General features: G+C 70.2%; 202 protein-coding genes, 1 tRNA gene, 2 pseudogenes and 1 riboswitch (1 of these 206 cut by a window edge). Of the genes and pseudogenes, 124 read left to right on the top strand and 81 right to left on the bottom strand.

The window, feature by feature from the left end; all coding sequences use genetic code 11:
* The first annotated feature begins 108 nt into the window (after positions 1-108).
* From IG08_RS0103850 to IG08_RS0103865, 4 genes are all read left to right on the top strand, one after another.
* A complete protein-coding gene (locus IG08_RS0103850; RefSeq protein ID WP_030596255.1) occupies positions 109-1,278 on the top strand; it encodes an ArsA family ATPase in 1,170 nt (389 codons plus the stop codon).
* Positions 1,279-1,335: 57 nt separating this feature from the next.
* Complete coding sequence (locus tag IG08_RS0103855; protein WP_030596257.1) at positions 1,336-1,821, top strand: DUF5304 domain-containing protein; 486 nt, start codon at positions 1,336-1,338, stop codon at positions 1,819-1,821.
* Positions 1,822-1,944: 123 nt separating this feature from the next.
* Positions 1,945-2,898: an ROK family glucokinase gene (locus IG08_RS0103860; RefSeq protein WP_030596259.1), complete on the top strand. Its 954-nt coding sequence runs from the start codon at positions 1,945-1,947 to the stop codon at positions 2,896-2,898.
* Between the two features lie 139 nt (positions 2,899-3,037).
* Complete coding sequence (locus IG08_RS0103865) at positions 3,038-3,784, top strand: endonuclease/exonuclease/phosphatase family protein (protein WP_030596261.1); 747 nt, start codon at positions 3,038-3,040, stop codon at positions 3,782-3,784.
* Between the two features lie 98 nt (positions 3,785-3,882).
* Here the strand turns inward: IG08_RS0103865 and IG08_RS0103870 are convergent, their stop codons facing one another.
* Both IG08_RS0103870 and IG08_RS0103875 read right to left on the bottom strand, forming a co-directional pair.
* The gene (locus tag IG08_RS0103870) at positions 3,883-4,479 is read right to left on the bottom strand and encodes a hypothetical protein (protein WP_030596263.1); all 597 of its coding nucleotides are present in this window, start codon (positions 4,477-4,479) and stop codon (positions 3,883-3,885) included.
* Entirely contained in the window at positions 4,472-5,284 is an 813-nt protein-coding gene (locus IG08_RS0103875) for an alpha/beta hydrolase (protein WP_030596270.1), read from the bottom strand. Before IG08_RS0103875 ends, IG08_RS0103870 begins: the two co-directional genes overlap by 8 nt.
* Positions 5,285-5,443: 159 nt before the next feature.
* Between IG08_RS0103875 and IG08_RS0103880 the strand changes: the two genes are divergently transcribed.
* The 5 genes from IG08_RS0103880 to IG08_RS0103900 all read left to right on the top strand — a co-directional run bounded on the left by IG08_RS0103880 (position 5,444) and on the right by IG08_RS0103900 (position 10,382).
* Positions 5,444-6,190, top strand: coding sequence for a lysophospholipid acyltransferase family protein (locus tag IG08_RS0103880; protein ID WP_030596272.1), 747 nt, complete (start codon positions 5,444-5,446; stop codon positions 6,188-6,190).
* Between the two features lie 39 nt (positions 6,191-6,229).
* Positions 6,230-7,447, top strand: coding sequence for a MacS family sensor histidine kinase (macS, locus tag IG08_RS0103885; RefSeq protein WP_030596274.1), 1,218 nt, complete (start codon positions 6,230-6,232; stop codon positions 7,445-7,447).
* On the top strand, positions 7,444-8,118 hold the full coding sequence (locus tag IG08_RS0103890; RefSeq protein ID WP_030596277.1) for a response regulator: 675 nt from the start codon (positions 7,444-7,446) through the stop codon (positions 8,116-8,118). Before macS ends, IG08_RS0103890 begins: the two co-directional genes overlap by 4 nt.
* A 145-nt stretch (positions 8,119-8,263) precedes the next feature.
* Positions 8,264-9,292, top strand: a complete 1,029-nt coding sequence (locus tag IG08_RS0103895; RefSeq protein WP_030596279.1) for a 6-phosphofructokinase — start codon at positions 8,264-8,266, stop codon at positions 9,290-9,292.
* A gap of 94 nt (positions 9,293-9,386) precedes the next feature.
* Positions 9,387-10,382, top strand: a complete 996-nt coding sequence (locus tag IG08_RS0103900) for a 2-hydroxyacid dehydrogenase (protein ID WP_030596282.1) — start codon at positions 9,387-9,389, stop codon at positions 10,380-10,382.
* Here the strand turns inward: IG08_RS0103900 and IG08_RS0103905 are convergent.
* Both IG08_RS0103905 and IG08_RS62940 read right to left on the bottom strand, forming a co-directional pair.
* Positions 10,334-12,214, bottom strand: a complete 1,881-nt coding sequence (locus IG08_RS0103905; RefSeq protein ID WP_030596284.1) for an anthranilate synthase family protein — start codon at positions 12,212-12,214, stop codon at positions 10,334-10,336. The two genes, IG08_RS0103900 and IG08_RS0103905, sit on opposite strands and share 49 nt — an antisense overlap.
* Before the next feature lie 101 nt (positions 12,215-12,315).
* On the bottom strand, positions 12,316-12,372 hold the full coding sequence (locus IG08_RS62940) for a trp operon leader peptide (RefSeq protein ID WP_071528813.1): 57 nt from the start codon (positions 12,370-12,372) through the stop codon (positions 12,316-12,318).
* Positions 12,373-12,468: 96 nt separating this feature from the next.
* Here IG08_RS62940 and IG08_RS0103910 point away from each other — a divergent pair, with 96 nt between their 5' ends.
* The gene (locus IG08_RS0103910) at positions 12,469-13,821 is read left to right on the top strand and encodes a class II 3-deoxy-7-phosphoheptulonate synthase (protein ID WP_030596286.1); all 1,353 of its coding nucleotides are present in this window, start codon (positions 12,469-12,471) and stop codon (positions 13,819-13,821) included.
* Between the two features lie 170 nt (positions 13,822-13,991).
* Complete coding sequence (locus tag IG08_RS0103915) at positions 13,992-14,234, top strand: (2Fe-2S)-binding protein (protein ID WP_030596290.1); 243 nt, start codon at positions 13,992-13,994, stop codon at positions 14,232-14,234.
* On the opposite strand, the gene bfr is transcribed toward IG08_RS0103915, so the two are convergent.
* The gene (gene bfr / locus IG08_RS0103920; protein WP_030596293.1) at positions 14,231-14,710 is read right to left on the bottom strand and encodes a bacterioferritin; all 480 of its coding nucleotides are present in this window, start codon (positions 14,708-14,710) and stop codon (positions 14,231-14,233) included. The two genes, IG08_RS0103915 and bfr, sit on opposite strands and share 4 nt — an antisense overlap.
* Before the next feature lie 175 nt (positions 14,711-14,885).
* Between bfr and IG08_RS0103925 the strand changes: the two genes are divergently transcribed.
* Complete coding sequence (locus tag IG08_RS0103925; protein ID WP_030596295.1) at positions 14,886-15,530, top strand: sulfite oxidase-like oxidoreductase; 645 nt, start codon at positions 14,886-14,888, stop codon at positions 15,528-15,530.
* Between the two features lie 16 nt (positions 15,531-15,546).
* Here the strand turns inward: IG08_RS0103925 and IG08_RS0103930 are convergent, their stop codons facing one another.
* The 6 genes from IG08_RS0103930 to thiO form a co-directional block, all read right to left on the bottom strand.
* Positions 15,547-16,020, bottom strand: a complete 474-nt coding sequence (locus IG08_RS0103930) for a DUF4396 domain-containing protein (protein WP_030596297.1) — start codon at positions 16,018-16,020, stop codon at positions 15,547-15,549.
* Positions 16,021-16,088: 68 nt separating this feature from the next.
* On the bottom strand, positions 16,089-16,952 hold the full coding sequence (locus IG08_RS0103935) for a deoxyribonuclease IV (protein WP_030596299.1): 864 nt from the start codon (positions 16,950-16,952) through the stop codon (positions 16,089-16,091).
* Positions 16,953-16,986: 34 nt separating this feature from the next.
* Entirely contained in the window at positions 16,987-18,912 is a 1,926-nt protein-coding gene (gene pknB / locus IG08_RS0103940) for a Stk1 family PASTA domain-containing Ser/Thr kinase (RefSeq protein WP_030596302.1), read from the bottom strand.
* 118 nt (positions 18,913-19,030) lie between these two features.
* Complete coding sequence (locus IG08_RS0103945; protein ID WP_030596304.1) at positions 19,031-19,825, bottom strand: thiazole synthase; 795 nt, start codon at positions 19,823-19,825, stop codon at positions 19,031-19,033.
* Positions 19,826-19,828: 3 nt separating this feature from the next.
* The gene (thiS, locus tag IG08_RS0103950) at positions 19,829-20,029 is read right to left on the bottom strand and encodes a sulfur carrier protein ThiS (RefSeq protein WP_030596306.1); all 201 of its coding nucleotides are present in this window, start codon (positions 20,027-20,029) and stop codon (positions 19,829-19,831) included.
* On the bottom strand, positions 20,026-21,186 hold the full coding sequence (gene thiO, locus IG08_RS0103955) for a glycine oxidase ThiO (RefSeq protein ID WP_030596308.1): 1,161 nt from the start codon (positions 21,184-21,186) through the stop codon (positions 20,026-20,028). Before thiO ends, thiS begins: the two co-directional genes overlap by 4 nt.
* Positions 21,184-21,295, bottom strand: a riboswitch (TPP riboswitch). (Overlaps the previous gene by 3 nt.)
* 51 nt (positions 21,296-21,346) lie before the next feature.
* On the opposite strand from thiO, the gene IG08_RS0103960 reads away from it, so the two are divergent.
* The 6 genes from IG08_RS0103960 to IG08_RS0103985 all read left to right on the top strand — a co-directional run bounded on the left by IG08_RS0103960 (position 21,347) and on the right by IG08_RS0103985 (position 26,295).
* Entirely contained in the window at positions 21,347-21,697 is a 351-nt protein-coding gene (locus IG08_RS0103960; protein ID WP_030596311.1) for an avidin-fold protein, read from the top strand.
* A 32-nt stretch (positions 21,698-21,729) separates the two neighbouring features.
* Positions 21,730-22,959 (top strand): NAD(P)/FAD-dependent oxidoreductase, encoded by a 1,230-nt coding sequence (locus tag IG08_RS0103965; protein ID WP_030596313.1) that lies wholly within the window; start codon positions 21,730-21,732, stop codon positions 22,957-22,959.
* Positions 22,960-23,024: 65 nt separating this feature from the next.
* A complete protein-coding gene (locus IG08_RS0103970) occupies positions 23,025-23,396 on the top strand; it encodes an Rv2175c family DNA-binding protein (protein WP_030596315.1) in 372 nt (123 codons plus the stop codon).
* Between the two features lie 146 nt (positions 23,397-23,542).
* Positions 23,543-24,193, top strand: a complete 651-nt coding sequence (thiE, locus tag IG08_RS0103975; RefSeq protein WP_030596317.1) for a thiamine phosphate synthase — start codon at positions 23,543-23,545, stop codon at positions 24,191-24,193.
* A 144-nt stretch (positions 24,194-24,337) separates the two neighbouring features.
* On the top strand, positions 24,338-25,261 hold the full coding sequence (gene metF / locus IG08_RS0103980; protein ID WP_052424479.1) for a methylenetetrahydrofolate reductase [NAD(P)H]: 924 nt from the start codon (positions 24,338-24,340) through the stop codon (positions 25,259-25,261).
* 56 nt (positions 25,262-25,317) lie between these two features.
* Entirely contained in the window at positions 25,318-26,295 is a 978-nt protein-coding gene (locus tag IG08_RS0103985; protein ID WP_030596321.1) for an SCO2102 family sporulation regulator, read from the top strand.
* A 7-nt stretch (positions 26,296-26,302) separates the two neighbouring features.
* Here IG08_RS0103985 and IG08_RS0103990 read toward each other — a convergent pair whose 3' ends face one another.
* Positions 26,303-27,817: a phytoene desaturase family protein gene (locus tag IG08_RS0103990; protein ID WP_030596323.1), complete on the bottom strand. Its 1,515-nt coding sequence runs from the start codon at positions 27,815-27,817 to the stop codon at positions 26,303-26,305.
* Positions 27,818-28,063: 246 nt separating this feature from the next.
* On the opposite strand from IG08_RS0103990, the gene IG08_RS0103995 reads away from it, so the two are divergent.
* A complete protein-coding gene (locus IG08_RS0103995; RefSeq protein WP_030596325.1) occupies positions 28,064-29,278 on the top strand; it encodes an IS110 family RNA-guided transposase in 1,215 nt (404 codons plus the stop codon).
* A gap of 33 nt (positions 29,279-29,311) precedes the next feature.
* Here the strand turns inward: IG08_RS0103995 and IG08_RS0104000 are convergent, their stop codons facing one another.
* The 4 genes from IG08_RS0104000 to IG08_RS0104015 form a co-directional block, all read right to left on the bottom strand.
* Entirely contained in the window at positions 29,312-29,935 is a 624-nt protein-coding gene (locus IG08_RS0104000) for a DUF4126 domain-containing protein (RefSeq protein WP_030596326.1), read from the bottom strand.
* Between the two features lie 381 nt (positions 29,936-30,316).
* Complete coding sequence (locus tag IG08_RS0104005) at positions 30,317-30,946, bottom strand: TetR/AcrR family transcriptional regulator (RefSeq protein WP_030596328.1); 630 nt, start codon at positions 30,944-30,946, stop codon at positions 30,317-30,319.
* Between the two features lie 47 nt (positions 30,947-30,993).
* A complete protein-coding gene (locus tag IG08_RS0104010; RefSeq protein ID WP_030596330.1) occupies positions 30,994-33,078 on the bottom strand; it encodes a YhgE/Pip domain-containing protein in 2,085 nt (694 codons plus the stop codon).
* Positions 33,050-33,796, bottom strand: a complete 747-nt coding sequence (locus IG08_RS0104015) for an ATP-binding cassette domain-containing protein (protein ID WP_030596333.1) — start codon at positions 33,794-33,796, stop codon at positions 33,050-33,052. Before IG08_RS0104015 ends, IG08_RS0104010 begins: the two co-directional genes overlap by 29 nt.
* Positions 33,797-33,982: 186 nt before the next feature.
* Here IG08_RS0104015 and IG08_RS0104020 point away from each other — a divergent pair, with 186 nt between their 5' ends.
* The 3 genes from IG08_RS0104020 (at position 33,983) to IG08_RS0104030 (ending at position 36,227) form a co-directional block, all read left to right on the top strand.
* Positions 33,983-34,549, top strand: a complete 567-nt coding sequence (locus IG08_RS0104020) for an SAV_6107 family HEPN domain-containing protein (protein WP_030596334.1) — start codon at positions 33,983-33,985, stop codon at positions 34,547-34,549.
* A gap of 177 nt (positions 34,550-34,726) precedes the next feature.
* On the top strand, positions 34,727-35,554 hold the full coding sequence (locus IG08_RS0104025; RefSeq protein ID WP_030596336.1) for a class I SAM-dependent methyltransferase: 828 nt from the start codon (positions 34,727-34,729) through the stop codon (positions 35,552-35,554).
* 277 nt (positions 35,555-35,831) lie between these two features.
* Positions 35,832-36,227 (top strand): DUF3040 domain-containing protein, encoded by a 396-nt coding sequence (locus tag IG08_RS0104030; RefSeq protein ID WP_030596337.1) that lies wholly within the window; start codon positions 35,832-35,834, stop codon positions 36,225-36,227.
* A gap of 155 nt (positions 36,228-36,382) precedes the next feature.
* Here IG08_RS0104030 and IG08_RS0104035 read toward each other — a convergent pair whose 3' ends face one another.
* From IG08_RS0104035 to IG08_RS0104050, 4 genes are all read right to left on the bottom strand, one after another.
* The gene (locus IG08_RS0104035; RefSeq protein WP_030596339.1) at positions 36,383-38,800 is read right to left on the bottom strand and encodes a transglutaminase TgpA family protein; all 2,418 of its coding nucleotides are present in this window, start codon (positions 38,798-38,800) and stop codon (positions 36,383-36,385) included.
* Positions 38,797-40,161 carry a DUF58 domain-containing protein gene (locus IG08_RS0104040; protein ID WP_030596341.1) on the bottom strand — a complete coding sequence of 455 codons (1,365 nt, stop codon included), beginning with the start codon at positions 40,159-40,161 and terminating at the stop codon, positions 38,797-38,799. Before IG08_RS0104040 ends, IG08_RS0104035 begins: the two co-directional genes overlap by 4 nt.
* The gene (locus tag IG08_RS0104045; RefSeq protein WP_030596344.1) at positions 40,161-41,195 is read right to left on the bottom strand and encodes an AAA family ATPase; all 1,035 of its coding nucleotides are present in this window, start codon (positions 41,193-41,195) and stop codon (positions 40,161-40,163) included. The genes IG08_RS0104040 and IG08_RS0104045 overlap by 1 nt, the downstream gene beginning before the upstream one ends.
* A gap of 238 nt (positions 41,196-41,433) precedes the next feature.
* The gene (locus IG08_RS0104050) at positions 41,434-42,039 is read right to left on the bottom strand and encodes a beta-class carbonic anhydrase (RefSeq protein ID WP_078655438.1); all 606 of its coding nucleotides are present in this window, start codon (positions 42,037-42,039) and stop codon (positions 41,434-41,436) included.
* A gap of 356 nt (positions 42,040-42,395) precedes the next feature.
* Here IG08_RS0104050 and rsmH point away from each other — a divergent pair, with 356 nt between their 5' ends.
* The 16 genes from rsmH (at position 42,396) to IG08_RS0104130 (ending at position 60,035) form a co-directional block, all read left to right on the top strand.
* Positions 42,396-43,352: a 16S rRNA (cytosine(1402)-N(4))-methyltransferase RsmH gene (gene rsmH / locus IG08_RS0104055; protein WP_078655439.1), complete on the top strand. Its 957-nt coding sequence runs from the start codon at positions 42,396-42,398 to the stop codon at positions 43,350-43,352.
* A 33-nt stretch (positions 43,353-43,385) separates the two neighbouring features.
* Positions 43,386-43,895, top strand: a complete 510-nt coding sequence (ftsL, locus tag IG08_RS0104060) for a cell division protein FtsL (protein ID WP_030596350.1) — start codon at positions 43,386-43,388, stop codon at positions 43,893-43,895.
* A gap of 5 nt (positions 43,896-43,900) precedes the next feature.
* Positions 43,901-45,850: a peptidoglycan D,D-transpeptidase FtsI family protein gene (locus IG08_RS0104065; protein WP_420823276.1), complete on the top strand. Its 1,950-nt coding sequence runs from the start codon at positions 43,901-43,903 to the stop codon at positions 45,848-45,850.
* A 162-nt stretch (positions 45,851-46,012) separates the two neighbouring features.
* Entirely contained in the window at positions 46,013-47,533 is a 1,521-nt protein-coding gene (locus tag IG08_RS0104070) for a UDP-N-acetylmuramoyl-L-alanyl-D-glutamate--2,6-diaminopimelate ligase (protein WP_030596355.1), read from the top strand.
* A 4-nt stretch (positions 47,534-47,537) separates the two neighbouring features.
* Positions 47,538-48,944 carry a UDP-N-acetylmuramoyl-tripeptide--D-alanyl-D-alanine ligase gene (locus IG08_RS0104075; RefSeq protein WP_030596357.1) on the top strand — a complete coding sequence of 469 codons (1,407 nt, stop codon included), beginning with the start codon at positions 47,538-47,540 and terminating at the stop codon, positions 48,942-48,944.
* A complete protein-coding gene (gene mraY, locus IG08_RS0104080) occupies positions 48,941-50,014 on the top strand; it encodes a phospho-N-acetylmuramoyl-pentapeptide-transferase (protein ID WP_030596360.1) in 1,074 nt (357 codons plus the stop codon). Before IG08_RS0104075 ends, mraY begins: the two co-directional genes overlap by 4 nt.
* Complete coding sequence (gene murD, locus IG08_RS0104085) at positions 49,996-51,414, top strand: UDP-N-acetylmuramoyl-L-alanine--D-glutamate ligase (RefSeq protein WP_030596362.1); 1,419 nt, start codon at positions 49,996-49,998, stop codon at positions 51,412-51,414. Before mraY ends, murD begins: the two co-directional genes overlap by 19 nt.
* Before the next feature lie 73 nt (positions 51,415-51,487).
* Positions 51,488-52,849, top strand: a complete 1,362-nt coding sequence (gene ftsW / locus IG08_RS0104090; protein ID WP_030596364.1) for a putative lipid II flippase FtsW — start codon at positions 51,488-51,490, stop codon at positions 52,847-52,849.
* A 6-nt stretch (positions 52,850-52,855) separates the two neighbouring features.
* The gene (gene murG / locus IG08_RS0104095; protein WP_030596366.1) at positions 52,856-53,947 is read left to right on the top strand and encodes an undecaprenyldiphospho-muramoylpentapeptide beta-N-acetylglucosaminyltransferase; all 1,092 of its coding nucleotides are present in this window, start codon (positions 52,856-52,858) and stop codon (positions 53,945-53,947) included.
* Between the two features lie 25 nt (positions 53,948-53,972).
* On the top strand, positions 53,973-54,767 hold the full coding sequence (gene ftsQ, locus IG08_RS0104100) for a cell division protein FtsQ (RefSeq protein ID WP_030596368.1): 795 nt from the start codon (positions 53,973-53,975) through the stop codon (positions 54,765-54,767).
* A 279-nt stretch (positions 54,768-55,046) separates the two neighbouring features.
* The gene (gene ftsZ / locus IG08_RS0104105; protein WP_030596371.1) at positions 55,047-56,240 is read left to right on the top strand and encodes a cell division protein FtsZ; all 1,194 of its coding nucleotides are present in this window, start codon (positions 55,047-55,049) and stop codon (positions 56,238-56,240) included.
* On the top strand, positions 56,237-56,965 hold the full coding sequence (gene pgeF, locus IG08_RS0104110; RefSeq protein ID WP_030596373.1) for a peptidoglycan editing factor PgeF: 729 nt from the start codon (positions 56,237-56,239) through the stop codon (positions 56,963-56,965). The genes ftsZ and pgeF overlap by 4 nt, the downstream gene beginning before the upstream one ends.
* A 6-nt stretch (positions 56,966-56,971) precedes the next feature.
* Positions 56,972-57,691, top strand: a complete 720-nt coding sequence (locus tag IG08_RS0104115; RefSeq protein WP_030596374.1) for a YggS family pyridoxal phosphate-dependent enzyme — start codon at positions 56,972-56,974, stop codon at positions 57,689-57,691.
* A gap of 129 nt (positions 57,692-57,820) precedes the next feature.
* Positions 57,821-58,480 carry a cell division protein SepF gene (locus tag IG08_RS0104120; protein ID WP_030596377.1) on the top strand — a complete coding sequence of 220 codons (660 nt, stop codon included), beginning with the start codon at positions 57,821-57,823 and terminating at the stop codon, positions 58,478-58,480.
* Between the two features lie 72 nt (positions 58,481-58,552).
* Positions 58,553-58,837 (top strand): YggT family protein, encoded by a 285-nt coding sequence (locus IG08_RS0104125; protein ID WP_030596379.1) that lies wholly within the window; start codon positions 58,553-58,555, stop codon positions 58,835-58,837.
* 46 nt (positions 58,838-58,883) lie between these two features.
* Complete coding sequence (locus IG08_RS0104130) at positions 58,884-60,035, top strand: DivIVA domain-containing protein (RefSeq protein WP_030596380.1); 1,152 nt, start codon at positions 58,884-58,886, stop codon at positions 60,033-60,035.
* A gap of 318 nt (positions 60,036-60,353) precedes the next feature.
* On the opposite strand, the gene ileS is transcribed toward IG08_RS0104130, so the two are convergent.
* The gene (ileS, locus tag IG08_RS0104135) at positions 60,354-63,503 is read right to left on the bottom strand and encodes an isoleucine--tRNA ligase (RefSeq protein ID WP_030596381.1); all 3,150 of its coding nucleotides are present in this window, start codon (positions 63,501-63,503) and stop codon (positions 60,354-60,356) included.
* A gap of 593 nt (positions 63,504-64,096) precedes the next feature.
* Here ileS and IG08_RS0104140 point away from each other — a divergent pair.
* The 6 genes from IG08_RS0104140 (at position 64,097) to IG08_RS0104165 (ending at position 69,652) form a co-directional block, all read left to right on the top strand.
* The gene (locus IG08_RS0104140) at positions 64,097-65,008 is read left to right on the top strand and encodes a TraR/DksA family transcriptional regulator (protein ID WP_030596382.1); all 912 of its coding nucleotides are present in this window, start codon (positions 64,097-64,099) and stop codon (positions 65,006-65,008) included.
* 61 nt (positions 65,009-65,069) lie between these two features.
* Positions 65,070-65,681 carry a signal peptidase II gene (gene lspA, locus IG08_RS0104145; protein ID WP_030596383.1) on the top strand — a complete coding sequence of 204 codons (612 nt, stop codon included), beginning with the start codon at positions 65,070-65,072 and terminating at the stop codon, positions 65,679-65,681.
* A gap of 73 nt (positions 65,682-65,754) precedes the next feature.
* Entirely contained in the window at positions 65,755-66,699 is a 945-nt protein-coding gene (locus IG08_RS0104150) for an RluA family pseudouridine synthase (protein ID WP_030596384.1), read from the top strand.
* Positions 66,696-67,166 (top strand): GNAT family N-acetyltransferase, encoded by a 471-nt coding sequence (locus IG08_RS0104155; protein ID WP_030596385.1) that lies wholly within the window; start codon positions 66,696-66,698, stop codon positions 67,164-67,166. Before IG08_RS0104150 ends, IG08_RS0104155 begins: the two co-directional genes overlap by 4 nt.
* A gap of 90 nt (positions 67,167-67,256) precedes the next feature.
* Positions 67,257-68,843 (top strand): Na+/H+ antiporter, encoded by a 1,587-nt coding sequence (locus IG08_RS0104160; RefSeq protein ID WP_030596388.1) that lies wholly within the window; start codon positions 67,257-67,259, stop codon positions 68,841-68,843.
* Between the two features lie 68 nt (positions 68,844-68,911).
* Complete coding sequence (locus IG08_RS0104165; protein ID WP_030596389.1) at positions 68,912-69,652, top strand: SDR family NAD(P)-dependent oxidoreductase; 741 nt, start codon at positions 68,912-68,914, stop codon at positions 69,650-69,652.
* A 3-nt stretch (positions 69,653-69,655) separates the two neighbouring features.
* On the opposite strand, the gene IG08_RS0104170 is transcribed toward IG08_RS0104165, so the two are convergent.
* A complete protein-coding gene (locus tag IG08_RS0104170; RefSeq protein ID WP_030596392.1) occupies positions 69,656-70,771 on the bottom strand; it encodes a mechanosensitive ion channel family protein in 1,116 nt (371 codons plus the stop codon).
* A 117-nt stretch (positions 70,772-70,888) separates the two neighbouring features.
* Between IG08_RS0104170 and IG08_RS0104175 the strand changes: the two genes are divergently transcribed.
* Positions 70,889-71,458: a dienelactone hydrolase family protein gene (locus IG08_RS0104175; RefSeq protein ID WP_030596393.1), complete on the top strand. Its 570-nt coding sequence runs from the start codon at positions 70,889-70,891 to the stop codon at positions 71,456-71,458.
* Here IG08_RS0104175 and IG08_RS0104180 read toward each other — a convergent pair.
* From IG08_RS0104180 to IG08_RS0104195, 4 genes are all read right to left on the bottom strand, one after another.
* On the bottom strand, positions 71,455-73,116 hold the full coding sequence (locus IG08_RS0104180; RefSeq protein WP_030596396.1) for an alkaline phosphatase D family protein: 1,662 nt from the start codon (positions 73,114-73,116) through the stop codon (positions 71,455-71,457). The two genes, IG08_RS0104175 and IG08_RS0104180, sit on opposite strands and share 4 nt — an antisense overlap.
* A gap of 81 nt (positions 73,117-73,197) precedes the next feature.
* On the bottom strand, positions 73,198-74,007 hold the full coding sequence (locus IG08_RS0104185; protein ID WP_030596398.1) for a DsbA family protein: 810 nt from the start codon (positions 74,005-74,007) through the stop codon (positions 73,198-73,200).
* 119 nt (positions 74,008-74,126) lie between these two features.
* A complete protein-coding gene (locus tag IG08_RS0104190; protein ID WP_030596400.1) occupies positions 74,127-74,816 on the bottom strand; it encodes a hypothetical protein in 690 nt (229 codons plus the stop codon).
* Positions 74,817-74,895: 79 nt separating this feature from the next.
* On the bottom strand, positions 74,896-76,221 hold the full coding sequence (locus IG08_RS0104195) for a DUF2252 domain-containing protein (protein WP_030596402.1): 1,326 nt from the start codon (positions 76,219-76,221) through the stop codon (positions 74,896-74,898).
* Between the two features lie 203 nt (positions 76,222-76,424).
* Here IG08_RS0104195 and dnaE point away from each other — a divergent pair, with 203 nt between their 5' ends.
* A complete protein-coding gene (dnaE, locus tag IG08_RS0104200) occupies positions 76,425-79,961 on the top strand; it encodes a DNA polymerase III subunit alpha (RefSeq protein ID WP_030596404.1) in 3,537 nt (1,178 codons plus the stop codon).
* Positions 79,962-80,048: 87 nt separating this feature from the next.
* On the opposite strand, the gene IG08_RS60585 is transcribed toward dnaE, so the two are convergent.
* The gene (locus IG08_RS60585) at positions 80,049-80,213 is read right to left on the bottom strand and encodes a hypothetical protein (RefSeq protein ID WP_199820804.1); all 165 of its coding nucleotides are present in this window, start codon (positions 80,211-80,213) and stop codon (positions 80,049-80,051) included.
* 224 nt (positions 80,214-80,437) lie between these two features.
* Here IG08_RS60585 and IG08_RS0104210 point away from each other — a divergent pair, with 224 nt between their 5' ends.
* The 4 genes from IG08_RS0104210 to IG08_RS0104225 all read left to right on the top strand — a co-directional run bounded on the left by IG08_RS0104210 (position 80,438) and on the right by IG08_RS0104225 (position 84,382).
* Positions 80,438-81,658: an NYN domain-containing protein gene (locus IG08_RS0104210; RefSeq protein ID WP_030596407.1), complete on the top strand. Its 1,221-nt coding sequence runs from the start codon at positions 80,438-80,440 to the stop codon at positions 81,656-81,658.
* A 106-nt stretch (positions 81,659-81,764) separates the two neighbouring features.
* Entirely contained in the window at positions 81,765-82,739 is a 975-nt protein-coding gene (locus IG08_RS0104215; RefSeq protein ID WP_030596409.1) for an ABC transporter ATP-binding protein, read from the top strand.
* Positions 82,740-82,821: 82 nt separating this feature from the next.
* The gene (locus tag IG08_RS0104220; RefSeq protein WP_030596412.1) at positions 82,822-83,643 is read left to right on the top strand and encodes an ABC transporter permease; all 822 of its coding nucleotides are present in this window, start codon (positions 82,822-82,824) and stop codon (positions 83,641-83,643) included.
* Between the two features lie 34 nt (positions 83,644-83,677).
* Positions 83,678-84,382, top strand: coding sequence for an AAA family ATPase (locus IG08_RS0104225; RefSeq protein WP_078655440.1), 705 nt, complete (start codon positions 83,678-83,680; stop codon positions 84,380-84,382).
* 397 nt (positions 84,383-84,779) lie between these two features.
* On the opposite strand, the gene ybaK is transcribed toward IG08_RS0104225, so the two are convergent.
* The 4 genes from ybaK to IG08_RS0104245 all read right to left on the bottom strand — a co-directional run bounded on the left by ybaK (position 84,780) and on the right by IG08_RS0104245 (position 88,785).
* On the bottom strand, positions 84,780-85,283 hold the full coding sequence (ybaK, locus tag IG08_RS0104230) for a Cys-tRNA(Pro) deacylase (RefSeq protein ID WP_030596416.1): 504 nt from the start codon (positions 85,281-85,283) through the stop codon (positions 84,780-84,782).
* Between the two features lie 8 nt (positions 85,284-85,291).
* Complete coding sequence (locus IG08_RS0104235) at positions 85,292-86,032, bottom strand: LON peptidase substrate-binding domain-containing protein (protein WP_030596418.1); 741 nt, start codon at positions 86,030-86,032, stop codon at positions 85,292-85,294.
* Between the two features lie 11 nt (positions 86,033-86,043).
* Positions 86,044-87,081: a hypothetical protein gene (locus tag IG08_RS0104240; RefSeq protein ID WP_030596420.1), complete on the bottom strand. Its 1,038-nt coding sequence runs from the start codon at positions 87,079-87,081 to the stop codon at positions 86,044-86,046.
* A gap of 126 nt (positions 87,082-87,207) precedes the next feature.
* Positions 87,208-88,785, bottom strand: a complete 1,578-nt coding sequence (locus tag IG08_RS0104245) for a hypothetical protein (RefSeq protein ID WP_030596422.1) — start codon at positions 88,783-88,785, stop codon at positions 87,208-87,210.
* 173 nt (positions 88,786-88,958) lie between these two features.
* Between IG08_RS0104245 and hisD the strand changes: the two genes are divergently transcribed.
* The 10 genes from hisD to IG08_RS0104295 all read left to right on the top strand — a co-directional run bounded on the left by hisD (position 88,959) and on the right by IG08_RS0104295 (position 96,662).
* A complete protein-coding gene (hisD, locus tag IG08_RS0104250; protein WP_030596424.1) occupies positions 88,959-90,284 on the top strand; it encodes a histidinol dehydrogenase in 1,326 nt (441 codons plus the stop codon).
* On the top strand, positions 90,281-91,396 hold the full coding sequence (locus IG08_RS0104255; protein ID WP_030596426.1) for a histidinol-phosphate transaminase: 1,116 nt from the start codon (positions 90,281-90,283) through the stop codon (positions 91,394-91,396). The genes hisD and IG08_RS0104255 overlap by 4 nt, the downstream gene beginning before the upstream one ends.
* A complete protein-coding gene (hisB, locus tag IG08_RS0104260; RefSeq protein ID WP_030596427.1) occupies positions 91,393-91,986 on the top strand; it encodes an imidazoleglycerol-phosphate dehydratase HisB in 594 nt (197 codons plus the stop codon). The genes IG08_RS0104255 and hisB overlap by 4 nt, the downstream gene beginning before the upstream one ends.
* Complete coding sequence (locus IG08_RS60590; RefSeq protein ID WP_030596429.1) at positions 91,983-92,147, top strand: hypothetical protein; 165 nt, start codon at positions 91,983-91,985, stop codon at positions 92,145-92,147. The genes hisB and IG08_RS60590 overlap by 4 nt, the downstream gene beginning before the upstream one ends.
* A complete protein-coding gene (hisH, locus tag IG08_RS0104270) occupies positions 92,138-92,788 on the top strand; it encodes an imidazole glycerol phosphate synthase subunit HisH (RefSeq protein ID WP_030596431.1) in 651 nt (216 codons plus the stop codon). Before IG08_RS60590 ends, hisH begins: the two co-directional genes overlap by 10 nt.
* Positions 92,788-93,516 (top strand): bifunctional 1-(5-phosphoribosyl)-5-((5-phosphoribosylamino)methylideneamino)imidazole-4-carboxamide isomerase/phosphoribosylanthranilate isomerase PriA, encoded by a 729-nt coding sequence (gene priA, locus IG08_RS0104275; RefSeq protein ID WP_030596433.1) that lies wholly within the window; start codon positions 92,788-92,790, stop codon positions 93,514-93,516. The genes hisH and priA overlap by 1 nt, the downstream gene beginning before the upstream one ends.
* Positions 93,513-93,911: a RidA family protein gene (locus IG08_RS0104280; protein WP_030596435.1), complete on the top strand. Its 399-nt coding sequence runs from the start codon at positions 93,513-93,515 to the stop codon at positions 93,909-93,911. Before priA ends, IG08_RS0104280 begins: the two co-directional genes overlap by 4 nt.
* Positions 93,908-94,663, top strand: a complete 756-nt coding sequence (hisF, locus tag IG08_RS0104285) for an imidazole glycerol phosphate synthase subunit HisF (protein ID WP_030596437.1) — start codon at positions 93,908-93,910, stop codon at positions 94,661-94,663. The genes IG08_RS0104280 and hisF overlap by 4 nt, the downstream gene beginning before the upstream one ends.
* Positions 94,664-94,788: 125 nt before the next feature.
* Positions 94,789-95,379, top strand: a complete 591-nt coding sequence (locus tag IG08_RS0104290) for a winged helix-turn-helix domain-containing protein (RefSeq protein WP_030596439.1) — start codon at positions 94,789-94,791, stop codon at positions 95,377-95,379.
* 32 nt (positions 95,380-95,411) lie between these two features.
* Positions 95,412-96,662, top strand: a complete 1,251-nt coding sequence (locus IG08_RS0104295; protein ID WP_030596441.1) for an MFS transporter — start codon at positions 95,412-95,414, stop codon at positions 96,660-96,662.
* 4 nt (positions 96,663-96,666) lie between these two features.
* On the opposite strand, the gene IG08_RS0104300 is transcribed toward IG08_RS0104295, so the two are convergent.
* The gene (locus IG08_RS0104300; RefSeq protein ID WP_030596443.1) at positions 96,667-97,302 is read right to left on the bottom strand and encodes a TIGR03085 family metal-binding protein; all 636 of its coding nucleotides are present in this window, start codon (positions 97,300-97,302) and stop codon (positions 96,667-96,669) included.
* A 139-nt stretch (positions 97,303-97,441) separates the two neighbouring features.
* On the opposite strand from IG08_RS0104300, the gene hisI reads away from it, so the two are divergent.
* The 11 genes from hisI (at position 97,442) to lgt (ending at position 106,313) form a co-directional block, all read left to right on the top strand.
* Complete coding sequence (gene hisI / locus IG08_RS0104305; RefSeq protein WP_030596445.1) at positions 97,442-97,834, top strand: phosphoribosyl-AMP cyclohydrolase; 393 nt, start codon at positions 97,442-97,444, stop codon at positions 97,832-97,834.
* Between the two features lie 11 nt (positions 97,835-97,845).
* Positions 97,846-99,324 (top strand): anthranilate synthase component I, encoded by a 1,479-nt coding sequence (locus tag IG08_RS0104310; protein ID WP_030596446.1) that lies wholly within the window; start codon positions 97,846-97,848, stop codon positions 99,322-99,324.
* Positions 99,325-99,375: 51 nt separating this feature from the next.
* Positions 99,376-100,017 (top strand): TIGR02234 family membrane protein, encoded by a 642-nt coding sequence (locus tag IG08_RS0104315; RefSeq protein WP_030596448.1) that lies wholly within the window; start codon positions 99,376-99,378, stop codon positions 100,015-100,017.
* A 207-nt stretch (positions 100,018-100,224) separates the two neighbouring features.
* A complete protein-coding gene (locus IG08_RS0104320; protein ID WP_030596451.1) occupies positions 100,225-100,479 on the top strand; it encodes an HGxxPAAW family protein in 255 nt (84 codons plus the stop codon).
* 93 nt (positions 100,480-100,572) lie between these two features.
* The gene (locus IG08_RS0104325; protein ID WP_030596453.1) at positions 100,573-101,019 is read left to right on the top strand and encodes a DUF2752 domain-containing protein; all 447 of its coding nucleotides are present in this window, start codon (positions 100,573-100,575) and stop codon (positions 101,017-101,019) included.
* 119 nt (positions 101,020-101,138) lie between these two features.
* The gene (trpC, locus tag IG08_RS0104330; RefSeq protein WP_030596455.1) at positions 101,139-101,948 is read left to right on the top strand and encodes an indole-3-glycerol phosphate synthase TrpC; all 810 of its coding nucleotides are present in this window, start codon (positions 101,139-101,141) and stop codon (positions 101,946-101,948) included.
* Positions 101,949-101,991: 43 nt separating this feature from the next.
* The gene (trpM, locus tag IG08_RS62945; RefSeq protein ID WP_390898607.1) at positions 101,992-102,213 is read left to right on the top strand and encodes a tryptophan biosynthesis modulator TrpM; all 222 of its coding nucleotides are present in this window, start codon (positions 101,992-101,994) and stop codon (positions 102,211-102,213) included.
* Positions 102,214-102,272: 59 nt separating this feature from the next.
* Complete coding sequence (trpB, locus tag IG08_RS0104335; protein ID WP_030596457.1) at positions 102,273-103,556, top strand: tryptophan synthase subunit beta; 1,284 nt, start codon at positions 102,273-102,275, stop codon at positions 103,554-103,556.
* A gap of 14 nt (positions 103,557-103,570) precedes the next feature.
* Positions 103,571-104,389: a tryptophan synthase subunit alpha gene (gene trpA, locus IG08_RS0104340; protein WP_030596466.1), complete on the top strand. Its 819-nt coding sequence runs from the start codon at positions 103,571-103,573 to the stop codon at positions 104,387-104,389.
* A gap of 78 nt (positions 104,390-104,467) precedes the next feature.
* Positions 104,468-105,247: a DsbA family protein gene (locus IG08_RS0104345; RefSeq protein ID WP_030596469.1), complete on the top strand. Its 780-nt coding sequence runs from the start codon at positions 104,468-104,470 to the stop codon at positions 105,245-105,247.
* A gap of 94 nt (positions 105,248-105,341) precedes the next feature.
* The gene (gene lgt, locus IG08_RS0104350) at positions 105,342-106,313 is read left to right on the top strand and encodes a prolipoprotein diacylglyceryl transferase (RefSeq protein WP_030596471.1); all 972 of its coding nucleotides are present in this window, start codon (positions 105,342-105,344) and stop codon (positions 106,311-106,313) included.
* 51 nt (positions 106,314-106,364) lie between these two features.
* Here the strand turns inward: lgt and IG08_RS0104355 are convergent, their stop codons facing one another.
* Genes IG08_RS0104355 through IG08_RS0104385 form a run of 7 tightly spaced genes read right to left on the bottom strand, consistent with a single transcriptional unit; the run spans position 106,365 to position 114,311 of the window.
* Positions 106,365-107,195 carry an HpcH/HpaI aldolase/citrate lyase family protein gene (locus IG08_RS0104355; RefSeq protein ID WP_030596472.1) on the bottom strand — a complete coding sequence of 277 codons (831 nt, stop codon included), beginning with the start codon at positions 107,193-107,195 and terminating at the stop codon, positions 106,365-106,367.
* Positions 107,192-108,382, bottom strand: coding sequence for a CaiB/BaiF CoA transferase family protein (locus IG08_RS0104360; protein WP_030596474.1), 1,191 nt, complete (start codon positions 108,380-108,382; stop codon positions 107,192-107,194). Before IG08_RS0104360 ends, IG08_RS0104355 begins: the two co-directional genes overlap by 4 nt.
* Complete coding sequence (gene rbsK, locus IG08_RS0104365) at positions 108,379-109,272, bottom strand: ribokinase (protein ID WP_030596475.1); 894 nt, start codon at positions 109,270-109,272, stop codon at positions 108,379-108,381. The genes IG08_RS0104360 and rbsK overlap by 4 nt, the downstream gene beginning before the upstream one ends.
* Positions 109,269-110,630 (bottom strand): ADP-ribosylglycohydrolase family protein, encoded by a 1,362-nt coding sequence (locus IG08_RS0104370; protein WP_030596477.1) that lies wholly within the window; start codon positions 110,628-110,630, stop codon positions 109,269-109,271. The genes rbsK and IG08_RS0104370 overlap by 4 nt, the downstream gene beginning before the upstream one ends.
* The gene (locus IG08_RS0104375) at positions 110,618-111,793 is read right to left on the bottom strand and encodes an ADP-ribosylglycohydrolase family protein (RefSeq protein WP_030596479.1); all 1,176 of its coding nucleotides are present in this window, start codon (positions 111,791-111,793) and stop codon (positions 110,618-110,620) included. The genes IG08_RS0104370 and IG08_RS0104375 overlap by 13 nt, the downstream gene beginning before the upstream one ends.
* 8 nt (positions 111,794-111,801) lie before the next feature.
* Positions 111,802-113,193, bottom strand: coding sequence for an ADP-ribosylglycohydrolase family protein (locus IG08_RS0104380; RefSeq protein WP_078655442.1), 1,392 nt, complete (start codon positions 113,191-113,193; stop codon positions 111,802-111,804).
* Positions 113,190-114,311 (bottom strand): ADP-ribosylglycohydrolase family protein, encoded by a 1,122-nt coding sequence (locus IG08_RS0104385; RefSeq protein ID WP_030596483.1) that lies wholly within the window; start codon positions 114,309-114,311, stop codon positions 113,190-113,192. The genes IG08_RS0104380 and IG08_RS0104385 overlap by 4 nt, the downstream gene beginning before the upstream one ends.
* A gap of 276 nt (positions 114,312-114,587) precedes the next feature.
* Between IG08_RS0104385 and IG08_RS0104390 the strand changes: the two genes are divergently transcribed.
* The 3 genes from IG08_RS0104390 to IG08_RS0104400 all read left to right on the top strand — a co-directional run bounded on the left by IG08_RS0104390 (position 114,588) and on the right by IG08_RS0104400 (position 121,735).
* Positions 114,588-115,319 carry a VIT1/CCC1 transporter family protein gene (locus tag IG08_RS0104390; protein WP_030596484.1) on the top strand — a complete coding sequence of 244 codons (732 nt, stop codon included), beginning with the start codon at positions 114,588-114,590 and terminating at the stop codon, positions 115,317-115,319.
* Positions 115,320-115,689: 370 nt separating this feature from the next.
* Positions 115,690-120,282 (top strand): glutamate synthase large subunit, encoded by a 4,593-nt coding sequence (gltB, locus tag IG08_RS0104395; protein WP_030596486.1) that lies wholly within the window; start codon positions 115,690-115,692, stop codon positions 120,280-120,282.
* On the top strand, positions 120,275-121,735 hold the full coding sequence (locus tag IG08_RS0104400) for a glutamate synthase subunit beta (RefSeq protein ID WP_030596488.1): 1,461 nt from the start codon (positions 120,275-120,277) through the stop codon (positions 121,733-121,735). Before gltB ends, IG08_RS0104400 begins: the two co-directional genes overlap by 8 nt.
* Before the next feature lie 112 nt (positions 121,736-121,847).
* Here the strand turns inward: IG08_RS0104400 and IG08_RS0104405 are convergent, their stop codons facing one another.
* Positions 121,848-122,720: a chitosanase gene (locus IG08_RS0104405; protein WP_030596490.1), complete on the bottom strand. Its 873-nt coding sequence runs from the start codon at positions 122,718-122,720 to the stop codon at positions 121,848-121,850.
* 79 nt (positions 122,721-122,799) lie between these two features.
* On the opposite strand from IG08_RS0104405, the gene IG08_RS0104410 reads away from it, so the two are divergent.
* The 3 genes from IG08_RS0104410 to qcrB all read left to right on the top strand — a co-directional run bounded on the left by IG08_RS0104410 (position 122,800) and on the right by qcrB (position 125,898).
* Positions 122,800-123,519, top strand: coding sequence for a vWA domain-containing protein (locus IG08_RS0104410; RefSeq protein ID WP_030596492.1), 720 nt, complete (start codon positions 122,800-122,802; stop codon positions 123,517-123,519).
* Positions 123,516-124,076: a HutD/Ves family protein gene (locus tag IG08_RS0104415; protein ID WP_030596493.1), complete on the top strand. Its 561-nt coding sequence runs from the start codon at positions 123,516-123,518 to the stop codon at positions 124,074-124,076. Before IG08_RS0104410 ends, IG08_RS0104415 begins: the two co-directional genes overlap by 4 nt.
* Positions 124,077-124,251: 175 nt before the next feature.
* On the top strand, positions 124,252-125,898 hold the full coding sequence (gene qcrB / locus IG08_RS0104420; RefSeq protein WP_030596495.1) for a cytochrome bc1 complex cytochrome b subunit: 1,647 nt from the start codon (positions 124,252-124,254) through the stop codon (positions 125,896-125,898).
* Here the strand turns inward: qcrB and IG08_RS0104425 are convergent.
* Together IG08_RS0104425 and IG08_RS0104430 are read right to left on the bottom strand one after the other, a co-directional pair.
* Positions 125,876-126,997 (bottom strand): acyl-CoA dehydrogenase family protein, encoded by a 1,122-nt coding sequence (locus IG08_RS0104425; RefSeq protein ID WP_030596497.1) that lies wholly within the window; start codon positions 126,995-126,997, stop codon positions 125,876-125,878. The two genes, qcrB and IG08_RS0104425, sit on opposite strands and share 23 nt — an antisense overlap.
* Positions 126,997-128,136 (bottom strand): acyl-CoA dehydrogenase family protein, encoded by a 1,140-nt coding sequence (locus IG08_RS0104430; protein WP_030596499.1) that lies wholly within the window; start codon positions 128,134-128,136, stop codon positions 126,997-126,999. The genes IG08_RS0104425 and IG08_RS0104430 overlap by 1 nt, the downstream gene beginning before the upstream one ends.
* A 108-nt stretch (positions 128,137-128,244) precedes the next feature.
* On the opposite strand from IG08_RS0104430, the gene IG08_RS0104435 reads away from it, so the two are divergent.
* Genes IG08_RS0104435 through IG08_RS55645 form a run of 4 tightly spaced genes read left to right on the top strand, consistent with a single transcriptional unit; the run spans position 128,245 to position 131,301 of the window.
* Complete coding sequence (locus IG08_RS0104435; protein ID WP_030596501.1) at positions 128,245-129,030, top strand: SDR family oxidoreductase; 786 nt, start codon at positions 128,245-128,247, stop codon at positions 129,028-129,030.
* A gap of 22 nt (positions 129,031-129,052) precedes the next feature.
* Positions 129,053-129,664, top strand: a complete 612-nt coding sequence (locus IG08_RS0104440; RefSeq protein WP_030596503.1) for a TetR/AcrR family transcriptional regulator — start codon at positions 129,053-129,055, stop codon at positions 129,662-129,664.
* Positions 129,665-129,704: 40 nt separating this feature from the next.
* Positions 129,705-130,862 carry an acetyl-CoA C-acetyltransferase gene (locus tag IG08_RS0104445; protein WP_030596505.1) on the top strand — a complete coding sequence of 386 codons (1,158 nt, stop codon included), beginning with the start codon at positions 129,705-129,707 and terminating at the stop codon, positions 130,860-130,862.
* A 13-nt stretch (positions 130,863-130,875) separates the two neighbouring features.
* Positions 130,876-131,301: a nuclear transport factor 2 family protein gene (locus IG08_RS55645; protein WP_052424480.1), complete on the top strand. Its 426-nt coding sequence runs from the start codon at positions 130,876-130,878 to the stop codon at positions 131,299-131,301.
* A gap of 36 nt (positions 131,302-131,337) precedes the next feature.
* Here IG08_RS55645 and IG08_RS0104455 read toward each other — a convergent pair whose 3' ends face one another.
* Genes IG08_RS0104455 through IG08_RS0104475 form a run of 5 tightly spaced genes read right to left on the bottom strand, consistent with a single transcriptional unit; the run spans position 131,338 to position 135,642 of the window.
* Positions 131,338-132,216 (bottom strand): LLM class F420-dependent oxidoreductase, encoded by an 879-nt coding sequence (locus IG08_RS0104455; protein ID WP_030596509.1) that lies wholly within the window; start codon positions 132,214-132,216, stop codon positions 131,338-131,340.
* A 9-nt stretch (positions 132,217-132,225) separates the two neighbouring features.
* Positions 132,226-133,275: an NAD(P)H-dependent flavin oxidoreductase gene (locus IG08_RS0104460; RefSeq protein WP_030596511.1), complete on the bottom strand. Its 1,050-nt coding sequence runs from the start codon at positions 133,273-133,275 to the stop codon at positions 132,226-132,228.
* Entirely contained in the window at positions 133,275-134,030 is a 756-nt protein-coding gene (locus tag IG08_RS0104465; protein WP_030596513.1) for a CoA-transferase subunit beta, read from the bottom strand. Before IG08_RS0104465 ends, IG08_RS0104460 begins: the two co-directional genes overlap by 1 nt.
* Positions 134,027-134,878, bottom strand: a complete 852-nt coding sequence (locus tag IG08_RS0104470; protein WP_030596515.1) for a CoA transferase subunit A — start codon at positions 134,876-134,878, stop codon at positions 134,027-134,029. The genes IG08_RS0104465 and IG08_RS0104470 overlap by 4 nt, the downstream gene beginning before the upstream one ends.
* On the bottom strand, positions 134,875-135,642 hold the full coding sequence (locus IG08_RS0104475; RefSeq protein ID WP_030596517.1) for an enoyl-CoA hydratase family protein: 768 nt from the start codon (positions 135,640-135,642) through the stop codon (positions 134,875-134,877). The genes IG08_RS0104470 and IG08_RS0104475 overlap by 4 nt, the downstream gene beginning before the upstream one ends.
* 110 nt (positions 135,643-135,752) lie before the next feature.
* Here IG08_RS0104475 and IG08_RS0104480 point away from each other — a divergent pair, with 110 nt between their 5' ends.
* Positions 135,753-136,493, top strand: coding sequence for an SDR family oxidoreductase (locus IG08_RS0104480; protein ID WP_030596518.1), 741 nt, complete (start codon positions 135,753-135,755; stop codon positions 136,491-136,493).
* A gap of 1 nt (position 136,494) precedes the next feature.
* Positions 136,495-137,412 carry an SDR family oxidoreductase gene (locus tag IG08_RS0104485; RefSeq protein WP_030596520.1) on the top strand — a complete coding sequence of 306 codons (918 nt, stop codon included), beginning with the start codon at positions 136,495-136,497 and terminating at the stop codon, positions 137,410-137,412.
* Between the two features lie 115 nt (positions 137,413-137,527).
* On the opposite strand, the gene IG08_RS0104490 is transcribed toward IG08_RS0104485, so the two are convergent.
* Together IG08_RS0104490 and IG08_RS0104495 are read right to left on the bottom strand one after the other, a co-directional pair.
* Entirely contained in the window at positions 137,528-138,406 is an 879-nt protein-coding gene (locus IG08_RS0104490) for a hypothetical protein (RefSeq protein WP_030596522.1), read from the bottom strand.
* 36 nt (positions 138,407-138,442) lie between these two features.
* Positions 138,443-140,218 (bottom strand): glycoside hydrolase family 35 protein, encoded by a 1,776-nt coding sequence (locus tag IG08_RS0104495; RefSeq protein ID WP_030596524.1) that lies wholly within the window; start codon positions 140,216-140,218, stop codon positions 138,443-138,445.
* 87 nt (positions 140,219-140,305) lie between these two features.
* Here IG08_RS0104495 and IG08_RS0104500 point away from each other — a divergent pair, with 87 nt between their 5' ends.
* The 7 genes from IG08_RS0104500 to IG08_RS0104530 all read left to right on the top strand — a co-directional run bounded on the left by IG08_RS0104500 (position 140,306) and on the right by IG08_RS0104530 (position 149,075).
* Positions 140,306-141,196, top strand: coding sequence for a helix-turn-helix domain-containing protein (locus tag IG08_RS0104500; protein ID WP_030596526.1), 891 nt, complete (start codon positions 140,306-140,308; stop codon positions 141,194-141,196).
* 11 nt (positions 141,197-141,207) lie between these two features.
* Positions 141,208-141,558 carry a chorismate mutase gene (locus tag IG08_RS0104505; RefSeq protein ID WP_030596528.1) on the top strand — a complete coding sequence of 117 codons (351 nt, stop codon included), beginning with the start codon at positions 141,208-141,210 and terminating at the stop codon, positions 141,556-141,558.
* Between the two features lie 142 nt (positions 141,559-141,700).
* A complete protein-coding gene (locus IG08_RS0104510) occupies positions 141,701-142,279 on the top strand; it encodes a response regulator (protein WP_030596530.1) in 579 nt (192 codons plus the stop codon).
* A 56-nt stretch (positions 142,280-142,335) separates the two neighbouring features.
* Positions 142,336-144,843: an aminopeptidase N gene (gene pepN / locus IG08_RS0104515; RefSeq protein WP_030596532.1), complete on the top strand. Its 2,508-nt coding sequence runs from the start codon at positions 142,336-142,338 to the stop codon at positions 144,841-144,843.
* Between the two features lie 192 nt (positions 144,844-145,035).
* Positions 145,036-146,460, top strand: coding sequence for a pyridoxal phosphate-dependent decarboxylase family protein (locus IG08_RS0104520; protein WP_030596534.1), 1,425 nt, complete (start codon positions 145,036-145,038; stop codon positions 146,458-146,460).
* On the top strand, positions 146,457-147,875 hold the full coding sequence (locus IG08_RS0104525; protein WP_030596536.1) for a lysine N(6)-hydroxylase/L-ornithine N(5)-oxygenase family protein: 1,419 nt from the start codon (positions 146,457-146,459) through the stop codon (positions 147,873-147,875). The genes IG08_RS0104520 and IG08_RS0104525 overlap by 4 nt, the downstream gene beginning before the upstream one ends.
* 51 nt (positions 147,876-147,926) lie before the next feature.
* A complete protein-coding gene (locus IG08_RS0104530) occupies positions 147,927-149,075 on the top strand; it encodes a GDSL-type esterase/lipase family protein (protein ID WP_030596538.1) in 1,149 nt (382 codons plus the stop codon).
* Positions 149,076-149,081: 6 nt separating this feature from the next.
* Here the strand turns inward: IG08_RS0104530 and IG08_RS0104535 are convergent, their stop codons facing one another.
* Entirely contained in the window at positions 149,082-150,887 is a 1,806-nt protein-coding gene (locus IG08_RS0104535) for a bifunctional metallophosphatase/5'-nucleotidase (protein ID WP_030596539.1), read from the bottom strand.
* Between the two features lie 151 nt (positions 150,888-151,038).
* Here IG08_RS0104535 and IG08_RS0104540 point away from each other — a divergent pair, with 151 nt between their 5' ends.
* On the top strand, positions 151,039-151,773 hold the full coding sequence (locus IG08_RS0104540; protein WP_030596540.1) for an SIMPL domain-containing protein: 735 nt from the start codon (positions 151,039-151,041) through the stop codon (positions 151,771-151,773).
* A 133-nt stretch (positions 151,774-151,906) separates the two neighbouring features.
* Positions 151,907-153,337 carry a pyruvate kinase gene (gene pyk / locus IG08_RS0104545; protein ID WP_030596541.1) on the top strand — a complete coding sequence of 477 codons (1,431 nt, stop codon included), beginning with the start codon at positions 151,907-151,909 and terminating at the stop codon, positions 153,335-153,337.
* Between the two features lie 3 nt (positions 153,338-153,340).
* Here pyk and IG08_RS0104550 read toward each other — a convergent pair whose 3' ends face one another.
* The 3 genes from IG08_RS0104550 to IG08_RS0104560 all read right to left on the bottom strand — a co-directional run bounded on the left by IG08_RS0104550 (position 153,341) and on the right by IG08_RS0104560 (position 156,305).
* Positions 153,341-155,272 (bottom strand): alkyl/aryl-sulfatase, encoded by a 1,932-nt coding sequence (locus IG08_RS0104550; protein WP_030596542.1) that lies wholly within the window; start codon positions 155,270-155,272, stop codon positions 153,341-153,343.
* 107 nt (positions 155,273-155,379) lie between these two features.
* Complete coding sequence (locus tag IG08_RS0104555; protein ID WP_030596544.1) at positions 155,380-156,123, bottom strand: helix-turn-helix domain-containing protein; 744 nt, start codon at positions 156,121-156,123, stop codon at positions 155,380-155,382.
* A 107-nt stretch (positions 156,124-156,230) separates the two neighbouring features.
* A tRNA-Leu gene (locus tag IG08_RS0104560) sits at positions 156,231-156,305 on the bottom strand.
* Positions 156,306-156,404: 99 nt separating this feature from the next.
* Here IG08_RS0104560 and IG08_RS0104565 point away from each other — a divergent pair.
* The gene (locus tag IG08_RS0104565; protein WP_030596546.1) at positions 156,405-157,061 is read left to right on the top strand and encodes an ANTAR domain-containing response regulator; all 657 of its coding nucleotides are present in this window, start codon (positions 156,405-156,407) and stop codon (positions 157,059-157,061) included.
* A 75-nt stretch (positions 157,062-157,136) separates the two neighbouring features.
* Here IG08_RS0104565 and IG08_RS0104570 read toward each other — a convergent pair whose 3' ends face one another.
* The 8 genes from IG08_RS0104570 to IG08_RS0104605 all read right to left on the bottom strand — a co-directional run bounded on the left by IG08_RS0104570 (position 157,137) and on the right by IG08_RS0104605 (position 166,578).
* On the bottom strand, positions 157,137-157,853 hold the full coding sequence (locus IG08_RS0104570) for an ABC transporter ATP-binding protein (protein WP_030596548.1): 717 nt from the start codon (positions 157,851-157,853) through the stop codon (positions 157,137-157,139).
* Complete coding sequence (locus tag IG08_RS0104575; RefSeq protein ID WP_030596550.1) at positions 157,850-158,695, bottom strand: ABC transporter ATP-binding protein; 846 nt, start codon at positions 158,693-158,695, stop codon at positions 157,850-157,852. The genes IG08_RS0104570 and IG08_RS0104575 overlap by 4 nt, the downstream gene beginning before the upstream one ends.
* Positions 158,696-158,700: 5 nt before the next feature.
* Positions 158,701-160,485 carry a branched-chain amino acid ABC transporter permease gene (locus tag IG08_RS0104580; RefSeq protein WP_030596551.1) on the bottom strand — a complete coding sequence of 595 codons (1,785 nt, stop codon included), beginning with the start codon at positions 160,483-160,485 and terminating at the stop codon, positions 158,701-158,703.
* A gap of 5 nt (positions 160,486-160,490) precedes the next feature.
* Positions 160,491-161,420: a branched-chain amino acid ABC transporter permease gene (locus IG08_RS0104585; RefSeq protein WP_030596554.1), complete on the bottom strand. Its 930-nt coding sequence runs from the start codon at positions 161,418-161,420 to the stop codon at positions 160,491-160,493.
* 132 nt (positions 161,421-161,552) lie between these two features.
* Positions 161,553-162,779, bottom strand: a complete 1,227-nt coding sequence (locus tag IG08_RS0104590) for a branched-chain amino acid ABC transporter substrate-binding protein (protein WP_030596556.1) — start codon at positions 162,777-162,779, stop codon at positions 161,553-161,555.
* A gap of 226 nt (positions 162,780-163,005) precedes the next feature.
* Positions 163,006-163,683 (bottom strand): hypothetical protein, encoded by a 678-nt coding sequence (locus IG08_RS0104595; RefSeq protein ID WP_030596558.1) that lies wholly within the window; start codon positions 163,681-163,683, stop codon positions 163,006-163,008.
* Between the two features lie 60 nt (positions 163,684-163,743).
* Positions 163,744-164,232 (bottom strand): PaaI family thioesterase, encoded by a 489-nt coding sequence (locus IG08_RS0104600; RefSeq protein WP_030596559.1) that lies wholly within the window; start codon positions 164,230-164,232, stop codon positions 163,744-163,746.
* Between the two features lie 54 nt (positions 164,233-164,286).
* Positions 164,287-166,578 carry an FdhF/YdeP family oxidoreductase gene (locus IG08_RS0104605; protein WP_030596561.1) on the bottom strand — a complete coding sequence of 764 codons (2,292 nt, stop codon included), beginning with the start codon at positions 166,576-166,578 and terminating at the stop codon, positions 164,287-164,289.
* Between the two features lie 178 nt (positions 166,579-166,756).
* Here IG08_RS0104605 and polA point away from each other — a divergent pair, with 178 nt between their 5' ends.
* Positions 166,757-169,486, top strand: coding sequence for a DNA polymerase I (gene polA / locus IG08_RS0104610; protein ID WP_030596563.1), 2,730 nt, complete (start codon positions 166,757-166,759; stop codon positions 169,484-169,486).
* A gap of 1,004 nt (positions 169,487-170,490) precedes the next feature.
* Here the strand turns inward: polA and IG08_RS0104615 are convergent.
* Positions 170,491-171,360, bottom strand: a complete 870-nt coding sequence (locus tag IG08_RS0104615) for a DUF4184 family protein (RefSeq protein WP_030596565.1) — start codon at positions 171,358-171,360, stop codon at positions 170,491-170,493.
* A gap of 308 nt (positions 171,361-171,668) precedes the next feature.
* Between IG08_RS0104615 and IG08_RS0104620 the strand changes: the two genes are divergently transcribed.
* The 3 genes from IG08_RS0104620 to pgfA all read left to right on the top strand — a co-directional run bounded on the left by IG08_RS0104620 (position 171,669) and on the right by pgfA (position 174,667).
* Complete coding sequence (locus IG08_RS0104620) at positions 171,669-173,363, top strand: lytic transglycosylase domain-containing protein (RefSeq protein WP_030596567.1); 1,695 nt, start codon at positions 171,669-171,671, stop codon at positions 173,361-173,363.
* Positions 173,364-173,507: 144 nt separating this feature from the next.
* A complete protein-coding gene (locus IG08_RS58785) occupies positions 173,508-173,642 on the top strand; it encodes an SPW_0924 family protein (RefSeq protein WP_106980872.1) in 135 nt (44 codons plus the stop codon).
* Positions 173,643-173,674: 32 nt separating this feature from the next.
* On the top strand, positions 173,675-174,667 hold the full coding sequence (gene pgfA, locus IG08_RS0104630; RefSeq protein WP_030596570.1) for a cell envelope lipid trafficking protein PgfA: 993 nt from the start codon (positions 173,675-173,677) through the stop codon (positions 174,665-174,667).
* On the opposite strand, the gene hrpB is transcribed toward pgfA, so the two are convergent.
* Positions 174,657-177,182, bottom strand: a complete 2,526-nt coding sequence (gene hrpB, locus IG08_RS0104635) for an ATP-dependent helicase HrpB (protein ID WP_030596571.1) — start codon at positions 177,180-177,182, stop codon at positions 174,657-174,659. The genes pgfA and hrpB overlap by 11 nt on opposite strands.
* A 4-nt stretch (positions 177,183-177,186) precedes the next feature.
* Positions 177,187-178,161 (bottom strand): class I SAM-dependent methyltransferase, encoded by a 975-nt coding sequence (locus IG08_RS0104640; protein WP_420823277.1) that lies wholly within the window; start codon positions 178,159-178,161, stop codon positions 177,187-177,189.
* 228 nt (positions 178,162-178,389) lie between these two features.
* Here IG08_RS0104640 and rpsA point away from each other — a divergent pair, with 228 nt between their 5' ends.
* From rpsA to IG08_RS0104665, 5 genes are all read left to right on the top strand, one after another.
* Positions 178,390-179,898 carry a 30S ribosomal protein S1 gene (rpsA, locus tag IG08_RS0104645; RefSeq protein WP_030596577.1) on the top strand — a complete coding sequence of 503 codons (1,509 nt, stop codon included), beginning with the start codon at positions 178,390-178,392 and terminating at the stop codon, positions 179,896-179,898.
* A gap of 319 nt (positions 179,899-180,217) precedes the next feature.
* Positions 180,218-181,744, top strand: a complete 1,527-nt coding sequence (locus IG08_RS0104650; RefSeq protein ID WP_030596579.1) for a flavin monoamine oxidase family protein — start codon at positions 180,218-180,220, stop codon at positions 181,742-181,744.
* A 151-nt stretch (positions 181,745-181,895) separates the two neighbouring features.
* Complete coding sequence (locus IG08_RS0104655; RefSeq protein ID WP_030596581.1) at positions 181,896-182,834, top strand: PAC2 family protein; 939 nt, start codon at positions 181,896-181,898, stop codon at positions 182,832-182,834.
* Between the two features lie 45 nt (positions 182,835-182,879).
* Positions 182,880-183,509, top strand: coding sequence for a dephospho-CoA kinase (coaE, locus tag IG08_RS0104660; RefSeq protein ID WP_030596583.1), 630 nt, complete (start codon positions 182,880-182,882; stop codon positions 183,507-183,509).
* A gap of 50 nt (positions 183,510-183,559) precedes the next feature.
* A complete protein-coding gene (locus IG08_RS0104665) occupies positions 183,560-183,940 on the top strand; it encodes a tetratricopeptide repeat protein (protein ID WP_030596585.1) in 381 nt (126 codons plus the stop codon).
* Between the two features lie 35 nt (positions 183,941-183,975).
* Here the strand turns inward: IG08_RS0104665 and IG08_RS0104670 are convergent, their stop codons facing one another.
* Positions 183,976-184,242 (bottom strand): DUF6343 family protein, encoded by a 267-nt coding sequence (locus tag IG08_RS0104670; protein ID WP_030596587.1) that lies wholly within the window; start codon positions 184,240-184,242, stop codon positions 183,976-183,978.
* Between the two features lie 77 nt (positions 184,243-184,319).
* Between IG08_RS0104670 and IG08_RS0104675 the strand changes: the two genes are divergently transcribed.
* The 3 genes from IG08_RS0104675 (at position 184,320) to IG08_RS0104685 (ending at position 186,578) form a co-directional block, all read left to right on the top strand.
* Entirely contained in the window at positions 184,320-185,219 is a 900-nt protein-coding gene (locus IG08_RS0104675) for an acyltransferase domain-containing protein (RefSeq protein ID WP_030596589.1), read from the top strand.
* Positions 185,220-185,325: 106 nt separating this feature from the next.
* Positions 185,326-186,003: a class I SAM-dependent methyltransferase gene (locus IG08_RS0104680; RefSeq protein WP_043453222.1), complete on the top strand. Its 678-nt coding sequence runs from the start codon at positions 185,326-185,328 to the stop codon at positions 186,001-186,003.
* A 101-nt stretch (positions 186,004-186,104) separates the two neighbouring features.
* Complete coding sequence (locus tag IG08_RS0104685) at positions 186,105-186,578, top strand: DoxX family protein (protein ID WP_030596594.1); 474 nt, start codon at positions 186,105-186,107, stop codon at positions 186,576-186,578.
* Positions 186,579-186,680: 102 nt separating this feature from the next.
* On the opposite strand, the gene IG08_RS0104690 is transcribed toward IG08_RS0104685, so the two are convergent.
* Positions 186,681-187,274 (bottom strand): RNA-binding S4 domain-containing protein, encoded by a 594-nt coding sequence (locus IG08_RS0104690; protein ID WP_043453224.1) that lies wholly within the window; start codon positions 187,272-187,274, stop codon positions 186,681-186,683.
* Positions 187,275-187,368: 94 nt separating this feature from the next.
* On the opposite strand from IG08_RS0104690, the gene IG08_RS0104695 reads away from it, so the two are divergent.
* Positions 187,369-188,082, top strand: a complete 714-nt coding sequence (locus tag IG08_RS0104695) for a uracil-DNA glycosylase (RefSeq protein WP_030596597.1) — start codon at positions 187,369-187,371, stop codon at positions 188,080-188,082.
* 18 nt (positions 188,083-188,100) lie between these two features.
* Entirely contained in the window at positions 188,101-189,054 is a 954-nt protein-coding gene (pip, locus tag IG08_RS0104700; protein ID WP_030596600.1) for a prolyl aminopeptidase, read from the top strand.
* Here the strand turns inward: pip and IG08_RS0104705 are convergent.
* The gene (locus IG08_RS0104705) at positions 189,051-189,719 is read right to left on the bottom strand and encodes a GntR family transcriptional regulator (RefSeq protein WP_030596602.1); all 669 of its coding nucleotides are present in this window, start codon (positions 189,717-189,719) and stop codon (positions 189,051-189,053) included. The two genes, pip and IG08_RS0104705, sit on opposite strands and share 4 nt — an antisense overlap.
* 157 nt (positions 189,720-189,876) lie before the next feature.
* Between IG08_RS0104705 and IG08_RS0104710 the strand changes: the two genes are divergently transcribed.
* Together IG08_RS0104710 and IG08_RS0104715 are read left to right on the top strand one after the other, a co-directional pair.
* Complete coding sequence (locus IG08_RS0104710; RefSeq protein ID WP_030596604.1) at positions 189,877-191,328, top strand: NCS1 family nucleobase:cation symporter-1; 1,452 nt, start codon at positions 189,877-189,879, stop codon at positions 191,326-191,328.
* A 5-nt stretch (positions 191,329-191,333) separates the two neighbouring features.
* Positions 191,334-192,053, top strand: coding sequence for an aspartate/glutamate racemase family protein (locus tag IG08_RS0104715; RefSeq protein ID WP_030596605.1), 720 nt, complete (start codon positions 191,334-191,336; stop codon positions 192,051-192,053).
* Positions 192,054-192,064: 11 nt separating this feature from the next.
* On the opposite strand, the gene IG08_RS0104720 is transcribed toward IG08_RS0104715, so the two are convergent.
* Genes IG08_RS0104720 through IG08_RS0104730 form a run of 3 tightly spaced genes read right to left on the bottom strand, consistent with a single transcriptional unit; the run spans position 192,065 to position 193,299 of the window.
* Positions 192,065-192,535, bottom strand: a complete 471-nt coding sequence (locus IG08_RS0104720; RefSeq protein WP_234342800.1) for a GNAT family N-acetyltransferase — start codon at positions 192,533-192,535, stop codon at positions 192,065-192,067.
* An 8-nt stretch (positions 192,536-192,543) separates the two neighbouring features.
* The gene (locus IG08_RS0104725; RefSeq protein WP_030596608.1) at positions 192,544-192,945 is read right to left on the bottom strand and encodes a RidA family protein; all 402 of its coding nucleotides are present in this window, start codon (positions 192,943-192,945) and stop codon (positions 192,544-192,546) included.
* Between the two features lie 54 nt (positions 192,946-192,999).
* Positions 193,000-193,299: a hypothetical protein gene (locus IG08_RS0104730; protein ID WP_052424481.1), complete on the bottom strand. Its 300-nt coding sequence runs from the start codon at positions 193,297-193,299 to the stop codon at positions 193,000-193,002.
* 173 nt (positions 193,300-193,472) lie between these two features.
* On the opposite strand from IG08_RS0104730, the gene IG08_RS0104735 reads away from it, so the two are divergent.
* Positions 193,473-194,252 (top strand): nucleotidyltransferase domain-containing protein, encoded by a 780-nt coding sequence (locus IG08_RS0104735; RefSeq protein WP_030596612.1) that lies wholly within the window; start codon positions 193,473-193,475, stop codon positions 194,250-194,252.
* A gap of 158 nt (positions 194,253-194,410) precedes the next feature.
* Positions 194,411-196,297, top strand: a complete 1,887-nt coding sequence (locus tag IG08_RS0104740) for an FUSC family protein (RefSeq protein ID WP_030596614.1) — start codon at positions 194,411-194,413, stop codon at positions 196,295-196,297.
* A gap of 9 nt (positions 196,298-196,306) precedes the next feature.
* Here the strand turns inward: IG08_RS0104740 and IG08_RS0104745 are convergent, their stop codons facing one another.
* On the bottom strand, positions 196,307-197,257 hold the full coding sequence (locus IG08_RS0104745; protein ID WP_030596616.1) for an endonuclease/exonuclease/phosphatase family protein: 951 nt from the start codon (positions 197,255-197,257) through the stop codon (positions 196,307-196,309).
* Between the two features lie 139 nt (positions 197,258-197,396).
* On the opposite strand from IG08_RS0104745, the gene IG08_RS0104750 reads away from it, so the two are divergent.
* The 3 genes from IG08_RS0104750 to IG08_RS56740 all read left to right on the top strand — a co-directional run bounded on the left by IG08_RS0104750 (position 197,397) and on the right by IG08_RS56740 (position 199,877).
* Positions 197,397-198,749, top strand: a complete 1,353-nt coding sequence (locus IG08_RS0104750) for an amidohydrolase (RefSeq protein WP_030596619.1) — start codon at positions 197,397-197,399, stop codon at positions 198,747-198,749.
* A 95-nt stretch (positions 198,750-198,844) separates the two neighbouring features.
* A complete protein-coding gene (locus IG08_RS0104755) occupies positions 198,845-199,534 on the top strand; it encodes a DUF899 domain-containing protein (RefSeq protein WP_030596620.1) in 690 nt (229 codons plus the stop codon).
* Between the two features lie 154 nt (positions 199,535-199,688).
* Positions 199,689-199,877 (top strand): hypothetical protein, encoded by a 189-nt coding sequence (locus IG08_RS56740; RefSeq protein ID WP_452737645.1) that lies wholly within the window; start codon positions 199,689-199,691, stop codon positions 199,875-199,877.
* Between the two features lie 2 nt (positions 199,878-199,879).
* Here the strand turns inward: IG08_RS56740 and IG08_RS0104765 are convergent.
* Positions 199,880-200,623 (bottom strand): annotated as a pseudogene (locus IG08_RS0104765) (ATP-binding cassette domain-containing protein); the annotation flags it as partial.
* A gap of 318 nt (positions 200,624-200,941) precedes the next feature.
* On the opposite strand from IG08_RS0104765, the gene IG08_RS0104770 reads away from it, so the two are divergent.
* From IG08_RS0104770 to IG08_RS0104810, 9 genes are all read left to right on the top strand, one after another.
* Positions 200,942-201,607, top strand: a complete 666-nt coding sequence (locus IG08_RS0104770; RefSeq protein WP_234342801.1) for a TnsA-like heteromeric transposase endonuclease subunit — start codon at positions 200,942-200,944, stop codon at positions 201,605-201,607.
* Positions 201,604-203,787 carry a DDE-type integrase/transposase/recombinase gene (locus IG08_RS0104775; RefSeq protein ID WP_030596634.1) on the top strand — a complete coding sequence of 728 codons (2,184 nt, stop codon included), beginning with the start codon at positions 201,604-201,606 and terminating at the stop codon, positions 203,785-203,787. Before IG08_RS0104770 ends, IG08_RS0104775 begins: the two co-directional genes overlap by 4 nt.
* Complete coding sequence (locus IG08_RS0104780) at positions 203,784-204,905, top strand: AAA family ATPase (RefSeq protein WP_030596636.1); 1,122 nt, start codon at positions 203,784-203,786, stop codon at positions 204,903-204,905. The genes IG08_RS0104775 and IG08_RS0104780 overlap by 4 nt, the downstream gene beginning before the upstream one ends.
* The gene (locus IG08_RS0104785; RefSeq protein WP_030596637.1) at positions 204,902-208,165 is read left to right on the top strand and encodes a TniQ family protein; all 3,264 of its coding nucleotides are present in this window, start codon (positions 204,902-204,904) and stop codon (positions 208,163-208,165) included. Before IG08_RS0104780 ends, IG08_RS0104785 begins: the two co-directional genes overlap by 4 nt.
* Before the next feature lie 128 nt (positions 208,166-208,293).
* The gene (locus tag IG08_RS55650) at positions 208,294-208,578 is read left to right on the top strand and encodes a hypothetical protein (RefSeq protein ID WP_052424483.1); all 285 of its coding nucleotides are present in this window, start codon (positions 208,294-208,296) and stop codon (positions 208,576-208,578) included.
* A gap of 1,658 nt (positions 208,579-210,236) precedes the next feature.
* Positions 210,237-210,500: a helix-turn-helix transcriptional regulator gene (locus IG08_RS0104800; protein WP_030596642.1), complete on the top strand. Its 264-nt coding sequence runs from the start codon at positions 210,237-210,239 to the stop codon at positions 210,498-210,500.
* A gap of 161 nt (positions 210,501-210,661) precedes the next feature.
* The gene (locus tag IG08_RS61125) at positions 210,662-211,546 is read left to right on the top strand and encodes a DUF6083 domain-containing protein (protein ID WP_078655448.1); all 885 of its coding nucleotides are present in this window, start codon (positions 210,662-210,664) and stop codon (positions 211,544-211,546) included.
* A gap of 74 nt (positions 211,547-211,620) precedes the next feature.
* Positions 211,621-212,043, top strand: coding sequence for a hypothetical protein (locus IG08_RS0104805; protein ID WP_420823278.1), 423 nt, complete (start codon positions 211,621-211,623; stop codon positions 212,041-212,043).
* A gap of 54 nt (positions 212,044-212,097) precedes the next feature.
* Complete coding sequence (locus IG08_RS0104810) at positions 212,098-213,567, top strand: UvrD-helicase domain-containing protein (RefSeq protein ID WP_030596644.1); 1,470 nt, start codon at positions 212,098-212,100, stop codon at positions 213,565-213,567.
* 2,061 nt (positions 213,568-215,628) lie between these two features.
* Here the strand turns inward: IG08_RS0104810 and IG08_RS62950 are convergent.
* The 9 genes and pseudogenes from IG08_RS62950 to IG08_RS0104855 form a co-directional block, all read right to left on the bottom strand.
* Positions 215,629-215,760: pseudogene (locus IG08_RS62950) on the bottom strand (IS256 family transposase); the annotation flags it as partial.
* Between the two features lie 712 nt (positions 215,761-216,472).
* Positions 216,473-219,016, bottom strand: coding sequence for an RICIN domain-containing protein (locus IG08_RS0104820; protein ID WP_063757745.1), 2,544 nt, complete (start codon positions 219,014-219,016; stop codon positions 216,473-216,475).
* Positions 219,017-219,134: 118 nt separating this feature from the next.
* A complete protein-coding gene (locus tag IG08_RS0104825; protein WP_106980874.1) occupies positions 219,135-221,210 on the bottom strand; it encodes a beta-galactosidase in 2,076 nt (691 codons plus the stop codon).
* 132 nt (positions 221,211-221,342) lie between these two features.
* Positions 221,343-223,334 (bottom strand): hypothetical protein, encoded by a 1,992-nt coding sequence (locus IG08_RS0104830; RefSeq protein WP_052424484.1) that lies wholly within the window; start codon positions 223,332-223,334, stop codon positions 221,343-221,345.
* Between the two features lie 20 nt (positions 223,335-223,354).
* Entirely contained in the window at positions 223,355-224,242 is an 888-nt protein-coding gene (locus tag IG08_RS0104835; RefSeq protein WP_078655443.1) for a carbohydrate ABC transporter permease, read from the bottom strand.
* The gene (locus IG08_RS0104840) at positions 224,239-225,225 is read right to left on the bottom strand and encodes a carbohydrate ABC transporter permease (RefSeq protein WP_052424485.1); all 987 of its coding nucleotides are present in this window, start codon (positions 225,223-225,225) and stop codon (positions 224,239-224,241) included. The genes IG08_RS0104835 and IG08_RS0104840 overlap by 4 nt, the downstream gene beginning before the upstream one ends.
* Complete coding sequence (locus IG08_RS0104845) at positions 225,225-226,613, bottom strand: ABC transporter substrate-binding protein (protein ID WP_030596649.1); 1,389 nt, start codon at positions 226,611-226,613, stop codon at positions 225,225-225,227. Before IG08_RS0104845 ends, IG08_RS0104840 begins: the two co-directional genes overlap by 1 nt.
* Before the next feature lie 186 nt (positions 226,614-226,799).
* Positions 226,800-227,894 (bottom strand): LacI family DNA-binding transcriptional regulator, encoded by a 1,095-nt coding sequence (locus tag IG08_RS0104850; RefSeq protein WP_267964954.1) that lies wholly within the window; start codon positions 227,892-227,894, stop codon positions 226,800-226,802.
* A gap of 123 nt (positions 227,895-228,017) precedes the next feature.
* A complete protein-coding gene (locus tag IG08_RS0104855) occupies positions 228,018-229,091 on the bottom strand; it encodes a LacI family DNA-binding transcriptional regulator (protein ID WP_052424486.1) in 1,074 nt (357 codons plus the stop codon).
* A gap of 105 nt (positions 229,092-229,196) precedes the next feature.
* On the opposite strand from IG08_RS0104855, the gene IG08_RS0104860 reads away from it, so the two are divergent.
* Positions 229,197-230,686, top strand: the 5' portion of a protein-coding gene (locus IG08_RS0104860) for an alpha-galactosidase (protein ID WP_078655444.1). The gene runs 757 nt beyond the window's last position; 1,490 of the gene's 2,247 nt are visible here — the first part of the coding sequence; the start codon lies at positions 229,197-229,199; its stop codon lies off the right edge, out of view.

Genomic DNA, 230,686 nt, shown 5'->3' on the forward strand with positions numbered 1-230,686 from the left:
CTTCAGGGCCGAAAGCGGGGGTCTGGGGGCGGCAGCCCCCAGGGACGGGAATGGGAAGGGGCGGCGGGGGCGAAAACCGCAGAGCCCAGCACAGGTACCGTCACCCTCATGCGCACCATCCTGATCACCGGCCCGGGCGGCAGCGGCCGTACGACGATCGCGGCCGCCACCGCGCTCGCCGCCGCCCGCGAGGGCACCCGCACGCTCGTCCTCAGCGCCGACCGCGGCGACACCCTCGGCACGGTGCTGGGGACGCCGACAGGACCGGCTCCGGTGGCGGCCGCCGAGAACCTCACCGCCTGGCGGCCCGACGCGACCGCCGGTTTCCGTGCCGACCTCGCCGCCTTCCAGGAACGCGCCTCCTCCGTCCTCGACCTGCTCGGCGCTTCCCGCCTGGACACCGAGGAGGTCACCCCCCTCCCCGGCGCCGAGGAACTCACCCTGCTCCGCGCGCTGCGGGACGCGACCCTCTCCGAACGGCACGACCTGCTCGTCGTGGACCTTCCCGCGAGCCTGGAGGCCCTCGCCCTCCTCTCGCTGCCCGAGGAACTGCGCCGCTATCTGCGCCGCCTGCTCCCGCCCGAACGGCAGGCGGCCCGCGCCCTGCGCCCCATGCTCGGCCGGCTGGCCGGCGTCCCCATGCCCGCGGAGTGGCTGTACGAGACCGCCGCCCGCTGGGACCTGGAACTCGGCGCCGTGGAAGCGGTCCTCGCCGACCGGGAGACCGTCGTACGGCTGGTCGCCGAGCCCGGCCCCGCCGGCGCCGACGCCGTACGCGCCGCCTCTCTCGCCCTCGCCCTGCGCGGCCTGCGCCCCGACGTGCTGGTCGCGAACCGGGTCCTGCCGGAGGCCGCGGCCGACGGCTGGCTCGCCGGGCCCGTCGCCCAGCAGCGCAAGGTGTTGGACGAGTGGCGGGAGACGTACGACGTACGACCGGTCGCGCATCTGGGCCATGACCCGCGCGGCGTCGACGACCTCACCGCGCTCGCCGTGTCCGAGGCCGGTGGCACGACCTCGGCGGTCGAGTGGCCCGTCACCGACCAGCTGGCCGAGGACGGCGTGCTCGTCTGGCACATCCCGCTGCCCGGGGCGATACGCGACGAGCTGGACCTGATCCGGCGCGGCGACGAACTCGTCCTCACCGTGGGCCAGTTCCGCCGGATCGTGCCGCTCCCGTCCGCCCTGCGCCGCTGCACCGTCGACGGGGCGGCCCTGCGGGAGGGCGAGCTGCGGATCCGGTTCGCACCCGACCCGGATCTCTGGCCGCAGACACGGTGAACCGGGTACGCCCGTTCGGGTAACGTCGTAGAGACGAACCGTAGTCAGGAGTCCGTCATGAGCGAAGAGCTCCCCCCGTCAGACGCCACCAAGGATGAGGCCGTCGACGAGGTGCGGGCCACCGACGCCGACGCGTGGTCGACGGCGTGCGCCGAGGACCTCGCCGCGGAGAAGGCCCGCCGCCGCGCCGAGTACGGCCCGCCGCCCGGCTCGGCCGCCGAGGAACTGCGCAAGCTCGTCGACGCCGTCACGGACAAGCTGTCGACCATCCAGTCGCCGCTGTTCGGGGCGGTCGCCGGACCCGCCGCCCAGCAGGTGGTCAAGCAGGTCGTCCAGCAGGCCAAAGCCGCGGTCGAACCCGTCATCGAGCGCAATCCCGACGTCTTCGACCATCTGGCCGCGGCGGGCAACGAACTCCTCGCCGCCTACCGCTCCGCGGTCCAGGCCCAGGAAGAGCGCTGGACGAACCGCGACACCGACCTGAGCGGCCGCGACGACCGCGGCGACGAGGCCGGTCCCGGGGAACGCATCGACTTGGACTGAGTCCTTCGGGCGGGGTCTCCTCGGTGCCGCCCGGGCCCGCCCACGGGGCGGACGACGGGAACCTGACGGCAGGGCCTCGGGTACGGTTGGCCGTAGCGGGGCTCGACCGAAACTGAGGGATTCATGGGACTCACCATCGGCGTCGATATCGGCGGCACGAAGATCGCGGCCGGCGTGGTCGACGAGGAGGGCAACATCCTCTCGACCTTCAAGGTGCCGACCCCGGGCACGCCCGAGGGCATCGTGGAAGCCATCGCCTCCGCGGTGGAGGGCGCGCGCGCCGGGCACGAGATCGTCGGCGTGGGCATCGGTGCCGCCGGTTACGTCAACCGTCAGCGCTCCGAGGTCTACTTCGCCCCCAACATCGACTGGCGCAACGAGCCGCTGAAGGAGAAGGTCGAGGCCCGCGTGGGCCTCCCGGTCGTCGTCGAGAACGACGCCAACGCGGCCGCGTGGGGCGAGTACAAGTTCGGCGCCGGCAAGGGCCACCGCAACGTCATCTGCATCACGCTCGGCACCGGCCTCGGCGGCGGCATCATCATCGGCAACAAGCTGCGCCGCGGCCACTTCGGCGTCGCCGCCGAGTTCGGCCACATCCGCATGGTCCCGGACGGGCTGCTGTGCGGCTGCGGCTCGCAGGGCTGCTGGGAGCAGTACGCCTCCGGGCGCGCCCTCGTGAGGTACGCCAAGCAGCGCGCCAACGCCACCCCCGAGAACGCCGACATCCTGCTCGGCCTGGGTGACGGCACCCCCGACGGCATCGAGGGCAAGCACATCTCCATGGCCGCCCGTCAGGGCGACCCGGTCGCCGTCGACTCCTACCGCGAGCTCGCCCGCTGGGCCGGCGCCGGTCTCGCCGACCTCGCCTCCCTCTTCGATCCGTCCGCCTTCATCGTCGGCGGCGGCCTCTCGGACGAGGGCGAGCTGGTCCTCGACCCGATCCGCAAGTCCTACAAGCGCTGGCTGGTGGGCGGCAACTGGCGCCCGGTCGCGGACGTCATCGCCGCCCAGCTGGGCAACGAGGCGGGCCTGGTGGGCGCGGCGGACCTGGCGAGAGAGCCCGACCCGATCATGTAATCGGGCGTTGACCGGACCTACCCAGGGGCGCGGGGCTGGATGAACATGCGGCTCCGCCGCGTGGGCGCGACAAGCCACGACGAACCGGCAGTCGCCCATCCACCTCGCGCCCCGAGCTATTCGGCGTAAATTGATCCACATGCCGCCGCTCCCCAATTCCCGCACAGAGCCCGACGGTTCCGCGGTCATCAGGATCCTGAGCTACAACATCCGCTCGATGCGGGACGACACCGACGCCCTGGCAAGGGTGATCAGCGCCTGCGAGCCGGACCTCGTCCTCGTCCAGGAAGCCCCCCGCTTCTTCCGCTGGCGCAAGAAGCTGGCCAGGCTGGCGGCGGCCTCCGGACAGGTGATTCTCACCGGGGGCGGCACCGCCGCGGGACCGGCGATTCTGTGCACCCTGCGCGCTACCGTCGAGAGGGCGGAGGACGTCCTGCTCCCGCTCACCCCGGGTGAGCACCGCCGCGGCTTCGCCACCGCGGTCGTACGCTTCGGCGGTGCCCGGATCGGCGTACTGAGCTGTCACCTCTCGCTCCGGAAGGACGAGCGCTACGACCAGTCCGGCATGCTTCTCGACCGGCTCGCCGGAATGGGCGTGGAGCACGCCATCGCGGGCGGCGACCTCAACGAACGCCCCGGCGGCCGCACCTTCCGGCGCCTGACCGACGCCCTCCAGGACTGCTGGGCCACCGCCCCCTGGGGCGCCGAGCACACCTGGACCCGCGACGCACCACACCGCCGTATCGACGCGATCTTCGCGACGAAGGGAGTGGAGGTGCTGGGCTGCGGGGTGCCGTCGGGGCTCCCCGGCGTGGCCGAGGCCGATCTCAGGAGGGCGACGGATCACCTGCCCGTACTGGCCGTCCTTCGCGTGCCCGCGGCCTGAACCGGATCCGCCCCTGACGGAGTCCGGAGCAGCCACCCGAAGCCTGCGAGGCCCTCCGGGCCGAGCAGTGCGAGGGTGGCGTCGAGAGGCCGCCGGCGCTAGACGACCGCTCCGCGCCCCGGATCCTCGTCGTCCTCGTCGTCCGCCCGCATCCGCATCACCAGCGTGGCGAAGCCGCCCAGGAAGCCGCCGATGCCGACCGTGGTGAGCCACCAGGTCATCTCCCAGCCGAGCAGGACGGCGAGGAGCAGCAGGATCGGCCCGCCGAGCACGCCCAGCCAGGCGAACTTCGCGGTGGCGTCGGCGGCGGGCAGCGGCGGCGGCTCCGGCGGGACGAAGTGGCCCTCGTCGTCCTCCTCGAAGTCCTCGTCCGACGGCTCGGGCGTGCTGTAGTCGCGTGGGCCGCCGACACCGGGCGCGAAGGAGACGGAGCCGCCCAGCGGCTTCGCCGGCTTCTCCTCCTTCTTGAGCTGTTCGGGCTTCTCGGGCTTCTCGGGCTTCTCGGGGCGCTCGTCGTTCGTCTCGGGCTCGAGCAGCGCCAGGTCCTCGACGGACTTGAACGGCTTGGAGCCCGGCGGGTCCGGCGGCTCCTCGCCGTACCCTTCGACGATCGCTGCCCAGGCGGCCTCCTCGTCGAACGGGACGCCCTGCTCGTCCGGCTCACGGTCCTCGCGGTCGGAGTCGTGCTCAGCCACGTGCGGCCGTCCCTTCCTGCTGGCTCGTCGGGCCCTCGTCGGCCGCCTCCTTGCCGACACCGGGTGCGAGCCGGTCGATGAAAGCGAGGCTCTCCTCGAAAATCCGGTCCGCGTCGTGGTCCAACGTCGCCACGTGGTAGCTCTGTTCCAGCACGGTCTCTGTTACGTCCGTGGACGAGACCCGGCTCAGTACGCGCGCGGAGTCGGCCGCCGGCACCACGTGGTCCTCGGCGCTGCGCAGGAGCAACAGCGGCTGGGTGACCTGCGGCAGCTCGCCGTCGACCAGCCGGAAGAAGATCCGCAGGGAGTGCGCGGCGTGCAGCGGAACCCGGTCGTACCCGAGCTCGGTGCCGCCCTCCTTCTTGATGTCGCTGGCGATCCCCGGCGTCGTACGGATGAGGTGCCGGGCCACCGGAAGGGCGTACGCGGCGAGGCCGTGCACGCGGTTCGCCGGGTTGACGACCACGACGCCGTCGACCGCGTCCCCGTGCTTGGCGGCCAGCCGCAGCGCCAGGGCTCCGCCCATGGACAGGCCGAACACGAACACCTTGGTGCAGCGCTCGCGCAGGGTGCGCAGCTCGCGGTCCACCTCGGCGTACCAGTCCTGCCAGCCGGTGAGCTGCATGTCCTCCCAGCGGGTGCCGTGCCCGGGCAGCAGCGGCAGTGAGACGGTCAGCCCGTGCCCGGCGAGGAACTCCGCCCAGGGGCGCAACGACTGGGGGGAACCGGTGAAACCGTGGCAGAGGAGGACGCCTGTCTCCCCGCCCTCGTGGCGGAACGGCTCGGCTCCGGGGAGGACCGGCACCTAGGTCTCCTGTTCATGAGAGGGGCGTGAGCAAGTCCAGGTGTGGTTCACCGTACGCGACCCCACTGACACCGACCAGGGTCGTCGGGTTCATTGACAGTGCTCCGGGTTAAGGTCTGATCCACGGACACAGGAGGCACGCGGGTGTTGTACGGCACGATGAAGGTTGCCATCGGAGGGCCGCTGAAGGTCGCCTTCAGGCCCTGGGTGGAGGGCCTGGAGAACATTCCGGCCGAGGGCCCCGCGATCCTGGCGAGCAACCACCTGTCGTTCTCCGACTCGTTCTTCCTGCCCGCGGTCCTCGACCGCAAGGTCACCTTCATCGCGAAGGCCGAGTACTTCACCACGCCCGGGGTGAAGGGCAAGATGACGGCCGCCTTCTTCAAGGGCGCCGGCCAGCTCCCGGTGGACCGCTCCGGCGCGCGTGGCGCGGGCGAGGCGGCCATCAAGGCAGGCATCGAGGTCCTGGAGCGCGGCGAGCTGTTCGGGATCTACCCGGAGGGCACCCGCTCGCCCGACGGCCGCCTCTACCGGGGCAAGCCGGGCGGCCTCGCGCGCGTGGCGCTCGCCACCGGCGCGCCGGTCATCCCGGTCGCCATGATCGACACCGAGAAGATCCAGCCGCCCGGCAAGGTCATGCCCAAGCTGATGCGCCCGGGCATCCGCATCGGCGAGCCCCTGGACTTCACCCGCTACCAGGGCATGGAGCACGACCGCTTCGTCCTCCGAGCGGTGACCGACGAGGTCATGTACGAAATCATGAAGCTCTCCGGTCAGGAGTACGTCGACATCTACGCGACCGCCGCCAAGCGGCAGCTCGCGGACGCGGCGAAGGCCGAGAGGGAAGCGGAGAAGGCGGCCAAGGCCGCACTCGTGCAGGCGGAGAAGGAGCGGTCCGGGTCCTAGGATCCTGGGACAGAGCAGTCCGGGCCGGGGGTGGGGGATATGACCAAGCGTGAACGCGTCATGCGCATGTCGGTCGAGCAGCCGCTGTGGCGTGCGCTCACCGCGTACCGGGTGCTCACGATGCTGTACGCGGTCGGGCTCTTCGCCACCGCGTACGACGAGTTCACCCGTCCCTGGGTCGCCATCACCTACTACTGCGTGCTGTCGGTCTGGACCCTCGCCACACTTCCCAGGGTCGCGAACGCGGCCAGCTGCACCAAGCGGTTCCTCGCCGCCGACCTGACCATCGCGCTCACCGGCATCCTGCTCACGCCCGTCGCCGACGCGCACGAGCGGATCGTCGAGGGCGGCCCGACCCTGCCGTCGATATGGACCGCGGGTTCCGTCCTGGCCTTCGCGATCAAGGGCGGCTGGCGCTGGGCGGCCTTCGCCTCCACCGCGGTCGCCGCCGCCAACCTGGCCGAGCGCGGCGCCCCGGCCCGCGACACCGTCCACAACGTGATCCTCGTCTGGGTCGCCTCCATCGCCATCGGCTACGTCGTCGAGGTCGCCCGTGCCTCCGAGCGCACCCTCGCCCGCGCCCTGGAGATCGAGGCCGCGACCCGGGAACGCGAGCGGCTGGCCAGGGACATCCACGACAGCGTGCTCCAGGTGCTGGCCATGGTGCAGCGGCAGGGCGCGGTCATCGGCGGTGAGGCGGCCGAGCTGGGCCGGATGGCCGGCGAGCAGGAGGTCGCGCTGCGCACGCTGGTCTCCGGCGGCCTGGTGCCCGTCTCCCGGGTGTCGGAGGACGAGGCCGAGGGGGCGGTCGTACGGGCCGTGGATGAGGAGTCGGACGACCTCGGCCCCGTCGACCTGCGCGCACTGCTCGCCCCGTACGCCTCGTCGAAGGTCAATCTCGCCGAGCCCGGCGCGCCCGTACCGCTGCCCCCGCCGGCCGCGAAGGAGCTGGCTGCCGCCGTGGGCGCCGCTCTGGACAACGTCCACAAGCACGCCGGGGAGCACGCGCGCGCGTGGATCCTGGTCGAGGACGAGCCCGACGAGGTGATCGTGACCGTACGGGACGACGGACCCGGTATCCCCGAAGGCCGGCTCGCGCAGGCCGAGGGGGAGGGGCGGCTCGGGGTGGCCCTGTCGATCCGGGGCCGGTTGCGCGAACTCGGCGGCAGCGCCGAGGTGATCTCGATTCCCGGGCAGGGCACGGAGGTCGAGCTGAAGGTACCGAAGGTCTCCTGGGGGAAGGCAGGGAAACGATGAGCGACAAGGACCCGATCAAGGTCATGGTGGTCGACGACCACCCCATGTGGCGCGACGCGGTCGCCCGCGACCTGGCCGAGTCCGGCCTCGACGTGGTCGCCACCGCGGGCGACGGCGACCAGGCCGTACGCCGGGCCAAGGCCGCCGGGCCCGACGTCCTCGTGCTCGACCTCAACCTGCCCGCCAAGCCCGGCGTCCAGGTCTGCAAGGAACTCGTCGGCCACAACCCGGCCCTGCGCGTCCTCGTCCTGTCCGCGAGCGGCGAGCACGCCGACGTACTGGAGGCGGTGAAGTCGGGGGCCACCGGCTATCTGCTGAAGTCGGCCTCGACCGAGGAACTGCTGGACGCGGTGCGCCGAACGGCGGCCGGTGACCCGGTGTTCACACCGGGGCTGGCCGGACTGGTCCTCGGCGAGTACCGCCGCCTGGCCTCCGACCCGGCACCGGCCGCGGACAGCGACGCGCCCAAGGCCCCGCAGCTCACCGACCGCGAGACCGAGGTGCTGCGCCTGGTCGCCAAGGGCCTGAGCTACAAGCAGATCGCCGAACGCCTGGTCATCTCCCACCGGACGGTCCAGAACCACGTCCAGAACACCCTGGGCAAGCTCCAGTTGCACAACAGGGTGGAGCTCGTCCGGTACGCGATAGAGCGCGGACTCGACGACGAGTGACGCACCAAGAGTGACGCACGGACTTGACGCCGGGTAAATCAACCGCCCGAGGTTTCACCGGAATTGCCCTTCCCACCCATCCCTGTGTGACCTGGATCACCATTAGCGTGGCTTCACCAGGCAACCGCGGCGAAGGGACATTTCCATGCGGGTCGGAGTACTGACCGGAGGCGGCGACTGCCCCGGACTCAACGCCGTCATCCGGGGCATCGTCCGCAAGGGCGTACAGGAGTACGGCTACGACTTCGTCGGCTTCCGGGACGGCTGGCGAGGGCCCCTCGAAGGCGACACGGTGCGCCTCGACATCCCCGCCGTGCGCGGCATCCTGCCCCGCGGCGGCACGATCCTCGGCTCCTCGCGCACCAACCCCCTCAAGCAGGAGAACGGCATCCGCCGGATCAAGGAGAACCTCGCCAAGCTGGAGGTCGAGGCGCTCATCACGATCGGCGGCGAGGACACGCTCGGGGTCGCCACCCGGCTGTGGGAGGAGTACGCCGTGCCGTGCGTCGGCGTGCCGAAGACCATCGACAACGACCTGTCGGGCACGGACTACACCTTCGGTTTCGACACGGCGGTCGGCATCGCGACGGAGGCGATCGACCGGCTGCACACCACCGCCGAGTCGCACATGCGGGTGCTGGTCTGCGAGGTGATGGGCCGTCACGCCGGCTGGATCGCCATCCACTCCGGCCTGGCCGGTGGCGCCAACGTCATCCTCATCCCCGAGCAGCGCTTCGACGTCGAGCAGGTGTGCGCCTGGGTGACTTCCCGCTTCAAGGCGTCGTACGCGCCGATCGTCGTCGTCGCGGAGGGTGCGATGCCGAAGGACGGCGACGTGGTGCTCAAGGACCAGTCGCTGGACTCCTTCGGACATGTGCGGCTGTCCGGCGTGGGCGAGTGGCTGGCCAAGGAGATCGAGAAGCGCACCGGCAAGGAGGCCCGCACGACGGTCCTCGGGCACATCCAGCGCGGCGGCACCCCCAGTGCCTTCGACCGCTGGCTCGCCACCCGCTTCGGGCTGCACGCCATCGAGGCTGTCCGCGACGGCGACTTCGGCAAGATGGTCGCCCTGCGCGGCACGGACATCGTCCGCGTCCCGATCTCGGAGGCCACGGCCAAGCTGAAGACGGTGGATCCGAAGCTGTACGAGGAGGTCGGGGTCTTCTTCGGCTGACCGGCTGACCGGCTGACCGGCTGAACCGGCAGGCCTGGGTTATGGGCCGTATATTCGGCGTATTCGGCCCATAATCGCCAGGACGGGAGCGGTCGTGGAGATCCTTGCCTTCGGTGTCCAGGCTGACGAGAAGCCCCTGATCGAGCACGCCTTCGCCGACCACCACGACGTCCGCTGCCTGGACGTCTTCCTCAACGAGGACACCGCCCCCATCGCGGCCGGCTACGAGATCGTCTCCACCAGCGTCAACGCCGAACTCGGCGCGCGCGTCCTGCAGACCCTCGCGGCCGGCGGCACCCGGATGATCGCCCAGCGCTCCACCGGCTTCAACAACATCGACCTCAAGGTCGCCGAGCGCCTCGGCATGACGGTCGCCCGGGTCTCGTACTACTCGCCGTACTCGGTCGCCGAGTTCGCCTGGACCCTCGCCATGGCGGTCAACCGCCGTGTCGTGCGCGCCTCCACGCGCACGCGTGACTTCGACTTCCGCCTCGACGGCCTGATGGGCCGCGACATGCACGGCCGCACCGCCGGCGTCCTCGGCACCGGCAAGATCGGCGAGGCCTTCACCCGGATCGCCCACGGCTTCGGCATGAGGCTGCTCGGCTGGGACGTCGCCGAGAACCCGGCCTGTATGGAACTCGGCATGAAGTACGTCCCCAAGGAGCAGCTCCTCGCCGAGTCCGACCTGGTCACCCTGCACGTCCCTTTGATGCCGGAGACCCAGCGCCTCATCGACGCCGACGCCCTGAAGGCGATGAAGGACGACGCGATCCTGGTCAACTCCAGCCGCGGCGGCCTGATCGACACCGCGGCCCTCGTCGCCGAACTGCGCGAGGGCCGCTTCTCGGGCGTGGGACTGGATGTGTACGAGGCGGAGGCAGGGCTCTTCTTCCTCGACAAGTCCCTGGAGGCGATCGAGGACGACACCCTGGCCCGCCTGGTCACCTTCCCGAATGTCCTGGTCACGTCCCACCAGGCGTACTACACCGAGGACGCCGTCGCCCAGATCGTCGACGCCACGGTGAAGAACGTCCTCGACTACACGGCCGGCCGCCGCTCGGAGAACGTGCTCGTGCCGCGCAGCTGACCGACGAGCTCCCGCACGACGGTGGCGCCGTTCAGCGTCAGCACCGACTCGGGGTGGAACTGCACACCGGCAAAGCCCGGCCCGCGCAGGGCATGCACCTCGTGCGTGGAGCTCCGGCTGACCTCCACGCCGTGCGCGGCCAGCTCCGCCGCCGTCTCGTCGTCGCACCGCGCCACGAAGCTGTTGTAGAAGCCGACGGTCTCCGGCCGTCCGAACAGGTCGACCGTCGTCTGCGCACCCTGGTACGGCACTTCCTTCCGTACGATCTCCAGCCCCAGCTCGGCCGCGATCAGCTCGTGCCCGAGGCAGACGCCGAGCACACCGTGCCGGTTGTCCCGGAGCGCCTCGGCGGTCAGGGCCCGCAGGAACCGCATCTTGGGGTCGTCCGGGTCCGAGGGGTCACCCGGCCCGGGTCCCAGCACGACCGGCCCCTCGTGCGCGAGCACCGCCTCCCGCAGCCCCGGCTCGTCGTACCGGCGCACGGTCACCTCCAGGCCGCTCGACCGCAGCACGTGCGCGAGCATCGCCGTGAAGGTGTCCTCGCCGTCGACGACCAGGGCATGGCCGCTCAGCTCTTCCGACCGCTCCTGCATCCGCAGCCAGAAGGGAGCCAGGGACGTCCGGCGCCCGTCCAGCGCGGCACGCACGCGTGGGTCGTCGGCGAGGCGTACGCGCGCGTGCTCCTCGCGCGGACGGGACGGTCGTACGCCCAGAGCCGCGAGCACACCCGCCGCCTTCGCATGCGTCTCAGCCACCTCGCTCGCCGGATCAGAACCGCGGACGAGGGTCGCGCCGACCGGGACGCGCAGGTGTCCGTCGGAGGAGATGTCGGCCGTACGGATGAGGATGGGGGAGTCGAGGGTCTGCGCCCCGCCGGAGTCCCGCCCGATCAGCGCCAGCGCACCCGCGTAGTAGCCGCGCCCGCCGACCTCGTGCCGCTCGATGACCCGGCAGGCGTTCTGCACGGGCGAGCCGGTGACGGTGGCCGCGAACATGGTCTCCTTGAGCACCTCGCGCACGTCCAGCGAGGACTTCCCCCGCAACTCGTACTCGGTGTGCGCGAGATGGGCCATCTCCTTCAACCGCGGCCCGATGACGACCCCGCCCATGTCGCCGACGGTGCACATCATCTTGAGCTCCTCGTCGACGACCATCGACAGCTCCTCGATCTCCTTGCCGTCGGCGAGGAAGTCGAGCAGGTGCTCGGGGGTGGGGCCTTCGGCGGGATAGCGGTACGTCCCGCTGATCGGGTTCATGACGACGGTCCCGCCGGACATGCGGACGTGCACCTCGGGGCTGGCGCCGACCAGCGTCCGCTCCCCGGTGTGCACGACGAACGTCCAGTACGCGCCCCGCTCGCCTTCGAGGAGCCGCCGGAACAGGGCGAGGGCGTCGGCGCGAGAGAACCCCGGGATCCCGCCCTCGTACGTCCGCCGGATCACGAAGTTGGCGCCCTCGCCCTGCCCGATCTCCTCGCGCAGCACGCGGCCGACGATCTCGGCGTATTCGTCGTCGTCGACGTCGAAGCCGCCGTTCTCGACCCGCACGTCATGCGCGGGGAGCTGAGCGAGGGCCTCCTCCAAGGACAGCGTGTGTGTCTCCTCGGGCGTCAGCACCGCCAGCGGCGTCCCGTCGTCGCGGACGTCGAAGCCGCGCTCGCGGATCTGCCGGAAGGGGACGAGCACGAGGCCCTCGTCGGGGAGGTCGGCGAGACGGTCGTACGTGCTGACCGGGCCGAGGAGCAGCTCGACGGTGTTGTCGTCGTGGCCGGGGGTGCGGCGACGCAGCAGGGCGAAGGGGCGGGGATCGTCCAGCAGGTCCGGCAGGTTCATGGATCGGTCATCCTTCTCGATCGGTTCGATGGAGAGGAGCGACCCCGGAAACGCCGAAGGCCGCCCTCGGGCGGCCTTCGCGAAGTCTTGCGTACGCGCAGTCAGTGGGCCGCCGGATGAGCGGTCCACCACCAGTTCTGGGTCGAGTGCGCGAACATGCGACGCACCTTACCCCACGCGCACCTGAGCGTGGGGGCGTCTCACCTGTCGAGCCGTGCGAAAACGACTCGACACGACCCCGTAATGTTGAGGGCGTGACCGTGAACGCTAAGACCAGCGCGAGCGCTGGCAACACCTGGCGAGACCTGCCCGCGGCGCAGCAGCCCGAGTACCCCGACACCGAGGCTCTGCGCGCAGTCGTTGCGGAGCTGGAGTCGTATCCGCCGCTCGTCTTCGCGGGCGAGTGCGACCAGCTGCGCGCCCGGATGGCGGCCGTCGCCAAGGGAGAGGCGTTCCTCCTCCAGGGCGGCGACTGCGCCGAGGCCTTCGATGCGGTGTCCGCCGACCACATCCGCAACAAGCTCAAGACCCTGCTCCAGATGGGCGCCGTGCTGACGTACGCCGCCTCGGTGCCGGTCGTGAAGGTCGGCCGGATCGCCGGCCAGTACTCCAAGCCGCGCTCCAAGGGCACCGAGACCCGCGACGGCGTGACCCTGCCGACGTACCGCGGCGACTCGGTCAACGGCTTCGACTTCAACGAGAAGGCCCGGATCCCGGACCCCGAGCGCCTGAAGCGGATGTACAACGCGTCGGCCTCAACGCTCAACCTGGTGCGCGCCTTCACCACCGGCGGCTACGCCGACCTGCGCCAGGTGCATGCCTGGAACCAGGACTTCGTGAAGTCGTCCCCGTCCGGCCAGCGCTACGAGCAGCTGGCCCGCGAGATCGACCAGGCGCTGAACTTCATGCGGGCCTGCGGGACCGACCCGGAGGAGTTCAAGACCGTCGAGTTCTACTCCTCGCACGAGGCGCTGCTGCTCGACTACGAGTCGGCGCTCACCCGCGTGGACTCGCGCTCGGGGCAGCTGTACGACGTCTCCGCGCACATGGTGTGGATCGGTGAGCGCACCCGGCAGCTGGACCACGCGCACATCGAGTTCGCCTCGAAGATCCGCAACCCGATCGGCATCAAGCTCGGCCCGACGACGACGGCCGAGGAGGCGCTGCAGTACATCGAGCGCCTGGACCCGGACCGCGAGCCGGGCCGGCTGACCTTCATCGTCCGCATGGGCGCCGACAAGGTCCGCGACAAGCTGCCCGAGCTGGTCGAGAAGGTCACCGCCTCGGGCGCGACGGTGGCCTGGATCACCGACCCGATGCACGGCAACACCTACGAGGCGGCCTCCGGCCACAAGACCCGCCGCTTCGACGACGTGCTCGACGAGGTCAAGGGCTTCTTCGAGGTCCACAAGGGTCTGGGCACCCACCCGGGCGGCATCCACGTGGAGCTCACCGGTGACGACGTCACCGAGTGCGTGGGCGGCGGCGACGAGATCTTCGTCGACGACCTGCACCAGCGCTACGAGACGGCCTGCGACCCCCGGCTCAACCGCAGCCAGTCGCTCGACCTGGCGTTCCTCGTCGCGGAGATGTACCGCGACCAGTAGTAGATCAGCAGGCGGTCCGCCTGTTACAGGGACGTGAAGTGGGGCGTGGATCACATACGATCCACGCCCCACACCACTTTTACGGTCCCTGTGGGACGGGTAAGGTTAGGTTAGCCTCACCGATTAATCGGGACGGCACGACCTTCAATCCCGTCGGGGAGGTGACCCGCGTGTACGTCTGTAACTGCTTCGGTGTGACCGAGGCGCAGGTGAAGAAGCACGCGGAGGACGGCGCCGGCACTCCCCGCCAGATAGCTTCGGCCTGCAAGGCGGGCACCGACTGCGGGTCGTGCGTACGCCGTATCCAGGCTCTGCTGGGCCGGGGCGCGTGTCCCCGCCGTGAGCTGGCCGACCAGGGCCAGCCGGTCCTGTCGGAGCTCTCGGACCTTTCGGATCTCGAGGAAGCCGCTTAGCTCTCCGGCTGCTCGATCAGCTGCGCGATGTAGAGCGCCTCGCCGAGCTTCTCCACCAGCTCCAGCTGGGTGTCGAGGTAGTCGATGTGGTGCTCCTCGTCCTCGAGGATCGACTCGAAGATGTTCGCGGACGTGATGTCGCCCTTGGCGCGCATCACCTCGATACCGCGCTTGAGGCGGTCGATCGCCTCGACCTCGACCTGCCGGTCGGCCTCGAACATCTCCTTGACCGTCTGGCCCACCCGTACATGGAAGAGCCGTTGGTAGTTCGGCAGCCCGTCCAGGAAGAGGATCCGGTCGGTGAGCACCTCGGCGTGCTTCATCTCGTCGAACGACTCGTGGCGCGTGTACTTCGCGAGCTTCGTCCAGCCGAAGTTCTCCTGCATCTTCGCGTGCAGGAAGTACTGGTTGATCGCGGTGAGCTCGCCGGTGAGCTGCTCGTTGAGGAATTCGATGACCTCGGGGTCGCCCTGCATCGCAGAGGCTCCTTCCAACCGTGGGGAACTGGCAGGTTGCGCCGCATCCTTGCACCGGTCACGAAGATCGTCCAGTAAGTCTTCACTTAGTAAGTAAGGGCATGCTTAGTTCTAATTGCCCGATTTGGGTGGGGGTTGGTCATGTGCACTGCCCTGGGTCTGTCAGGATGGAGTCATGGGTCAGCCGGTGGAAAACGAATCGGGAGAACGCGATTCGGGAGGAACGCACTCCGAGCTTCCGCCAGGACAGCGACTGCAGCGCGGCTGGCCGGTCACGCACTACGGACCGGTCCCCAAGTTCCGCCCCGAGCGCTGGGAGTTCCGGGTCTTCGGTGCCACCGCGGACGGTGAGAAACACTGCTGGAACCATGAGGAGTTCACCGCTCTGCCGTACACCACCGTCGTGGGCGACCTGCACTGCGTCACGAAGTTCAGCATGGTCGGCGCCGAGTGGGGCGGCATCCCCGCTCGTACGATCCTGGAGATCGCCCCGCCCGCACCCGCCGTCACCCATGTGATGGTGTGGGCGGAGTACGGCTTCAGCTCGAACCTCCGCCTCGCGGACTTCGCGTCCGGGCGCGCGATCTTCGCGACCCACAAGGACGGCGAACTGCTGACCGCGGAGCACGGCTTTCCGCTCCGCCTGGTCGTCCCGCATCTGTACGCCTGGAAGGGCCCCAAGTGGGTCCGCGGCGTGGAGTACATGACCGCCGACCGCCGCGGCTTCTGGGAGGAGCGCGGCTACCACAACGTCGGCGATCCCTGGAAGGAACAGCGCTACTCCTACCAGGAGGAGCCCGGGGACGGCCCCGAGCTCTGACTCCCGGTTCCTCGGGTCAGTGGTGGTACTGATGCACCACGGCGTGGCCCTTGCCGCGGCCGATCGTCCACTTGTTGACCGGCGTGGTGATCACGAAGGCGACGACCAGTGAGATCGCGAGCGCGCCCCAGAACAGCAGGTCGTCCAGCGAGGCGTCCATCGCGCCCGGCCACAGGACGATCACGCCGTTGTCGACCAGCTCCATCACGGCGATCGACAGGGTGTCCGCGGCCAGTGCCACCCGGACGGCCGCGCGGAAGCCGACGCCGGCCTTCAGGACGCCGCGCAGGGTGAAGGAGTAGCCGAAGAAGAACGCCAGGACGACCGCCAGAACGGTGGTGGGCAGGTTGTTCCAGCCGAGCGCCGTGCCGATGACCATGCCGAGCACCTCGCCGATGGCGCAGCCGGTGAGGCAGTGCAGGGTGGCCTGGACGGCCACGGCCCAGGTGGCGGCGGGTGCGTGGTGGTGCGCGTGTGTCTCGTGCTCCATGGGTACCCCCAGTGTCGCGGCTTCTGCACTCGATAACCACATACCCCCTAGGGGTATTCCGTGACCCGCTACCCGTGCCGGAGTTTCTTCAGTCGCTCCACGTCCGCCGCGTGCCCTTCCTTCCCACCGGGCGTCTCGATGATCAGCGGTACGCCCTCGGTGGCTGGGTGGGTCATCAGAGCGCGGAACGGGTCCTCGCCGATGTGGCCGGCGCCGATGTTCTCGTGGCGGTCCTTGTGCGCGCCGACCACGTCCTTGGAGTCGTTGGCGTGGATCAGCTTGAGGCGACCCTCGCCGACCGTGTCCACCAGCAGGTCGAGCGTCTGGTGCATGCCGGACGGGCCGGTCAGGTCGTGGCCCGCCGCGAAGATGTGGCAGGTGTCGAGGCAGATCCCCAGCTTGGGATGGGCGTCCAGCGCCTCGAAGTACGGCCCGAAGTCCCAGGTCCGAGAGCAGAGCGAGGCGCCCTGTCCCGCCGTCGACTCCAGGAGCAGGAACGGGTCGTCGTCGTGGGTGAGCTCGTCCAGCAGTGGCAGCATGTGCTCCCGCACCTGCCGCAGGGCCACGGATCGCTCCCGCCCGCCCGTCGCGCTGCCGGTGTGCACGACCACGCCGAGGGCGCCGATCTCTCGTCCGCGCCTGAGCGAGTGCCGCAGCGACTCCACCGACTTCTCCACGGTCGCCTCGGTGTGCGAGCCGAAGTTGATCAGGTAGGGGGCATGGACGTACGCCGGGATCGACTCGGCCTCGCACACCGCGCGGAACTCCTCGTCCTGCCGCGGATTGCCGGTGGGCGTGGCCCAGCCGCGCGGGTTGGCGACGAAGACCTGCACGGTCTCGGCCTTGAGCTCATGGGCGTACGACAGTCCTACGGAGTGGAGACCGCCGGCCACGGGGACATGGCCGCCGACGGGGTTGCGCTGACTCGTCACCCTCTCAGGGTGTCATGCGGTCCCTCGTGTTCTGTCAGCGGATGGTGATCGTGATCGTCGACCCCTTGGGGGCCGTCTTCCCGCCCTTCACGGACTGCTTCTTCACGGTGTCGCCGAACAGCCCGAGCAGACCGCGGTCCTCGTCGACCTGGAAGCCGGCGGCCTCCAGCTCGGCCTTGGCGTCGTCGACGCTGTCGCCGACCACGTCCGGGACCTCGACCATCTCAGGGCCCTTGGAGATCGTCAGTGTCACGGTGTCGTCCTGGGCGGCCTGGCTGTCGGCCTCCGGCGTCTGCCGGGCGACCTGGCCCTGGTCGTACTCGGAATTGATCTGTGCGGCGGCGACCTTCACGTTCAGGCCCGCCTCCTCCAGGTCCGCCTTCGCGTCCTCGATGCTCTCGCCGGTGACGTCCGGGACGTCGATCGGGCTGCCCTTGCTGACAGTGAGCGCGATCGCGGAGCCCGAGCGCAGTGTGGTGTCGGCCGCGGGGTCGGTGCTGATCACGAAGCCCTTTGTGACGTCCTCGCTGAACTCCCGGGTCACCATGCCCGGTTGCAGTCCGTCGGCCTTCAGCCGGTCCCTGGCCTTGGCCAGGCTGTAGCCCTCAACATTGGGTACCTTCACCGTCTCCGGGCCTCTGGAGATGGTGAGCGACACGGAGTCGTTGTCCCTGATGCGGGTGTTCACTCCGGGGTCCGTGCTGATGACCTTGCCGCGCTCCACGGTGTCGCTGTAGGCGTACGTGATCTTCCCGGTCTCCAGGCCGGCCGCCTCCAGGCGGTCCCGGGCCTGCGTCTGTGTCTTCTCCAGCAGCGCCGGAACCCGGGTGAACTGGCCGGAGTTGATGTACCAGACGCCCGCGCCGAGGCCCAGGATCAGCAGAAGGGCGGCCGCGATCGCGAGCGGGCCGCGCCGGGAGCGCGACGAGCGGCGGCGCGGCGGCAGGGGCGGTGGGGTCTCCAGACGGCTGGTGCGGTGGTGCACCGGCTCGTCCTCGTTGACCGGCAGTGGCCGGGGCACGGTCAGCGAGCGCGGGATCACGCTCGTGCGGTCCTCGGTGATGCTGTGCTGCACGGAGAGTGCCTGCGGCGGCACCAGGTCCAGCTGGTCCGCGCTCAGCCTGGAGCGCGTCTCCCGCGCCTGCGCGAGCAGCGCCACGGCGTCGTACGGACGCAGGCCGGGGGTGCGGGCGGTCGCCGACGCGACCAGCTCGTCCAGTTCGTACGCCAGCCCCGGAACGGTGGCCGAGGGCGGCGGGACGTCCTCGTGGAGATGCTTGTAGAGGACCACGGCGGGGGAGTCCCCGGTGTGCGGCCGGTCGCCGGTCAGCATCTCGTACAGGACGACACCGCACGCGTAGACGTCGACGCGGGCGTCGGCGACGCCGGGCTGCTCTATCTGCTCGGGCGCGAGATAGGAGACGGTGCCGAGCACGGCGCCGGTGGTGCTGGTGACGGTGTCCACGGAGCGCACCAGTCCGAAGTCGGCGACCTTGACCCGGCCGTCGTCCCCTATCAGCACGTTCTCCGGCTTCATGTCCCGGTGCACGAACCCGGCACGGTGCGCGGCGCCGAGCGCGGCGAGTACCGGCTCCAGGATGTCCAGCGCGGCCCTCGGCTGCAGGGCTCCGCGGTCGCGCAGCACGTCACGCAGGGTGCACCCGGCGACGTACTCCATGGCGAGATAGACGTACGACCCGTCGGTGCCCTGGTCGAAGACCTGCACGACGTTCGGGTGGGCGAGCCGGGCGACGGACTTGGCCTCCCGGATGAACCGCTCGACGAAGGTGCCGTCGGCCGCGAGGCCCGGGTGCATCACCTTCAGCGCGAGCACACGGTCGAGGCGGGTGTCCACGGCCCGGTAGACCGTGGCCATCCCGCCGACCGCGATCCGCGCGTCCACGCGATAGCGGCCGTCGAGCACCTGCCCGACCAGAGGGTCCTGAAGGGTCGTATCCACGCAGGTGAGTGTACGAGCCGCCGCTGACAGACCATCCGTTTCCTGCTGGATCGGAGCGGGACTGCAGCCGAGCTGTGACGGACGTCGCACCGGCTCCCGGACCTTGTCGAACGTACGTTCAGAATGCGGGGCGCTCGGGATCCAGGTGCGCGCGCCCCTCGTGCGGCGAGGACGCCTCGGCGAAGTGGCGGCGCGGGATGCGGCCGGCCCGGTACGCCAGCCGGCCCGCGTCCACCGCGTGCTTCATGGCCTCGGCCATCAGCTGCGGCTCCTGCGCCCGCGTCACCGCCGAGGCGAGCATCACACCCGCGCACCCCAGCTCCATCGCGAGCGCCGCGTCCGACGCCGTACCGGCGCCCGCGTCCAGAATCACCGGCACGCGCGCGTGCTCGACGATCAGCTGGAAGTTGTGCGGGTTGCGGATGCCGAGCCCGGACCCGATGGGCGACCCGAGCGGCATGATCGCCGCACAGCCCGCGTCCTCCAGCTTCCGGGCGAGGACGGGATCGTCATTCGTGTACGGCAGTACCGTGAACCCCTCGTCGACCAGCGTCTCCGCCGCGTCAAGGAGCTCGATGGGGTCCGGCAGCAGCGTCCGCTCGTCGGCGATGACCTCCAGCTTGACCAGGTCGGTGCCGAGGGCCTCGCGCGCGAGGCGGGCGGTCAGGACGGCCTCCCCGGCGGTGAAGCAGCCCGCCGTGTTCGGCAGGATCCGGATGCCGAGCCTGGTGAGGACGGACAGCACGGAGCCGTGCACCGAGGGGTCGACCCGGCGCATCGCGACGGTCGTCAGCTCGGTGCCGGACGCCACCAGCGCCCGCTCCAGCACCTCCAGGCTGGGTGCCCCGCCGGTGCCCATGATCAGGCGGGACGAGTAGGACGTACCGCCGAGGACAAAGGGATCGTCGGCCATGGGTCAGCCTCCTTGGACGGCGGTGAGGACCTCGACGCGGTCCCCGTCGGTCAGGGACGTCGACGGCCACTGGGTGCGGGGGACGACGGTTTCGTTGAGGGCGGCGGCGACCCCGGAGGGTGCCGGGGTCAGGGTCCGCACGACGGTGTCGAGAGCCGTGCCGGGAGCGAACTCCAGCGGCTCCCCGTTGACGGAGATGTTCATGCGGGCTGCTCCGAGAGTGCGAAGCGCTTGGGGGTGAAGGGGCGGGCCTCGTCCGGCAGTTCACCGGTGGCCAGTACATGGGCCATCGCGTCGCCGGTGACCGGCGTGAGCAGCACGCCGTTGCGGAAGTGGCCGGTCGCGAGGAGCAGCCCGGGCAGTTCGGTCGGGCCGAGCAGCGGGGCGTTGTCGGGGGACCCGGGGCGCAGGCCCGCGCGGGTCTCCGTCAACGGCAGCTCCGTGATGCCGGGCACCAGCTCGTGCGCGTCCCGCAGCAGCTCGTACACGCCGCCCGCGGTCACCGTCGTGTCCCAGCCCAGCTCCTCGCTGGTCGCGCCGACCACCAGCTCGCCGTTCTCCCGCGGCACCAGATAGACCTGGCTGCCGCGCACCACGGCACGCACGGTCCGGCTCAGGAAGGGCGCGTACCGCTCGGGCACGGTCAGGCGCAGCACCTGCCCCTTCACCGGCCGGACGGGGGGCAGTACGTCGTCGGGGACCCCCGAGAGCCGCCCGCTGAGGCTGCCGGCGGCCAGGACCACCTGGCCCGCGGCCAGCGCGGTGCCGTCCGTCGTGGTGACCCCGGCGGCCCGGCCCCGTACGACGTCGAGGTGCTCGGCCCACACCCGGTGGAACACCACGCCCGCCCGCTCGCACGCGGCCATCAGCGCTGCCGTCAGCCGCCGCGGATCGATCTGATGGTCGCCGTCCACCCGCAGCCCGCCCCGCACACCCGGCGCCAGCATCGGCTCCAGCTTCCGGCACTCCCGCCCGGACAACCACTCCGACTCCAGCCCCGACTCCCGCTGCAGGGCGTGCAGTTCACGCAGATGAGCGCGGTCGTCGGCGTCCAGCGCGACGGCGAGCGTGCCGCACCGGCGGTAGCCGAGGTCGTGACCGGTGAGGTCGGTGAGCTCGGTGGCGAAGTCCGGATAGCGGCGGGCCGAGGCCAGGTTCAGGCCGAGCAGCGTCTGCTCGCCGTAGTGCAGTTCCGTGACGGCGGCCAGCATCCCGGCCGCCACCTGGGCGGCCCCGCCGCCCGGATCGGGGTCCACGACGGCCGTGGCGAACCCGCGCTGCGCGGCCCGCCAAGCCGTGACCAACCCGATGATTCCGCCCCCGATGATCAGGACGTCGGATGTGTCTGTCGTACGCGACATGGGCGTCCAGCCCCTCCCTTCGCCGGCATGACCCGGATCAGGTTCGTACGGTCGGAGGCCGCCAGCCTCCCTCTCAGCCCGGTGCGTCCGGGCTCCCGCGAGTGCTCTACGTTGGCCACCCTAGCCCTTCGTTCCGCGCCTCTGTAGGGAGCCTTTCGTCATGCCCCGCTCGCTCGACGGCCTCGTTCTCGCCCCTGTCGTCGACCAGGCCCCAGGTCAGGTGGGCACCCGGACCCGGTTCTCGTACCACGAGAAGGACGGGGAGATCTGGGCCGAGTACGCGGGCGGCGATGTCGTACGCGGGCATCTCGTGGGGACCCGGGAGGGCGACCGGCTCGACTTCCGGTACGTGCAGCTCAAGCAGGACGGAACGACGTCTTCCGGGCACTGCGCCTCGACGGTCGTCGAGCTGTCCGACGGCCGGGTGCGCCTGGAGGAGACATGGGAGTGGGAGTCGCAGCCGGGCAGCGGGACGAGCGTTGTGGAGCAGGTCACTGAGCACGACTCCTGACTGACTAATTGTCAGTTGTCTATGGTGATCCGGTGAGCGATCAGACGCAGGAGACGGGGAAGTCGCAGGCGCGGCGCGTGGTCGTGGTCGGCGCGGGCATGGCCGGGGTGCAGACCGCGGTGGCCCTGCGGGAACAGGGCTTCACCGGCACTGTGACGGTGATCGGCGCGGAACCCCACCAGCCGTACGACCGGCCGCCCCTGTCCAAGGCCGTCCTGCTCGGCAAGGCCGAGGGCTCCGCCTTCGACGTCGACTTCGAGGCCCTCGGCATCGAACTGCGGCTGGGGAGCGAGGTGCTGGGCGTACGCCCCGGCGCGCACGAACTGGACACCGCCGAAGGGCCCGTGCCGTACGACGACCTGGTCCTCGCGACCGGCGCCGAACCGATCCGGCTGCCCGGCACGGAGGGCGTCCCCGGCGTGCATCTGCTGCGCACCCTGGACGACGCCGAACGGCTGCGTCCGGTGCTCGCCCGGCAGCACGACATCGTGGTCGTCGGCGCGGGCTGGATCGGCGCGGAGTTCGCCACGGCGGCGCGCGAGGCGGGCTGCGCGGTGACCGTGGTGGAAGCCGCGGACCGGCCGCTGGCGGGTGCGCTGCCCGCCGAGGTGGCCGCGCCGATGACGTCCTGGTACGCCGACGCCGGTGCCTCCCTGCGCACCCACGCGCGCGTGGAGCGCGTCGAGCCCGGCGCGGTCGTCCTCGACGACGGCTCCCGGCTGCCCGCGGGCGCCGTCGTGGTCGGCATCGGCGCCCGGCCCGCCACCGCCTGGCTGGCCGGCTCCGGCATCGAACTCGGCGCCCACGGCGAGGTCGTCGCCGACGCCCGGCTGCGCACCTCCGTGCCGGACGTCTACGCGGTCGGCGACTGCGCCTCCTTCCCTTCGGGAAGGTATGGCGAGCGCCTGCTGGTCCACCACTGGGACAACGCCCTCCAGGGCCCCCGCACGGTGGCCGCCAACATCCTGGGGGAGACCCCCTCGGTCTACGACCCGGTCCCGTACTTCTGGTCCGAGCAGTTCGGCCGCTTCGTCCAGTACGCCGGCCACCACGCGTCCGCCGACGCGACCCTGTGGCGCGGCGAGCCGTCCGGCCCCGCCTGGACCGTGTGCTGGCTGCGCGAGAACCGTCTGGTGGCCCTGCTGGCGGTGGGCCGCCCCCGGGACCTGGCACAGGGCCGACGGCTGATCGACGCGGGCACTGTGCTGGACCCCGAACTGCTGGCGGACCCGGCGCGTCCCCTGAAGGCGGCCACGGCGTAATGTGAAACCGCAGGTCGCAGGGGTCTGGCTTCCGACTGTCAGTCCGGGATGGCACGCTTGATCCCGTGACCGAGATTGACGCAAAGATCGATGCTCTCGTCCCCGAGTGGCTCACCCTCCCCGACATCGCAGAGATGCTGGATGTCGAGGTGACGCGTGTGCGGCAGCTGGTCAAGGATGGCCAGGTCATCGCCGTACGCCGTGGCGAGAACCGCGCGCTGCACGTCCCCGCCGCCTTCATCGACGGGGCCGAGCAGAAGGTCGTCAAGGGCCTGACCGGGACCCTGACGCTCCTGCGGGACGACGGCTTCTCCGACGAAGAGATGCTGGAGTGGCTCTTCACCCCCGACCCCAGCCTGCCCGGCACCCCCGCGCAGGCCCTGAGCGAGAATCGCGGCACGGAGGTGAAGCGACGGGCCCAGGCGCTCGCCGTCTGAACCGAGCACGCTGAGCACGCTCATCCGAAAACCGTCCGGCGTACGGGCCGTGGCCCACTGCGGCCACGCCCGTGGTTCACTACGGCCCGCAGCGGCCGACCGCTCTCGGCCGCGGCCCGTACGCCATCGACAACGGGGGGACACTCATGTCCGACACCGCCCGCGCCCGGCTTGCCGACGCCCGCGTCTATCTCTGCACGGACGCGCGCAAGAAGCAGGGCGACCTCGCCGGGTTCCTGGACGCCGTCCTGGCCGGCGGGGTCGACATCGTGCAGCTGCGCGACAAGGGCATGGAGGCAGCAGAGGAGCTGGAGCACCTGAAGGTCCTCGCCGATGCCTGCGCCCGGCACGGCAAGCTCCTCGCGGTCAACGACCGCGCCGATGTGGCCCACGCCGCCGGCGCCGACGTACTGCACCTCGGCCAGGGCGACCTCCCGGTCCCCGCGGCCCGCGCGATCCTCGGCACCGACGTCCTCGTCGGCCGGTCCACGCACGCCGAGTCCGAGGCCGCCGCGGCGGCCGTCCAGGAGGGCGTGGACTACTTCTGCACCGGCCCGTGCTGGCCCACTCCGACCAAGCCCGGTCGGCACGCGCCCGGTCTCGACCTCGTCCGGTACACCGCCGACCTCGGCACCGACCGCCCCTGGTTCGCCATCGGCGGCATCGACCTCGGCAACCTCGACGAGGTCCTGGAGGCGGGCGCCCGCCGGGGCGTGGTCGTCCGGGCGATCACGGAGGCGGACGATCCGGGCGCGGCGGCGGCGGAGTTCGCGAAGCGGCTGCGGCACGCCGGGTAGCAGCGGCTGCGGCACGCAGGGTAACCGGCCGGGTGTTCGCCGGATGTCCGGCCGGGTGTCCGAGGGGTGGACAACAAGTCGACAAAACGGGCAAATTTCCGTGATCTGGTTGGGTGACCGCTGCCCCCTGGCTAACCTGCGGGTATGGCCCTAGGAACCGCATCCACCAGGACTGACCGCGCACGCACCGTGCGTGACATGCTCGCCTCCGGCAAGGCGACGTACTCCTTCGAGTTCTCGGCGCCGAAGACCCCCAAGGGTGAGCGGAACCTGTGGAGCGCGCTCCGGCGGGTCGAGGCGGTCGCTCCCGACTTCGTCTCCGTGACATACGGCGCCGGCGGTTCCACCCGCGCGGGCACGGTCAAGGAGACCGAGCAGATCGTCGCGGACACCACCCTGACCCCGGTCGCCCACCTCACCGCGGTCAACCACTCCATCGCGGAACTGCGCAACATCATCGGCCAGTACGCCGACGCCGGGATCCGCAACATCCTGGCCGTGCGCGGCGACCCGCCCGGCGACCCCATGGCCGACTGGGTGGCGCACCCGCAGGGTCTGACATACGCCGCCGAACTCGTCCGACTCATCAAGGAGTCGGGCGACTTCTGCGTCGGCGTCGCGGCCTTCCCGGAGATGCACCCGCGCTCCGCCGACTGGGACACCGACGTCGCCTGCTTCGTCGACAAGTGCCGCGCCGGCGCCGACTACGCCATCACGCAGATGTTCTTCCAACCGGAGTCCTATCTGCGGCTGCGTGACCGAGTCGTCGCGGCCGGCTGCGAGACCCCCGTCATCCCCGAGGTCATGCCCGTGACCAGCGTGCGGATGCTGGAGCGGCTCCCGCAGCTCAGCAACGCGGCCATCCCCTCCGTCCTGAAAGAGCGGATCCTCACAGCAAAAGACGATCCGGCCGCTGTACGCTCCATTGGGATCGAATTCGCCACGGAGTTCTGCGCGCGGCTGCTGGCCGAGGGAGTGCCCGGACTGCACTTCATCACGCTCAACAACTCCACGGCGTCGCTGGAAATCTACGAGAACCTGGGTCTGCACCACCCACCGCAGGCCTAGACCGGCCGCACGGATATACGACACACTGCGTAGCGGTCACTGGGAGAGGGGCGTACATGGGCTGGACGGTCCTCTACATCGCGTTCGGAATCGTCGCGCTGTGGCTGCTGGGCGAGGTGCTGCTGCAGTACAAGGCACGCCTGCGCTGGCGGCTGCTCGCCTTCGGCGGCTTCCTCTGCGTCGTCCTCGGCGTGCTGATCCCGTCGGTCGTCGTCATCGGACTGGGCGCGGCCGCCTTCGCGGTCGGCCAGACCTACGTCACGCTGTCGTTCCGCCGCGGCTTCGCGGAAGGCTGGGCGGTCAACCCGCCGGCCGCGCTGGGCGGTCTGACCGGAGGCAAGAAGGGCCGCCGGGAACGCGGCCGCGAGGAGCCGACGCTGGAGGTCTCCGACCTCGAAGCGGCCGACAACGCCTACGGTGACAACGGCGCCTACGACCAGGGCCGCCCGGACAACGCCGGCTACGGGCAAGACGACTACGACCGCGACGACGTCTTCACCCCCGCACGCCCCGCCGACCCCATGGCCGCCGAGACCACCTCCGTCTACGAGCCGCAGCCCCTGCCCGACGACACCGGCTCCTACGGCATATACAGCGATGCCGCCTACGCAGGCGACCAGTCCTACGCGACCGCGGGCCAGCCCCAGGACCAGTACGCGACGGCCGCCGCCGACCAGACGTACGGCTACGACGGTTACACCGGCTACGACCAGCAGCAGTACGGCTACGACCCGGCCGCACAGCAGCAGTACGCCGCCTACTCCGACCCGTACATCGGCACCCAGACCTACGACGGCGCCTCGTACGACACCTCCTACGGCGGCCAGCAGCAGTACGTCCAGCAGGGCTACGGCCAGGACCAGTACGCCGGGACGTACGGCGGCGAGACCCCGGCCGGCGGCGTGTGGGTGCCGCAGCAGCGCACCGACGAGGCCTACGGCGGCGAACTCCCGCAGGAGCAGCCGTACTACCAGGACAACGGGCAGCAGCAGGCGCAGCAGGGCAACGGGTTCGACGAGCAGTACCGCTTCTGAGCGGCGCTCACTGAGAACCGCGGAACTCGGGCCCCTCCACGACCAGTCCGGCGACCAGCGCGCCCGACATGCCGGCGTGGGGGAGCCCGCCGCCGGGGTGTGACCAGCCGCCGACGGTGAACAGCCCCGGCAGCCCAGTGGTGTTGCCCGGATGCAGCAGGCTGCCTTCGGCCGCGGCGAGTGCCGGCGCCGGTACCGCGCCGCCCTCCGCGCCGGTCGTGTCCGCGATGTCGGCAGGGATGCGCACCTCGTGCCAGAGGAGACGCTCATGCAGGTTCGGGACGGCGCGCTGGGCAGCCACGAGCAGCTTCTTCGCGTGACTGCTGAAGACCTCCTCCACAGGCCAGCGCCTGCCGGGGTAGGCGGGCACCACTGAGGTCAGTGTGATCGCTTCGTGGTCCGGGCCCGGGACCAGCTCGGGGTCGTCGGGGCGGAGCACTGTGAGCGTGGGCCGCGCGTCGAGTCCGGAGGGCGAGCCGAACACCAGGTCCAGCTCGCGCTCCCGGTCCTCCGCGTGCACCACCGTCCGATGCGCCACTCCCTCCGGGCGCCCGCCGCGCAGCGCCAGCAGCACCGTCATACGGCTGGGCAGCCCCTGCCGGGGAGGCACTTCACCGTCCTCCCGAACCGCCGTGCCCCGCACGCAGCGGCTCAGCACGTCGGGCGCGACGCCGGCGACCACGAAGTCGGCCTCCGCCACCGCCCCGTCGGCCAGCTCCACCCCGGCGGCCCGGCCGTCCTTCTCCAGCACCCCCGTGACCTCGGCGCCGAAGTGGAACTCGACCCGCCTGGCCACACACCGGTCGTACACCGCGCGCGCCAACTCCCGTATGCCGCCGCGGACATACCAGGTGCCGAAGGCGTGCTCCATGTACGGCAGCACGGCCGCGCTCGCCGGAGTGACCCGGGGATCCAGGCCGTACCCGAGCGCGTGGCTCTCCAGGAGGGCGACGAGCCTCGGGTCGCGGAGCTCCCAGGCGCCGACCTCGGCGAGCGTGCCGGCCCGGCGAGTGCGCAGCAGGTGCTTGTGGGGGACCGACGGGTAGGGCTCGCGCTCGGCCAGCACCGACCAGTTCGGCCACAGGGGCTCCTCCAGGAGCGGTCTGCGGGTCCGGTCCCAGGCCTCACGGGCCCGGACCAGGAAGTCGCCCCAGCGGGCGCCCGCGCCCGACCCGAGGGCCTCGTCCAGGGCGGTGACGGCGCCCGCGCGCGAGGCGTTCGGCAGCGATACCTCGGTGCCGTCCGTGAAGACGTGCCGTGACGACGGGTCGACCTGGACCAGGTCGAGGACCGCCTCCAGTGGCTCCTTGCCGGTCTTGACGAACAGGTCGCGGTAGACCGCGGGCAGCGTGAGCAGTCCCGGGCCGGTGTCGAAGGAGAAGCCGTCGCGCTCGAAGCGGCGCACCGCTCCGCCGTACGTCTCCGTACGCTCGTACACTGCCACCCGGTGGCCCGCGACGGCCAGCCGGGCAGCGGCCGCCATCGCGCCCATCCCGGCGCCGATCACCGCAATCCGTGCCATGCCTGCGACTTTATCGGCCGCCACTGACATTGATACTCGTAAGCGGGTTCCGGTGGTCGTGGCTCTGCCACTGACTGACACCCTGCTGGGTTGTCTTCCGGCTGTACCGTCCGGCTGCCGGAGCCCGTTCTTCATGGCTCCGGCCAGGTGGAACATGACCTGATAGGAGCTTGGTCAGAAGCCCCCTCAATGTCCTGTCTGCCCCACCCGGCCGGTGCCGCCTCCGGCTAGGAAGGCACCTCCAGCATGACAGCAGCAGATGCGGCGAGCACGGCTGGCCAGGGCGTGTTCGGCGGCGTGGACTCCCACGCCGACACCATCCATACGGCGGTCGTCACGGACAACGGCGGCCACCTCACCGACGCCGAATTCCCCACCACCGCCGCCGGACACGCGGCGGCCATCGCGTTCCTGGCCGCCCACGGGACCGTGATGGCGATCGGCGTCGAGGGCACCGCGTCCTACGGAACCGGCTTCACCCGCGCGGCCCGCGCCGCCGGCCTGACCGTGGTCGAGGTCAACCGCCCCGACCGGGCCGAACGCCGCCGCAGCGGCAAGTCGGACCCTATCGACGCCTACGCCGCCGCCCGCGCCGCACTGTCCGGACGCGCATCGAGCGCGCCCAAGGACGACAGCGTCACCGGCATCCGCGCCCTCCACAACGCCGCCCGGTCCACGGTCAAAGCCCGCACCGCCGCCATGAACCAGATCGGGCACATCCTCATCAGCGCCCCCGACGCCGTCCGCGCCAGATACCGGGCCCTGCACGGCAAGGCGCTGATCGACGCCCTGGCACACCTGCGTCCCACGGGAGACACCGTCCACACTGCCGTCCTGACCGCGCTGAAGAGCCTCGCCCGACGCGTGAAGTCCCTGGCCGCCGAGCACGACGAACTCACGGCCGTGCTGGACGAAACCGTCGCCGAGCACAACCCGGGCCTGCGGGCCGCCTACGGCGTCGGCCCCGACACCGCGGCCCAGCTGCTGATCACCGCCGGCGGCAACCGGGACCGCCTGCGCACCGAGGCGTCCTTCGCAGCCCTGTGCGGCGTCGCCCCCGTGCCCGCCTCCAGCGGCAAAACCAACCGTCATCGCCTCTCACGAGGCGGCGACCGGGCCGCCAACGCGGCCCTCTACCGGATAGCCCTCGTCCGCATGTCCAGCGACCGCCGCACCCGCGACTACGTGACCCGGCAGACCGCGGCAGGCCGGACCAAGAAGGAGATCATCCGGCTCCTCAAACGGGCCATCGCCCGGGAAGTGTTCCGCTGCCTCACCACCACGGTCACAGTTCCCGACATCGCGGACCTGCGACCCGCGCGTCAGGCCAAGAACATCACCCTCACCGCCGCCGCCCACCACTTCGGTGTCTGGCCCGCCGTCATCTCCTGCATCGAACGCGGCGCCCGCCGCGACGACGACCTCGCCAACGCCTACCGCAACTGGCTCACCGCTGCTTGACAGCCAATAGGAGCTTCAGTCCGGGCGCGGAGGTCAGTCGGGTGGTCGCCCCGACCGCCCCACCCGGGCCGCGAGCCGTTTCTCCTCCCGCCGCTGGGCCCGGCGCCGCAGGAAGCGCCGGATCCGCGAGATCAGGAAGACGAGTGTCACCAGCCCGGACACCAGCAGCACACCCGCGATGACCGCGGCCGCCCCCGGATGGAACATCGCGAAGGTGACGATCCCGCCGACCCCGAGGTCCTCCGCCAGACTCACGATCACGTTGCTGAAGGGTTCCGGCGAGGTGTTGATCGCCATCCGGGTCCCGGCCTTGACCGTGTGGCTGGCCAGCGCCGTCGAACCGCCGACCAGGCCCGCGACCACGTCGTCGAGCGAACCGCTCTGCCCGGCGAGCAGTGCCCCGACCCAGGCACCGGCGACCGGCCGGATCACGGTGTGCACCGAGTCCCAGGCCGAGTCGACGTACGGGATCTTGTCGGCGACCGCCTCGCACAGGAACAGCACGCCCGCTGTGACGAGGACCTCAGGGCGCTGCAGGGTCTCGGGGATGTCGTCGCTCAGCCCCGTCGCGCCGAACACGCCGAGCAGCAGCACCACGGCGTACGCGTTGACGCCGCTGGCCCAGCCGCTGGTGAAGACCAAGGGGAGTACGGACACGGACGCGATCGTAACCAGTCGGCGACAGCGGGTCCTGGGTCTGAGTGCGCACGGCTGAGTACGCGTACCTAGTGGGTGAGATGAGTACGCGCACGGATGGGTGCCGACCTGCGTGAACGAGAGAGTGGAGGCACGGAAAGGGGCGCGGCTCCGGCACCGGCGACACGGGGCGCCGGAACGGAGCGGCCCCTGATCCGCTCCTTCCGCCGGCTCGGCCGGCGGGAGCGAGGCACGAGGGAACCCGGAATGACCGAACGGGGGCCCAACGGGGGAAACCGGGGGACACGGGGGACAACGGGGGAGCACGAGAAGGCGCCGGTTCGAGGTGGCCCGCGGGGGACGCGGCCACACCGGACCGGCGCTTTCGTGCGTCGCCGTATGTCAGCGGCGTCCGCTCACCCGACCCTGAAGCAGCCGCGACAGCGCCGAGTGGACGTCGTCCAGCGAGCGTTCGGGCTGGAAGGACTGCCAGTCCAGGGCGGCCACCAGGACCATGCCGACCAGCGCGGAGGCGGTCAGCGAGATGTCGATCTCGTCGCTGAACTCGCCGTTCTCCACGCCGTCGCGCAGCACGCCCTCCACGACCGCGACGGCCTCCTGACGGACCACCATGAGCGTGGACTGCCAGGCCCTGTTGGTGCGCCACAGCTCGGCCACGTACAGCTGGGTGAAGGCCGGATAGCGGTCGATGAAGACGAGACCGGCCCGGATCATCGCGTCCAGGGCGTCGACCTTGCCGCCGCCGTCCCGGGCCGTTCTCTCGGCCGCCTCCCGCAGGGAGGCGGTGAGGAGTCCCACGCCGTGTCGCAGCAGCTCCTCGAAGAGGACGGACTTGCTCGCGAAGTTGTAGTAGACGGTGCCCTTCGCGACTCCGGCGCGCTCGGCGATCTCGTCGACCGTGGTGGCGGAGAAGCCCTGCTCGGCGATGAGCGTGACGGCCGCCTCGTAGAGCTTCTGCCGGGTGGCCTCGCGGCGTGTGCTGACGCCCGCCGCGGCGCTGCTGCTTTCCATGGCCCTGATTGTCACAGGAGCCGTCGCCCCCGAGGTCACCGGCGGGCTCACAGGGTCAGCTCCGGATGCAGCCGGTCGAGCGTCCACACCTGTCGGCGGCCGGCCGACAGGGCGGTCAGCGCGAGGGCGCCCGCGGTGAAGGCCGTGAGCACCACGCACGCGTGCCACACCGGTGACAGCCCCCCGCCGGTGATGAGCCTCCTGAGGGCCTCGACGACGTAACTCATCGGCAGGAAGGGGTGGATCGCGTCGAAGAAGTCCGGACTGGTCTGCACGGGGTAGGTGCCGCCCGCCGACGTCAGCTGCAGCATCAGGAAGGCGAGGACGAGAATCCGGCCCGCCGCTCCGAAGCGCGCGTTCAGCCACTGCACGATCGCCGCGAAGCACGCCGTCACCAGGAACAGGAAGCCCACCGTCCCGGCCGCCCGGGCCATCTGCAGGCCGATCGCCCAGTGCAGCACCGACATGAGGGCCACCGTCTGCAGCACGCCGATCGCCACCACCGGCAGCCAGCCCGCCAGCGCGATCCGCCAGGCCGAGGCACCCGCGGCGAGGGCGCGCCGGTTCATCGGCGCGATCAGCATGTACGCCACCATCGCGCCCACCCACAGGGACAGCGGGATGAAGTACGGGGCGAAGCCGGTGCCGTAGTTGGGCGCCTTGTGGAGGTCCTTGGAGACGAGCTGGACCGGGTCGGCCATGACCTCGGTGCGCTCGTCGCGGTCCGTCTTGTCGTAGTCGGGGATCTGCGAGGCGCCGTCGTGCAGCCCGTCCGAGAGCTTCCCGGAGCCGTCGACGAGCCTGTACATGCCGCCGCTCAGGTCGTCGGCGCCGGTCTTGAGTTCACCGACGCCCTCGTTGAGGTCCTGCGCGCCGGTCCTGGCCGTGCCGAGGCCCGAGTGGAGCGTCCTGGCGCCGGCGGCGACCTTCCCGGCGCCCTCGTTCAGCTTGTTGATCTTCGATACGGCGTCGTCGAGGTCCTCGGAGAGGTGGGGCGCGCGGTCGGCGAGCGCCTGGGCCTGCTTCTGGAGCGTGGCGAGGTGGCCGTCGAGCTTCTTCAGGTCGCCGTGTTGGTCGGCGATCAGCGTGTTGACGTCGTCGGCGACCTTCGCCACGTCGGCGGCGGCCTCCTTGGCCTTCTTCAGGTCGGCACAGGCGGCGTCCGGCAGCAGGGGGTCCGCGCAGCGCCTCTCGTATACGGCGTCCAGCGTGTCGGAGGCCGCGTGGGCGCCCTTGGCCGCGGCCGGGGCCGTCTTCGCCAGGGTGTCGAGGTTGTGCCGGATCGCCCCGGCGGAGTCGGCGACGAGCCGGGCCGTGTCGCCGATGGCCTTCTCGTTGTCCTCGAGGAAGGGACCGACCTTGTCCGCGACCCCGTTGACCTTGTCGGCGAGGGTCTGCGTGCCGTCGGCGACCTGCTGCGAACCGTCCTCCAGGTCGCCCGCGCCCGTGTCGAGCTTCGTCAGCCCCTCGGACAGCTGGGAGCTGCCCTTCTTGGCGTCCTTCAGGCCGGAGGCGAGGTCCCTGGACCCCTGCTCCGCCTGCCCGATGCCGCCTTCGAGGTCGTCGGCGCCGTTCGCGGCCTTCACCGTGGCGCCGTGGATGTCGGAGAAGGAGATGAAGATCCGGTCCAGGAAGGACCGCGACGCCTTCGTGGAGGCCGCCTGGCGCACCTCGGCGAAGACCGTCCGCGAGATCTGCCCGACGATGTAGTTGTTGGCGTCGTTCGTGCGGACCTGGAGCGCGCCCGTCTCGGGGGAGTCGCCCGCGCTGGACGCGATCCGCCTGCTGAAGTCGTCCGGCATGGTCAGCGACAGGTAGTAACTGCCGTTCTCGACACCCTCCCGGGCCTCGGCCGCGCTCACCTCGTGCCAGTCGAAGACGTCGCTGTCGCGCAGCCCCTGTGTGATGTCGGCGCCCGCCGTGAGCTTCTTCCCGTCGGCACTCGCCCCCTTGTCGTCGTTCACGAGCGCCACGGGGATCCGGTCGAGCCGGCCGTACGGATCCCAGAAGGACCACAGGTACAGGGCGCCGTAGAGCAACGGCAGTACCAGCAGCGCGACCAGGGCGGCGCGCGGCAGCTTCCCCCTGCCGAAGCGGCGGAGCTCAAGCGCGGCCAGTCTCGGCGAGCGCATCGGCCTTCTCCTTTTCCTGGGTGGACTCCTGGGCGGACATCCGCGTGGACACCGTCAGGGCGTCTTCGGGGGCCTCACTGCACACAGCGACGACCGTGGTGCCCGCTTCGGCGATCGACTTCAACAGCGCCCAGACCTCGGCCCGTTCGGCGCCGGACAGCTTCAGGTCGGTGTCGTCGACCCCCAGCAGACCCGGCCGCCCGATCAGGGCCAGCGCGATGGACAGCCGTAGCGCCTCCAGCCGTTCCAGATCGCGTACGGCGGTCCGCGAGCCCTTGGGCAGGGCCTCCCGGTCGAGCCCGGCGGCGGCCAGCGCGGTGTCGATGCGCAGCTTGGCCTCGGCCACTCGCTCGGCGCGGGGCCGGAGCAGCCCGCGCAGATCCCCGAACCGCCGCTGCAGCAGCGCCCGTTCCCGCAGGTGCTCCCCGACGGTCAGGGCCGGGTCGAGGTCCGTGACGCCGGCGACGTGGGCCAAGGCGGTCGCGCGACGCACGGCCGCCAACTGCTTCGGCAGCCGGGCCTCGCCCACGGCTGCCGTCCCCTCGGTCGCCTTCATCCGCCCGGTGAGTGCCAGCAGCAGGCACGTGCGCCCGGACCCGGACGGCCCCTCGACGGCGATCAGCGAGCCGGGCTCCGCCTCGACGGAGACCTCCCGGAACGCCCAGCCGCGCGGGCCCTTGAGCCCGAAGCCCTCGGCTGTGACGGCCACTCCGCCCACAGTCCACCCCCTGAAGTCCTGAACTGACGAAGTTTTTGAACTGACTGGTCAGTGCAAAAACTAACCCGAACCTTCGATCGAAGCAAAAGGCCAGGTCAGAACGGATTGTCAGTGCCATACCGCACGATGGGCACATACGGCATCCCGTATCGGGACGTGCCGTCACACGACGACAGGAGGTTCGTCATGGCCAGCTACCACGCAGCCGCCGCCCGCCGGCGCCGCGCCACCGGCCCTGCCCCCTCACTGACCGGCCCGGCGAGCGACGTACACCCCGTGCTCCGCCGGACCACGGCCCCGCCCGCCGCCCTCGACCTGCTCGCCCAGGCCCGCGCCGGACTCGACGAGGCCGTCGCGCTGGAGACACCGAACGAGCGCTATGCGACGGCCCACCTGGCCGCCCTGCGCACCGCCGCCGCCGTGCTCGCCGCGCGAGGGCGCCCGGAGCCCACGTCCCGACGCAGGGCCAAGATCCGGAGCGCCTGGGAAGTGCTCCCCGAAATCGCGCCCGAACTCGCCGAGTGGAGCGCGCTGTTCGCCTCCGGAGCCCGGCGCCGCGCCCGGGCCGAAGCGGGCATCCAGGGCGCGGCCGGCCGCCGGGACGCCGACGACCTGATACGCGACGTGGCGATGTTCCTGCGCCTCGTCGAGCGGATGCTGGTGCTCCAGCCGGTCCTGCCGCAGCCGCGCCAGGACCCGGACCGGCCGGAGACCGCCCCGCAGACCGACCGGGACATCCCGGACGCGGGGTGAGCGCGGTCCCGCCGGGTGAGACGCCCGGCCGGGCACACCATCGCAGTGACCAGGTACGGCACCGGAGGCAATAGGGTGGAGGGCGCCTGAAGCCTTCCCTCCCGCGCCCGGGCCGGGGGAGGCGTCCCGTTCGCTCCGCCGCGCAAGAGGCGGTGCCGCGCCGAGGAGTCAACTGACGTGTCGGACCCGATGCGCCCACCCGTCTCCCACCACCACCCGCAACCGACGTCGCTACGCGCCGACCCCTCTCGCCCCCGCGCCTCTCTCCGTACCGCCGTGGTCTGGGAGGTCCTCCAGGACGCCCTGGACCGCCAGGTCAAGGCCACGGGTCGCCAGGTGCTGGACGTGCTCGACACCGGGGGCGGCAGTGGCAACTTCGCGGTGCCCGTCGCCCGCCTCGGACACCAGGTCACCGTCGTCGACCCCAGCCCCAACGCGCTGTTCGCGCTGGAGCGCCGCGCGGCCGAGGCCGATGTCGCGGACCGTGTGCGGGGTGTCCAGGGCGACGCCCACGGCCTCTTCGACGTGGTCGAGCGCGGCGGCTACGACGTGGTGCTGTGCCACGGCGTCCTGGAGTACGTCGACGACCCGGCCGAGGGCGTGCGCAACGTGGTGGCCGCCCTGCGCTCCGAGGGCGTGCTCAGCCTGCTCGCCGCCGGCCTCGGCGGCGCCGTGCTCGCGCGGGCCCTGGCCGGCCACTTCAAGGAGGCCAGGCAGGCGCTCGACGACCCGAACGGCCGCTGGGGCACCGGCGACCCCGTACCGCGCCGCTTCACCGCCGAGCAGCTCACCGAACTCGTCGAGGGCGCGGGCCTCAGGGTCGGCGCCGTGCACGGCGTCCGGATCTTCGCCGACCTCGTTCCCGGGGTGCTCGTGGACACCGAGCCCGGAGCCCTGGACGCGCTGCTGAAGCTGGAGGCCGCGGCCGCCGAACTGTCGGCGTTCCACTCCGTGGCCACACAGCTCCACGTGCTCGGCGAGACATACGGGGCCGCAGAGGCCTGAGCGGCCTCCCGTGCTGCACCGCTGATCAGGGACTTGGCTGCACATGGAGTACGCCACAGGCCCCCCGATCGGGCGGTCAGCGCCGTATGATCGAGGGAGACCGCCCGGCATGACGGGTCGGCTGCTGGGGAATGCAAGATTCAGCGAGCCGGTGCGTTCATGGCGGAATCCGGTTGGCCAATTGGCGTAGAGGGGCGGGTTTCACGGGGGCGATTCCCTGCCTATCCTGAAGGGACCCCCGGAGTCGCCCCGGCGACTGCACGATGAGGAGGACTCCGTGCCGCTCTCGGAGCACGAGCAGCGAATGCTCGAGCAAATGGAGCGAGCGCTGTACGCCGAAGATCCCAAGTTCGCGACAGCGCTTGAGGGAAGCGGGCTGCGTACGTACACCCGGCGACGGGTCTACCAGGCGGTCGCCGGCTTCCTCGTGGGTATTGCGCTCCTCATGGCAGGAATGGTCGCCAAGCAGGTCTGGCTCAGCGTGGTGGGCTTCCTCGTCATGCTGGGCTGTGCGGTACTCGCTGTGACCGGTTGGCGCAAGGCCCCCAAGCCGGGTGAACAACCCGCTGCCGGTGCCCCGCACGCCCGTCGTCAGGAACGGCAGAAGCGCTCCATGATGGACCGTATCGAGCAGCGCTGGCAGAAGCGCCGCGACGAGCAGGGCGGCCATTAGCTCGACCAGCAGCTCTCACAAACCTTCGTGAGGGGGTGACCACCCACCGGGTGGTCACCCCCTCACGCACGCCTTCACGCCGGGCGCAGCTCCCGGCAGCACGGTGGCCCGGGCCTTCGAGAGGCCCGGGCCACAGGTGTGTCCGGCAGCGGGGTTCAGTTGTGCTGGCCGGACGGCTTCCGCAGATTCGGCCGGGCCGCGGCCGCGCGGGCCTTGGCTTCGGACCACCACTCGGACAGCGCCCACACCACTCGTGCGGTCGAACGCGGGGCGATCACCGCGCGCAGCTTCGTGCTCCGGCTGACCGTGCCGTGCAGCGCGCCGATCACCCGGCGGACGTCCTCTGCGAGCCCGGCCGTCGGACGTGGCCGCGGCGCGTAGAGAACCTGCTCCACGGCGTCCGCCACCCGGTGCACCGCGGCCGCGGCCGTCGGATCGAGATGACCCAGCCGGACGATTCTCGCGGCCGCCTTGCGCGGTGTCTGCGACTCGTCCGGCAGGATCCCGTAGTCCCACGCCGTGTCGGTCAGCTCCTGCCAGGCCGCCAGGGTGTGCGCGGCCGCGTCAGCCTCGGTGCGGCCGTGCGCGCCCAGGCGCAGGGCCCGGGTCCGTAGCCGCCACAGCATCGGCGACAGCGGGATCGAGAGGACGACGAGCCCGGCCAGAACCCAGGCGAGCAGCTTCATGTACCACCACTGGCCGGCCACGTACCACCAGGGGAAGTTGTTGTCCTTGTCCAGCGCGGCCGCCGGTGACTCGCTCTCGCAGGCCTCCAGCTTCTTCAGCTGGGCCGTGCAGCTCTCGCTGGCCGAGGGGGAGGCCGACGGTGCCGTGGACGCCCCCGTGGACGGCCGTGTCACGTCCGGGAGCGAGTTCCCGTCCGAGTCCGGGACGGTGTACGACGGCACCGTGCCGCGGGTCGGGGTCGGCTCGAAGCGGGTCCAGCCCACGCCCTCGAAGTACAGCTCGGGCCAGGCGTGGGCGTCCTTGAGCCCCACCGACACCGAGCCGTCCGCCTGCGGAGTACCCGGCGCGAAGCCCACCGCCACCCGGGCCGGTATGCCCAGGGAGCGGGCCATCGCCGCCATGGCGAAGGAGAAGTGGACGCAGAATCCCTGCTTGTCCCGCAGGAAGTTGGCGATCGCGTCGGAGCCGCTGCCGACCTCGACCTGGGTGTCGTACTCGAAGCCGCCCGTCACGGCGAAGTAGTCCTGGAGCGCGACCGCCTGCTCGTAGGGGTTGGTCGCGTCCGCGGTGACCTGGCGGGCGGTCTTGGCCACCACCGACGGCAGCGAGTCCGGCAGCTCGGTGTAGTCGCGTTCCAGGGCCGCGGGCGGCGCCGGCGCGTCGGCGAGCTGCTCGGCCGTCGGCTGCACATCCAGGCTCTTCACCCGGTACGTCAGACCGCGCGTGTTCTGGCCGTGGTCGCCGACGAGCGTCATGCCCACGGGTTCGTACCGCCACCTGCCCCTGATGTCGACACCGCTGGGCGGGTACGGCATCGGCAGCCAGTCCTGGGCGTACCCGCTCGAGGCCGAGATGGTGGTCTCGATCTCCGTGCGCTTGACGTCGGGGCCGAGGCCGACCGGAGTGGGGAACTGGTCGTCGTCCGGTACGGAGGTGATGGCCCGCTTGGACGGCTTCCAGGTGCGGCCGTCGAAGTCGTCGAGGGACACGATCCGCAGGTACAGGTTCGAGATGTCGGTGTCGGACCCGGTCCGCAGGCTCATGACCTGGCGGTCCTCGTCCACGTTCAGGTAGTCGCGCATCGACACCAGCGGGTTCACCGCGGAGATCGTGCCGCCGCTTCCGTTTCCGGAGCCCACGCCCGTGCCGGCCGCGTCCAGGAGGCCGCCGTTCATCGACGGCAGGGCGATCGGGGCGATCAGGGCGATGCCCAGGGCGACCACGCCGATGCGCCGCCCGGTGCGGACCGGCGCCACCGGGCCGGACTCGGTGCCCGGCGTGCGCGAGGCCCCGGCGAAGACCCGGCCCCACTGCGAGAGCCGGTCCCGCCCCTCGGCCAGGAGCAGCAGCAGATAGCCGCTCGCCGCGACCAGGAACCACAGCCAGTCGGTGCCGCCGTCGGACAGCCCCGCGGCGACGGAGTACAGCGCGAGCAGCGGCAGGCCGGCCGGGGCCGCGCTGCGGAAGGTCACCGCGAGGGTGTCCACCGCGAGACCGATGATCAGGACGCCGCCGAGGATCATCAGCCGGATGCCGTCGGAGTCCAGCGGTGCCGGGATCGCGTACCGGGCGATGTCGTCGCCGCCCTGCCGCAACAGGTCGGAGAAGTGCAGGAAGGCGTCCGGTCCGGGGACCAGCCCGAAGAAGGCATGCTCACGGGCGAAGGCCAGGGTCAGCATGACCAGGGTGACGAGCGCCTGGGCCGCCACGGTCAGCGGACGGGCCAGCGGTATCCGCCGGGCCGCCGCGCCCACGATCGTCTGCACTCCGAGCAGGAAGGCGGCCTGCAGGATCCAGGTGGCCGGTTCGACCAGCGGGAGCAGGGCGCACGAGGCCATCAGGGTGGCCGCCCAGGCGCACAGCGCCAGTCGTGCCCGCCCGCTCAGCATGTCCCCTCCCCGCTGCCGGCCGCGGTGACGCCCGCGCGCTCCCGGTCCGCGTGCCGCCACAGCTCGCTCAGCGAGGCGCCCCGCGGCACGCTCAGCACCGTCCAGCCCGCCTCGCGCAGCATCCGCAGCCGCTCCTCGCTCCCGTCCGACGGGCCGGGCCCATCGCTCGGTTCCCGCACCCAGCCGTCACTGTCGAGGACGAAGGCGAGCGCGCCCCCGCTGCGCTGCCGCATCTTGGCGGCCACCGTGGCCTGCTCCTCGTCCAGGTCGCCGAAGAAGGCCACCAGCAGCCCTTCGTTCCCGCCGCGCAGCACGTCGTAGGCCCGGGACAGGCCCGTGCCGTCCGAGTGGTCGACCACCGCGAGCGTGTCCATCATCAGTCCGGCCGCGTCCGCAGTCTCCTGGCTCGCGCCCGCGAAGCCGTCGGCGCCCTCGCCGGGCACGGAGTTCCCGGTGTCGGTCAACAGCCGTACGGAAAAGCCTCGTTCGAGCATGTGGACCAGCACGGAGGCGGCGCCGGACACGGCCCACTCGAAGGGCGAGTCGGGGCCCGCGCCCTGGAAGGCGAGGCCCCGGGTGTCGAGGAGCACCGTGCAGCGGGAGCGCTGCGGCTGCTCCTCGCGGCGCACCATCAGCTCGCCGTAGCGCGCGGTCAGCCGCCAGTGGACCCGGCGCAGATCGTCGCCGTAGCGGTAGCCGCGCGGGATCACGTCGTCCTCGCCGGCCAGGGCGAGCGAGCGCTGCCGTCCGTCGCCGTACCCCTTCGCCTCGCCGCTCAGCCGCACCGGCGGCAGCGCCTCCACGCGCGGGATGACCGTCAGGGTGTCGTACGTCGAGAAGGAGCGGGTCAGCTCGCACATCCCGAACGGGTCGGTCAGGCGCAGCTGCAGCGGGCCCAGCGGATAGCGGCCGCGCAGGTCGGAGCGGACGCGGTAGGACACCTCGCGGCGGCCGCCCGGCTCGACCCGGTCGAGCACGAAGCGGGGGCGGGGGCCGAGGACGTACGGCACCCGGTCCTGGAGCATCAGCAGGCCCGTGGGCAGCCGCGAGACGTTGTCCATGCGCAGATGGACGCGGGCCTCGCTGCCGGCGGGCACGCGCGCGGGGGAGAGCCTGCGGCTGCCCGCGACCCGGTAGCGCGTGCGGTAGAGCACGGTGGCGCAGACCAGGGGCAGCACGGCCAGCAGCAGACCGACCCGGAGCAGATCGCTCTGCCCGAGGACGTACGCGCAGACGGCGGCCGCGACCCCGGCGGCCAGGAAGGAGCGGCCACGGGTGGTCAGACCCGCCAGTGCCGTGCGCACACCGCCCTTCTCGTCCCGGTCGGCCTCCGTGTGCCCGGGCCCCCCGGTGGTCATCAGAGCCTCCGCGGCGGCTGCTGCGGGTACGCCGGTGTGCCGCGGCCCAGCCCGAAGCCGCCCTGCTGCGGGGCCGCCGGGACCGCGGTGCGCTGCAGGATCTCCTGCACGACCTGCTCCGCCGTGCGCCGGTTCAGCTGGGCCTGGGCGGTGGGCAGCAGACGGTGGGCGAGGACGGTCACGGCGAGCGCCTGCACGTCGTCCGGCAGGGCGAACTCCCGGCCGCTGAGGGCGGCGGACGCCTTGGCCGCGCGCAGCAGGTGCAGCGTGGCGCGCGGGGAGGCGCCGAGTCTGAGGTCGGGGTGGTTGCGGGTGGCGGAGACCAGGTCCACCGCGTACCGCCGGACGGTGTCGGCGACGTGGACGCCGCGGACGGCGTCGATCAGCTTCACGATCTCGTGCGCGTGCGCCACCGGCTGGAGGTCGTCCAGGGGGCTCACCCCGCCGTGGATGTCGAGCATCTGCAGCTCGGCCTCCGGGCTCGGGTAGCCGATGGAGACACGGGCCATGAAGCGGTCGCGCTGGGCCTCGGGCAGCGGGTAGGTGCCCTCCATCTCGACCGGGTTCTGCGTGGCCACCACCATGAAGGGGCTGGGCAGTTCGTAGGACGTCCCGTCGATGGTGACCTGGCGCTCCTCCATCGACTCCAGGAGTGCCGACTGGGTCTTCGGCGAGGCGCGGTTGATCTCGTCGCCGATCACGATCTGAGCGAAGATCGCGCCCGGTTTGAACTCGAAGTCACGGCGCTGCTGGTCCCAGATGGAGACACCGGTGATGTCCGAGGGCAGCAGGTCGGGTGTGAACTGGATGCGGCGCACCGAGCAGTCGATGGACCGCGCCAGTGCCTTCGCCAGCATGGTCTTCCCGACGCCGGGGACATCCTCGATCAGGAGATGTCCCTCGGCGAGAAGCACGGTCAGCGAGAGCTGTACGACCTCGGGCTTCCCCTCGATCACGCCCTCAACCGAACTGCGCACCCGCTCGACAACAGCGGTCAGATCAGTGAGGCTCGCTCGATCGTCATAGGTCGTCACCCGGCCCTCCTCGGCCCGTACTTTCCGGGCCGACGCTCTGCGATGCGTAACCGGCCCACCCCGAAACACGGACACCACGCGTGAAGAGTCCCGCGTGACGTCACACCCGCATTCTTGCTGCCGTTACCGATTCGTGTCACTCGACTGTGGACAACTGCCCGCGATATGTCGGACCTTACGGCGTTTTGGGCATCCCGGGGCCAGAAATCAACAGCCAAACGACAGCTGCGGCCGATGGTTACGTGGGGTCGATCTCGCGCAGCAGGCCCGTCTTCACGTCGAAGACGAAGCCCCGGACGTCGTCGGTGTGGACCAGGAACGGCGAGGTGCGCACCCGCTGCATCGACTGTCGTACGTCCTGCTCGACGTCCCGGAAGGCCTCGACCGCCCAGGCGGGGCGCTGGCCGACCTCCATCTCCAGTTCGTGCCGGAAGTCCTCGGTGAGGGACTCCAGGCCGCAGCCGGTGTGGTGGATGAGCACGACACTGCGTGTGCCGAGCGCGCGCTGGCTGATGGTCAGGGAGCGGATCACGTCGTCGGTGACCACTCCGCCGGCGTTGCGGATGGTGTGGCAGTCGCCCAGCTCCAGGCCGAGCGCGGCGTGCAGGTCGAGACGGGCGTCCATGCAGGCCACGACGGCGACCTGCAGTACGGGACGGGCGTCCATCCCCGGGTCGGTGAATGCGGCGGCGTACTGCTCGTTCGCGTCGACGAGGCGGTCGGTGACCGTCACGTCGGTGCCTATGGCGCCCTCGGGCCCTACCGATGCAGAAGTCGTCATAGCTACGACGGTACTGGTCACGGGCGGTCCGGGCCTGCTGTGAGAAGGGAAAAAGAGCGTCATCACGACCCCCCTGTGAGGTAACCCACACGAGGGACCAAGGTGTGGTCGAACGGGTGATTTTCCCAAATCTGCGGCATCGTTTCGAGCCCGGTCCGCGACGCGCAGGCCGGTTGATTGACCGCGAGACACCGTGGACTAAAGTGACGCGAGGCGGGAGGCGAGGCCTCCCTGCTGGACTTTCCCCCGGAGTTCCCGGCGATTTTCCGGAGATCTCCCCACGTGCGCGGCGCGTACGTACGGCTCGGCCTCCTCCCGCTCCCGGTCGGCTGACGCTCCCGGCGCCGGCAGGCCTCCCCTTCATGAGCGGGCGGGGACCCGGCGGTGCGTACGGCCCGCGCCGGACCTGAGAGGGCCCCTTGAGCCAGAGTCGACACGTCCCGGTGATGCTCCAGCGGTGCCTGGACCTGTTGGCCCCCGCCCTGGAGCAGCCGGGAGCGGTGGTCGTCGACTGCACCCTCGGCCTCGGCGGCCACAGCGAGGCCCTGCTGGCCCGCTTCCCCGAGGCCCGGCTCGTCGCCCTCGACCGCGACAAGGAGGCTCTGCGCCTGTCCGGCGAGCGGCTCGCGCCGTACGGCGAGCGGGCCACCCTGGTGCACGCGGTCTACGACGAGCTCCCGGACGTACTGGACAGGCTCGGCATCGCGCGCGTGCAGGGCGTTCTCTTCGACCTCGGTGTCTCCTCCATGCAGCTCGACGAGGCCGACCGCGGCTTCGCCTACGCCCAGGACGCCCCGCTCGACATGCGCATGGACCAGACGACCGGCATCAGCGCGGCCGAGGTCCTCAACACCTACCCGGCGGGCGAACTCGTCCGGATCCTGCGCGCGTACGGCGAGGAGAAGCAGGCCAAGCGGATCGTGGGCGCGATCGTGCGCGAGCGCGACAAGGAGCCGTTCAGCAACAGCGCGCGGCTGGTCGAGCTGATCCGGGACTCCCTGCCGCAGGCCGCCAAGCGCACCGGCGGCAACCCGGCCAAGCGCACGTTCCAGGCGCTGCGCATCGAGGTCAACGGTGAACTCTCCGTCCTGGAGCAGTCGATCCCGGCCGCGGTGAAGGCGCTCGACGTCGGCGGGCGCATCGCCGTCCTGTCGTACCACTCGCTCGAAGACCGTCTGGTCAAGCAGGTGTTCGCGGCCGGCGCCGCCACCACCGCCCCGCCCGGGCTGCCCGTCGTCCCCGAGCGCTACCAGCCCCGGCTCAAGCTGCTCACGCGCGGTGCCGAACTTCCCACCGAGGAAGAGGTCGCCGAGAACCGGCGGGCGGCCCCGGCGCGGCTGCGCGGGGCCCAGCGCATCAGGGAGGACGTCCAGTGAGTGAGTTGGGTCTCCGGACTCACCGGAGGGCATGTGAGTAGGAAACCCGAACTGAGGGGGAGGGCCGCCCGACTCGCGCGGCTCTTCCCGGGAACGGCGGGCCCCGGCCAGGCGGCCCGCACCCCCTTCGTGCTCCTCGTGGTCCTCCTCCTCGGCGGCGGCCTCATCGGGCTGCTGGTGCTGAACTCGGCGCTCAGCGAAGGGTCGTTCAAACTCGACGACCTCCAGAAGGGGACGAAGAACCTCACCGACGAGGAACAGGCCCTCCAACGGGACGTCGACGCCTACTCCGCCCCCGAAGCCCTCCAGCGCCGCGCCCGCGAGCTCGGTATGGTGCCCGGCGGCGACCCGGCCTTCCTCGACCCCGACGGCACCGTCAGGGGCGTACCCAGCCCCGCCTCCGGCGCCGAGCCGGCCGCCGCGCGCATGCCCCTCGTCCTGGCCCCCGAGATGATCGGCACGCTGCCCGGTCCGACTCCCACGGCCACCGCCCCCACCCCCTCCGCAGCCCCGTCCTCCGCAACTCCGACCCCCGGCAGGTGACGGAAGTGTCCGACAGGGAACCGCCGCGCCGCCGCGTGCCCGGCCCAGCACGCCCCGGCGGCCAGCGGCGCCCGGGCCCAGGAGCCCGTCCGGCCCGCCGCCCGGCGGCGCCCCGCCCCGCGGCCCCCCGCACCATCCGGCTGGGCAGCCCCCGCCCCCGGCTGCGCCTGGTCGGCCTCGCGCTGACGCTGGTCCTGATCGCCTTCGTCGTACGGCTGCTCCAGGTGCAGGCCGTCGACGCGAGCACGTACGCCGCCAAGGCCGAGCAGAACCGGTACGTCGGCTACACCCTGACCGCCGAGCGCGGCGGTATCACCGACCGCGACGGCGTGGCCCTCGCGGCCAGCGAGGACGCGTACGACATCACGGCCGACCCCACACTGTTCACCCGCAAGCAGCTGAAGATCGACGACGGACCCGAGCAGGCGGCTGCCCTCCTCGCCCCGATCCTCGGCCAGGACCAGGCCACGATCGTCGAGAAGCTCCGGCCCAAGAACAAGAACCTCCGCTATGTCCTGCTCGCGAACCGGCAGACCCCGCAGGTCTGGAAGCAGATCAAGGACCTGAAGACCGCGCTGGCCACCAAGTCGGAGACCGACGAGAGCACCGCCAACGTCCTGGCCGGCGTCCTCTCGGTCCCCACCACCAAGCGCGTGTACCCGAACGGCGATCTCGCCGCCGGGATACTGGGCTGGGTCAACGCCGACGGCAAGGGCGGCGGCGGGGTCGAGCAGCAGCTGAACAGCCTGCTCGCCGGCAAGGACGGCAAGGTCCGCTACGCCCAGTCCGGCGGCCGTCAGGTCCCCACCGCGGGCTCCACCGAGACGCCCGCCGTGCCCGGCAGCGACGTCGAGCTCACCATCGACCGCGACATCCAGTGGGCCGCGCAGAACGCGATCAGCGAGCAGGTGAAGGAGTCCAAGGCGGACCGCGGGTACGTGATAGTGCAGGACACGCAGACCGGCGAGATCCTCGCCATGGCCAACTCGCCGGGCTTCGACCCGGGCGACCTCTCCGAGGCCGACCCGAACGCCCTGCACAACTGGAGCCTTGAGGACGCCTACGAGCCCGGCTCCACCGCCAAGGTCCTGTCGATGGCCGCCGTACTCGAAGAGGGTGTCGCCACCCCGCAGACGCATGTCGTCGTGCCCAACCGGCTGCACCGCGGCGACCGGCTCTTCAAGGACGACATCAACCACGAGACCTGGTACCTGACGCTCAACGGCGTGCTCGCCAAGTCCAGCAACATCGGCACCATCCTGGCGACCGGTCAGCTCGGCAAGACGCAGGCGCAGGCCAACCAGGTCCTCTACTCCTACCTGCGCAAGTTCGGGCTCGGCAGCTACACCGGGCTCGGCTTCCCCGGCGAGACGAAGGGCATCCTCGCGGCGCCGGAGGACTGGTCGACCTCGCAGCAGTACACGATTCCTTTCGGCCAGGGCGTGTCCATCAACGCGATGCAGGCGGCGTCCGTCTACTCGACGATCGCCAACGGCGGTGTACGCGTCGAACCCACCCTCGTGCGCGGCACGCAGGGGCCCGACGGACGCTTCACACCCACCGCGAAGCCCAAGAAGACAAGGGTCGTCAGCGAGAAGACGGCCAAGACCCTCGCCCAGATGCTGGAGTCGGTCGTGGACGACCAGGAGGGCACCGGCGCCAAGGCGCGCATCCCCGGCTACCGGGTCGCGGGCAAGACCGGTACGGCCAACCGCGTGGATCCGGCCACCGGCAAGTACAAGGGGTACACGTCGTCGTTCGCCGGATTCGCCCCCGCCGACAAGCCCCGCATCACCGTCTACTGCGCCATCCAGAACGCCACCAAGGGCAACTACTTCGGCGGCCAGATCTGCGGCCCCGTCTACAAGAAGGTCATGGAGTTCGCCCTGAAGACCCTGCAGGTCCCGCCGACCGGAACCAAGTCCGCCAGCCTTCCGGTCACCTACAAGCCCTGATCAGCACCAAGCCACCAGGACCACCTCGTGACAACGATCACCCCCGACGCCGGGAACCAGGGCGCGCCCGCGCCCTCACTTCGCTCCGAAGCGGGTGCGCCCGGTACGCTCACCGCCGTGCCACACGCTGATCAGTCCCAAACCACCCAGAAGGGCGCACCCGTGACATATCCGGGACCGCCCCGGCCGGTCCGGGTCTCCGCAACACCCCTCGCGGAGCTCGCCGATCAGCTGGGTATCGCCACGCCGGACAGCGCCGCGGAGATCACGGGCATCACCCATGACTCGCGCGCCGTCCGCCCCGGCGACCTGTACGCCGCCCTCCCGGGCGCCCGCCTGCACGGCGCCGACTTCGTCACCCAGGCCGCCGGCCTCGGCGCAGTCGCCGTGCTGACCGACCCGACGGGCGCCGAGCGCGCCGCGGCGACCGGGCTGCCGGTTCTGGTGGTCGACGACCCGCGCGCGGAGATGGGCGAACTGGCGGCCACGATCTACGGCCACCCGGGCCCCGATCTGCTCCAGATCGGCATCACCGGCACCTCCGGCAAGACCACCACGGCCTACCTCGTCGAGGGCGGTCTGAAGGCGGCCAAGGCCACCGGCCTGATCGGCACGGTCGAGATGCGCATCGGCGACGAACGCATCAAGTCCGAGCGCACCACCCCCGAAGCCACCGACCTCCAGGCCCTGTTCGCGGTCATGCGCGAGCGCGGTGTCGAGGCGGTCGCCATGGAGGTCTCCAGCCATGCCCTGGTCCTCGGCCGGGTCGACGGCTGCGTCTTCGACATCGGCGTCTTCACCAACCTCAGCCCGGAACACATGGAGTTCCACTCCGACATGGAGGACTACTTCCGGGCCAAGGCGCAGCTTTTCACGCCGAAACGCAGCAGGCTCGGGGTCGTCAACCTCGACGACGAGTACGGACGCAGGCTGGCCAAGGAAGCCACCGTTCCCGTCGTCACCTTCTCCGCAGAGGGCCACCCGGACGCCGACTGGCGCGCCGAGGACGTCCAAGTCGGGCCCATGGACTCGACGTTCACCGTGATCGGCCCCAAGGCGGAGCGGATCACCGCCAGGGCGCCGCTCCCCGGGACCTTCAACGTGGCCAACACCCTCACCGCGATCGTCGCCCTCGCCGCCGCCGGCCTCGACCCGCAGACGGCCGCCGACGGCATCGCCGCCGTGCCGGGTGTACCGGGCCGCCTGGAGCGCGTGGACGCCGGACAGCCGTATCTCGCGGTCGTCGACTACGCCCACAAGACCGACGCCGTCGAATCGGTCCTGCGCGCGCTGCGCAAGGTCACCGAGGGCAAGTTGCACATCGTGCTCGGCTGCGGCGGGGACCGCGACAAGACCAAGCGCGCGCCGATGGGCGCCGCCGCGGCCCGGCTCTCCGACACCGCCGTACTGACCTCCGACAATCCCCGCTCCGAGGACCCCCTCGCGATCCTCGCAACCATGCTCGAGGGCGCGGCGTCCGTGCCAGTACACGAGCGCGGCGAGGTCCAGGTCTTCGAGGACCGGGCCGCCGCGATCACCGCAGCCGTCGCCCGCGCGCGGCCGGGCGACACGGTGCTGGTCGCCGGGAAGGGTCACGAGCAGGGCCAGGACATCGCCGGGGTGGTCCGTCCCTTCGACGACCGCCAGGTGCTTCGCGAAGCTATCCAGAAGACCCAGGGATGAACTTGTGATCGCCCTCTCTCTCGCCGAGATCGCCTCAGTCGTCGGCGGGCAGACACACGACATACCGGATCCGTCGGTCCGGATCACCGGGCCCGTCGTCATCGATTCACGTCAGGTGAAGGACGGCAGTCTGTTCGCCGCCTTCGTGGGCGAACGCGTCGACGGCCACGACTACGCGGAGAAGGCCGTCGCAGCGGGCGCTGCCGCCGTGCTGGCACAGCGCCCCGTCGGCGTGCCCGCGATCGTCGTGGACGATGTCCAGACGGCCCTAGGCGCCCTCGCGCGTCATGTCGTACGACGGCTCGGCGCGACCCTCGTGGGCCTCACCGGCTCAGCGGGCAAGACCAGCACCAAGGACCTGATCGCGCAGGTGCTGCAGCGCAAGGCGCCGACGGTGTGGACGCCGGGCTCGCTCAACAATGAGATCGGGCTGCCGCTGACCGCCCTGTCCGCCACCGAGGAGACGAAGTTCCTCGTGCTGGAGATGGGCGCCCGCGGCATCGGCCACATCCGCTACCTCACCGATCTGACGCCCCCGAAGATCGGCCTCGTCCTCAACGTCGGCACCGCCCACATCGGCGAGTTCGGCGGCCGCGAGCAGATCGCGCAGGCCAAGGGCGAAATGGTAGAGGGCCTTCCGGAAGACGGCGCCGCGGTGCTCAACGCCGACGATCCCCTCGTACGGGCCATGGCATCCCGTACGAAGGCGAAGGTGATCCTTTTCGGAGAGTCCGGCGAAGCGGACGTACGCGCCGAGAACGTGAGACTCACGGACAGCGGACAGCCTGCCTTCATGCTTCGCACACCCTCCGGTGCAAGCGAAGTGACCATGCGCCTGTACGGTGAGCACCACGTGTCGAACGCGCTCGCCGCGGCCGCCGTCGCCCATGAGCTGGGCATGTCCGCGGAAGAGATCGCCATCGCCCTCTCCGAGGCGGGCTCCCTCTCCCGCTGGCGGATGGAGGTCACCGAGCGCCCGGACGGCGTGACGATCGTCAACGACGCCTACAACGCGAACCCCGAGTCCATGCGAGCCGCCCTGCGCGCGCTCGCGGCGATGGGCAACGGACGTCGTACGTGGGCGGTGCTCGGCCAGATGGCCGAGCTCGGGGACGAGGCGCTCGCCGAGCACGACGCGGTCGGACGGCTCGCCGTCCGGCTCAATGTCGGCAAGCTCGTCGCGGTCGGGGGCAGGGAAGCGTCCTGGCTGCAACTGGGCGCATATAACGAGGGTTCGTGGGGTGAGGAGTCGGTGCACGTGTCCGACGCACAGGCGGCGGTCGACCTGCTGCGCAGCGAGCTGCGCCCGGGAGACGTCGTACTCGTGAAGGCGTCCCGGTCGGTGGGCCTGGAAAGTGTTGCCGAGGCGCTGCTCGGGACCGGTACCGAGGGTGAGGTTGCCGCCCGATGATGAAGCAGGTCCTGTTCTCAGGAGTCATTGGCCTCTTCCTGACCCTGATCGGCACCCCGCTGCTGATCAAGCTGCTGGCCCGCAAGGGATACGGCCAGTACATCCGCGACGACGGCCCGCGCGAGCACGCCAGCAAGCGCGGTACGCCGACGATGGGCGGTATCGCCTTCATCTTCGCGACGGTCGCCGCGTACTTCCTGTCCAAGCTCATCACCGGCTACACGCCGACCTATTCGGGTCTGCTGGTCCTCGGTCTGATGGTCGGCATGGGCATGGTCGGCTTCCTCGACGACTACATCAAGATCGTCAAGCGGCGCTCGCTCGGTCTGCGGGCCAAGGCGAAGATGGCCGGCCAGCTGACCGTCGGCATCTCCTTCGCGGTGCTCGCGCTGCAGTTCGCGGACGCCCGCGGCCAGACCCCGGCCTCCACCCGGCTGTCGTTCATCACGGACTTCGGCTGGAAGATCGGCCCCGTGCTGTTCGTGGTCTGGGCGCTGTTCATGATCCTCGCGATGTCGAACGGCGTGAACCTGACGGACGGTCTGGACGGCCTCGCCACCGGCGCCTCCGTCCTCGTCTTCGGCGCCTACACCTTCATCGGCGTCTGGCAGTTCCAGGAGTCCTGCGCCAACGGCGAGACCCTGACCAACCCCAACGCCTGCTACGAGGTCCGGGATCCGCTCGACCTCGCGGTGATCGCCTCCGCGCTGATGGGCGCCTGTCTCGGCTTCCTGTGGTGGAACACCTCGCCGGCCAAGATCTTCATGGGTGACACCGGTTCGCTCGCGCTCGGCGGTGTCCTCACGGGTCTGGCCATCTGCTCCCGCACGGAGCTCCTGGTGGCCATCATGGGCGGTCTGTTCGTCCTCATCACCATGTCGGTCGTCATCCAGGTCGGCTCGTTCCGGATGACCGGCAAGCGTGTCTTCCGCATGGCGCCACTCCAGCACCACTTCGAACTCAAGGGCTGGTCGGAAGTCCTTGTGGTGGTCCGGTTCTGGATCATCCAGGGCATCTGCGTGATCGTCGGCCTGGGTCTCTTCTACGCGGGATGGGCAGCAGAAAAGTGACCGACTGGCAGGGCAAGCGCGTCACCGTCGCCGGGCTCGGCGTCTCCGGTATCCCGGCGGCCAAGGTGCTGCACGGCCTCGGCGCCGTCGTGACGGTCGTCAACGACGGCGACGACGCCCGCGCCCGCGCACAGGCCGCCGAACTGGAGGCGCTCGGCGTCACCGTTCGGCTCGGCGACGGCGCAACCCTGCCCGAGGGCACCGAACTCGTCGTCACCGCACCGGGCTGGAAGCCGGACAAGCCGCTGTTCGCAGCGGCTGCCGCGGCCGGCATCGAGGTCTGGGGCGACGTCGAGCTCGCCTGGCGCCTGCGCGGCCCGGATGCCGCCCCCTGGCTCGCCGTCACCGGCACCAACGGCAAGACCACCACGGTCCAGATGCTCGCCTCGATCCTCAAGGCGGCGGGCCTGCGCACGGCCGCCGTCGGCAACATCGGCGTCTCGCTCCTCGACGCGGTGCTCGGCGAGGAGCAGTACGACGTCCTCGCCGTGGAGTTGTCGAGCTATCAGCTGCACTGGGCGCCCTCCCTGCGCGCCCACTCCGCCGCCGTACTGAATCTGGCGCCCGATCACCTCGACTGGCACGGCTCCATGGAGGCGTACGCCGCCGACAAGGGCCGTATCTACGAGGGCAATCGGATCGCCTGCGTCTACAACGTCGCCGACAAGGGCACCGAGGACCTGGTGATCGAGGCCGACGTCGAGGAGGGCTGCCGGGCCGTCGGCTTCACCCTCGGCACGCCGGGACCGTCCCAACTCGGGGTCGTGGACGGCATCCTGGTCGACCGCGCCTTCGTCGAGAACCGGCAGAAGAACGCCCAGGAGCTCGCCGAGGTCTCCGACGTCAACCCGCCGGCCCCGCACAACATCGCCAACGCCCTTGCGGCGGCGGCCCTCGCGCGCGCCTTCGGGGTGCCCGCTTCGGCCGTACGGGACGGGCTGAGGGCCTTCACCCCGGACGCCCACCGCATCGCACACGTGGCCGATGTGGACGGGGTCGCGTATGTCGACGACTCCAAGGCGACCAACACGCATGCGGCGGAAGCCTCGTTGGCGGCGTACGAGTCGATCGTGTGGATCGCGGGCGGGCTCGCCAAAGGGGCGACCTTCGACGAACTGGTCGCCAAGTCGGCAAAGCGACTTCGAGGGGTCGTGCTCATCGGCGCGGACCGGGCGCTGATCCGGGAAGCCCTGACGCGACACGCGCCGGAAGTACCCGTGGTGGACCTCGACCGGACCGACACTGGGGCGATGCCCGCGGCTGTCCAGGAGGCCCGTCGGCTCGCCGCCGCAGGCGACACGGTGCTGCTGGCCCCGGCCTGCGCCTCGATGGACATGTTCGCCAACTACAACAAGCGCGGTGACGCGTTCGCGCAGGCCGTTCGCGAACTCGGAACCTGACCCGGCCGCCTGCCGGGCGGACCTTGGGAGGGACGCGTGGGACCGTCGAGGTCGACGTACATTGAGGTCTGCGATGCCCGGTAGCCGTACCGGACGGCCGCCCGTGCAGCGGCGGACCGCCCGGCCCGCCGCACCCCGGCCGTCGCGCGAGAACGCGATCCTCCGGCTGTACCTGAACGCCCGCCGCGCCTGGGACCGGCCGCTGACCGCGTACTACCTGATCCTCGGCGGCAGCCTGCTGATCACCGTGCTCGGACTGGTGATGGTCTACTCGGCCTCCCAGATCACGGCCCTGCAGATGTCGCTGCCGGGCTCCTACTTCTTCCGCAAGCAGCTCCTCGCCGCCGTCATCGGCGGAGTGCTGCTGCTGGCCGCCTCCCGGATGCCGGTGAAGCTGCACCGGGCGCTGGCCTACCCGATCCTGGCGGGCGCGGTCTTCCTGATGGCCCTGGTCCAGGTGCCGGGGATAGGGATGTCGGTCAACGGCAACCAGAACTGGATCTCGCTCGGCGGCTCCTTCCAGATCCAGCCCAGCGAGTTCGGCAAGCTCGCGCTGGTGCTGTGGGCCGCCGACCTGCTCGCCCGCAAGCAGGACAAGAAGCTGCTGACCCAGTGGAAGCACATGCTGGTGCCGCTCGTCCCGGTCGCCTTCATGCTGCTCGGGCTGATCATGCTCGGCGGCGACATGGGTACGGCGATCATCCTGACGGCGATCCTGTTCGGCCTGCTGTGGCTGGCGGGGGCGCCGACCCGGCTGTTCGTCGGCGTGCTCTCGATCGCCGCCACGCTCGGGTTCATCCTGATCAAGACCAGCCCTAACCGCATGGCCCGGCTCGCCTGCATCGGCGCCACCGAGCCCCGCGCGGGCGCCGCCGACTGCTGGCAGGCCGTCCACGGGATCTACGCGCTCGCCTCCGGCGGAATCTTTGGCTCCGGGCTCGGTGCGAGTGTGGAAAAATGGGGCCAACTCCCCGAAGCCCACACCGACTTCATCTTCGCCGTCACCGGTGAGGAACTGGGCCTCGCGGGGACGCTGTCGGTACTCGCTCTCTTCGCGGCTCTAGGCTATGCGGGTATCCGCGTGGCCGGACGCACGGAGGACCCCTTCGTGAGGTATGCCGCGGGAGGTGTGACCACCTGGATCACCGCTCAGGCGGTGATCAACATCGGTGCGGTGCTCGGTCTGCTGCCGATCGCCGGCGTCCCCCTCCCGCTGTTCTCCTACGGGGGCTCCGCCCTGCTGCCGACCATGTTCGCCATCGGGTTGCTGATCGCCTTCGCGCGTGAGGAACCCGGTGCGCGGGCGGCGCTTTCTCTGCGGCAACCCCGCTTTGGTAGAAAGCGGGCGGGAGGCGCCGTGCCGGCACGGGGGCCTCGGAGATGGAACACGATGCGACGGCGTGCCTCGGAGGCGCGTTCGTCCGGAGAGCGGTGAATTTCGGTGCATGTCGTACTCGCCGGTGGGGGGACCGCCGGCCACATCGAGCCCGCGCTCGCCCTCGCGGACGCCCTGCGCAGGCAGGACCCATCCGTGGGAATCACGGCCCTGGGCACGGAGCGGGGCCTGGAGACCAAGCTCGTCCCGCAGCGGGGCTACGAGCTCGCTCTGATCCCCGCCGTGCCCCTGCCCCGTAAGCCCACTCCCGAGCTGATCACCGTCCCGGGACGGCTGCGCGGCACGATCAAGGCCACCGAGCAGATCCTGGAGCGCACCAAGGCCGACGCGGTCGTCGGCTTCGGCGGGTACGTGGCCCTGCCCGGTTATCTCGCCGCCAAGCGCCTCGGCGTGCCGATCGTGGTCCACGAGGCGAACGCCCGCCCGGGCCTCGCAAACAAGATCGGCTCCCGGTACGCCGCCCAGGTCGCCGTCGCCACGCCGGACAGCAAGCTCCGCAACTCCCGCTACATCGGCATCCCGCTGCGCCACTCCATCGCCACGCTGGACCGGGCCGCCGCCCGCCCCGAGGCCCGCGCGATGTTCGGCCTCGACCCCAACCTGCCGACGCTGCTGGTCTCCGGCGGCTCGCAGGGCGCCCGGCGCCTCAACGAGGTCGTCCAGCAGGTCGCGCCCTGGCTGCAGCAGGCCGGGATCCAGATCCTGCACGCGGTCGGCCCGAAGAACGAACTGCCGCAGGTGCAGCAGATGCCGGGGATGCCCCCGTATCTCCCGGTAAGTTACCTGGACCGGATGGACCTCGCGTACGCCGCGGCCGACATGATGCTCTGCCGCGCGGGCGCGATGACCGTCGCCGAACTCTCCGCCGTCGGGCTCCCGGCCGCCTATGTCCCGCTGCCCATCGGCAACGGCGAACAGCGGCTGAACGCCCAGCCGCTGGTGAAGGCCGGCGGCGGACTGCTGGTCGACGACGCGGAACTGACGCCCGACTGGGTGCGGGGTCACGTCCTGCCCGTGCTCGCCGACCCGCACCGGCTGTACGAGATGTCCCGCGCCGCCGCCGAGTTCGGCCGCCGGGACGCCGACGAGCTGCTCGTCGGCATGGTGTACGAGGCGATCGCCTCGCACCGACGTTAGGACCCAGGTACGGAGGGCAGGGAGCGTGGCCGGACCGACGACCGCCGAGCGCGGTGAACGCCAGCAGGAGTCGTCCGACCCGCCCCCCGCCCGGCGGCTCAGGGCACCCCGACTTCGTACGATCATCATCCTTGCCGTGGTGCTCGTGCTCCTCTCGGCGGGTTCCGTCTGGGTGTTGTACGGCTCCCAGTGGCTGCGCGTTGAACGCGTATCGGTCTCGGGGACCCGGGTGCTGACTCCGGCTCAGGTGCTCGAGGCCGCCGACGTACCGGTCGGGGCGCCGTTGATTTCCGTCGACACCGATGCGATTGAGGCACGTCTGCGCCGGAAATTGCCCCGAATTGACGCGGTTGACGTCGCCCGTTCCTGGCCGCATGGAATCGGACTGAAAGTGACTGAGCGGACTCCGGTTCTGCTTGTTCAAAAGGGCGGAAACTTTGTCGAAGTGGACGATGAAGGTGTCCGATTCGCCACGGTTTCCGAGGCGCCGAAAGGCGTGCCCGCACTGGAATTGACGCTCTCCCAGCCGGGCTCGCGCGCCGCGAGCCTGCGCCGTTTCGACGAGGACCGACTGGTGCGCGAGGCGGTGCGCGTCGCCGGTGCCATTCCGGCCGCCGTCGCGAAGGACACCCTGGTCGTCAAGGTGCGTTCCTACGACGACATCTCGCTGGAGTTGAACGGTGACCGGACCGTCGCCTGGGGGAGCAGCGAGAAGGGCGCCGCCAAGGCCCGTACGCTCGCCGCTCTCATGAAAGCGGCCCCCGATGCGCGGCACTTCGACGTCAGCGTTCCCACCGCCCCTGCGTCATCAGGGAGTTGACGCACATCAGCGCAGGCCAGCACCCTGGTTGGGCACTGCTATGGCTGATCACATAGGGTGAAAAGAAAAACGGGAGGTTCGGCGTGTTCGTTGAACGTGCGCCACTTGTCGACTTAGTGTCCTGTTCAGAAGACTCCAGGGAACAGACACACTGGTAACCCTAAACTTCAACGTTAGGGTTCGGGTCGGCGATACGGACCGTCCCAATCGGCATCAGTCGTCGGATCGCGGCCCCGCCGCGAGAAGGCGACACGTAACTCGAGGCGAGAGGCCTTCGACGTGGCAGCACCGCAGAACTACCTCGCAGTCATCAAAGTCATCGGTGTCGGCGGCGGTGGTGTCAATGCCATCAACCGGATGATCGAGGTCGGTCTCAAGGGCGTCGAGTTCATCGCCATCAACACCGACGCGCAGGCGCTGTTGATGAGCGACGCCGACGTCAAACTCGACGTCGGCCGCGAACTCACCCGCGGACTCGGCGCCGGAGCCAACCCGGCCGTCGGCCGCAAGGCCGCCGAGGACCACCGCGAGGAGATCGAGGAGGTCCTCAAGGGGGCCGACATGGTCTTCGTGACGGCCGGCGAGGGTGGCGGCACCGGAACCGGCGGCGCGCCCGTCGTGGCCAACATCGCCCGCACCCTGGGCGCCCTCACCATCGGCGTGGTCACGCGCCCGTTCACCTTCGAGGGACGGCGCCGCGCCAACCAGGCCGAGGACGGCATCGCCGAACTCCGCGAAGAGGTCGACACCCTCATCGTCATCCCGAACGACCGGCTGCTGTCCATCTCGGACCGCCAGGTCTCGGTCCTCGACGCCTTCAAGTCGGCCGACCAGGTCCTGCTCTCCGGTGTCCAGGGCATCACCGACCTGATCACCACGCCGGGTCTGATCAACCTCGACTTCGCCGACGTCAAGTCGGTCATGTCCGAGGCCGGTTCGGCCCTCATGGGCATCGGCTCGGCCCGCGGCGACGACCGTGCGGTGGCCGCCGCCGAGATGGCGATCTCCTCGCCGCTCCTGGAGGCCTCCATCGACGGCGCCCGGGGCGTCCTGCTCTCCATCTCCGGCGGCTCCGACCTCGGCCTGTTCGAGATCAACGAGGCCGCCCAGCTGGTCAGCGAGGCCGCCCACCCCGAGGCCAACATCATCTTCGGCGCGGTCATCGACGACGCCCTCGGCGACGAGGTGCGGGTCACCGTGATCGCGGCCGGCTTCGACGGGGGGCAGCCTCCGACCCGCCGGGAGACCCTCGGGTCGTCCTCGGCCTCGACCCGCCGCGACGAGCCCACCCCGGTACGGCAGACCGAGAGCCGTCCGAGCTTCGGCTCGCTCGGCAGCGTCACGCCGAAGGAGGACCTGGAGCCCGCGCCCGAGCCGGCCGCCGACCTCCCGGTCGCCCCGCCGGTCCCGCCGTCGCGGAGCTACTCGGACAGTGCGGCCGAGGAACTGGACGTGCCGGACTTCCTGAAGTGATAGGACAGCGCGAGAGCGTGAGCGGCGCGCACTTCGCCTTCACCGACCGGTGGGGCGGGGTGAGCGCCGCTCCGTATGAGGAGCTCAACCTCGGCGGGGCCGTCGGCGACGACGCCGAGGCCGTGCGGACCAATCGTGAGCTGGCCGCCAAGTCCCTGGGCCTCGACCCGGCTCAGGTGGTCTGGATGAACCAGGTGCACGGGGCGGACGTGGCCGTGCTCGACGAGCCCTGGGGAGCCGAGCCGGTGCCGGAGGTCGACGCGATCGTCACCGCCCGCCGCGGACTCGCCCTCGCTGTCCTCACCGCCGACTGCACTCCTGTCCTGCTCGCCGACCCGGTCGCGGGGATCGCCGCCGCGGCCCACGCGGGCCGGCCCGGCATGGTCGCGGGGGTCGTCCCCGCCGCCGTACGGGCCATGACCGAACTCGGCGCGGAGCCCTCCCGGATCGTCGTCCGCACCGGACCCGCCGTCTGCGGCCGGTGCTACGAAGTGCCGGAGGCGATGCGCGCCGAGGTGGCCGCCGTCGAACCGGCGGCACACGCCGAGACGAGTTGGGGCACTGAGGCGGTCGACGTGACCGCGGGGGTGCACGCGCAGCTCGAACGGCTCGGGGTACGCGACCGGGAGCAGTCGCCGGTGTGCACGCTCGAGTCGGGCGACCACTTCTCATACCGCCGCGATCGCACCACGGGGCGACTCGCGGGATATGTCTGGTTGGACTGATGGGGCATGACGGACCGTAAGGACGAACTCGCCGGAAACCTGGCGAAGGTGGAGGAGCGCATCGCCGCCGCGTGCGCGGCCGCTGGGCGCAAGCGCGAGGAGGTGACCCTCATCGTGGTGACCAAGACCTACCCTGCGAGCGATGTGCGGATGCTGTCGGAACTCGGTGTGCGCCACGTCGCCGAGAACAAGGATCAGGACGCGGCCCCCAAGGCCGCCGAATGCTCGGATCTGCCGCTTACTTGGCACTTTGTCGGTCAGTTGCAGACCAACAAAGTGCGATCCGTGGTCGGTTACGCGGATCTCGTGCAGTCCGTCGATCGTTCGAAGGTGGTGACGGTCCTCTCGAAGGAGGCCGTACGGGCCGAGCGAGAAGTCGGGTGTCTCATCCAGGTCGCGCTCGATGCGGGAGTGACCGGACGGGGCGAGCGAGGAGGCGTGGGGCCAGGCGGAATCGAGGAGTTGGCGGACCTCGTGGCGGACGCTCCGGGGCTGCGGCTCGACGGCCTGATGACCGTCGCTCCGCTCACCGGGGAGTACGCGGGACGCGAACAGGCGGCGTTCGAGCGGTTGATGGATTTGTCGACCGACCTGCGCCGAGCCCATCCGGCTGCGAACATGGTCTCGGCAGGGATGAGTGCGGACCTCGAACAGGCCGTGGCGGCCGGGGCGACACATGTGCGCGTCGGTACCTCGGTACTCGGAGTCCGCCCCAGGCTCGGGTAACGTCGCCAGGAAGTCGGACCACAGCAGAAAATATGGTCATTTCCGCCGATTGGCGGGCATAACGACCTCGTGGATCGCGGGCACTTGGCAGTCGTCAGTCGATCCACCACAGAGCGGAGGACTCAGAGCATGGCCGGCGCGATGCGCAAGATGGCGGTCTACCTCGGCCTCGTGGAGGACGATGGGTACGACGGCCGCGGTTTCGATCCCGACGACGACTTCGAACCTGAACTGGACCCGGAGCCCGAGCGCGACCGTCGACGGCACGAGCCGTCGCACCAGTCGCACGGCTTGCACCAGTCCCATCAGGAACTTCGGCCCGAAAGGGACGAATCGGTGCGAGTGGTGCAGCCTTCGATGCCGCGCGACTCGGTGCCCCGATCCGCTTCGCTAACTGCGGAATCCGGGCGTCCGGCGCGCATTGCGCCCGTGGCATCCATCACACAAGAACGCGCAAGCCTGGAGAAGAACGCACCGGTGATCATGCCCAAGGTCGTGTCGGAACGAGAGCCTTACCGGATCACCACACTTCACCCCCGGACCTACAACGAGGCCCGTACCATCGGGGAACACTTCCGTGAGGGCACCCCGGTGATCATGAATCTGACTGAGATGGATGACACAGACGCCAAGCGACTTGTCGACTTTGCGGCCGGTTTGGTGTTTGGTCTTCACGGCAGCATCGAGCGGGTGACGCAGAAGGTGTTCCTGTTGTCGCCTGCTAACGTCGATGTCACGGCGGAGGACAAGGCCCGCATCGCAGAGGGCGGGTTCTTCAACCAGAGCTGAGACACACGACCGGAAACAGCAGTACAAGTAGTACCCAGCAGCACGGAAACAGGGGAGAGGGAAGCACCAGTAATGAGCGTGGTCCTGGATGTCATCTACATCGCGCTGATGTGCTTCCTCATCGTGCTCATCTTCCGGTTGGTCATGGACTACGTCTTCCAGTTCGCCCGCTCGTGGCAACCTGGCAAGGCGATGGTGGTCGTTCTGGAGGCCACCTACACTGTCACTGATCCACCGCTCAAGCTTCTGCGGCGGTTCATCCCGCCGTTGCGTCTCGGGGGCGTGGCGCTCGACCTGTCCTTCTTCGTACTGATGATCATCGTCTACATCCTGATCTCCGTCGTGAGCCGGCTGTGAACGATACGGTCTTGCCGAATGCCGACGACTACGTTGAGGTGAAGAGATGCCGTTGACCCCCGAGGACGTGCGGAACAAGCAGTTCACGACCGTCCGCCTCCGAGAAGGCTATGACGAGGACGAGGTCGATGCCTTCCTCGATGAGGTCGAAGCCGAACTGACCCGCCTGCTCCGCGAGAACGAGGACCTGCGCGCCAAGCTGGCCGCGGCCACGCGTGCTGCTGCCCAGAACCAGCAGAACATGCGCAAGCCCCCCGAGCAGCAGGACCAGCAACAGCAGCAGGGTATGCCCCCGCAGGGCATGCCGCAGCAGGGCATGCGCGGCCCCGGCGGCCCGGTGCCGGCCGGTATATCTGGCCCGCCGCAGCAGCAGATGGGTGGCCCCATGGGTGGCCCGCCCCAGCTGCCGAGCGGTGCGCCGCAGCTGCCCGCCGGTCCCAGTGGCGGCCAGGGCGGCCCGCAGGGTCCCGGCCCGATGGGTCAGGGTCCGATGGGCCAGGGCCCCATGGGTGGCCAGCCCCCCATGCAGCAGCAGATGGGTGGCCCGATGGGCGGCCCCATGGGTGGTCCGATGGGCGGCCCCGGTCAGGGCCCCGGTGGCGACAGTGCCGCCCGTGTCCTCTCGCTGGCCCAGCAGACCGCCGACCAGGCGATCGCCGAGGCTCGTTCCGAGGCCAACAAGATTGTCGGCGAGGCGCGTTCGCGTGCCGAGGGTCTCGAGCGTGACGCCCGTGCCAAGGCCGATGCCCTGGAGCGGGACGCGCAGGAGAAGCACCGCGTCGCGATGGGCTCCCTGGAGTCCGCCCGCGCCACGCTGGAGCGCAAGGTCGAGGACCTGCGCGGCTTCGAGCGCGAGTACCGCACGCGGCTGAAGTCCTACCTGGAGTCGCAGCTGCGTCAGCTGGAGACCCAGGCCGACGACTCGCTGGCCCCGCCGCGTACGCCTGCGACCGCGTCGCTGCCGCCGTCCCCGGCGCCCTCGATGGCTCCGGCCGGCGCGAGCGCCCCGTCGTACGGTGGCAACCCCGGCGGCATGGGCGGTGGCCCGGCCCCGGCTGCCCCGTCCTACGGCGGTCAGCAGCAGATGTCTCCGGCCATGACCCAGCCGATGGCGCCGGTGCGTCCGCAGGGCCCGGGTCCGATGGGCCAGGCTCCCTCGCCGATGCGCGGGTTTCTCATCGACGAGGACGACAACTGACGGCCTGTAGTACGCCTTAGGCGTCGGCAGCGTTCAGGGCGGGGCCCCGGGTTTTTATCCGGGGCCCCGCCCTTTTGTCGGTGCCCGGGGTGGGGGCTGGGCGGGGGTGGGTTTCGCTCGCCCGCGCTTGCGGGGTGCCGCTTCTGTGGGTCGGGAGCCGCCCCAGCGGCACGACTGCCCGCAGCTGAGCCAACCTAGGGGCGCGGGGAACTGCGCGACCAGCCCCCACCGGCCCGCACCCGCACGACTGCCCGTAACTACGGCGGCATGCAGAAGGCCCGGCCACCGCTCGGGGGCCGGGCCTTCGTGCTGGTGCGGCTATGCCTTGCGGAGGCAGAACGTCAGGGACAGGCCCTCGTCCGTGAACGGCTCGCCGTAGGAGTCGTCCGCCTCGCCCTGGGCGAAGTCCGTCGCCAGGACCTCGTCGGCGATCAGGCTCGCGTGCTCGGTGAGCGCCGCGATCACCGCCGGGTCCGTGGACGTCCAGCGCAGGGCGATGCGGTCGGCCACGTCGAGGCCGCTGTTCTTGCGGGCCTCCTGGATCAGGCGGATGGCGTCACGGGCCAGGCCAGCCTGACGGAGTTCCTCCGTGATCTCCAGGTCCAGCGCCACCGTCGCGCCCGAGTCGGACGCCACCGACCAGCCCTCGCGCGGGGTCTCCGTGATGATCACCTCGTCCGGAGCGAGGGTGATCGTCTCACCGTCGACCTCGACCGACGCCGTGCCCTCGCGCAGGGCCAGGGACAGCGCCGCCGCGTCCGCGTTCGCGACCGCCTTCGCCACGTCCTGGACGCGCTTGCCGAAACGCTTGCCCAGGGCGCGGAAGTTGGCCTTCGCCGTGGTGTCCACCAGGGAGCCGCCGACCTCGCTCAGTGACGCCAGGGACTCGACGTTCAGCTCCTCCGTGATCTGCGTGTGCAACTCGCGGTTGAGGGAGTCGAAGCCCGTCACCGCCACCAGCGCGCGCTTGAGCGGCTGACGCGTCTTCACGCCCGACTCCGCGCGCGTGGCACGGCCCAGCTCCACCAGTCGCCGTACGAGAACCATCTGCTTCGACAGCTCCGGGTCGATGGCGGTGAGGTCCGCCTCCGGCCAGGTCGCCAGGTGCACCGACTCCGGCGCGCCCGGGGTCACCGGCGCGACCAGGTCCTGCCAGACCCGCTCGGTGATGAACGGGGTCAGCGGGGCCATCAGCTTCGTGACCGTCTCGACGACCTCGTGCAGCGTGCGCAGCGCCGCCTTGTCGCCTTGCCAGAAGCGGCGACGGGACCGGCGTACGTACCAGTTGGACAGGTCGTCGACGAACGCCGAGAGCAGCTTGCCGGCGCGCTGGGTGTCGTACGACTCCAGGGACTGGGTCACCTGGTCGGTCAGCGCGTGCAGTTCGGACAGCAGCCAGCGGTCCAGGACCGGGCGGTCGGCCGGGGCCGGATCCGCCTCGCTGGGCGCCCAGTTGGAGGTGCGGGCGTACAGGGCCTGGAAGGCGACCGTGTTCCAGTAGGTGAGGAGCGTCTTGCGCACCACCTCCTGGATCGTGCCGTGGCCCACGCGGCGTGCCGCCCACGGGGAGCCGCCGGCCGCCATGAACCAGCGCACCGCGTCCGCGCCGTGCTGGTCCATCAGCGGGATCGGCTCCAGGGTGTTGCCCAGGTGCTTGGACATCTTGCGGCCGTCCTCGGCGAGGATGTGGCCGAGGCACACGACGTTCTCGTACGACGACTTGTCGAAGACCAGCGTGCCGACGGCCATCATTGTGTAGAACCAGCCGCGGGTCTGGTCGATGGCCTCGCAGATGAACTGCGCCGGGTAGCGGGCCTCGAACACGTCCTTGTTCTGGTACGGGTAGCCCCACTGCGCGAACGGCATCGAACCCGAGTCGTACCAGGCGTCGATGACCTCCGGCACGCGCGTGGCCGTCTTCTCGCACTGAGGGCACGCGAAGGTGACGTCGTCGATGTACGGGCGGTGCGGGTCCAGTTCGGACTGGTCGGTGCCCGTCAGCTCGGTGAGCTCCGCGCGTGAGCCGACGCAGGTGAGGTGGTCGTCCTCGCAGCGCCAGATCGGCAGCGGGGTGCCCCAGTAGCGGTTGCGGGACAGCGCCCAGTCGATGTTGTTGTTCAGCCAGTCGCCGTACCGGCCGTGCTTGACGGTGTCCGGGAACCAGTTGGTGTTCTCGTTCTCCTGGAGGAGGCGGTCCTTGATGGCCGTGGTGCGGATGTACCAGGACGGCTGCGCGTAGTAGAGGAGCGCGGTGTGGCAGCGCCAGCAGTGCGGGTAGCTGTGCTCGTACGGGATGTGCCGGAAGAGGAGGCCGCGCTGCTGGAGGTCCTCGGTGAGCTTTTCGTCCGCCTTCTTGAAGAAGACGCCGCCGACCAGGGGGACGTCCTCCTCGAACGTGCCGTCCGGGCGGACCGGGTTCACGACGGGCAGGCCGTAGGCGCGGCAGACCTTGAGGTCGTCCTCACCGAAGGCGGGGGACTGGTGGACCAGGCCCGTACCGTCCTCGGTCGTGACGTACTCGGCGTTCACCACGTAGTGGGCCTCGGCCGGGAACTCCACGAGCTCGAACGGACGTTGATAGGTCCAGCGCTCCATTTCGGCGCCGGTGAAGGTCTCGCCGGTGGTCTCCCAGCCCTCGCCGAGTGCCTTCTCGACGAGCGGCGCGGCGACGACGAGCTTCTCCGCGCCTTCTGGACCCTTCGTCGCGACGACGTAGGTGACGTCGGGGTGCGCGGCGACCGCGGTGTTGGAGACCAGCGTCCAGGGCGTCGTCGTCCACACCAGGAGGGCGGCCTGGCCGGCCAGCGGACCGGAGGTGAGCGGGAAACGGACGTACACGGACGGGTCCACGACCGTCTCGTAGCCCTGCGCCAGCTCGTGGTCGGACAGGCCGGTGCCGCAGCGCGGACACCAGGGGGCGACGCGGTGGTCCTGGACCAGCAGATCCTTGTTGAAGATCTCCTTGAGCGACCACCAGACCGACTCGATGTACTCGGGGTCCATCGTGCGGTAGGGGTCGTTGAGGTCGGCCCAGTAGCCCATGCGGGTCGTGAGCTCTTCGAAGGCGTCGGTGTGGCGGGTCACCGACTCGCGGCACTTGGCGTTGAACTCCGCGATGCCGTACGTCTCGATGTCCTGCTTGCCGGAGAAGCCGAGCTCCTTCTCCACCGCCAGCTCCACCGGGAGGCCGTGGCAGTCCCAGCCGGCCTTGCGGGCCACGTGGTAGCCGCGCATGGTGCGGAAGCGGGGGAAGACGTCCTTGAAGACGCGTGCCTCGATGTGGTGGGCGCCCGGCATGCCGTTGGCGGTGGGCGGGCCCTCGTAGAACACCCACTCGGGGCGGCCCTCGGACTGCTCCAGGCTCTTGGCGAAGATCTTCTGCTCGCGCCAGAAGTCGAGCACGGCGTGCTCGAGCGCGGGCAGGTCGACCTGGGCGGGCACCTGGCGGTACTGCGGCTGCGTATTCAACGAGCTTCCTCCGGCGGACTTGCTGCCTTCCGTCCGGAGGGACGAGAGCCACGACGATCTGTCGTACGCCGTCTTCGGCGCGCTCCCGCGGTACCACCCTCCTTGGCTCCCCGGTGCGCCGTGCACACCAGTGAGCCCCCTCATTGGGGTCGCGATGCCGGTTCTAACGCCCCTCACGGGGTTTCTTCCGGCGGCTCCGGGGTGATCTTCACGTCGCGCTCGCCCCCGGGCTTCCACCGACCCCGGGTCGCTCTGGGCTGCGTACGTCGCTACTCGTCCCCATCCACGCTTCTCGCTCCGCCCAGTGTACGGCGCCGGGAGGACAGCGGCCGACCGGTTTTCCGGTGCCGGAGGCCGAGGGCTTCGCAGGGCCTCGGATGACCCGAATGGAGCGGTACGCGTGTTCGGATTTCGGGACGCGCTGCCCGGCGGATTACCCGGCGGGGAGCTGGGCACAACGGATGCAGGCTTGCGGAGTCATATGCGCGAGCCGGGCGAATCAGGCGGTGCGCCCCGTTGCCGCGGGACTCGAGTCGATTTATCGTCCCAGCACGATTCGCGAGCAAGATCACAATATGTGAAGGGGCCGCGGCATGGTGGCGAAGAAGACCGCCGAACAGCAGTCGGCGTCCGGCAGATCCACCCATGCCCGGGCCTCCGGTGGTGAGGCCAAGGACGCGGGCGGGAAGAAGAGCACGCAGGGGACGTCGTCCGCGGCGCGCGCGGCCAAGGCGGTGAAGACGCTGGGTGCGGCGACGAAGAAGACGGCCACGAAGAGGACGGCCACGAAGAAGACCGCCGCGAAGAAGACCGCGACGAAGAAGTCGGCCGCCACGGCGCCCGTCGAGGGGGCCGAGAGACCGGCCGCCAAGAAGGCACCGGCCAGGAAGACCGTCGCCAAGAAGGCGGCGGCCGCGAAGAAGACCGCTGCCCGGAAGAGCGCCTCCAAGACGACGAGTGCGGGCAGGAAGAGCACGGCCAAGAAGGCGGGCGCGGCGCAGGCCGCGAAGCAGACGGGAGCCACGACGGTGGTTGCGAAGAAGACTCCTGGCACGGCCACGGCGGCGAAGACCGCCGTTCCCAAGGCACGGGTCGCCGCGGCGGTGCCCGGCGAGCTCGCGGTGCGCCCCGGCGAGGACCCGTGGACCCCGGAAGAGGTCGCGGAGGCGCGTGCGGAGCTGACGGCCGAGGCGCTGCGGCTGCGCACCGAGATCACCACGTCCGAGCAGTCCCTGGTGGGCCTGATGCGGGACTCCGGGGACGGCGCGGGCGACGACCAGGCCGACACCGGCACCAAGAACATCACGCGCGAGAGCGAGATGGCCCTCGCGGCCAACGCACGCGAGATGCTCATCCAGACCGAGCGGGCCCTCGGGCGCCTCGACGCCGGCACCTACGGCCTGTGCGAGAACTGCGGCAACCCCATCGGCAAGGCCCGCATGCAGGCCTTCCCGCGGGCCACCCTGTGCGTCGAGTGCAAGCAGAAGCAGGAACGCCGGTACTGAGGGCTCACGGAGGCGTGTCGTACCCTCGTCCTCAGTCAGGTACCTAGGTCGAGGGACTCACGTGGCAGAGGCGGAGCGCATCATCGGTACGCCGGACACCCCGGACGGGGCGGGGACCGAGGAACCGGAGCAGCACTCCGGTCCGGACGGGCGGGGGAGCGCCGAGAGCGCCGAGGCGCGGCCCAGGGGCAAGCGGCGCATCGCCGTGCTGTTCGCGGTCGCGGCCGTCGCGTACGCCCTCGACCTGATCAGCAAGATGATCGTGGTCGCCAAGCTGGAGCACCATGAGCCGATCGAGATCATCGGGGACTGGCTGAAGTTCGAGGCGATCCGCAACGCGGGCGCGGCCTTCGGCTTCGGCGAGGCCTTCACCGTGATCTTCACGGTGATCGCGGCCGCCGTGATCCTGGTGATCGCCCGCCTCGCCCGCAAGCTCTACAGCCTGCCCTGGGCGATCGCGCTGGGCCTGCTGCTCGGCGGCGCGCTCGGCAACCTCACCGACCGGCTCTTCCGCTCGCCGGGCGTCTTCGAGGGCGCGGTCGTCGACTTCATCGCGCCCAAGCACTTCGCCGTCTTCAACCTCGCCGACTCGGCGATCGTGTGCGGCGGCATCCTGATCGTGCTGCTGTCCTTCAAGGGGCTGGACCCGGACGGGACCGTCCACAAGGACTGACGGGACCGTCCCCCGGGCTGGGGGCCTGGGACTCTCGTACGAGAGTGTCCGACCCGTCCGGCATACTCGACGGGTGAGCACCGTTCCCGAGATCCGTACCCTGCCCGTGCCCGACGGCCTGGAGGGCGAGCGCGTCGACGCCGCCATCTCCCGCATGTTCGGCTTCTCCCGTACCAAGGCGGCCGAGCTCGCCGCCGCGGGGAAGGTCGCGGTCGACGGGTCGGTGGTCGGGAAGTCCGAGCGGGTGCACGGGGGTGCCTGGCTCGAGGTGGAGATGCCGCAGGCGCCCGCGCCCGTGCAGATCGTCGCCGAGCCGGTCGAGGGCATGGAGATCGTGTACGACGACGATGACGTGGTCGTGATCGACAAGCCGGTCGGCGTCGCGGCCCACCCGTCACCGGGCTGGACCGGGACGACGGTCATCGGCGGCCTCGCGGCGGCCGGCTACCGCATCTCGACCTCCGGTGCCGCCGAGCGCCAGGGCATCGTGCACCGCCTCGACGTGGGCACGTCCGGCCTGATGGCGGTCGCCAAGTCGGAGCGGGCGTACACCTCGCTCAAGCGCCAGTTCAAGGAGCGCACGGTCGACAAGCGGTACCACACGCTCGTCCAGGGCCACCCGGACCCGACCAGCGGCACCATCGACGCGCCCATCGGCCGCCACCCGAACCACGACTACAAGTGGGCGGTCACGGCCGAGGGCAAGCCGTCCGTCACGCACTACGACCTCATCGAGGCGTTCCGGGCGGCCTCCCTCCTCGACGTCAAGCTCGAGACCGGCCGCACCCACCAGATCCGCGTCCACATGGCCGCCCACCGGCACCCCTGCGTCGGCGACCTGACGTACGGCGCCGACCCGACGCTCGCCAAGCGGCTCGGCCTGACCCGCCAGTGGCTGCACGCCGTGCGCCTCGGCTTCGAGCACCCCGGGGACGGGGAGTGGGTCGAGTTCGAGAGCGGCTACCCGGCCGACCTGCAGAAGGCGCTGGACCAGGTCCGCGAGGAGACGTACGGGTGAGCACGCGCGCGTACGTCGTGCGCGTCGCCGAGGACCCCGCCGACCTGGAGGCGGGCTTCGCGGTGCGCAAGGAGGTCTTCGTCGGCGAGCAGGGCGTGCCGGAGGACCTGGAGTACGACGCGTACGACGCCGTGGCCGTCCATGTGCTGGCGGTCCGCGAGGACGGGCTGCCGCTCGGGACCGGTCGGCTGCTTCACGGCGAGGCGGCCGCGGCGAAGACCGACGGCGATCCCTCGGTGGGCTCGCTGGGGCGCCTCGCCGTGACGAAGGCGGCGCGCGGGCTCGGCGTCGGGGTGGCCCTGGTGCGGGCCATCGAGGACGCGGCACGCGCGCGTGGGCTCGCCGCGGTGGACCTGCACGCGCAGACGCACGCCCTGGGGTTCTACGAGCGGCTGGGGTACGTGGCGTACGGGCCGGAGTTCCCGGATGCGGGGATACCGCACCGGGCGATGCGGCGCGCTCTGTAGCCGAGGGTGCGGAACAGGCTGGTGGGAACAGCGGCGTGGCAGGCTTGAGGTCCGCCCTGTGAACGTCTAGATCTCGCCGGAGTACTGACCGTGGATCAGCTGGCCCTGTTGTTCGTGCTGTTGCTCGGGGCCGTGATCAGCGTCCCTGTGGGGGACCGGCTGGGGCTGCCCGCGCCCGTGCTGATGACGATCCTCGGGATCGTCCTGGCGGTGCTCGACTTCGTGCCGAACGTCGACATCCCGCCGGAGCTGATCCTGCCCCTGCTGTTGCCGCCGCTGCTGTACGCGGCCGTACGGCGTACCTCCTGGCGGCAGTTCACGGCCAACATCCGGCCGATCTTCCTGCTCGCCGTGGCGCTGGTGTTCGTCACCACCCTGTGCGTGGCGGTCGTCGCCCACTCGATCGTGCCGGGGCTGCCGATCGCCGCCGCGGTGGCGCTGGGTGCGCTGGTCGCGCCGCCCGATCCGGTCGCGGCGACCGCCGTCGCCGGGCAACTCGGGCTGCCGCGGCGGCTGGTGTCGATCCTGGAGGGCGAGGGGCTCTTCAACGACGTGACGGCGATCGTGCTGTACAACGTGGCGATCGCCGCCGCCTTGAGCGGGACGTTCTCGCCGTGGCGGGCCGGCCTCGACCTCGTGCTGTCCGCGGTGGTCGCGGTGGTCGTCGGGGTGGCGCTGGGGTGGGGCGCCAACAAGCTGATGGACCTGCTGGACGACGCGACGCTGCAGATCGGGCTGACGCTCCTCGTGCCGTACGCCTCCTATGTGCTGGCCGAGGAGCTGCACGGGTCCGGAGTGCTCGCCGTGCTCACCACCGCGCTGTTCCTCGCCGAGTACGCCACCGACGCCGACGACGTGCTGACCCGGCTCGCCGGGCACACCTTCTGGGACATCGTCGACACGCTGGTCACGGGCGTGGCGTTCGGGCTGATCGGCCTTGAACTGCACAACGCGATCCGTACGGCGTCCGGGCGGTGGGGGGAGATGCTCGGCTGGGCGGCCGCGATCGTGGGAGTCGTCGTACTCGTACGGCTGGTGTGGCTGCTGCCCGCGACCTGGGTCGCCAAGCGGCTGCACGCGAAGCAGGACTACGACGAGGAGATCCCGATGACCTGGCGGGAGACCGTCGTCATGTGGTGGTCGGGGATGCGCGGGGTGGCCTCCGTGGCGCTGGCGCTGGCGATTCCGTTGAAGACCGACGAGGGGTCGGCCTTTCCCGACCGGGACGAGATCGTGTTCATCGCGTTCGGGGTCATCATGGCCACGCTCGTGCTGCAGGGGCTGACCCTGCCGTGGCTGGTGAAACGGCTCGGTGTGCGGGCCGACACCGAGCGGGAGCAGGAGTTCGAGAAGGCGCTGGCGATCCGGGCCGCCAAGGCCGCCAAGCGCAGGCTCCGGGAGATCGAGGAGGTCGAGGAGCTGCCGGATGAGCTGTCCGAGCAGATGCTGCGGCGGGCCTTCGACATCGGTGTGCGGATCAGCCCGGACATGGGGGACGAGGAACGGCGGGAGGCGCACCAGCAGCGGGCGCGCCGACTGAAGCGGATCCGGCGGATCCAGGGCGAGATGATGAGCGCGGCCCGGCACGAGGTGCTGGCGGCGCGGAGTGAGCCCGGGGCGGATCCTGAGGTGGTGGACCGGGTGCTGCGGCACCTCGACGTACGCAGCTTGCGTTGATCTGCCGGTCCCATGGCAATCATGTAAAGGCCAACGACTGCGCGGCCGGCCCTTCGTAGGATCTGAGCATGGCTCGCAACGTTGTGATCAGTGGTGGCGGTACGGGAATTGGGCTCGCGGCGGCGAACGTCTTCGCCGGGGACGGGGATCGGGTTCTGCTGCTCGGGCGGCGGGCCGAGGTGCTGGAGAAGGCCGGTGTGCCGGGGGCGTTGACCTACGCCGCCGATCTCAGCGAGCCGGGCGAGGTGCGTGGGGTCGTCGACTTCGTGGCACGGGAGCTCGGGACCGTGGACGTGCTGATCAACAGTGCGGGGGGTGCCGGGCAGTTGGAGCCGAAGGCCGAGAGCGACGATCCGCTCGACGCCGTCGCCCACAACTGGACCGTCAACTTCCGGATCAACGTCCTGACCGCCGCGCTGCTCACCGAGGGGCTCAAGGACCGGCTCGCCGAGCCCGGTGGGCGGGTGCTGTTCGTCAGCTCCATCGCCGCCTACCGGGGGTCCGGGAGCGGGGCGTACGCGGCGGCCAAGGCGGGGCTGCATCCGTACGCCCATGACCTGGCCCGGGACCTCGGTCCGCGCGGGATCACCGTGAACGTGGTCGCGCCCGGCTATGTCGAGGAGACCGGGTTCTTCGGCGCCGCGATCGACCCGGCCCGGCGTGCGCGGCTCATCGGCGAGACCTCGACCGGGCGCGCCGGGACGCCCGGGGACATCGCGGCCACGCTGCACTGGCTGGCCTCCCCGGGCGCCGGGCACGTCACCTCGCAGGTCATCCAGGTCAACGGTGGTGCCGAGCGCGGCCAGTGACGGTCAGCTCCGTCCCGTCCCCGGCTCGTACGCGCGCCGCGCGGCGGCACGGTCGGAGGAGGCGGGGCGGCCGTTGCCGCGGCTCTGCGGCAGAACCGCGTCCGCCGTGTTGACGCGGGGGAGGGCGTGCGGGTGCTCCTCGGACAGCCAGCGGATCATCTGCTCGCGGACCGTGACCCGCACCTTCCAGATGTCGTCGGCGTCGTGGGCGGTGACCAGGGCCCGTACCTGCATGGTGTTGGGGGTGCTGTCCGTGACGTCGAGCCCGTAGGCGCGGCCGTCCCAGGCCGGGCACTCGCGCAGGATGTCGCGCAGCTTGTCGCGCATTGCGTCCAGCGGTGCGGAGTGGTCGACGTGCCAGTAGACGATGCCGGTCATCTCGACGCCGCCACGCGACCAGTTCTCGAAGGGCTTGGACGTGAAGTACGAGACCGGCATGGTGATCCGCCGCTCGTCCCACGTCCGCACCGTCAGGAACGTCAGTGTGATCTCCTCGACGGTGCCCCACTCCCCGTCCACCACCACCGTGTCGCCGATGCGCACCATGTCGCCGAAGGCGATCTGCAGCCCGGCGAACATGTTGCTCAGCGTGGACTGGGCGGCTACACCGGCGACGATGCCGAGGATTCCGGCCGAGGCCAGCAGCGAGGCGCCGGCCGCGCGCATCGCAGGGAAGGTCAGCAGCATCGCGGCCACGGCCACCACGCCGACGACCGCGGAGACCACCCGCACGATCAGCGACACCTGGGTGCGGACGCGCCGGACCCGGGCAGGGTCACGGTGCACGCGCGCGTAGCGGGTGTACGTCGTCTCGACTATGGCGCTGGTGATCCGGATCACCAGCCAGGCGGCCGCCCCGATCAGGACCAGCGTCAGAACCCGGCCGATGGCGACCTTGTGGGTCTCCAGCACCTTCGTCTCGTCGTACGACCCTCTGAGCATGGCCGCGCACAGCACGAGCTGGTACGGGATGCGGCCCCGGCGCAGCAGACCCCACAGCGGGGTCTCGCCGTGCCGTTCGTCGGCCTTGCGCAGCAGACGGTCGGTGGCCCAGCCGATGAGCAGCGTGAGGACGACCGAGCCGCCGATCACGATCAGCGGGCGGAGTACGTTCTCCATGACCCCGAACCTAACCGCCACCGGGCGGCCGTGAACATGAGACTTCGTGTGACTTCGGAGACGCAGTGGGCAGGGCCGTGCGGCTGCGCTGTCAGAGCAGCCTGGCACCATGGCCTCATGAACATCATGCTCTTTCACTCGACCTACGGCCTCGGGCCCGCGGTGCGCGCGGCGGCCGACAGGCTGCGCGCCGCCGGGCACGAGGTGTGGACGCCGGACCTCTTCGAGGGACGCACGTTCGAGACGGTCGAGGAGGGCATGGCCTTCAACCAGGAGATCGGCAAGGACGAGCTGCTCAAGCGAGCTGTCCTGGCCGCCGCGCCCTACTCGGAGCGGGGTCTTGTGTACGCCGGGTTCTCGCTCGGTGCCTCCATCGCGCAGACCCTCGCGCTCGGCGACGAGAAGGCCCGCGGGCTGCTGCTCCTGCACGGCACGTCGGACATCGCGCCCAGTGCGACCGTGGACGAGCTGCCGGTCCAGCTGCACGTGGCCGAGCCGGATCCGTTCGAGACGGACGACTGGCTGAGCGCCTGGTACCTGCAGATCGGCAGAGCGGGTGCCGACGTCGAGGTCTACCGATACGCCGGGGCCGGCCACTTCTACACCGACCCCGGCCTGCCGGACTACGACGAGGAGGCCGCCGAGGCCACCTGGCGGGTGGCGCTCGACTTTCTCGACACTCTCTAGACCGGGTCGTAGGTGCGTTCCACCTTCTGCGTACCGGTGCGGGTGCGGTACGAGCGCTGCCAGGACGAGGTCGCGTTCGGGCTCGTCCTGTCGGACAGCACGTAGTAGTCCATCTGCGCGCGGTCGGCGGTGATGTCCAGGACGCCGTAGCCGTGGCGGTCGGTGTCGACCCAGTGGACGTGCCGGTTGGCGACCTGGATGATCGGCGCCGCGACCGCGGTGACCGTGCCCTCGGGGACCTTCAGGATGTCGTCGAGGTTGTCGGAGGTCACCGAGGTGACGACGAACTCCGTGGCGGCCGAGGCCGACAGCGGGTAGGTACCGGCGTCCACCGGCACGTCGTTGGCCCACGCCATGTGGATGTCGCCGGTCAGGAAGACGGTGTTGCGGATCGCGTTGGAGCGCAGGTGGGCCAGCAGCTCCCGGCGGTCGTCCGTGTAGCCGTCCCACTGGTCGGTGTTGAGCGCGAGGCCCTCCTTCGGCAGGCCCAGCAACTCGGCGAGCGGCTTGAGCAGGTCCGCGGAGAGCGAGCCGATCGAGAACGGCGAGATCATCACCGAGTTGCCGACCAGCCGCCAGGTCGTGTCCGACGCCTTCAGTCCGGCCTTGAGCCAGTCGAGCTGGGCGCGCCCGGTGATCGTGCGGTCCGGGTCGTCCACCGAACCGCTGCCCGTGGACGCCTGCTGGGAGCGGAAGGAGCGCAGGTCGAGCAGCGAGAGGTCGGCGAGCTTGCCGAAGCGCAGCCGCCGGTAGGTGGTGCCCGCGATCGCCGTGCGGACCGGCATCCACTCGAAGTAGGCCTGCTTGGCGGCGGCCTGACGGGCGGACCAGGTGCCCTCGGTGCCTTCGGTGTGGTTCTCGGCGCCGCCCGACCAGGCGTCGTTGGCGAACTCGTGGTCGTCCCAGATGGCGATGACCGGCGCCTTGAGGTGCAGGGCCTGCAGGTCCGGGTCCGTCTTGTACTTGCCGTGCCGGGTCCGGTAGTCGGCGAGGGTGAGGATCTCGTGGGTCGGCGCGTGCTGTCGTACGACGGTGTCGCGCGTCCCGTACTCGCCGGTGCCGTACTCGTAGATGTAGTCGCCCAGGTGCAGCCAGGCGTCCAGGTCGCCGCGGGCCGCGAGGTGGCGGTACGACGAGAAGTAGCCGGCCTCCCAGTTGGCGCAGGAGACCACGCCGAAGCGCAGGCCGGACACGGCGGCGTCCGCCGCCGGCGCGGTGCGGGTGCGCGCCGCCGGGGAGTCGGTGCCGCCGGCGGAGAAGCGGAACCAGTAGTCGGTGGCCGGTGCCAGGCCGCGGATGTCCGCCTTGACGGTGTGGTCGGAGGCGGCGGTCGCGGTGGTGGAGCCCTTGGCGACGACGTTCGTGAACGCCTTGTCCTTGGCGACGGTCCAGCCGACCTCGGTGTCCGGGCCGAGCCCGGAGCCGGGTATCGCCTCGGAGGTGGGGGTCACCCGGGTCCACAGCAGGACGCCGTCCGGCAGCGGGTCGCCGGAGGCGACGCCGTGCAGGAAGGCGGGGGTCTCGGTGGCGGCCCGGGCGGGCAGTGCGGCGGCGAGGGGGCCGGCCAGGACGGCGGTGGCCGCCGCGGCCCTGACGACCGTACGGCGGCGCGGCGACAGGGAGTTCAGACGCTCGGATGCTCTGTGTCTTCTGGTCACGGACGATCAGGTTACTGATCGGTATTAACGAGAGCGGGCGAACTCGTAAAAGTTCGCCCGCTCTTTGACTTACGGTCAGGCTCAGGCCTTGAGGGCCGCCTCGATCGCCGTGTTGAAGTCGGCGACGGTCATCGGCGCGTTCCCGTCCGAGCCGGTCAGCGTCTTGCCGTCCATCTTCAGGGTCGGGGTGCCGGTCACGCCGTCCTTGTTGAACTTCTCGGACATCTCCAGGGCCCACTTGTCGTAGGTGCCGTTCTTCACGGCGTTCTGGAACTTGGTGTTGTCCTTCAGCGCGGGGACGGTCTGCGCGATCTTGATGAGGTAGTCGTCGTCCTTGAACTTGTCGTCGGACTCCTCGGGGTGCCACTTCGTCGAGTACATCGCGGTCTTGTACTCGAGGAAGGCCTCGCCGCTGACGTTCAGCGCCGCGCCGAGCGCGCTGAGGCCGTTCTTGGAGCCCTCGCCGCCCAGGTTGCCGTCGAGGAAGGTGGCGCCGACGTACTGGATCTTGAACTTGCCGTCCTCGACGTCCTTGTCCACGGTCGAGCCGACGGTCTGCTCGAACTGGGCGCAGACCGGGCAGCGCGGGTCCTCGTACATGACGAGGGTCTTCTTGGCGCTGCTCTCGCCGATGACGACGGTGGTGCCGTTCGTGCCCGTGCTGTTGGCCGGCTTGACGAGCTTGTCGTCCTTCGCCGCCTCCCAGTAGCTGGGCTTGTTGCCCTGGACGACCGCGTAGCTGATGCCGCCGGCTATCGCCAGGACGCCGACTATGGAGCAGACGACGATGACCTGCCGCTTGATCTTGGCGCGCTTGGCCTGGCGCTCACGCTCCAGACGCAGGCGCTCGCGGGCGGCGTTCTTCGCCTGCTGGCTGTTCCGCTTGCTCATGGGTGATCTCCGTAAGGGGACGCGCACAACGTCGTGTGCGGGATACGTATGGGGGACTGGTGGTGCTCAGGTGCTGTTCGAGGCCGCAGGGGCCGCAGAGGCCTCAGGTGCCTTCAGGCTCAGGCGAACGCGACCGAGCACGGCGGTCCACGCCGTCCCAAGGAGTGCACGAGGATCCGGTCGAGGGCGGCGGTCGTACGGCGGCGGGGGCGCACCGGGCGGCGCACCGCCGGGGTCGGCCGCACCGTCAGCGCCGCGGCCGCCATGAGCAGCGGCCGGAAGGTCGTGGCGGCCACCGCGCGCAGCAGCTGGGCCAGCGCCCGCTCGCCGCGGCGCAGCCAGGCGGCGGCGAGGAGGCCGACGCCGACGTGCGCGCCCAGCAGCAGCCAGGCGGTCACCGGGTCGGCGTGGGCGAGCATGCCCGCGAGCCGGTCGGTGTCGGCGCCGGTGACACGGGCCAGCGGGGAGCCGACGCTGCCGCTGCCGCAGAACACGTCCCAGCCGACCGAGCGCAGCGGGCCCGCGACCGGGCCGCCCGCGGCGCCGTAGCAGACGTGCTGGCCGGTGGTGAAGACGGTGTCGGCGGCCAGCTCCAGCGGGATCAGCAGGGCGGCGATCCGCCCGAAGCCGCGCTCGCGGCCGGCCAGCGCGTAGGCGAGCACGAACACGGCGACGGCGACCGCCGCCACCGTGTTGACCGGCAGGGGAACTCCGGACAGCAGCACGTGCGACGCGGTGCTGAGTGTCACGACGAGTGCCGTGAAAAGCGCCGCGCGAAGCGCTCGTAGCTGGGTCCCGGATATGTCCATGGCGGAGGAGAGTCTGTCACGTGGGCCTGTAAGGGACCCCTAAAGGATCCCTGTGAGTGCCCCTACCGACAGCGGATCGTCACAGACCCGGAATCCGGCCGTTGCGGAACAGGTCCACGAAGGTCTGGTGATCGGCACGCGCGCGTGCGCCGTAGCTGTGCGCGAAGTCGGTCAGCAGGCCCGCGAAGCCCTCCTCGTCGGCCGCGATCGCCGCGTCGATGGCCCGCTCGGTGGAGAACGGCACCAGGGACTCGCCGGAGGTGTCGTCGGCCGCCGAATGCATGGTGGCCGTGGCCCGGCCGAGGTCGGCGACGACCGCCGCGATCTCCTCGAAGTCGTCGACGTCGCTCCAGTCCAGGTCCACGGCGTACGGCGAGATCTCCGCGACGAGCTGGCCCGCGCCGCCCAGCTCGGTCCAGCCCAGCCACGGGTCGGCGTGCTGCTGCAGGGCGCGCTGGGAGATCACCGTGCGGTGGCCCTCGTGCTGGAAGTAGTCGCGGATCGCCGGGTCGGTGATGTGGCGGGAGACGGCCGGGGTCTGGGCCTGCTTGATGTAGATCACGACGTCGTTCTCGAGGGCGTCGCTGTGGCCCTCCAGCAGGATGTTGTACGACGGCAGCCCGGCCGAGCCGATCCCGATGCCGCGACGGCCGACCACGTCCTTCACGCGGTACGAGTCCGGGCGGGCCAGCGAGGTCTCCGGCAGCGTCTCCAGGTAGCCGTCGAAGGCCGCGAGCACCTTGTAGCGGGTGGCCGCGTCCAGCTCGATGGAGCCGCCGCCCGGCGCGAAGCGGCGCTCGAAGTCGCGGATCTCCGTCATGGAGTCGAGCAGCCCGAAGCGGGTCAGGGAGCGGGCGTCGCGCAGCGCGTCCAGGAGCGGGCCCTCGGCGGTGTCCAGGGTGAAGGGCGGCACCTCGTCGCTCTTGGCGCCGGTCGCCAGGGCGTGGATCCGCTCGCGGTACGCGCCCGCGTACACCTCCACCAGCTCGGTGATCTGGTCGTCGCCGAGCGCCTTCGCGTACCCGATGAGGGCGATCGAGGCGGAGAAGCGCTTGAGGTCCCAGGTGAAGGGGCCGACGTAGGCCTCGTCGAAGTCGTTGACGTTGAAGATCAGCCGGCCGGTGGCGTCCATGTACGTGCCGAAGTTCTCGGCATGCAGGTCGCCGTGGATCCACACGCGCGAGGTGCGCTCGTCGAGGTACGGGCCGCCCCGCTTCTCCGCGTCGAGGTCGTGGTAGAAGAGGCAGGCGGTGCCCCGGTAGAACGCGAACGCCGAGGCCGCCATCTTCCGGAACTTCACCCGGAACGCGGCCGGGTCGGCGGCCAGGAGCTCGCCGAAGGCGGTGTCGAAGACGGAGAGGATCTCCTCGCCGCGCTGCTCGTCGTTGAGCTGGGGGACCGACATCGCTGGGTGCCTCCTGGTGCATGCGTACGACAGCGTTTCTGTCGTCTCCAACGGGTGGGGTCGTATGAAAGTGCCCGCGAAACCCTCGCTGTGAAGGTACGCGGGGGAGCCTCCGGAGTGTCAGTGCCGAGGCATAGACTTCGACGCTGTTCCCCAGACTGTCCGCCAGCCTGTCGCCCAGTGTTTTCCATGGAGGCCACGCCGTGTCAAAGCCGCCGTTCACGCACCTGCACGTCCACACCCAGTACTCCCTGCTGGACGGTGCCGCGCGGCTCAAGGACATGTTCAACGCGTGCAACGAGATGGGCATGACCCATATCGCCATGTCCGACCACGGCAACCTCCACGGGGCGTACGACTTCTTCCACACCGCGAAGAAGGCCGGAGTCACCCCGATCATCGGCATCGAGGCGTATGTCGCCCCCGAGTCGCGGCGCAACAAGCGCAAGATCCAGTGGGGCCAGCCGCACCAGAAGCGGGACGACGTCTCCGGTTCGGGTGGTTACACCCACAAGACGATCTGGGCGGCCAACGCGACCGGGCTGCACAACCTCTTCCGCCTCTCCTCGGACGCGTACGCCGAGGGCTGGCTGCAGAAATGGCCCCGGATGGACAAGGAGACCATCTCCCAGTGGTCCGAGGGGCTCATCGCCTCCACCGGCTGCCCCTCCGGCGAGCTCCAGACCCGGCTGCGCCTCGGCCAGTTCGACGAGGCGCTGAAGGCGGCCTCCGAGTACCAGGACATCTTCGGCAAGGACCGCTACTTCCTGGAGCTGATGGACCACGGCATCGAGATCGAACGCCGGGTCCGTGACGGCCTCCTGGAGATCGGCAAGAAGCTCGGCATCCCGCCGCTGGTCACCAACGACTCGCACTACACGTACGCGCACGAGGCGACCGCCCACGACGCCCTGCTGTGCATCCAGACCGGCAAGAACCTCTCCGACCCGGACCGCTTCCGCTTCGACGGCACCGGCTACTACCTGAAGTCCACGGACGAGATGTACGCCGTCGACTCCTCGGACGCCTGGCAGCAGGGCTGCGCCAACACCCTCCTGGTCGCCGAGCAGATCGACACCACCGGCATGTTCGAGGCGAAGAACCTCATGCCGAAGTTCGACATCCCCGAGGGCTTCACCGAGGTCACCTGGTTCAAGGAGGAGGTCCGCCTCGGCATGAACCGCCGTTTCCCCGGCGGCATCCCCGACGACCGGCAGAAGCAGGTCGAGTACGAGATGGACGTCATCATCCAGATGGGGTTCCCGGGCTACTTCCTCGTCGTCGCCGACTTCATCATGTGGGCCAAGAAGAACGGCATCGCGGTCGGCCCCGGCCGAGGCTCCGCGGCCGGCTCGATCGTCGCCTACGCCATGGGCATCACCGACCTCGACCCGATCCCGCACGGCCTGATCTTCGAGCGGTTCCTCAACCCCGAGCGCGTCTCCATGCCCGACGTCGACATCGACTTCGACGAGCGCAGGCGCGTCGAGGTCATCAGGTACGTGACGGAGAAGTACGGCGCCGACAAGGTCGCCATGATCGGCACCTACGGCAAGATCAAGGCCAAGAACGCGATCAAGGACTCCGCGCGCGTGCTGGGCTACCCGTACGCCATGGGCGACCGCCTCACCAAGGCGATGCCCGCGGACGTCCTCGGCAAGGGCATCGACCTCAGCGGCATCACCGACCCCTCGCACCCCCGCTACAGCGAGGCCGGCGAGATCCGGGCGATGTACGAGAACGAACCGGACGTGAAGAAGGTCATCGACACCGCCAAGGGCGTCGAGGGCCTGGTCCGGCAGATGGGCGTGCACGCCGCCGGCGTCATCATGTCCAGCGAGCCCATCGTCGACCACGCCCCGATCTGGGTGCGGCACACGGACGGTGTGACCATCACGCAGTGGGACTACCCGCAGTGCGAGTCGCTCGGCCTGCTGAAGATGGACTTCCTCGGCCTGCGCAACCTGACGATCATGGACGACGCCGTCAAGATGGTGAAGTCCAACAAGGGCATCGACCTCGACCTGTTGAGCCTCCCGCTCGATGATCCGACGACCTTCGAACTCCTCCAACGCGGCGAGACCCTCGGCGTCTTCCAGTTCGACGGCGGCCCCATGCGCTCGCTGCTGCGCCTGATGAAGCCCGACAACTTCGAGGACATCTCCGCCGTCTCGGCGCTCTACCGTCCCGGCCCGATGGGCATGGACTCGCACACGAACTACGCGCTCCGCAAGAACAAGCTCCAGGAGATCACCCCGATCCACAAGGAGCTGGAGGAGCCCCTCGAAGAGGTCCTGGCGGTCACCTACGGCCTGATCGTCTACCAGGAGCAGGTGCAGAAGGCCGCCCAGATCATCGCCGGTTACTCGCTCGGCGAGGCCGACATCCTCCGCCGCGTGATGGGCAAGAAGAAGCCCGACGAGCTGGCCAAGAACTTCACCATCTTCCAGGCCGGCGCCAAGAAGAACGGCTACAGTGACGAGGCGATCAAGGCCCTGTGGGACGTGCTGGTCCCCTTCGCCGGCTACGCCTTCAACAAGGCGCACTCGGCCGCGTACGGCCTGGTCTCGTACTGGACCGCCTATCTGAAGGCGAACCACCCCGCCGAGTACATGGCCGGGCTGCTCACCTCGGTCAAGGACGACAAGGACAAGTCGGCCGTCTACCTCAACGAGTGCCGGCGCATGGGCATCAAGGTGCTCCCGCCGAACGTCAACGAGTCGGTGCACAACTTCGCCGCGCAGGGCGACGACGTGATCCTCTTCGGCCTCGAGGCCGTCCGTAACGTCGGCACCAACGTCGTCGAGTCGATCATCAAGTCCCGCAAGGCCAAGGGGAAGTACGCCTCCTTCCCCGACTACCTCGACAAGGTCGAGGCGGTCGCCTGCAACAAGCGCACCACGGAGTCGCTGATCAAGGCGGGCGCCTTCGACACCATGGGGCACACCCGCAAGGGCCTCACCGCGCAGTTCGAGCCGATGATCGACAACGTCGTGCAGGTCAAGCGCAAGGAGGCCGAGGGCCAGTTCGACCTCTTCGGCGGGGGCGAGGAGGAGAACGGCGAGCCCGGCTTCGGACTCGACGTGGAGTTCACCACCGAGGAGTGGGACAAGGTCTACCTGCTCGCCCAGGAGCGGGAGATGCTCGGTCTGTACGTCTCCGACCACCCGCTCTTCGGCCTGGAGCACGTCCTGTCCGACAAGGCCGACGCGGGCATCTCCCAGCTCACCGGAGGTGAGCACTCCGACGGCGCGGTCGTCACCATCGGTGGCATCATCTCGGGCCTGCAGCGCAAGATGACCAAGCAGGGCAACGCCTGGGCGATCGCCACCGTGGAGGACCTCGCGGGCTCGATCGAGTGCATGTTCTTCCCGGCGACCTACCAGCTGGTGTCGACCCAACTCGTCGAGGACGCCGTCGTCTTCGTCAAGGGCCGCCTCGACAAGCGTGAGGACGTGCCCCGCCTGGTCGCGATGGAGCTCCAGGTGCCGGACCTGTCCAACGCGGGCACCAACGCGCCCGTGATCCTCACCATCCCGGCCACCAGGGTCACTCCGCCGATGATCAACCGCCTCGGCGAGATCCTCACCCATCACAAGGGCGACAGCGAGGTCCGGATCAAGCTCCAGGGGCCGACCAAGACGACGGTTCTACGGCTGGACCGGCACCGTGTGAAGCCGGACCCGGCGCTGTTCGGTGACTTGAAGGTGCTGCTCGGACCGTCCTGCCTGGCGGGCTGAGCCGTAAGGACGAAGAAGAGGGGCGCATCCGCCAACGGATGCGCCCCTCTCTGTGTGCCTGGGTCTCAACAACCCGTTATGAAGATGTCAGTTGTGGCCGAAGCGCTTCTGCTTGCCCTTGCGGGCGATGTCGTTCGGCGTCACCTGCGTCATGCGCTGCTCGGCCTGCGCCTCCATCGAGGACTGCTGGGCCTGCTGCTCGCCGCGCTCCGACTGAGGCTGCTTACGGTCCTGCTTCTTGTGCTTGGCCATGGTGATCTGCCTCCTGTGGGGGATCTAGGGGCCAGGGCCGGGACCAGACTCACATAGGCTGACAAGGACCGCATTTCGGATAATTACCGTCTGTGACAGGGGTTGTCGGGGAGCGATACCCCGAAACGCCACGCCGAAGATCGAGTTCGGGCCGTTAACCCCCGCGCGGTCGGGCAGACTCGAAGCAAGCCCGAAGCAAACCTCCCGGAAAGAGGGTGGATCGCGTGGACCGCTGCATCGTCCTGGTGGACGCCGGGTATCTGCTGGGGGCCGCCGCCAGTCTCCTCGCCGGTGAACCCTCGCGCTCCCGCATCACGGTCGACCACACCGCCCTCGTCCAGGGCCTGCGGGAACGCGCCGAGTCCGACACGGAACGGCCGCTGCTGCGCATCTACTGGTTCGACGGCGCCCCCGACCGCGTCCCGCAGCCCGAGCACCGCAGGCTGCGCGTGATGCCCCGGGTCACCGTCCGGCTCGGCGCCCTGACCCGCAGCGACGGACGCTGGGCCCAGAAGGGCGTGGACGCCGCGATGCACGCCGAGCTGACCGAGCTGGCCCGCAACCGCGCCTGCTCCGACATCGTCCTGGTGACCGGCGACGGGGACCTGCTGCCGGGCATGATGGCCGCCAAGGAGCACGGCGTCGCCGTACACCTGTGGGCCGTACAGGCCGCGGACGGGGACTACAACCAGTCCGAGGACCTGGTCGCGGAGGCCGACGAGCGGCGTGTGCTCGACCGTACGTGGATCACCAAGGCCGTACGCGCCAAGGAGCTCGGCGGGATCTGCGCGCCGCCGCCCGTGCCCCGGCCCGAGATCGCCGCGATCCTCTCGGCGCCGCTGCCCGAGTCCGCCCTCTCCCAGCAGCCCGAGCGGGCCGCCGAGGACGGCGAGCACGCCTCGGCCGGCGCCGGCTCGGAGAACGGCACGCAGGAGCGCGTGCCCACGCCCAAGGGCGTGCCCACCCCCAAGGACCTCGCCGCGCTGCGCGGCCCCGGCGCACAGCCCGCTGCGCACCCCGCGAGCGCGACCCTGCGCTGGTCCTCCGACAAGGGGTGGGTCGACCGCCCCGGCGGCGCCGCCGAACCGCCCGAGGTCGCCTCGATGCCGACGCTCGCCCAGCTCACCACGGCCGAGCAGCGCTGGGCCGACCGCGAGGAGGACATCACCACGGTCGGCGGCGACCCGTTCGAGGTGGGGCAGGTCTTCGCACGCCGCTGGATGGAGCGGCTCGGCGACCAGAGCCATCTGCAGAAGCTGTCCGGCATGTACCCGCGCGTCCCGCACCGCATCGACGGCGAGCTGCTGCGGTACGCCGCCCGCTTCGGGCTGCTCGCCCACAAGGACGACCAGATCGACGAGCACGACCGGTACGCCATCCGGGCCGGGTTCTGGCGGGAGATCGACGTACGCACGGCGGCGGAACACGCTCCGGCGGGGGAGTGAAACGGCACATACCCCGCCCCAGGGGCGAGCGGAGGTTCCCGACCCCGTACTCTCGTCCCTTGTGAGTACGCGCGCGGCACAGGCCCTTCGGCACAGTGGCGATGTCGTGTGTGCAGTGCGCGGTCTGACCAAGACCTATCCGGCGGTACGAGGCCGGCGTGGCGTTCCCGCGACGCCCGCGGTGACGGCCACCGACGAGGTACGGCTGGACATCCGGCGCGGTGAGATCTTCGGGCTCCTCGGGCCGAACGGCGCCGGGAAGACCACCCTCGTCAGACAGCTCACCGGACTGATGCGGCCCGACCGAGGCAGCGTCGAGATCCTCGGGCACGACATCGTGCGCCACCCGGAGCGGGCCGCGCGGATCCTCGCCTACCTCGGACAGGAGTCCAGCGCGCTCGACGAGTTGACGGTGTCGCTCGCCGCCGAGACGACCGGACGGCTGCGCGGACTCGAGGCCCGGCAGGCGCGGGACGAGCGGGATGCCGTACTCGACGAACTGGGGCTCACGCCGATCGCCGGGCGGCCCATCAAGAAGCTGTCCGGCGGCCAGCGACGGCTGGCCTGCTTCGCCTCCGCGCTGGTCGGGGAGCGGCCGCTGCTGGTGCTCGACGAGCCGACCACCGCGATGGACCCCGTGGCGCGGCGCGCCGTGTGGGGCGCCGTGGACCGGCGGCGGGCCGAGCGCGGCACGACCGTCCTGCTCGTCACCCACAACGTCATCGAGGCCGAGACGGTCCTCGACCGGGTCGCCGTCCTCGACCAGGGACGGGTCATCGCCTGCGACACCCCCACCGGGCTCAAGGAGCAGGTCGCCGGGGACGTCCGGGTCGACCTGGTGTGGCGCGAGGCGGCCCCGCTGCACGTCCCGGAGGTCGCCGCGCTGCGCGACCGGGTCGTGGAGTCCGGGCGCCGCTGGACGCTGCGGCTCGCCCCGGACGAGGCCCGCGCGGTCGTCGCCACGGTCACCGGCGGAGCCGCCTTCGCCGCCCTGGACGACTTCACGCTCACGACGCCGAGCCTGGAGGACGTCTACCTGGCGCTGGGCGGCGCCGCGCAGCAGGGACTGGTGAAGGCTTGAGCACCTTGAGTACAGGGACCGCCGTTTCCGTACCGGACTGGACGACTGCCGCAGTGAAACCGAGAGAGGGGAGCCGCACGAGGTGAGTGTCGTACCCGCCGAGGTTCTGCCGGGCAGTGCCCTGGCCGTCGAGGAGACGGTCCGGGGCGAGGCCGAGCTCGGGCCGCGTGCGCGGCTGTGGCCGTCGCTCGTGGCCGTGTACCGGGCACAGCTGTCCCGTGCGCGGGTCGCGCGCATCCCGCTGCTGTTCGTGGCGACCTTCCAGTCGGTCGGGATCATGATCCTGATGCGCGGGGTCGTGGACGGAGGTGGCGAGGCCCAGTCGGTGGTGGCCGGGTCCTCGGTGCTCGTCGTGGCCTTCGTCGCGCTGAACCTGCTCGCGCAGTACTTCGGGCAGCTGCGGGCGAGTGGCGGGCTCGATCATTACGCGACGCTGCCTGTGCCGCCGGCCGCGGTGGTGCTGGGGGCGGCGGGAGCGTACGCCTCCTTCACCGTGCCGGGGACCGTGGTGACCGCTGTCTTCGGGTGCGTGCTGTTCGGGCTCCCGCTCGCGCACCTGTGGGTGCTCATCGCGGTGATCCCGCTGGCGGGGGCCGCTCTCGCCGGGCTGGGAGCCGCGTTCGGGCTGCTCGCGCCGCGTCCCGAACTGGCCACCGTGCTCGGGCAGCTGGGCATGTCCGCGGCGCTGCTGCTGGGGGTGCTGCCGGCCGACCGGATGCCGGAGCCGGTGCGGTTCCTGCGGGATCTGCTGCCGTCGACCTACGGCGTCGAGGCCTTCGCGCGGACCTTCGAGCCGCATCCCGACTGGGCGTTCGTGCTGGGTGACCTGGCCGTGTGCGCGGGCGTCGGCGTGGTCTCGCTGGCCGTCGCCACCTGGGCCTACCGCCGGGCGGCCGTCCGGTGACGCGCCGCACAGGCGGGCCTGGCACGATGTCAGGGTGACCGCACCGTTGACTCCGCCTCAGCCGCCGCACGAACCCTCCCCGCATGACTCGCATGATGCGTGGCAGCCTCCGGCTGCCGTCGGCCCTGGGTATGCGGCTCCGGCGTCCTTCTCGTCCGAGTACGGACAGGACGGGCCCGGGATGAAGACCGAGCTGCGGGAGGCCGCGGTGATCACTGTGGCGGTGGCTCTCGGTGGGGTGCTGCTCGGGTTGCTGTGGTGGTGGCTGGCTCCGCATGTGCCGCTGGTCGGTGGCCTGGACGAGCAGGGCAGCTGGGCCGTCTACCTCAAGGACTCCGAGGGGGAGCAGGCGGCCGGTGTCGACGGAACGTTTACTCTGCTCGCGTTGGCCTTCGGGGCTGTGACTGCGTTCGTGGTGTTTCTGTGGCGGCGGCGGGGTGGGGTGCCGTTGGTGGTGGCGCTGGCCGTCGGCGGGCTGCTCGGGTCGTTGCTGGCGTGGAGGCTCGGGGTGTGGCTGGGGCCCACGTCGGATGTCATCGCGCATGCCAAGGACGCGGGCAAGGGGGTTACGTTTTCCGCGCCGCTGAAGTTGGGGGCGAAGGGGGCGTTGCTGGCCTGGTCGGTGGCCGCGTTGGTGGTTCACCTGGGGCTGACCGCGCTGTTCGGGCCGCGGGATCCTGATCCGTATCAGCAGCAGGGGGCCGTGCCGAAGGATCCGTACGGGGCGCCGCCGGCGTAGGGGCGGTGCGTTGTGGTTGCGGCGGGGCGCCCGCGGCGGAGCCGCTGATGGATGCGGTCGCCCCTGCCGCCCCTACCCGTCCCATCCTGGGGGCTGCGCCCCCAGACCCCCGCGGTCGGCCCTGAACGGGCCTCGTCCTCAAACGCCGGACGGGCCGGGAGTGCCTGGACCGGCGTTGCAAGGCTGAGCCCTCCGCGGGTGGGTGGGGGATCGGGGTGGCAGTACTCGTCCTCAAACGCCGGACGGGCTGAAATGCACCCGCCGGCGCCGAGCCGTGCTCCTTACGCCGGTCGCCTGCCGTGGTTCGAGCGGCCCTTCTTGATGCGCCACTTGCGTTTCCGCGTTTTCTTCGACATGTCCCTTGTACTTAACCGAGGAAGGGGGCCTCGTCGAGGGGTTACGCGCGCCCGATGGGGGCGAGGACGGCTTGTGTGAGGGTGGTGAGGTCCGTGGGGGAGAGCTCTACCTCCAGGCCTCTGCGGCCTGCCGAGATGCAGATCGTCGCGTGGGCGGAGGCCGAGGCGTCCAGGACCGTGGGGAGCTTCTTGCGCTGGCCCAGCGGGGAGATGCCGCCGCGGACGTAGCCCGTGGTGCGTTCGGCCAGGGTCGGGTCGGCCATGGCGGCGCGTTTGCCGTTCACCGCCGTCGCCAGGGCCTTCAGGTCCAGCTGGCCCGCCACCGGGACCACCGCCACCGTCAGGGTGCCGTCCACGTCCGCGACCAGGGTCTTGAAGACGCGGTCCGGGGAGACGCCCATCGCCTCGGCCGCCTCCTCGCCGTAGGAGGGGTGGGAGGGGTCGTGGTCGTAGGCGTGGACCGTGTACGACACCCCGGCCGCCGTCAGCGCCACCGTTGCCGGGGTGCCGCCCGACTGCTGCTGCTTCTTCGACTTCTTCGCCATCCCGGCCTTCAGTTCAGACTCGTCGGGCCGCGCGTCAGCTCCGATGCCGGCAGAGACGGCAGGGTACGGATGATCGACGTCTCCGAGCGAAGGAGTTTCAGCTCGTCGCGCAGCCGGGACGCGGTGTCCGGGGCCTGGAGCAGACGCTGTTTGGTCGGGGTGTCGAGCATCATCGCGGCGGCCACCAGGTAGGAGACCACGGACGGTTCGTCCGGGAGGTCCGCGCCTGTCGAGAGGGAGCGTTCACGGGCGCCCGCCAGGCGTTTCTGGTACTGGCGGAAGGCCCGCAGCACCCCCTCCGCCAGGGCGCCCGCCTCGTCGCCCGGATCTTCCGGCAATTCCTCCAGCTCGGCCGTCAGGTACGGGCCCGACGCGTCGACGGACAGGAGGCGTGCTCGGGTCGTGCCCGTCGCCAGGACCTCGAAGGTGCCGTCCGCCCGCTCCCGGATCGTCGCCGCGTCCGCGATGCAGCCGATGCCCTGGAACGCCTTGAGCGGGTCCTCGCCGAAGCCCGCCGCGGGTCCGCGCTGGGGGACGGCCGTCTGGTCCGGCATGCCGGGTGCGGTCGTCGCCACCTCGTGGCCGTCGCGGATCGCCACGACGGCGAAACGGCGCGGATCCTCCTCGGGGGTCTTCAACAGCTCGCGCATCATGGCGCGATAGCGCTCCTCGAAGATGTTCAGAGGAAGCACCAGCCCCGGGAACAGTACCGAGTTCAGGGGAAAGAGCGGGAGCTGCACGGTGGTCACGCCGCAAGAGCCTAATGGTCGCCGGAGTGCGCACGTCCCGCGTGCCCACTCCGTGGATGGCCTGGGGCGGTCCGGCGGCGGATCTCGTCGAGGATCTCGTCGCGGATCTCCAGGAACCGGCCGAGTGGGTCGTCCGAGTCCCGGCTCCAGGGGAAGGAGGTCGCGTACGGGCCGATCAGGCGCACCTGTTCCAGGGCGTCCTCCCAGCGGTCGAGGCGTACGAGGACGTACACCAGCTTGTTCCGGATCTCGGCCGGCCAGGGGTCGGCCGCCGGGAAGCCGGCGGAGAGCGTGATCGCGCGGTCGGCCGCCGCGTCCAGGCGCTCGCGCGGGATCTCGACTCCGCATCCGTCGATCAGATAGCCGAGGGCCGCCCGCGCGGGCAGCGCCTGCACGAGGGAGCCGGCCGGGGCGTCGTGCGCGGCCAGGTCGGCGAAGTCGAAGCACTCGCGGTGGGAGCCGTGCCAGGAGACCGCAAGGTAGCGCAGGGCCGCGACATGGCAGCCGTAGTGGTGCGGGGCGCGGCGGACCGCCGCCTCCCACAGCTCCCCGAAGTACGTGTGCCCGGCGCCCGTGCCGCGCGCGTGGTCCAGCGCGAGACGCCACGGCACCGGGTCGCGGTCGTCGCCGCGCGCGGCGGCCGTGATCAGGGGGCTCACGTCGCGCAGCAGCTCCGCGCGGGCCGGCGAGCGCCAGGCGTGGTCCACCGCGAGCTGGGCGCCGACCAGGAGCGCGTCCGGGTCGCGCGGGGCGGCGGCGCGCCAGGCCTCGAACCACTCGGGGCGCGAGCGGGCGAAGGAAGCCAGGCGTCGTACGTACCGCTCGCGCATCTGCCATTCGCAGCCCGCGCGGGTCGCGGCGAGCAGTTCGGCCGCGGGCTCGTACGCGCCCTGCCCGGCCGCGACGAGGGCGGGGCCGAGGCGGTCGTCGGGCGCGTCGAGGAGCACTTCGTCGTCGGCCGGCAGTCCGGTCGTGAGAAGCGGTGGGGCGGTCCTGGTCGGCCGGGACGCGCGGCTGAAGGGCGGCAGCAGAGCCATGGTGTCGACCATTGAAAAGCCGCAGGTCGGCGATGCGCCAGAGGTTCCGGGCAAACCATGGAAAGTTGTACGTCGCAAAGTCAAGAGAGAGTAAAAAGGTTACTGTTCAACAACTGTTCGATCTCTGTGCACAGGGGCCTAGTTCCGTCGCAACAGCCTCGTGGCTCCCGCCGCCACCGTCGTCGCCAGGATCCAGCCCAGCAGGATCATCGCCGCGGCCAGCCACTGCCAGCCGCCGTGCAGCCGCCAGGAGCCGACCTGACCCAGGTCGATGACCGGCAGGAGCAGGTCGAGGGCGAACAGGGCCGGGTTCCACGGCGGATGCTCGCCGCTCTTCATCGGCGGATGGCTCGCGTGCGCGAAGGCCACCGAGCTCGCCGCCCACAGCACCGCCATCCATACGGCGGCCCGGCCCGGCCGGTATCCGTAGGCGACCGTCCAGTCCTGTACGTACCCCCACAGCTTGGCGGCGATCGGCAGGCTCTCGCGCCGCCGGCGCTGCTTGGCGAGCAGCACCTCGCGCGCGTCCTCGTCCTCGCCGCCCGCCCGCAGCACGGTGGCGAGCCGCTCGTACGGCTCCGGGTTGTACTCGGCGCTCGCCGCGGCCACCCACTCCAGCCGCTCGGTCAGCGGGAACGGGCCCTGCGGCACGAGGTTCTCGTAGGCGAAGCCGCCCATGTGCAGATTGCCCGGGCCCGGCCACGCGCCCGCCCGGTCGACGAGGTTGACGATCCGCGCCCCCGACAGCACGACCTTGCCGCGCTGCGGCCGCTCCCCGAGGAAGCGCAGCTCCGGCGTCTGGACGCGGCGCAGCGACAGCTCCTGCTCGTCGGTGAAGGTGAACCGGGCCCGCTCCAGGTCGACGGAGTCCCCGAACCGCCCGTCGTCCAGCCGCACCCCGCCCTGGCACTCGAACCGCTGGATCCGCGTCCCGCGCGCGGGCGTGGCACCGCTCAGCAGGGGGCTGCCGACGCCCGCCGGCGTCAGGTAGAGCGTGCGCTCGACGGTCAGCTGGGGCGCGTTCAGGGCGAGTCGCGAGTACGGGTTGGCCAGCCGGGCGCCGCGCAGGCTCAGCGAGACGCCGATCTTGGCGCTGCGCAGGCTCAGCTCGCCGTGCGACTCCAGCATCTCGGCCTGCAGGTCCTGGCCGATGGTCATGCCGTCCCCGGCGATCGAACGGCCGCTGCGGTCGCGGTACACGATCGCCTGGTTCATCAGCAGATCCGTGCCGATCTGCGCGTCGGTCAGCCGTACGCCGTTGTGGAAGCGGCAGCGCGGCAGGTGCAGATCGCCCTCCGTGTGGACCCGGGCGGCCTCCAGGCGCGGCACCGAGCAGTCCACCAGCCGTACGGTCGTGAAGTGGGCCTCCGGCAGCAGGACCTCCCGCTCGAAACGGCAGCCCCGCAGTTCGACGTACGGCGTGACCGTGCCGCCCGCGAGGTCCAGGGTGCCGCTGATCTGCACGCCGGTGAGTTTCAGGGATGCCACCCGGCCCGCGAGCGCAGGGGGCCCGTCCAGGAGGAGCCAGCACACGATGCGTGCCCGTACGGTCCGCTCGGGGCCCCACGGGTGCCCGCCGTGCGGATCGTCGGCGAGTGTGTCGCCGCTGCTCAGGTCGTACACGCTGCCGTTGCGGAAGGCCTGCCACATGCCGGCCTCGGCGGCGGTGAGATCGTCCGGCAGGTCTCCGGTGCGGATGCCGGCCCCCTCGGTCACCAGTCTTCCTTCCTGCCCAGTAGCTCTTCGTGGTTTCGTACAACTGTTCATGCCCGGTGGGTGACGTCCCGAACGCTAGACGTGAAGGCGATCTTCCGGGTTGCGCCTGCGATTCGTATCAGCCACTGGAATGCCTGAACGACGGCCGATGAGCGTCTGAGAGAATTGACCCCGTGATCTCCCGAATCGACCTGCGCGGCGACGCCCTTCCCGAGGGCCCCGCCCTGCGCGACCTGCTGCCCCGAGCCGACTTCGACGTTCAGGCCGCCCTGGAGAAGGTGCGTCCGATCTGCGAGGCCGTGCATCATCGGGGCGACGCGGCGCTGATCGACTTCGCCGAGAAGTTCGACGGGGTGAAGCTGGACCAGGTGCGGGTGCCCGCGGAGGCCCTCACTCGCGCGTTGACGGAACTCGACCCCGCCGTGCGCGCCGCCCTGGAGGAGTCCATCCGGCGCGCCCGTCTCGTCCACCGCGAGCAGCGCCGTACGACGCACACCACCCAGGTCGTGCCCGGCGGTTCGGTCACCGAGAAGTGGGTGCCGGTCGACCGGGTCGGGCTGTACGCGCCCGGCGGGCGGTCCGTCTACCCGTCCTCCGTGATCATGAACGTCGTGCCCGCGCAGGAGGCCGGCGTCGAGTCGATCGCCCTCGCCTCCCCGGCGCAGGCCGAGTTCGACGGCCTCCCGCACCCGACGATCCTCGCCGCGTGCGCGCTGCTCGGTGTCGACGAGGTGTACGCCGCCGGTGGCGCGACCGCCGTCGCGATGTTCGCCTACGGCACGGAGTCCTGCCCGCCGGCCAACATGGTCACCGGCCCCGGCAACATCTGGGTCGCCGCCGCCAAGCGCTACTTCACCGGCAAGATCGGCATCGACGCCGAGGCCGGCCCGACCGAGATCGCGGTCCTGGCGGACGACACCGCCGACCCGGTGCACGTCGCCTCCGACCTGATCAGCCAGGCCGAGCACGACCCGCTGGCGGCCGCCGTCCTCGTCACGGACTCCGTGGCGCTCGCGGACGCGGTCGAGAAGGAGCTGGAGCCGCAGGTCGCGGCCACCAAGCACATCGAGGACCGGATCCGCCCGGCCCTCGCAGGCCGGCAGTCCGCCATCGTGCTGGTCGACGGCATCGACGAGGGCCTCAGGGTCGTCGACGCGTACGGCGCGGAGCACCTGGAGATCCAGACGGCCGACGCGGCCGCGGTGGCCGACCGGGTCCGCAACGCGGGCGCGATCTTCATCGGCCCCTGGGCGCCGGTCTCGCTGGGCGACTACGCGGCCGGCTCCAACCACGTCCTGCCAACCGGCGGCTGCGCCTGCCACTCCTCGGGTCTGTCCGTCCAGTCCTTCCTGCGGGGCATCCACATCGTCGACTACACGGAGGACGCGCTGGCGGACGTGGCGCATCACGTGGTGACGCTGGCGGAGGCGGAAGACCTGCCGGCCCACGGGGCGGCGATCAAGGCTCGGTTCGGGTGGAAGGTTCCTGAAGGCAAGTGACTGGCATCGACGATCTCCCCGTACGGGACGAGCTGCGCGGCAAGTCCCCCTATGGCGCGCCCCAGTTGGACGTCCCCGTACGGCTGAACACCAACGAGAACCCCTACCCGCTGCCCGAGCCGCTGGTCGAGCGCATCGCCGAGAGGGTGCGCGAGGCGGCCCGGAACCTCAACCGCTACCCCGACCGGGACGCCGTAGAACTGCGCACCCAGCTGGCCAAGTACCTGACGGACACGTCCGGTCACGAGGTCGGCCTGGCCAACGTCTGGGCTGCCAACGGCTCCAACGAGGTCATCCAGCAGCTGCTGCAGACCTTCGGCGGACCGGGCCGTACGGCGATCGGCTTCGAGCCGTCGTACTCGATGCACGCGCTCATCTCGCGCGGCACGGGCACCGGCTGGATCTCCGGTCCCCGCAACGAGGACTTCACGATCGACGTCGAGGCCGCCACGCAGGCCGTCGCCGAGAACCGGCCGGACGTCGTCTTCATCACGACCCCCAACAACCCCACGGGCAACGCCGTCCCGCGCGAGACGGTCCTCGCGCTGTACGAGGCCGCGCAGGCGGCGAAGCCCTCGATGGTCGTGGTCGACGAGGCCTACATCGAGTTCAGCCACGGCGAGTCGCTGCTGCCGCTGCTCGAAGGTCGGCCGAATCTCGTCGTCTCGCGGACCATGTCGAAGGCCTTCGGCGCGGCGGGTCTGCGCCTCGGCTACCTCGCCGCGCACCCGGCCGTCGTCGACGCCGTCCAGCTCGTACGGCTGCCGTACCACCTGTCGGCGATCACCCAGGCGACCGCGCTGGCCGCCCTGGAGCACACCGACACGCTGCTGAAGTACGTCGAGCAGCTGAAGTCGGAGCGGGACCGGCTGGTCGGCGAGCTGCGGGCGATCGGCTACGAGGTCGTGGAGTCCGACGCGAACTTCGTGCAGTTCGGGCGGTTCGACGACGAGGGCGGCTCGCACGCCGCGTGGCAGAAGATCCTCGACCGGGGTGTCCTGGTCAGGGACAACGGGATTCCGGGGTGGCTGCGGGTGTCCGCCGGAACTCCCGCCGAAAACGACGCGTTCCTCGACGCGGTACGTGAACTGAAGAAGGAGCAGAGCGCATGAGCCGCGTTGGACGCGTGGAACGGGTGACCAAGGAGACCTCGGTCCTCGTCGAGATCGATCTCGACGGCACCGGGAAGACGGACATCTCCACCGGGGTCGGCTTCTACGACCACATGCTCGACCAGCTCGGCCGCCACGGCCTCTTCGACCTCACCGTCAAGACCGAGGGCGACCTGCACATCGACTCCCACCACACCATCGAGGACTCCGCCCTCGCGCTCGGCGCCGCCTTCAAGCAGGCGCTCGGCGACAAGGTGGGGATCTACCGCTTCGGCAACTGCACGGTCCCGCTGGACGAGTCCCTCGCCCAGGTCACCGTCGACCTCTCCGGCCGCCCGTACCTCGTGCACACCGAGCCCGAGAAGATGGCGCCGATGATCGGCGAGTACGACACGACGATGACCCGGCACATCCTGGAGTCCTTCGTCGCCCAGGCCCAGATCGCGCTGCACGTGCACGTGCCCTACGGCCGCAACGCGCACCACATCGTGGAGTGCCAGTTCAAGGCGCTGGCGCGAGCCCTGCGCTACGCCTCCGAGCGCGACCCGCGCGCGGCCGGCATCCTCCCCTCCACGAAGGGCGCGCTGTGACCGGCCTCTCCACCCTGCTGATCTTCGTCGGTCTCTTCCTGGTCGGCGGCATCATCTCGTTCGCCAAGAACCAGATGCCGAAGAGCCTCATCGTGCTGCTCTCGTTCGGCGCCGCGATGTGTCTCGTCGCGGGCGTCATGAGGCTGGAGGTGTGGAGTTGAGCGCTGCTGCGAAGAAGGTGGTCGTCTTCGACTACGGCTTCGGCAACGTCCGATCCGCCGAGCGCGCCCTCGCGCGCACGGGAGCCGACGTCGAGATAACACGTGACTACGACAAGGCCATGAACGCGGACGGCCTGCTGGTGCCGGGCGTCGGCGCCTTCGCCGCCTGCATGAAGGGCCTGCACGAGGCCCGCGGCGACTGGATCATCGACCGCAGGCTGTCCGGCGGCCGCCCGGTGATGGGTATCTGCGTCGGCATGCAGATCCTCTTCGCCCGCGGCATCGAGCACGGCGTGGAGACCGAGGGCCTCGACGAGTGGCCCGGCTCGGTCGAGCCGCTCCAGGCCGAGATCGTGCCCCACATGGGCTGGAACACCGTGGACGTGCCGGCCGGCTCCCAGCTGTTCGCCGGCCTGGACGCGGACGCGCGCTTCTACTTCGTGCACTCCTATGCCGTCCACGACTGGACTCTGGAGACCGCGAACCCGGCGATGACCCCGCCGCTGGTCACCTGGTCGACGCACGGCAAGCCCTTCGTGGCCGCCGTCGAGAACGGCGCCCTGTGGGCCACGCAGTTCCACCCCGAGAAGTCCGGCGACGCCGGAGCGCAGCTGCTGAACAACTGGATCGGAACCCTCTGATGGCTTCGAAGCTCGAACTCCTGCCCGCAGTGGACGTCCGCGACGGCCAGGCGGTCCGCCTCGTGCACGGCGAGTCCGGCACGGAGACCTCGTACGGCTCCCCGCTGGAGGCCGCTCTCGCCTGGCAGCGGGCGGGCGCCGAGTGGCTGCACCTGGTCGACCTGGACGCCGCGTTCGGCACCGGCGACAACCGGGCCCTGGTCCGCGAGGTCACCGAGGCGATGGACATCAAGGTGGAGCTCTCCGGCGGCATCCGGGACGACGCTTCTCTGGCGGCGGCCCTCGCCACCGGCTGCACCCGGGTGAATCTCGGCACCGCCGCCCTGGAGACCCCCGAGTGGGTCGCCAAGGTCATCGCCGAGCACGGCGACAAGATCGCGGTGGGTCTGGACGTGCGCGGTACGACCCTGAAGGGCCGCGGCTGGACCCGCGACGGCGGTGACCTCTACGAGACGCTGGAGCGCCTCAACTCCGAGGGCTGCGCGCGGTATGTCGTCACCGACATCGCCAAGGACGGCACGCTGCAGGGCCCGAACCTGGAGCTTCTGAAGAACGTCTGCGCGGCGACCGACCGCCCGGTCGTGGCCTCCGGTGGCGTGTCCTCCCTCGACGACCTGCGGGCCATCGCCGAACTGGTACCCCTCGGTGTCGAGGGCTCCATCGTCGGGAAGGCCCTGTACGCGAAGGCGTTCACCCTCGAAGAGGCCTTGGAGGCGGTAGCCAAGTGAGCGATCTGCGACGCGTCTCGACCGGCGCGCCCTGGGAGGAGACCTTCGGGTACTCCCGTGCGGTGGAACTGCCCAACGGCCTGGTGCTGGTCTCCGGCTGCACGTCGATAGTGGACGGCGAGATCGCCGGAGGCGGCCCGTACGAGCAGACGATCAACTCCTTCAACGTCGCGTTCGCGGCGCTGGAGCAGCTGGGGCTCGGGCGGGACGACGTCGTGCGGACGCGCATGTACATCACCCACGCCCGGGACGTGGACGACGTCGGACGCGCTCACAAGGAGCTGTTCGACGCCGTCCGGCCCGCCGCATCCATGATCATCGTCTCCGGCCTCGTGGACCCCAGCCTGGTCGTCGAGGTCGAGGTGGAGGCGTTCCGAGGAGACAGCGCAGCATGACCCTTGCCGTACGAGTCATCCCCTGCCTGGACGTGGACAACGGCCGGGTCGTCAAGGGCGTCAACTTCCAGAACCTGCGCGACGCGGGCGACCCCGTCGAGATGGCCAAGGTGTACGACGCCGAGGGCGCCGACGAGTTGACGTTCCTGGACATCACCGCGTCGTCCGGCAACCGTGAGACGACGTACGACGTGGTGCGCCGCACCGCCGAGCAGGTGTTCATCCCGCTCACCGTCGGCGGCGGCGTCCGTACGGCCGAGGACGTGGACAAGCTGCTGCGGGCGGGTGCGGACAAGGTCGGTGTGAACACCGCCGCGATCGCCCGTCCGGACCTGATCCGCGAGATCGCCGAGCGGTTCGGGCGGCAGGTGCTCGTCCTGTCCGTGGACGCGCGCCGCACCGAGTCGGGCTCCTTCGAGGTGACGACGCACGGCGGCCGCAAGGGCACCGGCATCGACGCCGTCGAGTGGGCGCACCGGGCCGCCGAGCTGGGCGCGGGCGAGATCCTGCTCAACTCGATGGACGCGGACGGCACGAAGGACGGCTACGACCTGGAGATGATCGAGGCGGTCCGCAAGCACGTCACCGTGCCGCTGATCGCCTCCGGCGGCGCGGGCAAGCTGGCCGACTTCCCGCCGGCGGTCGGGGCGGGGGCGGATGCGGTGCTGGCGGCTTCCGTCTTCCACTTCGGTGACCTGCGGATCGGTGAGGTCAAGGACGCGTTGCGGGAGGCGGGGCATCCCGTCAGGTGACGCTCTGGAGCGTTGAGGTAAGCCCCGGCCACCAGGGTGGTCGGGGCTTACCTGTGGGCAGACGCGAAATGGAAGTTGCGCAAAATCTATTGCGCAACTTTTCTTTCGTATCTAGGGTTGGGGGCATGGCAAGCAAGGAGAGGGACCGCCGGATCACGGACGTGGGCACGCTGAAGGCGCTTGCGCATCCGCTGCGGATGAGGCTCTGCCGGAATCTGACGCTGATGCAGGTCGCCACCGCCTCACAGTTGGCCGAACAGGTCGACGAGGCCGTCTCGCTGGTCAGTTACCACCTGCGCAAACTCGCCGAGCACGGGCTCATCGAGGAGGCCGAGCCGCAGAGCGCGGACGGCCGGGAGCGGTGGTGGCAGCCCGCCTCGGACGGGGTCAGCATCCACCAGGAGGACTTCCGCGACGCCCCCGAGAAGGCGGCGGCGCACACCGCCGCCAGCAGGCTCTTCGCCGAGCAGCGCATGGACATGTACCGGCGCTGGCTCGACGAGCGCGCCCACTGGAGCCCCGAGTGGAACCGGACGGCCGAGTCCACCGAGTCCGCGCTGCGCCTCACGGCGGACGAGCTGGCCGAGCTGAACAAGGACATGCTCGCGCTCCTGCACAGGTACGACGAGCAAGGCCGGGCCGCCGATGCCGCGGGCGACACCGAGGGCCGCGAGAACGTCGCGGTGCACACGTACGCCTTCCCGTTCCGCGTCTGAGACGTCTGAGACGTCTGAGAGGACACCTTTCAGTGACCACCACGCTCATAGCCCCGGCCGAAGTCGTCGACAGACCCGCCCACCGCGACGGCAACGTCCTGCGCTGGCTCGCCGCCTACACCTCCTCGATGATCGGCGACAGCGTCTACTACATCGCCCTGTCCTGGGCGGCCGTACAGGCAGGTTCGCCCTCGCAGGCCGGTGTGGTCATGGCGGTGAGCGCCCTGCCGCGGGCGCTGCTGATGCTGGGCGGGGGAGTGATCGCCGACCGGCTCGGGCCGCGCAGGGTGGTCATCGGCAGTGACGCGGTCCGCTGCGCGGCCGTGCTGGCGGTGGCGGGTCTGCTGTTCTTCACCAGCCCGGGCCTGTGGCCCCTGGCCGCGCTCGCCCTCGTCTTCGGCACCGTCGACGCGGTGTTCATGCCGGCCGTGGGCGCCCTCCCCGCGCGCATGACGAGTCGCGGGCAGCTCGCGCGCGTGCAGGGCATGCGGGGTCTCGGGATCCGCTTCGCGAGCGTCGTGGGCGGGCCGCTGGGCGGGCTCGCGGTGGCGGTCGGCGGTGCGGCGGCCGCGTTCGGGCTCGCCGGGCTGCTGATCGCCGTGTCCGTGCCGCTGCTGGTCTCCGTACGGATGCGGGAGCTGCCCGCCGACGACAAGGCGGCCTCCGGTGGCAGCACCGCCTGGCGCGACCTGGTGGGTGGCCTGCGCTACATCCGCCGCCACCGCGTGCTCGCCCCACTGATGGTGGCCATCGCGCTCGGCGACCTCGGCTTCGTCGGCCCGCTCAACGTCGGCCTCACCCTGCTCGCCGACGAGCGCGGCTGGGGCGCCTCCGGGATGGGCTGGGTGCTCTCCGGGTTCGGGGTCGGCGCCGGTGCCGCCGCCCTGCTGCTGACCGTGCGCGGGCGTCTGCCGCACGCCGGGCAGGTGGCGGCGTACGCCATCCTCGCCGGGTCGGTCGCGATCGGCTCCCTCGCCTACGCCCCCGGCGTCGTCGCGGCCGTCGGGATCGCCTTGCTGATCGGGCTGCTCGCCGGGCTCAGCGGAGCCATGTGCGGGGCCCTGCTGCAGACCCAGGCAGATCCCGCCTGCCTGGGCCGCGTGACCGCCGTGTCCGGCCTGGTCAGCCTGGGGTTCGCCCCGCTGAGCATGCCGCTGTCGGCCGCCGCCATCGGGGTGTGGGGCACCGGCCCGGTCTTCGTCGGCAGTGCGGTGGTCTGCGGGCTCGGCGGGGTCGTCGCCCTGTGTGTGAAGGACCTGCGCCGCGCCGAGCTCCCCAAGTGACCTCTCAGATGCCCAGCTCCTTCGCCTCGTGCAGCTTGGCGATCGTGTCCTTGTCGCCGTCCAGCTCGACCTCGGCCGCGTTCTGGCGGCCGTACAAGAAGAGCAGCAGCTCCGAGGGCTCGCCGGTCGCCGTCACGACCGGTGCGCCGCGGTGGGCGACCGCCGTCTGGCCGTCCGGGCGGCGCAGCACCAGGCCCGTGGGGACGCCCCGGCCCATCAGGCGCGCGGTGCGCTCCAGACGGGACCAGAGGGCGTCCTGGAACACCGGGTCGAGCTCGCGGGGCGTCCAGTCTGGGCGGGCCCGGCGGACGTCCTCCGTGTGGACGTAGAACTCGATGGTGTTCGACATCTCGTCGACCTGCTTGAGCTGGAACGGTGAGAAGCGCGGCGGGCCGGTACGGATCAGCTGGATCAGCTCCTCGTACGGCTTCGCGGCGAACTCGGCCATCACCCGTTCCAGCCGGGGTGCGAGCTGCTTGATCAGCAGGCCACCGGCGGCGTCGGGGCGGCGCTCGCGCACCACCACGTGCGCGGCGAGGTCGCGGGTGAGCCAGCCCTCGCAGAGGGTGGGGGCCTCCGGGCCCTCGGCCTCCAACAGGTCGGCGAGCAGAAGTCGTTCACGCTTGGCGAAAGTCGACATGCAGTCAGCCTACGTCTGCCCGAAGGGTCCGCCCACCCGTCGCCCGACCACCACCCCTCACCGAGGCGCTTCGCGCCGCCCTTTTCCAATCAGTGGACACCACGCCGGGCTTGTCAGTGGCGCGCGGCACAATGGCCACATGACCAGCACGCCCCCGCCCAGCAGCCTCGACCCGGAGATCGCCGCGCGCCTCAAGCGCAGCGCAGACGGGCTCGTCCCCGCGATCGCCCAGCAGTACGACACCGGTGAGGTGCTCATGCTCGGCTGGATGGACGACGAGGCGCTGCACCGCACGCTGACGACCGGCCGCTGCACCTACTGGTCGCGCAGCCGCGGGGAGTACTGGGTCAAGGGCGACACCTCCGGCCACTTCCAGTGGGTCAAGTCGGTCGCGCTCGACTGCGACGCCGACACCGTGCTCGTCAAGGTCGACCAGGTCGGCGCCGCCTGCCACACCGGCGCGCGCACCTGTTTCGACGAGGACGTGCTGCTCAAGGACGCCGATTCCGGCGTACCCGGCTCGGATCAGTAAGGTCAGCCGCCATGGACCTCGAGACGTTCCGCAAGCTGGCCACCGACCGCCGTGTCGTCCCGGTCACCCGCAAGCTCCTCGCCGACGGCGACACCCCGGTCGCGCTCTACCGCAAGCTCGCCGCCGAGCGCCCCGGCACGTTCCTGCTGGAGTCCGCGGAGAACGGCCGCTCCTGGTCCCGGTACTCGTTCGTGGGCGTGCGCTCGGCCGCGACCTTGACGGCCCGCGACGGCCAGGCCCACTGGCTCGGCAGCCCGCCCGTCGGCGTCCCGGTCGACGGCGACCCCCTCGCCGCCCTGCGCGCCACCATCGAGACCTTGCACACCCCGCACCAGGAGGGCCTGCCGCCCTTCACCGGCGGCATGGTCGGATACCTCGGCTACGACATCGTGCGCCGCCTGGAGAAGATCGGCCCCGGCGAGCGCGACGACCTGAAGCTCCCCGAGCTGACCATGCTCCTCACCAGCGACCTCGCCGTCATGGACCACTGGGAGGGCTCGGTCCTGCTGATCGCCAACGCGATCAACCACAACGACCTCGACACGGGCGTCGACGAGGCCTACGCGGACGCGGTGGCCCGCCTGGACGCCATGGAGGCGGACCTCTCGCGCGCGGTGGCCCAGCCGCCCGCCGTCCTCCCGCCCTCCGAACTCCCCGAGTACACCGCGCTCTGGGGCGGCCCCGACTTCCAGGAGGCCGTCGAGGACATCAAGGAGCGCATCCGGGCGGGCGAGGCCTTCCAGGTCGTGCCGTCGCAGCGCTTCGAGACGCCGTGCACGGCAAGCGCGCTGGACGTCTACCGGGTCCTCAGGGCGACCAACCCCTCCCCGTACATGTACCTCTTCCGCTTCGACGGCTTCGACGTCGTGGGCTCCTCCCCGGAGGCCCTGGTCAAGGTCGAGGACGGGCGGGCGATGGTCCACCCCATCGCCGGCACGCGGTGGCGCGGGGCGACCCCGCAGGAGGACCAGGCCCTCGCCGACGAGCTCCTCGCCGACCCGAAGGAGCGCGCCGAGCACCTCATGCTCGTCGACCTCGGGCGCAACGACCTCGGACGGGTCTGCGAGCCGGGTTCGGTCGAGGTCGTCGACTTCATGTCCGTCGAGCGGTACTCCCACGTCATGCACATCGTGTCGACGGTGACCGGCAAGGTCGCCGAGGGCCGCACCGCCTTCGACGTCCTCACGGCCTGCTTCCCGGCCGGCACGCTCTCCGGCGCGCCCAAGCCCCGCGCGATGCAGATCATCGACGAACTCGAGCCGTCCCGGCGGGGTTTGTACGGCGGCTGCGTCGGCTACCTCGACTTCGCCGGCGACTCCGACACCGCCATCGCCATCCGCACGGCCCTGCTCCGGGACGGCACGGCCTACGTCCAGGCGGGCGCCGGCATCGTCGCCGACTCCGACCCGCTCGCCGAGGACCAGGAGTGCCGCAACAAGGCGGCGGCGGTGCTTCGGGCGGTGCACACAGCGAACCGGCTGAGCAAATAGGGCGCTTCTCACGGAACCCCGGGTGACGGTTCGCCCGGGGTTCGGGCGATAGTGGGGTACGTGACTGCCGTACCTCACCCCCGTTCCGAAGCCGCCGGGCCCGCCCGGGCCGGCCGCCTCAGCCTCGCCGTGGCCCTCATTTCGGGTGCGCTCGGCGCGACCGTGGCGCTGCTCGCGACCCGTCAGCAGTGGTCGGAGGGCACCGCGACGGTGGCCGGCGGCACCTTCCCCCTGACCGCCAAGGGCAGTGACGTCACGGGCGTTCCCGCGGCGCTCGCCATAGTGGGCCTCGCCGCGCTCGTCGCCGTCTTTGCCGTCCGCAAGGCAGGCCGCTTCGCGGTCTCCGCCCTGCTCGCGCTCTCCGGCGCCGGCACGGTCGCCGCGGCGCTGCTCGGTGCGGGTGACTCGTCCGCGCTCGACGAGCAGGCGGCGCGGGCGTCCGGCGACACGTCGGCCACGGTTGCCTCTCTGAGCCACACCGCCTGGCCGTACGTCGCGGCCGTCGGCGGGGCGCTGATTCTGCTCGCGGGTCTGCTCGCGCTGCGCTATGGGCGGCTGTGGCCTGCGATGTCCAGCCGGTACGAGCGGAACGGGGCGCCTCGGGTGCGTCGTAAGGCGCCCGTCGTCGATCTGGACCGGCCTGAGGACGTCTGGAAGGCGCTCGATCGGGGCGAAGACCCCACGGGGGCGTAACGCTCCGCTGGGAGGCCCGTTGTGAGCCTGCGGGCCGGTGGGGGCTGGTCGCGCCCACGCGGCGGAGCCGCATATCGATACAGCCCCGCGCCCCTCGGGCGGGCCAGGGTGACCCCCGGATAGACCGCACCCGCGCGTGCGGGACAATGGACCTTGAGCGTCCGGCTCAGACACGTACGAGACGTACACAGCAACGAGGAGCAAGTCATGGCGGGCAGCAGCCACGGTCACACCCCGGCCGCCTGGACCGGTGTCACAATTTCGTTCATCGGGTTCTGCGTCGCGGGCGCCTTCATGGTGATGGCTCAGCCGGTGGGCTTCTGGGCCGGCGTGGCGGTCGTGTTCCTCGGCGGCGTGGTCGGCTGGGTCATGAGCGCGATGGGCCTGGGCCAGCCGAAGGACGCGCACGAGGTCTTCCAGGCCAAGGTGGCGAAGATCGAGTCGGCCGGCGCCAAGAGCTGAACGTCGTACGGCTCGTTCGCGTACGACTTCTCCGAGGGGCGATCCGGTGCCGGATCGCCCCTTACGCGTGCGTGGCGGCCGTATGGGGGCAGAATGCGAGACGTGAACGCCGACAGCCAGAGGGTGACGCCGTCCGCCGCCGGGTCCGTGGCAGCGCGGCTCGCCGTCCCCGCCGGGGTGCTCGCGGCCGTCGCCGGAGCCTTCGCCTACGTGGGGACCGTGGACCCCAACCAGCCCGGCCACTACCCCGTCTGCCCCCTCCTGCGCATCACCGGCATGTACTGCCCCGGCTGCGGCGGCCTGCGCAGCGCGCACGCGTTCATCCACGGGGACTTCCTGGCCGCGCTCCAGGACAACGCGGCGGCCGTTGTGGGCTATCTGGGCTTCGCCGTGCTGTGGACCGTCTGGGTGGTCCGTGCGGCGCGCGGCCGGCCGCTGCGGCTCGACCTCGGGCCGGTGCACCTGTGGACCGTGGGCGCGTTGCTGCTGGTCTTCACGGTTGTCCGGAACCTGCCGTTCGGTGGCTGGCTACACCCTTGATCAACTGGCGAATGTCCAGGTAGTGGGACCGGCGTCAACCGGATGTGAGGCCTACGCCCTCCTCCGGATACCATCGATGTGACCATGGGTTTTCAACCGTCCGGAAGGGGGCCGCTCGCGTGAGTGTGCTCGACGAGATCATCGACGGCGTCCGTGCCGACCTCGCGGAACGGCAGGCGCGCGTCAGCCTCGACGAGCTCAAGGAGCGCGCGGCCAAGGCTCCCGCCGCCAAGGACGGCGTCGCCGCCCTGCGCGGCGACGGCGTCAAGGTCATCTGCGAGGTCAAGCGCTCCAGCCCGTCCAAGGGCGCGCTGGCCGCGATCGCCGACCCGGCCGCCCTCGCCGCGGACTACGAGGCGGGCGGCGCGGCCGTCATCTCCGTCCTCACCGAGGAGCGCCGCTTCGGCGGCTCGCTGGCCGACCTGGAGGCCGTCCGCGCGCGCGTGGACATCCCGGTCCTGCGCAAGGACTTCATCGTCACGTCGTACCAGCTCTGGGAGGCCCGGGCCTACGGCGCCGACCTCGCGCTGCTCATCGTCGCGGCCCTGGACCAGCCCGCCCTGGAGTCCCTGATCGAGCGCGCCGAGTCCATCGGGCTCACCCCGCTCGTCGAGGTCCACGACGAGGACGAGGTCGAGCGCGCGGTGGATGCCGGCGCGAAGATCATCGGCGTCAACGCGCGTAACCTCAAGACCCTCGAGGTCGACCGCGGGGTGTTCGAGCGGGTCGCCCCCGAGATCCCCGCCCACCTCGTCAAGGTCGCCGAGTCCGGCGTCCGCGGCCCGCACGACCTCATCGCGTACGCCAACGCCGGCGCCGACGCGGTCCTGGTCGGCGAGTCCCTGGTCACCGGCAAGGACCCGAAGTCGGCGGTCTCCGACCTGGTCGCGGCGGGCGAACACCCCGCACTGCGACACGGCCGGGGATGATCTCCCGGTAGGATCGGCCCCGATGACGCTCACGACGACAACCATGGACAGGTACGCCCGCCTCGCGCGCGGCTGCCGCCCCCGTGGCTGCCGCGCGCCCGCACGCAGGGTGCACGGACGACGTGTGCGATACGTCATCGGAGACGAACCTGGCCAGGTGAACGGCATGCGATGGCAGCGCCCCTTCAGGGGCGCGGGGCTCTGTTTGATTTGCGGCTACCGCCGCGCGGGCGCGACCAGCCACAGCGGTCCCGCAGCCAACTGAGAATCCCTGCCCCCACGGCGATCAGTGATCCCAACACACACTCATCGTGAGGTTTCCGCATGCCCAGCGAGTTCTTCATTCCCGACCCCGAGGGTCAAGTACCCAGCACCGAAGGCTACTTCGGCGCGTTCGGCGGCAAGTTCATCCCGGAGGCCCTCGTCGCCGCCGTGGACGAGGTCGCCGTCGAGTACGACAAGGCCAAGCACGACCCGGAGTTCGCCCGAGAACTGGACGACCTCCTCGTCAACTACACCGGCAGGCCAAGCGCGTTCACCGAGGTCCCCCGCTTCGCCGAACACGCCGGAGGCTCCCGCGTGTTCCTCAAGCGCGAGGACCTCAACCACACCGGCTCGCACAAGATCAACAACGTGCTCGGCCAGGCCCTGCTCACCAAGCGCATGGGCAAGACCCGCGTCATCGCCGAGACCGGCGCCGGTCAGCACGGCGTCGCGACGGCGACGGCCTGCGCGCTGTTCGGCCTCGAGTGCACCATCTACATGGGCGAGATCGACACCCAGCGCCAGGCGCTGAACGTGGCCCGGATGCGCATGCTCGGCGCCGAGGTCATCGCCGTGAAGTCCGGCAGCCGCACGCTGAAGGACGCGATCAACGAGGCGTTCCGCGACTGGGTCGCCAACGTCGACCACACGCACTACCTCTTCGGCACCGTCGCCGGTCCGCACCCCTTCCCGGCGATGGTCCGCGACTTCCACCGCGTCATCGGCGTCGAGGCCCGCCGCCAGATCCTGGAGCGCGCGGGCCGCCTCCCCGACGCGGCCATCGCCTGCGTCGGCGGCGGCTCCAACGCCATCGGCCTCTTCCACGCCTTCATCCCGGACGCGGACGTACGCCTCATCGGCTGCGAACCGGCCGGACACGGCGTCGAGACCGGCGAGCACGCGGCCACCCTGACCGCGGGCGAGCCCGGCATCCTGCACGGCTCCCGCTCCTACGTCCTCCAGGACGAGGAGGGCCAGATCACCGAGCCGTACTCCATCTCGGCCGGTCTGGACTATCCGGGCATCGGCCCCGAGCACTCCTACCTCAAGGACAGTGGCCGTGCCGAGTACCGCGCGGTCACCGACGACGCGGCCATGCAGGCCCTGCGCCTGCTGTCGCGGACCGAGGGCATCATCCCGGCCATCGAGAGCGCCCACGCGCTGGCCGGTGCCCTGGAGGTCGGCAAGGAGCTGGGCAAGGACGGGCTGATCGTGATCAACCTGTCCGGCCGCGGTGACAAGGACATGGACACGGCCGCGCGGTACTTCGGCCTGTACGACACCGACGCCGAGGTCGCGGCCAACGCCGCCGACATCGCCGAGATCGAGGGGGACGCCAAGTGAGCGGGGCTGAATTCATCGGCGGACAGCGGCAGCTGCTGTCGGACACCCTCGCCGCCGCCAAGGCCGAGGGCCGCTCCGCCCTCATCGCCTACCTCCCGGCCGGGTTCCCGACCGTGGACGGCGGCATCGAGGCGATCAAGGCCGTCTTCGACGGCGGCGCGGACATCGTCGAGGTGGGTCTGCCGCACAGCGACCCCGTCCTCGACGGGCCCGTCATCCAGACCGCCGACGACATCGCCCTGCGCGGCGGCCTCAAGATCGCGGACGTCATGCGGACGGTCAAGGAGGCCTACGCGGCCACCGGGAAGCCGGTGCTCGTGATGACGTACTGGAACCCGATCGACCGCTACGGCGTCGAGCGCTTCACCACCGAGCTGGCCGAGGTGGGCGGGGCGGGCTGCATCCTGCCCGACCTGCCCGTGCAGGAGTCGGCGCTGTGGAGGGAGCACGCCGAGAAGCACGGGCTCGCCACGGCCTTCGTGGTCGCGCCCAGCAGCAAGGACGCGCGACTCGCCGAGATCACCGCGGCGGGCAGCGGCTTCGTCTACGCCGCCTCGCTGATGGGCGTCACGGGTACTCGTGCGTCCGTGGGCGCGCAGGCGCAGGACCTGGTCGAGCGCACCCGGGCCACCGGCACCGACCTGCCCGTCTGCGTCGGCCTCGGCGTCTCCAACGCCGAGCAGGCCGCCGAGGTGGCCGGCTTCGCCGACGGCGTGATCGTCGGCTCGGCCTTCGTGAAGCGGATGCTGGACGCGCCGGACGACAAGGCCGGCATCGAGGCCGTCCGTGCGCTCGCGGGCGACCTCGCGAAGGGCGTGCGCGGACAGGCGTAACAGCAGAATCGGTCCCTCGTACGGGTGGACCTGGGACCGGGGAGGCGCGGTGCGCCTCCCCGGTTCGTTCTGCGGGGTGTGAGCGAGAAGAACCGTGAGGGAAAGCGCACCGCCCGGGAGCGGCTGGCGGAAGAGCGCGAGAAGCAGAAGTCCGCGGAGAAGCGGCGCCGATTGCTGATCGTGGGCGCGAGCGTCGTCTGCGTCCTGGGTCTCGCGGCGGTGATCGGCGTCGTCGCGGCGAACTCCGGCAAGGACGACGACAGCAGCGACTCCGCGGGCCCGGTCGTGGCGCCCTCGGGGGCCAACGGCGAGGACAGCCTCGCCATCCCGGTCGGCAAGGAGAGCGCCAAGTCGACGCTCACCGTCTGGGAGGACTTCCGCTGCCCCGCCTGCAAGGCCTTCGAGACGGCGTACCGCCCGACGATCCACGAGCTGACCGAGTCCGGCGAGCTCAAGGTGGAGTACCACCTGGCGACGATCATCGACGGCAACATGGGCGGCACCGGCTCCCGCAACGCGGCCAACGCCGCGGCCTGCGCCCAGGACGCCGGGAAGTTCACCGCGTACCACGACGTGCTCTTCGAGAACCAGCCGACCGAGACCGACGACGCCTACGCCAAGAACAGCAAGCTCCTCGAACTGGCGGCCAAGGTCGACGGGCTCGACACGTCCACGTTCCGGACGTGTGTCGAGAAGGGCACCCACAACAGCTGGGTCCAGAAGTCCGCGGCGGCCTTCCGCAACGGCGGTTTCTCCGGCACGCCGACCGTCCTGTTCAACGGCACGAACATCTACGCGGACCAGACGATGACCCCGGCGAAGCTGAAGCAGCAGGTGCAGGAGGCGGCCAAGGGGTAAGAGTTTCCGGCCGGGATTCTGGCCTGCCCGTTATGCAGCCGTAGCCGGGCCGCTTGCCGTGGGCCCCGTCCGGCACGGTAGCGTCGACCCTGCCATGGAACTTGCCTACATTCCCAGCCCGTCGCGCGGGGTGATCCACCTCGGCCCCATCCCGCTGCGCGGCTACGCGTTCTGCATCATCATCGGCGTCTTCGTAGCCGTCTGGCTCGGAAACAAGCGCTGGATCGCCCGGGGCGGGCGGGTCGGCACGGTCGCGGACATCGCGGTCTGGGCCGTGCCGTTCGGCCTCGTCGGCGGCCGGCTCTACCACGTGATCACGGACTACGAGCTGTACTTCAGCGAGGGCCGTGACTGGGTGGACGCCTTCAAGGTCTGGGAGGGCGGTCTCGGCATCTGGGGCGCGATCGCGCTCGGTGCGGTGGGCGCCTGGATCGGCTGCCGCAGCCGGGGCATCCCGCTGCCTGCCTGGGCCGACGCCCTCGCGCCCGGCATCGCCCTCGCGCAGGCGATCGGCCGCTGGGGCAACTGGTTCAACCAGGAGCTGTACGGGCGGGAGACCGATCTTCCCTGGGCCCTGCACATCACCTCGTCGACCGACGGCCGGGTGCCGGGGTACTACCACCCGACCTTCCTGTACGAGTCGCTGTGGTGCATCGGCGTCGCGCTCCTGGTGATCTGGGCGGACCGCCGCTTCAAGCTCGGGCACGGGCGGGCGTTCGCGCTGTACGTCGCCTCGTACTGCGTGGGCCGCTTCTGGATCGAGTACCTGCGCGTCGACGACGCCCACCACATCCTGGGCATGCGGCTCAACAACTGGACGGCGATCGTCGTCTTCCTGCTCGCGGTGCTGTACTTCGTGGTGTCGGCGAAGAAGCGGCCGGGCCGGGAAGAGGTCGTGGAGCCCGGTGCGGAGACCGACGGTCCCGAGGCCGACGGCGACAAGGCCGAGTCGGAGACCGAGGCGGACAGCTCGGACGAGAAGGACGAGGCCAAGGCCGATTCCGAGGGCGATTCCGAGGCCGAGGCCGAGGTCAAGGACGACGCGGAGTCCGCGAAGAAGACCTGACGGTCGGTTGTACGTCGATGAGGGCGCCCGGAGAGCTCCGGGCGCCCTCCGTCATTTCCGGCGGGCCAGGGACAGCGTGCGCTGAGCCGCCGCCACCACCGCCGCGTCGATGAACCTCCCGTCCGGCAGTGCCTGGGCGCCCTGCTCGGCCGTGGCCGCCTTGACGATCGTCTCCGCCTGTTCGAGCTCCTCCTCGGTGGGGAGGTAGGCGCGCTCGATGACCGGGAGCTGGCGCGGGTGGATGGCGGCGCGGCCGAGGAAGCCGAGGGTGCGGCCGTGGGCGCAGGTCGCGGCCAGGCCGTCCAGGTCCCGGATGTCCGGGTGGACCGACTGGGGCGGGGGAGCCAGGCCTGCTGCGCGGGCGGCCACGATCACTCGGGAGCGGGACCAGTCCAGGCCCGCGTCCTCGCGTACGCCCAGGTCGGCGCGTAGATCCGCCTCGCCGAGGGCGATGCCGTGCAGGGCGGGATGGGCGGCTGCGATCGCGTAGGCCCGCTCGACGCCCAGGGCCGTTTCCAGGAGGGCGTAGAGCGGGGGTGCGCCGCCGTCGGCGGGGGACGTGGTCTGCGCGATGTGGATGATCTGGTCGGGGGAGGTCACCTTGGGCAGGCGCAGGCCGGACACGCCCGGGAGGGCGGCCACCGCCGCGAGGTCCGCTGCCGCGAGGGGGCCGCCGAGGGCGTTCACGCGGACGTGGACCGGGACCGGCTGGGGTTCCGAGAGCCGTTCGGCGGTGGCCTCGCGGGCGTACTCCTTGCGGTCCGGGGCGACCGCGTCCTCCAGGTCGATGACGACGACGTCGGCACCGGAGGCGAGGGCCTTGGCCACGACGTGCGGACGGTCGCCGGGGGCGTAGAGCCAGGTGAGGGGGTGGGCCGTCACAGGGCTCCCTCCGTGCGCAGGGCGGTCAACTCGGCCTCGGTCAGGCCCAGTTCGGTCAGGACCTCCGCCGTGTCCGCGCCATGGGGGCGGCCCGCCCAGCGGATCGCGCCGGGGGTGGCGGACAGCCGGAAGAGGAGGTTCTGCATACGCAGGGGGCCGAGGTCGGGGTCGTCGACCGTGGTGACGGTGTCGAGGGCCTGGTACTGCGGGTCCGTCATCACGTCCCGTACGTCCTGGACCGGGGCCACCGCCGCCTCCGCCTTCTCGAAGGCCGCGAGGACCTCGCTGCGGGGGCGCTCGGCGATCCAGGAGCCGACCGCCTCGTCCAGGACGTCGGCGTGGGCGGCCCGCTCGGCGCCCGTGGCGAACCACGGCTCGTCGATCAGCTCCGGGCGGCCGACCAGGCGCATGACGCGCTCCGCGATCGACTGGGCCGAGGTCGACACGGCGACCCAACTGCCGTCCGCCGTGCGGTAGGTGTTGCGCGGGGCGTTGTTGGCGGATCGGTTGCCGGTGCGCTCCTGGACGTATCCCAGCTGGTCGTACCAGGTCGGCTGCGGGCCGAGGACGGTGAGGATCGGTTCGATGATCGCCATGTCCACCACCTGGCCCTCGCCCGTGCGGTCACGGGCCGCCAGAGCCGTCATCACCGCGTACGCCGTCGCCAGACCCGCGATCGAGTCGGCGAGGCCGAACGGCGGGAGCGTCGGGGGTGCGTCCGGTTCGCCGGTGATCGCGGCGAAGCCGCTCATCGCCTCGGCGAGGGTGCCGAAGCCGGGGCGGTGGGAGTAGGGGCCGAACTGGCCGAAGGCGGTGACGCGGGTGAGGACCAGGCGGGGGTTGGCAGCGGACAGCTCCGGCCAGCCGAGATCCCACTTCTCCAGGGTGCCGGGGCGGAAGTTCTCGATGATGACGTCCGCTGTTCCGGCCAGGCGGAGGAGGGTGGCGCGGCCACCCGGTTTCGACAGGTCCAGCGTGATCGTGCGCTTGTTGCGGCCCAGCAGCTTCCACCACAGGCCGACTCCGTCCTTCGACGGGCCGTGGCCGCGGGAGGGGTCCGGTTTCGTGGGGTGCTCGACCTTGACGACCTCGGCGCCGAAGTCGCCGAGCAGGGTGGCGGCGAGCGGGCCGGCGAAGAGGGTGGCGAGGTCGAGGACGCGCAGGCCATTCAGGGGCGGAGTGTTCATGAGGCGAACTGCGCTTCGATCTCGGAGCGGTACGGCATCGAGGCCGACGCGCCTGCTCTCTGTACGGAGAGTGCGGCCGCGGCGGCCGCCCACGTCAGTGCCTCGCGCATCGGGCGGCCCTCGCCGATGGCCACGGCCAGGGTGCCGACGAAGGTGTCGCCCGCGCCGGTCGAGTCCACGGCGGTGACCTGTGGTGCGGGGACGGTGAACGGCTCGCTGCCCCGGGCCGCGTACAGGCTGCCGGCCGCGCCCAGGGTGACGACCACCTCCGGGACCTGGTCCAGCAGGGCCGTGGCCGCGGCGAGCGGGTCGGTGCGGCCGGTGAGGGCGGTGGCCTCGTGCTCGTTGGGGACCAACAGGTCGGTGGCGGCGAGGAGTTCGGGGGGCAGGGGCTGGGCGGGGGCGGGTGTGAGGATCGTACGGATGCCGTGGCCGCGGGCCGTCTCCGCGCCCGCCAGGACCGCGGTCAGGGGGATCTCCAGCTGGAGGAGCAGGGCGTCGGCGGAGGCGATGAGGCCCTCGTCGCCGGGGACGAGGTGGTCGACGGTGCCGTTGGCGCCGGGGATCACGACGATCGCGTTGCCGCCCTCGTCGTCCACGACGATGTGGGCGGTGCCGGACGGGCCCTCCGTCGTGCGCAGGTGGTCGGTGGTCACGCCGGAGTGCTCCAGGGTGGAGCGCATGCGGGTGCCGAAGGAGTCGTTGCCGACCGCGCCGATCATCGAGACCATGGCGCCCGCGCGGGCCGCGGCGACCGCTTGGTTGGCGCCCTTGCCGCCGGGGATCGTACGGAATTCTCGGCCGGTGACGGTCTCTCCGCGTTGGGGTGCCTTTTCGACGTACGTGACCAGGTCCATGTTCGTGCTGCCGAGCACGGCGATGTGGGTCATGGGCGGGCAGCCTCCAGGTGGGTGAGGTGGGCCAGAGCGTCGAAGCCGGTGCCGTTGAAGTCGCCGACGGTGGTGGCGAGGCGGTTCTTGAGGGGCGTCGTCCAGCGGTCGGGGAGCGCGATGGGGGTGCCGGTGAGGAGGGCGGCGATGCTTCCCGCGGTGGCGCCGTTGGAGTCGGTGTCCCAACCGCCCGACACGGCACGGCAGATGGAGCCGGTGAAGTCACCGTCCGCGTGGGTGAGGGCGGCGGTGATGAGAGCGGTGTTGGGGATGGCGTGGACCCAGTGATGGGTGGCGGCGTGTTGGGCGTGGAGTGCGTCCACCACCGTGTCGAAGTCCTCGTGTTCTTGGGCGAGTTGGATGGCCTGGCGGATCGCTTGGGCCAGGCGGGAGTGCGGGGGGACGACGGTGAGGCCGGTGCGGAGGGCGGCGTGGATGTCGTGCGTGCCGGTCGCGGCTGTGGCGATGGTGGCCGCGATGAACATCGCCGCGTAGACGCCGTTGGCGGTGTGGGTGAGCGTGGCGTCCCGGTGGGCCTGTTCGGCTGCGGCTGCCGGGGCGCCGGGGTTGGTCCAGCCGTGGACGTCGGCTCGGATCAGGGCGCCGATCCATTCGCGGAAGGGGTTGCGGTGGCGGGCCGTTCTCGGGGGTTCCAGGCCGGTGAGGAGGTTGCGGTAGGCGATGCGTTCGGCTGTGAACGTGCGGCCTGCCGGGAGTTCGTCGAGCCAGAGGGTGGCTACGTCCGTGGTGGTGAAGTGCCTGCCGTGGCGCTTGAGCAACAGGAGGTTGAGGAGGGGGTAGTTGAGGTCGTCGTCCTCGGGCATGCCGTCGATGTTCTCGACGAGGGAGGTGCCGGCCGAGCGGCGGTTCCAGGGGTGGGTGGTGAGGAGGTCCTGGGGGACGCCCTTGGCTGTGAAGTAGGTGTTGAGGGGCCAGTTGCCGGTTGCTTGGGCGAGTTGGCGGATGGCGGTCAGGGGGAGCTTTTCTACGGGCTTGCCGAGTAGACAGCCGACTGCTCGGCCTAGCCAGGCTGCTTCCAGGCGGGCCTGTCCGCAGCCAAGGCGTTCGGCGTCGGCAGGCCAGTCGGGGCACAAGGCCTTGATCTTTGCCAGGTCGGTCGGCTCCCTGTCGTCCAACTTGCCTGGCAGATCAGCAAGTTCGTCGAGCAGGTCCTCTGCCAGCAGCCGGAGGTATCTCGATGCCGGTTCCGGTGACGCGCCGGCTCTCAGGGGGGCCTCGGGGCCGCCCGCCGCTCTCCACCTCGCCGCGATCGCCGAAGGCTCCCGGCCGTCCTGGGTCGCCTGGCGGAGCTCGTGGCCGATCAGGTCCTCCGGTTGGACCCAGGTCAGTCGGAGCATCTCAGGCCTCCGATCTCCGTGAAGGCCGCCTCGTGGGCCCTGCGGCGTCGTACGTCTCGTTCGAAGATCTCCCGGGTCACGGCCGTGAGGGTCGTCGCCGGCTCCCACAGGTCCAGACGGCTCGCTTCCGACACCGTCTTCGACCAGTCCTCCGGGGCCGGGGAGCCCAGGGCGCCCGCCAGCGCGCCGGCCATCGTCGCGATCGAGTCGCAGTCGCGGCCGTAGTTCACCGCGCCCACGACCGCGTGGCGGAAGTCGCCGGCGGAGACCAGCAACATGCCCAGGGCGACGGGGAGTTCCTCGATGGCGTGGAGGCGGGAGGGGCGGCGGGCGCCGAGGGAGGGCTGTCGGTAGTCGGGGCCCACCGTGTCGTACGGCGTCACCGCCTCCCGCAGGGGCCGTAGAGCCGACTCGAAGTCCGTGTGCTGGGACGCCACTTCGCAGACCCGGTCGATCGCGGTGCGGGTGCCGTCCTTCGCCAGGCTCAGGCAAGCCGTCACGACCGAGTCCGGTGTCGCACCCGGCGCGCTCGCCGCCGCCACCGCCGCTGCGAAGACGCCCGCCGCCTCGCGGCCGTACGACGACTGATGGGCGCCCGCGATGTCCAGGGCCTCCGTGTACGCGCCGGTCGGGTTGGCCGCGTTGACCAGGCCGACCGGGGCCATGTACATCGCGGCACCGCAGTTGACGATGTTGCCGACGCCGGCCTCGCGGGGGTCGACATGGCCGTAGTGGATCCTCGACACCAGCCACTTCTCCGCCAGGAAGATCCGCTGGAGGGGGAGTGCCTCCGCCTCCAGTTCCGGGATCCAGCGGGGGGTCGTCATCAGGTCCGGGACCAGGTGGTCGGCGATCGCGTAGGCGTCCAGGTGGTCGCGGACCCGGGCGTAGACCCGGATCAGCGCGTGCGTCATCAAGGTGTCGTCGGTGACGTGGCCGTCGCCCTTGTGGTAGGGGGCGATGGGGCGGGCGGTGCGCCAGGCGTCGCCGTTCCAGGGGCCGACGATGCCGTGGACGCGGCCGGCGTGGCGTTCGAGGATCTGCTCGGGGGAGTAGCCCTCCACGGGGCCGCCGAGGGCGTCGCCCACGGCGGCTCCTACCAGCGCTCCGGTGATCCGTTCGTCCAGCGCCGTCTCTTCGCTTTCTGTTCTTTTGGGCGTCATGTTCTGAATCATCCCCCTGGTGGGGGCGGTTGTGTGGCTTCGAGGAGTTCGGCGAGTTCCACCAGGTCCGTGCCGGTGAGGCGGGGCAGTGCGCAGCCGGAGAGGGTGCGGCAGGCGTCGCGCCAGGAGGCGGGGACCGACGCGCCGCCGCCGAGTGCTCCGCACAGGGCGCCGGCCAGGGCGGGGGCCGAGTCCGCCACTCGGGACAGGCACGCTGCGGCCGGCACCGCTTCGGCGATACGGCCGTCCGCCGCTGTGGCCAGGGCAAGGGCCACCGGGACCGTTTCGGCGGCCGCGATGCCGTAGCTGTAGACGTGGTCGACGATCTGGTGTTCCAGGAGGGGGATCAGGGTGAAGGCGTTCTCGGCGTCGTGGGCCAACTTCAGGGCGTGGCGGGTGTTGCGGCCGATCTCCGTTTCCTCGGGGAGTTCGGCGAGGGCGGCTTCCACGCAGGTGGTCACGTCGTTGCCGGTCAGGGCCAGTGACAGGGCCGCCGCCATCGCTCTCGCGCCGTGCACTCCGTCGCCGTCCTGGGTGTAGCGGGCGTCGAACTCGGCGAGGTCCGCGGCGAGTTGGGGGTTTCCTGGGTGGGCTGCGGCCAGGACGCAGGCGCGTACGCAGGCCGCGTCGTCGAAGTAGTGGGGGTTGTCGTGGCCGGTGGCGGGTGGGCGGAGGCCGGTGGCGAGGTTGCCGAGGCCCGCGCGGACGGAGATGCGGGCGCGTAGGGGGAGTACGGCGGACTCGATTTCCGGGGCGCGGTCTGCTGCGGCGGCGACTTCGCTGGCGAGGGCGTTCCAGGTGAGGTCGATCGCGGCTCTGGTACGGCGTTCTCGGCTCAGGTCGCCGAGGGCGGTGTCGTCGCCTGCGCGGAGGAGGGCTTCTGCGGCGAAGGTCGCCCATTCCGCGTCGTCGGAGGGGCCGAGGCGGAGGGGTTCGGGGGGTTGGTTCAGGGCGATGGGGACGGGGAGGGTGGTTGTGGCGTTCTGTTCGGCGAAGGTGTCGAGTTCTCGGGTGAGGCGGCGGGTCCACTCGGGCATGCGGGTGGCTCGGTGGCGGGCGGCGGGCCATCCGGCGGCGTCGCCTGCGGCCAGGCCGAGCAGTAGGCCTTCGATTCGGCGTACCTTGGCCTCGACGTCGGCGGCTGTGGGACCGTTTCGGTGGGCCTCGGCTTCGCCTTCGGCCTTTTTGTTCCCACCCGCACCACCCGTGCGACTTTCGTTGTCGGGTGCGGGTGGCCCTTGTGGGGTGGTCTCGTCGTCGGCGGCTGCGGGTGGCCCCTGTGGGGTGTGTTCGTCGGTGGCGGCTGCGGGAGTGGGTCGGTGGGGCTCGGGTTCGCCTTCGGCTGCCGCCGGGTCCGTTCCGGTCGCTGACCCCTCGTCCCATGGGACCGGCGGTCTCATCGGTCCGTCCCCGGTTCCTCGTCCGCCGCCAGCGTGAATGCTGTCGGGTCCGGTGACGGCCATTCCTTGCGGACCGCGGGAGGTTCACTCCGTACGAATCCGCCCGTCCCCCACTTCCCGTCCTCCCCGGGCGTCAGTAGTTCCGCGACGTCCAGGACGTGGTGGCCCTCCATCGACGGCAGGCAGCTGCCCCGGGCCGGGCCGATCGCCGCCGCCCAGTCCGCGGGGATGGACGACGCACCCCGCGTCGCACCTGCCAACGCGCCGGCCACCGCGGCCGTCGTGTCGGCGTCGCGGCCCATGTTGACGGCGGTCAGTACCACCTGGACGAAGTCGCCGTCGGCCGCCGCGTACGCGCCGAAGGCGAGGGCGACCGCCTCGGGGGCGAGGTCGGTCCATGGATAGCCGCCGATGACGACCGCCGAGCGGACCGCTCGTTCGCCTCGGTGGGCCACCGCCACCGCGCGGCGTAGTGAGCGAGCCGTCCACGAGTCGTCCGGGACCACTGCCAGGGCCGACGCCACCACCGCGATCGTCGGGGCGCCCGCCATTGCTGCCGCAACCCCCGCCGCCACCGCCTGGCCGCCGTAGATGCCCTCGCCGTCGTGGCTCACCGAGCCGTCGATCGCCACCAGCCTCGCCGCCTCCGCCGGGCGGCCCGCAGCGAAGACGCCGAAGGGGGCCGCCCGCATGGCCAGGCCGTCGCTCCACGCGTGGCGGTGTTGGGCCGAGATCGGGGCCGCCAGACCTCGGCGGAGATTCTCCAGCGTGCCTCGCTCGCTGAAGCCGGCGCCCCGGAACGGGCCCTCGTCGCGGTCCGCGATCCACTGGTGCCAGGCCGCCTCCACATGGGACGGGGTGAGGGCCGAGCCGTGCCGGGCCAGCAACAGCCCCGAGAAGATCGCGTACTCCGTGTCGTCCGTGCCGGCGGGAGTGTCGGTGACGTAGCCCGTGATACGGCCCCAGCGGGCGCGGATCTCGGAGGGCTTCATGTTCTCGGCGGGAGCTCCGAGGGCGTCTCCGACGGCCAGACCGAGCAGGGCGCCGCGGGCCCGCTCGCGGAGTTCGGCGGCGTTCTGGGGCGCCGGGACCGAGGGAATGCAGGCGATCGATGCCATACGCGGCCTCTCAACCGGGGGACACGTCCGCACAGGGCGCGGAGTCCTTTGCGGATGTGTCCCACCGGAGTGGTTCCCCAGAGCCTCAGGGGCCTCAGCATCACCCGGTCGACATCTGAGCGGGCCTTTGATCGGATGCGCATTCGAGGGTAAAGCCGCAGGTTAGCGCAGCCTTTCCTTGGTGGCGGACGGGAATGTTGTGGCCTAGTGTCGGTGTTGTCAAAGAGTAGAACCAGTCCAAAGTTAGCTTTGGCTCAGCTTCCTGGGGGATCCCGCATGGCCATCATCGACATCGAGGCGCCACTGCACGAGGCGCATCGCGACAACCACACACACCGGGATGTGAACGGCGGCTGGCTGCGCCCCGCCGTCTTCGGCGCGATGGACGGACTGGTCTCCAACCTCGCTCTGATGACCGGTGTCGCGGGCGGTTCGGTGGGTCAGCAGACCATCGTCATCACCGGGCTCGCGGGGCTCGCCGCCGGCGCCTTCTCCATGGCCGCCGGCGAGTACACCTCCGTGGCCTCGCAGCGTGAGCTCGTCGAGGCCGAGCTGGATGTCGAGCGGCGGGAGCTCAGAAAGCATCCCAAGGACGAGGAGGCCGAGCTCGCGGCGCTGTATGCGGGGCGGGGCGTCGAGCCCGCCCTCGCCCGTGAAGTCGCCCGGCAGCTGTCCCGCGATCCCGAGCAGGCCCTGGAGATACACGCACGCGAGGAACTGGGCATCGACCCCGGTGATCTGCCCTCGCCGCTGGTCGCCGCCGTTTCTTCCTTCGGTTCCTTTGCGCTGGGTGCCCTGCTGCCGCTGCTGCCCTATCTGCTCGGTGCCACCGCGCTGTGGCCCGCCGTGCTGCTCGCGCTGTTCGGGCTGTTCGCGTGTGGCGCGGTCGTGGCCAAGGTGACGGCACGGAGCTGGTGGTTCAGCGGTCTCCGGCAGCTCGCTCTTGGTGGTGCCGCGGCCGGTGTGACGTACGCCCTGGGCAGCCTGTTCGGAATCGCCGTAGGATAGGTCGGCTGCAAGTTATGCGTTGGGCCGCATAAGTAGCCGTTACTCGCTGGTTTCGAATGGTTAACCACCGGGCATGAGCCGTAAGCGCTGTGGGCAATGACGCCTGCGGCGCACTCGCGGGGTCGGCGACGACGCCTTCCTCGCGCCTGGACCGACGGACACCGATCTGTCCCGTTCGGTCCCCACATACTTCGAGCCATGTGTGCGATACCCCTGTCGCCACCGCATGGCGTCCGCATGTTGGAACGGTGTATCCGGTTCCCGAGATCCGCCCCATCATGTAACCTGCACGAAATTTTGCACTCACGCAGAGGGCCAACGTCGTCCCTCGGCAATCTGCATATGCCACATGACGACGACGGGAGAGCCGATGCGTACGCCGCGCCAGCCGTCCCAGCACTCCACGAATGGCCAGAAGTGGTCCTTCATGGATGCTCGCCCTGCTGCGCAGGGTATGTACGACCCCCGCAACGAGCGCGACGCCTGTGGCGTCGGCTTCGTGGCCACCCTCACCGGCGAGGCGAGCCATGCGCTGGTCGAGCAGGCGCTCACGGTTCTGCGCAACCTGGAGCACCGCGGTGCCACCGGCTCCGAGCCCGACTCGGGTGACGGCGCGGGCATCCTGTCCCAGGTGCCGGACGCCTTCTTCCGTGAGGTGGCCGGATTCGAGCTGCCCGCGGCCGGTGCGTACGCCGTTGGTACGGCCTTCCTGCCCGAGGACGGAATCGACGAGGCCGTCTCACAGATCGAGACGATCGCCGCCGACGAGGGCCTCACCGTCCTCGGCTGGCGTGAGGTGCCGGTCGCGCCCGAACTGCTCGGCGCCACCGCCCGTTCGACGATGCCGGCCTTCCGGCAGATCTTCGTGACCGACGGTGTTTCGGCCGACATCGAGCTCGACCGCAAGGCGTTCGTGCTGCGCAAGCGCGCCGAGCGCGAGGTCGACACCTACTTCCCGTCGCTGTCCGCGCGGACGATCGTCTACAAGGGCATGCTGACCACCGGCCAGCTGGAGCCCTTCTTCCCGGACCTGTCCGACCGCCGCTTCGCCTCAGCGATCGCGCTCGTGCACTCCCGGTTCTCCACCAACACCTTCCCGTCGTGGCCGCTCGCGCACCCGTACCGCTTCGTCGCGCACAACGGTGAGATCAACACCGTCAAGGGCAACCGCAACTGGATGGTCGCCCGCGAGTCCCAGCTCGTCTCCGACCTGTTCGGGGACAAGGGCCTGGAGCGGGTCTTCCCCATCTGTACGCCGGACGCCTCCGACTCGGCGTCCTTCGACGAGGTGCTCGAACTCCTGCACCTGGGCGGGCGTTCGCTGCCGCACTCCGTGCTGATGATGATCCCGGAGGCGTGGGAGAACCACGACTCCATGGAGCCGGCCCGGCGCGCCTTCTACGAGTTCCACTCCACGATGATGGAGCCCTGGGACGGCCCGGCCTGTGTCACCTTCACCGACGGCAAGCAGGTCGGCGCGGTCCTCGACCGCAACGGCCTTCGCCCCGGCCGCTACTGGGTCACCGACGAGGGCCTGGTCGTCCTCGGCTCCGAGGTCGGCGTCCTCGACATCGACCCCGCGAAGGTGGTCCGCAAGGGCCGGCTGCAGCCCGGCCGGATGTTCCTCGTCGACACCGTCGAGCACCGCATCATCGAGGACGACGAGATCAAGGCCGGCCTCGCCGCCGAGAAGCCGTACGCCGAGTGGCTCGAGGCCGGCGAGATCGAGCTCTCCGACCTGCCCGAGCGCGAGCACATCGTGCACACGCACGCCTCGGTCACCCGCCGCCAGCAGACCTTCGGTTACACCGAGGAGGAGCTGCGCGTCATCCTGGCGCCGATGGCCAAGACGGGCGGTGAGCCGCTCGGTTCGATGGGTACGGACTCGCCGATCGCCGCGCTGAGCGAGCGTCCGCGTCTGCTCTTCGACTACTTCACCCAGCTGTTCGCGCAGGTCACCAACCCGCCGCTGGACGCGATCCGGGAAGAGCTGGTCACGAGTCTGCGCTCGTCGCTGGGCCCCGCGAGCAACCTGCTCGAGCCGACCGCCGCCTCGTGCCGCTCGGTCACCCTGCCCTTCCCGGTGATCGACAACGACGAGCTGGCCAAGCTCATCCACATCAACGCCGACGGCGACATGCCGGGCTTCAAGGCCGCGACCCTGTCCGGCCTGTACCGGGTCTCCGGCGGCGGCGACTCCCTCGCCGCGCGCATCGAGGAGATCTGCGCGGAGGCCGACGCCGCCATCGAGAACGGCGCCCGCCTGATCGTCCTGTCGGACCGTCACTCCGACGCCGAGCACGCGCCGATCCCGTCGCTGCTGCTCACCGCGGCCGTCCACCACCACCTCATCCGCACCAAGCAGCGCACCCAGGTGGGCCTGCTGGTCGAGGCCGGTGACGTCCGCGAGGTCCACCACGTCGCCCTGCTGATCGGCTTCGGCGCCGCGGCCGTGAACCCGTACCTGGCGATGGAGTCCGTCGAGGACCTCGTCCGCGCCGGCACCTTCCTGTCGGACATAGAGGCCGAGCAGGCCATCCGCAACCTGATCTACGCCCTCGGCAAGGGCGTCCTGAAGGTCATGTCCAAGATGGGCATCTCGACCGTCGCCTCCTACCGCGGCGCCCAGGTCTTCGAAGCGGTGGGCCTGGACGAGCAGTTCGTCGTCAAGTACTTCAGCGGCACGGCCACCAAGATCGGCGGCGTCGGCATCGACGTCATCGCCAAGGAGGTCGCCGCCCGGCACGCGAAGGCGTACCCGGCGAGCGGCATCGCTCCGGCGCACCGCGCGCTCGAGATAGGCGGCGAGTACCAGTGGCGCCGTGAGGGCGAGCCGCACCTGTTCGACCCGGAGACGGTCTTCCGCCTCCAGCACTCGACGCGTGCCAACCGCTACGACATCTTCAAGAAGTACACGGACCGGGTGAACGAGCAGTCCGAGCGCCTGATGACGCTCCGCGGACTCTTCGGCTTCAAGTCCGACCGCCCCTCGATCTCCATCGACGAGGTCGAGCCGGTCTCCGAGATCGTCAAGCGCTTCTCCACCGGCGCCATGTCGTACGGCTCCATCTCCCTGGAGGCGCACGAGACTCTCGCCATCGCCATGAACCAGCTGGGCGCCAAGTCCAACACCGGTGAGGGCGGCGAGGACGCGGACCGTCTGTACGACCCGGCGCGCCGGTCCAGCATCAAGCAGGTTGCCTCCGGCCGCTTCGGTGTGACCTCCGAGTACCTGGTCAACGCGGACGACATCCAGATCAAGATGGCCCAGGGCGCCAAGCCCGGCGAGGGCGGCCAGCTGCCCGGCCACAAGGTCTACCCGTGGGTCGCCAAGACCCGTCACTCCACCCCGGGTGTCGGTCTGATCTCCCCGCCGCCGCACCACGACATCTACTCCATCGAGGACCTGGCCCAGCTGATCCACGACCTGAAGAACGCGAACCCGCAGGCGCGGATTCACGTGAAGCTGGTGTCGGAGGTCGGCGTCGGTACCGTCGCCGCGGGTGTCTCCAAGGCCCACGCGGACGTCGTCCTCATCTCCGGTCACGACGGTGGAACGGGTGCGTCGCCGCTGACGTCGCTCAAGCACGCCGGTGGCCCCTGGGAGCTGGGCCTCGCCGAGACCCAGCAGACCCTGCTGCTCAACGGCCTGCGCGACCGCATCGTCGTCCAGACCGACGGCCAGCTGAAGACCGGCCGTGACGTCGTCATCGCCGCGCTGCTCGGCGCCGAGGAGTTCGGTTTCGCGACCGCGCCGCTCGTCGTCTCCGGCTGCGTCATGATGCGCGTCTGCCACCTGGACACCTGCCCGGTCGGCATCGCCACCCAGAACCCGACCCTCAGGGACCGGTTCACCGGCAAGGCCGAGTACGTCGTGAACTTCTTCAAGTTCATCGCCGAGGAGGTCCGCGAGATCCTCGCCGAGCTGGGCTTCCGCTCCATCGAGGAGGCCGTCGGTCACGCCGGGACGCTCGACGTCGCGCGTGCCGTCGACCACTGGAAGGCGCAGGGCCTCAACCTGGCCCCGCTGTTCCACGTGCCCGAGCTGCCCGAGGGCACCCCGCTCCACCAGGTCATCGAGCAGGACCACGGCCTGGAGAAGGCGCTCGACAACGAGCTCATCAAGCTCGCCTCCGACGCCCTGGCCGCGGACTCCGCGACCGACGCCCAGCCGGTGCGGGCCCAGGTCGCCATCCGCAACATCAACCGCACGGTCGGCACCATGCTCGGCCACGAGGTGACGAAGAAGTTCGGTGGCGCGGGCCTGCCCGACGACACCATCGACATCACCTTCACCGGCTCGGCGGGCCAGTCCTTCGGCGCCTTCCTCCCGCGCGGTGTCACGCTGCGCCTGGAGGGCGACGCCAACGACTACGTCGGCAAGGGCCTCTCCGGTGGCCGTGTCGTCGTCCGCCCGGACCGGGGCGCCGACCACCTCGCCGAGTTCTCCACGATCGCGGGCAACACCATCGCCTACGGCGCGACCGGCGGCGAGCTGTTCCTGCGGGGCCGGACCGGCGAGCGGTTCTGCGTCCGCAACTCCGGTGCCCTCGTGGTCTCGGAGGGCGTGGGCGACCACGGCTGCGAGTACATGACCGGCGGTCACGCGGTGGTCCTCGGCGAGACGGGCCGTAACTTCGCGGCCGGCATGTCCGGTGGTATCGCGTACGTCATCGACCTCGACCGGGACAACGTCAACGTCGGCAACGTGAACGCCGTAGAGGCGCTGGACGACGCCGACAAGCAGTGGCTGCACGACGTGGTGCGCCGCCACGCCGAGGAGACCGCCTCGACGGTCGCCGAGAAGCTGCTCGCCAACTGGGACGTGTCCGTGGAGCGCTTCAGCAAGATCATCCCCAGCACGTACAAGTCAGTGCTCGCCGCCAAGGCCGCCGCCGAGCAGGCCGGTCTCACGGAGACCGAGATCACCGAGAAGATGATGGAGGCGGCGATCAATGGCTGACCCGAAGGGCTTCCTGAACCACGGCCGTGAGGTCGCCAAGTCCCGCCCCGTCGACGTACGTCTGAAGGACTGGAACGAGGTCTACGTCCCCGGCTCCCTGCTGCCGATCATCAGCAAGCAGGCCAGCCGCTGCATGGACTGCGGCATCCCGTTCTGTCACAACGGCTGTCCGCTGGGGAATCTGATCCCCGAGTGGAACGACTTCGCCTACCGCGAGGACTGGTCCGCCGCGTCGGAGCGTCTGCACGCCACGAACAACTTCCCGGAGTTCACGGGCCGGTTGTGCCCCGCTCCCTGCGAGTCGGCGTGTGTGCTCGGTATCAACCAGCCGGCCGTGACCATCAAGAACGTCGAGGTCTCGATCATCGACAAGGCGTGGGACAGCGGTGACGTCGCTCCGCAGATCCCCGAGCGCCTGTCCGGCAAGACCGTCGCGGTCATCGGGTCGGGTCCGGCTGGTCTGGCCGCCGCCCAGCAGCTGACCCGGGCCGGCCACACCGTCGCCGTCTACGAGCGCGCGGACCGCATCGGAGGCCTCCTCCGGTACGGCATCCCCGAGTTCAAGATGGAGAAGCGGCACATCAACCGCCGCATCGAGCAGATGCGCGCGGAGGGCACCCGCTTCCGTACCGGCATCGAGATCGGCCGCGACCTCAAGGCGACCGACCTGAAGAAGCGCTACGACGCGGTCGTCATCGCCGCCGGCGCGACGACCGCTCGTGATCTCCCCGTCCCCGGGCGGGAGTTGACCGGCATCCACCAGGCCATGGAGTACCTGCCCCTGGCCAACAAGGTGCAGGAGGGCGACTTCGTGGCGCCCCCCATCACCGCCGAGGGCAAGCACGTCGTGGTCATCGGCGGTGGCGACACCGGCGCCGACTGCGTGGGCACCGCCCACCGTCAGGGCGCCGCCTCCGTCACACAGCTGGAGATCATGCCCCGCCCGGGCGAGGACCGGAACGCCGGCCAGCCGTGGCCGACCTTCCCGATGCTCTACAAGGTCACCTCCGCGCACGAGGAGGGCGGCGAGCGGGTCTACTCCGTCTCCACCACCCACTTCGAGGGCGACGAGGACGGCAACGTCCAGTGGCTGCACCTCACCGAGGTCGAGTTCATCGAGGGCAGGCTGACGCCGAAGCCGGGCACGGAGCGCACGATCCCCGCCCAGCTGGTCACCCTCGCCATGGGCTTCACGGGCACCGACCGCGAGAACGGCCTGGTCGAGCAGTTCGGCCTGGAGCTCGACGAGCGCGGCAACATCGCCCGCGACGCCGACTTCCAGACCAACGTGCCGGGCGTGTACGTCGCCGGTGACGCGGGCCGTGGCCAGTCGCTCATCGTGTGGGCGATCGCGGAGGGCCGCTCGGCCGCCCGCGGCTGCGACCGCTTCCTGACCGGTGCGAGTGACCTGCCGGCGCCGATCCGTCCGACGGATCGTTCGCTGATGGTCTGAAGCACCCCATAGAACGTCCCGTACAAAGGCGTACGGAACACTGACGGCGCCTGCCTTCCTCGTCCCCGACCGGACGGATGGCAGGCGCCGCCGCATGTCCGGGGTCCTCTGTTCACGGCACCCGGTACGTCTCCCCGTACACCTGCCACGTCAGCGGCGTCTTCAGGTCCAGGTTCCCGTCGTAGAGGAACCTGCGCTGGGCGGTGTCGATGCGGGTGGTGTCGATGTCGGGGTTCTTGGTCTTCATGGCCTGCTCACGGATGTCCAGGAAGATGTCCAGGTACGTCTTCTCCGAGCCGTCCTCGGTGGGGGTGTCAGCTTCCTCGCGGGCGCGTTCGCGCAGGGCGTGGAAGCTGGTCGCGTCGGTGCCGGGGCCGTGGAAGACCAGCGCGTCGTAGTAGATGAACTGGCCGAGGGCGCCGAGGCCGTCGAGCTTGGCGAGGCGGACCGCCGGGTCGAAGTAGACGCGGTCGCGTTCCTCGTCCTGGGCCTTCTGGAAGGCCGGGAGTTTCGCCTCTGCCCGCCAGGCCGCGGTGAAGCCCGGGTCCAGGCCCTCGTGGGAGTCCGTGCCGTCGACCTCGCGCAGGGCGGGGAGGTAGCGGGCGAGGCCGTTGCCGGGGTGGTCCTCGGTGTAGTGCTCGACCAGGACCAGCAGGTCGTGGGTGCCGGTGCAGAAGCCGATGATGCCGGCCGTGTAGCCCTGGCCGTCGCCGATGTCCTCGATGTAGGCGTAGGCGCTGCGCCAGTTCAGGGTGGAGTTCTCGGCGCTCGCCACGAGCTGCTGGGCGAGTTCCTTCTTCGCGGGGGCGGCCAGGCCCGGCGGCGGGTCGGCGTTCGCCTCGTCGTCCGCCGAACGCTCCGGCTGCGATGCGGAGGTGGCGGGTGTGGCCGTGCCCTCGTCGGAGTCGGCGGGCGCGAGGAAGTAGATCCCCGCCGCGAGGAGCACGGGGACGCCCGCGAACAGCAGTACACCGGCGCGTTTCACTGGGCTCCCGTCGGTTCGATGGGTGGGATCGAGGTGCCGTAACCTCGGCAACCGTACCGGTGCGTCAGGGGGAGAGCGGATGGCTGCGATCAGTCTCAGCAAGGTCGAGGAGACCGCGCCCGCGCTGGTCAGTCTGTACAAGAGTGCCGGGGCGACGCTCGAGAAGTACGGACTGGACGGGGAGCGGGTCGCTGTCTACCTCGTCGTGGACTACTCCGGCTCCATGAAGCCGTACTACAAGGACGGCAGTGTGCAGGCGCTCGCCGACCGGGTGCTCGGCCTGTCCGCGCACCTCGACGACGACGGCACCGTGCCGGTGGTGTTCTTCTCGACCGAGGTCGACGCCGAGACCGAGATCGCGCTGGCCGACCACCAGGGGCGGATCGAGCGGATCGTGGCCGGGCTCGGGCACATGGGCAGAACCAGCTATCACCTGGCCATGGACGCCGTCATCGACCACTACCTCGACAGCGGCTCACGGGAACCCGCCCTCGTCGTCTTCCAGACCGACGGCGGACCCATCAACAAGCTCGCCGCGGAACGGTACCTGTGCAAGGCGGCGAAGCTGCCGCTGTTCTGGCAGTTCATCGGGTTCGGGGACGCGACCAGCAAGCAGTTCGACTACCTGCGCAAGCTCGACGAGCTGTCCGTGCCGGACAAGCGGGTCGTCGACAACGCCGGGTTCTTCCATGCCGGTTCGGATCCGCGGCAGGTCTCCGACGCCGAGTTGTACGACCGTCTCGTCGGCGAGTTCCCGAAGTGGCTGGTGGCCGCCCGGGCCGAGGGGATCGTGCGATGACCGTACGTCTGCTGCCGGCCGTCGAGCGGATTGCCGTGCCCTGGAAGAACGGGGGCGGGGTGACACGCGAGATCGTCGCGGGCCCGCCCGGTGCGGCCATGGACGACTTCGAGTGGCGGGTGAGCCTCGCCGAGGTCGGTGCCGACGGGCCGTTCTCGGCGTTCGCCGGGGTGGACCGGATCCTCACCCTGGTCGAGGGCGCGGGGATGGACCTGACGGTGGGCGACGAGCGCCGGCGCGTCGATACCCGGTACGTGCCCCAGGGCTTCCCCGGGGACCTGCCGACCGACTGCCGTCTGCTCGCGGGCCCGGTCGTGAACCTCAACGTGATGTGGCGCAGGGGTGGCGGGCCGGCGCCCACCGTCACCGTCGTACAACCCGGTCTGCCGCTCGCTGTCCCGGTGGGCCCGGCCGTGCTGATCGTCCCGGTCGAGGGGACCGCCGAAGTGGCCGGGCGGACCCTCGGGCGGTACGACGCCGCACTGCTGGCCGACGAGGACGCCGTACTGCGCGCGCAGGGCCGTACCGCCGTCATCGCTCTCACCCGGCGGGGCTGAGGGCCGAGGCCGAGTCCCGCCTGACACCCGTGTTGCCGGAGCAACTCCAGGGAATCGAGGAGCGGATCGCCACTCCGGAGGGTTCCCGGCAGTCGCTCACGCGGCCTGCTCGCCCCGTTGGCTTAGCCGTACGACCGTGCCACCCTGTGGTTGATCCGACGGGGAGGCGACGACGATGGACGGCGCACGATCGGTGAACGAGAGGGCGGGCACGGCCCGTCGGGGGGAGCCTGCCAAGGGCGAGAAGCTCGCCGACTGGGCCGATGGGCGGCTCGGTCTGTACGGGCTGGCCAAGGCCAACATGCGCAAGGTCTTCCCGGACCACTGGTCCTTCATGCTGGGCGAGATCTGCCTCTACAGCTTCCTGATCCTGATCCTCACCGGCGTCTATCTCACGCTGTTCTTCGAGCCGAGCGGCATCGAGGTCGTGTACCACGGCTCCTACGAACCCCTCAACGGCGTCATGATGACCCGGGCGTTCGAGTCCACGCTCGACATCAGCTTCGATGTGCGCGGCGGGCTGCTGATCCGGCAGATCCACCACTGGGCGGCGCTCGTCTTCGTCACCGGCATGCTGGTGCACATGATGCGGGTGTTCTTCACCGGCGCCTTCCGCAAGCCGCGCGAGCTCAACTGGGTGTTCGGCTGGACCCTGTTGATGCTCGGCATCCTCACCGGCCTCACCGGCTACTCGCTCCCCGACGACCTGCTCTCCGGCACCGGCATCCGGTTCGCCCAGGGCGCGATCCTTTCCGTACCGATCGTCGGCACGTACCTGTCGTTCTTCCTGTTCGGCGGGGAGTTCCCGGGCCACGACATCATCCCGAGGCTCTTCCCGATCCATGTGCTCCTGCTGCCCGGGATCATGCTGGGGCTGGTGGTCGCGCATCTGATCCTGGTCTTCTACCACAAGCACACGCAGTACCCGGGCCCCGGCCGCGACAACAAGTCGGTGGTCGGCATGCCGTTCCTGCCGGTGTACATGGCGAAGGCGGGCGGCTTCTTCTTCCTCGTCTTCGGCGTGCTGACGGTCATGGGCGGCATCGCCCAGATCAACCCCGTGTGGGCCTTCGGACCGTACAGCCCGCAGTTGGTGACCACCGGCGCCCAACCCGACTGGTACCTCGGCTTCTCCGAGGGCCTGATCCGGGTGATGCCGGGATGGGAGATCAACATCTGGGGCCACACCCTGATACCGGGCGTCTTCATCCCCTTCTCGCTCTTCCCGCTGATCCTGCTCGCCCTCGGCGTGTACCCCTTCGTCGAGGCGTGGATCACCGGGGACAAGCGCGAGCACCACATCCTGGACCGGCCGCGCAACGTGCCCGTGCGCACCGGACTGGGCGTGGCCTGGCTGAGCCTGTACGTGGTGCTGCTGATCGGCGGCGGCAACGACATCGTGGCCACCCATCTGCATCTGTCCATCAACGCGATCACCTGGTTCGTGCGGATCGGCGTCTTCGTGGTGCCGGTGCTGACCTTCGTCGTGACGAAACGGGTCTGTCTCGGGCTCCAACGCCGGGACCGGGACAAGGTGCTGCACGGCCGGGAGACCGGCATCATCAAACGGCTTCCGCACGGCGAGTACGTCGAGGTCCACGAACCCCTCGCGCAGGAGCAGTTGCACGTCCTCACCCAGCACGAGCAGGAGCCGTCGTACGAGATCGGGCCGCTCGTCGATGCCAACGGTGTGCGGCGGCCGGTCAAGGCGTCCCAGCGGGTGCGGGCCCGGCTGGCCCGGGTGATGTTCGGGCCCGAGACACGGATCTCGAAGCCGACGGTGGAGGAGTACCGGCAGGTCACCAGCGGCGACCATCACTGAGGACGGCCGCCCGGCACTCGTCCGGGGTGCCCCAGGCGGTGCGCAGGGCGCGGGCCTTGGTCAGCCACAGCGACAGGTCGTACTCCGCCGTGTAGCCGATCGCGCCGTGCAGTTGGAGCGCGGTGCGGGCGGTGGCGTACGCCGCCTCGCAGGCGGTGACCTTCGCGGCGGCGACGTCCTGTTCGGTCATCGTCAGCGCGGCGCCGAAGAGCAGGGGGCGCGCGAACTCCAACGCGATCTTCGCGTCGGCCAGTTGGTGCTTGACGGCCTGGAACGAGCCTATGGGGACGCCGAACTGGGTGCGCTGCCTGACGTAGGTGACGGTTCTGTCGAGGAGGGCGAGGCCGACGCCGAGGGCCTGGGCGGCGGTGGCGAGGCGGGCCCAGGTGAGGGCCGGGGTGAGGTGGGGGACGGTGGCGAGGAGTTCGCCGTCGCGGAGGGTGGGGAAGAGGCGGCGGGCGGGGTCGAGGGAGAGGTGCGGGGGGCCGGCGGGTGGGGGTGCGAGGCGGAGCTCGGTGGGCGCCGAGTTGCCCGCGGCGGAGCCGCTGATGGATGCGGCGCCCCCGCCGCCCCTACCCGTCCCGTCCTGGGGGCTGCCGCCCCCAGACCCCTGCTTCGGCCCTGAAGGGGCCTTGTCCTCAAACGCCGGACGGGCTGAGAGTGCCTGGGCCGGCGCTGCGAGCGTCAGCCGTACGTCCGCCATGTCCGCGTCCAGCGTGTACGGCCCCGTCGCCAGGGTCGCGACCGACGTGCCGGAAGCCAGCGCGGGGAGCAGGCGTTTGGCCGGGGCCCGGTCGTCCAGTGCGGCGAGCAGTGCCGCTGCCGCCACCGTCTCCACCAACGGCCCCGGTACCGCGTGGCGCCCCAACTCGACGAAGACGACGGTCAGTTCCACGGGGAGGGGGCCCATGCCGTCGTATGCCTCGGGGACGGCCAGTGCGAACACTCCTGCCTCGGCGATACGGCGCCACAGTGCGCGCCCGCTCGCGTGCTCGCCCCGGCTCCAGTCGCGGACCACCGAAGGGGTGTCCGCGGCCGTCAGCATCGCGTTCAGCGTGTCGGCGAACGCGTGCTGCTCGGTGTCGAGGAGGAAGCGCATCAGCGGCGTCCCTTCGGCAGGCCGAGCAGGCGCTCGGCGATGATGTCGCGCTGGATCTCGTTGGTGCCGGCGTAGACGGGGCCGGCGAGGGAGAAGACGTAGCCCTCGGACCAGTCCGACTGCGTCAACTCGCCCTCGGGGCCGAGGAGATCGAGGGCCGTCTCGTGCAGCGCGATGTCGTACTCGGACCAGAAGACCTTGTTGAGGCTGGACTCCGGGCCGAGTGTCTCGCCTTGGAGGAAGCGGGAGGCGGCGGCGTAGGTGAAGAGCTGGTAGGCGCGGGCGCCGATGAGGGCGTCGGCCACGTGGTTCCTCGCGTGTTCCGGGCCGCCCTGCGACTGCCAGAGCTTCAGCAGTCGGTCGGCGCTCGCCAGGAAACGGCCGGGGGAGCGGAGCATGAGCCCGCGTTCGTTGCCCGCCGTCGACATGGCGATCCGCCAGCCCTGGCCTGGCTCGCCGATCACGTCCTCGTCCGGCACGAACACCTCGTCCAGGAACAGCTCCGCGAAGGCCGGCTTGCCGTCGAGGCGGCCGATCGGGCGGACCGTGACCCCAGGGGCGCGCAGGTCGAACATCAGGTAGGTCAGGCCCTGGTGGGGCTTCGGGGTGTCCGGTTCGCTGCGGAACAGGCCGAACGCGCGGTCCGCGAAAGCCGCGCGCGAGGACCAGGTCTTCTGGCCGCTGAGCAGCCAGCCGCCGTTGGTGCGCACGGCCCTGGACCTGAGGGACGCCAGGTCGGATCCGGCCTCCGGCTCCGACCAGGCCTGCGCCCAGATCACCTCGCCGGTGGCCATCGACGGCAGCACGCGCGCGCGTTGCTCCTCGGTGCCGTGGTCGAAGAGGGTCGGGGCGAGGAGGCTGATGCCGTTCTGGCTGACCCGGCCCGGGGCGCCCGCCGCGTAGTACTCCTCCTCGAAGACCAGCCACCGCACGATGTCCGCGTCCCTGCCGCCGTACGCCGAGGGCCAGGACACCACCGACCAGCGGTCCGCGGCCAGTTCGCTCTCCCAGGCGCGGTGGACCGCGAAGCCCTCCTCGGTTTCGAGGGAGGGGAGCGGGGCGGACGGCACGTGCGCGTGCAGCCAGGTGCGGGCCTCGGCGCGGAACGCGTCCTGCTCGGGCGTGAAGTCGAGGTCCATCAGATCGCCCCCGCCTTCTCGAGATCGATGGTCATCGGCGGCATCCTTCCCTAACAAGTGTTTGGTAGGTTAGCGTAGGTCCGTGAGCGACGTCGAGGAGGTGCGGGCATGACCGACGCTCCGGCGTACGAACCCGGCCATGGGCTGCTGAAGGGGCGTACCGCCGTCATCACCGCCGCCGCGGGCGCCGGGATCGGCGGGGCCACCGCACGCCGGTTCCTGGAGGAGGGGGCGCGCGTGCTGATCAGCGACGCGCACGTGCGGCGGCTCAAGGAGAGCGAGCAGGCGCTGGCCGAGGAGTTCGGCGCGTCGTCGGTGGCCTCACTGCTGTGTGACGTCACCGACGAGACGCAGGTCCGTGCACTCTTCGAGGAGGCGGTGAGACTGCACGGCGGGCTCGACATAGCCGTCAACAACGCAGGGCTCGGCGGCACCGCCGATCTCGTCGATATGACCGACGGGCAGTGGTCGAAGGTGCTGGACGTGACGCTGAACGGCACGTTCCGGTGCACCCGGGCCGCGCTGCGGGTCCTGAAGGAGCAGGGGCGCGGCGGGGTCGTCGTCAACAACGCCTCCGTCGTCGGCTGGCGTGCCCAGGCCGGGCAGGCGCACTACGCCGCGGCCAAGGCCGGCGTCATGGCGCTGACCCGGTGTGCCGCCGTGGAGGCCGCCGCGTTCGGGGTCCGCGTCAACGCCGTGTCGCCCAGCCTCGCCATGCATCCGCACCTGGTGAAGGTGACCACGCCCGAACTGCTGGAGGAGCTGACCGCGCGCGAGGCCTTCGGGCGGTACGCCGAGCCCTGGGAGGTGGCCAACGTCATCGTCTTCCTCGCGTCCGGCTACTCCTCCTACATGACCGGCGAGGTCGTGTCGGTCAGCAGTCAGCACGCCTGAGCGGGGGAGCGAGAATGTGGCCGTGCCTACCAAGAAGAAGCCCCAGGTGACCGCCTCCCCGGAGCGGCGCCGTGAACTCCTCGACACCGCCGCCGAGGTCTTCGCCGAGCAGGGCTACAACGCCACCACCGTACGCAAGATCGCGGACGAGGCCGGGATGCTCGCGGGCAGCCTCTACTACCACTTCGACTCCAAGGAGTCGATGCTGGAGGAGATCCTGCGCTCCTTCCTCGACGAGCTCTGGAACGGCTACGACACCGTCCTGAGCTCCGAGCTCGGCCCCCGCGAGACCCTCGCGGCCCTGGTCACCGAGTCCTTCCGCGAGATCGACCGGCACCGCGCCGCCGTCGCCATCTACCAGAAGGAGTCCAAGCACCTCGCCGCCCAGGAGCGCTTCGGCTTCCTCGCCGAGTCCCAGCGCAACTTCGAGAAGGCGTGGCTGGCCACGCTGGAGCGTGGCGTGGCCGAGGAGGTCTTCCGGGCCGACCTCGACATCCGGCTCACCTACCGGTTCGTGCGCGACACCGTCTGGGTCGCCGCGTCCTGGTACCGGCCCGGCGGGCAGCACAGCCCGGAGGAGATCGCCCGCCAGTACCTGTCGATGGTGCTGGACGGGATCGCCGTACGCGAATAGGCGCGGGCTCTGAAGGGCCCGCTTCAACAAGGGAGTCGACATGGCGGAGGCCTACATCGTCGAAGCGGTCCGCACGCCTGTGGGGCGGCGCAGGGGAGGGCTCGCCGGGGTGCATCCCGCCGACCTCGGCGCACATGTGCTCAGGGCCCTGGTCGAGCGGTCCGGGGTGGACGCGGCCGCCGTCGAGGATGTCGTCTTCGGCTGCCTGGACACCGTGGGGCCGCAGGCCGGGGACATCGCGCGCACCAGCTGGCTGGCGGCCGGGCTGCCCGAGGAGGTGCCGGGGACGACCGTCGACCGGCAGTGCGGGTCCTCGCAGCAGGCCGTGCACTTCGCCGCCCAGGGCGTGCTGTCCGGCACGCAGGACCTCGTGGTGGCCGGCGGGGTGCAGAACATGTCGCTGATACCCATCGCCTTCGCCTCCCGGCAGGCCGCAGAACCGCTCGGCTTGACCGAGGGACCCTTCGCGGGCAGCGAGGGCTGGCGGGCGCGCTACGGCGAGAAGCCCGTCAACCAGTTCCACGGCGCCGAACTGATCGCCGCGAAGTGGGGCATCAGCCGCCGCGACCAGGAGGAGTTCGCCCTCCGCTCGCACCAGCGGGCCGTCGCCGCCGTCGACGAGGGCCGCTTCACGCGCGAGACCGTGGCGTACGGCGACGTGACCGTCGACGAGGGCCCGCGCCGGGACACCTCGCTGGAGAAGATGGCCGGCCTGGACCCGGTCGTGCCCGGCGGCACCGTCACCGCCGCCTGCTCCTCCCAGGTCTCCGACGGCGCCGCCGCGATGCTGCTCGCCTCCGAGCGGGCGGTACGGGAACACGGACTGACGCCACGCGCGCGCGTGCACCACCTCTCCGTACGCGGCGAGGACCCCATCCGCATGCTCTCGGCGCCCATCCCGGCCACGGCGTACGCCCTGAAGAAGGCCGGCATGTCCATCGGCGACATCGACCTGGTCGAGATCAACGAGGCCTTCGCGCCGGTGGTGCTGGCCTGGCTCAAGGAGACGGGCGCGGATCCGGAGAAGGTCAACGTCAACGGCGGCGCGATCGCGCTCGGGCATCCGCTGGGCGCTACCGGAGTGAAGCTGATGACGACCCTGCTGCACGAACTGGAGCGCACCGGCGGCCGGTTCGGCCTCCAGACCATGTGCGAGGGCGGCGGCCAGGCGAACGTCACCATCATCGAGCGGCTCTGACCGCGCTGCGGCCATGGACGACACTCAGGCGCTCCGCCGTCTGGCGGACGAGTACGCCCTCTGCCTGGACAGCGGTGCGCGTGAGCGTTTCCACGCGCTGTTCACGCCCGACGCGCGGATCGTCGTCCACCGGACCGACGGCTCCGTGATCGGAGAGCGTGCCGGCCCGCAGGGGCTCGCCACGCTCTTCGACGACCTCGCCGTCTTCGACAGGACCTTCCACCTGGTCGCCAACCACGTCGCGGACGTCGACGGCGACCGTGCCACCGCCACCACCTACTGCATCGCCCACCACCTCACCCGGGGCGGCGAGGACGGGGACAACGACCTGCGCTGCATGGTCCGGTACGAGGACGTGTGCCGGCGGACGGCGGACGGGTGGCGTATCGCCGTGCGTGAGGTGTTCTTCCAGTGGTGGGAGCGGAGTCCGGTCCGGTGAAACAGGGCCGCTCCCGCGGCGCCTCCAGGTATGTGCTCAGGTCGGCCTCAACTTCGCCGCGCAGTCGGTGAGTTCCTCGCAGAACGCGTCCAGGGTCGTCGCGTGCCGTGAGCCCGACAGCAACAGCCGCTCCGCGCCCAGGTCCTGCGCCCACTCCGTCCTGTCGGCTGCGCGCGGGAGCGTCGAGCCCAGGGTCAGTTCCACCTCGCCGGGGTCCCGACCCGCCTCGACAGCCGTCTCCCGTACGAGGGTGATCGCGGCCTGCAGTTCCTCGCCCGCGAGTCCGAGCGGCTGGAAACCGTCCCCGAGCCGTCCGGCCCGCCGGGCCGCCGCCCTGGAGTGGCCGCCGATGTGCAGGGGCACCCGGCCGGCGTACGGCTTGGGGTAGGAGTGGGCGCCCCGCACCGAGTGGAACTCGCCCTGGAAGTCCAGCCCTTCGGGTGCCGTCGACTCCCACAGGGCCCGCATCAGCCGGATCGACTCGTCGGCCGCCCTGCCGCGCCGCGTGAAGTCCCCGCCGCACGCCTCGATCTCCTCGCGCATCCAGCCGACCCCCGCGCAGATCCTGAGCCGTCCGCCGCTGAGCCGGTCCAGGGTGGCCAGGCGCTTGGCCAGGACGAACGGATTGTGGTTCGGCAGGACCAGGACACCCGTCGCGAGGCCGATGCGGTCCGTCGCGCCCGCCAGAAAGGCGAGGAGTTCGAGGGGGTCGGGGTAGGCGAGTGTGTCGGGCAGGGCGAGCCGGCCGTCGGGGGCGTACGGGTACCTGCTCCCGGTGTCACTGACGACGACCGCGTGCTCGACCGCGACCACCGACTCGAACCCGAGCGCCTCGGCGTGCCGGGTCAGCCGGAGGACGTCGGCGGGCTCGCCCATCGAGCCGAGTCCGACCGGCAGGACGACCGCGTACTTCACGCCCACCTCCTAGCCGTATTCCTTGAGGCGGCCCAGGGTCTCCTCCGCCTCCGCGACGATCCGGGCGACCAGCTCCGCGCACGACGGCAAATCCTCGATCAGGCCCGCCACCTGCCCGGACGCCATCACGCCCAGGTCCGTACGGCCGTCGACCATCGCCGACCTGAGGAGCATCGGGGTGTTGGCGGCGAGCAGGACCTGGCTCCACGACAGGTCCTTGCCGTGCTTCATGGCGAGGCCGTCGCGGACCATCTGCGCCCAGGACAGGCCGGAGATCTTCTTGAAGCCGGCGGCCCGGCGGACGGCCTGGACGAGCGCCTTCGTACGACCCGACTTCTCGAGGGAGGCGACGAGCTCCGTCCGCAGCATGCGGTGCGGGAGCCCATCGACGGCCGTCGTGACCGTCACGTCCTTGACCGTCGCCGCGAGGTAGGCCGCCTTCACCGTGTCCGGGACCGTCGAGTCGGACGTCAGCAGGAACCGGGTGCCCATCGCCACGCCCGCCGCGCCGAACGCCAGCGCCGCCACCAGCCCCCGCCCGTCGTGGAAGCCGCCCGCCGCCACGACCGGTATGTCCACGGCGTCCACGACCTGCGGCAGCAGCACGGTCGTCGCCACCTCACCGGTGTGCCCGCCGCCCTCCCCGCCCTGCACGATCACCGCGTCCGCACCCCACGCCGCCACCTTCTCCGCGTGCCGCCGCGCCCCGATCGACGGGATCACGACGACCCCCGCCTCCTTCAGTTCGGCGATCAGCTCACGGGAGGGGGCGAGGGCGAAGGACGCGACCCGCACGCCCTCGTCGATGATGATCCGTACCCGGTCGCCCGCGTCCCCGGCGTCCGCGCGCAGGTTCACCCCGAACGGCTCGTCCGTACGGGACCTGACCTCCCGTACGGCCTCCCGCAGCCGGTCGAGCGTCATCGTCGCGGAGGCCAGGATGCCGAGGGCGCCCGCGTTCGCCGAGGCCGAGACCAGGCGGGGGCCGGCCACCCATCCCATGCCGGTCTGCACGATCGGCCGGCGGACCCCGACGAGCCGTGTCAGCGCGGTCTCCATCACTCCCTGACCTCGCGGTTCCTGGTGCCCTTCGGGTCGATGACCTCGCGGATCAACTCCAGTTCCTCCGGGGTCGGTTCGCGGGTGTACGGCACCTCGTCGGGGAGGTGCAGTGCGAAGCCCGTCGCCTCCCGGACCTGCCCGACGGTGACGCCCGGGTGGAGGGAGGTAAGGCGCATCGAGTGGTCCGGGGTGGCGAAGTCGAAGACGCCGAGGTCGCTCACCACGCGCGGGATGCGGTGGAAGCGGGTGGCGCTCGGGCCCGCTTCGGCGGCACGGTCGTAGCCCACCCCGCACACCATGTCGACCTTCTCGACGAAGACCCGGGCGGAGTGCTTAGGGACCCAGTAACTGGTGGGGTTGTTGAGGGAGTTGACCGGCCCGCCGCGCACGCCGAGCAGCTGGCGCTTCGGCTTCGCCCAGTCGCCGACGCACGAGATGTTCTGGTTGCCGAAGCGGTCGATCTGGCTCGCGCCCATCATCACGTGCCGGCGCCCGCCGGTGACCATGGTCAGGTGTTGGCGGTACGGCAGCCAGCCCTCCACGGTGCCGTCGAGGCCGACGAGCATCGCCTCGCCGTCGGTCAGCAGCAGGTCGGGGGAGAAGGTGCGCTTGGCCAGGCGGGCGCCGACGGACGGGATCAGGCCCATCGGGCTGGCGAGCACCTCGCCGTTGTCCCGCCAGGCGTCGGCGCAGGCGATCACGCAGTACTCGGCGCGGGTGGGCGGGAGGAGAGGGGGGCGGGTGACGGTCATTGGCCCTGCTCCTTCTTCCAGTTCTGGACGGCGAGTTGATAGTCCTGCTCGCCGCCGCCGAGGAACCGCTCGGTGAACTCCGCGTACGGCGTGGTGGCGTACAGCTTCTGGAAGGCCTCGTCCCGGTCGTGGTCGGGGACGCAGGAGGTGAAGTGCGCGCCGCCCGGCGTCTCGACGACCCCTGTCACGCTGGACCGCTTGAGCAGCAGCGTCTGAGGGGCGGCCTCCTTGGTCAGGTCCGCCGTGTCCACCATCCGCTCGCAGGACACGTACGCCGCGTCCGCCGCCTCGCAGAACAGGTCGTCGAAGTACGGGTCCGGGCCCAGGTACTGGCCGTTGCCCAGGCGGTCCGCGCGGTTCATGTGGACGAGGGCCGCGTCCAGGCGCAGGGCGGGCATCGCCACGAACGCCTCCGCGTCGTCGTACGGCGAAGTCACCGTCCGCAGACCGGGGTTGACCCGCATCACGTCCGAGCCGAGACCGGCCCGCACCGGCAGGAAGGGCAGCCGGTTGGCGGCCGCGTGCAGCCCCCACATGAACATCGCCTCGTCGACCTCCATGAGCGCGAAGGCGCCACGCTCGCGTGCCGCGCGGTAGTGCGGTTCGAGGGGGATGGAGTCGAGGGTCACGAAGGCGGTGACGAGCTTGCGGATCCGTCCGGCGGCGGCGAGCAGGCCGACGTCCGGGCCGCCGTACGAGACGACGGTGAGGTCGGTGACGTCGGTCCGCAGCAGGGCCCGCACCAACGCCATCGGCTTGCGGCGCGAGCCCCAGCCGCCGATGCCGAGGGTCATGCCGTTCTCCAGACGGCCGACGGCTTCCTCCGCCGACATGGTCTTGTCGCTCACTCGGTGGCCTCCTTGCCGAAGGTGTCGCGGACCCGGTCGGCGACCCCGCCGAGGTTGGCCTCGAAGGTGAAGCCCTGCTCGAAGCGGTAGCTGCGGCGGACGTCGACGGGGTCGATGCCGTTGATGGCGGCCTTGGCCAGCCGGATGAGCTGCCCGTCCTTGGCGGCGATCTCGCGGGCCAACTCGAGGGCGGCCGCGCGCAGTTCGTCGCGGGGTACGACCCGCCACACCGAGCCGTGCGCGTGCAGTTCTGCCGCGGTCGCGGTGCGCGAGGTGTAGTACAGGGCGCGCATCAGGTGCTGGGGGACCAGCCGGGCCAGATGGGTGGCCGCGCCGAGCGCGCCGCGGTCCAGCTCGGGCAGGCCGAAGACCGCGTCCTCGCTCGCCACGATCGCGTCCGCGTTCCCCACCAGGCCTATCCCGCCGCCCAGACAGAAGCCCTGCACGGCCGCGACGACGGGCACCTCGCACTCGTAGACCGCCGCGAAGGCCTCGAAGCAGCCGCGGTTCGCGCCGATCAGGGCGCCGTGGCCGGAGGTGTCGCGCTGCATCTCCTTGATGTCGACGCCCGCGTTGAACCCGCGCCCCTCGGCGGCGAGCACGACACAGCGGATCCCGGGGTCGCTCCCCGCCGCGCGGACGGCGTCGGCCAGATCGAACCAGCCTCGCACCGGCAGGGCATTGACCGGCGGGAAGTCGACCGTGACGACGGCGATGCCATTTTTTTCGGGCCCCTTTTCCGGGGACGAGGTGGAGACACCCATGGGCGAATCAGCTACCTTTTCACCAAACGTTTGTTAGGTTCGATGTCGAAGCTAGCAGCGAATGGATCCGAGCGGGAGGGCCTGTGGACAACGGCATCGGTCTCCACGGCATCGGTCTCCGGGGAAAGGTCGCGGTCGTCACGGGCGGGACGCGCGGCGTCGGGGCCGGAATCGCGCGGGCGTTCGTGCGGGCGGGTGCCGAGGTCGTGGTGTGCGCGCGGCGGCCGCCCGAGGAGCCGGTCGAGGGGGTGCGGTTCGCCCCGGTGGACCTGCGGGACGCGGGGGCCGTGCGCGGGTTCTTCGGCGGGCTCGCTCGGGTTGATGTCCTGGTGAACAACGCGGGTGGTACGCCCTACCGGATGCTGGCCGACTCCGAGGCCGAGCGGCACGCGCGCGTGCTCGAACTCAACCTCACCGCACCGCTGACCGCCTCCCTCGCCGCGTACGAGCAGCTCCGGCGGGCCAAGGGCTCGGTCGTGATGATCGGCAGCGTGAGCGGGTCCCGGCCCTCGCCCGGCTCGGCGGCGTACGGCGCGGCGAAGGCCGGTCTCGAGCACCTCGCCCGCTCGATGGCCGTCGAGTGGGCGCCCGAGGTCCGGGTCAACACCCTGGTCCTCGGCATGGTCCGCACGGAACTGTCCCACCTGCACTACGGGGGCGAGGAGGGTGTGGCGGCAGTCTCCCGGACCGTCCCGCTGGGCCGGCTGGCCGAACCCCTGGAGGTCGGAGCGGCCGCGGTGTTCCTCGCGTCGGAGGCCGCCGCGTACATCAGCGGGGCCTCGCTGCTGGTGCACGGGGGCGGGGAGCGGCCCGCCTTCCTCGATGCCGCAACTGCCAACAAGGAGAGCTGAGATGAGCGGTGTGCCGCTGCTGTGCGAGGGCCGGGTCGTGATCGTCACGGGTGCGGGGCGCGGGCTCGGGCGCGCGCACGCCCTCGCGTACGCCGCCGAGGGGGCGCGGGTCGTCGTCAACGACCTCGGGGTCGGACTGGACGGTACGCCCGGTCCCCACAGCCCGGCCGCACAGGTCGTCGCCGAGATCCGTGCGGCGGGCGGGGCGGCGGTGGCCCATGGCGGGGACATCGCGACTTCCGAAGGTGCCGCGTCCCTGGTGAGTACCGCCCTGGAGACGTACGGCCGTCTCGACACCCTCGTCAACAACGCCGGGTTCCTGCGCGACCGCATGCTCGTCAACCTCGACGAGGACGACTGGGACGCGGTCATGCGGGTCCATCTGAAGGGCCACTTCCTGCCGCTGAAGCACGCGGCGGCGCACTGGCGGGCGGAGGCGAAGGCGGGGCGGATGCCGGAGGCCCGGGTCGTCAACACCAGCAGCGGGGCAGGGCTGTTGGGGTCGGCCGGGCAGGGGAACTACAGCGCGGCGAAGGCCGGGATCGTCGGGCTGACGCTGGTCGCCGCCGCCGAGATGAGGCGCTACGGCGTCCAGGTCAACGCGATCGCACCGGCGGCGCGGACCCGGATGACGGAGGAGACCTTCGCGGAGACGATGGGGGCGCCGGCGGGGGGCTTCGACGCGATGGCGCCGGAGAACGTGTCGCCGCTGGTGGTGTGGCTGGGGTCGGCCGCGAGCGCGGGGGTCAGCGGGCGGGTCTTCGAGGTCGAGGGCGGCCGGATCACCGTCATGGAGGGCTGGCGGCCGGGGCCGAGCGCGGACAAGGGGGCGCGGTGGACGCCGGGGGAGGCGGGGGACGTAGCGCTGAAGCTGTTGGCGGAGGCGGAGGTTCCGGGGATGGTGTACGGGGCTCGGTAGGGGTTTTCTCGCCCCGCCGCCCCTACCCGTCCCATCCCCAGGGGCGCTGCCCCTTCGACCCCGCCAGGAGCCTCCGCCCCCTGGACCCCCGCTCCTCAAACGCCGGAGGGGCTATTCATGTGTCGCACTCCAGCACCGTCCGGCACAGCGCACACCGTGCCCGCACCCGCCCCCGGACCGGCACCCTGATCCGCTGGTGGCAGGTCGGGCACGGGAAGGAGACGCGCAGGCCGCCGCCGTCGGGGGTGAAGGTGTAGGGGACGCCGGGCTGCGGACCGGGCGCGTGGCGGCGGTCGCGGGCGTAGCGCCGCCGGCCCGCCCACCCGGCCGCCGTGAGCGGGGGCTGCTGTTCGTCCTGGCGGGCCCGGTCCATGCCCTTCACATACGCCGTGTAGGCCTGCGGACTGGTGAACCACACCGAGGGGTCCTCGCCGAAGACGAGCGAGCGCTTGGCGAGGACATAGCCGAACTCCTCCGGCGTGAGATACCCCAGCTTCTGGGACGAGGCCCCGTCCTCCCGGTACGCGTCCAGGAGCAGCCAGCCCGCGCCCAGATACGTCGCCGCGGTGTCCGTGAGGATCTCGTTGTCGCGGGTGCCGGGGAAGGACAGGTCGAGCCGGTGCAGATAGACGTGCATGACCTCGTGGGCGAGGGCCGCCCCGATGTCCCGCCGGTGGGTGCGGAAGCGGTCGTTGAGCTCGACGAAGTACTCGGGCCCGGCGGCGAGTTCGACGTTCGCCGCGTGCTGCATCTCGCGGAAACCGACGACCAGGCGGGCGTCCGGAAGCCGGTAGTGCCGCACCAGCTCACGGGCCACCCGCTGCGCCCCCAGATACAGGTCGTCCGTGTCGCAGAACGCCATGTCGGCCGGGACCACACTGGTCGAGAACGTCTGGACGGTGTCGTACGACAGGCGTTTCCAGAGCGCGGTGATCGAGGCCCGCACCGTCTCCAGGTGCGGGTAGCCGTGCTCGACCGGTCCGTCGTTCGCCACGCCCATACCCCCAAGACGCCTGAACCCGGTTCCACTCTACGGGGAGGCGGGCGGATTCTCCCTGGCCGTGTCCGGCGGTGCGAGGCGGAGCACCGGCCCGCTCGCCGGCGCCCCCTCCAGCTCCAGCAGCCACACCTCGTTGCCGCCCTCGCGCAGCACCGGCCCGGGCACGTACAGCGACCGCTGCGGGCCCGCGGACCAGTAACGGCCCAGGCCGAAGCCGTTGACCCACACGAACCCGCGGGTCCAGCCGGGCAGTTCGAGTACGGCGTCCCCCGCGCCGCTGACGGTCACCGTGCCCCGGTAGAGACCCGGGGCCCCGTCCTCGGGAAGATCACGCAAAGCCATGTCGCCGATGTCGTCCAGCGCGTCCCACCGCAGGCCACGCGCGCGTACCCCGTGCAGATACTGCCGCTCGTGCAGCAGCCCCCCGGTGATCCCCTTGGCCTCCCCGGTCCGCGGCCCGTAGTTGACCCGCCCCAGGGACTCCACCCACAGCTCCACGCGCGCGTGCCCGGCTACGGGCTCCTTGAGCCGCTCGTCGTCCTCGGTGAGCACTCCGGCCCGCTCCCCGTCGACGTACACCACCGCCAGGTCCCGCAGCCCGCGCACGATCAGCGGGTACGGCCGCCGCGGACCCGGCACCGTCACCTCGTAGCGCACGAGTCCCCGGTCGACGTCCAGTTCCTCGAAGGTCGGCGGGACGGGAGCGGAGGTCTCCGGGCCGCCCCGTGCGTCCAGTACGGCGCTCAGGGGGGTCCAGCCGGTCGGGCGCAGCTCGGCCGGCGTGGCCAGCGGTGCGGGCGCGGCGGGCGGCTCGGGCAGCGGGCCGTCGGCGTACTCGGCGAGGACCTCGCGGAAGCGCCAGAACTTCTCCGTGGGGCGCCCGTACTCGTCGATCGGCGCGTCGTAGTCGTACGACGTCACGTCCGGCTCCAGCGGCCCGTCGTGCAGATCGCCGCCGCCCCGGTTGGCGCCCGCCCAGCCGGCGAAGCTGGTGCCGCCGTGCGCCATGTAGAGGTTGACCGAGGCGCCGCACTCCAGGATCTCCCGCAGCGTCGCCGTGGCGTCCTCCGCGTCCCGGACGACGTGCTCGGCGCCCCAGTGGTCGAACCAGCCGCACCAGAACTCCATGCACATCACAGGGCCGGCGGGTTGGTGCCGGCGCAGGCTCTCGAAGGCCACGCGCGCGTGGGAGCCGAAGTTCACGGTGGCGAGGACGCCGGGGATCGAGCCGCCGCTGAGCATGTGGTCCTCGGGACCGTCCGAGGTGAACAGCGGGACCGTGACACCCTCGGCGAGCAGCAGGTCCGCCAGGCGGCGCAGATACTCCGCGTCCGAGCCGTAGCTGCCGTACTCGTTCTCCACCTGCACCATGATCACCGGGCCGCCGCGGTCGATCTGCCGGGTCACCACCTCGGGCAGCAGCCGCCGGAACCACCGCTCCACCTGCCCCAGGAACCGCTCGTCGCTCGTGCGCAGGTGCCCGGTCAGCCAGTGCGGCAGCCCGCCGTTCTCCCACTCGGCGCAGATGTACGGGCCCGGCCGGACGATCGCCCACAGGCCCGCCTCCCGGGCCGCGTCCAGGAACCGGCCGAGGGCCTGCACGTCCTTGCAGCGGCCCGGTGCGGGCTCGTGCAGGTTCCACGGCACGTACGTCTCCACGCAGTTCAGGCCCATCGCCCGCAGCAGCGCCAGCCGGTGCCCCCACTGCGCCTCGTGCACCCGGAAGTAGTGCAGCGCGCCGGACAGCAGCCGCACCGGCCGTCCGTCCAGCAGGAAGTCCCTGTCCCCCACCGTGAACTCGCTCATGCACCTCAGCCTCACCTCTGGCGCAGGTCAGGGTCCATGGACAAAGATCGGCGCTGCTTGGACGGAACAGCACGGAGGGCACCGCGGATGTACCACACCTGGATGCGGTTCTTCACCCCCGGACCCGCCCACCACCGCCTCGGCCTCGCCTGCCTCGGCGTCGGCCTCCAGTACGGCGCGCTGCCCACCGTCGGCCCGCGCACCCTCGACCACCACGTCGCCGTGGTGATCAGCACGGGCACCGGCTGGTACCTGGCTTCCGACGGCCGCCGCACGACCGTCACCGCGCCCGCACTGCTGTGGCTCACCCCCGGCGTCCCGCACCACTACGCGCCCGACCCCGCCACCGGCTGGGACGAGGGCTTCGTCGACTTCACGGGGCCCGCCACCGCCACGTACACCGAACTCGGCTACATCGAACCGGACCGTCCGGTGGTGCCGTTGTCGGACGCGACCGGCCCCCGCGGCGTCGTCGCCCGCATCGCCCGCGCCGCCCGCCGCGACAACCCCCTCCTGGAGGTGGAGACCGGCGCCGCCGTCCACGAACTCCTCGTCGCCCTGCGCCGCGCCCGCGCCGACCTCGCACCCGACGGCGACCTCGTCCTCAAGGCCCTCGCCCGTGACGCGTTCAAGCCGATGTCGGTCGCCGACCACGCCGCCCGACACGGCATGACCGCCGCCGAACTGCGCACCGCCGTCCGCCGCGGCGCCGGCTGCAGCCCCAAGGACTACCTGCTCGGCATCCGTCTCGGCCGCGCCAAGGAACTCCTCGCCGCCACCGAACTGCCTGTCGCGGCCGTCGCCCGCCGCGTCGGCTACGACGACCCCGCCTACTTCTCCCGCCTGTTCACCCGCCGCGTCGGCATGGCCCCCGTCCGCTTCCGCGCCCAACAGGGCCGCACCGTCCCCGGCGGCTGGAGCAACCAGGTCCCCGACCCGGACGATCCACCCAGGATCGAGCCCTCGTACGCCCCGTAATGTGGTCGCCCATGACCACCAGCAACACCGGAACCGGTGACGTCGACCCCGCCGTCCGCGAGGAGCTCGCGCGGCTGCGCGACAGCATCGACAACATCGACGCGGCCGTCGTCCACATGCTCGCCGAACGCTTCAAAGCGACCCAGCAGGTCGGCCACCTCAAGGCCCTGCACCAGCTGCCGCCCGCCGACCCGGCCCGCGAGGCCCGGCAGATCGAGCGCCTGCGCACCCTCGCCGAGAACGCCAAGCTCGACCCGGCCTTCGCTGAGAAGTTCCTGAATTTCATCATCGCCGAGGTGATCAGACACCACGAGCGGATCGCCGAGGACACGATCAACGGCTCGACACATCTGGCGAATTGACCTCGCTTGATGCCCCGGGGGAGGTGACACGGCGGCCCGCGAGCGGCATGCTGCGCTGTGCACTCCTTGTCAGCTGACGAGCACACCCCGTCAGTTCTTCGGACATAAGCTGGGTTGTCCCACGTGGGAGGGACGTCGAGCCATGCCGTCGGATACCAGGATCCTCATCGTCGACGACCACGAGGACACGCTGTACGCCCTGGAGAGCGCGCTGGCCCCGCTGGGCTACCGGCTGGGCCGCGCCACCAGCGGCGACGAGGCCCTCAAGCAGGTCCTGCGCGGCCAGGTCGGCCTCCTCCTGCTCGACGTCCGGATGCCCGGCGTCAGCGGCCTCGACGTGGTCCGCTACATGCGGCGCGTGGAACAGACACAGCACATTCCCGTCATCCTCCTCACCGGTTTCGGCCCCGACCACGAACTGACCTCCACCGCCTTCGGACTCGGCGTCGCCGACCTCGTCATGAAACCCATCGACCCGTGGGCGCTGCGCACCAAGGTCCGCTACCTGTTCGACTCCCACCAGCGCCATCTCGCCCTCGAACACGAGGTGCGCGAGTTACGCGCCATGGTCAGGGACCACGCCGCAGCCGCCCCGGTCAAGGACCACACCGACGCCGACGAACCCGCCCCCCGCCCCGCCCTGCCCCACCCGGACGCCCGGGTTCCGCCCCAGCGTGCGCAGGGGGCGCACAACGGGGAGCTCGAACAGGAACGGACATAGGCCGCGTACCGATCCGCCCCTGTGCCTTGTCAGTGCGATCAGGCAGCATGTCCTGCATGTCCGTACTGACGCGCGACGAAGCGCAGACCCGTGCCAAGCTCCTCGACGTCCACCGCTACACGATCGAACTCGACGTGAGCGCCGGTGACGACACCTTCGACTCCCGCACCGTCATCCGGTTCACCGTGCGCGCGGACCAGGACGTCACGGACACCTTCGTCGAGCTCAAGCCCGCCGAGCTGCGCTCCGTCACCCTCGACGGACAGCCCCTCGACCCGGACACCCTCCACGAGAACCGGCTGCCCCTGAAGAACCTCGTCCCCGGCGAGCACGAACTGCGCGTCGACGCGAGCATGCGCTACTCCCGCACCGGCGAGGGCATGCACCGCTTCACCGACCCCACCGACGGCGAGACCTACCTCTACACGCAGCTGTTCATGGAGGACGTCCAGCGCGTCTTCGCCGCCTTCGACCAGCCCGACCTCAAGTCGGTCTTCGAGCTGTCCGTGAAGGCCCCCGAAGGCTGGACCGTCCTCGCCAACGGCATCACCGAACACCTCGGCGAGGGCCGCTGGCAGGCCGCCCCCACCCCGCTGATCTCCACCTACCTCGTCGCCGTCGCCGCCGGCCCCTGGCACTCGGTGCGCACCGAACACCGCGGCCTGCCCTTCGGCCTCCACTGCCGCCGCTCGCTCGCCCCCCACCTCGACACGGACACCGACGAGCTCTTCGAGATCACCAAGCAGTGCTACGACCGCTACCACGAGAAGTTCGAGGAGCCCTACCCCTTCGACTCCTACGACCAGGCGTTCGTCCCCGAGTTCAACGCCGGCGCCATGGAGAACCCCGGACTCGTCACCTTCCGCGACGAGTTCGTCTACCGCTCCGCCGTCACCGACACCGAGCGCCAGACCCGCGCCATGGTCATCGCCCACGAGATGGCCCACATGTGGTTCGGCGACCTCGTCACCCTGCGCTGGTGGGACGACATCTGGCTCAACGAGTCCTTCGCCGAGTACATGGGCTACCAGACCCTCACCGAGGCGACCCGCTTCACCGACACCTGGACCGACTTCGGCGTCGTCCGCAAGGCCTGGGGCTACGACGCCGACCAGCGCCCCTCCACCCACCCCGTCGCCCCCGAGAACGTCGACGACACCGCCTCCGCACTGCTGAACTTCGACGGCATCTCCTACGCCAAGGGCGCCTCCGCACTGCGCCAACTGGTCGCCTGGCTCGGCGAGAAGGACTTCCTCGCCGGCATCAACACCCACTTCGCCCGGCACAGGTTCGGCAACGCCGCCCTCGCCGACTTCATCGACTCCCTCGCCTCCGCCACCGAACGCGACGTCCACGCCTGGGCCGACGACTGGCTGAGCACCACCGGCGTCGACACCCTCACCCCGACCGTCACCCGCGGCGACGAGGGCACGTACACGCTGCTCGTCGACCGCGCCGGCAGCCGCCCGCACCGCATCGCCGTCGGCCTCTACGACCGGTCCCTGGCTGAAGTCGCAGCCGACGAGGGCCGCCACCTCGTCCTGCGCGAACGCCTCGACCTCGACATCCCGCAGAGCACCCCGCTGCCCATCGGCAAGCGGCCCACGCTCCTGCTGCTGAACGACGGCGACCTCACCTACACCAAGGTCCGCTTCGACGCCGAGTCCTTCGACGCGGTCGGCGCGAGCCTGTCCGGTCTGCCCGAGCCGCTGACCCGCGCGGTCGTCTGGAACGCCCTGCGCGACGCCGTCCGTGACGCCGAACTCCCCGCCTCCGCCTACCTGGACGCCGCCCGCGCCCACCTCCCGCACGAGACGGACCTCGCCCTCGTCCAGGGCGTCCTCGCCTTCGCCTCCACCTTCGTCGCCGACCGCTACCTCACCCCCGAGCAGCGGCCCGCCGCCCTGTCCACCCTCTCCTCTCTCTGCCGCGACCTCATGCGCCGCACCGAGGACGGCGACAACCCCGGCCTGCGCCTGATCGCCGTACGCCACTTCATCCACGTCGCCGCCCACCCCGACACCATCGCCGCCTGGTTCGCCGACGGCACCGTCCCCGGCGGCCCCGAACTCGACCCCGAACTGCGCTGGCGCGTCCTGGCCCGCCTCGCCGTCCTCGGCGCCACCGACGAGGCCGCGATCGCCGCCGAACTCGAGCGCGACCCGTCCGCCACCGGCCAGGAGGGCGCCGCCCGCTGCCGCGCCGCGCTGCCCGACGAGGAGGCCAAGGCGAGGGCCTGGGAGGCGATGTTCGCGCGCGACGACCTCTCCAACTACCTGTTCACCGCCACCGCCCAGGGCTTCTGGCAGCCCGAACAGGCCGATCTCGTACGGCAGTACGTGCCCCGCTACTACGAGGACGCGGTCGCCGTCGCCGCCCGCCGCGGCCCCGCCATCGCCGACGCCGCCGGACGCTGGGCCTTCCCCGCCGACGCCGTGGACACCGACACGCTCCGCCTCGGCGAGGCCTGCCTGAGCGACGCCGACCTCATCCCGGCCCTGCGCCGCAAGCTCGTCGACCAACTCGACGACCTGGGACGGGCGTTGCGGGTACGGGGGGTCTAGTTCCACCGCTGCGGGCCGATCCTCCCCGAGGGGAGGATCGGCCCGCACTCCCTGTAGTGCAGGGGACCTCCCCGACACGCTTTCCCCGTACGGACGTACCCCCTTTCGGGTTCCGATCGTTGGACTTCCCGGGCGCACGAACGCAACCACGTTCAAGCTGGAACTCCCTCTGCCCAGCGCCCGGAGGACACCATGAGCACGCCGCCCCTCGCGTCAGGGCCCGAAGGCCCCGCCGCCCTGCGCCCGTTGCTCGACACCGTCCTGGATGCGCTGCGGGAGGGCGCGCGGGCGCGTGGGGGGCCGCTGCCGGCGGGCGGCCCGGACGCGGTCGCGGCGCGGGTGCGGGATGCGGTGGGGGACGTACTCCCGTCCGACGGTGATCCGGACGCTCTACGGCACCTCGTGCGGGCCCTGGCCGAGGGTTCAGCCGACCCCGCCGATCCCCTGTGCGCCGCCCACCTCCACTGCCCACCCCTCGCCGTCGCGGCGGCAGCCGACCTCGCGGCAAGCGTCCTCAACCCGTCCCTGGACTCCTGGGACCAGGCACCGGCGGCTTCGGAGCTGGAGGAGTTGGTTGTACAGGCACTCGCCGGGGAGGTCTACGCCGCTAGGGGCGCGGGGAACTGCGCGACCAGCCCCCACCGGCCCGCACCCAACAACACGCCGAACCCACCCCACGCCCTAGTGACAACCGGCGGCACCGAATCCAACCAACTCGCCCTCCTCCTCGCCCGCGAGACCCACGGCCAAGGCGTCCGACTCGTCTGCGGGGCCAACGCCCACCACTCCCTGCCGAGGGCCGCCTGGCTGCTGGGGATGCCCGACCCGGTCATCGTCCCCGCGCCCGCAGGCGTCCTCGACCCCGCAGCCCTCGACGAGGCCCTCACCGAACTCCCCGGCCCCCACCTCGTCGCCGCCACCGCAGGCACCACCGACGCCGGCCTCATCGACCCGCTCCCCGAGATCGCCCGCCTCTGCACAGCCCACGGCGCCCGTCTCCACATCGACGCGGCCTACGGGGGAGGGCTCCTGTTCAGCAACCGGCACCGCGAGAAGCTCACCGGCCTGAGCGCCGCCGACACCGTCACCCTCGACCTGCACAAACTCGGCTGGCAACCGGTCGCCGCAGGCCTCCTCGCCGTCCAGAACCCCCACGACCTCGCGGCCCTCCACCAGCACGCCGACTACCTCAACGCCGACGACGACACCGAAGCCGGCCTGCCCGACCTGCTCGGCCGCTCCCTGCGCACCACCCGCCGCCCCGACATCCTCAAGATCGCCGTCACCCTCAGGACCCTCGGCCGCACCGGACTCGGCGCCCTCGTCGACCAAGTCTGCGACCGGGCACGGGAGTTCGCAGACCTCGTCCAAGACCACCCCGGCTTCGAACTCCACGCCCCGCCCACCATCAGCACGGTCCTGTTCCGGCCGGTGGGCGCCACCGACGACGCCGTGGCCGCCGTACGCCGAAAACTCCTCACCGACGGCCGGGCCGTCCTCGCCCGCGCCCGCACCGACGGGCGGCTCTGGCTCAAGGCCACCCTCCTCAACCCCCACACCCGGCCGGGCGACCTCGCCGGGCTCCTGAAACTCGTGGAAGGAACCACCCCCAGATGACCCACCCCCCACGCCACGAGCCCGACGCACCCCGCGACCTGGTCGGCATCGGCATCGGCCCCGTCAACCTCTCGCTCGCCGCCCTCGCCCACCCCCTCGCCGAACTCGACACCGTCTTCTACGAACAGCGCCCCACCTTCGACTGGCACCCCGGCCTGCTCATCGACGGCGCCACCATCCAAGTCCCCTTCCTCGCCGACCTGGTGACCCTCGCCGACCCCGCCAGCCCCTGGAGCTTCCTCAGCTACCTCAAGGCCCGCGACCGCCTCTTCCCCTTCTACTTCGCCGAGCGCTTCCACATCCAGCGCGCCGAGTACGACGCCTACTGCCGCTGGGTGGCGGAGAACCTCCCCGGACTCCACTTCGGCCACCAGGTCGACGCCATCCGCTTCAACCCCGAACGCGACGTGTTCGAGGTCGACTTCACCCAGCTCGACTCCGACGGAGAAGCCGAGGCCCTCGGCCGTACCTACACCAAGAACATCGTCCTCGGCATCGGCACCGAACCGTACGTCCCCGAACCCCTCAAGCCCCTCGTCGAGGCGCCCGGCGTGCCCGTCGTCCACGCCGCCGACTACCTCGACCACCGCGCCGCCCTCCTCGCCGCCGACCACGTCACCGTCATCGGCTCGGGACAGTCCGGCGCCGAGGTCTTCCTCGACCTGCTCCGCAACCGCCCGGCGGGCCGCGAGAGACTCCACTGGCTCGGCCGCACCGAGGCCTTCGCGCCCATGGAGTACTCCAAGCTCGGCCTGGAGCACTTCACCCCCGACTACACCCGCTACTTCCACGCCCTCGCCGAAGGCACCCGCGACCGGCTCGTCACCACCCAGTGGCAGCTCCACAAGGGCATCGACTCCGACACCATCGCCGCCATCCACGACGAGCTCTACCGCCGCACCCTGCACGGCGGCTGGCCCGACGCCGTCCTCACCCCCGGCGTCCGCGTCCGCACCGCCGGCCGCATCGCGACGACCAAGATCGAACTCCACCTGGAACACCTCCAGCAGAGCAGCCGCTCCCGCCTCACCACCGACGCCGTCGTCCTCGCCACCGGCTACCGCGAACGCCCCCTCGGCCGCATCCTCGCCGGCCTCGACCCCTACCTGCGCCGCGACAGCCGCGAACGCCCCCGCGTCGACGAACAGTTCCGCCTGGTCCTCGACCCCTCCGTCACCGGCGCCGGCTGCCAGGTATACGTCCAGAACGCCGAACGCCACACCCACGGCGTCGGCACCCCCGACCTCGGCCTCGCCGCCTGGCGCAGCGCGACGATCCTCAACTCCCTGACCGGCAAGGACCCCTACCCGCTGCCTTCCCGAACGGCCTTCACCACCTTCGGCCTCGAACCGCAGCCCCGGATCCCGTCCGCCCGACAGGCCCCGACGCTCACGCCCCTGGTCGAAGGACGGTAAGAAAACGGGCTGAGCAGGAAGAACCCCGGCGGCGGTCATGTTGCCCCCGACATGACCACCACCTGGATCGCCGCCCACCGCACCGCCGTCCTCAGCCCCCACGAGAGCTTCGCGCTGTGGGAGTCCCGCGGCTTCACCGACCAGACCGTACGGCAGTCCCTGCGCCTGGCCGGAGGCGGCGAGGCGGTCCGCATACGGCTGAGCAACCGGTACGGCAAGGACCCCCTGGAGATCGGCGGCGCCCACCTCGCCCTGCGCACCAAGGGCAGCGGCATCGACCCCGCCAGCGACACACCCCTGCGCTTCTCGGGCACGTCGACGACCACGATCCCCGCCGGCGAGGAACTCGTCAGCGACCCGGTCGAGCTGCCCGTCAGCGCGGGGGAGGAGCTCACCCTCAGCCTCTACCTGCCGGGCGACACGGGACTCACCACCTTCTCCACCGTCCCCTACGACACCGGATACGCCGCCGCCGGCAACCAGCTGTCCGCCACCTCGCTCGAAGGCGCCGAGGAGTTCGGCACCGGGCACCTCCTCACCGGCGTCGACGTCCTCGCCCCCGAAGGCACCCGCATCGCCGTAGCCTTCGGAGACTCCTGGATCGAGGGCGCGGCCACCACCCCCGGCGCCGACAACAGCTTCCCCGCCCAGCTCGGCCGCCGCCTGGCCCAGGGCTGGATCGTCAACCAGGGCCTCTCCGGCAACCGCCTGCTCAGCGACCAGATCGGCGAACACCTCCTGGCCCGCATCCAACGCGACGTCCTCGACGTGCCCGGCGTCAGCCACGTCCTGATCCACATCGGCCTCAACGACCTCGGCATGCCCGGCCACATCGCCCACCCCGAACCCGCCGACGGACCCACCGCCGCCGAGTTCACCACCGGCCTGACCACCCTCGCCGACCGCCTCCACACCGCCGGCCTCACCGTCATCGGCTCCACCATCGGCCCCTACCGAGGCACCGTCTACGACGGCTACGACAGCGAGCGCGGCCAGACCGTACGCCGTGAGATCAACACCTGGCTCCTCGGCGACGACCACCCCTTCGACGCGGTCGTCGACATCGCCGCCGCCGTCGCCGACCCGGACCAACCCGACCGGATCCGCGAGGAGTTCAACAGCGGCGACGGCCTCCACGTCAACGACGCCGGCGCGAAAGCCATCGCCGACGCCGTGGACGTGTCCTTGCTGACGCTCTGAAAGGCTCTAGAAGACCGGCGTACCGTCCCGCGTCAGCTTCCAGTCCACCGACGCGAACTCCGACGGGTCCAGGACACCCTTCGCGGTCACCCACTCCGCGATCCGCGTCCGGATCTCCGTCGACTCCGCCCACAACTCGGTGGCCGACGCCACGTACGGGAACGCGCCACCGCCGTTCGCACGGTAGTTGTTCACCGCGAACACGAACTGCTGCGCGTCGTCCAGCGCCGCACCGTTGTAGGTGACGTTCTTGATCCGCGAACCCGCCACCTGCGCGATGTCGATCTCGTACGACAGCCCCGACACGTAGTCGTAGTTGTAGTCCGGCCGGCCGTTCGCGTTCGTCAGCTTCTCCACGTCGACCGTCACGTCCGCCGCCGTCTGCACGAAGTACTCCGCCGAGTACTCCAGGTACGCCTTCAGCTGCGCACCCGTCAGCAGCTTCGCCACCAGCGTGTTGTCGTACACGTACAGGCTCGACAGATCCCGGATCGTCACCTCGCCGGCCGGGATCTCCGACGTACGCGAGAACGGCGAGGCCTGCGCGATGACGGGCAGCGACGCGTACTCCGTGCTCGCCAGCGCCGCCTTGACCACGTCCTCCTGGACCTTCGTGATCAGGTCGATGATCGGAGCGTCCTTGTACCGCGCCTCGACCGTCGTCAGCGTCTCCGTCGCCGTACCGACCACCTGGTTCACGTACTCCACGACGATGTCGTGGTCGTCCTTCAGCAGCTTCGTGATCTTCGGATCGTCCGCGACCGTCTTCGAGTCCCGCACCGTCGCCTTCACCGACTCGACCGTCCAACGGCCCTTCGAGAAGACCAACTCGAAGTCGAACAGGGTCAGACGCTGCGCGTAGCACAGCGGCTCCGAGAGGACGACCGTCTTGCCGGTCTCCTCGTTCGTGACCAACAGCTCCGCGATCTCCGTGTGCGCATGCCCGACCAGGATCGCGTCGATCCCCGGCACCTGCTGCGCCACCAGCGCCGACGAGTTCTCGATGTACGGCAGCTGGTCACCGTACGACGAGGTACCGGAGGAACCGGAGTGCGCGGACACGACCACGACGTCCGCACCCATCGACCGCAGCTTCGGCACCCACTTCGCGGCCTGCTCCTCAAGCCCCGGGAACACCAGCTTGCCCTCGACGTACGCCTTGTCCCAGATCGCGATACCCGGGTTGGTCAGACCGAGGACGGCCACCTTCACCGGCGGGAGGCCCGGCGGGCAGAACTTCTTGATGAAGTAGGGCGGGAAGGCGGGCTTGAGGGTCTTCGCGTCCAGCGCGTTCGCACCGAGCAGCGGGAAGTGACACTGGTCCTCGAACTTCCGCAGCGTCTCGATGCCGTAGTTGAACTCGTGGTTGCCCAGCGCCACCGCGTCATAGCCAATGGCATTCATCGCCGCCGCCATCGGGTGGACCGGACCGCCCTCCGCGGTGATCGGGTCCACCTTCGCGTAGTAGTACGTCAGCGGCGTGCCCTGGATCGTGTCGCCCGCGTCGATCAGCAGCGTGTTGCGGCGGCCCTTCTCCGCACGGACCTGGTTCACCAGGGTCGACACCCGGGCCAGACCCTTCGCGTTGCCCTTGGCGTCCGAGTACTCCGTGTCCTTGAAGTAGTCCCAGTTGAAGATGTTGCCGTGCAGGTCCGTGGTGCCCATCACCGTCAGGGAGTACCGCCTCGCGGGCTTCTGCCCCTTCTTGGCCTCCGCAGCCTGCGCCGCAGGAGCCCCCACGGCACCCGCCAGCGCGACCCCCGCCCCGGTCACGGCGGACTTCTCCAGGAACTTCCTGCGGTTCAACGGCATGTCTAGATCTCCTCGGGGAACGGTCAACGACGCGCGTAGATTCTGACCCGGGCATGCCGAACGGCAACAGACCCCTGAGGTTTCGATCTGATGACCCAACCTGTGACTTCCCGGGGCCGTAACCAGCCAAGAACTGACAGAGTGGGTCGTTATGACCACACCTACTTCGTCCTCCGCGTCCACCACTGACGACCCCCAACCCGCCGTCCCCTACGGCACCCCCGACGCCCCCCGCATCGCCGTCCGCGGCGAAGCCCACCTCGAAGTCGACCCCGAGATCGCCCGCATCGGCATCACCGTCGCCTCCCGCGGCAAAGACCGCCGCACCGCCCTCGACGACCTCACCCACCGCAACACCACCGCCCTCGACCTCATCAAGACCTACGGCGAAGCGGTGGAAAGGCTGGAAACCGGATCCTTCTCCATCAGCCCCCAACTCAAGGAACACGGCCGCGGCGAACGCATCCACGCCTACCACGGCCGCGTCCACATCACCGCCGAACTCACCGACTTCACAGCACTGGGGGAACTCACGACACGACTGGCCGACCTGGACCTGACGCGAGTGGACGGTCCCTGGTGGGCCCTGCGCCCCGACTCACCCGCCCACCGACAAGCACGCCAGGAAGCCGTACGAGAAGCCGTCCAGCGCGCAAGGGAATACGCGGAAGCACTCGGCACCACACTGGCGGCACTGGTGGAACTCGCCGACATCGGCGCCGAACACGCCGAACCCTACGCACGAGCCGCCTCAGCCGGCCGCATGCGCTCCGCAGCCTTCACCGCCGAAGACTCCGCAGCCGCACCCCTCGACCTCGAACCCCAACGCCAACACGTCTACGCCCAGGTCAACGCCCGATTCACCATGGCACCACCACAGCTGTAAGCGCCCATCAAGAATGCTCATCGGAGCACCCCTGCGCACAATTCAACACTTGTCAATAACCCTTCACCCAAAGGTTGTTGGGTAGCCATGCACGACCAATTCCCTACCCACCGGTAAGCCCTAGGGTCACACCATGCGCCGAGCAAAAATCGTCTGCACCCTGGGCCCCGCCACCGACACATACGACCAGATCAAAGCCCTGGTCGAAGCCGGAATGGACGTAGCCCGCCTCAACCTCAGCCACGGCACCCACGCCGAGCACGAGGAGCGCTACCACCGCGTACGCAAAGCCTCCGACGAAACCGGCCACAGCGTCGGCATCCTCGCCGACCTTCAAGGCCCGAAGATCCGCCTCGGCCACTTCACCGAAGGACCCGTACTCCTTGAACGCGGCGACACCTTCACCATCACCGTCGAAGAAGGCGCCCAAGGAGACCGCGAGAGCTGCGGCACGACCTACAAAGGCCTCGCCGCCGACGTCACCCCCGGCGAACGCATCCTCGTGGACGACGGCAAAGTCTGCCTCCAAGTCACCACCGTCGACGGCCCCCGCGTCCACACCACGGTGCTGGAAGGAGGCATGATCTCCGACCACAAAGGACTCAACCTCCCCGGCGTCGCCGTCTCCGTCCCCGCCCTCTCCGACAAGGACGAGGCCGACCTCCGCTGGGCCCTGCGCACCGGCGTCGACGTCATCGCCCTCTCCTTCGTCCGCAGCGGCCGCGACATCGAAGACGTCCACCGCATCATGGACGAAGAAGGCCGCCGCCTCCCCGTCATCGCCAAAGTCGAGAAACCCCAAGCCGTCGACGCGATCGACGACATCGTCGCCGCCTTCGACGGCATCATGGTCGCCCGCGGCGACCTCGGCGTCGAAATGCCCCTCGAACAGGTCCCCATCGTCCAGAAGCGCGCCATCAAACTCGCCAAGCGCAACGCCAAGCCGGTCATCGTCGCCACCCAGATGCTCGACTCGATGATCGAGAACTCCCGCCCGACGAGGGCCGAGGCCTCGGACGTGGCCAACGCCGTCATCGACGGCACGGACGCCGTGATGCTCTCCGGCGAGACCAGCGTCGGCAAATACCCCATCGAGACGGTCCGCACGATGGCAAAGATCGTCGAAGCCGCCGAGGAAGACATCCTCGCGAAGGGCCTGCCACCGCTGACCGAACGCAACAAGCCCCGCACGCAAGGCGGAGCGGTAGCCCGCGCGGCAGCCGAAATGGGCGACTTCCTCGGCGCCAAGTTCCTCGTCGCCTTCACCCAGTCCGGAGACACGGTCCGCCGCCTCTCCCGCTACCGCTCACCCATCCCCGTCCTGGCCTTCACCCCCGAACCGGCCACCCGCTCCCAACTCAACCTCACCTGGGGCGTGGAGACCTTCCTCGGCCCACACGTCGACTCGACGGACGCCATGGTCGACCAGGTGGACGAACTGCTGTTGAAATACGGCCGCTGCGAGCAGGGCGACATCGTCGTCATCACGGCAGGCTCGCCGCCCGGCGTCTCCGGCACGACGAACCTCGTCCGCATCCACCACATCGGCGAGGAAGACAAATAAGCCTTACGGCGTCACGACGTTGAAGTCCGCGGTCGGCGTCACGATCACCGAGAACAACCTGGTGAGCAACGTGACGTCACCGGACGCCTGAATCGACCCCAGCCCCTTGCCCGCGAGCAGTTGAAGCAGCTGCACCTTGCTCATGATGAGAGTGAGCCCGGCAGAGGCATTGGGCGCAGAGCCCGAAGTACGGGTAAGAACCCCATGCTTGAGCCGCAGATGCCAGTACGTGGCCTGCCCCGGCAGATACCAGTCGATAGCCAGGTCCAGATCCCAGGCCTTGGGCCCATCGACGCGCACGGACATCGCATCGATGAGCTGATCCACGGAGAGCGCCGCCTTCACGTCCGAACTGTCCGACGCGGACGTGGCCTGCTTCACCCCCTCCCGCAACTCCCGCGCACCCGTCAGATAGAAGTTCCGCCACACCGCGTTCTCGGTCGCGTACGCCAGCTTCTCGTAGACCTGCGCGAGCAGTTGCTTGGACTGCTGGTGATCCGGGTCGGCGAAGACACAGTGATTGAGGAGAGTGGCGGCGAACCGCAGATCGCCCTCCCTGAGGAACTCACGGGCTTTCCCGACGGCGGAGCTCATCCCCCCGAGCGCCTTCACATACCGCTTCGCCTCGGCGACCGGCGGATGCTCCCACAAATGCGCCGGGTTGGCATCGAACCAGCCCATGTACCGCTGATAGATGCCCTTCACGTTGTGACTCACGGACCCGTAGTAACCACGGTTCGCCCACACCTCGGCAAGAGCGGGCGGGAGTTGGAACTCCTCGGCGATCTCCTTGCCCGTCATACCGGAGTTGAGCATGCGGAGGGTCTGGTCGTGCATGTAGGCGTACAGATCCCGCTGGGCCTCGAGCAGGGCGACGATCTCGTCGTTCCCCCACGTCGGCCAGTGGTGCGAGGCGAAGGCGACGTCGACCTGACCGTCGTAGAGGCCGACGGACTCGGTGAGATACGCCGCCCACTGCTTGGCATCACGGACCTGCGCGCCCCGCAGAGTGACGATGTTGTGCATGGTGTGCGTGGCGTTCTCGGCCATACAGACGGCACGCAGCTCGGGAAACAGGAAGTTCATCTCGGCGGGCGCCTCGGTGCCGGGCGTCATCTGGAACTCCATGACGACACCGTCGACGGTCTCGCGCTGCCCGGTCTCGGAGACGTACTTGGTGGGTTCGAGCAGCCCGACGGTGCCGGTCGAGATGTTCTGCCCGAGCCCGCAGCCGAGCTGGGCGGTGGGGCCCTTGTCGAGGTGGGCGCCGTACATGTAGATGGAGCGGCGGGTCATCGCGGTGCCGGCGAACACGTTCTCCGATACGGCGTGCTCCATGAACCCCTCGGGGGCGAGGATCGGCACATCGCCGGCACCGTCCGGGAGTACGCCTCGGCAGCCGCCGTAGTGGTCGACGTGCGGGTGGGTGTAGATGAGGCCGGTGACCTGCTTGTCGGCGCTGATGTTGTCGCGGTACAGCTCGAGCGCGGCGGCCGCGGTCTCGGCGGAGATCAGGGGATCGATGACGACGATTCCGGTGTCGCCCTCGACGATCGTCATGTTCGAGAGGTCCAGCCCACGGACCTGGTAGATCCGGTCGGCCACCTTGTAGAGCCCCTGCTTCCGCACGAGCTGGCTCTGCCGCCAGAGACTGGCGTTCGCTGTCTTCGGCGCGTCGCCGTCGAGGAAGTCGTAGGCGTCGTTGTCCCATACGACGTCTCCGGCGGCGTTCTTGACGACTCCCGGCTCCAGGGCGGCGATGAAGCCCTTGTCGGCCGCCTTGAAATCGGCGTCGTCCGAGAAGTCCAATTCATTGGCGTTCATTGCGCTTTGATCACTCACGCCTGCAGTCTGCCCCAGGGCGGCGGCGGATTCCGGGCTCACTGCAACGGCGGCGGCCGCAGCGACGAACCCACGTCGGTTGATGGGAGTCATGCGGCCGAAGATCTCCGGCCGGGTTCGGGGTGGTCAACGGTTGCGTCGGGATTTGGGGTGGGTCCCAGCCGGGGGTGGGGTCGGCTGGGACGGGTCATATTGCGGGGTCAGTGTTTGGGACCTACGTGGGTGTCGAGGAGGGCTACGGAGGCTTTGCGGGCGATGGAAATGTTGCGGGAGTTCGCCAGACGCCACTCGACGCCCACGAGGTTCAGCGCCTCGGTGAAGAGCCGCATGATGTCGCCCGACAAGTTGGTGAAGAAGTACCGGGGGTATTCGTAGCGCTTAGGCTCACCATCTACGAGGCGGGTCGTCCAGTTGGTGATGCGGCATCCGTCGGAGTGGATGAGGCCGCGAATGAATTCCCAGGGGTGGGCGTCGACGATTGCTTGCTGCCAGGGTGCAAGTGCGATGGTGCGCTCGTGCTTCTTGCCGGGGCCGTGCTGTGGGAAGAGGCTGGGCCAGTGTCGGGAGTAGCTGGTGACCATCGTGCAGCCCTCCCTCTGCAGGGCGTACACGCCAATGCTGGGGCGCACTTGGGTGATGGCCTCACGGCACAGCTGGATGAGGCCGGGCCATGCGTCGGCGCACGCGATGCGGAGGTAATAGCCGCTGCGCGGGTGGGCGCTGATGCAGCCGTCGCCGAGGTAAAGGCCCAGCAGATAGGAGTACGCGCGTTCATCCGCCGGAGGCCCGGGATCCTCGGGTGCCATTCGAGGTAGGGGCTCCAGGCGTTCCTGCCAGGAACGGATCGCGGCTCGTGAGATACCCGTCTCCCGGCTGACCGAGTTCAGGCTGCGCCCCTGTCCAACCAGTGCGAGTGCTCGCTTGCGTGTGCTCACGTCGTACATGTGGATCACTTTGTGAGAGCGATCACGGCGACACACAGCAAAAAGCGGATGTTCACGAGAACGTGGACATCCGCTTATCGGTGCCAACCTTCGAATCGAAGGAAAAGTGCCCCGGGTCGGACTCGAACCGACACTGTATGGGTTTTGAATCCATTGCCTGCTGCCAATTGGGCTACCGGGGCCCACGGAATCCAAGGTTTCCCTTGACCCGCCGCGCGTCCACCTTACCGCAGCTAGGTAGGCTCTTGTCAGCAGCACCCCGCCCTGAACGAGGAGCCCCCGTGACCGCCCCCGAGTCGCCCCAGCCCGTAGACGCGCCCGACGACGACAAGTCGCACGTGCCTCCGCTGACGACCCGTGTCGTCATCGCCGAGGACGAGGCCCTGATCCGGCTCGACCTCAAAGAGATGCTCGAAGAAGAGGGCTACAGCGTCGTCGGCGAGGCAGGTGACGGCGAGCAGGCCGTGGAGCTCGCCCGCGAGCACAAGCCCGACCTCGTCATCCTCGACGTCAAGATGCCCAAGCTGGACGGCATCTCCGCGGCCGAGAAGATCGCCGAAGAGCGCATCGCCCCGGTGCTCATGCTCACCGCCTTCTCGCAGCGCGACCTCGTCGAGCGTGCCCGTGACGCCGGCGCGATGGCCTACCTGGTCAAGCCGTTCAGCAAGAGTGACGTCGTCCCGGCGATCGAGATGGCCGTGTCCCGGTTCACGGAGCTGAGGGAGCTGGAGAACGAGGTCGCGGACCTCACCCTCCGCTTGGAGACCCGCAAGCTGGTGGACAGGGCGAAGTCGATCCTCCAGACCGAGTACGGCCTGACCGAGCCCGCCGCGTTCCGTTGGATCCAGAAGACCTCGATGGACCGCCGCATGTCGATGCAGCAGGTCGCGGAGGCCGTCATCCAGGACGCCGACGAGAAGAAGGCCAACAAGGGCTGAGCCCACGCACACGGCACGAACGAGGCCCGCGTCCCTGATTCAGGGGCGCGGGCCTCGTCGTAGGCACAAAGGACGTTAGTCCTCGCCGAGGTACGCCTTGCGCACGGATTCGTCGTGCAGCAGGTCCTGTCCGGTGCCGGAGAGGACGATGTTGCCGACCTCCATGACGTGCCCGTGGTCGGCCAGGGACAGCGCGGCCTGGGCGTTCTGCTCGACGAGCAGGATCGTCGTGCCCTGGGACTTCAGCTCGACGATTGTCGCCATGATCTTCTGCATCATGATCGGCGAGAGTCCCATGGACGGTTCGTCGAGCATGAGCAGCTTCGGCTGGGACATGAGCGCGCGCCCCATGGCCAGCATTTGCTGTTCGCCGCCGGAGAGGGTTCCTGCCGCCTGGTTGCGGCGTTCTCCGAGGATGGGGAACAGGTCGTATGCCTTCTGGATGTCCTTCTGGATGCCTTCAGTGTCCTTCCTCAAGAACGCTCCGAGCTGGAGGTTTTCGAAGATGGTGAGGCGGGGGAAGATGTGCCGGCCTTCGGGGGAGTGGGCGAGGCCGAGGGCGACGATCTTGTGGGCGGGGACGCCGTGGAGCGGCTTGCCGTCGAACAGGATCTTTCCGCCGGCCGGCTTGAGGAGGCCCGAGAGGGTGCGCAGGGTCGTGGTCTTGCCGGCGCCGTTGGTGCCGATGAGGGTGACGACCTGGCCGGCTTCGACGCTGAAGGAGATGCCCTTGACGGCTTCGATCTTGCCGTAGGCGACCCGGAGGTCTTCGACCTCGAGGAGTGCGGTCACTGGGCGTCTCCCTTGGTGCTGGCGTTCTGCGCTTCGGCTGCCGCGACCTCCGCGGCCTCTGCCTCGCCGGGGGCGCCCTCGAACGGTTCGCCCAGGTAGGCGGCGATGACGCGTTCGTCGGCCTGGACGACTTCGGAGGTGCCTTCGACGAGTTTTTCGCCCTGGACGAGGACGGCGACGCGGTCGCAGAGGTTGAAGACGAAGCGCATGTCGTGCTCGATGAGGAGGACGGCGATGCCCTTGTCGCGGATGGCGAAGACCAACTCTTCGGTCGCCCGCGTCTCTTGGGGGTTCATGCCGGCGGTGGGCTCGTCGAGGAGGAGCAGGCCCGGCTCGGACGCGAGCGCCCTCGCGATCTCCAGCTTGCGCTGTTCGCCGTAGGGGAGGTTGCGTGCCAGGTGGTCCCGCTTGTCCGCGAGGCCGATGAACTCCAGGAGTTCCATGGCTCGTTCTTCGCTGGCCTTCTCCGCCTTCTTGAAGCCGGGGCCGCGCAGGAGGGCGGACCAGAGGCCTTCCTTCGTGCGCGTGTGGCGGCCGACGAGGACGTTCTCGAGGACCGTCATGTTGGCGAAGAGGCGGATGTTCTGGAAGGTGCGGGCGATGCCGGCCATCGTCACCAGGTGGGGCTTCGGCGGGAGGACCGTTCCCTTGTACGAGACCGTCCCTTCCGTCGGGATGTACAGCCCTGTCAGGCAGTTGAAGAAGGTTGTCTTGCCGGCGCCGTTGGGGCCGATGAGGCCGACGATCTCGCCGGAGTTGACGGTGAAGTCGACCGAGCGGACGGCGGTGAGGCCGCCGAAGCGCATGGTGACGTCGCGGGCTTCGAGTACTGGTGTCGTCATGTTGTTCACGCCCCCGCCTTGGTCACGGTGGCCGGTTCGTCGGTCAGCGTCGTGGTGTCTGGTACGTCGAGTTGGCCGGTCTCGTGGAATTCGAGTTGGCGGCGGCGGTTGGCGATGATGCCTTCGGGGCGGAAGCGCATCAGGAGGATGAGGGCGATGCCGAAGGCGAGCAGCGACTTGTCCTGGAGGAAGACGAGCTTCTCCGGGAGCAGGTACAGCAGGGCTGCGCCGAGGATCGGGCCTGCGACCGTGCCCATGCCGCCGAGGACGACTGCGGCGAGGAGGAACGCGGAGTTGGGGGGTGCGGCTCCGGCGAACTGGTACGGGTTGGGTACGACGCTGTAGGTGACGTGGGCGCTGACGGTGCCGGCGAGGCCGGCGAGGGTGGCGCCGAGTGCGAAGGCGATGAGTTTGACGCGGAAGCCGTTGATGCCCATGGCGGTGGCGGCGGTTTCGTCTTCGCGGATGGCGATCCAGGAGCGGCCGATGCGGGAGTCGGCGGCGCGGGTGTAGACCAGGACCACGATGGCCATGATCAGCACCATCAGCAAGTAGTAGTTGGCGAAGCGGCCCAGTGTGAAGCCGGCGATGTCGTGGGCTTCCCCGAAGTTGTAGCCGAAGAAGGAGAGGTCGGGGATGGCCGGGATGCCGTTGGGGCCGTTGGTGATGTCGGGGCCGGAGTCGCCGTCCATGTTGTTGACGGCGATGCGGAAGATTTCTCCGAAGCCGAGGGTGACGATGGCGAGGTAGTCGCCGCGCAGTCGCAGGGTGGGGGCGCCGATGAGGACGCCGAAGATGAGCGATGCGGCGGCGCCGGCGAGGGCGGCGGCCCAGAAGGGGAACTGGACGCCGGAGAAGCGGGAGAACTCGGAGCCGGAGACGAGGGCGGCGGTGTAGGCGCCGACGCCGAGGAAGGCGACGTATCCGAGGTCGAGGAGTCCGGCGAGGCCGACGACGATGTTCAGGCCGAGGGCGACCGTCCCGAAGATCAGGATGTTGACGCCGATGTTGGCGTAGTGGTCGTTGCTCTGGGTGAAGGGGAAGACGATCGCGGCGGCGAAGCCCATGGCGAGCGTGAAGCTGCGGTTGTGGGCGACGAGGCGGGAGAAGCGGTCGATGAGGCCTGCGGTGTGCAGGGCCCAGACGGCGAAGACGACGACGATGAGGTAGCCGATGAAGAGTTCGCCGTATTCGGTGTCGATGCCGTAGGTGAAGACGGCGAGGCCGAGGGCGGTGACGACGGTGATGAGGGCGCGCTCTGCCCAGCCGCTGAGGGGCTGGGGTGCGGGGATGCCGTCGGGCTTGGCGATGTACGCCTTGAGGTTTTCCTTGGTGTCGCCGGTGTTCGGCTCGGGGAGAGCGAAGGCGCCGAGGACGGGGAGCACCGAGGCGATCGCTGCGATGTAGCCGCCGGGTTCGAGGTTGGCGAGTCCGCCGAGTTCTACGGCGATCGAGATGATCGTGTACCAGGTGACGCCGAAGGCGCCGATGGCGGTGAGGACGAGGGGTGCGTTGTTGCGGGCGGGCAGGAGCCAGCCGAGGCCTCGTATGCCGTAGGCGGCGAGGGCGAACAGCGCGGTGAGGATGCCGGCGGTGAAGGTCAGCCACTGGAGGCCGCCGGGGTAGCCGGTGATGGTGAGGTCGCCGGGGAATTCGGAGGTCCAGGTCCAGGCGAGGAAGGCGCTGGCGGTGGTGGCGATGCCTCCGGCGAGGAGGAGTGCGCGGGCTGCCGCGAGGGGGAGCGGGATGAGTCCGCGGGCGGTGGGGGTGGTCTTGGTGGTGTCGGTCATCGTGATCACGCCCTGTCCGCGACGCGTTCGCCGAGTAGGCCTTGTGGCCTGACGAGGAGGACGATGATGAGGAGGGCGAAGGCCCAGACGTTGGCCCAGCTCTGGCCGCCGAGTTGTTGCATGCCGGGGACGCCGTCGATGTAGGCGGAGGCGAGGGTTTCGGCGACGCCGAGGACGAGGCCGCCGAGCATGGCGCCGTAGATGTTGCCGATGCCGCCGAGGACGGCGGCGGTGAAGGCCTTGAGGCCCATGAGGAAGCCCATGCGGTATTCGACGTTGCCGTATTTGAGGCCGTAGGCGACGGCTGCTACGGCGGCGAAGAAGCCGCCGATGGCGAAGGCGATGACGATGATGCGGTTGGTGTCGATGCCCATGAGCTGGGCGGTGTCCGGGTCCTGGGCGGTGGCCTGCATGGCGCGTCCGGTGCGGCTCTTGCGGACGAAGAAGGCGAGGGCGGACATGCAGACGATGGCGGCGAGGATCAGGAAGATGTCGGCGTCCTTGATGGTGATGGAGCCGATGTCGTGGGTGGTGTCGAGGCCGGGGAAGGCGATGGTGCGGTCGGCGCCGGGGTAGAAGTTGCGGACGACTTCCTGGAGTGCCAGGGAGAGGCCGATCGCGGTGATGAGTGGTGCTAGCCGTGGTGCTCCGCGCAGGGGTCTGTAGGCGAACCGTTCCGCTCCGACGGCGATGAGGATGGCGACGAGTCCGCCGCCGATCAGCATCAGGGGGATGGCGATGGCCATCGAGGTGCCGTCGGGGAGTATGTAGACGTAGACCGTGAGGGCGCCGAAGCCTCCGGTCATGAAGATCTCGCCGTGCGCGAAGTTGATGAGCTGGACGATGCCGTACACCATCGTGTAGCCGATGGCGATCAGCCCGTACATCGAGCCTAGGAGCAGCCCGTTGGCCAGCTGCTGCGGCAGGGTGTTCACCGCGTGGCCTCCATGTCACTGGTGGTCGTGTGCACTGGTCGCGTGCAGGGGTGGGGTGTGGCAAGGGCCGCGCGGTCGGGGTCCCCTTCCGCGCGGCCCGTGGGTGGTGCTGTTACAGCTGGAGGCCTGGGCTCAGCCGAGGTCGGCGGTGCCGGTCTTCACAGCCTTCCACTCACCGTTGGTGACCTGGTAAACCGTCAGCTGCTTGTTGGTGGTGTCGCCGTACTCGTCGAAGGAGACCTTGCCCGAGATGCCTTCGAAGTCGGACTTCTGGACCTCGTCGACGACGCTGGAGCGCAGGGCGTTGATGTCGCTGGGGACCTTGTTGTCGTTGGCCTCGACGGCTGCCTTCACGGCCTTGATGATGGCGGTGGTGGCGTCGTAGGAGTAGGCACCGTAGGCGCCGTAGTCACCCTTGTAGCCCTTGGCCTTGTAGGTCTCGATGAAGGTCTTGGCGGCGGGCAGGGTGTCGGCGGGGACGCCGATGGCGGTGGCGAGGTCGCCCTCGGATTCGGTGCCCGCGGCCTCGATGTAGGTGGTGGCGTACATGCCGTCGCCGCCGAAGAGCGGGATCTTGACTCCGCCGTCCTTCATCTGCTTGGTGATCAGGGAGGACTCGTCGTACTGGCCGCCGTAGTAGAGCAGGTCGGCCTTGGAGTTCTTGATCTTGGTGACGAGGGAGCTGAAGTCCTTGTCGCCGGTGTTGACGTGGTCGGTGGCGACCACGGTGCCGCCGAGCTTCTTGAACTGCTCGGCGAAGATCTTGGCGAGGCCGGCGCCGTAGGTCTGCTTGTCGTCGACGACGAAGACCTTCTTCTTCTTGAGGCCGTTGAGCGCGTAGTCGGCGGCGAAGCTGCCCTGCAGTTCGTCGGTGGTGGCGGTGCGGAAGTACGTCTTGTACGGCCGCTTCTTGTCCGTCTGCCAGTTCTTGCCCTGGGTCAGCTCGGGGTTGGTGTTCGAGGGGGAGATCTCGACCATGTTGGCCGAGGCGAACACCTGCTGCATCGACTGGGCGACACCGGAGTTCAGGGGGCCGACGGCGCCGACGGCGGTCTTGTCGCCGGTGATCGACGTGGCGTTCGACTGGCCGGTGGCGGGCTGGGCCTTGTCGTCGTAGGCCTTCAGCTTGAAGGTGACGCCGGGGACGAGCTTGTTCTTGTTGGCGTCGTCGACGGCGATCTGGGCGCCGTACTGGATGCCGAGGCCGGTGGTGGAGTTCTCGCCGGAGAGCGGGGCGTCCACGCCGATCGTCAGGGTGGTGGTGTCCCCGTCGCCGCTATCGCCGCCATTGTCGTCTCGGGAGCCGCAGGCGGTGAGCGTCAGAGCTCCAGTCGCGAGGACGGAGGTAAGTATCACCAAGGAACGTCGCACAATCAGTCCTTTCCGCAGGCACTGCTGACCCTGTGGGGGCGGCGGGTGCCGCGCTGGTACCGAACTCCCGATGGAGCGGTGACTGGCCGTGACTCTAAGCCCGGTTTGCAGGCAGAGGCATCGTTGAGGCCTGGCTTGTGACTTTCTTGTTATGACGTGGTGGAGGGTGGGCTGGGGGGAAGGGGGCTCTCAGCCGTTTTGGCGGAATTTCCGCTCAGTCCGCATTTTGAGAACCTGCACTTCCGGTTGGTCGTGGGGCCGGTCGTGCGGGTGCGCGGCCGCAGGCGCCGTGAAGGAGCTCGGAAAGATCGCGGGAGTACGCGTCGCCGAAGATGAAACTGTGGGGTTGTATTGCGCGTGTGTTACGCAGCGTTACGTCGAGAAAAGGGAGGTGGGCATTCAGGGGCAGGTCCGAGCAGTCGGCCACGGATATCTCCACCGTGATCCGGCGTGTTGCTCCTGCGCTCACGGTGAAGTCGGGGGCGGGTGTGGCGTGGGCGGTGAGTCCCTTGAATGCGGCGCCGATGACCCGGACGGTGACGGGTGGGCCGCTGTGGACGGACACGGCGAAGCGGAAACGGCCGCTGGTGGCCTGGGGGCTCGCGGGTGGGGCGGAGCCGAGGTAGTGCCAGGCGGTGACATTGGCGGGCCAGGGGGCGGGGTTTTCGGGCGTCTCGGTTCGGTCGGCGGTGAGGGCGTGGGGGACGAGGGCTGCGGCTGTGGCCGCGGTGATTGCGCCCATGGCGAGGGCGGTTCTGCGGGTGCGGGGCGGCAGTCCGGTCCAGCGTGTGGTCCAACGGTCCGTCAGGCGTGGCCCGTCGACGCCGATGACGTCGTAACTCTCGTCCGTCTCGGGGGAGTCGACGGGTTCCACGGGGCCGATACCACTCATGAGGGCAGCCTCATGGGGAAACGGTAGGGGAGTGCTACGGCTCCTGCCCAGGCGGTGTGCTCAGCCGAGGGTGCGCAGGGTGGTCGCGTCGCTCGCGTTCACGTCGCGCAGGAGGCAGGTGAGGCGGGCGGTGCAGACGCGGTGTCCTTCCTCGTCGCTGATCGCGATCTCGTACGTCGCCGTGGAGCGCCCTCGGTGCAGGGGGGTGGCGACTCCGGTGACCAGGCCCGAGCGTGCGCCCCGGTGGTGGGTGCAGTTCAGGTCGACGCCGACGGCGATCTTGGAGCTTCCGGCGTGCAGCATGGAGCCGACCGAGCCGAGGGTTTCGGCGAGTACGGCGGAGGCGCCGCCGTGCAGCAGTCCGTACGGCTGGGTGTTGCCCTCGACGGGCATGGTGCCGACGACGCGCTCGGCCGAGGCTTCGACGATCTCCACGCCCATCCGGGTGCCGAGGTGTCCCGCGGAGAACAGGGCGGGCAGGTCGACGCCGAGTGCGGCGTACTCGGCGATGACCTCTTGCGGGAACTTCACGTGCTGCTGTTCGCCCATGGGGCCGGGCTCCGTTCGTCGTGATCAGTCGGTACGGCCTGCCTGAGCAAACGCTCAGTCGGCTGCCGATTGTTCCAGACGTACGACGACGGACTTGCTGGCCGGGGTGTTGCTGGTGTCGGCGGTGGCGTCGAGGGGGACCAGGACGTTGGTCTCGGGGTAGTAGGCGGCCGCGCAGCCGCGTGCCGTGGGGTAGTGCACGACCCGGAAGCCGGGGGCTCGGCGCTCGACGTCGTCCTTCCACTCGCCGACCAGGTCGACGTACGAGCCGTCGGCGAGGTTGAGCTTCTGTGCGTCCTCGGGGTTCACCAGCACGACCCGGCGGCCGTTCTTGATGCCCCGGTAGCGGTCGTCGAGGCCGTAGATCGTGGTGTTGTACTGGTCGTGCGAGCGCAGCGTCTGCAGCAGCAGCCGGCCCTCGGGCAGCTCGGGGTACTCGACGGGTGCGGCGGTGAAGTTGGCCTTGCCGGTGGCGGTGGGGAAGCGGCGTTCGTCGCGTGGGGCGTGGGGGAGGGTGAAGCCGCCAGGGCGACCAGCAGAATCAGTCACGCGCGCGTTGAAGTCCTCGAAGCCGGGGATCACGCGGGCGATGCGGTCGCGGATGGTGGCGTAGTCCTTCTCGAACTCCTCCCAGGGCGTGCGGGATTCGGAGCCCAGCACGCGGCGTGCGAGGCGGCACACGATCGCCGGTTCGGACAGCAGGTGGGTGCTCGCGGGCTCCAGGCGGCCGCGGGAGGCGTGCACCATGCCCATGGAGTCCTCGACGGTCACGAACTGCTCGCCGCTGCCCTGGAGATCGCGCTCGGTGCGGCCGAGGGTGGGCAGGATCAGGGCACGCGCGCCGGTGATCGCGTGCGAGCGGTTGAGCTTGGTCGACACGTGCACGGTCAGCCGGGCGCGGCGCATGGCGGCCTCGGTGACGTCGGTGTCGGGAGAGGCGGAGACGAAGTTGCCGCCCATGGCGAAGAAGACCTTCGCGTCGCCGTCGCGCAGGGCGCGGATGGCCTGGACGACGTCGTAGCCGTGCTCGCGCGGGGGCGCGAAGCCGAACTCCTTCTCCAGGGCGTCCAGGAAGGCGGGGGCGGGGCGCTCGAAGATGCCCATGGTGCGGTCGCCCTGCACGTTGGAGTGGCCGCGCACCGGGCACACGCCGGCGCCCGGGCGGCCGATGTTGCCGCGCAGGAGAAGGAAGTTGACGACCTCGCGGATGGTCGGCACGGAGTGCTTGTGCTGGGTGAGGCCCATCGCCCAGCACACGATGGTGCGCTGGGAGGCGAGGACCATGCGCAGGGCTTCGTCGATCTCCGCGCGGGTGAGGCCGGTGGCCGCGAGGGTCTCGTCCCAGTCGGCGGCACGGGCTTGAGTGGCGAACTCCTCGTAGCCGTGGGTGTGTTCGTCGACGAAGGCTTGGTCGACGGCCCCCTCGGTCTCCAGGATCAGCTTGTTGAGGAGGCGGAAGAGGGCCTGGTCGCCGCCGATGCGGATCTGCAGGAACAGGTCGTTGAGCGCGGCGCCCTTGAGCATGCCCTGGGGGGTCTGCGGGTTCTTGAAGCGCTCCAGGCCCGCCTCGGGCAGCGGGTTGACGCTGATGATCTTCGCGCCGTTGGCCTTCGCCTTCTCCAGGGCGGAGAGCATGCGCGGGTGGTTGGTGCCGGGGTTCTGGCCGGCGACGACGATCAGGTCGGCCTGGTAGAGGTCCTCCAGCAGGACGCTGCCCTTGCCGACGCCGATCGTCTCGGAGAGGGCCGAGCCGGAGGACTCGTGGCACATGTTGGAGCAGTCCGGCAGGTTGTTGGTGCCGAGTTCGCGCGCGAAGAGCTGGTAGGCGAAGGCTGCCTCGTTGCTGGTGCGGCCGGAGGTGTAGAAGAGGGCCTCGTCGGGGGAGCCGAGGGCGGCGATCTCCTCGGCGATGATGTCGAAGGCGCGCTCCCAGGTCACCGGCTCGTAGTGATCTCCCCCTTCGGGGAGGTGCATGGGGTGGGTGAGCCGGCCCTGCTGGCCCAGCCAGTAGCCGCTGCGGGTCGCGAGGTCGGCGACGGAGTGCGCGGCGAAGAACTCCGGGGTGACCCGGCGCAGGGTGGCCTCCTCGGCGACCGCCTTCGCGCCGTTCTCACAGAACTCCGCCGCGTGCCGGTGCTCCGGCTCCGGCCAGGCGCAGCCCGGGCAGTCGAAGCCGTCCTTCTGGTTGACCCGCAGCAGGGTCAGCGCGGTGCGCTTCACGCCCATCTGCTGCTGGGCGATGCGCAGGGTGTGCCCGATCGCCGGGATGCCCGCGGCCGCGTGCTTCGGCTCGGTGACCTGGGGCGCGTCCTGAACCGGATCTGCCTTGGGCGGCTTGCTGGCCATCGCGCACTCTCCTTCACGTACCTATGAAGTACATCTCCGATCCTCGCACGTGGCAGTGACAACGATCGCGGCCGGGCGAGCGGAGGACGGGAGCATTGCTTGCGGTGTCCGTCCCGCGGAGGACGTCGTTGGTGGCGGGCGGGCCTGAGTGTCAGTGCGGCGTGGCAGGATCGGGGTCGTGGCAGAAACAGCATCGAAGACGACCGACAAGACCGCCGGCGGCACCCGCCCCCGCCTGATGCTCATGGATGGGCACTCGCTGGCCTACCGCGCGTTCTTCGCGTTGCCCGCGGAGAACTTCACGACCGCGACGGGGCAGCCGACGAACGCGATCTACGGCTTCGCGTCGATGCTGGCCAACACCCTGCGCGACGAGGCGCCCACGCACTTCGCGGTGGCCTTCGACGTGTCCCGCAAGACGTGGCGCTCCGAGGAGTTCACGGAGTACAAGGCCAACCGCTCCAAGACCCCGGACGAGTTCAAGGGTCAGGTCGAGCTGATCGGCGAGGTGCTCGACGCGATGCACGTCTCGCGGTTCGCGGTCGACGGTTTCGAGGCGGACGACGTCATCGCGACGCTCGCCACCCAGGCCGAGGCCGAGGGCTTCGAGGTGCTGATCGTCACCGGCGACCGCGACTCCTTCCAGCTGGTCACCGAGAACACCACGGTGCTGTATCCGACGAAGGGCGTCTCGGAGCTGACCCGGTTCACTCCGGAGAAGGTCGTCGAGAAGTACGGATTGACGCCCGCGCAGTACCCCGACTTCGCGGCCCTGCGCGGAGACCCGTCCGACAACCTGCCGGGCATCCCCGGGGTCGGTGAGAAGACGGCCGCGAAGTGGATCAACCAGTTCGGTTCCTTCGCGGACCTGGTCGAGCGCGTCGACGAGGTCAAGGGCAAGGCCGGGCAGAACCTCCGCGACCACCTGGAGGCCGTCAAGCTCAACCGCCGGCTCACCGAGATGGTGCGCACGGTGGAGCTGCCTAAGCAGGTCACCGAGCTGGAGCGAGCGCCGTACGACCGCACGGCGCTCGCGATGATCCTGGACACCCTGGAGATCCGTAACCCCTCGCTGCGGGAGCGGCTGTTGGCCGTCGACCCGGGCGCCGAGGACGCGTCCGAGGCCGCGCCGGCCGCCGCGAGCGGCGTGGAGCTCGACGGCGTCGTGCTCGGCACGGGCGAGCTGGCCCCGTGGCTGGCCGAGCACGGCACGGAGGTCCTCGGTGTCGCCACGGTCGACGCCTGGGCGCTCGGCGCGGGCTCGGTGGCCGAGGTCGCGCTCGCTGCCGGCGGGGGAGCGGCCGCCTGGTTCGACCCGTCCCAGCTGGACGAGGCCGACGAGACGGCGTGGGGGGCCTGGCTGGCCGACGCCGACCGGGCCAAGGTCTTCCACAACGCCAAGGGCGCGATGCGGGTCTTCGCCGAGCACGGCTGGAGCGTCGCCGGGGTCCGCATGGACACCGCGCTCGCCGCCTACCTGGTCAAGCCGGGCCGGCGTTCCTTCGACCTGGACGCGCTGTCCCTGGAGTACCTGGGCCGCGAGCTCGCCCCGGCCGCCGCGGCCGACGGCCAGCTCGCCTTCGGCACGGACGAGGGCGCCGAGGCCGAGGCCCTGATGGTGCAGGCCCGCGCGATCCTCGACCTGGGCGAGGCCTTCGAGGGCCGCCTCCAGGAGGTCGGCGCCGCGGACCTCCTGGCGGACATGGAGCTGCCCACCTCCGAGCTGCTGGCTCGTCTGGAGCGGCACGGTATCTCGGCCGACCGGGCCCACCTGGAGGCCATGGAGCAGATGTTCGCGGGCGCCGTTCAGCAGGCCGTGAAGGAGGCGCACGCGGCGGCCGGGCACGAGTTCAACCTGGGCTCGCCCAAGCAGCTCCAGGAAGTCCTCTTCGGCGAGCTCGGCCTGCCCAAGACGAAGAAGACGAAGACCGGCTATACGACGGACGCCGACGCCCTGGCCTGGCTCGCGACGCAGACCGACAACGAACTGCCGGTGATCATGCTCCGGCACCGTGAGCAGGCGAAGCTGCGTGTCACCGTCGAGGGCCTGATCAAGACGGTCGCCGCGGACGGCCGTATCCATACGACGTTCAACCAGACGGTCGCGGCGACCGGCCGCCTGTCCTCGACCGACCCCAACCTGCAGAACATCCCGGTCCGCACCGACGAGGGCCGGGCGATCCGCCGCGGCTTCGTGGTCGGCGAGGGCTTCGAGTCCCTGATGACCGCGGACTACAGCCAGATCGAACTGCGGGTGATGGCCCACCTGTCCGAGGACGAGGGCCTGATCGAGGCGTTCACCTCCGGCGAGGACCTGCACACCACGGTCGCCTCCCAGGTGTTCGCCGTCGAGCGCGACGGGGTCGACGCGGAGATGCGCCGCAAGATCAAGGCGATGTCCTACGGCCTGGCATACGGTCTGTCGGCCTTCGGCCTGTCCCAGCAGCTGAACATCGACGCGGGCGAGGCCCGTGCCCTGATGGACACCTACTTCGAGCGCTTCGGCGGCGTACGCGACTATCTGCGCCGGGCGGTCGACGAGGCACGCGCCACGGGCTACACGGCGACGCTCTTCGGACGCCGCCGCTACCTGCCCGACCTCAACAGCGACAACCGCCAGCGCCGAGAGGCGGCCGAGCGGATGGCCCTCAACGCCCCCATCCAGGGCACCGCCGCGGACATCGTCAAGATCGCCATGCTCAACGTCGACAAGGCCCTGCGCGCGGCGAACCTCGACTCCCGCATGCTCCTCCAGGTCCACGACGAAATCGTCCTGGAGATCGCCCCCGGCGAGCGGGCGGCAGTGGAGGAACTGGTCCGCCGCGAGATGGCCGACGCCGTCCACCTCACGGTCCCGCTGGGCGTCTCGGTCGGCGTGGGGCCGGACTGGGAATCGGCGGCGCACTAGCCTCCGACGGTGGGGGGGGGTATGCCTGCGGCGGCCTGTGCGGGTGTGGTGGGGGTGCGTGTAGCGCGTTCGGTTGTGTGGTGGGTCGGGGCCGTGCCGGGGGGGGTGTCCGTCCTCGGTCGGGCGGTGCTGTCGGCTGGGGATGCGCTCGGCGATGGACGCCCGCCGCTGCGGGCGGACACCCCCCGGCACGTCCCCTTGCCGCCGTACGCGGCTGACGACGCCCAGGCCTGTGCCGGGTTGCTCGCCGTTGGCGGCTGACGCTCACGCCCGTGCCGGGTTGCTCACCATCGGCGGCTGGCGCCCACACCCGCGCCGGGTCCTCACCATCGGCGGCCGCGGCAACGCCCTTCATTAGGGGCGCTCTTTAGGGGCGCGGGGAACTGCGCGACCAGCCCCCACCCACCCGCAGACGCCCCACTACCTCACGCGGCACCCCCAGCGGCGCGCCCCAGCACCGGCCTGCCGGCAAGCGCACCTCGTGACCGCCCATCCGCCCACCCCCGGAGGAACCGTCACTCGCGTGGCCCCCGCGCACGCGCACCCCGCCACCGGCGACCGTAAGGATGCGGGCATGGGTATACGCATGCTCCACCGCCGGACGGCCCACGCCCGGACGCGGGCACAGGCGCACGCCGACACGGCCCGGTCCGCACCACGCCGACCGGTCCCGGCCCACGCGGCCGCCGCAAGCACCGTCCGCGTTCCGACCGACCTTGCGACGCTGTTGCGCCGCGCGACCGCCGCGACAGGCACCGTCGGCCTCGTGGCAGTCCTCCACCGTGCGCCAGGCGCCGCTCACCTCGCGACAGCCCTGCGCCACGCGACCGCAAGCCTCCGGCACCGGCTCGCCGACCGAGACCGGGACGCCGTAGAGCCTCGAGAGCCCTCCGCCCCGCGGCTCTGGGCCGAACTGGCCCTCAGCTACCTGGCCCTGGCCCTCACCCTGCTGCCGAGGTCACGCCCGATGCCCACCATGACGGTGTTCATAGCCCCCGACCCCGTCAGTGGACGCCCGGACCGCTCCGCTCCAGATCGGCCCCTTCCGAGCCGCCAGGCACCCGCACCTGCTGCCCCCGAGCCGGACGCCACACCCTGATCCCCACCGCGTACAGCAGCAGCCCGAGCACCAGTCCCGCGCCCGCCCCGAAGCACAGTGTCGGAATCAGCTCCCAGGGCTTGGCCGTGGAACCCCAGTAGTCCCACCACCGCGACGCCCGCTGCACCGCGCCCACCAGCGCACAGCCGCCGATCACGGCACCGGCCCAGCACCGGTCGCGTACGGACAGCGCGGGAACCCCCACCGGCGAGGCCGCCGGAACCCGCCGTAGCGCATGCACCACGAACACGGCGATGACGGCCGCGGCCACCGCCGAACCGCCGTACTGCAGGTACCAGTACAGAGGGGAGCCGGCCACCTCCCGTCCCAGGACGGGAAACAGCCGCATGCCCCACCGGTCGAGATGCGTGAACGCGTCCCACACGACATGGGTCAGGGCGCCGAGCACGGCGGAGACGTACCACCACACCACCAGAGCGGGCTGCACGCGCGCGCGTGGCGCCCCGCAGCGCAGCAGAGAAGCCACCGCGTCCTGCCGCCCCCGCGGCAGCAGCGCCACCAGCGGTTCGCGCACCAGCAGCCACAGCCCCACGAGCGCCCAGGCGATGAGCACGTCGATCGTGAAGACGCCCGGGAAGGAGTGCGTGACGTCACCGAACTCCATCGCCCCGGACAGGACACTCGCCGCGTAGTAGGTCATGTCGGGAGCGAAACTTCCGGCCACGAGCACGGCCGGAACCAGTCGGCCCCGGCCGGATCCATCGGCGCGTACGGCGGGCAGTACGGCGGCCGCATGGCTCAACGTGAACGGCAACGGGGCTCCTCACGACGGACGTTGTCCGGGCGCCGGCCCGGGTGATCAGTGCCGTCCAGTATGAGCGACGCGAGCGCGCACCGATCGAACATGGCCAAGCGGTGAATAACGGTCACCAACGGGTGCCCGAGGAAAGCAAGTTGTCATAGGGTCGCTTGGGTCGCCGTGCTGGGGAGCTCGGTCGAACGCGCGAACAGAGGATTGAAGCGCGCCAAAGGGGCAACCCCCACGGCGGGTCGATCGTCACAACTCGATGAGCGTGGCAGACAGAGACGGGCGCTCGGGCGTCCACGGGAGGGGTTCACTTTATGGCGGCGCAATTCGGTAGGAGGCTGCGCAAAGGGGCGGCAACCACCGCCGTGGCCGCGGCCGCGGTCGCAGCACTGTCCGCCTCCCAGGCCCCGGGGGTGACCGCCGACGACAGCGGCAGATCGACCGCCACCGGCGCCCAGCCCTCACCCGACGCGACCGCCGACGACGGCGGCGCGACCGGCAACTCGCCGTACTACACGGACCTGCCGCCGCTCAACAGCCCGAACCCCTCGCCGACCGTCGGCACGCCCGCCGCGACGGGCAGCACCGAGTCGGGCATACCCGCGACCGTCCTCGACGCCTACAAGAAGGCCGCGACGGCGCTCCAGGAGTCCAAGCCCGGCTGCAACCTGCCCTGGGAACTCCTCGCCGCCATAGGCAAGGTCGAGTCGGGCCAGGCCCGCGGCGGCAACGTCAACGCCGACGGCACCACGATCACCCCGATCCTCGGCCCCCAGCTCAACGGCAACGGCTTCGCGAACATCAGCGACACCGACAACGGCGCCTACGACGGCGACAGCAGCTACGACCGCGCCGTGGGCCCCATGCAGTTCATCCCCTCCACCTGGGCGTGGGCAGGCCGCGACGGCAACGACGACGGCAAGAAGGACCCCAACAACGTCTACGACGCCGCGCTCGCGGCGGGCCACTACCTGTGCCGCTACGGCTGGGACCTGTCGACCGACGGCGACCTCAGCAGCGCGATCCTCAGCTACAACAACTCGCAGGACTACCTGAACACGGTCCTGTCGTGGCTGGAGTACTACCGCAAGGGCACCCACGAGATCCCGGACGGCACCGGCTCCCTGCCCGGCAACCGCAGCGACAGCGACTCCGGAGCGAGCCCGACTCCCACGCCTCCGGTCACGGAGTCGCCCGGCACCAACACCCCGAGCCCGACTCCGCCTCCGTCGTCGACCCCGCCCCCGTCGTCGACCCCGCCGGCCACCGAGACCCCGACGCCCACCGAGACGGTGGACCATCTCGAGGACTCGGGTACCGCGAAGCTCACCGCCATGGCGGGCGACGCGTTCACGAAGAAGGTCAGCACCAAAGCCGAGGACGAGGACGGCAAGGGTGTCGCCAAGGTGCGGATCCGTTTCACGATCGTCGGCGACACCGACGCCACCTTCGTGGGCGGCGAGAAGGTCGCCACCGCCCTCACCAACAGCTCCGGGGTGGGCACCGCGCCCGCGCTCCAGGCCGGCGAGACCACGGGCGACTTCACCGTCCGGGCCACGCTCATCGGCCGCACCCTCAGCGGCCTGGACTACACGGCCACCGTCACCGAGCGCGTCGCCGACACCCTCGTCCGCACCAGCGACACCGAGCTGACCTGCACCGTGGGCGGCGAGTTCGCCGACCAGGTCGAGGTGAAGGCGACGAACGACGGCGAGGTCGCGGACAAGGTGGCGGTCACCGCCACGCTGATCAAGTCGGCGCTCGACCCGACCGAGAACGACAAGGGCCCCTACTTCAAGGACGCGGACGGCAAGGTCGTACGCACCCTGACCGGTCTGGAGACGGACGAGAACGGCGTACTGAAGCTCCCGAAGCTGTACGCGGACGCCACCGCCGACACGTACATGCTCCGCATCACCACCGCGGGCGGCGCGGCGCTGAACGTCCCGCTGACCGTGACGGAGGCCGAGACGTCGACCGCGAGCCCGTCGGCCAGCCCCACCGCGTAGCAGCAGTCCATCGCAGTACGACGGCGGCGCCCCCTCGCCGAGGGGGCGCCGCCGTCGTGTGTGCAACGTGTTCTCATCTCACCCGCACGTTGCTACGGTGCCGGACCTGACGACCTATCAGTTCCAGTCCGTCGGGAGGCAGGTATGCGCGCCCTGATCGCCGCAGCGATCGGCTTCGCCGTCGCGCTCGCCCTGGTCCTCACGATCACCGCGATGGGGTCGCCGACGGGCAAGACGTCCCCGAAACCGCTGCTGACGACGGTGCCCGCACACCCGTAGACCGCTCTGTGGACCGCTCTGGGGAGGCCGAGATGCGCCGCAAGGCCAGCCTGATCCTGCTTGCCCTCGCCGTGTTCTTCGCGGCGTTGTCCCCGTTGCTGCGCTATTACGCCTTCCCGCGCCTCGCGAAGATCCCGGCGAACCAGTACCAGGACATGGTCCTGGAGGCGAAGAACGCGACCCTCCTCGACTACGGCACGATGAAGGCCAGGACGGTCCCCGAGGTCACCATCGTGCAGACCCTCAAGGGCAACGTGGAGGCCTCCGAGAAGATCGAGAAGACGGCGGGCCGGGACGTCGTCGTCTGGGACGGCCTCTCCTACGTCCAGGGCCCCGACGGCAAGATGGTCTCCAAGATCCCCGAGCGCTACATCTTCGACGCCCACAGCCAGGAACCCGTCCACGCCACCGGCGAGATGGTCGACGGCGACCCCGTGAAACGGCAGGGCATCGAGTTCAAGTGGCCGTTCCTGACGGAGAAACGGGACTACGAGTACTTCGACGCGCAGGCGCGCATCACCGCCCCCATCCACTACAAGGGCACGCAGGACTTCCGGGGCGTCGAGGTCTACTACTTCGAGCAGACCATCCCGTGGACCAAAGTGCCGTTCCCCAACACCATGCCGGTCAAGGGCATCACCCCCGAGTCGGTCGCCAAGACCGGCACCACCCGCTGGTACACGACGGTCCGCAAGTTCTGGGTCGAACCGCTCACCGGCGCCCCCGTCTACGGCGAGGAGATCCACAAGGAGGAACTGCGCGGCGGCACCCTGCTCGGCGGCCGCGAGAAGGTCACCGCGTTCGCCGGCCACGTGAAGATGCGCGAGGACTACATCGAGCACACGGTCGACCTGGTCAAGTCCAACCGCACCCTCGTCCTCCTCATGACCTCGTATCTGCCCTGGGGCTTCCTGATCCTGGGCGGGCTGCTCCTGTCCCTGTCCCTGTACCTGGAGGCGCGCAGCCGGCGCCCGGACGGCCCGGCGCCGACGAAGGTGGGTGAACCCGAACCGGTCACCGCCTGAGCCGGGCGTTGGTGTACCGCGTCGGCTCGGCGGCCGCCGGATCCTCGGGCCACGGATGCTTCGGATAGCGGCCGCGAAGCTCCGCACGCACGCCCTTGTAGCCGTCCTTCCAGAAGGAGGCGAGGTCGGCGGTGACCGCGGCGGGCCGCCCGGCGGGGGAGAGGAGATGGACGAGAAGCGGCACGCCGCAGACGCGGGGCGACTCCTGGAGCCCGAACATCTCCTGCAACTTCACGGCGAGAACGGGCTGTTCGGGATTGCCGTAGTCGATCCGGATTCTGGACCCACTCGGTACGGCCATCCGCTCGGGCGCGAGCCCGTCGAGCCGCCCGGCCTCCCCGGAGGCCCAGGGCAGCAGCCGGGCGAGGGCCTGCCCGGCATCGATCCGCGCGAGATCGGCCCGCCGCCTCGCCCTGCTCAGCTCCGGCTCCAGCCACTCGTCCACGCGCGCGTGGAGCGCTTCGTCGGAGACATCGGGCCAGGGCTCCCCGAGGTGCAGGTGCAGAAAAGCGAGCCGCTGCCGCAGTACGTCGGCGTCGGGCGTCCACCGCAGCAGCCGTAGCCCTCCTTCCTGCCGCAGCCCTTCAAGAAGCGCCTCTCGTACGAGAACGCGGTCGGCGTTCTTGAGCGCCCGCACCGCCAGCTCGACGGCCCCCAGCCGCTCGACGCGCCGGGCGACGACGTCACCGGCGGCCCAGTGGACCTCGTCCCGCTCGTCCAGGAACGTGCCCGCGGCGAGCCGGGCGACCTCCTCGTCGATGACGGCGGCGAGCTGCACGCGTGCGTGCCCCTTGCCGACGGGGCGGTCCGCGACGGCGACCGCGATCCAGGGCGCACCGCGCAGCCCGGTCCCGTCCCGGACCTCGGCGCGGGTACCGGAGGCCATGAGGTAGGAACCGCCGTCGGCTCTGGCGACGCGTTCGGGGAAGGCGAGGGCGGCGACGAGCCCGACGACGCCGTCCTCCCCGAGGTTCGCCGACCGGCCCGCGACGTTCGGTTCCGTCGGGAGGGAGTCGCGGCCGGCCCGCAGTCGCCGAACCTCCGCACGCCACCGTGCCGCGTAGGCGTCGCCCCCACGCCGCGCGGCCCGCAACGCGGCCGCGAGGTCGTCCCCGTACTCCCGCGGCGCCTCTTCACTGAGTAGCGCGACGACTTCGGCGGCCCGCTCGGCACCCACCGAGGCAGCCGAATCCAGCAGGGCCCGCCCCAGTCGAGGGTGCAGCCCCAGCCGAGCCAGGCGCGTCCCGCGCGACGTGGCCCGCCCGACGGAGTCCACCGCGCCGATCGCCGTCAAGACATCCCGCGCCGCCGCCATCGCCCCGCCCGGCGGCGGATCCAGCAACGCCAGTCCGGACGCGTCAGGATCTCCCCAGCACGCCGCCTGCAAGGCGAACGCCGTAAGGTCGGCCACTTTGATCTCCGGCGACGGAAAACGCGGCAGACGCGCGTCCTCGGCCTCGGCCCAGCACCGGTACACGGCCCCGGGCGCCTCACGCCCGGCCCGCCCCGCCCGCTGCCGCCCGGCCGCCTGCGAGGCCCGTACCGTCGCGAGCGCGCTCAGCCCGCGCGCGTGGTCCACCCGTGGCTCCCGCGCCAGCCCCGAATCGACGACCACCCGCACCCCCGGCACCGTCAGCGAGGACTCCGCCACGGAGGTCGCCAGCACCACCCGGCGCCGCTGCGCAGGAGCCAGCACCGCGTCCTGCACGGCCGCCGGTGCCCGCCCGTGCACCTGAAGGACGTCGACGTCACCCAGATCCCCCAGCTGACCGGCGACCCGCGCGATCTCGCCCACGCCCGGCAGGAAGCACAGCACGTCCCCCTCCCGCTCGGCCAGCGCCCGCCGCACCACCGACGCCACGTGCGCCAGCAGCGCCGGGTCCACCCGCATGCCGTGCGGCGGCCGCACGGGACGGGCCGGGGGAGCCCAGACCACCCCGACCCCGTACGCGGTCCCGTGTGCCTCGACCACCGGCGCCCCGCCCAGCAACCGGGCCCACCCCTCCGAGTCGGTGGTCGCGGACGCGGCCACCAGCCGCAGCTCCGGCCGCAGGGTCTGTCGTACGTCCCACAGGAACGCGGCCACCGTGTCCGCGTCCAGATGCCGCTCATGGCACTCGTCGAGCACCACCACGTCCACGCCCGCCAGCTCCTGGTCCCGCTGGAGACGTTGCAACAGCACACCGGTCGTGACGACCTCCACGCGCGCGTGCCGCCCGACCACGCGCTCCCCGCGCACGGTGTAGCCGACGCTCTCGCCGACCTTCTCGCCCAGCAGCCACGCCATCCGCCGGGCCGCCGCCCGCGCCGCGATCCGCCGCGGCTCGGCGACGACCACCCGCCGTGCGGGCACGTCACCGTCCAGCAGGCCCGCCAGCGCCAGCGGCACCAACGTGGTCTTGCCGGTGCCGGGCGGTGCGACGAGGACGGCCGTGCCGTGTCCCTCCAGGGCGTCGTCGAGGCCGGAGAGGGCGCCACGTACGGGCAGGGCGTCGAGAGCGTCGTAGCGGATCACATGCTCAGTCTCGTACGCACACGAAGATCGCCGAGCCCGGGATCAGGTTCCCGCGCAACGGCGACCAGCCGCCCCACTCCGACGTGTTCCAGGCCGGCCACTCCGGCTCGACGAGGTCCACGAGGCGGAAGCCGCCGGCCACCATGTCACGCACCCGGTCGCCGATCGTCCTGTGGTGCTCGACGTACACCGCGCGGCCCTCGTCGTCCTGCTCGACGTACGGCGTGCGGTCGAAGTACGACCCCGACACCGACAGCCCCTCCGGACCCGGCTCGTCCGGGAACGCCCAGCGGATCGGATGCGTCACGGAGAACACGAAGCGGCCCCCGGGCCGCAGCACCCGGCGCACCTCCCGCAGCACCAGCACCGGGTCGGCGACGAACGGCAGCGCGCCGTACGCCGAGCACGCCAGGTCGAAGGAGCCGTCCGCGAAGGGCAGCGCGCCCGCGTCGGCGCACACCAGGTGCAGCGAACCGCCGATGCGCATCGCGTGCTGCAGCTGGCGGTGCGAGATGTCCAGCGCGACCGGACACGCCCCCTGGGCGGCCAGCCAGCGCGAGCACTGGGCCGCGCCGGCACCGATCTCGAGGACGTCCTTGCCCTTCAGGTCCTCCGGCGGGCCGAGCAGCTCGGCCTCCACCTCGTCGAGGCCCTCGGGACCCCACACGAAACGGTCGTCGCCGAGGAACGTGCCGTGCTCGACCTGGTACTCGTCCGCGTTCCGGTCCCACCAGCCCCGGTTGGCCCGGGAACTCTCCGCCACGTCCGCCTGGCGTCGGGTGGCCTCCGGCTCGAACGTCTCGAACGCAGCCTCGGAGGAATTGGGCTCTTGGATGATCGGCTCCCTCGTCGTACTCTTCCCTCCAATCCGTTCACCCTCGGGTGTCACGGAAGAGGTGTCTCGGGCCTGCGTGGCCTCCAGAGACAGTTCTTGTGCCGGGATTGCGGCGATCCGCCCCGGGTGTGCGCCTTCGCGCATTGACCCTGCCCGGCTGCCCCCGTATGCTACAAGTTGCGCTGCGAGCCTGCCTACCTCAGACGTAGCAGGTTGCGCTCGCATCTGTATGTATGTCCCCTCGGTTGTCGAGGCGCCCCCGGGTAACCGGGTTGGGCGCTTCCTTGGCTGTCCGGCCTTCTGCAGAGCGAAACGGGCTCCCGGCGTAAGCAGTACCTACGACTCACCGTCCGTACCGGAGCCCTTTCCCACATGACGAGCAGCACCGAGACCACCGCCACCACCCCGCAGGTTGCGGTCAACGACATCGGTAACGAGGAAGCTTTCCTCGCCGCGATCGACGAGACGATCAAGTACTTCAACGACGGCGACATCGTCGACGGCGTCATCGTGAAGGTCGACCGGGACGAGGTCCTGCTCGACATCGGTTACAAGACCGAAGGTGTCATCCCGAGCCGCGAGCTCTCGATCAAGCACGACGTCGACCCGAACGAGGTCGTCGCCGTCGGTGACGAGATCGAAGCCCTTGTTCTCCAGAAGGAGGACAAGGAAGGCCGCCTGATCCTCTCGAAGAAGCGCGCCCAGTACGAGCGCGCCTGGGGCACCATCGAGAAGATCAAGGAAGAGGACGGCATCGTCACCGGTACCGTCATCGAGGTCGTCAAGGGTGGTCTCATCCTCGACATCGGCCTCCGTGGCTTCCTGCCGGCTTCCCTCGTCGAGATGCGCCGTGTCCGCGACCTCCAGCCCTACGTGGGCAAGGAGCTCGAGGCCAAGATCATCGAGCTGGACAAGAACCGCAACAACGTGGTCCTGTCCCGCCGTGCCTGGCTGGAGCAGACCCAGAGCGAGGTCCGCCAGACCTTCCTCACGACCCTGCAGAAGGGCCAGGTCCGCTCCGGCGTCGTCTCTTCGATCGTCAACTTCGGTGCGTTCGTGGACCTCGGTGGCGTCGACGGTCTCGTCCACGTCTCCGAGCTTTCCTGGAAGCACATCGACCACCCCTCCGAGGTTGTCGAGGTCGGCCAGGAAGTCACCGTCGAGGTCCTCGACGTCGACATGGACCGTGAGCGTGTCTCCCTGTCGCTGAAGGCGACGCAGGAAGACCCGTGGCAGCAGTTCGCCCGGACCCACCAGATCGGCCAGGTCGTGCCCGGCAAGGTCACGAAGCTGGTTCCGTTCGGTGCGTTCGTCCGCGTGGACGAGGGCATCGAGGGTCTGGTCCACATCTCCGAGCTGGCCGAGCGCCACGTGGAGATCCCGGAGCAGGTCGTCCAGGTCAACGACGAGATCTTCGTCAAGGTCATCGACATCGACCTCGAGCGCCGTCGCATCAGCCTTTCGCTGAAGCAGGCCAACGAGTCCTTCGGTGCCGACCCGGCCTCGGTCGAGTTCGACCCGACGCTGTACGGCATGGCCGCGTCGTACGACGACCAGGGCAACTACATCTACCCCGAGGGCTTCGACCCCGAGACCAACGACTGGCTCGAGGGCTTCGAGTCCCAGCGTGAGGTCTGGGAGAACCAGTACGCCGAGGCGCAGACGCGCTTCGAGCAGCACCAGGCTCAGGTCATCAAGTCCCGCGAGGCGGACGCTGCGGCTGCCGCCGAGGGTGGCGACGCTGCGGGTGCGGCTCCGGCCGCGTCCGGTGGTGGCGGCGGCGGTTCGTACTCCTCCGAGGGTGCGGACACCTCCGGTGCGCTTGCTTCCGACGAGGCGCTTGCTGCGCTTCGCGAGAAGCTGGCCGGGGGCCAGAGCTGAACGCTCACTGAGCAGTAGCTCCTGACTGAGGGGCCGTACCTTTCGAGGTGCGGCCCCTCAGCCTTTTGGGCCGCTTTTCGGGTGCGGGTGGTTCGTGGCTGGTCGCGCCCCGCGGCGGAGCCGCATATCGATGCAGCCCCGCGCCCCTGAGGGTGTTGCAGAAACCCGTGAGACACACGAGCAACCCGTGAGCCGTAACCGGCCGTTGCGAGGCTTCCCCGGTCATTCATGATCGGAGAGGGGAGCCGAACACATGGCACACACTCGGAGTCGGCGCGCGTTTCTGCGCGACGTGGGGCTCACCGGCGGGGCCGGCGCGATGTTCGCGACCATGGGGGCCCTCGGGCTCGCCCCCACCGCCCAGGCCGCCCAGCGCGAGCAGGGCTTCAGGGCCCTCAGTACAAGCGACTTCACACTGACCGGACGCGCCGCCGCCAAGGTCGTCATCGTCGGCGGTGGCATCGCCGGGCTGGCCACCGCGTACGAACTCGGCAAGGCGGGCTACGACTGTACGGTCCTGGAGGCCAGGGACCGCACCGGCGGCCGTAACTTCACCGTGCGCGGCGGGGACACCACGACCGACCTCTACGGCAACAAGCAGACCGCCCGCTTCGCCGACGGGCACTACATGAACGCGGGGCCCGCCCGGATCCCGCAGTGGATGGTCACCCTCGACTACTGCCGTGAACTCGGCGTGCCCATCGAGGTGTTCACCAACGTCAACGCCGACGCGTACATCTACAACGAGTCGGCCGGGATGACCGAGCCCATGCGGTACCGGACCGCGAAGGCCGATGTCTACGGTTACGTCTCCGAGTTGCTCGCCAAGGCCACCAACAAGGGTGCTCTCGACAAGGAGTTGACGGCCGGCGACCAGGAGCGGCTCGTCGAGTTCCTGACCGACTGGGGCGAGCTCGGCGACAAGCTGACGTACGAGGGCGGCGAGCGCCGCGGATACACGACCGTGCCGGCCGCCGCCGGGACGCCCGGTGTGCTGCTCGGGGACGTCCCCACCGCCTCCGAGGTCCTCGCCACCGGCGTCGGGCGCTACTTCTCCTTCGAGTTCGGCTTCGACCAGGCGATGTTGATGTTCCAGCCGGTCGGCGGCATGGACCAGATACCCAGGGCGCTCACGCGTGCGATCGGTGCCCACCGGGTACGTACAGGGGCAGCGGTCTCGAAAATCACCGACACCGGCAGCGGTGTCTCCGTCACCTACACCCAGGGCGGCCGGACGAAGGTCGTCGACGCCGACTACTGCGTCGCCGCCCTGCCGCCCAACATCCTCGCCAAAGTCCCGCACAACCTGGGCTCCGGAGTGCAGAGCGCACTGGAGGCGATCACGCCCTCGTCGGCGGCCAAGATCGGTCTGGAGTACAAGTCCCGCTGGTGGGAGCTGGACCACCACATCTACGGCGGCATCACCGAGACCGACCAGGACGTCTCCCACATCTGGCATCCGTCGTACGGCTTCCACGGTGAGCGCGGCATCGTCGTCGGCTACTACAACTACGACGACGACGCGGACACGTACGCCAAGCTCACGCCCAAGGGGCGCGAGGAGCGGGCGGTGGCCGCGGGCGTGAAGATCTACGGCGAGAAGTACCGCACCGAACTGGCCTCCTCCTTCTCGCACCACTGGCGTCAGACACCCCATCTGGAGGCCGCCTGGCACGACACCCCGGGCGGTCCCGACGACGTCCGCTACAAGCCGCTCAACGAACCCACCGGGCGGGTCCACTTCGCCGGCGACTGGCTCAGCTACACCGACGCCTGGCAGCACGGCGCGTTCACCTCCGCACGCAAGGCGGTGACCGCGCTCCACGCGCGCGTGCTGTCGTCATGACCTGGTGACCGGGATCCGGTGACGGTGACCCGGTGACACACCGCAGCCGCGCGTGAAAAGGCCGTGAGAGGTGCCTGATCAGGGGCGTGGGTGGGAATGCCCACGCCCTGCACCGCGTTGTGCAGTACGAACACGAGGAGGAGCGGTCACAGTGCTTGATCCGCAGGGTTTGTACGCATGGGAGCCGAAGGGCCTGGCCGTCGTCGACATGGCGCTGTCCCAGGAGTCGGCCGGTCTTGTCATGCTCTACCACTTCGACGGATACATCGACGCGGGCGAGACCGGCGACCAGATCGCGGAACGGGTCCTCGACTCGCTGCCCCACCAGGTCGTGGCCCGCTTCGACCACGACCGGCTCGTGGACTACCGCGCCCGCCGTCCGCTGCTCACCTTCAAGCGCGACCGCTGGACGGACTACGAGGTGCCCACCATCGAGGTGAGCCTCGTCCAGGACGCCACCGGCGCGCCCTTCCTGCTCCTGTCGGGCCCGGAGCCGGACGTGGAGTGGGAGCGCTTCGCCGCGGCCGTCCAGCAGATCGTGGAGCGGCTCGGCGTCCGCCTGTCCGTGAACTTCCACGGCATCCCGATGGGCGTCCCGCACACCCGCCCCGTGGGCCTCACCCCGCACGGCAACCGCCACGACCTGGTCCCCGGCCACCGCAGCCCCTTCGAGGAGGCGCAGGTGCCCGGCAGCGCCGAGGGGCTGGTCGAGTACCGCCTCATGGAAGCCGGGCACGACGTCCTGGGCGTCGCCGCGCACGTGCCGCACTACATCGCCCGCTCGCCCTACCCGGACGCGGCACTGACCACCCTGGAGGCCATCACGGCCGCCACCGGCCTGGTCCTGCCCGGCATCGCGCACACGCTGCGCACGGACGCCCACCGCACCCAGACCGAGATCGACCGGCAGATCCAGGAGGGCGACGAGGACCTCGTCGCGCTGGTCCAGGGTCTGGAGCACCAGTACGACGCCGCCGCGGGCGCCGAGACCCGGGGCAACATGCTCGCCGAATCCGTCGAGATCCCCTCGGCGGACGAGATCGGGCTCGAGTTCGAACGCTTCCTGGCGGAGCGCGAGGGCGACAACTGAGTCCCGCCGGGCTCACTGTCGTGGTCAGGCCCTAAGCTTTCGCACATGCTGACGGTGGGCCTGACCGGCGGGATCGGTGCCGGCAAGAGCGAGGTGTCACGGCTGCTCGTCGAGTGCGGTGCCGTGCTGATCGACGCGGACCGCATCGCGCGCGAGGTCGTCGCGCCCGGTACGCCCGGTCTCGCGGCGGTCGTGGAGGCCTTCGGCCAGGACGTGCTCGCCGACGACGGCAGCCTGGACCGGCCCAAGCTGGGCTCGATCGTGTTCGCCGACCCCGACAAGCTCGCCGTACTCAACTCGATCGTGCACCCCCTGGTGGGCGCTCGCTCCCGCGCACTCGAATCGGCCGCCGCCGAGGACGCCGTCGTCGTCCACGACGTCCCGCTCCTCGCGGAGAACAGCCTCAAGCCGCTCTACGACGTCGTGGTCGTCGTCGACGCGAGCCCCGAGACCCAGCTCGACCGGCTGGTCAGGCTCCGCGGCATGACCGAGGAGGACGCACGCGCGCGTATGGCCGCCCAGGCGACGCGCGAGAAGCGGCTGGCGATCGCGGATGTCGTCATCGACAACGACGTACCGCTGGAAGACCTGCGGCGACGCGTGCGGGATGTATGGGCCGATCTCGTGCTCAAAGCGCATACGGCTCACGTCCTGCCCCAGGGGCATCAGGAATAGCGGCCCCCGGTCCGGGCGTTGAACCCTTCCAGTGAGGGAAGGACTTTGCCGTGCCCGAGATCAGCGGATCGACCGGACGTACTCCGGAGACGCATGTCATCGACTTCCGCGCCGCGGAGCAGCTGCTCGCCGCGCGGGACCCGCAGGGCGCGGTGAAACTGCTCGACTCAGTCATCGCCGCGCACCCGGAGAACACCGCCGCCCGGCTGCTGCGCGCGCGTGCCTTCTTCGCGGCCGCGCAACTGCGGCCCGCCGAGCTGGAGTTCACCATCGTCCTGGAGCGCGAGCCGGACAACGCCTTCGCCCACTTCGCGCTCGCCCGGACGTATGAGCGCCAGGCACGGCCGGAGCAGGCCAGGCGGCACTTCCGACTGGCGGCCGCGCTGGACCCGAATCCCCAGTATCTGAAGGCCGCGCGCTTCGACTCCTGAGGGCTCGGCGGGCTCTTCGCGGGTTTTGGGCGCCGCTACGGGGGGTGGTTCTCCGGCGGCCGGTACGGCGGGATGTCCGGGCCCGGCTGGTAGTGCGGGCCCTGGCGGATGTGCCGGAGGACCATGGTCATGTCGATCGTGATCACGAGCCACAGCACTCCGCAGGCGACGGCCCACCCGGGGCGTCCCGCGAGCGCGAACGCGGCCGTACCGAAGATCGCCCAGACCAGACCCCACACGCACAGCCAGAAGCGCGCCCGCAGTGCACTGCGCGCGGTCGTCGGTTCACTGCCCGTACGCATCGGGATCACTACTCCTCTTTGCAACGTACTCTCGGAACGGACGTTCACCAAAGGGGTCCGAACAGGGGGTTCGCCGCGTGCTTCCGGATGCCGATGAGCTGGCCGAGGTGCTGCTGGATCTGGCGGTGCCGCACGAGGACATCACCGAACTCGTACGGATGGGCCGACGGGTCATGTTCGACCCGGAGCTGCTGCGGTTCCTGGAGATGTCGGTCGAGGAACTCGTCCGGGACATGGGGGAGATCAACTCCGCCGTCGACCTGCCCGAGCTCGACTGGCCGTCGGGCGACCTGCAGCGCTGCTTCCCCGCCTACGTGTTCGTGGCGGCGCTGCCGTACACGCGCGCGTACCACCGTGAGCGCGGCATCCCGGCCGAGGTCTCCCGGCGCACCCTCGCCGACCTCGGGCGGAACATGGCCGTGCACCGCAGGCGCTACGGCCTGGCGGGCGTGCAGTCCCCGCGCTGGCTCACCCACCATTTCCGGGGCGAGCTGTACCAGTTGGGCCGGCTGCAGTTCGAGCGGTCGCGGTACGGGGAGTGGACGGCGCGGGCACTCGCCGGGGCCGGGGTGGACCTGGCTCCCGGCACGCCCTGTCTGAGCCTCCACATCCCCGAGTTCCTCGGCCCGTTGGCACCGGCCGCCTGCGACCGCTCGCTGGCGCTGGCAGGCGAGTTCTTCACGCGGCACTACCCCGACGAGAAGTACCGGGCCGCGGTCTGCCATTCCTGGCTGCTCGACCCGCAGTTGAAGCGGTATCTCCGCGAGCGGTCCAATGTCGTCCGGTTCCAGGAGCGGTTCCGGCTCGCCCCCCAGGACGCCGAGCCGGCCGACAGCGAGCCGGTCCAGTTCGTCTTCGGGGACCCGGAGTTGCCGGTCGAGGGACTGCCGCGGCGTACCGGCGTGGAGCGGGCCGTGGGGGACCACTTGCGGGCGGGCGGGCACTGGTACATCGGGCGCGGCTGGTTTCCGCTGTAGCCCCTCGACCGCTCGTGACTCGTGGTCCATCACTCGCGCGGGTGAAGTCGCGCCGGGTGGGAACGGCCGTGCGGATGCGGGCCGTTGGACGGGCATGGAGCTGAAAATGCGAGCGGGATATCAGGGGACGGGACCCGGGGCGATCACGCCGGACGGGTGCGCGGTCGAGCTCTACTCGCGGCTGCCCGTGGGAGCGGAGCCGGACGTCATCGCCGGGGCCGTACCGGCGGGCGCGCACATCCTGGAGCTGGGCAGCGGTGTGGGGCGCATGACCCATCCACTGCTGGAGCGGGGCTTCACGGTCACATCGGTGGACGAGTCCGCCGAGATGCTGGAGCGCATCCGCGGGGCGCCCACGATATGCAGCCCGATCGAGGACCTCGACCTGGGCGAGAGGTTCGACGTGGTGCTGCTCGCGTCGTTCCTCGTGCACACCGGAGACCTGGAGGTGCGGCGCGGGCTGCTGCGCACCTGTGCGCGGCATGTCGCTGCGGACGGCTGCGTGCTGATCCAGCGCGAGGGCGAGGACTACCACGCCGATCTGCCGCGCGAGCGGGTGGACCCCAGCGGTTTCACCGTGCGGATGGTGTCCTCCGAACCGGTCGGGGAGGGCGTGAACTCGGTGCGTGCGGAGTACGAGTTCGCGGACGCGACCTGGACCCAGACGTTCCTCGCCCGGCCGCTGACGAAGGAACAGTTCGAGGAGGCGCTGGGGGAGGCGGGGCTGAAGGTGGACCGGTATCTGACGGAGGACCGGATATGGGTGCGGGCGGTGCCCGCCTGAAGAAATTCTCGGCTGTTGCGGTGGTACGGCGATGAGTTCGGGAGCGTGGGTCGGTCTACCCCTGTGACAGCAAGACGGACCGCTTCCCACAGGAGACCCCGATGTCCGAGACCACCGCTTCCGTCCCCACCGTCACCTCGACCGTCTCCCGCGCCTCTCGCACCGTCGTGGCCGAGTCCTCGACCGCCCGCGGGCGCCGTGCCCGGATCGCCCTGCGCACCCTGCAGGTGGTGCTGGCGCTCTTCTACGTGATCGCGAGCGCGCTGCCCAAGCTGATCGCGCACCCCTCGGCGGCCGAGGGCTTCGACAAGATGGGCTGGGGCAGCGCGGGGATGTACACCATCGGTCTGCTCGAACTGGCCGGAGGCATCGCCCTGTTGATCCCGCTGCTGCAGTCGGTGGCGGCCATGGCGCTGAGTGGCCTGATGGTGGGTGCGTTCGTCGTCACGCTCACCTACTTCGGAGGGGAGAACGCGGCGACACCGCTCATCCTGATCGTGCCGCTCGCCCTGATCGCCTGGGCCCGGCGCGGGCACAACGCGGACCTGCTGCGGCTGGTACGACGACGGGCGTGAACGGCGAGCGGCTGTGCGGCCGCCGCGGTGAGGCCGGCGCTCCCGAAAGAGCGCCGGCCTCACCGCGACGGCCGACGCTGTGCGCGGGGTCGCTGCGCGCGGTCAGCCGCCCTCGGGAGGGCCGGGGTGCCCCGGGTTTCCGCTTCCCGTGAGGCCTCGCAGGCGTTCCAGCTCGCGGCGGTCGCGCTTGGTCGGGCGGCCCGCGCCGCGGTCGCGGATGCCGGCGGGGGCGACGGCCGCGCGGGGCGGCGGCGGGGGAGAGTTGTCGACGTAGCACTGGGCGGCCACGGGAGCGCCGACCCGTTTGCGGATCAGGCGCTTGACGATGACGACCCGCTCCCAGCCCTCCTGCCGGACCCGCACCTCGTCGCCGACGCGCACGGAGTACGCGGGCTTCACGCGCTCGCCGTTCACCCGCACATGCCCGCCCCGGCAGGCGGTGGCCCCCGCGGAACGGGTCTTGACCAGCCGTACGGACCAGATCCAGCTGTCGAGGCGCACGGCCTCACCGCTCTGCACGCCTGCCGCCTCGGCGGCGGCCACGGCGGCGGCGATCTTCGGATCCACGGCCTTCGGGTCCACGGCCTTCGGATCCACGGCCTTCGGGTCGGCGGTCTTCGACTCGGAGGCGTCGGCCTTCGTGCCGGTCCCGTCGGCGTCGCTCGCCTTGTCGTCGTCCTCGCGCTCCACAGCCATGCCTCCGACCTTAGTACCCGGGGTCGGGCGCATCGGAGGAGATTTCCGGGTGGGCCGCCCGGGGCGGCCGGGACACAGCCGTACGGTTGAGGGTGTGGACGCACTAGCCGACCTCGACCACCGCATCGCGGACTGCCGCGCCTGCCCCCGCCTGGTCGACTGGCGCGAGGAGGTGGCCCGCACCAAGCGCGCCGCCTTCGCCGACTGGACCTACTGGGGCCGGCCGGTCCCCGGCTTCGGTCCGCCGGACGCCCGCCTGCTGATCGTCGGTCTCGCCCCGGCCGCGCACGGCGGCAACCGCACGGGTCGGATGTTCACCGGCGACCGTTCCGGAGACGTGCTGTACCAGGCGCTGTACGACGTCGGGCTCGCCTCCCGGCCCACGTCCGTGACGGCGGACGACGGCCTGGAGCTGTACGGCGTGCGGGTCACCTCGCCCGTGCACTGCGCCCCGCCCGCCAACAAGCCCACCCCCGGCGAACGGGACGCCTGTCGGCCCTGGCTCTCCCAGGAGCTGCGGCTGCTGCGGCCGACCCTGCGGGCCGTGGTCGTGCTCGGCGCCTTCGGCTGGCAGGCCGCGCTGCCCGTGTTCGCCGAGGCGGGGTGGAGCGTGCCCCGACCGCGGCCCGCCTTCGGCCACGGAACCCGGGTCCCGCTGGACGGACTCGACCTCTTCGGCTGCTACCACGTCAGCCAGCGCAACACCTTCACCGGCCGGCTCACGCCCGCGATGCTGCGGGACGTGCTGCGCACGGCGGCGGAGTCGGCGGGGCTGCCCTGCGTAAATGGGGCGACCGGGCCGTCGTAGGAGAGTTAGGGTCGCCGGATGCCCCTTTACCCGGAGATCGAACCGTACGACCACGGCATGCTCGACGTCGGCGACGGCAACCGCGTGTACTGGGAGACCAGCGGGAACCCGCACGGCAAGCCCGCGGTGGTGCTGCACGGCGGGCCGGGGTCCGGCTGCACGCCGTGGGCGCGGCGCCTCTTCGACCCCGACGCGTACCGGATCGTGCTGCTGGACCAGCGCGGCGCGGGGCGTTCCACACCGCCCGCGAGCGCGTACGACACCGACATGAGCGTCAATACGATCCCTCACCTGATCGCCGATCTGGAGCTGCTGCGGCGGCAGTTGGGGATCGAGCGGTGGCTGGTGTGGGGTGTGTCGTTCGGGTCGGTGCTGGGGCTGCGGTACGCGCAGACGCATCCCGAGGCCGTGACGGAGGTGGTGCTGACGGGGATCACGACCGGTTCGGACGCCGAAGTGGCCTTGCTGACCAGGGGACTCGGGAAGATCTTCCCGGACGCCTTCGAGCGGTTCGTCGGCGAACTGCCGGACGGCGAGCGGGACGGGAACCCCGCGGCCGCCTACAACCGGCTGCTCGAATCACCTGACATCGAGGTGCGCGAGCGGGCGGCACGGGCCTGGACCGACTGGGAGACGGCCATCGTTCCCGCCCCGCCTCGGTCGGTCGCACGCTACGAAGACCCGGTGTTCCGCCTCGGCTTCGCCCGCACCGTCACGCACTACTGGGGCAACGGCCACTTCCTGGGTGAGGACGGCGTCGTCCTGCGCGACGCGCACCTGCTCAAGGACATCCCGGGCACCCTGGTGCAGGGCAGCCTCGACTTCGGCAATCTCCTCGGCATCGTCTGGCGGCTCCATCAGGCCTGGCCGGGAAGCGAGTTGGTGGTGATCGACGAGGTCGGGCACAACGCGGGGGCGCCGGGAGTGGCCCAGGCGATGGTGGCGGCGACCGACAAGTACGCGCGCCGCTAGATCGGTTCGCCGGTGTCCGCGAACAACTGCCGTACCGTCGACTCGTAGTTGGTCCGCACGTGCGCGAGTGCGTGCGCGCGGGCCCGCTCCGGGTCGCCGGAGGCGATCGCCTCGTACAACTCGCGGTGTTCGACGAGGAGTTGGGGCCACTCCTCGTTCCGCCGGGTCATCCAGCGCAGCCGCCCTGCGACCGGTTCGAGGGCCTCGATCAGCAGGCTGTTGCCCGCCATCGCCACGATGCGGTCGTGGAGCCGGCTGTTGATGTCCGTGATCTTCTCCGCGTCCCCGGCCTCGGTCGCGGCGGCCGAGAGATCGAGCAGGGCCTCGACCTCGGCAAGATCCTGCGGTGTCGCGCGGGACGCGGCCAGCCCGGCCGCGTACACCTCCAGTGCCTCGCGCAGCTCGAAGAGCTCCTTGACGTCGTTCGGGGTCAGCCGGCGCACGACCGCGCGGCGCGGCGTCTCGAAGTGGACGAACCCTTCGGTGACCAGGGCCCGGATCGCCTCCCGGACCGGTACCCGCGAGACCCCGAAGCGCTCGGCCAGTTCGCGTTCGACGAGCCGGTCGCCGGGGCGCAGATCGCCCGCGATGATCTCCTGTCGCAGGGTCGCCAGGACGCGCTCGCGGACTGCGCCCAGGGGTTCGATCTTCGTCGCGGAGCTCATGGAGCCATCTTCCCCGACCCGGGGGGTGTTTTACGGAGCGTTAACGACAGCGACATCGGCCGGAACGCTTGACGGGAGGAGCATGACCGCAGTTTGGTATACCAAAACTGGATTCCAAGCGACCGCCGCCCTCCTCCCCCTTGCTCCTGGAGGCCCCGTGTCCCTCGCCGACAGTGCCGTAGCCACCGGCACATCAGCGTTCGTCCCCGACCCCCGGCTCACCAACGAAGACCTCGCGCCCGCCGAGAAGCGGAACTGGAAGGTCTTCGACCTCTTCGCCATGTGGATGTCCGACGTCCACAATCTCGGCAACTACACGTTCGCGGCCGGTCTGCTGGTCCTCGGTATGAACGTGTGGCAGGTCTTCACGTCCCTGCTCGTCGGCTTCGTGATCATCTACGTCGGCATGAACTGGATGGGGAAGATCGGCCAGGCCCACGGCGTCCCGTTCCCCGTCGTCAGCCGCATCAGCTTCGGCGTGTGGGGCGCGAACATCCCGGCCCTCATCCGGGCCGTGATCGCCATCATGTGGTACGGCATCCAGACCTACCTGGCCTCGGTCGCGGTGAACGTGATGCTGCTGGCGGCCTGGCCGGGCCTGGAGTCGTGGACCCGCAGCTCCTTCCTCGGCCTGGACGCGCTCGGCTGGGTCTCCTTCGTGTCCCTCTGGCTCGTCCAGGCGCTGATCATCAGCCAGGGCATGGAGTCGGTGCGCAAGTTCCAGGACTTCTGCGGCCCGGCGATCTGGCTGGTGATGATCGCGCTGGCCATCTGGGTCCTGGCCAAGGCCGGCTGGAGCATCTCGCTCACCACCACCCCGCACCCGGTCTCGGTCGGCGAGCAGTGGCGGCAGTGGTTCGGCGCGATCGGCCTGATCCTCGCCACCTACGGCACGCTGATGCTCAACTTCTGCGACTTCTCCCGCTTCGCACCGGACTACAAGACCGTGCGCCGCGGCAACTTCTGGGGCCTGCCCATCAACTCGACGGCGTTCGTGGTCGTCTCCGTGATCGTCACCGCGGGCTCGCTGGAGGTCTGGGGCGAGGCCATCACCGACCCGGCGGAGCTCGTCGCCAAGGTCGGCAACACCTGGGTGATGGTGCTGGGCGCGCTGACCTTCGCCATCGCCACCATGGGCGTCAACATCGTCGCCAACTTCGTCTCACCGGCGTACGACCTCGCCAACGTCTGGCCGCAGAAGATCACTTTCAAGATCGGCGGCCTGATCAGCACGGTGGCCGCGCTGGTCGTGACCCCCTGGAACCTCTTCTCGAACCCGACGGTCGTCAACTACTTCCTCGGCGGCCTCGGCGCCTTCCTGGGCCCGCTGTTCGGCGTGATCATGCTCGACTACTACTGGGTCAAGAAGGGTCGCGTGGATGTGAACGAGTTGTTCGACGCCACCCCCGGCTCCCGCTACTACTACCGCAAGGGCGTCAACCCCAAGGCCCTGTGGGCGTTCCTGCCGGCGGCCGGCGTCGCCGGAGTGCTCGCCCTGGTGAAGACGTTCAGCGACGTGGCCCCGTACTCGTGGTTCATCGGTACGGCGCTGGCGGCCGGGCTGTACGCGGTCCTCTGCCGGAGCGAGCGCACGGCTGCGGAGGTCTGAGCGGAGTGCGGATCGTCGTCACCAACTGCAACACCACGCAGGAGATGACCGAGGAGATCGTACGAGGTGCCCGGGCCGCCGCAGGTCCGGGCACCACCGTGACCGGGCTGACCCCGGCGTGGGGGCCCGAGTCGGCGGAGGGCTGGCTCGACAGCTACCTGTCGGCGGCGGCCGTCATCGATCTGCTGCGGACGTACGACGGTCCCGCGTACGACGCCGTGGTCATGGCCGGCTTCGGCGAGCACGGACGGGAAGGCGTCCGGGAGTTGGTGGACGTACCGGTCGTCGACATCACGGAGGCCGCGGCCCATCTCGCCTGTCTGCTCGGGCGGCGGTACGGCGTCGTCACCACGCTGGAACGCTCGTGCGGCCAGATCGAGGACAGCCTGGAGACGGCGGGTGTGGGCCGCAACTGCGCCGCCGTGGTGGGGACGGGACTGAGCGTCCTGGAGCTCGGCGATACGGCCCGCACGGAGGCGGCGTTCCTGACGGCGGCCGAGCGGGCGCGCGCGGCCGGCGCCGAGGTGCTGGTGCTGGGCTGCGCCGGAATGACCGGGCTGCAGCGGACGGTGGGGGAGAAGCTGGGGCTTCCGGTCGTCGACGGGGTCGGGGCGGCGGTGAAGCTCGCGGAGTCACTGGTCGCGCTGGGGCTGACGACCAGCCGGGCGGGGAGTTACGCGAAGCCGGTGCCGAAGGAGCGGGTGTGGGGGCGGCCGGCGACATGACGGGCCCGTCGTCACGGCCGCCAGAGGTACCGGACGTCGGGCTCCCGCTCCTCGTTGCCGCTGCCGTCGGTGCGCTCGGACTCGACGAAGCCGTGACGTTCGTAGAAGCGGTGGGCGGGCTTGTTGACCTGGAAGGTCCACATGGTCAGCCCCTGCGGGCTCCGCTCCTTGGCGAGCGCGACGAACCGGTCGCCGATGCCGCGCCCGCGCCAGTCGGGGTCGAGATAGAGCTGGGACAGCAGGCCGTCGGCGAGGACCATCACCCCGACGATCCCGTCCGCGGCCTCGGCCTCGGCCACCCAGGTCTCGCGCAACGGCACCACCACGTCCCGGAAGTGGTTCCGCACGTCGTCGTCGGACCGCGGCCGGACGACCGTCGGCAGCGCTGAGTCGAAGGAACGCAGCCAGACGTCGGCCGCGGCGGCGGCGTCGGCGGACACGGCCCGACGGAGGGCGACGGAACCCATGAACACGGAACTCATGAACGCTCCTACTCCGGGACCACGGCCGTAGCCGTGATCTCCACCAACTGCCCGGTGTACCCGAGGCAGGCGACTCCTATCAGCGTCGACGAGTGGGGCCCGGTGCTGAGCCCGGACGCCTCGACGACCTCCCACACCTCGGACAACACCGAGGGCTCACTGCTCACGACGTACACGTCGGTCGACAGCACATGCGCCAAGTCGCTGCCGACGGCGCCGAGTTGCTGTTCGAGGTTCGCGATCACCTGCTCGGCCTGCCGCGCGGGATCCCCCTCACCGACGATCTTCCCCTCGGCGTCGAGAGGAACCGCCCCGGCGAGAAAGGCCAGCTTGGTCCCGGCTTCCACGACGGAGGCGTGGGAGTAGGTGGGCGGCGGGAAGAGGGCGGGGGCGATGACGCGCTGGATCACGTGGACTCCTGAGGTGAACTGCGGACAACCTGTCGATCATCCGAGCCTCCGGCGTCAATCGCACCCGAATTTCCGCACCGCCACCTCCCGCCGCCTGCGCCGAGCCGCGGCGCTTGCCGCGGCGGACCGCCGCGCCGCAGCCGCCGAGGCGGCCCGGAAGTCGTCGCCCCGCTCGGCGGCCTCGATCCGTTCGACGGCGTAGAGGCGCGTCTGCGGGGCCGACTTGAAGTGCGGGTTGGTGCGAAGCAGATCGGGCTCCCCGAGCAACTGCCGCACCATCCCGGTCGTCCAGCCCCGGGCGCGAAGTCCGGCTGCCGAGAGGTGCGTTCGCCCGTCCTTGTCGTACGTCGTCATCACTGCCCCCGTCGTTACACTGCGTGACGAGTTCATTGATAACGCGTGCCACTGACAATCGGCCCGAGGGGCGGACCGCTCACAGGGGATCGTGCCTCCGGAGGAGGCTGGGACTCGCGCCAAGGCACGGAATTGAATGGTGACCGCGGCACACGGCTACGTACCGTGCGCCCATGACCTCCCTCTCCGACCCCGCCTTCCTCGACGCCACCGCCGACCGCCTCGCCGCCCTCCCCACGGTCCAGGCGGTAGCCCTCGGCGGCTCCCGTGCCCAGGGCACCCACAAACCCGACAGCGACTGGGACCTGGCCGTCTACTACCGCGGCCACTTCGACCCCGCCGGTCTCCGCGCCCTCGGCTGGGAGGGTGAGGTCTCCGAGGTCGGCGGGTGGGGCGGCGGGGTGTTCAACGGGGGTGCGTGGCTGACGATCGACGAGCGGCGGGTCGACGTCCACTACCGCGATCTCGACGTCGTGGAGCGGGAGTCGGCGGAGGCGGAGGAGGGGCGGTTCCGGGTGGAGCCGTTGCTGTTCCATCTGGCGGGGATTCCCAGCTACTTGATCGTCGCGGAGCTGGCGATCAACCAGGTGCTGCGGGGCGAACTCCCGCGCCCTGCCGCCTATCCGGAGAAGCTGCGGCACACGGCGAGCGACCGCTGGTACGGCACCGCCCGCGCCACCCTCGCCTACGCGAAGGCCAACCACGCCCCGGCGGGCCGCCTCACCCAGGTCGCGGGCGCGCTCGCCACGGCCGCCGTACAGGCCGGACACGCGGTGTTGGCGGCGCGCGGGGAATGGGTGACGAACGAAAAGCGGTTGCTGGAACGGGCCGGGCTGCAGGACGTCGACGAGGTCGTCGGGCGGCTGCGCAAGGAGCCGGATGTGCTGCTGGGGGCCATCGCCGACTCGGAAAAGATCTTCGGGACAGCGATCGGCCGGCCATTGCGTTCATAAAGAAACCGCCCCTCCCGCCAACCGTCACATCCCCGAAATACGAGGGTCCCAACTCCTCCAACAACGCGATCTATCGTGGACACCACAGCCCGTGATCCACCGTCCGGCCACCGTCGCCCGGAGGCACACCCCCGCCTCGCACAGACGACAGGAGCCTTGTGTCGCGCCCCGCCCTGCCAGCCGTCAGCCTTCCGCCGTGGCTTGCCCATGCTCTTCGTGCCCAGCGCGGGCCGGTGCCGTGGAACGCGGTGGTGCGAGGGGCCCTCTCCGCCGGGCCGCTTCTTCTGGTCGCCGTTCTCCTCGACCGCACCTCCCTCGGGGTCGTCGCCGCCATCGCAGCGATGCTCGCCGGGATCAACGACCGGCCGGGGAGTCGGCGGATGTCCGTCAAGCGGCTCGGGGTGCCCGCGCTCGCGGGGGCGGTCGGGATGGTGGTCGGGACGTATGCGGGGGATCAGGTGGGGGCCGTGCCCCTCACGGTCCTGCTCACCCTCGTCGGGCTGGTCGCCGGGAGCATCAGTGCCATCGGGCCCGTCGCTTCCGGGTGCAGTACGCAGCTGCTCGTCGCCTCCGCCATCGGGGCCGGGATGCCGTTGCCCGACGCCGGGTGGCAGCGGGCGCTCGCCTTTCTCGTCGGGGCCGGGTGGCTGCTGGCGCTGCGGCTCGCGCTGCCCACGCCCGGTGGCACCGTCGGCGACTTCCGGTTCGACGGGGAGCGGGACGCCGTGGCCGCCGTGTACGACGCCGTCGCCGCGCTGCTCGATGCGGCGGGTACCCAGGACGCCACCTCGCGGCGCGTCGCGCTCACCGCCGCGCTCGATCACGCTCAGGACGCCCTCGCCGGGCCCCGGCTGCGGCGGTACGCCAGTTCCGCGGCCGAGCGGCGACTGCACGCGCAATACGCGGCGGCGCTGCCGCTGGCAGAGGCTGCGACCGCGCTCGCCTGGGCCGAGGAGGCCGTCTCCGGGCGGGCCTCCGAAGGACCCCGGCGGCTTGCGGCCGCCGTACGCGAGAACACGCACACCGGGCCGTTGCCCGCGCCCGTCCGTTCCGCGCCCGCCCTCCGTGCGCTCGACGACGCCCTGTTGCATGCGGCCGAGGCCTTCGACCGGGGCAGGGGGAGTGACCTGCACACCCGTCCGCGTACGGCCAAGGGCCTGTTCCGCTCCGCCTTCGGGACCGGCGGGCGGGAGTACGGGCTGCGCGTCGCCCTCTGCTTCGGGGCCAGCGCGGCCGTCGCCCAGGCGCTGCACCACTCGCACTGGTACGGGCAGCACGAGCACTGGTACTGGCTGCCCGCCACCGCCGTCTTCCTCGTCAAGCCGGACCTCGGGCCGCTCGCGTCCCGGGTGCTGTGCCGGGCGGCGGGGACCGTCCTCGGGGCGCTGGCCTTCGCCGGGTTCGCCTTCGTGCTGCCACATCCCGAAGGGCTCATCGCGCTCGTCGCTGTGAGCGGTGCGCTCATTCCCGTCGCCACGCGGCACTTCGCCGCCCAGACCGCCGTAGTCACCGTCCTCGTCCTGGCCCTGGTCATGGTCGGCGGGGAGCCGATGGCCTCCTGGAGCCGGATCGGGGAGACGCTGCTGGCCTGCGCGATCGTGCTGATCGTGGGGCATCTGCCGATGCCGGGGCAGCGGGGCGGGGGAGTGCGGGCCCGGCTCGCGGCCGCGAGCGCTGCCGCTCAGGCGTACCTCGCCCACGTCCTGCACGAGACCGACCCCGGCGCCGCCACCCACGACGATCCTCGCGCCGTCCGCTGGACCCTCCGCCGCGAGGCCTACCGCGCCCTCGCCGAGGCCCGTACCGCCATCGCCCTCGCCGCCGCCGAACTCCCCGCGCTCGCCCGGCACTCGGAGGGCGCGGACGAGATCGTCGCCGTCCTCGAACGGCTCGTCGACACCACCACCGCCTGCGCCGTGCACCTCGACGACGCCGGCCGGCTCACCCCCGGCCACACCGAGCGGCTCACCGAGCTGCTGGGCGAACTCGCCGAGGGGCGCGAGCGCGTGGGGCTCCGGCTGCCCGAACTGCCGCTCGCCGTATAGCCGTAGGCGCTAACCGATCCGCACCCACACCGGCGCGTGGTCCGACCCCGCAGCATCCCGCCGCTTCGCCGGATCCGGCCCCACCGACGACAGCCGCGGTGCCTCCTCGCCCGGCAGCCCCGTGCCCGCCGCCGTCACCCGGTGGATCAGGCGGTGGCTCGCGAGGATGTGGTCGATCAGCTCGCGGCGGCCGGCGTTGACGCGCGAGAAGCGCTGCTCGGCCGGGATGAGCGGGGCCACGTTCCACAGGCGGGCCGCGTCGCCCTTGTCGGCCATCTTGTAGCCGGGCGTGCCGATCTCGGAGCCTGGCGGGCCGAGCAGGATCTGCGTGGTCGCCGCCTGCACCTCGTCGTTGAGGTCGCCCAGCACGGCCACGTCACGGGTGCGCCCGTCGCCGTCCAGCAGCTCGTCGGCCAGCGCGCGCAGCGCCGTCGCCTCCGCCGCCCGCCGGTAGAGGGCGTACGCGCCGAATCGTGCCCGCTCGCCCTCGTCGAGCGGCTGGAAGCGACCGTTCGGATACGACAGCAACTTCGACTTGAGGTGGGCGACCGCCACCCGCAGGGGCCCGATGGCCGTGGCCGCCTCCACGGCCAGGAAGCCGCGGCCCGTCGCCGACACCGACACGCCCTCGTCGTCCGCCTGCACAGGCCGCAGCCTGGCCGGGAGCGCGGTCGTGTCGGACAGCACCTCGAACGACGTACGGCCGATGAAGCCGACCCGGATGCCCCGGCTGTCCGGGTGCCGGGAGGTCGCGATGGACCAGCCGCTGCCCAGCAGGTCGATGAGATCCCCCAGCGCCTCGGGCTCGCCGACCTCCTGCAGGCCCAGCAGCGTCGGGTCCAGCTCGGTGATCACGGCGGCGAGAGCGGCCAGCTTCGCCTCGTAGGCGGCCTTGTCCTTGGGGCCGAACGGGCCTCCGGGACGGTACAGGTTCTCCAGGTTCCAGGTGCCGAGGAGCATGCCGGGCTCCTTCCAGAAGCCGTCGGGCAGCGGGCGATCGTGAAGTCAGGGTGCCCTTCCGGCCCGCCGCACGACAGAGGCGTGACGGGATGCGCGGTTCGGCTCACGCGACGCGACTACGGCGTCGTACGTTGGCGTGATGACTGATGCTCCCGCCGATCTCATCATCACCGGATGCACCGTCCTCGTGCACGACGACCAGGAGCGGATCGGGTTCGAGGAGGACGCCGCGATCGTCGTACGGGACGGGGTCGTCGAGTCGGTGACGACCGCCGCCGAGGTCGAACAACGACCAGGAATCGACCGCATCGACGCCCGGGGGCAGGTCGCGATGCCCGGTCTCGTCAACTGTCATACGCACGCGCCCATGGTCACGCTGCGCGGGGTCGCCGAGGACCTGCCCACCGAGGAGTGGTTCAACGACGTCGTGTGGCCCATCGAGTCCAACCTCACGGAGAAGGACGTGGAGTTGGGGGCGCGGCTCGCGTGCGCCGAGATGATCCGCGGCGGCGTCACCTGCTTCGCCGACCACTACTTCTCGATGGACGCCGTCGCCGCCGTCGTCGAGGAATGCGGGATCCGGGCCCATCTCGGCGAGGCCTACTTCTCCTCGCAGGGGCCCCGGGGCCGGGAGAAATCCCTGGAGTTCGCGCTACGGCACCGCGGCGGCGCGGGCGGCCGCATCACGACCACCCTCGCCCCGCACGCCCCCTACACCGTCGACGACGCCGACCTCGCCGCCACCGCCGAACTCGCCCGCGCCCACGGCCTCCCCGTGCACCTCCACGCCTCCGAGAACCGCGACCAGGCCGAGACCAGCCTCGCCCGGCACGGCGTCACACCGATCGAGGTCCTCCAGCGCACCGGGATCCTCGACACCGACGTGCTCATCGCCCACGGCAGCGGCATCCTCGACCGCGACCTGCCCGTCCTCGCAAGTGCCGACGGCCGTACGGCTGTTGCCACCGCCCCCCGCGGCTACCTCAAGTTCGCCTGGCCCACCACCACACCGGTACGCGCCCTGCACGACATCGGCGTCCCCGTCGGACTCGCCACGGACGGCGCCGCCTCCAACAACTCCCTGGACGTGTGGGAGTCGATGGCCCTCACCGCGCTCATCCAGAAGTCGACCACCGGCGATCCCCGCTGGCTGACGTCCCGTCAAGCCCTGCACCACGCAACGCTGCAGAGCGCCCGTGCGGTCGGCCAGGGCGACACCCTCGGCCGCATCGAGCCCGGCCGGCGCGCGGACATCATCCTCGTCGACCTCACCGGCCCGCACACCCAGCCCGTCCACGACCTCGCCGCCACCCTCGTGCACAGCGCCCGCTCCTCCGACGTCCGCACGACGATCGTCGACGGCCGGATCCTCATGCGCGACCGCGAGCTGCTGACCATCGACGTGCCCGCCGTCGTGGGGGAGCTGGGGGAGCGCATGCCCGCCCTCCTGGACCGCAGCCACGGCAAGCGCATCCAGGACTACGACACATAGGCTCATCCGCTTCCCGAAAAGTTTTCCGGCGCAGCGATGAGTTCCGCCCCTCCCTTCGGTCACCACCCCGAACGGACCGTTGCACAGGAGGGGTCATGTCGCTTCCGGAGATCGTCCCGCGCGCACAGTGGCGCACGGCACGCGAGGAGTTGCTCGCCAAGGAGAAGGCCGCCACGCGCGCGCGTGACGCGCTCAACGCCGAGCGGCGCAGGCTGCCCATGGTCGAGGTCGACACGGAGTACGTCTTCGAGGGCGGCGACGGCAAGGCCACGCTGCTCGACCTCTTCGAGGGACGCGGCCAACTCGTCGTCCACCACTTCATGTTCGCCCCCGAGTGGGACGCGGGGTGCCGCAGCTGCTCCGCCTTCCTCGACCAGATCGGACACCTGGCGCACCTGAAGGCGCGCGGGACGACGTTCGCCGCCGTGTCCCGGGCGCCGTACCTCAAGATCCTGCCGTTCAAGGCGCGGATGGGCTGGACGCTGCCCTGGTACTCGTCGTACGGCAGCGACTTCAACCGCGACTTCGAGGTGACCCTGGACCACGAGGGGGAGCTGTCCGAGCGGCCCGGCGTCAGCTGCTTCCTGCGGGACCGCGACCGGGTCTTCCACACCTACTCCGCGTACGAACGCGGCCTCGACGGACTCGGCTCCGCCACCAGCCTGCTGGATCTCACCGCGCTGGGCCGGCAGGAGGAGTGGGAGGAACCCCGGGGGCGCGCGTCGGCTCTGGGGGCGCCCGCGGGCAGTGAGCGCATCCGGTATCACGATGAGTACGAGGAATGACACGAACGGTAGCGGAAGTGACCGTTCGGTAACCAGATTCTCACGCTGCGCGCTGAACGAGTGTCAACTACGTCTCAGTCCCGCAACTCAGCGAGGCTTTGAGCCCCTGGAAGGCGTTAACTCCTACAAGTACGACGCTTTCTGGAGGTGCAGGGTGGTGAACGGGCGAACAGTGCTCGAACGCTTTCCCGCAGGTGGGCCGCGAGGCTCGTGGCCGGCGGAGGAGTTCGCGCACGCGCGACGTCTTGAAGGCATGCCCGCCGAGGTCGTCATGGACCTCGCGACGGACACGTTCCTGGTGATCGTTCGCAGCGGAGAGGCGGCGGTCGACGCCGTCGCGTGAGGTCAGCCCGCCTTCGGGGCGGGCACGTTGGCCGGCACCTTCGCCATAACCCCGGAAGAGGGCACCTTTGCCGTGAACTGTTCCGCCTGGAGTGAGTACAGCTCCGCGTAGACCCCACCGGTCGCCAGCAGCTCGTCGGGCGTACCGGACTCCACGAGCCGGCCCTGCTCCAGGACGTGCACCAGGTCCGCGTGGCGTACCGACGCCAGGCGGTGGGTGATGAGGATGACCGTCTGGCCCGTGCCCGCCAGGGCGCGGATCTTCTCGAAGACCTCCAGCTCGGCCCGGGCGTCCAGGGCGGCCGTCGGCTCGTCCACGATCAGGATGCGCCCGCGCCGGTACGCGGCCCGGGCGATACCGAGCCGCTGCCACTGACCGCCCGACAGCTCGTGCCCGCCGCTGAAGTTGCGGGCCAGCAGGGTGTCCAGGCCGCGCGGCAGATCCGCCAGCACCTCCTCGGCCCCGGCCTCCGTGACCGCCCCGGCCACGCCCTCCTCGGTGAGGGGTGCCGAGGAGCGGCCGACCGCCACATTGACGCGGGCCGTGAACGGCCACCGCTTGAAGTCCTGGGCCACCATCGCCACGCGTTCGGCGAGCAGGTGCCGGTCCGCGGTGGCCGCGTCGACGTCGTCCCACAGGATCCGGCCGTGATCGGGTGTGTACAGCCCGGCCAGCAGCTTCACCAGGGTCGTCTTGCCGGAGCCGTTCTCGCCGACCAGCGCCACGATCTTGCCGAGCGGGACCGTGTGTAGGTTCCGCGCCCGAATGAACAATGCGGGTACTTCCTGAACACTGCTTGAACAGTGCTTGGGAGTGCGCCGCTGAGCATTTCGCAATCATGCCCACTCCGACGGGGTGCATGCGGAGCAGTGCGAATTTCCACCGATGAGGGTGAAGTCCTGCGATCGGAGCAGGTGTTCGGGGTTCGAGTGCTTGATCGTATGGGTCAGTTGCTCGTGATCAGCACGGGCTGAGCGCGAAGGTGCGCGATGGTCGCAACACGTAGGCGTGGCACCGCAGGAGCGGCTGCGTGGATCCGGTACGGCGAGGACGAGGTGCGGGAGGTGTCGTTCGAGCGGCTTGGGCAGCGGCATTTCGAGGGTTCGGTTCCGTGGCGGGCGATGCGGTCGAGACATGGGCAGACACATCTGCCGGGCAGCTACTGGTCGTCGACGACGGGCGGCCAAGTGATCTTCGAGAGTCAGCTGGAGCTTGCCCGGCTGCTTCTGGCGGACTTCGACCCGGATGTCGTTGGGATTCAAGCGCAGCCGTGCTGGATACGGCACCGGGTGAAGGGGCGGGCGCGTCGCCATGTCCCCGACTTCCTGCTCACACTGCGCAGCGGCCTGGTGCGGGTGGTGAACGTGAAGCCTGCCGACCGGGCGAAGGATCCGAAGGTTCGTGAGGCGCTCGCGTGGCCGGGGGAGCTGTTCTCCGCACACGGGTGGCTGTATGAGGTCTGGTCGGGCTGTGAGCCCGTGGTGTTGAAGAACGTGCGGTTCCTTGCCGGGTATCGGCGACCGTGGGTGGTGGACAGTGAACTCGTCGATCGGGCACGTGAGCTGGTGGGGGACGGTGACGAACTCGCGGTGGCCGAACACAGGTTGAGCGCCTACGGCGAACGTGAGGATGTGCGTCCGGCATTGCTGTCGCTGTTGTGGCGGGGGCATTGGACGACGGACCTGACGCGTCCGCTGGGTGGCCGTTCGGTGCTCAGGAGGTGCGCGTGAGCGGGGGTGTGGCGGTGCTGCGGACCGGGCTGGTCGTGCAGCATGACGGTGAGCAGTTCACGGTGGTGGAAATATCCGGGAGCCGGATCCTGCTGCAGAGCCGGTCTGGCGGAGTGCGGCAGGTCGATCTGGGGTGGCTGCTGTCGCATCCGACGACGCGGATTCCGGAAGCCGCCGCCGAGCCGCTGCCGGGGCTGGGAGCGCAGTTCTCGGCGCTCAGCAAGGAAGAACAGGCGGCGCTTCAGGAGCAATACGTGCATTTGCTGGAGGTGGAGACCGGATACCGGCACGGATCCGCGGAGTTGGCGCTCGACGGCGAACCGCGTCCGCAGTACGCGCCCGATGTGCCGAAGATGGAGCGCTATGAGGCGAAGGCCGCTGAACTCGGTGTGAGTGTCATGACGGTGCGGCGCTGGTTGATGAAGGTCAAAGGCCCCGAAGGAGTGGCCGGACTGCTGCCCGCCGATCGCGGCCGCAGCCCGCTGGGGGAGACGGATCCACGCTGGATCGACATGTGCCGCAAGGTGCTCGACGAGTACGTCGAGGAGAGTACTCCACCGCGGCATCTAATCATCGCGACCGTCGAGGAGCGCCTTGCCGCGGAGTTCGGGCGGGACACGGTGAAGCTGCCGAAGAAGACCGCGGCGTACGCGCTGTTGAAGGAACTGGGCCGGGGGCGCAACGCGTTCTCGGGCAGTGCGAAGGGGCGCCGCTCGATCGCGAACCGCCCGCCGGGCGTCTACGGCAAGCTGAGGGCGACCCGTCCCGGCGAGTATGTGCTCGTTGATACGACAAGGCTGGACGTGTTCGCGATGGAGCCGGTCACCTGCCGATGGGTGCAGTGCGAGCTGACCGTTGCCATGGACCTCTACACGCGCTGCATCACGGGGCTCAGGCTGACGCCGGTGTCGACGAAGGCCGCCGATGTCGCAGCCGTCCTGTATGAGACCGTGCGCCCGCGAACGGACGGAGAGCGGGCGGTCCTGCCGCATCACGGAGTGCCGAATGCGGTGGTGGTGGACGCAGCACGGCTGGTGGACGCGCGGGGTGAGTGGCTGTTGCCGTCGGTGGCGGCTGAGACGCTGGTGTTCGACCACGGCAAGATCTACTTGTCGCAGCATGTGCAGGCCGTGTGTGACCGCCTCGGCATGTCGTTGCAGCCGGCCCGGCCGTACACGCCGACGGACAAGGCGCCGGTAGAGCGCTGGTTTCGGACCCTGCGCGAAGGAGTCCTTGCGGCGCTGCCCGGCTACAAGGGCGCGGATGTGCACAGCCGCGGCAAGGACGTGGAGGAGAAGGCGTTCTTCTTTCTGCCGGAATTGGAAGCGATCATCCGCGAGTGGATCGACCTGATCTACCACCGGCGCGTCCACTCCGGCTTGTGTATCCCGGAGGCGCCGGGCCTGGAGATGAGTCCGCTCGATATGTACGAGCACGGCATCCAGCGGGCGGGGCATCTGCGGATCCTGGGGCGCCCAGATCTCGCGTACGACTTCCTCGAGGTGAAGTGGACCACGATCCAGCACTACGGCGTGGAGATCGGCACCTTGCGCTACAACGGGCCTGCTTTGAAGGGGCGGCGTAACACGACAAGCCCGTATGGCGGGGTCCACAGCGGGAAGTGGCCGATCGCGATCGACCCTGGGGACATCACTCGCGTCTACATTCAGGATCCCGACCCCAAGAGCAGGCGATGGCATGAGCTGCGGTGGGAGCACGCGGATGCGCTCGATGGTCCGCTCAGCCGTGAGGCGTTGCAGTACGCGCGCCGGCTGGCGGCCAGGACCCAGCGGTTTCCCGATGCCAAGCGCACACTGATCGAGCTGCTGGAGCGGTGGGGCGCCGGGCTGACCGGCAGCCGGGAAGAGCGGCGCATCGCGCTGCGGCTGTCGGATGAGCGACTGTCCATCATGGGCCCCGACACGGTTGAGCCAGGCGCCGACGAGGACGATCCTCAGCTGTCCGTTGCGCAGTTGCCGTCGGTGCGTCAGCTCACGGCTTTGGCCCCCGCCCAGCCCGGAGCCGACGACCGGGATCCGGCTGAGACGTCCGCGATGGATGGGCCTGAGGTGGGGGAGGGCGGGGACGATGACGAGGACGGTGATCTCGATGCCGTCCCCGAAGACGCGGGCGCGGTCAGCGACGAGGAGTACTACGCGGACGCCTGGGAGGTGTCATGACCGCCGCGTTCGAGGAGGGGGAGCGCAACTACAGTCCCGTGCAGTTGACGGGTTTTGTGGAGATGTGCGAGCGGCCCGCCCGCGAGCGTCCGCGGCAGTTGAGCCGGGTGGATATCAAGGCTCTGACGCGCCGTGAATTCCTCGTCTACAAGGAGCAGCGCGCGGTGTGGCATGCCAACCTCGGGCCGATCAAGACGGGCCAGCTGCTGGAACTGCATGACGGGCTGGCGGAGATCGTGGACTCGAACCGGCAGGACGGCGACAGGGTGAAGCCCTCGGCGGTGGTCGACGCGTTTCCCGGGTTGGGGAAAACGACCGCGGTCCTGGACTACGTGAAGAAGTATCACCGTGATCAGATTCTGGTGCACGGCGCCACTACCCCCAGCGGGCACCGCCGCGTCCCGGTCGTGAATATCACGCTCACGGGCAACATCACGATCCGCGGCTTGAACGAGGCGATCTGCCGGTTCTATGAACTACCCGAGACCGGCAACGCCGACCAGCTTGCCGCCCGTGCTGCCCGCGCCGCTCGCGCCATGTGCACGACTGTCATTGTCGTGGACGACATCCATTTCCTCGACCTGCGCCGCACCAACCACCGGGTCGTGGCCAACCACTTCAAGCACCTGTCCACCGTCTTCCCCGTCACGTTCATCTACGTCGGAGTGGGCGTGGAAGCGCGCGGGGTTCTCACCGATGGTCTCGATGACGAGGACGTGGACCTCGCGCAGGCGGCTCGCCGGATGACGACGTTGACACTGCCGCCGTTCACTGTGAAGACGGAGGCTGGGCGGGCGCAGTGGCGCAAGCTGATGCTCGGCATCGAACGGCTCCTCGTCCTTGGCGACGGCTACCGCGGCATGCTCGCCGAAGACCTCTCTGACTACCTGTATGCCCGCTCCACCGGCCACTTCGCGTCACTGATGACGCTCATTGCCCGCGGCTGTCGGCGCGCTGTGGACAGTGGTGAGGAGCGGCTGACCGTGGACCTCATGGACACCGTCAAGAACGATGTGGCGGCCGAGCGAGGACGCCTAGAACTCCAAGCGGCCCTCCAAGCCGGAACCCTCACCACCAAACCCAGCCGCAAGAAGAAGGGGCCGGGCAGGCGCCCATGACCCTCAACACCGTGGCCATGGCGCCCGCGTTCTCGACTGAGCGGCTCCCCTATGTGGTGCAGCCGCTGCCGGGCGAGGCCCTGGACAGCTGGATCGAAGCCTACGCTCGCCAACTCATCGTCACCTCCCGCGAGTTCCTGACCTTTATCGGACTTCCCGGCACCCACCCCGAGCGCATGCTGGTCAAACTCCTTCCCGAAGAGGCGGCTGTGCTCGCCCGGCGCTGCGGAGCCCCGCCCGAGGTGTTGCGCGCGATGACGCTGGAACCCTTTGACCAGATCACCGTGACGGTCCGGCACACCACGCGCGGGCTCGGCTCCCCGCCGCGCTGGCGCCGGCACAAGGGCAGCAGGTACTGCCCCACCTGCCTGGCCGAGACCGGCGGCCGCTGGCTATTGTCCTGGCGCAGCCCCTGGACCTTTGCCTGTACCCGGCACGCCCAACTCCTGGTGGAGACCTGCGAAGGGTGCGGTCAGCGCCCGCACCCCGCCGGCCGTCACCCCGCGGGCGTGACGAACCCGGCTCTCTGCACCATGGCGCGCGACCTCGCGCGCGGCAGCAAAGGCGCACGCCTGCCCTGCCACACCGACCTCACCACTGCTGTGGCCCAGCCGATTCCTGCCGACGGCCAGATCATCCGCGCCCAGCACTATGTCGACACTGTCATCCGCGGCCACACAGACCGCGACCGAGACCCCCACCAACCGCACCCGAGCCTGGAAGAACTCTTCTTCCTCGCCTGGCGGTGTCTGGCCACGCTCCACGACGACACCCTCCCCATCCCCCAATCGGCTTCGCATCTCCTGCAGGAAGCAGGCGGACACGCCCTGGCCCTGCTGACCGGGCTCAGCAACGAGACGGCCACTGATGTGGCGGTCGGCACCGCGCTCGCCATGACCGTCCTGGAGCGCGACCACCCCCACAGTGATGCGGTACTGCGCTGGATCGCCGACTCGCACCTGCGCAAAGACGGCTCCATGGAAGTGTCCGTGAAGGTCAGCTCCTGGCGCACGGCTTGCTCACCGGCCACCGTGACGCGCGCGTTGACCGTCATCGACACCCGCCTGCGGATCATCGACCGGCTGCGCTTTGCCACGACCTCACGCACCCCACAACCGCCCGCCGCGCATCCCGAGCTGATCGAGCACCGCGCCGCGGCGATCCCGGCGACGCTGTGGCCGTCGTGGAGCATGAGGCTCATGCCGCACCAGATCGGCGGGCCCAGGGGTGCGAAGGCCGCCGAGTTCCGGGCCGGGCTCAGCGCACTCCTCCTGGTCGTCCGCTCCACCAGCCGCGTCTATCGCGACGCACTCGCACTTCTCGGCGACCCCGTGCCCCCGAGCTTCGTCAAGAGCATGGTCACCCGCCTCGACCGCCAGTACCTGACTCCCCTACTGGCCGCGCTGACACAACTGGCAGACGCCCTCGACGATCATGGATCGCCCATCGACTACCAGCGGCGCCGGAGCCTGGCCGACACCGGTCTGACCATCGACCGCCAGGCCTACCGGCAACTCGTCGCCCAAAACCGTTGGCGCACTCCCACCGACCGAAGCCTCGACGCCCTGGACAGCTATCTCAGGGCGATGTGGACCGGCACGCTCACCGACACCAACCACCGCCTGAACGACCTGCGCTTTCGAGCGGATCCTGCGGTGCGTGCCTTCCTGTTCGACCAGGCCGCCGGACACCTGAAGCGACTGGGCATCGACGAACCCGTCACCTGGGAACCACCATCCGAGTGGGTCCGCGGCATCCCCTGGCCCGGCACCGAACCGGTCGACATCAGCGCGGAGGAATTCCGGCGCACCGCAGCACGCCACCGCAAACTCACTGATGTCGCCGACTCCCTGGGCATCGGCCTTGAGCACGCCCGCCTGTACGTCGAACTCGCCAGCACCATCCCTACAGTTCAGCGGAGGACTCTCGGCTCCCCTCGCGGTCCGCGTACCACGGCCCCAGACGCGGCAGCCCTGCATGACCTGTACGTCACCCAGGGCCTCTCCCTTCGGGGTATGCGCAAGGCCACCGGTTCCAGCGTGGAGGTGCTCAAGGCGGCACTCCGGGAAGCTGGTATCGCCATACGCCAACCCCGGGAGCGGGCCAGCAGGGGATACCGCCTCGATCGTGACTGGCTCTATGAGCAGTACGCCGTGAAGTGCCGGGGCTTTGCCGAGATAGCCGAAGAAGTCAAAATGGACGTGCGCACCGTTCGCCGTATCGCCCGCACGCTCGGCTTCTCGATCAGGCGACACGAAGGAGTACCCCGGGATTTCACCGAGACCACTCGCGGACTGGACCTGCCCCACGCCGTGTATCAGGCGTTCTGCGGACGCAACGCGGTGCAGCGGGTCAGAAACGTCAGTCTGCTGATCGATCACCCTACGGTCGCTGAGGCCGCCGCAGCCTGCGGTATCCGCGTCGCAGACCTTCAGCGGCAGACGGTAGTCATCGAGAATTCCACCGGGTTCCGCCTCCTGGACACCTCGGAATCGCCGCGGCTTACCGCCCAGGGCCGACAACTCCTGCACGATGCCACACCGGTGCTTGAGCGCTACGCCCGCCTGTACGCCGATAATCCTGGCGCCGCATCTGGCGTGTACGGGAGAAGCCCCCGCACCGCCGCCCCTGCCCCAGACATCCTTCGAGATCTCTACGTCGACCAGGGGCTCTCCCTCCATAAACTCAGGGATACCACCGGCGCCAGCATCACCGTCCTCAAGCAAGCCCTGAGCAGCGCTGGAATCGAGATCCGCAAACAGGGGCACCGCCCCGGATACTCCTACCAGATCGACCGCGACTGGCTGTATGAGCAGTACGTCGTGCAGCACCGAACCTTCAGCGACATCGCCGATGAGATCGGGGCGGTCTCGACAACCGTCCTCAACATCGCCAGAAAACACAACATCCCGATCCGGAGCGCGGTCGGAGTACCCCGGGACTTCGCCGCCACCACACAGGGACTCGTCATCCCTCCTGTCGTCTATCGGGCGTTCTCCGGATGGAAGTCCGTGGTACGGCTGAAGAAGATCAGCCTGCTACTTGACCACCATGCACTTGAAACTGCCGCCGAAGCGGCCAACGTGCGGCCGTCAGAGCTGAAGCGGATCGCCGCAATCATCGAGAAGGACACCGGAATTCCCATACTGGAGACCGTGAAGCCCCTGAGGCTCACAGCGGCAGGCCGAACGCTTCTGCAGCAGGTCATGCCGGTCCTTCACCGCTATGAAGCCAGGATGGGCGGCACTTCCGCACCGTAAGCGTCCGTGACGGGCTGAGGGCATCTCGGGGCAAAGCCTGGAGCGTTGCCCGGAAAAGGATCCGCCGGGAGGGGATCTGGCAAGAGAACCGGGACTCGAGTCGGGCGTGGCACCGCTAGAGACGCTCGATGACGACCGATCCTCCGACAGTCCCCTTCACCGCATTCACCAGCAAGAAGAAGGCGTTCCACACGACCGCCTGGCTCATCGTGCGCCGCGTCAGGCGACTGAACCCGAAGAGCGTGCCCGAGGACCCGGCCGAACTGTTCAGCGTCTGGCGCCACCACGTCATCTTCACCGACAGCCCCTTCGTCCTGGCCCAGGCCGAACCCATGCTCCGCGAACACGCCCAGGTCGAGCAGTCCTTCGCCGATCTGGAAGACTCCGCGCTCGGTCATCTACCCTCGGGGTAGTTCACCGCGAACGCCGCCAGGCTGACCCTGGCAGCCACCGCCTACAACCTCACCCGCGCCGCCGGCCACCTCTCCTCGCCTTACACGCCAAGGCCCGCACCGGCACCATCCGCCGCCACCTGATCAACATCCCCGCCCGGATCGCCGCAGGCGCCCGCCGACTCACCCTCCACCTGCCCCAACGCTGGCGCTGGCAGCACGACTTCGCCGATCCGTGGACGGCGACCGGACAGCGCATGGTCACCTGACCCATGCGACCGCCCTGCCCGCCCACGACCCGGAAGACCCCGCACCGGACGGCCACCCGGCAATCACCGCTGTCCACACCCCGAAGAAACACCCGGAACCCGTCCGACACCCGTGATCAGAATTCACACGGTGGATCGAAGCTGAAGGCCGAGACCTGCTGGAAGAAGCACGGCACGTACTCGCCAGATATGACCTTTCTGTTGCTGTGTCCTAGGAGATCAGTTCGGGCTAAGCGATGAGAGTGGCTGCGTCAATGTCCAGCAGAGATCGTCGAATTCCTCGCCCACGTCCCAGGACCTCAAGAATCCCTTATCGACCAAATGATCCAGGATGGTCCGAAGGGAGGAGTAGGGGATCCCGCATTCTCGTGCCACGTGTTCTGCTTCGGCCATCCCCTGAACGTCGGCCGGGGCAGAGTGGGCGGCGAGACAGAGGGCAACGAGTCGGGGCAGAGCGGCAGTGCCCGTACGGATGCAGCAGGCGCGGCGCAATGCCCAATCGGCGGCGCGGAGTCGGTCAGGGCGTGCCGGGCGCTGCGTGAACAGGCCGCGATCGAGCAACTGGATCGCGGCCCCCCGAGGTGCCGTCGGGATGGTGCACAGCCATTGCGCTTGAGTGAGCTCCTGCCAAGGGTCCATGAGATCCCCCAAGCGAAGGCTCCTGAGGAGGCCCAGGGGCACGTGCGCTTGACCGGCGCCGTTCATGCGCAGCGCGCCCTGAAGGGCGAGGAGCCGCGAAGCTGCTCCGGTGTCGGGCGGGAGTGCAGACGCAAGGTAACTGAGCATCTCTCGAACCCGAGTTGGGCTGTCTGGCTCCTTCGGGCGTCGTCTGTGGCGGGCTGTTCTCCGCCCCGATGGGGGAATCTCGGCAGTCAGGCTCGCTTCAGGGATGACTGAGGCCTGAGCGGTAGCGGCCGCACATGCGGTGCAGGCGTCGGTTAGTCGCCACAGGCGTCCGCCGCGTTCGCGCGCAAGCAGGAGCCGGATGGGGCCCTGGCATCCGCGGTGACGGCGGTGCCAACAGCAGCCTCGCTCGTGGCACTGGCATGTCCGCAGGTGTGTCGGCAGCGGGGCCCGGCGTGCGTGCAGGGCCAGATGGGCGAGGAGCTCAGCTCGGGCCGAGGGGCCATTGAGTGGTCGGCCGCTGTGGGTGCAGTGCTGGCACACGAGGACCGGGCCGCCGGGCTGCGGGCGCAGTTCCACTGTCCAGGTGCGCCGCACTCCGGGGTCGGCGAAGTGGAGCCTCATGGCGCGTGCGTTCCTCCTGTCGTTTCCGCGCCGGCCCCCGTCGGGCTGGGATCGGGCGCACACGGTAGTGCAGACCTCTGCCCTTTGCTGAGCTGTGGACTAGTGGAAATAGGGCAGAGGTCTGCACTGACAGGGCAGGTGTCTGCACCTTCGGATGGTCGGGTGACGATCTTCCCGCCCGACCCGGACTTCGACGCTCTGCGTCTGGAGCTCGCTCGGCTGCGTGCGGCGCGGGGATGGACGTACGACGAGCTGGCCGCCCGGAGCGGCCTGGCCAGAAGGACTCTGATCGAGATCGAGCAAGGTCGCACCATCGGCACGCTCAGGACGTGGCACGCCCTGGCTCACGCGCTCAGCACGCCGCTCGACGAACTCTTCGGGGCCCTCTGTCGTGGGCACGAACCCCCTCGCCGGACGAGTGGCTGACGGGCCGTCGGGGCAGGTTCAGCGAACCACCCGATCGGGCGGGCTCAGCGTGAACGTTTGAGCGGAGATTCGAATGCATGTCGGCCTGTATAGGGCCGTTCGATGGACGCCGCTGGCCTGGACGTCGCCTGGACGGCGTGTTGCCTGGCACCTTCGCGCCCATGCGCCCCTCATCTACACGCCGACACTGGGACGGAACTCCCATTCAGGCCCACCCGCGACGGTCATTGCGTGTCGAGCCCGACAGCCCCACCCGGCTTCTGCGCTGTGCTCAGCGCGAGTGTTGCCGTGAGTGCGGCAACTCGGTCGAGTGGTATCACCGTGTTCGTGACCGTCCCGTCCGTCTCCACCCGCGGGAGCTGCCCGTGGCCGAGGTGCCGGCCGACTACCGCTGGCACGTCAGCTCCGGCCTCGCACATCCCGCCGGGGACGGCAGCGCCTGGTGCCGACTGGCCCACGCCGTCGTCTGCCCGGCTCGCGATGCCGACGCCACCATCGCTCCCGCACTGACCAGGCTGCGGCGGGCGCTGGCCGTGAATACGCGTCGCCTCACTGACGCCGGTGTCTTCACACCGACCTCACCGACACACCGTTCGGCACAACAGCTGGAGAATGCCTGCCGGCCCGCCAGACCCGTCATCCAGCTCCTGTACGTCCGTTACCTCGTCGGGCGACCCGTGAATGAGATCCAATGTGTGGCCCAGACGCGGCAGCGTGACCGTTGCACGCACGGAGTGCTCGCCCCAGACCGTCCGGCGGGCATCTGGAAACTGGTTCCCGCAACGGCCACCCAAGGTCAACTGGCCCTGCCCTTTGAGGTAATGGCTTTGTATGACCTGTCCTCCGTGTCGTACTCCGAGCAGCTTCGCTGGCGCACGCAGCGCTGCCCTCGGCACGCGGCCGCCCCGACAGCAGCGGATTTGGCACTGACGGACTGGGAACCCTTCGACCCGCTCGTCCACCACGAGTACGTGCACCCTCGCCTTCCGACCGATGTTCGGCGGTCACGTCCTGGTGGTGGTGCGCGAAAGGCGGCACCGCGATGAGAGGACAGCACGCCGTAGAGATCATCTTGACCAGACCGGCCACTCGCGGAGAGCTTCAAAGAGCTTGCCGAGCCGTGCCGCTCGCGGCGAACGCCGACTGCACCCGCCTGATGGCTGTGCGCCGAGCCCAGTCGCCGGGACGCGCGCTGCGGTCACTTCGCCGCGAACTCGATCGGCTACTGCCGATCGACGTCCTGACCACCCATTACCCCGACGCATCGGGTCAGGTGCTGCTCAACGTCGCCCTTACCCGCGCCATGCGCTCGGAGATCGGTCAGGCCGCGGCCATTCAGGGACAGAAGCCTGGAGACTTCCTCGGCCGGATCGTCGTAGCGGCCGTTGAACGGGAGGAGCGAGTTCGTACCAGGCAACTGACTGCCCAGCTACACGGCCTCCTCGTCCATCACGCCCCTGAAGACCTACTCGCCTGTGCCGCCCGCGTCCTGCTCGACCGCCGACACCCCACCTCGCGTCCCTCACGCGTCGCGGACGGTTGATGACCGAACAGCTCCGACGCGACCCCTTGACCCACCTCCACCGCGGAGCCTTTGTTGCACACGCCCACCGACGAACAGGCCCACGCCGTCGACACCTTCCGCGACGGTCACCACCTCGTGTTGCAGGCCGGCGCCGGCACCGGCAAGACCAGCACGCTGGGCCTGCTAGCCGCGAGTACCGCACGCCGTGGCCGCTACCTCGCCTTCAACAAGGACATCGCCAACGACGCAGCAGCCCGATTCCCGCGTTCCGTGCTGTGCAAGACCGCGCACGCGACGGCCTACGCAGCCGTAGGGCACCGGTTCGCTCGCCGTCTCAGCAGCCCCCGCCAGCCCGCATGGCGGACCGGGCAGGCTCTCGGCATCAGATCACCCATCCGCATCGGTGACCACGAGATCAGCCACAGGACCCTGTCGCACACCGTGCTGCGTACGGTCACCCGCTTCTGCCAGTCCGCCGACGGGACCCTGGCACCCCACCACGTACCGGACCTGCGCCGGCTCGGAACACCGGCCGCCCACGCCCAACTCGCCGATGCTGTCATGCCGTTCGTCGACAAGGCATGGAGAGACCTGCAGAATCCCGAGGAAGGCGTGGTCCGCTTCGAGCACGACCACTACCTGAAGATGTGGGCCCTCACCGAACCGAAGATCGAGGCCGACTTCCTCCTCCTCGACGAAGCCCAGGACACCAACCCCGTCCTCGAGCAGGTCTTCGCCGCTCAACGCGGCCACGCCCAGTTGGTGATGGTCGGCGACTCCGCCCAGGCCATCTACGGGTGGCGCGGTGCCCGGGACGTGATGACAGGCTTCGACGCCACCCACCTCACCTTGACCCGCTCCTTCCGCTTCGGCCCTCTCCTTGCCGAACAGGCCAACCGGTGGCTCGCGTTCACCGACGCTCCGATCCGGCTGACCGGAACCGACACGATTCCAACGGAAGTCGGCCTGGTCCCCTGCCCGGACGCCGTGCTGTGCCGCACCAACATCGGCGCCATGACCGAAGTCATGAGGCAGTTGGAAGCCGGCCGTCGTGTGGCTCTGACCAGGGGCGGACAGACACTCGTCGCACTGGCGCTCGCCGCCCGGGACCTCAAGGGCGGCCGTCGCACCTCCCACCCCGAACTGGTTCTCTTCGCCTCCTGGGGCGAGTTGCAGGACTACGCCGAGCACGATCCCGCGGGCCAAGACCTCCAGCCGTTCGTTGAACTCGTCGACACCCACGGCCCCGAAGCCATCATCGCCGCCGTTGACGCTCTCACAGACGAAACCACGGCCGAGATCACGATCTCCACCACCCACAAGGCAAAAGGCCGGGAGTGGCCCAAAGTCAGAATCGCCGACGACTTTCCCCCGCCGCCGGACAGCGACCAGCTCGACGACGGCGGCCGCCCGATCCCGGAACCCGTGAGCGATACCGACGCACGTCTCGCCTACGTCGCCGTCACTCGCGCCCGACGCCGGCTGGACCTTGGAGGGCTCGCATGGATCGAGAACCACCCAGCTGCCGTCGACGGTGCGTGACGAGCCGAAGCACAGGGCTGGCTGGCCCGCAATTCGGCTAGGGCCATATGCGGTGGCGTTGCCACGAGCGAACAGGCGTCCAATCTGCGTACAGAACCCGGCGTAGCGCCCGAGTATCGGTCCCACCCGGGATAGGCGCAGGTCAGCGCGTGTGCAGCAAGGCTAGACTGACAGGCCGGGTCGAATCCGGGTCGAATTCGCCGTGTGCGTGTAACGTTCGCCGACTGAGGCGCCAATCGACGAAAACGCTGTGACCAGCGGAAATGCTTCTGACGGCCGGACACCTCGAACAATATAAAAATATCGTCCGAGGCGTCCGGCTTCGTTAAATATGGATGATCTGGACATCGATACGGCTCTGTCAGACCTCGCTCGTATCCCACTGGCGCTACAAGGACGTCGAGGTCGACGCGGTCTTCCATCTGTCTCACGGTGTCCGCGTGGGCCTCGAGTACGACGGAGCATTCCACCACTCGGCCAGACAGCGGGACCGCCGCCAGTACGAGAACGACAAGAGCCGGGTGCTGGTTGAAGCGGGGCTCCTGCACCTGCTCATTCACGTGAGAATCGGCGATCTGCCGGAGATGGTGGCTCCCCACGCTCTGGTCGTGGCGGTACCTGAAGGAGCCACGGCCTACCAGCAGGCCAGCGCGGTGGCCTCGGCCCTCGCGACGCGCTTTCCCGAGGCCGTACCGGGCCTGAACACCTACCTCAACGGCGGCATGCCCCGGCACCGGGCCGCTGCCGATGCCTACATCACCGCCGTATGGGGCGAGCTGCGTCCGCCGCGCCGAAAGCCGAAGAAGGTGGGCTCGCCGGCACCGCGCCGCCTCTCACCAAGGGCTCCGCACGCAGACAGCCTGCTGTCACCCGTTTCCGAGCCCTACCGGAATCCGGAAGACCCAGATGAGGTCGTCCGCGACTACCGGTGTGATTGTGGCGATCCCGGGATCTTCACCGCTGCCCAGTCCCAGGTCACTTCCAGAAATACTCGTAGTTGCGGGTGTCTGGCCACACAGGCCAGGCAGCGTCCACGACCAGCTGTCTCCAAGACTGAGACGCACGCCGTCCGAGCCTGGGCGCAGCAGCGGGCGATGGCCATCGGTGGCAGCGGGCGTGCTCGGCCCGGACGGGGCTGCTCGACGAGGCGCGTGTTCGCGAGTGGGGCGGTGTCCGCGGGACGCCAGCTGGGTGCGAGGGGCAGGGTGACCGGAGAGCTCTGGCTCGACTACTCCACGAAGGAGCTTGCGGCTGGGCCGCATATAAAGGAGACCAGACGAGCCGGGCGGACGGCCGCGTGGAGTTCCCCAGGGGGCTTCCCGAGGAACGTCGGGGCTCCACAGGGCAGGGTGGTGGCTAACGGCCACCCGGGGCTTGTAGAAAACCTTGCTGAAAATCCAGACTGTGGATCTTCGACGAGGAGTGCAAGCCCGCTGGTCAGACGCGGTGCGACGCCCTCCGCACTGTCACCTGAGCAGACAACGCGACGTACCGACGACTGACCAGGGATAGCGTAGCGGATGCGCGCCAGCGAAGGTCCCCTGTATAGGGGCAGGAGGGCGGGATGGCGAGCTAGAGTGCCTCTGACCTGCTGTTTCTGTGGGCTTGCGGCGAAAGATTGGTGGACGTTGAGGGGGCAGGGGCCGAGGGCGGTTGGACCGTTCTGCTCCCTGCGTCAGTTTGTGGGGCCAGTTGGCACTGTCTCGCGGCGTCTGGCACGAGACGCCGCCCCTTGTTCGTGGAGGTAGGGCCTCTGCGATGCACGCAGACCGGAGCTCACATTTTGCTGGTGCGGTAGCCAGGCCAGGCGTGCGGGCCGGGAAAGCCGCAAGGCGGACCAACATCAGAGTACGCACGGAAGATCAGTCGACGGTTCTGGCTCATCGTTTTCTCAATCGGTCGAGTGGAGATCGGTTTAGCTGGTCTCCAACGATTCGCATGGAGATTGCGTATCACCGAGGATCAGATTCGAGCGTAGGTTCAGATTTCTCCAGTCGAGTTCCATCCATCCGCTGCTGAACCGATCGGCGTTCAGGGACCGATTGGGGAGGTGCTCGGTGTGCAGGCAGCGTCCGCTGCCTGCAGCACCGTTTGATGAAAATGCTGTGCCCAGCGGAATTGCAGATCCGGACTCGCTGCAGCAAGGTTCTCTTCTGCGAGGGCGTGCAGGGGCACACTGTCAGGTGCGGTCATCGTGGTGATCTCCTTCGTGACTCGACATCTCGAAGGTCAGCCGGTGGCCGTTCATCTCTGCGGGCATTAGCCAGAAGCCGGAGCAAAGGATCGGGTTGAACCCGTACACCACTTCCCTGGACGCAACCCACGCGGTTGACTCTTCCCACTCTCCTGGAACTCGGAGATGGAGCCCGCCAGCAGGTTCTTCGTCTGCTGGCGGCACGGAGTTCACACGCCGCTGACCGGCTGAAATAGTCAAAGCCGAGGCGGGGCGCGGGTCGCTGGCCCGTGTATGGTCCGGATCTTGGTCCGAGACGGGCTGATCGCCGGCAACGTCTACGGACACCCCGCGTCGGCGGAGACCACGGGGCGATGACGTCTACGGATAGCAACGGGAGCGGAACGGCGGGCCCCGCGAACAGGGTGAACTGGTAGCCGAACAGGAACGTCAGAGTGATCGACAGGATCACGAGGGCTACGCAGCCCCACCCGGGCGTGGTGGCGATGACTGCGCCGAGTATCTCGCCGATGGCTCAGGTGGTGTGGCGACCCAGGTGGCGGCATCGACGGCGAGCGGCGACATCGAAGGCAACGGCTCCCACGGAAGTGCCGGCTCTATGTCTGTGCAGACAAGAAGCCCCACTCACGTTCGGTACAGACGGCAGACGACGTCGATCCGGCGCCGGAGGAAGTCCCGGTGCCGGATCGACCGATCGGTTGTTACGACCCGCTACTGCGGAACGACTCGGAACTGCTGGTTCGCGCTGCCGCTGTCGCTCCACTGACCGAGATCGGAGCCGTTGGCGGTTCGGCTCATGCCGTCGGCGTACAGGCCCGTCGCGCGGTTCTTGAACCGAACGTGGGCGCCTGCCGTTACCTCCATCCACTGCTGAGCGGTGTCACTGCTGTCGCCCCACTGACCGACAGCGGAGCCGTTGGCTGTTTCCCCCAGGCCGTCGAGATACAGCCCGGTGGCGTGGTTCTTGAGGCGGATCCAGCTGCCGTCGGGGACGACCGTCCACTCCTGGTTGGCGGTTGCTCCGCCGGACCACTGACCGGCGGCGGAGCCGTTGGTCGTGCGCCCGCCCCCGTCGACGTACAGCCCGGTCGCACGGTTCTGCAGCTTGATGTACGACGTACCCCCGGCGCTCATAGCCGGCGCGACCTGGATCTTGTCAATGTTGGGGGCGTACGCCGCGCTGTTGCCGAACTTGATGGTGTTCGCGCCAGCGGCCAGCGTCACGTCGACCGTCGTGGTCCAGTAGTTGGACCAGCCGCGGGTGTTGCGGAAGTACACGCGCTGCGGGGTGCCGTCGTTGACGGTGATGTCCGCGTAGCGGTTGATGATGTTGTAGTCGTTGCCGCCGTCACCCCGGTTGTCTCCGTTGGCGTAGGTCACGACCAGGCGGTGCAGGCCGGCGGACTGGGCCGTGACGCCATTGAACTGGAGGGTGTTGGCCGCTCCGTTGCCGAGCCAGTGGACGTACTGGCCGCCGGAGGCCGCGGAGTCGGACGCGGTGACCGCGGCGCCGCCGAGGGTGTTGCCCGAGGCCTCCGCCTCGTAGCTCGCGACGGTGCCCGCCGTCGACGTGGTCACGTCGATCGAGTCGACGGCGATGTTGTCACTGTCGTCGCCGGTGTAGGCGCCGTAGTTGATCCTGTTGATGCCCTGGGAGAGGTACATCGTGACCGTCTTGGTGCCCCAGGTGTTCCAGTTCGCGGTGCCGGTGAGGGCGAGGTCGGTCAGCTTGGACCCGTTCACCGTGACGCGGGTGCTTCTGTTGGCGGGGGCGCCGCTGTGCTGTCCCGCCGCGTAGCGGAGCGTCACGTCGTAGTAGCCGTTGCTGGGAGCGGAGACCACGAAGTTGGTGCTCGCGGTGCCGGAGCCGGCGTAGCCGTCGACGAAGTACGTCCCGGAGTAGCCGGTGCCCGAGCCGTACGTCACCCGCGCGCTGCCGGTGATGTTCGCGTACTCGGCCTCGTACCGGGTGGGGACGTCCGCCGAGGAGGTGCTCGTGGCGGGCGTGATGATCATCTGGTAGGCGGAGGTGGCGGACATGTTCGGGATGCTGACGGTGATCTGACCGTTCGTTACGGCGTAGTCGCCCTCCTGTACCACGTAAGGACGGCCCGACGCGTCCCCCGTGCCGGTGCTGTCCGTGCCCTGGATGACGGCGTGCACGGTGTTGCCGAGGTAGGAGGCGGAGCCGAATCCCTTGACTACGACGTCCGTGCCGCCCGACGTGCCGCCGAAGACGACCCGCGCCTGCTTCTTGGCGGCGTCGAGGGTCGCCACGCCCTGGAGCGAGCCGTTCTGGGTCGGCGGTGTGACGGTGACCGTCTTCCCGGTCATCTCGCCGTACCAGTTGTAGAGCCACCAGGCGCCGGTCGCCTCGTTGTTGCGGGTCGTCAGACCGTTGAGGGTGCCCTCGGTGACCCAGTACGCCAGGTCGCCGCTCACCTTGGTGTTCTCAAGGCGCGTGATCCACTGGATGAGCTGGCCCGGTATGCCGAGGTCGCCCGTGGAGCGTGTGTACTCGTTGATGACGATCGGCAGCTTGGAGAGGCCGAGCTGCGTCTCGACGCTGCGGTAGTGGTCGTAGTGGTTGTAGTAGTCGGTGAAGAAGTTGTTCTGGAGCTCGTGCCAGGTGATGACGTCCGGGACGACGTTGTTGGCCTTGGCGTAGGTCATGAAGTCGGACATGGCCTGGTTGTTGTAGACGCTGAAGCCCGGGCCGGCGATCTTGGTCGTGGGGTCGAGCGCGCGGATGTGCTGGTAGACCGTCTTCCAGTCGGCGAAGAACTGCTGCTTCGCGGTCGAGTCCGTGAACATGCCGTCGTACCAGATCCAGTCTGGCTCGTTGAACGGGGCGTACACGTACTTGCCGTAGTTCGGATCGGCCTTCACCTTGGCGACCATGTCGTCGATCTTGCTCAGGTAGTCGGTCAGGCCCGCTTCCTCGTAGGGCCAGTACCGGTAGATGTCCTGCATGTAGATCTGGATTTCCTTGGTACCGCTCCGTACGTACTGCGGCGCCACGTCGAACGCGTCGCCACTGGGGTGCTGCAGTCCGCCCTGCGGCTTCTGTGCGGCCTGCTGGGGGTGCAGCGGCTGGAGCACGTTGTCGGTCGTGACACCGGCGTTGCCCATGCCGTAGAGGAAGCCCGACGCGCCGTGGACGATGTCTCCGGTGCTCTGGGAGAGGTCGACGCTCAGCTGGGCGTTGGCCGCGTAGCTGACGCCGGGGAACAGGATTCCGCTGATCATGAGCATGCCAGCCACGAGTCCGTATGCAGCGTGGCGTATCAGGTTTCCGCGGGTGTGCCGCCTGCCGGCGGTCGGGGATCTCCTCATGTTGTCCCTTGTCCTTCCTTGTGGTTTTTGTCGGCTCTCACAGGTGGTTTGCGGGGACGTCGCGCAGGACCGCCGCTCCGAACGGCGGCAGGCGCAGGCGACCGGTGACGGGTTCCGGGGCGTCGCCGGCCAGCAGGTCGACGGGCCGGTCCGGACCGGTGACGAGGTCGATGGTCACCTCGTCGGTGGTGTGGTTGAGCAGGAAGAGGTGCTCGGTGCCGTCGGCGGCCCTGCGGCGGACGGCTTCGACGCCCTCGGGGGTGTCCAGGACGGGCGTGACTCCGGCGCCGGTGACGCAGTCCAGGACGAGGCGGCGCAGAGTCTCCCGGTCGGGGGAGGTGCCCAGGTAGGTGGCGGTGCCGGTGCCGAAGCGGTGCCGGGTGGCGGCCGGGAGGCCCTTCAGCTCGCCGTCGGCGTAGGCGGCCAGGGCCTCGGCGCCGGCCAGGTCGATGACGTCCTGCCACTCGGTGGCGGTGCCGGTGTGCCCGGCGTGGCGCAGCCCGCAGGTCTCGCCGGGCCGCATCGGCGCGAACTCGTCGATCTCGATGCCGAGCAGCTCGCGGAAGGCGCCGGGGTGCCCGCCGGGCCGTACCCGGTCGTACTCGTCGACGATGCCGGAGAAGTACGACATCAGCAGGTGGCCGCCCGCGCGCACGTACCCGGTGAGGTTGTCGGCGCCGGTGTCGTCGACCAGGTAGAGGTTGGGCACGACCACCAGGCGGTAGCCGCTCAGGTCGCTGTCCGGGCGGACGAAGTCGATCGCGATGTTGGCGTTCCACAGCGGGCGGTAGTGGTCGAGCAGGCGATCGGTGAACCGCAGGTCGTTGGAGGGGTGGTCGGGACTCTCCAGGGCCCACCAGCTCTCCCAGTCCCACACCACGGCCACCTCGGCCGGGTCGCAGACGCCCCCGCTCAGGTCGGCGAGGCGTGCCACGTCCCGGCCGAGCGCGGTCACCTCGCGCCAGGTGCGGGTGCGGGCGCCGCCGTGCGGGACCATGGCCGAGTGGTAGCGCTCGGCGCCGGCCCGGGAGGCCCGCCACTGGAAGAACATCACCGAGTCCGCGCCCCGGGCCACCGCCTGGAGCGAGCGTGGCCTCAACTGCCCTGCGGGACGGGCGTGGTTGCGGCCGTCGGTGAGGTTGCGGCCGGTGGCGGATTCCAGCATGAGCCAGGGTTTGCCGCCGCGCAGCGACCGCATGAGGTCGAAGTTGTAGCCGGCGAGCAGCGGCCCCTCCGGATCCTGCGGGCCCGCGTAGATGTCGAGGGAGACGATGTCCTCCTCGGCGGCCCAGCGCCAGTAGTCGAGGTGTTTGAAGGACCCCATGAAGTTGGTGGTGACGGGGAGGTGCGGGGTGTGGCGGCGGACGATGTCGCGTTCGGCGGAGTAGCACTCCAGCGCCGCGGCGTCGGAGAAGCGGGCGAAGTCCAGCAGCTGGCCGGGGTTGGGGCCCGACACCGTCCGGGAGCGGGCGGCAGGGGTGCCGACGTGGTCGAAGGAGTCGTAGCGCTGGCCCCAGAAGGCCGTTCCCCAGGCGTCGTTGAGGGCGGCGATAGTGCCGTAGCGGGCCGCGAGCCAGCGGCGGAAGTGCGCGACGGAGACCGGGCAGTGACAGCCGAAGCCGATGTATTCGTTGCCGATGTGCCACATGGCCAGGGCGGGATGACCGGCGTAACGCTCGGCCAGCCGCTCGGTGATCCGTGCCGCGTAGTGCCGGAAGACCGGGGAGGACTGGCAGTAGTGGCAGCGGGAACCGAAGGCGATCCGGCGGCCCTCGCCGTTCACGGGCAGCGTCTCGGGATGCTCGTGGGCAAGCCAGGAGGGCGGTGCGACGGTGGGCGTGGCCAGGTCGACGCCCACGCCCGCCTCAGCCAGCAGGTCCATCACCTCGTCCAGCCAGCCGAACTCGTAGACACCGGGCCGGGGTTCGAGCAGACCCCAGGAGAAGACACCCACGGTGACCAGGTTGACCCCGGCCTCGTGCATCAGGCGGACGTCCTCCCGCCAGGTGGCGGCCGGCCACTGCTCGGGGTTGTAGTCGCCGCCGTAGGCCAGGCCCTGCAGCCGTTGCCGCAGGCCGGCGAGACGTTCGTCGGCGGGGTCGGGACGGGACACGGAGGCTCCTTCGGGTTGGTCGGACCGGGGTCCTGGGGCATGTGGGACCTGCCCGCGTGCGGGCGGGCGATCGGGGTGGTTCGGGCACGGGACGGCTCGGGGCGGGCTCTCAGCCGCCGCGGGCGTTTCGCTTCAGCGCCCCTCGGCGGATCGCAGCAGCAGTGCGAGGGCCCAGTCCTGGTCGTTCGCGAGCGGGTCCGGTCGGTGCGCGGGACGCCCGTCCACGCAGCTGGGCATCATGAAGGCGCAGGTCGCCCGGCCGTCGGGGCCGAAGTCGACGAGGTTGGCCGCGAAGATCGCGTCGGCGACCCGCTCGGAGTCCTCGTCCCGCAGGGCCTCGGGCAGCTGCCGGAGCGCTATCGCCGTGAGCACGCTCCAGTAGTGCGGGAACGTGTCGCCCCACAGCCGCTCGATGCCGAACCAGTACCCGTCCCAGTGCCGGATGGCGACGTCACGGAGCCGGACGTGCGGCTGCGGCCCACCGAAGACGTGCAGCCACCGCACGGCCGGGCCCAGCGCCGCCAACAGCCGTTCGTCCGGGGCGATTTCGTACGCCGTCGCGAGCAGGCTGACCAGCGGCGCGACCATCGACTGCTCGTAGCTCACCTCGTGCCGGGGCAGCGCGGTGCCCCGGTCGGCGAACCCGTGAGCGTGCTCGATCAGCGACTCGCGCAGGCGCTTCGCCCGCGCCGCGTCGCCCTGCTCGTCGAGCGTGGCGATCACTGCGGCCATCGCCTCGGGGTGCCCGATGAGCAGGTGGTCGCGGACGCCGAGGGAGTACGACGACTCAAGGAGCCGGGCCGCGAGATCGAGGTCGGCCGGGTCGCCGGACAGCGCGAACTGGTCGTGGAAGAAGTGCGCCAGCCACGGGGTGTTGTAGAGCCGCACCGGTTCGGCGAAGCGGCTGCCACGGCGGACCGAGTCGTCGGGATCGACCAGGCGCTCACGGGCGAAGCGCGCGAAGCCCTGGAGGGCCTCGTCGAGCGCGTTGACGCCGTCCGAGCCGCCCCAGCCGCGCAGCCGGGCCTGCTGGAGCAGCACGGCCATGCCGATGCGCTCCGCCCCGTCGGTCCAGTCCTGCCAACCGTTCTCGGTCTGGGTCAGGCCGGTGCGGGTGTCCACCGGCACGAACGCGTACCGCTCCGGCTCCGGCCGCTCGTGCGGGCGGTGTTCGCGGAGGATACGGGCAGACCGCGCCTCGACCAGCTCCCGCAGCGGGGCGAGGAAGGCGACGGCCGTCCGGCTCCGGCGGCCGTCCCGCTCGACGTCGATGTGCTGGACGCCGTGGGCGGACGACGTGATGCCGTCGCCCGGCGAGGATGCGAGCACCGTGCCCTCGGCGAGGCGCAGGTCCAGGGCCGTACCTACCGGTGCGGTCAGGGACGGCAGTTCGGCAGGGGCGTCGGTGGCGGCGAGGAATGCATCCCGGTCGTCGTACCAGCCGAGCTCCCAGGCGAGGACGTACTCCTCCCCGGGGGCGAGGTCCAGGACGGGCTGGCCGCCGAACGACTCGGGGCTGCGGGCGTGGTCGGTGGGATGGACGACGAGGTGACCGCGGATGTCGGACCAGGTCCGGGAGTTGCGCGACTCGACCGAGTACGCCCACAACTCGCCCACCCGGACGATCGCGCCGAGCAGCGGGGGAGTGCCGGCCATCGGCTCGGCCAGCACCCACGACCACGCCCCGCCGGTGAAGACGTGCGCATGACAGCTTCGCGCGAGCGCGCCCGCAGCACTGTCGTACACATCCCTGACCGGTACGTTCACACCGAGCCCGGTGATCCGCAGCGGCTCGGCGCCGGTGTTCGTCCAGGTGTAGGTCTCGGTGCAGCGGTCCCCGGCGACCTGGCGCCGGACCTCCAACTCCAGCCCGGACACCGGCCGGTGGCGCGCGGTCACGCCGCCGGCCCGCCAGTCGATCTCGTACGGTGTCTGCCAGCGGCCGGAGCCGCGCGAGGTGATCGCGAAGCCGGTGCCCCAGGCGTGGTCCGGCCCGTGCCAGGTGTCCGTCAGCTCGTCGAGCAGGTACAGCCGGTCCGGGTCCAAGGTGTGCTGGAAGGCCACGGGTGACGCGTCCGCGCCGAGTACCACCCGGCCGCCGCCGAATGCGAACTGCCTGGTCATCGCTTCTCCTTCGGGCCCGGTCATCCGTTGAACCCCGTGCCGACGAGGGTGGGGCGCCAGTACTTCTGCAGGGCGAAGAAGCCGGCCGCGAGCGGCACGATGGAGAGCAGTGACCCCATCATGACGATGCTGATCAGGTCCGGGGAGGCGCCCACGGTGCGGATCTCCCCGTTGAGGATGTCCAGCCCCAGTGTCACGGGGTACAGCGAGCTGCTCTTGAGCATTACCAGGGAGAGGAAGAAGTTGTTCCAGATGGCGACCGCCTGGAAGAAGAAGATGGTCACCAGCCCCGGCGCCAGGGTGGGCAGGACCATCGACCGGAAGGTCCTCAGCTCGCTGGCCCCGTCGATCCTCGCCGCGTTGAGCAGGTCGTCCGGGACCATGGACTGCACATAGATACGGGCCAGGTACACCCCGAACGGGTTGACGAACGAGGGCAGCAGCACGGCCCAGTAGGTGTCCGTCAGATGGGCAGCGCTCATCATCAGGAACAGGGGCATGACCAGGGCCGCCTGGGGGACCAGGACCCCGCCCAGCACCAGGGTGAAGAGGAAACCGCGGCCCCGGAACTCGAACTTGGCGAACGCGTAACCCGCGGCGGCGGCCAGGATCGTGGAGACGGCCCCGCCGATCACCGAGTAGCCGACGCTGTTGGCGAGCCACCGCAGGTAGATGCCGTTCTGGTAGCCGAACGTCAGCCGCAGGTTGTCCACGACCCGGCCGGGTGCGGAGAACCAGAGGCTGAAGCTGGAGTACAGCGTGCCCGCGTCCTTGGTGGCGGCCACGAGCAGCCACCAGACCGGGATGAAGAAGTACAGCGCGAAGAGCACCATCACCAGGCCGAGGGGGATGCGTCCGAGCATCCACTTCGAGCGGGCCGGGGATGCCGCCCGGCTGGCGACGCTCATTTCGTCTCCTTGGGGGCGGACAGACCGGACGCGCGGGCCGTCAGACGGAGGAACCCGAACGACAGCACGAAGGCGATCAACGCCAAGGACACCGAGATCGCGGCCGACAAGGGCTCGTCGTTGTTTCCGTAGGCGGCGTTGTAGGCCATCATGTTCGGCGTGTAGTTGCTGCTGATGGCGTTCGAGATCTTCGACAGGATGACCGGCTCGTTGAAGAGCTGCAGCGTGCCGATGATGGTGAACAGGCCCGTCATCACGACCGCCGGCATCACGATCGGCAGCTTGATCCGCAGCGCGATCCTGATCTCGCCCGCCCCGTCGACCCGCGCCGCCTCGACGACGCTGGCGGGGATCGACTGCAGGGCCGCGTACACGATCAACATGTTGAAGCCGACCCCGGCCCAGACCATGATGTTGCCGATCGAGCCGAGGACCAGACCGGAGCCCACCAGGTCCACCGAGCCGAGCCCCAGGGACTCGGTCGCCGAGGTGATCGGGCTCAGCCCCGGCTGGTAGAGAAAGCCCCACAGCAGGGCCGCGATCACGCCCGGCACGGTGTACGGAAGGACGAAGGCGGCCCGGAACAGCCGCTTCATGAATGCCAGCCGGGAGTCGAGCATCAGCGCCAGCAGGATCGCCACGCCCAGGATGAGGGGGACCACGACGACGCCGAACTCGAGCAGCCGGAAGACGCCGTTGTAGAAGTCCGGGGTGGTGAAGACGGTGACGTAGCTGCTCAGCCCCACGAACTTAAGCTCGGAGCCGCCGAAGCCGAGGCCGTCGAAGGTCTGCCGGTACAGGCTCGTGTAGAGGGCGTAGCCGATCGGGAAGAAGAACAGGCCGGCGAAGAGCAGCATGAACGGTGCCAGGAAACCGTAGGCGGCCACGCGGCGCCTGCGGTCCTGGCGGAGCCGCGGTCGGCGGCTCCGCGTCGGTTCCTCACGCCCGCGGGTGCGAGGAGCACTGTCGAGGGTCGTCGTCATCAGGGCTCCTGGACGCTCAGGCCCTGCTTGCGCATGTAGGCCACGACCGACTTCTGCGTCTCCTTGAGCGCCTCGGCCAGCGTCATCTTCCCGTTCACCGCTTGGCTGAGGTAGTTCTGCTGGGTCGTGAACCACTCGTTCGCCACCGGCCCGTAGTTGAAGTCACGCGCGACGCTGTGGTTCGACTCGGCGATTGTGTCGTAGATCTTCTGTCCCCCGAAGAAGCTGGACGGCTTGCTGAGCGCCTCGCTCTTCTGCGCCTTCAGGTTCGTCGGGTAGATGGTGATCTTGGGGATCCAGTAGTTCGACCACACCTGCTGGTTCGTGGTGATGAACTTGGCGAACTCCAGGGCTTCCTTCGGGTGCTCGGTCGACTTGAAGACGACCGCGGAGGATCCGCCCCAGCTGCCGCTGGCCGCGGTGCCCGGCGTCCACTGCGGCAGGGCGGCGACGGCCCACTTGCCCTTGGTCTTCGGCGCGACCGACTCCAGCGGTCCGGGCGCCCAGGCGGCACTGATCCAGGAGGCGACCTTGCCCGTATTGAGGTCCTGCCCCCACTGGCTGGAGAACTGAGGCAGCGTCAGGACCGCCTTCTCGTCGAGGAGCTTCTGCATGGTGTCGGCGACCTTCAGGGCCGCGGGGTTGGCGATGTCCACCACCCAGCTCTTGCCCTCCACCTTGAACGGCCGTGAACCGGCGGCCCAGGCCAGCGCGTTGAACGGCGAGGCGTCGTTGGTGGGCAGGTTCCCCATGTACACACTGGGGTCCTTCTTGTGCAGGGCGATCGAGGACTGCACGTACTCGTCCATCGTGGTCGGCACCGGCAGGTCGTACTTCTCGAACAGGTCCTTGCGGTAGTACAGGGACAGCGGGCCCGAGTCGATCGGCAGCCCGTAGAGACCGTCACCGACCTGGACCGTGCTCCACGCCCACGCCTCGAAGTTGGAGGCGAGCGCGGAAGCGTTGCCGCCGCTGACGGTCTTCAGGTCGAGCACCGACCCGGTGGTGACGAACTGCGGCAGGTACTGGGTGTCGAAGGCCGCTATGTCGGGTGCCCGGTCCGCCTTGACGTCGAGCAGCAGCTTGGCCTGCGGGATCGTGTTGCCGCTGGCCGACACGATCTCCATCTTGATCTTGATGTCGGGGTGCTGCTTCTCCCACAGGTCGAGCAGAGCCTTGCTGTCGGGGAACGGTGTCTTCACCCAGAACGTCAGCGTGACCGGCCCCTTCGCGGCGTCGGTCGACCCTCCCGAGGAACTGCAGGCGGCACCCGTCAGCGCGGTGGCCATCGTGAGGGCGATCGCGGCCAGGTACCGCCGCCTGCGTCCTGCGGGAGCGGCCGCCTGCCTGGCGGGGAGCGAGAAGGTTCTGCTGTCGTGGTCGGACACTGGTGGCTCCTTTACCTTCAGTGCAACTGGGATTTTCTGGCTGGTCCGGGTGCGCGCAGGCGCAGGCCGCGATGCCCGATGAGCGTGGGGTCGGTGGCTCGTCGATACGTATCGACGACCGGTGCCATGTCGTACGCGTTCGGCGTTCGGTGGGTTTCTCTGCTGCTGGAGGGGGCAGCGCGCAGCTCAGGGGCGGAGAGTGGTGACGGTCGTCGCGCGGCGGGTCAGCCGGGAGGGGACCAGTTCGACGCCGTACGGCGGCGGGTTGCCGCCCTCGTCGTCCAGTAAGGCGAACAGGGTGCGCATCGCGCGGCGGGAGATCTCGCGGGGTGCGTGGGAGACGTTCGTGACCGACGGCTCCATCTCCTCGGCCGCCGAGTCGGTGCAGTGCCCGACGACCGAGATGTCGCGACCGGGCACCATCCCGCGCTGGAGCAGGGTTCCCAGCACATGCGGGATGGCCGAGGTGTGCGGCACGATCAGCCCGTCGGCCGGTTCGGTGCCGCTCAGTGCCTTGTCCACCACTTCGCGGGCGCCCGACGGCGTGGATTCAGGCAGCTGGACGAGTCCGGTGCGGATGCCGGCGGTGGCCGCGGCCTCGTCGACGCCGCGCTGGAACTGTCCTACGAAGCTGTTGCCGCGGGCGATCGTGTGCGGTGGGTGGCCGACGACCACGATGCGCCGGTGGCCCGTGCCGACCAACTCCTCCACTGCGAGCCGGCCGGCCTGCGTGAAGTCGATGTCCACGCAGTGCAGGCCGACGGGGTCGTCGGGGACACCGATCAGGACCACCGGCACCCGCAGTGAGGGGATCACCGGGATCCGCTCGTCATTGGCCGCGATGACCATCATGACGATCGCGTCGCACAGCGAGCGGGCGTCGAGCCGGGTCAGCCCCGCGGCGCCCTCGTCCGCGGTCACCAGGAGCACGTCGTAGTCGGCCTCCCTCGCGCACTGGGTGATCGCCTCGAGGAACGGCACGACACCTGTGTTGCCCAGGTCCCCGCCGACCGGGACCACCAGTCCGATGACCCGCGTACGACTGCTGGCCAGCGCCTGTGCCCCCGCGTTCGGTTGGTAGGACAGCAGGTCGATCGCGGCCTGGACCCGCTTGCGGGTCTCCTCCGAGATCGGGCGCTTGCCCGTCATGACGTAGGAGACGGTGCTCTGCGAAACGCCGGCGAGGCGGGCCACATCCTTGCTGGTGAACATGAGTTGGCACCTCCTCTCGTCATCGTCGATGCGTATCGATTGAGCGTCGCGAGCGTAGACACGGGCCACTCTGGGAGCAAGACCCGTGCGGAACTTCGACGCAACCGGTCGGGTGGGCGCGGCCGTTGGCAGTGGCGTGCGGTGAAGGCGGGTGATTGCCGGGGGAGCGGGCGGTCGGTCGTGCTGTCGGTGTCATACGTCCGTGACCCCTGAGCTCTCGCGGATGACAAGGTCGGTACCGGCGAAGGTCCGCGCGGGAGGTTGGTAGTCGCTTTCCAGCTGGCCGCGGAGGAGTGCGAAGGCGTCGCGGCCCAGTCCCTGGAAGTCCATGCGGACCGTGCTCAGGGCTGGTGTGACGAACCCCGCGTGCGGGGCGTCGTCGAAACCGATGACGCTGACGTCTCCGGGCACGGACCGCCCGGCGTGATGCAGGGCGCGCAGCACGCCCAGAGCCAGCTCGTCGTTGCCGCACAGGATTGCCGTGACGCCCGGGTCACGGGCCAGTTGCTCTCCCTCGTCGTAGCCGGCCTGAGCGTCCCAGCCCTTGCCGCCGTGGGGTTCGGGTGGGGTGATGCCGGCCTCCTCCAGAGCCTTGCGCCAGCCCTGGGCGCGCGGCCCTTCGGAGCGCCGGGTGCCCACTGACGTCGGGATCGCGACGTAGTGAACGGTCTGGTGACCGAGCTGAAGCAGGTACGCGGTGGCGGCGCGGGCCGCCTCACGGTCGTCGGCCCACACGGCGGGGCGGGGAGGCCTCCGGCCGTGTGGGGGCGCTTCGACGACCGCGGCGCACGGCACGTCCGCCGGGACCCGGCGCAGAGCCGACGCGCCGAGCCGGTCGAAGCCGATGACCATCAGGCCTCCGCCGCCGGCTGCTGCCGAGGAGATCGTGCGGTCCAGGTCGTCCTCGGGCGTCAGCACCTTCACGCCGAGTGAGTAGCCTGCGGCGGAGGCCGCTTCCTCCAGGCCCTGCAGGGTTGCCGCGTAGCCGTAGAGGGTGGTGTTCGACGTCAGCACGGTGACGGACCGGGTCACGCCGCTGGCCAGTGCGAACGCGGTTGCGTTGCGCCGGAATCCCAGCGTTTCGATGGCCGCTTCGACCCGGTTGCGCGTCACCTCGCGGACATTCGGGTGGCCATTGAGGACCCTCGAAACGGTCTGGTAGGAGACGCCCGCCGCCTCAGCGACGTCGCGAATACTGGCGGCCTTCCGCGGTTCCTGGCCGGGGCCCCGGTGGTTGCCGGAGCTTGTGTGACCGGTCACATCCATGCCAGGATTGTGACCGGTCACAATCACTGCCGTCAAGAGATGGAAACCGGGGATTTACGCAGCGATCACACAGGGGGCCCGTCACAGGCCGTCCGATGCCGCGCAATGGACGGCGGCGGCAGAAGGCCTGCGAAAGGGTTCGTACACCACAGAGTCGTACACCGCAGAAGGGGAACCGCGTTGACTACTGCTGTCGAAGCAGCCGAGAGGTCTCTTCTCTGGTCCCATGAGGTCTTCGGGTTGCACGCCATCGCGGATTCCGCGGGGTCGGTCAGGCTGGGAGCGCCGGGCCAGGATTGGAACTCCTTGCTTCCCCTGGTCGAGGTCACGGCCACCGGCCACGGACGTACCTGGTCGGGGGAACGTTTCATCGACACCGCGATCGGCGACCGCCTGACCTATCGCGGCCACGAGACGGCCCAGGACGGAGACTGGCAGTGCACAACCATCCGGCTGGCGGACCCGGCGACCGGCCTCGCCGTCGACATCACCCTGGGGACCTGCCCCGGCACGGGCTTCCTCCGCTCGCAGGTGCGCCTGGTCAATGAGGGGAGCACCCCGCTTCAGTTGGAGAGCGTGTCGACCCTGGCCCTCGGCGGCGTCGTGGACGCCATGGGCGCTCTGGGCGGCCTGACCCTCCACTGGGCGGACAACGACTGGCTCGCCGAGTGCCGTTGGCAGCACACCGCGTTCCGTGACCACATCGTCCCTCTGAACCGGTCCGCCCACGGCCACGAAGGACGCGGCTGCTTCGAACGGTACTCGCAGGGAAGCTGGTCAACGGGACGGCACCTGCCGATCGCCGCGCTCACCGATCAGGCGGGTCGCGCCTGGCTCTGGCAGATCGAGTCCAGCGCGGGCTGGCGCTACGAGACCGGCGAACGGGAAGGTGCCGCCTACGTCGCTCTGTTCGGACCCGACGACGCCCATCACCAGTGGCGCCAGACCCTGGAGCCCGGCCAGGAGTTCACCACCGTCCCGGCCGTTCTTGTGGGGGCCGCGACCGGCGGCCTGGACGCTGCGTTCGGCGAACTCACCGCCTACCGCCGCCGCATGCGCCGCAGCCACCCGGACCACACGGCACTCCCGGTGATCTACAACGACTACATGAACACCCTGATGGGCGACCCCACCACCGACAAGCTCATGCCGCTCATCGAAGCGGCGGGGTCTGCGGGCGCCGAGGTCTTCGTGATCGACGCCGGCTGGTACGACGACGACGCCCAGGGCTGGTGGGACGCCGTCGGCGCCTGGGACGCCTCCGACCGTCGCTTTCCTGGCGGCATCCAGAAGGTCCTGAACGCCATCAGGGAGCACGGGATGACCCCCGGACTCTGGCTGGAGCCCGAAGTGGTCGGCGTACGCAGCCCCCTGGCCGACACCCTGCCGCCCGAGGCGTTCTTCCGCCGGGGCGGAGTCCGCGTCACCGAACACGGCCGACACCACCTGGACCTGCGCCACCCCGCCGCCCGCGCCCACCTCGACCAGGTCGTCGACAGGCTCGTGGCTGACTGGGGGGTGGGCTATCTGAAGCTCGACTACAACATCAACATCGGCCCCGGTACCGAGAACGGCAACGAAAGCGCGGGCGCCGG

Source organism: Streptomyces fulvoviolaceus, from assembly GCF_000718165.1.
In the GTDB taxonomy this organism is placed as follows: Bacteria; Actinomycetota; Actinomycetes; order Streptomycetales; family Streptomycetaceae; genus Streptomyces; species Streptomyces fulvoviolaceus.

What these genes read in the sequence shown, in the direction of transcription:
- IG08_RS0103860 (WP_030596259.1), top strand. Translation starts at nt 1,945, where the DNA reads ATGGGACTCACCATCGGCGTCGATATCGGCGGCACGAAGATCGCGGCC.
- IG08_RS0104575 (WP_030596550.1), bottom strand. Translation starts at nt 158,695, where the DNA reads ATGACGACACCAGTACTCGAAGCCCGCGACGTCACCATGCGCTTCGGC.
- trpB (WP_030596457.1), top strand. Translation starts at nt 102,273, where the DNA reads ATGCCCAGCGAGTTCTTCATTCCCGACCCCGAGGGTCAAGTACCCAGC.
- IG08_RS0104595 (WP_030596558.1), bottom strand. Translation starts at nt 163,683, where the DNA reads ATGAGTGGTATCGGCCCCGTGGAACCCGTCGACTCCCCCGAGACGGAC.
- hisF (WP_030596437.1), top strand. Translation starts at nt 93,908, where the DNA reads ATGACCCTTGCCGTACGAGTCATCCCCTGCCTGGACGTGGACAACGGC.
- IG08_RS0104750 (WP_030596619.1), top strand. Translation starts at nt 197,397, where the DNA reads ATGACTGATGCTCCCGCCGATCTCATCATCACCGGATGCACCGTCCTC.
- IG08_RS0103880 (WP_030596272.1), top strand. Translation starts at nt 5,444, where the DNA reads ATGAAGGTTGCCATCGGAGGGCCGCTGAAGGTCGCCTTCAGGCCCTGG.
- IG08_RS0103925 (WP_030596295.1), top strand. Translation starts at nt 14,886, where the DNA reads ATGGGTCAGCCGGTGGAAAACGAATCGGGAGAACGCGATTCGGGAGGA.
- IG08_RS0104505 (WP_030596528.1), top strand. Translation starts at nt 141,208, where the DNA reads ATGACCACCAGCAACACCGGAACCGGTGACGTCGACCCCGCCGTCCGC.
- IG08_RS55645 (WP_052424480.1), top strand. Translation starts at nt 130,876, where the DNA reads ATGGACGACACTCAGGCGCTCCGCCGTCTGGCGGACGAGTACGCCCTC.
- IG08_RS0104835 (WP_078655443.1), bottom strand. Translation starts at nt 224,242, where the DNA reads ATGAGCGTCGCCAGCCGGGCGGCATCCCCGGCCCGCTCGAAGTGGATG.
- IG08_RS0104190 (WP_030596400.1), bottom strand. Translation starts at nt 74,816, where the DNA reads ATGGACATATCCGGGACCCAGCTACGAGCGCTTCGCGCGGCGCTTTTC.
- thiS (WP_030596306.1), bottom strand. Translation starts at nt 20,029, where the DNA reads ATGAACATCTCCGTCAACGGGGAGCCGCTGGAGTTCGCTCCCGGCACG.
- IG08_RS0104185 (WP_030596398.1), bottom strand. Translation starts at nt 74,007, where the DNA reads ATGAGCAAGCGGAACAGCCAGCAGGCGAAGAACGCCGCCCGCGAGCGC.
- qcrB (WP_030596495.1), top strand. Translation starts at nt 124,252, where the DNA reads ATGGACGGCGCACGATCGGTGAACGAGAGGGCGGGCACGGCCCGTCGG.
- IG08_RS0104525 (WP_030596536.1), top strand. Translation starts at nt 146,457, where the DNA reads ATGACCCACCCCCCACGCCACGAGCCCGACGCACCCCGCGACCTGGTC.
- IG08_RS0103850 (WP_030596255.1), top strand. Translation starts at nt 109, where the DNA reads ATGCGCACCATCCTGATCACCGGCCCGGGCGGCAGCGGCCGTACGACG.
- IG08_RS0104140 (WP_030596382.1), top strand. Translation starts at nt 64,097, where the DNA reads ATGGTGGCGAAGAAGACCGCCGAACAGCAGTCGGCGTCCGGCAGATCC.
- IG08_RS0104130 (WP_030596380.1), top strand. Translation starts at nt 58,884, where the DNA reads ATGCCGTTGACCCCCGAGGACGTGCGGAACAAGCAGTTCACGACCGTC.
- rpsA (WP_030596577.1), top strand. Translation starts at nt 178,390, where the DNA reads ATGACGAGCAGCACCGAGACCACCGCCACCACCCCGCAGGTTGCGGTC.
- IG08_RS0103985 (WP_030596321.1), top strand. Translation starts at nt 25,318, where the DNA reads ATGGGCTGGACGGTCCTCTACATCGCGTTCGGAATCGTCGCGCTGTGG.
- IG08_RS0103995 (WP_030596325.1), top strand. Translation starts at nt 28,064, where the DNA reads ATGACAGCAGCAGATGCGGCGAGCACGGCTGGCCAGGGCGTGTTCGGC.
- IG08_RS0104380 (WP_078655442.1), bottom strand. Translation starts at nt 113,193, where the DNA reads ATGAGACCGCCGGTCCCATGGGACGAGGGGTCAGCGACCGGAACGGAC.
- hisB (WP_030596427.1), top strand. Translation starts at nt 91,393, where the DNA reads ATGAGCCGCGTTGGACGCGTGGAACGGGTGACCAAGGAGACCTCGGTC.
- rbsK (WP_030596475.1), bottom strand. Translation starts at nt 109,272, where the DNA reads ATGACCCACATCGCCGTGCTCGGCAGCACGAACATGGACCTGGTCACG.
- IG08_RS0104290 (WP_030596439.1), top strand. Translation starts at nt 94,789, where the DNA reads ATGGCAAGCAAGGAGAGGGACCGCCGGATCACGGACGTGGGCACGCTG.
- thiO (WP_030596308.1), bottom strand. Translation starts at nt 21,186, where the DNA reads ATGTCGCGTACGACAGACACATCCGACGTCCTGATCATCGGGGGCGGA.
- pgfA (WP_030596570.1), top strand. Translation starts at nt 173,675, where the DNA reads ATGCGCCGCAAGGCCAGCCTGATCCTGCTTGCCCTCGCCGTGTTCTTC.
- IG08_RS0104735 (WP_030596612.1), top strand. Translation starts at nt 193,473, where the DNA reads ATGACCTCCCTCTCCGACCCCGCCTTCCTCGACGCCACCGCCGACCGC.
- IG08_RS0104240 (WP_030596420.1), bottom strand. Translation starts at nt 87,081, where the DNA reads ATGGTCGACACCATGGCTCTGCTGCCGCCCTTCAGCCGCGCGTCCCGG.
- IG08_RS0104720 (WP_234342800.1), bottom strand. Translation starts at nt 192,535, where the DNA reads ATGAGTTCCGTGTTCATGGGTTCCGTCGCCCTCCGTCGGGCCGTGTCC.
- IG08_RS0104125 (WP_030596379.1), top strand. Translation starts at nt 58,553, where the DNA reads ATGAGCGTGGTCCTGGATGTCATCTACATCGCGCTGATGTGCTTCCTC.
- IG08_RS0104325 (WP_030596453.1), top strand. Translation starts at nt 100,573, where the DNA reads ATGCGAGACGTGAACGCCGACAGCCAGAGGGTGACGCCGTCCGCCGCC.
- IG08_RS0104495 (WP_030596524.1), bottom strand. Translation starts at nt 140,218, where the DNA reads ATGAGCGAGTTCACGGTGGGGGACAGGGACTTCCTGCTGGACGGACGG.
- IG08_RS0104415 (WP_030596493.1), top strand. Translation starts at nt 123,516, where the DNA reads ATGACCGTACGTCTGCTGCCGGCCGTCGAGCGGATTGCCGTGCCCTGG.
- lgt (WP_030596471.1), top strand. Translation starts at nt 105,342, where the DNA reads ATGGAACTTGCCTACATTCCCAGCCCGTCGCGCGGGGTGATCCACCTC.
- IG08_RS0104410 (WP_030596492.1), top strand. Translation starts at nt 122,800, where the DNA reads ATGGCTGCGATCAGTCTCAGCAAGGTCGAGGAGACCGCGCCCGCGCTG.
- IG08_RS0103905 (WP_030596284.1), bottom strand. Translation starts at nt 12,214, where the DNA reads ATGAACCTGCCGGACCTGCTGGACGATCCCCGCCCCTTCGCCCTGCTG.
- IG08_RS0104430 (WP_030596499.1), bottom strand. Translation starts at nt 128,136, where the DNA reads ATGGACCTCGACTTCACGCCCGAGCAGGACGCGTTCCGCGCCGAGGCC.
- IG08_RS0103945 (WP_030596304.1), bottom strand. Translation starts at nt 19,825, where the DNA reads ATGGCCGACGATCCCTTTGTCCTCGGCGGTACGTCCTACTCGTCCCGC.
- IG08_RS0104300 (WP_030596443.1), bottom strand. Translation starts at nt 97,302, where the DNA reads ATGTCGACTTTCGCCAAGCGTGAACGACTTCTGCTCGCCGACCTGTTG.
- IG08_RS0104310 (WP_030596446.1), top strand. Translation starts at nt 97,846, where the DNA reads ATGGACCTCGAGACGTTCCGCAAGCTGGCCACCGACCGCCGTGTCGTC.
- IG08_RS0104465 (WP_030596513.1), bottom strand. Translation starts at nt 134,030, where the DNA reads ATGACCGTCACCCGCCCCCCTCTCCTCCCGCCCACCCGCGCCGAGTAC.
- mraY (WP_030596360.1), top strand. Translation starts at nt 48,941, where the DNA reads ATGATGAAGCAGGTCCTGTTCTCAGGAGTCATTGGCCTCTTCCTGACC.
- IG08_RS0104400 (WP_030596488.1), top strand. Translation starts at nt 120,275, where the DNA reads ATGGCTGACCCGAAGGGCTTCCTGAACCACGGCCGTGAGGTCGCCAAG.
- IG08_RS60585 (WP_199820804.1), bottom strand. Translation starts at nt 80,213, where the DNA reads ATGGCCAAGCACAAGAAGCAGGACCGTAAGCAGCCTCAGTCGGAGCGC.
- IG08_RS0104500 (WP_030596526.1), top strand. Translation starts at nt 140,306, where the DNA reads ATGTACCACACCTGGATGCGGTTCTTCACCCCCGGACCCGCCCACCAC.
- IG08_RS0104685 (WP_030596594.1), top strand. Translation starts at nt 186,105, where the DNA reads ATGTCCGAGACCACCGCTTCCGTCCCCACCGTCACCTCGACCGTCTCC.
- pyk (WP_030596541.1), top strand. Translation starts at nt 151,907, where the DNA reads ATGCGCCGAGCAAAAATCGTCTGCACCCTGGGCCCCGCCACCGACACA.
- IG08_RS0104050 (WP_078655438.1), bottom strand. Translation starts at nt 42,039, where the DNA reads ATGACGCTCTTTTTCCCTTCTCACAGCAGGCCCGGACCGCCCGTGACC.
- IG08_RS0104020 (WP_030596334.1), top strand. Translation starts at nt 33,983, where the DNA reads ATGGCCAGCTACCACGCAGCCGCCGCCCGCCGGCGCCGCGCCACCGGC.
- ftsW (WP_030596364.1), top strand. Translation starts at nt 51,488, where the DNA reads ATGCCCGGTAGCCGTACCGGACGGCCGCCCGTGCAGCGGCGGACCGCC.
- thiE (WP_030596317.1), top strand. Translation starts at nt 23,543, where the DNA reads ATGTCCGACACCGCCCGCGCCCGGCTTGCCGACGCCCGCGTCTATCTC.
- IG08_RS0104840 (WP_052424485.1), bottom strand. Translation starts at nt 225,225, where the DNA reads ATGACGACGACCCTCGACAGTGCTCCTCGCACCCGCGGGCGTGAGGAA.
- bfr (WP_030596293.1), bottom strand. Translation starts at nt 14,710, where the DNA reads ATGCAGGGCGACCCCGAGGTCATCGAATTCCTCAACGAGCAGCTCACC.
- IG08_RS0104705 (WP_030596602.1), bottom strand. Translation starts at nt 189,719, where the DNA reads ATGAGCTCCGCGACGAAGATCGAACCCCTGGGCGCAGTCCGCGAGCGC.
- priA (WP_030596433.1), top strand. Translation starts at nt 92,788, where the DNA reads ATGGCTTCGAAGCTCGAACTCCTGCCCGCAGTGGACGTCCGCGACGGC.
- IG08_RS0104640 (WP_420823277.1), bottom strand. Translation starts at nt 178,161, where the DNA reads ATGCGCGAAGGCGCACACCCGGGGCGGATCGCCGCAATCCCGGCACAA.
- IG08_RS0104580 (WP_030596551.1), bottom strand. Translation starts at nt 160,485, where the DNA reads ATGACCGACACCACCAAGACCACCCCCACCGCCCGCGGACTCATCCCG.
- IG08_RS0104605 (WP_030596561.1), bottom strand. Translation starts at nt 166,578, where the DNA reads ATGGCCAGCAAGCCGCCCAAGGCAGATCCGGTTCAGGACGCGCCCCAG.
- trpM (WP_390898607.1), top strand. Translation starts at nt 101,992, where the DNA reads ATGGACAGGTACGCCCGCCTCGCGCGCGGCTGCCGCCCCCGTGGCTGC.
- IG08_RS0104600 (WP_030596559.1), bottom strand. Translation starts at nt 164,232, where the DNA reads ATGGGCGAACAGCAGCACGTGAAGTTCCCGCAAGAGGTCATCGCCGAG.
- IG08_RS0104785 (WP_030596637.1), top strand. Translation starts at nt 204,902, where the DNA reads ATGACCCTCAACACCGTGGCCATGGCGCCCGCGTTCTCGACTGAGCGG.
- IG08_RS0104730 (WP_052424481.1), bottom strand. Translation starts at nt 193,299, where the DNA reads ATGACGACGTACGACAAGGACGGGCGAACGCACCTCTCGGCAGCCGGA.
- IG08_RS0104680 (WP_043453222.1), top strand. Translation starts at nt 185,326, where the DNA reads ATGCGAGCGGGATATCAGGGGACGGGACCCGGGGCGATCACGCCGGAC.
- IG08_RS0104385 (WP_030596483.1), bottom strand. Translation starts at nt 114,311, where the DNA reads ATGGCATCGATCGCCTGCATTCCCTCGGTCCCGGCGCCCCAGAACGCC.
- IG08_RS0104475 (WP_030596517.1), bottom strand. Translation starts at nt 135,642, where the DNA reads ATGGGTGTCTCCACCTCGTCCCCGGAAAAGGGGCCCGAAAAAAATGGC.
- IG08_RS0104115 (WP_030596374.1), top strand. Translation starts at nt 56,972, where the DNA reads ATGACGGACCGTAAGGACGAACTCGCCGGAAACCTGGCGAAGGTGGAG.
- IG08_RS0104010 (WP_030596330.1), bottom strand. Translation starts at nt 33,078, where the DNA reads ATGCGCTCGCCGAGACTGGCCGCGCTTGAGCTCCGCCGCTTCGGCAGG.
- IG08_RS0104540 (WP_030596540.1), top strand. Translation starts at nt 151,039, where the DNA reads ATGACCACACCTACTTCGTCCTCCGCGTCCACCACTGACGACCCCCAA.
- IG08_RS0104195 (WP_030596402.1), bottom strand. Translation starts at nt 76,221, where the DNA reads ATGTCGGTCCCCCAGCTCAACGACGAGCAGCGCGGCGAGGAGATCCTC.
- IG08_RS0104530 (WP_030596538.1), top strand. Translation starts at nt 147,927, where the DNA reads ATGACCACCACCTGGATCGCCGCCCACCGCACCGCCGTCCTCAGCCCC.
- IG08_RS58785 (WP_106980872.1), top strand. Translation starts at nt 173,508, where the DNA reads ATGCGCGCCCTGATCGCCGCAGCGATCGGCTTCGCCGTCGCGCTCGCC.
- IG08_RS61125 (WP_078655448.1), top strand. Translation starts at nt 210,662, where the DNA reads ATGCGCCCCTCATCTACACGCCGACACTGGGACGGAACTCCCATTCAG.
- ybaK (WP_030596416.1), bottom strand. Translation starts at nt 85,283, where the DNA reads ATGGCGAAGAAGTCGAAGAAGCAGCAGCAGTCGGGCGGCACCCCGGCA.
- IG08_RS0103890 (WP_030596277.1), top strand. Translation starts at nt 7,444, where the DNA reads ATGAGCGACAAGGACCCGATCAAGGTCATGGTGGTCGACGACCACCCC.
- IG08_RS0104435 (WP_030596501.1), top strand. Translation starts at nt 128,245, where the DNA reads ATGACCGACGCTCCGGCGTACGAACCCGGCCATGGGCTGCTGAAGGGG.
- IG08_RS0103930 (WP_030596297.1), bottom strand. Translation starts at nt 16,020, where the DNA reads ATGGAGCACGAGACACACGCGCACCACCACGCACCCGCCGCCACCTGG.
- IG08_RS0104425 (WP_030596497.1), bottom strand. Translation starts at nt 126,997, where the DNA reads ATGCGCTTCCTCCTCGACACCGAGCAGCACGCGTTCGCCGACACGCTG.
- IG08_RS0104535 (WP_030596539.1), bottom strand. Translation starts at nt 150,887, where the DNA reads ATGCCGTTGAACCGCAGGAAGTTCCTGGAGAAGTCCGCCGTGACCGGG.
- IG08_RS0104520 (WP_030596534.1), top strand. Translation starts at nt 145,036, where the DNA reads ATGAGCACGCCGCCCCTCGCGTCAGGGCCCGAAGGCCCCGCCGCCCTG.
- IG08_RS0104005 (WP_030596328.1), bottom strand. Translation starts at nt 30,946, where the DNA reads ATGGAAAGCAGCAGCGCCGCGGCGGGCGTCAGCACACGCCGCGAGGCC.
- hisI (WP_030596445.1), top strand. Translation starts at nt 97,442, where the DNA reads ATGACCAGCACGCCCCCGCCCAGCAGCCTCGACCCGGAGATCGCCGCG.
- pip (WP_030596600.1), top strand. Translation starts at nt 188,101, where the DNA reads ATGCCCCTTTACCCGGAGATCGAACCGTACGACCACGGCATGCTCGAC.
- gltB (WP_030596486.1), top strand. Translation starts at nt 115,690, where the DNA reads ATGCGTACGCCGCGCCAGCCGTCCCAGCACTCCACGAATGGCCAGAAG.
- macS (WP_030596274.1), top strand. Translation starts at nt 6,230, where the DNA reads ATGACCAAGCGTGAACGCGTCATGCGCATGTCGGTCGAGCAGCCGCTG.
- IG08_RS0104460 (WP_030596511.1), bottom strand. Translation starts at nt 133,275, where the DNA reads ATGGAGACCGCGCTGACACGGCTCGTCGGGGTCCGCCGGCCGATCGTG.
- IG08_RS0104830 (WP_052424484.1), bottom strand. Translation starts at nt 223,334, where the DNA reads ATGACCAGGCAGTTCGCATTCGGCGGCGGCCGGGTGGTACTCGGCGCG.
- IG08_RS0104745 (WP_030596616.1), bottom strand. Translation starts at nt 197,257, where the DNA reads ATGCTCCTCGGCACCTGGAACCTGGAGAACCTGTACCGTCCCGGAGGC.
- IG08_RS0103895 (WP_030596279.1), top strand. Translation starts at nt 8,264, where the DNA reads ATGCGGGTCGGAGTACTGACCGGAGGCGGCGACTGCCCCGGACTCAAC.
- coaE (WP_030596583.1), top strand. Translation starts at nt 182,880, where the DNA reads ATGCTGACGGTGGGCCTGACCGGCGGGATCGGTGCCGGCAAGAGCGAG.
- IG08_RS0104170 (WP_030596392.1), bottom strand. Translation starts at nt 70,771, where the DNA reads ATGGAGAACGTACTCCGCCCGCTGATCGTGATCGGCGGCTCGGTCGTC.
- IG08_RS0104690 (WP_043453224.1), bottom strand. Translation starts at nt 187,274, where the DNA reads ATGGCTGTGGAGCGCGAGGACGACGACAAGGCGAGCGACGCCGACGGG.
- IG08_RS0104820 (WP_063757745.1), bottom strand. Translation starts at nt 219,016, where the DNA reads ATGCTCATGATCAGCGGAATCCTGTTCCCCGGCGTCAGCTACGCGGCC.
- IG08_RS0103990 (WP_030596323.1), bottom strand. Translation starts at nt 27,817, where the DNA reads ATGGCACGGATTGCGGTGATCGGCGCCGGGATGGGCGCGATGGCGGCC.
- IG08_RS0104175 (WP_030596393.1), top strand. Translation starts at nt 70,889, where the DNA reads ATGAACATCATGCTCTTTCACTCGACCTACGGCCTCGGGCCCGCGGTG.
- IG08_RS0104555 (WP_030596544.1), bottom strand. Translation starts at nt 156,123, where the DNA reads ATGTACGACGTGAGCACACGCAAGCGAGCACTCGCACTGGTTGGACAG.
- pepN (WP_030596532.1), top strand. Translation starts at nt 142,336, where the DNA reads ATGTCCGTACTGACGCGCGACGAAGCGCAGACCCGTGCCAAGCTCCTC.
- IG08_RS0104650 (WP_030596579.1), top strand. Translation starts at nt 180,218, where the DNA reads ATGTTCGCGACCATGGGGGCCCTCGGGCTCGCCCCCACCGCCCAGGCC.
- IG08_RS0104390 (WP_030596484.1), top strand. Translation starts at nt 114,588, where the DNA reads ATGGCCATCATCGACATCGAGGCGCCACTGCACGAGGCGCATCGCGAC.
- metF (WP_052424479.1), top strand. Translation starts at nt 24,338, where the DNA reads ATGGCCCTAGGAACCGCATCCACCAGGACTGACCGCGCACGCACCGTG.
- IG08_RS0104755 (WP_030596620.1), top strand. Translation starts at nt 198,845, where the DNA reads ATGTCGCTTCCGGAGATCGTCCCGCGCGCACAGTGGCGCACGGCACGC.
- IG08_RS0104780 (WP_030596636.1), top strand. Translation starts at nt 203,784, where the DNA reads ATGACCGCCGCGTTCGAGGAGGGGGAGCGCAACTACAGTCCCGTGCAG.
- IG08_RS0104370 (WP_030596477.1), bottom strand. Translation starts at nt 110,630, where the DNA reads ATGCTCCGACTGACCTGGGTCCAACCGGAGGACCTGATCGGCCACGAG.
- IG08_RS55650 (WP_052424483.1), top strand. Translation starts at nt 208,294, where the DNA reads ATGACGACCGATCCTCCGACAGTCCCCTTCACCGCATTCACCAGCAAG.
- IG08_RS0104320 (WP_030596451.1), top strand. Translation starts at nt 100,225, where the DNA reads ATGGCGGGCAGCAGCCACGGTCACACCCCGGCCGCCTGGACCGGTGTC.
- IG08_RS0104510 (WP_030596530.1), top strand. Translation starts at nt 141,701, where the DNA reads ATGCCGTCGGATACCAGGATCCTCATCGTCGACGACCACGAGGACACG.
- IG08_RS0103960 (WP_030596311.1), top strand. Translation starts at nt 21,347, where the DNA reads ATGCCCCGCTCGCTCGACGGCCTCGTTCTCGCCCCTGTCGTCGACCAG.
- IG08_RS0104120 (WP_030596377.1), top strand. Translation starts at nt 57,821, where the DNA reads ATGGCCGGCGCGATGCGCAAGATGGCGGTCTACCTCGGCCTCGTGGAG.
- IG08_RS0104670 (WP_030596587.1), bottom strand. Translation starts at nt 184,242, where the DNA reads ATGCGTACGGGCAGTGAACCGACGACCGCGCGCAGTGCACTGCGGGCG.
- IG08_RS0104855 (WP_052424486.1), bottom strand. Translation starts at nt 229,091, where the DNA reads ATGGATGTGACCGGTCACACAAGCTCCGGCAACCACCGGGGCCCCGGC.
- IG08_RS0104485 (WP_030596520.1), top strand. Translation starts at nt 136,495, where the DNA reads ATGAGCGGTGTGCCGCTGCTGTGCGAGGGCCGGGTCGTGATCGTCACG.
- IG08_RS0104360 (WP_030596474.1), bottom strand. Translation starts at nt 108,382, where the DNA reads ATGAACACTCCGCCCCTGAATGGCCTGCGCGTCCTCGACCTCGCCACC.
- IG08_RS0104445 (WP_030596505.1), top strand. Translation starts at nt 129,705, where the DNA reads ATGGCGGAGGCCTACATCGTCGAAGCGGTCCGCACGCCTGTGGGGCGG.
- IG08_RS0103865 (WP_030596261.1), top strand. Translation starts at nt 3,038, where the DNA reads ATGCCGCCGCTCCCCAATTCCCGCACAGAGCCCGACGGTTCCGCGGTC.
- IG08_RS0104550 (WP_030596542.1), bottom strand. Translation starts at nt 155,272, where the DNA reads ATGACTCCCATCAACCGACGTGGGTTCGTCGCTGCGGCCGCCGCCGTT.
- IG08_RS0104375 (WP_030596479.1), bottom strand. Translation starts at nt 111,793, where the DNA reads ATGACGCCCAAAAGAACAGAAAGCGAAGAGACGGCGCTGGACGAACGG.
- IG08_RS0104620 (WP_030596567.1), top strand. Translation starts at nt 171,669, where the DNA reads ATGGCGGCGCAATTCGGTAGGAGGCTGCGCAAAGGGGCGGCAACCACC.
- IG08_RS0103855 (WP_030596257.1), top strand. Translation starts at nt 1,336, where the DNA reads ATGAGCGAAGAGCTCCCCCCGTCAGACGCCACCAAGGATGAGGCCGTC.
- IG08_RS0104165 (WP_030596389.1), top strand. Translation starts at nt 68,912, where the DNA reads ATGGCTCGCAACGTTGTGATCAGTGGTGGCGGTACGGGAATTGGGCTC.
- murD (WP_030596362.1), top strand. Translation starts at nt 49,996, where the DNA reads ATGGGCAGCAGAAAAGTGACCGACTGGCAGGGCAAGCGCGTCACCGTC.
- IG08_RS0104040 (WP_030596341.1), bottom strand. Translation starts at nt 40,161, where the DNA reads ATGACCACCGGGGGGCCCGGGCACACGGAGGCCGACCGGGACGAGAAG.